The organism is Neisseria sp. RH3002v2g (assembly GCF_014596425.2).
Taxonomy (GTDB): domain Bacteria; phylum Pseudomonadota; class Gammaproteobacteria; order Burkholderiales; family Neisseriaceae; genus Neisseria.
This window is the reverse complement of the sequence record NZ_CP110721.1, coordinates 1,439,654-1,670,339: the sequence shown is the minus strand read 5'-3', so window position 1 is coordinate 1,670,339 and position 230,686 is coordinate 1,439,654. Positions and strand designations below refer to the sequence as shown.

The 230,686-nt window shown below is 50.2% G+C and carries 202 protein-coding genes, 6 tRNA genes, 2 pseudogenes and 1 riboswitch; of the genes and pseudogenes, 116 read left to right on the top strand and 94 right to left on the bottom strand.

The window, feature by feature from the left end:
* The first annotated feature begins 81 nt into the window (after nt 1-81).
* Nucleotides 82-2,877, top strand: a complete 2,796-nt coding sequence (polA, locus tag BBP27_RS07875; protein ID WP_188212212.1) for a DNA polymerase I — start codon at nt 82-84, stop codon at nt 2,875-2,877.
* Nucleotides 2,878-2,924: 47 nt separating this feature from the next.
* Here polA and BBP27_RS07870 read toward each other — a convergent pair whose 3' ends face one another.
* The 3 genes from BBP27_RS07870 to BBP27_RS07860 are packed head-to-tail and all read right to left on the bottom strand — an operon-like array spanning nt 2,925 to nt 4,608.
* Nucleotides 2,925-3,518 carry a hypothetical protein gene (locus tag BBP27_RS07870; protein WP_188212211.1) on the bottom strand — a complete coding sequence of 198 codons (594 nt, stop codon included), beginning with the start codon at nt 3,516-3,518 and terminating at the stop codon, nt 2,925-2,927.
* Nucleotides 3,519-3,533: 15 nt separating this feature from the next.
* Nucleotides 3,534-3,854 carry a hypothetical protein gene (locus tag BBP27_RS07865; RefSeq protein WP_265511054.1) on the bottom strand — a complete coding sequence of 107 codons (321 nt, stop codon included), beginning with the start codon at nt 3,852-3,854 and terminating at the stop codon, nt 3,534-3,536.
* Entirely contained in the window at nt 3,847-4,608 is a 762-nt protein-coding gene (locus tag BBP27_RS07860) for a TIGR04255 family protein (RefSeq protein WP_188211812.1), read from the bottom strand. Before BBP27_RS07860 ends, BBP27_RS07865 begins: the two co-directional genes overlap by 8 nt.
* A gap of 378 nt (nt 4,609-4,986) precedes the next feature.
* Here BBP27_RS07860 and BBP27_RS07855 point away from each other — a divergent pair, with 378 nt between their 5' ends.
* Both BBP27_RS07855 and BBP27_RS07850 read left to right on the top strand, forming a co-directional pair.
* Nucleotides 4,987-5,481: a GlcG/HbpS family heme-binding protein gene (locus tag BBP27_RS07855; protein WP_188211811.1), complete on the top strand. Its 495-nt coding sequence runs from the start codon at nt 4,987-4,989 to the stop codon at nt 5,479-5,481.
* 247 nt (nt 5,482-5,728) lie between these two features.
* A complete protein-coding gene (locus BBP27_RS07850; RefSeq protein ID WP_188211810.1) occupies nt 5,729-9,016 on the top strand; it encodes a DUF2339 domain-containing protein in 3,288 nt (1,095 codons plus the stop codon).
* A gap of 86 nt (nt 9,017-9,102) precedes the next feature.
* Here the strand turns inward: BBP27_RS07850 and BBP27_RS07845 are convergent, their stop codons facing one another.
* From BBP27_RS07845 to dndC, 4 genes are read right to left on the bottom strand one after another with little or no spacing between them, the layout of a single operon-like run.
* The gene (locus BBP27_RS07845; RefSeq protein ID WP_070734908.1) at nt 9,103-10,689 is read right to left on the bottom strand and encodes an FtsK/SpoIIIE domain-containing protein; all 1,587 of its coding nucleotides are present in this window, start codon (nt 10,687-10,689) and stop codon (nt 9,103-9,105) included.
* A 15-nt stretch (nt 10,690-10,704) separates the two neighbouring features.
* The gene (gene dndD, locus BBP27_RS07840) at nt 10,705-12,750 is read right to left on the bottom strand and encodes a DNA sulfur modification protein DndD (RefSeq protein WP_049258440.1); all 2,046 of its coding nucleotides are present in this window, start codon (nt 12,748-12,750) and stop codon (nt 10,705-10,707) included.
* A 2-nt stretch (nt 12,751-12,752) separates the two neighbouring features.
* On the bottom strand, nt 12,753-12,971 hold the full coding sequence (locus BBP27_RS07835; protein ID WP_009425188.1) for a DNA modification system-associated small protein: 219 nt from the start codon (nt 12,969-12,971) through the stop codon (nt 12,753-12,755).
* Entirely contained in the window at nt 12,940-14,085 is a 1,146-nt protein-coding gene (gene dndC, locus BBP27_RS07830) for a DNA phosphorothioation system sulfurtransferase DndC (RefSeq protein ID WP_188211809.1), read from the bottom strand. The genes BBP27_RS07835 and dndC overlap by 32 nt, the downstream gene beginning before the upstream one ends.
* Nucleotides 14,086-14,152: 67 nt before the next feature.
* Between dndC and BBP27_RS07825 the strand changes: the two genes are divergently transcribed.
* Both BBP27_RS07825 and BBP27_RS07820 read left to right on the top strand, forming a co-directional pair.
* Nucleotides 14,153-14,404: a helix-turn-helix domain-containing protein gene (locus BBP27_RS07825; RefSeq protein ID WP_004518984.1), complete on the top strand. Its 252-nt coding sequence runs from the start codon at nt 14,153-14,155 to the stop codon at nt 14,402-14,404.
* On the top strand, nt 14,401-14,877 hold the full coding sequence (locus BBP27_RS07820; RefSeq protein ID WP_063068390.1) for a hypothetical protein: 477 nt from the start codon (nt 14,401-14,403) through the stop codon (nt 14,875-14,877). The genes BBP27_RS07825 and BBP27_RS07820 overlap by 4 nt, the downstream gene beginning before the upstream one ends.
* Nucleotides 14,878-15,132: 255 nt before the next feature.
* Here the strand turns inward: BBP27_RS07820 and uvrD are convergent, their stop codons facing one another.
* Both uvrD and gap read right to left on the bottom strand, forming a co-directional pair.
* Nucleotides 15,133-17,340, bottom strand: coding sequence for a DNA helicase II (gene uvrD, locus BBP27_RS07815; RefSeq protein WP_188211808.1), 2,208 nt, complete (start codon nt 17,338-17,340; stop codon nt 15,133-15,135).
* A 100-nt stretch (nt 17,341-17,440) separates the two neighbouring features.
* Nucleotides 17,441-18,469 (bottom strand): type I glyceraldehyde-3-phosphate dehydrogenase, encoded by a 1,029-nt coding sequence (gene gap, locus BBP27_RS07810; protein ID WP_003748138.1) that lies wholly within the window; start codon nt 18,467-18,469, stop codon nt 17,441-17,443.
* Between the two features lie 830 nt (nt 18,470-19,299).
* Here gap and BBP27_RS07805 point away from each other — a divergent pair.
* The 3 genes from BBP27_RS07805 (at nt 19,300) to BBP27_RS07795 (ending at nt 21,715) form a co-directional block, all read left to right on the top strand.
* Nucleotides 19,300-20,781: a sodium-dependent transporter gene (locus BBP27_RS07805; RefSeq protein ID WP_223168960.1), complete on the top strand. Its 1,482-nt coding sequence runs from the start codon at nt 19,300-19,302 to the stop codon at nt 20,779-20,781.
* A complete protein-coding gene (locus BBP27_RS07800; protein ID WP_036472778.1) occupies nt 20,781-20,873 on the top strand; it encodes a methionine/alanine import family NSS transporter small subunit in 93 nt (30 codons plus the stop codon). Before BBP27_RS07805 ends, BBP27_RS07800 begins: the two co-directional genes overlap by 1 nt.
* A 308-nt stretch (nt 20,874-21,181) precedes the next feature.
* Entirely contained in the window at nt 21,182-21,715 is a 534-nt protein-coding gene (locus BBP27_RS07795) for a hypothetical protein (RefSeq protein ID WP_188212116.1), read from the top strand.
* Nucleotides 21,716-21,795: 80 nt separating this feature from the next.
* Here BBP27_RS07795 and BBP27_RS07790 read toward each other — a convergent pair whose 3' ends face one another.
* Complete coding sequence (locus BBP27_RS07790) at nt 21,796-22,491, bottom strand: LrgB family protein (RefSeq protein WP_039861867.1); 696 nt, start codon at nt 22,489-22,491, stop codon at nt 21,796-21,798.
* Nucleotides 22,492-22,506: 15 nt separating this feature from the next.
* The gene (locus tag BBP27_RS07785) at nt 22,507-22,980 is read right to left on the bottom strand and encodes a CidA/LrgA family protein (protein ID WP_188212115.1); all 474 of its coding nucleotides are present in this window, start codon (nt 22,978-22,980) and stop codon (nt 22,507-22,509) included.
* A 14-nt stretch (nt 22,981-22,994) separates the two neighbouring features.
* On the opposite strand from BBP27_RS07785, the gene BBP27_RS07780 reads away from it, so the two are divergent.
* Complete coding sequence (locus BBP27_RS07780) at nt 22,995-23,888, top strand: LysR family transcriptional regulator (protein WP_049322215.1); 894 nt, start codon at nt 22,995-22,997, stop codon at nt 23,886-23,888.
* Nucleotides 23,889-24,132: 244 nt separating this feature from the next.
* The gene (gene mgtE / locus BBP27_RS07775) at nt 24,133-25,605 is read left to right on the top strand and encodes a magnesium transporter (RefSeq protein WP_004518972.1); all 1,473 of its coding nucleotides are present in this window, start codon (nt 24,133-24,135) and stop codon (nt 25,603-25,605) included.
* Between the two features lie 149 nt (nt 25,606-25,754).
* On the opposite strand, the gene BBP27_RS07770 is transcribed toward mgtE, so the two are convergent.
* On the bottom strand, nt 25,755-26,021 hold the full coding sequence (locus BBP27_RS07770) for a SemiSWEET family transporter (protein ID WP_004518970.1): 267 nt from the start codon (nt 26,019-26,021) through the stop codon (nt 25,755-25,757).
* A 218-nt stretch (nt 26,022-26,239) separates the two neighbouring features.
* Here BBP27_RS07770 and BBP27_RS07765 point away from each other — a divergent pair.
* Nucleotides 26,240-26,769 (top strand): annotated as a pseudogene (locus tag BBP27_RS07765) (IS1595 family transposase); the annotation flags it as partial.
* A 20-nt stretch (nt 26,770-26,789) separates the two neighbouring features.
* Here BBP27_RS07765 and BBP27_RS07760 read toward each other — a convergent pair.
* Nucleotides 26,790-27,173, bottom strand: coding sequence for a hypothetical protein (locus tag BBP27_RS07760; protein ID WP_004518967.1), 384 nt, complete (start codon nt 27,171-27,173; stop codon nt 26,790-26,792).
* 207 nt (nt 27,174-27,380) lie between these two features.
* Here BBP27_RS07760 and thiE point away from each other — a divergent pair, with 207 nt between their 5' ends.
* The 4 genes from thiE to BBP27_RS07740 are packed head-to-tail and all read left to right on the top strand — an operon-like array spanning nt 27,381 to nt 29,430.
* Entirely contained in the window at nt 27,381-27,998 is a 618-nt protein-coding gene (gene thiE, locus BBP27_RS07755) for a thiamine phosphate synthase (protein WP_049329750.1), read from the top strand.
* Nucleotides 27,999-28,040: 42 nt separating this feature from the next.
* Nucleotides 28,041-28,235, top strand: coding sequence for a sulfur carrier protein ThiS (gene thiS / locus BBP27_RS07750; RefSeq protein ID WP_188212114.1), 195 nt, complete (start codon nt 28,041-28,043; stop codon nt 28,233-28,235).
* A 58-nt stretch (nt 28,236-28,293) separates the two neighbouring features.
* A complete protein-coding gene (locus BBP27_RS07745) occupies nt 28,294-28,587 on the top strand; it encodes a YciI family protein (RefSeq protein WP_003748157.1) in 294 nt (97 codons plus the stop codon).
* A 54-nt stretch (nt 28,588-28,641) separates the two neighbouring features.
* Nucleotides 28,642-29,430 carry a thiazole synthase gene (locus tag BBP27_RS07740; protein WP_049332237.1) on the top strand — a complete coding sequence of 263 codons (789 nt, stop codon included), beginning with the start codon at nt 28,642-28,644 and terminating at the stop codon, nt 29,428-29,430.
* A 71-nt stretch (nt 29,431-29,501) separates the two neighbouring features.
* Here BBP27_RS07740 and BBP27_RS07735 read toward each other — a convergent pair whose 3' ends face one another.
* The 9 genes from BBP27_RS07735 to BBP27_RS07695 form a co-directional block, all read right to left on the bottom strand.
* A complete protein-coding gene (locus BBP27_RS07735) occupies nt 29,502-30,263 on the bottom strand; it encodes a uracil-DNA glycosylase family protein (RefSeq protein ID WP_188212113.1) in 762 nt (253 codons plus the stop codon).
* Complete coding sequence (rimI, locus tag BBP27_RS07730) at nt 30,257-30,700, bottom strand: ribosomal protein S18-alanine N-acetyltransferase (RefSeq protein WP_188212112.1); 444 nt, start codon at nt 30,698-30,700, stop codon at nt 30,257-30,259. The genes BBP27_RS07735 and rimI overlap by 7 nt, the downstream gene beginning before the upstream one ends.
* Complete coding sequence (gene tsaB / locus BBP27_RS07725; protein ID WP_223168954.1) at nt 30,697-31,371, bottom strand: tRNA (adenosine(37)-N6)-threonylcarbamoyltransferase complex dimerization subunit type 1 TsaB; 675 nt, start codon at nt 31,369-31,371, stop codon at nt 30,697-30,699. The genes rimI and tsaB overlap by 4 nt, the downstream gene beginning before the upstream one ends.
* A 162-nt stretch (nt 31,372-31,533) precedes the next feature.
* Nucleotides 31,534-32,208: a glutathione S-transferase family protein gene (locus BBP27_RS07720; RefSeq protein WP_188212110.1), complete on the bottom strand. Its 675-nt coding sequence runs from the start codon at nt 32,206-32,208 to the stop codon at nt 31,534-31,536.
* Between the two features lie 8 nt (nt 32,209-32,216).
* Nucleotides 32,217-32,612 carry a DarG family dialkylresorcinol biosynthesis protein gene (locus tag BBP27_RS07715; RefSeq protein ID WP_049332227.1) on the bottom strand — a complete coding sequence of 132 codons (396 nt, stop codon included), beginning with the start codon at nt 32,610-32,612 and terminating at the stop codon, nt 32,217-32,219.
* A complete protein-coding gene (locus BBP27_RS07710) occupies nt 32,613-33,779 on the bottom strand; it encodes a beta-ketoacyl-ACP synthase III (protein WP_188212109.1) in 1,167 nt (388 codons plus the stop codon).
* 19 nt (nt 33,780-33,798) lie between these two features.
* Nucleotides 33,799-34,044, bottom strand: a complete 246-nt coding sequence (locus tag BBP27_RS07705; RefSeq protein WP_188212108.1) for a GNAT family N-acetyltransferase — start codon at nt 34,042-34,044, stop codon at nt 33,799-33,801.
* Between the two features lie 34 nt (nt 34,045-34,078).
* Nucleotides 34,079-34,987: a dialkylrecorsinol condensing enzyme gene (locus BBP27_RS07700; RefSeq protein ID WP_188212107.1), complete on the bottom strand. Its 909-nt coding sequence runs from the start codon at nt 34,985-34,987 to the stop codon at nt 34,079-34,081.
* Between the two features lie 308 nt (nt 34,988-35,295).
* Nucleotides 35,296-35,371, bottom strand: a tRNA-Phe gene (locus BBP27_RS07695).
* Between the two features lie 204 nt (nt 35,372-35,575).
* Between BBP27_RS07695 and BBP27_RS07690 the strand changes: the two genes are divergently transcribed.
* Entirely contained in the window at nt 35,576-36,136 is a 561-nt protein-coding gene (locus BBP27_RS07690; RefSeq protein ID WP_188212106.1) for a hypothetical protein, read from the top strand.
* A gap of 47 nt (nt 36,137-36,183) precedes the next feature.
* Here BBP27_RS07690 and coaD read toward each other — a convergent pair whose 3' ends face one another.
* From coaD to BBP27_RS07675, 3 genes are all read right to left on the bottom strand, one after another.
* Nucleotides 36,184-36,696 (bottom strand): pantetheine-phosphate adenylyltransferase, encoded by a 513-nt coding sequence (gene coaD, locus BBP27_RS07685; protein ID WP_188212123.1) that lies wholly within the window; start codon nt 36,694-36,696, stop codon nt 36,184-36,186.
* 105 nt (nt 36,697-36,801) lie between these two features.
* Nucleotides 36,802-37,488: a Bax inhibitor-1 family protein gene (locus tag BBP27_RS07680; RefSeq protein ID WP_188212105.1), complete on the bottom strand. Its 687-nt coding sequence runs from the start codon at nt 37,486-37,488 to the stop codon at nt 36,802-36,804.
* A 162-nt stretch (nt 37,489-37,650) separates the two neighbouring features.
* Nucleotides 37,651-37,926 carry an oxidative damage protection protein gene (locus BBP27_RS07675; RefSeq protein WP_003682648.1) on the bottom strand — a complete coding sequence of 92 codons (276 nt, stop codon included), beginning with the start codon at nt 37,924-37,926 and terminating at the stop codon, nt 37,651-37,653.
* 127 nt (nt 37,927-38,053) lie between these two features.
* Here BBP27_RS07675 and glnE point away from each other — a divergent pair, with 127 nt between their 5' ends.
* Nucleotides 38,054-40,738, top strand: coding sequence for a bifunctional [glutamate--ammonia ligase]-adenylyl-L-tyrosine phosphorylase/[glutamate--ammonia-ligase] adenylyltransferase (glnE, locus tag BBP27_RS07670; protein WP_188212104.1), 2,685 nt, complete (start codon nt 38,054-38,056; stop codon nt 40,736-40,738).
* Between the two features lie 156 nt (nt 40,739-40,894).
* Here the strand turns inward: glnE and BBP27_RS07665 are convergent, their stop codons facing one another.
* Complete coding sequence (locus BBP27_RS07665; protein ID WP_003748187.1) at nt 40,895-41,122, bottom strand: hypothetical protein; 228 nt, start codon at nt 41,120-41,122, stop codon at nt 40,895-40,897.
* Nucleotides 41,123-41,444: 322 nt separating this feature from the next.
* On the opposite strand from BBP27_RS07665, the gene BBP27_RS07660 reads away from it, so the two are divergent.
* The 6 genes from BBP27_RS07660 to BBP27_RS07635 all read left to right on the top strand — a co-directional run bounded on the left by BBP27_RS07660 (nt 41,445) and on the right by BBP27_RS07635 (nt 47,213).
* Complete coding sequence (locus tag BBP27_RS07660; RefSeq protein ID WP_188208830.1) at nt 41,445-42,554, top strand: FAD-dependent oxidoreductase; 1,110 nt, start codon at nt 41,445-41,447, stop codon at nt 42,552-42,554.
* Nucleotides 42,555-42,722: 168 nt separating this feature from the next.
* The gene (gene glyS / locus BBP27_RS07655) at nt 42,723-44,786 is read left to right on the top strand and encodes a glycine--tRNA ligase subunit beta (RefSeq protein ID WP_188208829.1); all 2,064 of its coding nucleotides are present in this window, start codon (nt 42,723-42,725) and stop codon (nt 44,784-44,786) included.
* Between the two features lie 164 nt (nt 44,787-44,950).
* Entirely contained in the window at nt 44,951-46,030 is a 1,080-nt protein-coding gene (gene apbC / locus BBP27_RS07650) for an iron-sulfur cluster carrier protein ApbC (RefSeq protein ID WP_188212103.1), read from the top strand.
* Nucleotides 46,031-46,089: 59 nt separating this feature from the next.
* Nucleotides 46,090-46,165, top strand: a tRNA-Lys gene (locus BBP27_RS07645).
* Between the two features lie 159 nt (nt 46,166-46,324).
* Nucleotides 46,325-46,726, top strand: coding sequence for a hypothetical protein (locus tag BBP27_RS07640; protein WP_188212102.1), 402 nt, complete (start codon nt 46,325-46,327; stop codon nt 46,724-46,726).
* A 31-nt stretch (nt 46,727-46,757) separates the two neighbouring features.
* The gene (locus BBP27_RS07635) at nt 46,758-47,213 is read left to right on the top strand and encodes a DUF6636 domain-containing protein (RefSeq protein ID WP_188212101.1); all 456 of its coding nucleotides are present in this window, start codon (nt 46,758-46,760) and stop codon (nt 47,211-47,213) included.
* 164 nt (nt 47,214-47,377) lie between these two features.
* Here the strand turns inward: BBP27_RS07635 and BBP27_RS07630 are convergent, their stop codons facing one another.
* The 5 genes from BBP27_RS07630 to BBP27_RS07610 all read right to left on the bottom strand — a co-directional run bounded on the left by BBP27_RS07630 (nt 47,378) and on the right by BBP27_RS07610 (nt 52,312).
* Nucleotides 47,378-48,631 (bottom strand): ABC transporter permease, encoded by a 1,254-nt coding sequence (locus tag BBP27_RS07630; protein ID WP_188212100.1) that lies wholly within the window; start codon nt 48,629-48,631, stop codon nt 47,378-47,380.
* On the bottom strand, nt 48,628-49,542 hold the full coding sequence (locus BBP27_RS07625) for an ABC transporter ATP-binding protein (RefSeq protein ID WP_108699862.1): 915 nt from the start codon (nt 49,540-49,542) through the stop codon (nt 48,628-48,630). Before BBP27_RS07625 ends, BBP27_RS07630 begins: the two co-directional genes overlap by 4 nt.
* A 27-nt stretch (nt 49,543-49,569) precedes the next feature.
* Nucleotides 49,570-50,313: an SH3 domain-containing protein gene (locus BBP27_RS07620; RefSeq protein ID WP_188212099.1), complete on the bottom strand. Its 744-nt coding sequence runs from the start codon at nt 50,311-50,313 to the stop codon at nt 49,570-49,572.
* 80 nt (nt 50,314-50,393) lie between these two features.
* The gene (gene darH / locus BBP27_RS07615) at nt 50,394-51,392 is read right to left on the bottom strand and encodes a BtrH-related acyltransferase DarH (protein WP_049348551.1); all 999 of its coding nucleotides are present in this window, start codon (nt 51,390-51,392) and stop codon (nt 50,394-50,396) included.
* A gap of 71 nt (nt 51,393-51,463) precedes the next feature.
* The gene (locus BBP27_RS07610; RefSeq protein WP_188212122.1) at nt 51,464-52,312 is read right to left on the bottom strand and encodes an RnfABCDGE type electron transport complex subunit B; all 849 of its coding nucleotides are present in this window, start codon (nt 52,310-52,312) and stop codon (nt 51,464-51,466) included.
* A gap of 163 nt (nt 52,313-52,475) precedes the next feature.
* On the opposite strand from BBP27_RS07610, the gene BBP27_RS07605 reads away from it, so the two are divergent.
* Nucleotides 52,476-52,943, top strand: a complete 468-nt coding sequence (locus tag BBP27_RS07605) for a YchJ family protein (RefSeq protein WP_188212098.1) — start codon at nt 52,476-52,478, stop codon at nt 52,941-52,943.
* A gap of 264 nt (nt 52,944-53,207) precedes the next feature.
* On the opposite strand, the gene BBP27_RS07600 is transcribed toward BBP27_RS07605, so the two are convergent.
* Nucleotides 53,208-53,996 carry an inositol monophosphatase family protein gene (locus BBP27_RS07600; protein WP_003748211.1) on the bottom strand — a complete coding sequence of 263 codons (789 nt, stop codon included), beginning with the start codon at nt 53,994-53,996 and terminating at the stop codon, nt 53,208-53,210.
* A 166-nt stretch (nt 53,997-54,162) separates the two neighbouring features.
* Here BBP27_RS07600 and BBP27_RS07595 point away from each other — a divergent pair, with 166 nt between their 5' ends.
* From BBP27_RS07595 to BBP27_RS07580, 4 genes are all read left to right on the top strand, one after another.
* Nucleotides 54,163-54,888 (top strand): 16S rRNA (uracil(1498)-N(3))-methyltransferase, encoded by a 726-nt coding sequence (locus BBP27_RS07595; protein WP_188212097.1) that lies wholly within the window; start codon nt 54,163-54,165, stop codon nt 54,886-54,888.
* Nucleotides 54,889-54,971: 83 nt separating this feature from the next.
* Nucleotides 54,972-55,262, top strand: a complete 291-nt coding sequence (locus tag BBP27_RS07590) for a phosphopantetheine-binding protein (protein WP_188212096.1) — start codon at nt 54,972-54,974, stop codon at nt 55,260-55,262.
* Nucleotides 55,259-56,317, top strand: a complete 1,059-nt coding sequence (locus BBP27_RS07585) for a beta-ketoacyl synthase N-terminal-like domain-containing protein (RefSeq protein ID WP_188212121.1) — start codon at nt 55,259-55,261, stop codon at nt 56,315-56,317. The genes BBP27_RS07590 and BBP27_RS07585 overlap by 4 nt, the downstream gene beginning before the upstream one ends.
* The gene (locus tag BBP27_RS07580; protein WP_188212095.1) at nt 56,299-56,988 is read left to right on the top strand and encodes a hypothetical protein; all 690 of its coding nucleotides are present in this window, start codon (nt 56,299-56,301) and stop codon (nt 56,986-56,988) included. Before BBP27_RS07585 ends, BBP27_RS07580 begins: the two co-directional genes overlap by 19 nt.
* A 213-nt stretch (nt 56,989-57,201) precedes the next feature.
* Here BBP27_RS07580 and BBP27_RS07575 read toward each other — a convergent pair whose 3' ends face one another.
* The 4 genes from BBP27_RS07575 to cyaY all read right to left on the bottom strand — a co-directional run bounded on the left by BBP27_RS07575 (nt 57,202) and on the right by cyaY (nt 60,984).
* Entirely contained in the window at nt 57,202-58,209 is a 1,008-nt protein-coding gene (locus BBP27_RS07575) for an IS5 family transposase (RefSeq protein ID WP_188212094.1), read from the bottom strand.
* Nucleotides 58,210-58,317: 108 nt separating this feature from the next.
* Entirely contained in the window at nt 58,318-59,913 is a 1,596-nt protein-coding gene (locus tag BBP27_RS07570; RefSeq protein ID WP_188212093.1) for a hypothetical protein, read from the bottom strand.
* Between the two features lie 186 nt (nt 59,914-60,099).
* Nucleotides 60,100-60,606 carry an S-ribosylhomocysteine lyase gene (luxS, locus tag BBP27_RS07565; RefSeq protein ID WP_188212092.1) on the bottom strand — a complete coding sequence of 169 codons (507 nt, stop codon included), beginning with the start codon at nt 60,604-60,606 and terminating at the stop codon, nt 60,100-60,102.
* 54 nt (nt 60,607-60,660) lie between these two features.
* The gene (cyaY, locus tag BBP27_RS07560; protein ID WP_188212091.1) at nt 60,661-60,984 is read right to left on the bottom strand and encodes an iron donor protein CyaY; all 324 of its coding nucleotides are present in this window, start codon (nt 60,982-60,984) and stop codon (nt 60,661-60,663) included.
* A 71-nt stretch (nt 60,985-61,055) separates the two neighbouring features.
* Between cyaY and lptM the strand changes: the two genes are divergently transcribed.
* Entirely contained in the window at nt 61,056-61,226 is a 171-nt protein-coding gene (gene lptM / locus BBP27_RS07555) for an LPS translocon maturation chaperone LptM (RefSeq protein ID WP_036493473.1), read from the top strand.
* Between the two features lie 17 nt (nt 61,227-61,243).
* Complete coding sequence (gene lysA, locus BBP27_RS07550; RefSeq protein ID WP_188212090.1) at nt 61,244-62,464, top strand: diaminopimelate decarboxylase; 1,221 nt, start codon at nt 61,244-61,246, stop codon at nt 62,462-62,464.
* A 102-nt stretch (nt 62,465-62,566) separates the two neighbouring features.
* Here lysA and BBP27_RS07545 read toward each other — a convergent pair whose 3' ends face one another.
* Together BBP27_RS07545 and BBP27_RS07540 are read right to left on the bottom strand one after the other, a co-directional pair.
* Nucleotides 62,567-62,794: a SlyX family protein gene (locus BBP27_RS07545; protein WP_049348560.1), complete on the bottom strand. Its 228-nt coding sequence runs from the start codon at nt 62,792-62,794 to the stop codon at nt 62,567-62,569.
* 1 nt (nt 62,795) lies between these two features.
* Entirely contained in the window at nt 62,796-64,169 is a 1,374-nt protein-coding gene (locus BBP27_RS07540; RefSeq protein WP_036493460.1) for a Na+/H+ antiporter family protein, read from the bottom strand.
* 363 nt (nt 64,170-64,532) lie between these two features.
* Between BBP27_RS07540 and BBP27_RS07535 the strand changes: the two genes are divergently transcribed.
* From BBP27_RS07535 to BBP27_RS07525, 3 genes are all read left to right on the top strand, one after another.
* On the top strand, nt 64,533-65,852 hold the full coding sequence (locus BBP27_RS07535) for an MFS transporter (RefSeq protein ID WP_188212089.1): 1,320 nt from the start codon (nt 64,533-64,535) through the stop codon (nt 65,850-65,852).
* 317 nt (nt 65,853-66,169) lie between these two features.
* The gene (gene adhE / locus BBP27_RS07530; protein WP_188212088.1) at nt 66,170-68,785 is read left to right on the top strand and encodes a bifunctional acetaldehyde-CoA/alcohol dehydrogenase; all 2,616 of its coding nucleotides are present in this window, start codon (nt 66,170-66,172) and stop codon (nt 68,783-68,785) included.
* Nucleotides 68,786-69,317: 532 nt separating this feature from the next.
* On the top strand, nt 69,318-70,400 hold the full coding sequence (locus tag BBP27_RS07525; protein WP_223168953.1) for a ferredoxin reductase family protein: 1,083 nt from the start codon (nt 69,318-69,320) through the stop codon (nt 70,398-70,400).
* Between the two features lie 483 nt (nt 70,401-70,883).
* Here the strand turns inward: BBP27_RS07525 and leuS are convergent, their stop codons facing one another.
* Entirely contained in the window at nt 70,884-73,514 is a 2,631-nt protein-coding gene (gene leuS / locus BBP27_RS07520) for a leucine--tRNA ligase (protein WP_188212087.1), read from the bottom strand.
* 210 nt (nt 73,515-73,724) lie between these two features.
* Here leuS and dnaJ point away from each other — a divergent pair, with 210 nt between their 5' ends.
* The 3 genes from dnaJ (at nt 73,725) to BBP27_RS07505 (ending at nt 76,413) form a co-directional block, all read left to right on the top strand.
* On the top strand, nt 73,725-74,876 hold the full coding sequence (gene dnaJ / locus BBP27_RS07515; protein ID WP_049322586.1) for a molecular chaperone DnaJ: 1,152 nt from the start codon (nt 73,725-73,727) through the stop codon (nt 74,874-74,876).
* A 297-nt stretch (nt 74,877-75,173) separates the two neighbouring features.
* Entirely contained in the window at nt 75,174-75,752 is a 579-nt protein-coding gene (locus BBP27_RS07510; RefSeq protein WP_188212086.1) for a TMEM165/GDT1 family protein, read from the top strand.
* Nucleotide 75,753: 1 nt separating this feature from the next.
* A complete protein-coding gene (locus tag BBP27_RS07505) occupies nt 75,754-76,413 on the top strand; it encodes a TIGR01621 family pseudouridine synthase (protein WP_188212085.1) in 660 nt (219 codons plus the stop codon).
* Between the two features lie 63 nt (nt 76,414-76,476).
* Here the strand turns inward: BBP27_RS07505 and BBP27_RS07500 are convergent, their stop codons facing one another.
* Complete coding sequence (locus BBP27_RS07500) at nt 76,477-77,403, bottom strand: LysR family transcriptional regulator (protein WP_003748251.1); 927 nt, start codon at nt 77,401-77,403, stop codon at nt 76,477-76,479.
* A 175-nt stretch (nt 77,404-77,578) separates the two neighbouring features.
* Here BBP27_RS07500 and BBP27_RS07495 point away from each other — a divergent pair, with 175 nt between their 5' ends.
* The 6 genes from BBP27_RS07495 (at nt 77,579) to BBP27_RS07470 (ending at nt 82,610) form a co-directional block, all read left to right on the top strand.
* Complete coding sequence (locus BBP27_RS07495) at nt 77,579-78,328, top strand: Nif3-like dinuclear metal center hexameric protein (RefSeq protein WP_188212084.1); 750 nt, start codon at nt 77,579-77,581, stop codon at nt 78,326-78,328.
* A gap of 122 nt (nt 78,329-78,450) precedes the next feature.
* Nucleotides 78,451-79,032 carry a ubiquinol-cytochrome c reductase iron-sulfur subunit gene (gene petA, locus BBP27_RS07490; protein WP_003685865.1) on the top strand — a complete coding sequence of 194 codons (582 nt, stop codon included), beginning with the start codon at nt 78,451-78,453 and terminating at the stop codon, nt 79,030-79,032.
* 18 nt (nt 79,033-79,050) lie between these two features.
* On the top strand, nt 79,051-80,574 hold the full coding sequence (locus BBP27_RS07485; protein ID WP_502887191.1) for a cytochrome b: 1,524 nt from the start codon (nt 79,051-79,053) through the stop codon (nt 80,572-80,574).
* A 14-nt stretch (nt 80,575-80,588) separates the two neighbouring features.
* Nucleotides 80,589-81,374, top strand: coding sequence for a cytochrome c1 (locus BBP27_RS07480; RefSeq protein ID WP_188212083.1), 786 nt, complete (start codon nt 80,589-80,591; stop codon nt 81,372-81,374).
* Nucleotides 81,375-81,588: 214 nt separating this feature from the next.
* Entirely contained in the window at nt 81,589-82,194 is a 606-nt protein-coding gene (locus BBP27_RS07475) for a glutathione S-transferase N-terminal domain-containing protein (protein ID WP_039861850.1), read from the top strand.
* Between the two features lie 11 nt (nt 82,195-82,205).
* Nucleotides 82,206-82,610 (top strand): ClpXP protease specificity-enhancing factor, encoded by a 405-nt coding sequence (locus BBP27_RS07470; protein WP_188212082.1) that lies wholly within the window; start codon nt 82,206-82,208, stop codon nt 82,608-82,610.
* Nucleotides 82,611-82,782: 172 nt separating this feature from the next.
* Here the strand turns inward: BBP27_RS07470 and BBP27_RS07465 are convergent.
* From BBP27_RS07465 to BBP27_RS07455, 3 genes are all read right to left on the bottom strand, one after another.
* Nucleotides 82,783-82,858: transfer RNA gene (locus BBP27_RS07465), tRNA-Ala, on the bottom strand.
* 6 nt (nt 82,859-82,864) lie between these two features.
* A tRNA-Met gene (locus BBP27_RS07460) sits at nt 82,865-82,941 on the bottom strand.
* A gap of 106 nt (nt 82,942-83,047) precedes the next feature.
* Complete coding sequence (locus BBP27_RS07455) at nt 83,048-84,199, bottom strand: class I SAM-dependent methyltransferase (RefSeq protein ID WP_188212081.1); 1,152 nt, start codon at nt 84,197-84,199, stop codon at nt 83,048-83,050.
* 401 nt (nt 84,200-84,600) lie between these two features.
* On the opposite strand from BBP27_RS07455, the gene mraZ reads away from it, so the two are divergent.
* The 25 genes from mraZ (at nt 84,601) to ftsZ (ending at nt 109,371) form a co-directional block, all read left to right on the top strand.
* The gene (mraZ, locus tag BBP27_RS07450) at nt 84,601-85,056 is read left to right on the top strand and encodes a division/cell wall cluster transcriptional repressor MraZ (protein ID WP_003748265.1); all 456 of its coding nucleotides are present in this window, start codon (nt 84,601-84,603) and stop codon (nt 85,054-85,056) included.
* Entirely contained in the window at nt 85,053-86,015 is a 963-nt protein-coding gene (gene rsmH / locus BBP27_RS07445; protein ID WP_188212080.1) for a 16S rRNA (cytosine(1402)-N(4))-methyltransferase RsmH, read from the top strand. The genes mraZ and rsmH overlap by 4 nt, the downstream gene beginning before the upstream one ends.
* Nucleotides 86,016-86,076: 61 nt before the next feature.
* A complete protein-coding gene (gene ftsL / locus BBP27_RS07440) occupies nt 86,077-86,340 on the top strand; it encodes a cell division protein FtsL (RefSeq protein WP_003681879.1) in 264 nt (87 codons plus the stop codon).
* 74 nt (nt 86,341-86,414) lie between these two features.
* Complete coding sequence (gene penA, locus BBP27_RS07435) at nt 86,415-88,163, top strand: peptidoglycan D,D-transpeptidase PBP2 (protein ID WP_049322578.1); 1,749 nt, start codon at nt 86,415-86,417, stop codon at nt 88,161-88,163.
* A gap of 26 nt (nt 88,164-88,189) precedes the next feature.
* Nucleotides 88,190-89,668: a UDP-N-acetylmuramoyl-L-alanyl-D-glutamate--2,6-diaminopimelate ligase gene (locus tag BBP27_RS07430; RefSeq protein ID WP_188212079.1), complete on the top strand. Its 1,479-nt coding sequence runs from the start codon at nt 88,190-88,192 to the stop codon at nt 89,666-89,668.
* A 180-nt stretch (nt 89,669-89,848) separates the two neighbouring features.
* Nucleotides 89,849-90,370 (top strand): M23 family metallopeptidase, encoded by a 522-nt coding sequence (locus tag BBP27_RS07425; protein WP_188212120.1) that lies wholly within the window; start codon nt 89,849-89,851, stop codon nt 90,368-90,370.
* 24 nt (nt 90,371-90,394) lie between these two features.
* Entirely contained in the window at nt 90,395-91,249 is an 855-nt protein-coding gene (locus BBP27_RS07420; protein WP_188212078.1) for a peptidase, read from the top strand.
* Nucleotides 91,249-91,779 carry a hypothetical protein gene (locus tag BBP27_RS07415; RefSeq protein WP_188212077.1) on the top strand — a complete coding sequence of 177 codons (531 nt, stop codon included), beginning with the start codon at nt 91,249-91,251 and terminating at the stop codon, nt 91,777-91,779. Before BBP27_RS07420 ends, BBP27_RS07415 begins: the two co-directional genes overlap by 1 nt.
* On the top strand, nt 91,776-93,143 hold the full coding sequence (locus BBP27_RS07410) for a UDP-N-acetylmuramoyl-tripeptide--D-alanyl-D-alanine ligase (protein ID WP_188212076.1): 1,368 nt from the start codon (nt 91,776-91,778) through the stop codon (nt 93,141-93,143). Before BBP27_RS07415 ends, BBP27_RS07410 begins: the two co-directional genes overlap by 4 nt.
* Nucleotides 93,144-93,145: 2 nt before the next feature.
* Nucleotides 93,146-93,577 carry a hypothetical protein gene (locus BBP27_RS07405; RefSeq protein WP_188212075.1) on the top strand — a complete coding sequence of 144 codons (432 nt, stop codon included), beginning with the start codon at nt 93,146-93,148 and terminating at the stop codon, nt 93,575-93,577.
* Between the two features lie 16 nt (nt 93,578-93,593).
* Nucleotides 93,594-93,743, top strand: coding sequence for a hypothetical protein (locus BBP27_RS07400; protein WP_003748282.1), 150 nt, complete (start codon nt 93,594-93,596; stop codon nt 93,741-93,743).
* Between the two features lie 101 nt (nt 93,744-93,844).
* Nucleotides 93,845-94,927: a phospho-N-acetylmuramoyl-pentapeptide-transferase gene (mraY, locus tag BBP27_RS07395; protein ID WP_003685861.1), complete on the top strand. Its 1,083-nt coding sequence runs from the start codon at nt 93,845-93,847 to the stop codon at nt 94,925-94,927.
* A 115-nt stretch (nt 94,928-95,042) separates the two neighbouring features.
* Nucleotides 95,043-95,531: a group II truncated hemoglobin gene (locus tag BBP27_RS07390; protein WP_128580139.1), complete on the top strand. Its 489-nt coding sequence runs from the start codon at nt 95,043-95,045 to the stop codon at nt 95,529-95,531.
* Between the two features lie 67 nt (nt 95,532-95,598).
* A complete protein-coding gene (locus BBP27_RS07385; RefSeq protein ID WP_128580138.1) occupies nt 95,599-96,402 on the top strand; it encodes an SEL1-like repeat protein in 804 nt (267 codons plus the stop codon).
* Between the two features lie 83 nt (nt 96,403-96,485).
* The gene (locus tag BBP27_RS07380; RefSeq protein WP_265511050.1) at nt 96,486-97,628 is read left to right on the top strand and encodes an SEL1-like repeat protein; all 1,143 of its coding nucleotides are present in this window, start codon (nt 96,486-96,488) and stop codon (nt 97,626-97,628) included.
* 65 nt (nt 97,629-97,693) lie between these two features.
* A complete protein-coding gene (locus tag BBP27_RS07375; RefSeq protein WP_188212074.1) occupies nt 97,694-98,725 on the top strand; it encodes an SEL1-like repeat protein in 1,032 nt (343 codons plus the stop codon).
* Between the two features lie 43 nt (nt 98,726-98,768).
* Entirely contained in the window at nt 98,769-100,106 is a 1,338-nt protein-coding gene (gene murD / locus BBP27_RS07370) for a UDP-N-acetylmuramoyl-L-alanine--D-glutamate ligase (RefSeq protein WP_188212073.1), read from the top strand.
* Nucleotides 100,107-100,119: 13 nt separating this feature from the next.
* Nucleotides 100,120-100,680, top strand: a complete 561-nt coding sequence (locus BBP27_RS07365) for a L,D-transpeptidase family protein (protein ID WP_188212072.1) — start codon at nt 100,120-100,122, stop codon at nt 100,678-100,680.
* A 289-nt stretch (nt 100,681-100,969) separates the two neighbouring features.
* Nucleotides 100,970-102,232: an FtsW/RodA/SpoVE family cell cycle protein gene (locus BBP27_RS07360; RefSeq protein WP_036493408.1), complete on the top strand. Its 1,263-nt coding sequence runs from the start codon at nt 100,970-100,972 to the stop codon at nt 102,230-102,232.
* 4 nt (nt 102,233-102,236) lie between these two features.
* Nucleotides 102,237-103,304, top strand: coding sequence for an undecaprenyldiphospho-muramoylpentapeptide beta-N-acetylglucosaminyltransferase (murG, locus tag BBP27_RS07355; RefSeq protein WP_188212071.1), 1,068 nt, complete (start codon nt 102,237-102,239; stop codon nt 103,302-103,304).
* A 165-nt stretch (nt 103,305-103,469) separates the two neighbouring features.
* Nucleotides 103,470-104,879: a UDP-N-acetylmuramate--L-alanine ligase gene (murC, locus tag BBP27_RS07350; RefSeq protein ID WP_188212070.1), complete on the top strand. Its 1,410-nt coding sequence runs from the start codon at nt 103,470-103,472 to the stop codon at nt 104,877-104,879.
* A gap of 88 nt (nt 104,880-104,967) precedes the next feature.
* The gene (locus BBP27_RS07345; protein WP_003748301.1) at nt 104,968-105,882 is read left to right on the top strand and encodes a D-alanine--D-alanine ligase; all 915 of its coding nucleotides are present in this window, start codon (nt 104,968-104,970) and stop codon (nt 105,880-105,882) included.
* Nucleotides 105,872-106,591 carry a cell division protein FtsQ/DivIB gene (locus BBP27_RS07340; RefSeq protein WP_188212069.1) on the top strand — a complete coding sequence of 240 codons (720 nt, stop codon included), beginning with the start codon at nt 105,872-105,874 and terminating at the stop codon, nt 106,589-106,591. The genes BBP27_RS07345 and BBP27_RS07340 overlap by 11 nt, the downstream gene beginning before the upstream one ends.
* A 74-nt stretch (nt 106,592-106,665) precedes the next feature.
* A complete protein-coding gene (ftsA, locus tag BBP27_RS07335) occupies nt 106,666-107,919 on the top strand; it encodes a cell division protein FtsA (protein WP_003682483.1) in 1,254 nt (417 codons plus the stop codon).
* Between the two features lie 252 nt (nt 107,920-108,171).
* On the top strand, nt 108,172-109,371 hold the full coding sequence (gene ftsZ, locus BBP27_RS07330) for a cell division protein FtsZ (RefSeq protein WP_003748303.1): 1,200 nt from the start codon (nt 108,172-108,174) through the stop codon (nt 109,369-109,371).
* Nucleotides 109,372-109,492: 121 nt separating this feature from the next.
* Here the strand turns inward: ftsZ and ispH are convergent, their stop codons facing one another.
* The 19 genes and pseudogenes from ispH to carA all read right to left on the bottom strand — a co-directional run bounded on the left by ispH (nt 109,493) and on the right by carA (nt 132,982).
* Nucleotides 109,493-110,461 (bottom strand): 4-hydroxy-3-methylbut-2-enyl diphosphate reductase, encoded by a 969-nt coding sequence (gene ispH, locus BBP27_RS07325; RefSeq protein WP_049331909.1) that lies wholly within the window; start codon nt 110,459-110,461, stop codon nt 109,493-109,495.
* A 13-nt stretch (nt 110,462-110,474) separates the two neighbouring features.
* On the bottom strand, nt 110,475-110,981 hold the full coding sequence (lspA, locus tag BBP27_RS07320) for a signal peptidase II (RefSeq protein ID WP_188212068.1): 507 nt from the start codon (nt 110,979-110,981) through the stop codon (nt 110,475-110,477).
* Nucleotides 110,982-111,129: 148 nt separating this feature from the next.
* Nucleotides 111,130-112,029, bottom strand: a complete 900-nt coding sequence (gene glyQ / locus BBP27_RS07315; protein WP_003685919.1) for a glycine--tRNA ligase subunit alpha — start codon at nt 112,027-112,029, stop codon at nt 111,130-111,132.
* An 83-nt stretch (nt 112,030-112,112) separates the two neighbouring features.
* Nucleotides 112,113-112,295, bottom strand: a complete 183-nt coding sequence (yacG, locus tag BBP27_RS07310) for a DNA gyrase inhibitor YacG (protein ID WP_003682475.1) — start codon at nt 112,293-112,295, stop codon at nt 112,113-112,115.
* Nucleotides 112,292-112,912, bottom strand: a complete 621-nt coding sequence (gene coaE / locus BBP27_RS07305; protein ID WP_188212067.1) for a dephospho-CoA kinase — start codon at nt 112,910-112,912, stop codon at nt 112,292-112,294. Before coaE ends, yacG begins: the two co-directional genes overlap by 4 nt.
* Nucleotides 112,912-113,799 (bottom strand): prepilin peptidase, encoded by an 888-nt coding sequence (locus BBP27_RS07300; protein WP_223168952.1) that lies wholly within the window; start codon nt 113,797-113,799, stop codon nt 112,912-112,914. Before BBP27_RS07300 ends, coaE begins: the two co-directional genes overlap by 1 nt.
* A 1-nt stretch (nt 113,800) precedes the next feature.
* Nucleotides 113,801-115,042 (bottom strand): type II secretion system F family protein, encoded by a 1,242-nt coding sequence (locus tag BBP27_RS07295; RefSeq protein WP_070615539.1) that lies wholly within the window; start codon nt 115,040-115,042, stop codon nt 113,801-113,803.
* Between the two features lie 79 nt (nt 115,043-115,121).
* Nucleotides 115,122-116,801: a type IV-A pilus assembly ATPase PilB gene (gene pilB, locus BBP27_RS07290; RefSeq protein WP_188212066.1), complete on the bottom strand. Its 1,680-nt coding sequence runs from the start codon at nt 116,799-116,801 to the stop codon at nt 115,122-115,124.
* Nucleotides 116,802-117,194: 393 nt separating this feature from the next.
* Nucleotides 117,195-118,256 (bottom strand): DNA polymerase beta superfamily protein, encoded by a 1,062-nt coding sequence (locus BBP27_RS07285; RefSeq protein ID WP_188212065.1) that lies wholly within the window; start codon nt 118,254-118,256, stop codon nt 117,195-117,197.
* 14 nt (nt 118,257-118,270) lie between these two features.
* Nucleotides 118,271-119,029: a nucleotidyltransferase domain-containing protein gene (locus BBP27_RS07280; RefSeq protein WP_188212064.1), complete on the bottom strand. Its 759-nt coding sequence runs from the start codon at nt 119,027-119,029 to the stop codon at nt 118,271-118,273.
* Nucleotides 119,030-119,081: 52 nt separating this feature from the next.
* Complete coding sequence (locus tag BBP27_RS07275; protein ID WP_188212063.1) at nt 119,082-122,180, bottom strand: type I restriction endonuclease subunit R; 3,099 nt, start codon at nt 122,178-122,180, stop codon at nt 119,082-119,084.
* Complete coding sequence (locus BBP27_RS07270) at nt 122,177-123,316, bottom strand: AAA family ATPase (protein WP_188212062.1); 1,140 nt, start codon at nt 123,314-123,316, stop codon at nt 122,177-122,179. Before BBP27_RS07270 ends, BBP27_RS07275 begins: the two co-directional genes overlap by 4 nt.
* Before the next feature lie 42 nt (nt 123,317-123,358).
* Nucleotides 123,359-124,639 carry a restriction endonuclease subunit S gene (locus BBP27_RS07265; RefSeq protein ID WP_188212061.1) on the bottom strand — a complete coding sequence of 427 codons (1,281 nt, stop codon included), beginning with the start codon at nt 124,637-124,639 and terminating at the stop codon, nt 123,359-123,361.
* Nucleotides 124,640-124,786: 147 nt separating this feature from the next.
* Nucleotides 124,787-125,161 (bottom strand): annotated as a pseudogene (locus BBP27_RS07260) (BRO family protein); the annotation flags it as partial.
* 114 nt (nt 125,162-125,275) lie between these two features.
* Entirely contained in the window at nt 125,276-126,817 is a 1,542-nt protein-coding gene (locus BBP27_RS07255; protein ID WP_188212060.1) for a type I restriction-modification system subunit M, read from the bottom strand.
* 199 nt (nt 126,818-127,016) lie between these two features.
* A complete protein-coding gene (gene carB / locus BBP27_RS07250; RefSeq protein WP_188212059.1) occupies nt 127,017-130,232 on the bottom strand; it encodes a carbamoyl-phosphate synthase large subunit in 3,216 nt (1,071 codons plus the stop codon).
* A 38-nt stretch (nt 130,233-130,270) separates the two neighbouring features.
* A complete protein-coding gene (locus BBP27_RS07245; protein WP_188212058.1) occupies nt 130,271-131,263 on the bottom strand; it encodes a PDDEXK family nuclease in 993 nt (330 codons plus the stop codon).
* A 232-nt stretch (nt 131,264-131,495) separates the two neighbouring features.
* The gene (locus tag BBP27_RS07240; RefSeq protein ID WP_049331825.1) at nt 131,496-131,753 is read right to left on the bottom strand and encodes a SemiSWEET family transporter; all 258 of its coding nucleotides are present in this window, start codon (nt 131,751-131,753) and stop codon (nt 131,496-131,498) included.
* 98 nt (nt 131,754-131,851) lie between these two features.
* A complete protein-coding gene (gene carA, locus BBP27_RS07235) occupies nt 131,852-132,982 on the bottom strand; it encodes a glutamine-hydrolyzing carbamoyl-phosphate synthase small subunit (RefSeq protein ID WP_188212057.1) in 1,131 nt (376 codons plus the stop codon).
* A gap of 500 nt (nt 132,983-133,482) precedes the next feature.
* On the opposite strand from carA, the gene pilC reads away from it, so the two are divergent.
* The gene (gene pilC, locus BBP27_RS07230) at nt 133,483-136,845 is read left to right on the top strand and encodes a PilC family type IV pilus tip adhesin (protein ID WP_223168951.1); all 3,363 of its coding nucleotides are present in this window, start codon (nt 133,483-133,485) and stop codon (nt 136,843-136,845) included.
* A 271-nt stretch (nt 136,846-137,116) separates the two neighbouring features.
* Here pilC and BBP27_RS07225 read toward each other — a convergent pair whose 3' ends face one another.
* The 3 genes from BBP27_RS07225 to tal form a co-directional block, all read right to left on the bottom strand.
* The gene (locus tag BBP27_RS07225; RefSeq protein ID WP_003748328.1) at nt 137,117-137,851 is read right to left on the bottom strand and encodes a LytR/AlgR family response regulator transcription factor; all 735 of its coding nucleotides are present in this window, start codon (nt 137,849-137,851) and stop codon (nt 137,117-137,119) included.
* Between the two features lie 239 nt (nt 137,852-138,090).
* Nucleotides 138,091-138,978, bottom strand: a complete 888-nt coding sequence (gene gluQRS, locus BBP27_RS07220) for a tRNA glutamyl-Q(34) synthetase GluQRS (protein WP_188212055.1) — start codon at nt 138,976-138,978, stop codon at nt 138,091-138,093.
* Between the two features lie 154 nt (nt 138,979-139,132).
* Nucleotides 139,133-140,188, bottom strand: a complete 1,056-nt coding sequence (gene tal, locus BBP27_RS07215) for a transaldolase (protein ID WP_188212054.1) — start codon at nt 140,186-140,188, stop codon at nt 139,133-139,135.
* A gap of 134 nt (nt 140,189-140,322) precedes the next feature.
* Here tal and BBP27_RS07210 point away from each other — a divergent pair, with 134 nt between their 5' ends.
* From BBP27_RS07210 to hpf, 8 genes are all read left to right on the top strand, one after another.
* Nucleotides 140,323-141,297 (top strand): KpsF/GutQ family sugar-phosphate isomerase, encoded by a 975-nt coding sequence (locus BBP27_RS07210; RefSeq protein WP_188212053.1) that lies wholly within the window; start codon nt 140,323-140,325, stop codon nt 141,295-141,297.
* A gap of 66 nt (nt 141,298-141,363) precedes the next feature.
* Nucleotides 141,364-141,900: a KdsC family phosphatase gene (locus tag BBP27_RS07205; protein WP_188212052.1), complete on the top strand. Its 537-nt coding sequence runs from the start codon at nt 141,364-141,366 to the stop codon at nt 141,898-141,900.
* A complete protein-coding gene (gene lptC, locus BBP27_RS07200) occupies nt 141,897-142,478 on the top strand; it encodes an LPS export ABC transporter periplasmic protein LptC (RefSeq protein WP_188212051.1) in 582 nt (193 codons plus the stop codon). Before BBP27_RS07205 ends, lptC begins: the two co-directional genes overlap by 4 nt.
* Complete coding sequence (gene lptA / locus BBP27_RS07195; protein WP_049328829.1) at nt 142,459-142,989, top strand: lipopolysaccharide transport periplasmic protein LptA; 531 nt, start codon at nt 142,459-142,461, stop codon at nt 142,987-142,989. Before lptC ends, lptA begins: the two co-directional genes overlap by 20 nt.
* 70 nt (nt 142,990-143,059) lie before the next feature.
* Entirely contained in the window at nt 143,060-143,794 is a 735-nt protein-coding gene (gene lptB, locus BBP27_RS07190; RefSeq protein ID WP_003679854.1) for an LPS export ABC transporter ATP-binding protein, read from the top strand.
* A gap of 30 nt (nt 143,795-143,824) precedes the next feature.
* Nucleotides 143,825-144,481, top strand: coding sequence for an energy transducer TonB (locus BBP27_RS07185; protein WP_188212050.1), 657 nt, complete (start codon nt 143,825-143,827; stop codon nt 144,479-144,481).
* Nucleotides 144,482-144,617: 136 nt separating this feature from the next.
* Nucleotides 144,618-145,973, top strand: a complete 1,356-nt coding sequence (gene rpoN, locus BBP27_RS07180; RefSeq protein WP_188212049.1) for an RNA polymerase factor sigma-54 — start codon at nt 144,618-144,620, stop codon at nt 145,971-145,973.
* Nucleotides 145,974-146,022: 49 nt separating this feature from the next.
* Complete coding sequence (gene hpf, locus BBP27_RS07175) at nt 146,023-146,337, top strand: ribosome hibernation-promoting factor, HPF/YfiA family (protein ID WP_070608498.1); 315 nt, start codon at nt 146,023-146,025, stop codon at nt 146,335-146,337.
* Nucleotides 146,338-146,397: 60 nt separating this feature from the next.
* Here the strand turns inward: hpf and BBP27_RS07170 are convergent, their stop codons facing one another.
* Both BBP27_RS07170 and pgi read right to left on the bottom strand, forming a co-directional pair.
* Nucleotides 146,398-147,687, bottom strand: a complete 1,290-nt coding sequence (locus BBP27_RS07170; RefSeq protein ID WP_223168950.1) for an AmpG family muropeptide MFS transporter — start codon at nt 147,685-147,687, stop codon at nt 146,398-146,400.
* A gap of 205 nt (nt 147,688-147,892) precedes the next feature.
* Entirely contained in the window at nt 147,893-149,533 is a 1,641-nt protein-coding gene (gene pgi / locus BBP27_RS07165; protein WP_070459478.1) for a glucose-6-phosphate isomerase, read from the bottom strand.
* A 257-nt stretch (nt 149,534-149,790) separates the two neighbouring features.
* Between pgi and BBP27_RS07160 the strand changes: the two genes are divergently transcribed.
* The 7 genes from BBP27_RS07160 to BBP27_RS07130 all read left to right on the top strand — a co-directional run bounded on the left by BBP27_RS07160 (nt 149,791) and on the right by BBP27_RS07130 (nt 159,725).
* The gene (locus BBP27_RS07160) at nt 149,791-150,834 is read left to right on the top strand and encodes a LacI family DNA-binding transcriptional regulator (protein ID WP_070459476.1); all 1,044 of its coding nucleotides are present in this window, start codon (nt 149,791-149,793) and stop codon (nt 150,832-150,834) included.
* A gap of 194 nt (nt 150,835-151,028) precedes the next feature.
* Nucleotides 151,029-152,351: an MFS transporter gene (locus BBP27_RS07155; protein WP_049348776.1), complete on the top strand. Its 1,323-nt coding sequence runs from the start codon at nt 151,029-151,031 to the stop codon at nt 152,349-152,351.
* 208 nt (nt 152,352-152,559) lie between these two features.
* Nucleotides 152,560-154,863 (top strand): DNA topoisomerase IV subunit A, encoded by a 2,304-nt coding sequence (gene parC, locus BBP27_RS07150; RefSeq protein WP_188212048.1) that lies wholly within the window; start codon nt 152,560-152,562, stop codon nt 154,861-154,863.
* A 70-nt stretch (nt 154,864-154,933) separates the two neighbouring features.
* The gene (locus BBP27_RS07145; protein ID WP_036493354.1) at nt 154,934-156,520 is read left to right on the top strand and encodes a two-component system sensor histidine kinase NtrB; all 1,587 of its coding nucleotides are present in this window, start codon (nt 154,934-154,936) and stop codon (nt 156,518-156,520) included.
* Nucleotides 156,513-158,138 (top strand): sigma-54-dependent transcriptional regulator, encoded by a 1,626-nt coding sequence (locus tag BBP27_RS07140; RefSeq protein WP_188212047.1) that lies wholly within the window; start codon nt 156,513-156,515, stop codon nt 158,136-158,138. The genes BBP27_RS07145 and BBP27_RS07140 overlap by 8 nt, the downstream gene beginning before the upstream one ends.
* A gap of 48 nt (nt 158,139-158,186) precedes the next feature.
* Nucleotides 158,187-158,939 (top strand): class I SAM-dependent methyltransferase, encoded by a 753-nt coding sequence (locus BBP27_RS07135; protein WP_188212046.1) that lies wholly within the window; start codon nt 158,187-158,189, stop codon nt 158,937-158,939.
* 102 nt (nt 158,940-159,041) lie between these two features.
* On the top strand, nt 159,042-159,725 hold the full coding sequence (locus BBP27_RS07130; RefSeq protein ID WP_036493345.1) for a 2,3-diphosphoglycerate-dependent phosphoglycerate mutase: 684 nt from the start codon (nt 159,042-159,044) through the stop codon (nt 159,723-159,725).
* A gap of 135 nt (nt 159,726-159,860) precedes the next feature.
* Here BBP27_RS07130 and BBP27_RS07125 read toward each other — a convergent pair whose 3' ends face one another.
* Nucleotides 159,861-160,652, bottom strand: coding sequence for a DsbC family protein (locus BBP27_RS07125; protein WP_003748365.1), 792 nt, complete (start codon nt 160,650-160,652; stop codon nt 159,861-159,863).
* A gap of 135 nt (nt 160,653-160,787) precedes the next feature.
* Here BBP27_RS07125 and BBP27_RS07120 point away from each other — a divergent pair, with 135 nt between their 5' ends.
* Nucleotides 160,788-162,977 carry a primosomal protein N' gene (locus tag BBP27_RS07120; protein ID WP_188212045.1) on the top strand — a complete coding sequence of 730 codons (2,190 nt, stop codon included), beginning with the start codon at nt 160,788-160,790 and terminating at the stop codon, nt 162,975-162,977.
* An 80-nt stretch (nt 162,978-163,057) separates the two neighbouring features.
* Here the strand turns inward: BBP27_RS07120 and BBP27_RS07115 are convergent, their stop codons facing one another.
* The 3 genes from BBP27_RS07115 to BBP27_RS07105 form a co-directional block, all read right to left on the bottom strand.
* The gene (locus BBP27_RS07115; RefSeq protein ID WP_070823750.1) at nt 163,058-163,732 is read right to left on the bottom strand and encodes a hypothetical protein; all 675 of its coding nucleotides are present in this window, start codon (nt 163,730-163,732) and stop codon (nt 163,058-163,060) included.
* A gap of 337 nt (nt 163,733-164,069) precedes the next feature.
* Nucleotides 164,070-164,408, bottom strand: a complete 339-nt coding sequence (erpA, locus tag BBP27_RS07110; RefSeq protein WP_003680162.1) for an iron-sulfur cluster insertion protein ErpA — start codon at nt 164,406-164,408, stop codon at nt 164,070-164,072.
* A gap of 131 nt (nt 164,409-164,539) precedes the next feature.
* On the bottom strand, nt 164,540-165,226 hold the full coding sequence (locus BBP27_RS07105) for a S24 family peptidase (protein WP_003680158.1): 687 nt from the start codon (nt 165,224-165,226) through the stop codon (nt 164,540-164,542).
* A 261-nt stretch (nt 165,227-165,487) separates the two neighbouring features.
* On the opposite strand from BBP27_RS07105, the gene BBP27_RS07100 reads away from it, so the two are divergent.
* Nucleotides 165,488-165,763: a hypothetical protein gene (locus BBP27_RS07100; RefSeq protein WP_003748371.1), complete on the top strand. Its 276-nt coding sequence runs from the start codon at nt 165,488-165,490 to the stop codon at nt 165,761-165,763.
* 76 nt (nt 165,764-165,839) lie between these two features.
* On the opposite strand, the gene argC is transcribed toward BBP27_RS07100, so the two are convergent.
* The 4 genes from argC to BBP27_RS07080 all read right to left on the bottom strand — a co-directional run bounded on the left by argC (nt 165,840) and on the right by BBP27_RS07080 (nt 173,932).
* Entirely contained in the window at nt 165,840-166,886 is a 1,047-nt protein-coding gene (argC, locus tag BBP27_RS07095) for an N-acetyl-gamma-glutamyl-phosphate reductase (RefSeq protein WP_188212044.1), read from the bottom strand.
* A gap of 371 nt (nt 166,887-167,257) precedes the next feature.
* Nucleotides 167,258-168,961: an ABC transporter ATP-binding protein/permease gene (locus BBP27_RS07090; RefSeq protein ID WP_188212043.1), complete on the bottom strand. Its 1,704-nt coding sequence runs from the start codon at nt 168,959-168,961 to the stop codon at nt 167,258-167,260.
* Nucleotides 168,962-169,090: 129 nt separating this feature from the next.
* Nucleotides 169,091-171,298 (bottom strand): TonB-dependent siderophore receptor, encoded by a 2,208-nt coding sequence (locus BBP27_RS07085; protein WP_188212042.1) that lies wholly within the window; start codon nt 171,296-171,298, stop codon nt 169,091-169,093.
* A gap of 429 nt (nt 171,299-171,727) precedes the next feature.
* Entirely contained in the window at nt 171,728-173,932 is a 2,205-nt protein-coding gene (locus tag BBP27_RS07080; RefSeq protein ID WP_188212041.1) for a TonB-dependent siderophore receptor, read from the bottom strand.
* Nucleotides 173,933-174,237: 305 nt separating this feature from the next.
* Between BBP27_RS07080 and serB the strand changes: the two genes are divergently transcribed.
* Nucleotides 174,238-175,068 (top strand): phosphoserine phosphatase SerB, encoded by an 831-nt coding sequence (gene serB / locus BBP27_RS07075; protein WP_188212040.1) that lies wholly within the window; start codon nt 174,238-174,240, stop codon nt 175,066-175,068.
* Between the two features lie 71 nt (nt 175,069-175,139).
* Here the strand turns inward: serB and lpxH are convergent, their stop codons facing one another.
* The 6 genes from lpxH to rpsT form a co-directional block, all read right to left on the bottom strand.
* Entirely contained in the window at nt 175,140-175,850 is a 711-nt protein-coding gene (gene lpxH / locus BBP27_RS07070) for a UDP-2,3-diacylglucosamine diphosphatase (protein ID WP_502887256.1), read from the bottom strand.
* A gap of 153 nt (nt 175,851-176,003) precedes the next feature.
* A complete protein-coding gene (locus tag BBP27_RS07065) occupies nt 176,004-177,389 on the bottom strand; it encodes a PIG-L deacetylase family protein (RefSeq protein WP_188212038.1) in 1,386 nt (461 codons plus the stop codon).
* Between the two features lie 239 nt (nt 177,390-177,628).
* The gene (gene aspS / locus BBP27_RS07060; protein ID WP_188212037.1) at nt 177,629-179,437 is read right to left on the bottom strand and encodes an aspartate--tRNA ligase; all 1,809 of its coding nucleotides are present in this window, start codon (nt 179,435-179,437) and stop codon (nt 177,629-177,631) included.
* A 64-nt stretch (nt 179,438-179,501) separates the two neighbouring features.
* Entirely contained in the window at nt 179,502-180,203 is a 702-nt protein-coding gene (locus BBP27_RS07055) for a DUF502 domain-containing protein (RefSeq protein ID WP_070625058.1), read from the bottom strand.
* A 152-nt stretch (nt 180,204-180,355) separates the two neighbouring features.
* Nucleotides 180,356-181,495, bottom strand: a complete 1,140-nt coding sequence (locus BBP27_RS07050) for a phospholipase A (RefSeq protein WP_188212036.1) — start codon at nt 181,493-181,495, stop codon at nt 180,356-180,358.
* A gap of 169 nt (nt 181,496-181,664) precedes the next feature.
* Nucleotides 181,665-181,928 (bottom strand): 30S ribosomal protein S20, encoded by a 264-nt coding sequence (rpsT, locus tag BBP27_RS07045; RefSeq protein ID WP_002212556.1) that lies wholly within the window; start codon nt 181,926-181,928, stop codon nt 181,665-181,667.
* Between the two features lie 308 nt (nt 181,929-182,236).
* Here rpsT and BBP27_RS07040 point away from each other — a divergent pair, with 308 nt between their 5' ends.
* Nucleotides 182,237-183,379 carry an extracellular solute-binding protein gene (locus BBP27_RS07040; RefSeq protein WP_036492029.1) on the top strand — a complete coding sequence of 381 codons (1,143 nt, stop codon included), beginning with the start codon at nt 182,237-182,239 and terminating at the stop codon, nt 183,377-183,379.
* A 75-nt stretch (nt 183,380-183,454) separates the two neighbouring features.
* Here the strand turns inward: BBP27_RS07040 and BBP27_RS07035 are convergent, their stop codons facing one another.
* Complete coding sequence (locus tag BBP27_RS07035; RefSeq protein WP_003680126.1) at nt 183,455-183,886, bottom strand: EamA family transporter; 432 nt, start codon at nt 183,884-183,886, stop codon at nt 183,455-183,457.
* Between the two features lie 176 nt (nt 183,887-184,062).
* Between BBP27_RS07035 and BBP27_RS07030 the strand changes: the two genes are divergently transcribed.
* On the top strand, nt 184,063-185,739 hold the full coding sequence (locus BBP27_RS07030; RefSeq protein ID WP_036492026.1) for a formate--tetrahydrofolate ligase: 1,677 nt from the start codon (nt 184,063-184,065) through the stop codon (nt 185,737-185,739).
* 65 nt (nt 185,740-185,804) lie between these two features.
* On the opposite strand, the gene BBP27_RS07025 is transcribed toward BBP27_RS07030, so the two are convergent.
* Both BBP27_RS07025 and fba read right to left on the bottom strand, forming a co-directional pair.
* Complete coding sequence (locus BBP27_RS07025; RefSeq protein WP_188212035.1) at nt 185,805-186,734, bottom strand: glycosyltransferase family 2 protein; 930 nt, start codon at nt 186,732-186,734, stop codon at nt 185,805-185,807.
* A 128-nt stretch (nt 186,735-186,862) separates the two neighbouring features.
* On the bottom strand, nt 186,863-187,927 hold the full coding sequence (gene fba / locus BBP27_RS07020; RefSeq protein WP_107768747.1) for a class II fructose-bisphosphate aldolase: 1,065 nt from the start codon (nt 187,925-187,927) through the stop codon (nt 186,863-186,865).
* Nucleotides 187,928-188,077: 150 nt separating this feature from the next.
* On the opposite strand from fba, the gene BBP27_RS07015 reads away from it, so the two are divergent.
* From BBP27_RS07015 to BBP27_RS06980, 8 genes are all read left to right on the top strand, one after another.
* On the top strand, nt 188,078-188,506 hold the full coding sequence (locus BBP27_RS07015) for an acyl-CoA thioesterase (RefSeq protein ID WP_188212034.1): 429 nt from the start codon (nt 188,078-188,080) through the stop codon (nt 188,504-188,506).
* A 1-nt stretch (nt 188,507) separates the two neighbouring features.
* Nucleotides 188,508-189,404, top strand: a complete 897-nt coding sequence (locus BBP27_RS07010) for a tyrosine recombinase XerC (protein ID WP_188212033.1) — start codon at nt 188,508-188,510, stop codon at nt 189,402-189,404.
* Between the two features lie 349 nt (nt 189,405-189,753).
* Nucleotides 189,754-190,677 (top strand): energy transducer TonB, encoded by a 924-nt coding sequence (locus BBP27_RS07005; RefSeq protein WP_188212032.1) that lies wholly within the window; start codon nt 189,754-189,756, stop codon nt 190,675-190,677.
* A gap of 102 nt (nt 190,678-190,779) precedes the next feature.
* Nucleotides 190,780-191,439 (top strand): MotA/TolQ/ExbB proton channel family protein, encoded by a 660-nt coding sequence (locus tag BBP27_RS07000; protein ID WP_036492013.1) that lies wholly within the window; start codon nt 190,780-190,782, stop codon nt 191,437-191,439.
* Between the two features lie 3 nt (nt 191,440-191,442).
* Nucleotides 191,443-191,880 (top strand): ExbD/TolR family protein, encoded by a 438-nt coding sequence (locus BBP27_RS06995; protein WP_036492000.1) that lies wholly within the window; start codon nt 191,443-191,445, stop codon nt 191,878-191,880.
* Nucleotides 191,881-192,012: 132 nt separating this feature from the next.
* Nucleotides 192,013-193,674 (top strand): electron transfer flavoprotein-ubiquinone oxidoreductase, encoded by a 1,662-nt coding sequence (locus BBP27_RS06990; RefSeq protein ID WP_188212031.1) that lies wholly within the window; start codon nt 192,013-192,015, stop codon nt 193,672-193,674.
* 83 nt (nt 193,675-193,757) lie between these two features.
* Nucleotides 193,758-194,609, top strand: a complete 852-nt coding sequence (folP, locus tag BBP27_RS06985; protein WP_188212030.1) for a dihydropteroate synthase — start codon at nt 193,758-193,760, stop codon at nt 194,607-194,609.
* Between the two features lie 93 nt (nt 194,610-194,702).
* Nucleotides 194,703-194,778, top strand: a tRNA-Ile gene (locus tag BBP27_RS06980).
* Nucleotides 194,779-195,377: 599 nt separating this feature from the next.
* On the opposite strand, the gene BBP27_RS06975 is transcribed toward BBP27_RS06980, so the two are convergent.
* On the bottom strand, nt 195,378-195,836 hold the full coding sequence (locus BBP27_RS06975; RefSeq protein ID WP_004518811.1) for an RrF2 family transcriptional regulator: 459 nt from the start codon (nt 195,834-195,836) through the stop codon (nt 195,378-195,380).
* A 146-nt stretch (nt 195,837-195,982) separates the two neighbouring features.
* On the opposite strand from BBP27_RS06975, the gene BBP27_RS06970 reads away from it, so the two are divergent.
* Both BBP27_RS06970 and BBP27_RS06965 read left to right on the top strand, forming a co-directional pair.
* Nucleotides 195,983-196,363: a hemerythrin domain-containing protein gene (locus tag BBP27_RS06970; protein WP_188211771.1), complete on the top strand. Its 381-nt coding sequence runs from the start codon at nt 195,983-195,985 to the stop codon at nt 196,361-196,363.
* Between the two features lie 86 nt (nt 196,364-196,449).
* A complete protein-coding gene (locus BBP27_RS06965; RefSeq protein WP_188211772.1) occupies nt 196,450-197,607 on the top strand; it encodes an NnrS family protein in 1,158 nt (385 codons plus the stop codon).
* A gap of 102 nt (nt 197,608-197,709) precedes the next feature.
* On the opposite strand, the gene BBP27_RS06960 is transcribed toward BBP27_RS06965, so the two are convergent.
* From BBP27_RS06960 to ispB, 3 genes are all read right to left on the bottom strand, one after another.
* Nucleotides 197,710-197,784, bottom strand: a tRNA-Arg gene (locus tag BBP27_RS06960).
* Between the two features lie 18 nt (nt 197,785-197,802).
* Complete coding sequence (locus BBP27_RS06955; protein WP_049337019.1) at nt 197,803-198,249, bottom strand: DUF441 domain-containing protein; 447 nt, start codon at nt 198,247-198,249, stop codon at nt 197,803-197,805.
* A 4-nt stretch (nt 198,250-198,253) separates the two neighbouring features.
* Nucleotides 198,254-199,228 (bottom strand): octaprenyl diphosphate synthase, encoded by a 975-nt coding sequence (ispB, locus tag BBP27_RS06950; RefSeq protein WP_003748423.1) that lies wholly within the window; start codon nt 199,226-199,228, stop codon nt 198,254-198,256.
* A 263-nt stretch (nt 199,229-199,491) separates the two neighbouring features.
* On the opposite strand from ispB, the gene rplU reads away from it, so the two are divergent.
* From rplU to ubiM, 3 genes are all read left to right on the top strand, one after another.
* Entirely contained in the window at nt 199,492-199,800 is a 309-nt protein-coding gene (rplU, locus tag BBP27_RS06945; protein ID WP_002216394.1) for a 50S ribosomal protein L21, read from the top strand.
* Between the two features lie 27 nt (nt 199,801-199,827).
* Nucleotides 199,828-200,100 carry a 50S ribosomal protein L27 gene (gene rpmA, locus BBP27_RS06940; RefSeq protein WP_002212328.1) on the top strand — a complete coding sequence of 91 codons (273 nt, stop codon included), beginning with the start codon at nt 199,828-199,830 and terminating at the stop codon, nt 200,098-200,100.
* 274 nt (nt 200,101-200,374) lie between these two features.
* Complete coding sequence (gene ubiM / locus BBP27_RS06935) at nt 200,375-201,559, top strand: 5-demethoxyubiquinol-8 5-hydroxylase UbiM (protein ID WP_003680095.1); 1,185 nt, start codon at nt 200,375-200,377, stop codon at nt 201,557-201,559.
* Between the two features lie 67 nt (nt 201,560-201,626).
* Here the strand turns inward: ubiM and BBP27_RS06930 are convergent, their stop codons facing one another.
* Nucleotides 201,627-202,304, bottom strand: coding sequence for a 7-cyano-7-deazaguanine/7-aminomethyl-7-deazaguanine transporter (locus BBP27_RS06930; RefSeq protein WP_070629620.1), 678 nt, complete (start codon nt 202,302-202,304; stop codon nt 201,627-201,629).
* 100 nt (nt 202,305-202,404) lie between these two features.
* Nucleotides 202,405-202,878: a preQ(1) synthase gene (gene queF / locus BBP27_RS06925; RefSeq protein WP_188211773.1), complete on the bottom strand. Its 474-nt coding sequence runs from the start codon at nt 202,876-202,878 to the stop codon at nt 202,405-202,407.
* 3 nt (nt 202,879-202,881) lie between these two features.
* Nucleotides 202,882-202,926: riboswitch (PreQ1 riboswitch) on the bottom strand.
* 147 nt (nt 202,927-203,073) lie between these two features.
* Here queF and rfaQ point away from each other — a divergent pair.
* Nucleotides 203,074-204,156: a putative lipopolysaccharide heptosyltransferase III gene (gene rfaQ, locus BBP27_RS06920; RefSeq protein ID WP_188211774.1), complete on the top strand. Its 1,083-nt coding sequence runs from the start codon at nt 203,074-203,076 to the stop codon at nt 204,154-204,156.
* 6 nt (nt 204,157-204,162) lie between these two features.
* On the opposite strand, the gene BBP27_RS06915 is transcribed toward rfaQ, so the two are convergent.
* Nucleotides 204,163-205,143 (bottom strand): hypothetical protein, encoded by a 981-nt coding sequence (locus BBP27_RS06915; RefSeq protein WP_188211783.1) that lies wholly within the window; start codon nt 205,141-205,143, stop codon nt 204,163-204,165.
* A gap of 362 nt (nt 205,144-205,505) precedes the next feature.
* On the opposite strand from BBP27_RS06915, the gene BBP27_RS06910 reads away from it, so the two are divergent.
* Both BBP27_RS06910 and pncB read left to right on the top strand, forming a co-directional pair.
* Nucleotides 205,506-206,801, top strand: coding sequence for a M23 family metallopeptidase (locus BBP27_RS06910; protein ID WP_003748435.1), 1,296 nt, complete (start codon nt 205,506-205,508; stop codon nt 206,799-206,801).
* Nucleotides 206,802-206,893: 92 nt separating this feature from the next.
* Complete coding sequence (pncB, locus tag BBP27_RS06905; protein ID WP_188211775.1) at nt 206,894-208,114, top strand: nicotinate phosphoribosyltransferase; 1,221 nt, start codon at nt 206,894-206,896, stop codon at nt 208,112-208,114.
* A gap of 39 nt (nt 208,115-208,153) precedes the next feature.
* Here the strand turns inward: pncB and mtgA are convergent, their stop codons facing one another.
* Both mtgA and aroE read right to left on the bottom strand, forming a co-directional pair.
* Entirely contained in the window at nt 208,154-208,855 is a 702-nt protein-coding gene (gene mtgA / locus BBP27_RS06900) for a monofunctional biosynthetic peptidoglycan transglycosylase (RefSeq protein ID WP_003748438.1), read from the bottom strand.
* Nucleotides 208,856-208,857: 2 nt separating this feature from the next.
* Complete coding sequence (gene aroE, locus BBP27_RS06895; protein ID WP_188211776.1) at nt 208,858-209,667, bottom strand: shikimate dehydrogenase; 810 nt, start codon at nt 209,665-209,667, stop codon at nt 208,858-208,860.
* 198 nt (nt 209,668-209,865) lie between these two features.
* Between aroE and glnA the strand changes: the two genes are divergently transcribed.
* The 11 genes from glnA (at nt 209,866) to BBP27_RS06840 (ending at nt 228,434) form a co-directional block, all read left to right on the top strand.
* Nucleotides 209,866-211,284: a type I glutamate--ammonia ligase gene (gene glnA / locus BBP27_RS06890; protein WP_003748442.1), complete on the top strand. Its 1,419-nt coding sequence runs from the start codon at nt 209,866-209,868 to the stop codon at nt 211,282-211,284.
* 385 nt (nt 211,285-211,669) lie between these two features.
* Complete coding sequence (locus BBP27_RS06885) at nt 211,670-212,320, top strand: site-2 protease family protein (RefSeq protein ID WP_188211777.1); 651 nt, start codon at nt 211,670-211,672, stop codon at nt 212,318-212,320.
* Between the two features lie 130 nt (nt 212,321-212,450).
* Nucleotides 212,451-213,455 carry a tRNA dihydrouridine synthase DusB gene (gene dusB, locus BBP27_RS06880; protein WP_188211778.1) on the top strand — a complete coding sequence of 335 codons (1,005 nt, stop codon included), beginning with the start codon at nt 212,451-212,453 and terminating at the stop codon, nt 213,453-213,455.
* 70 nt (nt 213,456-213,525) lie between these two features.
* Complete coding sequence (locus BBP27_RS06875; protein ID WP_003684241.1) at nt 213,526-213,765, top strand: Fis family transcriptional regulator; 240 nt, start codon at nt 213,526-213,528, stop codon at nt 213,763-213,765.
* A gap of 43 nt (nt 213,766-213,808) precedes the next feature.
* Nucleotides 213,809-214,543, top strand: coding sequence for a glutamine amidotransferase-related protein (locus BBP27_RS06870; RefSeq protein ID WP_188211779.1), 735 nt, complete (start codon nt 213,809-213,811; stop codon nt 214,541-214,543).
* 76 nt (nt 214,544-214,619) lie between these two features.
* The gene (locus BBP27_RS06865) at nt 214,620-215,495 is read left to right on the top strand and encodes a DMT family transporter (RefSeq protein ID WP_188211780.1); all 876 of its coding nucleotides are present in this window, start codon (nt 214,620-214,622) and stop codon (nt 215,493-215,495) included.
* Nucleotides 215,496-215,558: 63 nt separating this feature from the next.
* On the top strand, nt 215,559-216,377 hold the full coding sequence (locus BBP27_RS06860) for a hypothetical protein (protein ID WP_188211781.1): 819 nt from the start codon (nt 215,559-215,561) through the stop codon (nt 216,375-216,377).
* Nucleotides 216,378-216,485: 108 nt separating this feature from the next.
* Complete coding sequence (locus tag BBP27_RS06855; protein WP_188211784.1) at nt 216,486-217,655, top strand: chloride channel protein; 1,170 nt, start codon at nt 216,486-216,488, stop codon at nt 217,653-217,655.
* 162 nt (nt 217,656-217,817) lie between these two features.
* Nucleotides 217,818-219,398, top strand: a complete 1,581-nt coding sequence (gene purH / locus BBP27_RS06850) for a bifunctional phosphoribosylaminoimidazolecarboxamide formyltransferase/IMP cyclohydrolase (protein WP_188211782.1) — start codon at nt 217,818-217,820, stop codon at nt 219,396-219,398.
* A gap of 200 nt (nt 219,399-219,598) precedes the next feature.
* Nucleotides 219,599-219,727, top strand: a complete 129-nt coding sequence (locus BBP27_RS06845) for a hypothetical protein (RefSeq protein WP_256388401.1) — start codon at nt 219,599-219,601, stop codon at nt 219,725-219,727.
* A gap of 766 nt (nt 219,728-220,493) precedes the next feature.
* Nucleotides 220,494-228,434, top strand: coding sequence for a collagen-flanked surface repeat-containing protein (locus BBP27_RS06840; RefSeq protein ID WP_283255488.1), 7,941 nt, complete (start codon nt 220,494-220,496; stop codon nt 228,432-228,434).
* Between the two features lie 237 nt (nt 228,435-228,671).
* On the opposite strand, the gene dusA is transcribed toward BBP27_RS06840, so the two are convergent.
* Nucleotides 228,672-229,676, bottom strand: coding sequence for a tRNA dihydrouridine(20/20a) synthase DusA (dusA, locus tag BBP27_RS06830; RefSeq protein ID WP_188211770.1), 1,005 nt, complete (start codon nt 229,674-229,676; stop codon nt 228,672-228,674).
* 216 nt (nt 229,677-229,892) lie between these two features.
* Between dusA and BBP27_RS06825 the strand changes: the two genes are divergently transcribed.
* On the top strand, nt 229,893-230,513 hold the full coding sequence (locus BBP27_RS06825; protein WP_036491940.1) for an L-threonylcarbamoyladenylate synthase: 621 nt from the start codon (nt 229,893-229,895) through the stop codon (nt 230,511-230,513).
* Nucleotides 230,514-230,686: the final 173 nt, after the last annotated feature.

The window sequence follows — 230,686 nt, the reverse complement described above, 5'->3', positions numbered from 1 at the left end:
TCTGAAACTTGATTTTCGGTTTTCAGACGGCCTTTTCCTTTATAATCCGTACATTATTTTCATACACACAGCAGGTTCTCCATGTCCAACAAACCCACTCTCCTTCTCGTTGACGGCTCTTCTTATCTTTACCGCGCTTATCATGCCATGGGGCAGAATTTGTCTGCGCCCGACGGTGCGCCGACTGGGGCGATGTATGGCGTGTTGAACATGCTGCGCCGCCTGCGTGCGGATTATGTGCATGACTATTGCGCAGTGGTGTTTGACGCGAAGGGTAAGAATTTCCGCCACGAGATGTTTCCCGACTATAAGGCGACGCGCCCGCCGATGCCGGACGATTTGCGCCCGCAGGCGGAAGCTTTGCCGGATTTGGTGCGGCTGATGGGCTGGCCGGTGCTGGTGATTCCGCAAGTGGAAGCGGACGACGTTATCGGCACGTTGGCGGCGATGGCTGGCGAAGCAGGGTGGAACGTGGTGGTGTCCACCGGCGATAAGGACATGGCTCAGTTGGTGAACGAGCGCGTGACGCTGGTGAACACGATGAGCGGAGAAACGCTGGACATTGAAGGCGTGAAGGAGAAATTCGGCGTGCGCCCCGACCAAATCCGCGATTATCTCGCGCTGATGGGCGACAAGGTGGACAATGTGCCGGGCGTGGAGAAGTGCGGCCCGAAAACGGCAGTGAAGTGGCTGGAAGCCTACGGCTCGCTGGCCGGTGTGATGGAACACGCTGGCGAAGTCAAAGGCAAAGTGGGCGAAAACCTGCAAGCCGCTTTGGAACAACTGCCGCTGTCGTATGATTTAGTGACGATTAAAACCGATGTGGACTTGCACACCGAGCTTTCAGACGGCCTCGAAAGCCTGCGCCGCACTACGCCTAAATGGGCGCAGCTGGTTGTCGATTTCAAACGCTGGGGCTTCCGCACTTGGCTGAAAGAGGCGGAAAGCCGTATGCACGAAGCGCAAAACACAGATTTGTTCGGCAGCGAGCATATCGGCGAACAAGCTGCATTGGCGATGGAAACACAGCCTGAAAAACAACCCGAACTTGCTCCAGCCCCCGAAAAACTGGATTATCAAGCCGTTACCACCAAAGCGCAGTTTGCCGCTTTGTTGGACAAACTGGCGCAGGCGGATAAAATCGGCATCGATACGGAAACCACTTCCCTAGACGCGATGAACGCCGCGCTGGTCGGTATCAGCATCGCGTTCCAAGCAGGCGAAGCGGTTTACATCCCCGTAGGACACAGCCTGACCGCCGCGCCCGAACAGCTTGATTTGCAAGACGTATTAGGCCGTCTGAAACCGTATTTGGAAAACCCCGCCCTGAAAAAAATCGGGCAAAACCTCAAATACGACCAACACGTTTTCGCCAACTATGACATCGCCCTGAACGGCATTGCCGGTGATTCCATGCTCGCTTCCTACATCATCGAGAGCCATCTCGGACACGGCTTGGACGAGTTGTCTGAACGCTGGCTCGGCTTGGAAACCATTACCTACGAATCGTTGTGTGGCAAAGGCGCAAAGCAAATCAGTTTTGCTGACGTTGCCATCGGACAGGCAACCGAGTACGCCGCCCAAGACGCCGATTTCGCCCTGCGCCTCGAAGCGCATCTGCGCGCGCAAATGGATGCCAAACAGCTTGAAATGTATGAAAAAATGGAGCTGCCCGTCGCGCAGGTATTGTTTGAAATGGAACGCAACGGCGTACAAATCGACCGCGCCGAACTCGCCCGCCAAAGCGCAGAACTCGGCGCCGAGCTGATGAAGCTCGAACAAGAAGCCTACGCCGCCGCAGGCCAGCCGTTTAACCTCAACTCTCCCAAACAGCTGCAAGAAATCCTGTTCGATAAAATGGGCATCCCCACCAAAGGCCTGAAAAAAACCGCCAAAGGCGGCATTTCCACCAACGAAGCCGTGCTCGAACAGCTCGCGCCCGACTACCCCCTGCCCAAAATCATCCTGCAAAACCGCAGCCTGGCGAAACTCAAATCCACCTACACCGACAAACTGCCCGAAATGATTTCCCCCAAAGACGGCCGCGTGCATACCACCTACGCCCAAGCCGTCGCCATTACCGGCCGCCTCGCCAGCAACAACCCCAACCTGCAAAACATCCCCATCCGCACCGCCGAAGGCCGCCGCGTGCGCCGCGCCTTTACCGCACCGCAAGGCAGCGTCATCGTTTCCGCCGACTATTCCCAAATCGAGCTGCGCATCATGGCGCACCTCTCCGGCGACAAAACCCTCATCGCCGCGTTCCAAAACGGCGAAGACGTACACCGCCGCACCGCCGCCGAAGTGTTCGGCATCGCCCCCGAAAACGTCTCGTCCGAACAACGCCGCTACGCCAAAACCATCAACTTCGGCCTGATTTACGGCATGGGCCAATACGGCCTCGCCAAATCATTGGGCATCGACAACATCTCTGCCAAAAACTTTATCGACCGCTACTTCGCCCGCTACCCCGGCGTCGCCGAATACATGCAGCGCACCAAAGAACAAGCCGCCGCCCAAGGCTTCGTCGAAACCCTGTTCGGCCGCCGCCTCTACCTGCCCGACATCCGCAACAAAAACGCCAACGCCCGCGCCGGAGCCGAACGCGCCGCCATCAACGCCCCCATGCAGGGCACCGCGTCCGACCTCATCAAACGCGCCATGATAGACGTATCCCGCTGGTTGGATTTAGACGGCCTGAAAACCAAATTGATTATGCAAGTGCATGACGAATTGGTGTTGGAAGTACCCGAAGCCGAACTGGATTTAGTGAAAGAAAAATTGCCGCAGATTATGGCGAAAGTGGACGAAGGGATGTTGAACGTGCCGCTGGTGGCAGAAGTGGGCGTGGGTATGAATTGGGAAGAGGCGCATTAAAAACAAGCCAGATTAAAATCTGGCTTGTTTTTATATAGATATTTACTTTAATTGTCTCTTTGTAAGTTTTCATGAAACCTACAAAAATGTATAGAAAGTTTAAATAAAAATAAATAAAAGCCAATTTGGCTAAGTGTGAATACTTTTTTTCGACTAGTTTCTTCTTGGAAATATCTGACTGGTAAAGAATGAAGGTTATCTAAAAGGATTATTGATTCTTCTAAATCTCCGGATGCAGGAAGATAAAATAAAGAAGTTACCTCTTGTTTTTTTATGGATTGAAATTTTGATCGAATTCTTTCCTCAGAAATTCCGCTTTCTTTAAGTTTATCCTCATATGAATTAAGAGAAATTATTGGAGCAAATACTATGCTTGTAGGAATATCCCGAGGATTTTCAATGCTGATGTCGCAACTATTGCTAAGAACCATTCCTTTTATTGATTTCTTCTTCATTGATTGAATATTTACGACATCAAATCCTTTCCAACCATCTCCCTGTAATACTGTTTCAAATTCAAAATGCTGATTTGTGAAATAATTTATTTTCTCAGGGAAATCTTTTAAAGCTAAAGCAAGTCCTTCTTTTTTTTCTTCTGTTAAATAATATGGAAGGTATTCTGGAATTTCTTCTAGTTTCATAATTTTATCGGTATGTTATGTTTGGTATAAATCCCATAAATTATTTATCAAGACATTTTGAAAATCTTCTTCCAAGTCTTCTTGCTGAGAGGATAATTGAGCGATAAAATTTGTGAGGACAGTTTCAAATTGTAACTCTTTTTGTTGCGTTAAAGGAAATGTATTCGTTTGATAGTATGGCGCAGTTTTTGATATTGCATTCGCACGATAAGGAACAGCTCGTAACTCACTATCCTTTTTTTGAGGAATAGTATTATAAGGGATAGATGCAATAACTCCGATTGTAACTAGCGTACTAACTGTTTTTTGTATTTGACTTACATTATAGTTATTCATAATGAGGTTCCAAATGTTGAAGAATTTCTGAATGTAAACAATCAAAAAAAGTTTCTTTACTTACATCGTGAAGTTTATCTAATTGATCACTTAATGTTTTTTTAATTTCTCCCAATTGAGTTTGATCATCCGGAAACTGTTTAATAGTGTCTATATCTATAACTAGCCCTTCTTTTTCATTTCCGTTAATATCAAGAGCACGAACATTAGAAATAATCTGGATTATATTAATGAAATCATCTTTATTAAGGTCTAATCTAATTTGGAAAGACTCGTTTTTTAAGAGATTACTACCAATACGTAAATCCAAATTAACAAGCTTAGTCTTAGGTAAGATGTGTTCATTTGATATAAGATTGGCATATTTAAGAGAATATCTTGAAATTGAGTTAGCTAACTCGCTCAATTCTAAGATTTCTATAGCTGTAATTATTTTTTCTTTAAACTCTGCCCAGCCCTTATAAGGTAGATTACAGGCCACAGCTAAACTCTTATCCCCAATTAAAAATATATAATCTTTCAGACGTGCGCGAACTAATGGTAAATATTCCATACTTGGATCATTATTTCTTACAAATTCAGGTATTTCAAATTGAGGTAAACGCTCTAAATACTTTTCCTCATCAGAAAATTTTGTATAAAAAATACCAGGTAATATGTTTGATGCCGGTAGTCTTGAGTCAAAACGACATTCAAAAATTACATCAATAATTGGATCCTTACCTAGTTTTTTAGGTAATTTAGTTGTTGTCATAATTAGTTACTCTTAATTTAAATAAGTATTTAAATTTTTTAGTATTTATTAGTAAGGGTGAAATTGTTATTTTTGTGAGGATAAGCTTAAGAACAACAAGAGTTGTTTAAGTTAGTAAGCTCAGGTAGTGGTTTGCAAGTGATAGCCATACATAGCTTATATACTTTGAGTATGCACGTGTTGATCGTTTATGTCAAATCACGGGGGGCCCTTGATACATATGGCTCCATCTAAATAAACATCGCGAAAATTGAGGACAACGAGCAGTGTTCTAAAAACCTATTACATAGGTTTTTAGACGACCTTTATTCTTCCCGCTGACAGGCATACAATCAAAAGTGTAGTACCTTTCATGGATTCAATACAAGGAGACCAGTTATGCGCGGCATAAAATCAGTTACATTTTTGTGTACTTTGGCATTGGGTGCGCCAGCGTTTTCGGCGGGTTTGACCAAAACACTGTCGGGCGATTTGACGACGGCTCAGGCGCAGGCGGTGGTGCAGGCTTCGATGAAAAAGGCGCGTGAAATCAAGGTGCCGATGAATATCGCGGTCATGGATGCGGGCGGTAATTTGAAGGCGTTTACGCGTATGGACGACGCGTTTATCGGCAGCATCGATATTGCGCAGAAAAAGGCGAAAACGGCACGCTATTTCAATATGTCCACCCGCGATTTGGGCAAGGCTTCGCAGCCGGGCGGCGAGCTTTACGGTATTGAGGTGACCAACGACGGTTTGGTGATTTTTCCCGGCGGTGTGCTGTTGGTGGATAAAAACGGTGTTATCGTCGGCAGTGTCGGTGTGAGCGGCGGCTCGGTCGATGAAGACGAAAGCGTCGCGAAAGCAGGTGCGGCAGTATTGTCGGGAAGTTAAGCCGTAGTTTGAAACAAGACCCAATGCGTTTCTTTTCATGATTTGCGTTGGGTTGTTGAAATAGGTAGAGGCCGTCTGAAAATGTGGGTTTAACCCCACACTATTTTCAGACGGCCTTTTTCTATTCTGATTCCCTATATTCTATTTGCCGTATGCTTCTGTTCTCGGCCTTTTGTCTCTTTTTTTCATGAATAATGTTGCCGGTGTTACAATCGGCATATTCTTATTGTTATCAAACAGGTGTTTCATGCAGTTTTTCGGCCTGCTTATTCCTATTATGATCGGCTATTTTCTTGATGAGATGGCCACGGGCGTTATTATTGGGTCGTTGTTTTGGCTGGTTGCTTGGTCAATCGCCAAACAACGCCAAGAAGAGCGTTTGGCTGAATCTGCTACGGCAGGCGACAGGATGCAGAAGCTGGAGCAGGAAGTCGAGCTGCTGAAACGGCGTTTGTCGGTGTTAGAGCATGAGGCTGTTCGTGATGAGGCGAAGGTAGGGCAGGGGCTTGAGGCTCGGGCTGTTGCTGATGTTCAGACGGCCTCCGAGCCACTTCAGGTTCGGGTTGAGCCTGAGGCGGAAGCTGCGCCTGTTAAGCAGAAAATTGAGGAAGCGTTTGCCCCTTCTTTTTCTATACCTATTAATTCTGTTTCTGCTAAGGCTGCTGCTTCGTCTGAGCCTGTTGTGGAAGAAGTTGTCGAGGCGGTTGTTCCGGTTGTTGCTGAACAAGCAGGGCTGCCTAAGGAAGAGGTTGTTGTTGCTTCGATGCCGTCTGAAAGTGAAGAAGCGCCATCGCGTCAATTCGTTATCCATAAAGCTCAGTCGGAAGGCGGAGAGTACAAGTTTTCCGACAATCCGATTGTTGCTTGGTTCTTGCGCGGTAATCCGCTTTTGAAAACCGGTATTGTGGTGCTGTTCCTCGGTTTGGCGTTTTTGCTGCGCTATGCCTCCGAGCGGGTTCATGTGCCGGTGGAACTGCGTTATCTGACTGTGGCAGGCGCGGGTTTGGCGGCGGTGGTCGGCGGCTGGAAGCTGCAAAGCCGTAAGCGTGAATATGGCTTGGTGTTGCAGGGTTTCGGCGTGGCGGTGATGTATTTGACGGCGTTGGCGGCGTTAAAACTGCATCCGCTGCTGCCTGTGTCGGTCGTGTTCGGGCTGATGGTGGCGATGGTCGTGCTGATGGCGTGGCTGGCGGTAAGGCAGAATGCGCAGATTATGGCGCAGGTTGCTTTAATCGGCGGTATGGCCGCGCCTTTGCTGACTTCAGACGGCAGCGGCAATTATTTGGTGCTGTTTTCTTATCTTGCCCTGCTCAACGGCGGTGTGGCCGCGATTGCTTGGTTTAAGGCATGGCGTCCGCTGAACCTGACGGGTTTTGTCGCTACTTTTGCCATTGCCGCGCTGTGGGGCATGCGAAGTTATACGCCGCAACATTTCGCCACTACCGAGCCTTTCCTGATTTACCACTGGCTGCTTTATACCTTTATCGCGTATCTGTTCGCACGCCGTAAGCTGACGGAAAATAGCGAAGACGGCGTTACGCCGATTGCCGACAATGCGACTTTGGAAGAAATCGGCAAGAGTATTTATACACACGGCCTGCGCGTGCATGTCCTCGACCATACTTTATTGTTTGGCACGATGGCGGCGGCGTTCGGTCTGCAATACCGCATGGTGGAGCATTGGCCGTCTGCGGATGCGCTTTCCGCATTGGGTTTTGCCGCTGTTTACGGACTGGCCGCGCTGCTGCTGAAACGTCAGCAGGGGCTGTATATTTTGCGTCAGGCGTTTTTTGCGTTGGCAGTGTTGTTCCTCACGATTGCCGTTCCGCTTTATTTTGAACCGAGCAATACGGTTATCTTGTGGAGTGCCGAATCCGCACTGGTTTATTTCTTCGGTTTACGCCAACAGCGTCCGCATATCCGTTTGGGTGCGCTGATGGTTTATCTCTTGGCGGCACTGATTCAGCTGGGCAATTATCAGAACTTCGGCACGGATACCGTTCTGGAAGGGCAGTGGTTTACGACGGTTGTGGTGTTGCTTGGCGGAGCGGCGATTTATTTATTGTGGAATTTCTTGCGTCGCGAAGGTTCGGCGCAATGGGAAAAATCCGTTCAGACGGCCGTGTTGTCTGCCGCCTTGCTGTACATCTCTATTTTGCCTTTGCTTTTCTTGGCCGAACAAGGCAGCATTGTCGCTCTTTCCGCTTTGGCGGCGGCGTGGGCATTCTGCCGACGCAAACACGAGCCGAATGTGTTCATCACATTTGCCTTGGGCAATGTATTGTTCGCCCTGTTGCTGCAAGCCGGCATCATTTATGAATCCCAAGGCTTCCTGAGCCATCTGTACCTTATTGCCGCTACTCCTTTGCTGTTTGCGGCTGCCTACGCGCTGCAATATCCGCGCGTGCCGGTTGCAAGTGAAAAGCCGGAAGGAAACGAGGTTTACTTTGCGCAGGTTTCAGGCTGGATCATCCTGCTTACTGCATTGGCGACAGGCAGCTACGCCCTCTATATGCAATGGACAGGCGAGGAAACCCTGTTTATCGAGTTGTGGCTGTGGCCGATATTTGCCGGCCTGCTGCTGTTTGCCAAACGTTTGAACTGGGAAGAGCTTCTGCAGGCAAACTTGGCATTCCTGCCCGTGTTTGCCCTGCATTTCGTCTTCTACCATACCGAACACGCATGGACAGCTGCTGCAGCCTTGCCGCTTGCCGCCGCTACCGTGTTGAACTTCATCATTCTGAACAACTATCCGCGCCATGATCTGATTTGGCTGCACAAACTCAATATCACGATACTCGGCGTGCTTTGGACGCTTTGGACCGCGCTGTATATCGGCGGCCTTCTCTCCGGCGTTTGGACTCAGCTCTCATGGCTGGTTGTGCCTTTGGCAATGTGGATTGTTTTCCATACTCAGCGCCAACGTGAATTTTTCAGACGGCATCAAACCATTTATCAGCATTTCGCCTTGCCGTTGTGCGCCCTTGCTGCCGCTTGTTGGATGCTGTGGACCAACTTCTCCACGCCGTTCCAACCTTCGCCGTTGCCGTATATTCCCGTGCTTAACCCATTGGAACTCGCCTGCGCCGGTATGCTTTGGTTTGCCCTGAAATCCCTGCCCGACGCCTTGCCGCCCGACCTTCGCCGTACCACGGCAACCACAGTCGCCGCCTTGGCATTTATGCTGATCAGCGCAGGCGTGATGCGCGTATGGCATTTCTACGACGGCATCACTTGGCGTCTCGACATCATGCTCCAATCCTTCGGCCTGCAAGCCAGCCTCTCTGTCGTTTGGGCAGTAACCGCCATCATCTTGATGGTACTCGGCAACCGCCGTAAACAGCGTTCCTACTGGATGACAGGCGCGACGCTGATGGGCATCGTGGTCGTCAAACTCTTCCTGATCGAGCTTTCCAACAGCGGCGGTATCGAGCGCATTGCCTCCTTCATCATCGTCGGCCTGCTGCTGCTTCTGGTCGGCTGGTTTGCCCCCGTTCCGCCCAAAGCAGAGAATGATGGCGAACCTAAAGCCTAATCACTAATCCCCAAAGGAAAAGGCCGTCTGAAACCCCATTTAAGTTTCAGACGGCCTGAGACCTTTGCAAAGGATGGTTGAACAAATTATACATTATACCCGTGCAGAAAACGTGCTGCTTCATTGTTCCATTTGACCAAATGATCGCCTTTGGCCGTCAGGTTTTCAGCACCGCGCTCGCCCAAGATAATCTCGGAAGACTGGCGTTTGCCTGTTTTCAACGCAATTTTGGTCGGCAGGTTGTCACGTAGGCGGCCGCTGAGTGTTTTCGCATCGGGGCGTTGCGTTGCCAATAACAGATACATTCCTGCGGAGCGCGCTTTTTGTGCCAGCCGTACCAAATGCCCTTCTGCGTCACTGCTGACATCGATAAGGTCGGCCAGTTCGTCAATCACGATAACAACATATTTTGGACGGGCGTGCTGTGGGACTTCTGCAATATCCTTTGCAGCGTATTCGTCCATCAGGCGGTATCGTTTATCCATCTCGTCAGCAAAAGACGACAATATTTCAGCAGCTTCTTCCGCATCGCTGACTATGCGCCCCTGCCATAAATTCGGACGGTCTTTGAAGGCGGCGAAATCCGCAGAAACTTTGCAATAACACACGACGATTTCCGTTTCATTCTGAGGAGCGAGTTCGAACAGGGAAGCCAGCATTGAGCGCACCAGTACCGATTTCCCAGCCCCCGTTTCCCCGCCTACCATCACATGCGGCGCGGTGGCAAAATCTTGAAACACGGGTTCGCCGCGTTCGTCTAAACCGATACACACTGGCAATCTGAATTGCTGTGCCGATGCGCGGTATTGCTGTAAGGCCGTCTGAAACTCACTTTGCCCGTATTGCCGCCAAGTGTCTTGCGGGCGCAGGATATTGATGTGCCATGTATTGGCTTCGCCGCGTATGCGTCCGCAGCGCATTTCGTCATCGCCGATGCCTAATTCGGAGCAAATCTGGCTGTGGTATTTTTCCAAATCCACATAGCAGTCGAACTGTACGCGCAAGCAGTCGTAGCGCACGCCGACGTATTCTAGTTGTATCGTGCCGCCCTTGCCGACTGTTTTGTCCAGTGCGGTTTTAAGTTTGATGCGGGCTGCATCGAGTGTTCCGACATTTTCTGCGGGAAATTCGCTTGAACTAGAAATCTCTCCTGCATGTTGCCGTCCGCTACTGTTTTTAACAGCCAATTCAGCCAATTCGTTCAAAAAGGCCTGCCGTTGTGCCAAATCGTCATCGGGTTTGAATTGTCTGCAACGTTCCCAAAACGCATGCAAACCAAGCGCGCCGGTATGCCACAGGTCGGCAATTAGTTTGTACAAATCATCTTTTCCCGCCGGTTTCCCTTGCCTGATGTGGAACAGGGTTTCGCTCAACAGGGCAAGCCAAAGCCGCGAATGGTCTTGAAAGCAGGTTTGGAAAGAAGGGATGTCGATGCCTTTGGTATCGGGGGCGGCAGTCAAATTTTCCGGCTGGCGAGCCCAGCCTTTGGCAAAGCAATAGCCGATACAGAGTACCGCCCACTCGTAGTTGTTGTCCAGATGCGGCAACGCACCTGCGTGGGTGAGTTTTTCGCGTATGGCTTTGGCTTCGCTGCTGGAAATAATGTGTTTGTCGCTAATCAGGGTATGGAAATAGTCGGAATCCCACTGGCGGTTGTCTGGCAGCAGATACATGTATTGTTCCTTTAATTATTCGAAATAAACATCGGCAGTTACACGTGAACATGCGCCCGCGCTGTCCAGTGATTCGGCTTCCACCAGATAGGTGCGGCCGATATGCGGGTCGAGACGGCGGTACACTTCGGGGGTGATTTCGGTGTCCTGCGACAACAAAATCACCTGCTGTTCCAGCCCACTCCAATGCTTGAACAAACCTTCTCGGTGGCCCTCATCCAAACGTGCCAAAGGGGTATCGATGACAAAGGGGGCAGGATAGTGGGTAACTTCCGCCAATGCCGACACCAGCGACATAATCAGAATTTGCATTTGTCCGGCCGACAAATCGACCTGCGCTTCCCTGCCGTCACGGCCGTAAAGCCCCATCCTTCCGTCGGCTTCGATGCTGATTTTGTGGATGCGGTCATCGTGTGCAATGGTGCGGTTGATGCGGGTGGCGGTTTCACCGATTTCACCCGCCTTTTGCCGCATTAGAGCATCGGTCAATGCGGCAATAACTTTTTCTACCTGTCCCGCACGGCGCGACTTCACCATCAGCGGGTTGCTGTCGCTGATTTTGTCTTGCAGTTTGCTGACTTCATCCTTTTTGCGCCGGCATTCTTTTTCTTTTTCCAACACGTTGCTTTTCAGGCTGCCCGAACGTTCTTTCAGTATATCGGCCTGCTTGTTCGCCTGTTTGAGCTGTTCCACCAGTTCGTCTTTGTTGCTGCCTTTGAGCAGCTCCAATTCTTCCAAGACTTGTTTTTGTTCGCTCCGCCGCTGTTCGATATCGGCCAGCAGGCTGCCTATCCTTCCTTGTGGCATACCCTGTATGCGGCTGATTTCGTTTTGGATTTCAGCATGGGCGTTTTTCGAGAGATAGTTGTGCTCGATAGTTTCGGCGCAATTTTCAGGCAACGGGTAAAATAATTCGTTCCAGCATTCGGCTACAGCTTCCTTCATCAGCGGGTCTTCCAAAATGGCGCAAGCCGAACGCCCCAATACTTCTTTGACTTTGCCGCTGCCGACAAACGCGCTCCAAAAATCGTTTACCCGTCCCGCAATCTGCTCCCTGCCGGCTTCATGGTGCAGGCGGTTGGCTTCTCGTTCGAGTTTGATTTTTAGCGCGTTCAGGCCGTCTGAAGGCAGGAAGGCCAGCGGCATGGCTTTAACCGCCGCCTTGACCTTCGCATTGAAATCGTCCATTTCCTTCTCCAGCCGTTCCCGCTGCATCAGCAAATCCTGCGAAGTGCGGATGTCGCTGCCGCCGCCGATCTGCTGTTGCAGCCTGCTTCTTTCCGCATCCCAATGCGCCCATTCCTGTTGTACTTTTTCCCATTCTTCACGGAATACATCATATTGCACTTGGGCAGAAGTCAATGCGCTTTCGGCTTTGTCCAAATCTTCCTGCATCTTTTTGCCCGCGTTCTCGGAAATGCAGCGTTTGCGGTAATCGCCAAGGCTGTCTGCAAGCCGCGTCAGCAGGGTTACGCCCAACAGGCCTTTCAGGGCGGTATTGAGCCACATACCCGTGCCGCTGCGTTCTGCAGCCTGCACGATTTTTTCGCCGTCGAAAAAGAAAAACGGCGCATAATCGAACGGCAGGGCGTAAGTGTTGAGATATTTGTCCAATTCGGCTAAATCGACAGGCAGGTAGCGGTCGTCAACCAGCACGTCTGCCCGCGTTTCGGTGCTTTCGCGTTCAAATTGCCTTTTCTCATTGAAATGCCATTTCCGGCGGATTTTCAGGCCGCAAATCTTACCTTGCCGCCGTTGGCGGATTTCAATTTCCAGCTCGATGCGGTATCGGCCGTATTGCGGCGCTGCTTTGTGATGCAGGGCAGCCTGCAGGAAATTCGGGTAATTGACATCTTTGCTGTTCAAGCCGGCCCGCTGCAAATGGCTGACCGCATCCGCGTCATACAGGCACAGGTAAACCGCTTCCAACAAAGTGGTTTTGCCGTGCCCGTTCATCGCGCCGATTAAAACAATGTTCTGCCCGTTTTTCGGTTCGGGAAAGGAGAAGGCCGCTTCTTGGTAGGATTTGAAATTAAGCAGCCTGATTGAATGTATCCACATATTCAGCCCCAATATTTCCTGTTTTCAAAAACTTCATCGAATACTTCGGTCATGCCGCGTTTGCGGATCCGTTCCTGTTGCTCGCGCTCCCATGCCGCCAAATCGGCCAGCGCATCGGGCGATACACCATGTTCGGCAGCGATTTTCTCCATCAGGTTTCTGGCATTTTCATCACTCCACAGCAGCAAATCAGCCACCTGTTCCCGTGTTTCCGTCTTCATTTTTATTCCTTGAGTAAGTGTTAATCAGATCTTCCGTCCAAATTCGCTTGATTAGGTCGATTTCGTCCTGCGAAATCAGTTCTTCGCCGAAAGCAGCCTGCACTTTTAGCAGCTTCGCCAGCATTTCCTGCCGCGCCGCGATGGTGAACGGGCCGGGGATGTGTTTGCCGCCTTTGAACGTGAGTTTTCCGTTGCGCCGTTCGGCCTGGCGGTATTCGGGTTTGTTGCGGATGTCCACCAGCCAGTCGCGGTATTCGATTAACGGTGTGAATTCGGTTTTCCCCGCGTCCACAAAGCCCTGCAGGCTTCTGTCCTTATTGACCACCGTGCACGTCCAGCAGCCGAAGCGGCTGGAATTGGTGCCGCAACCGGGGGCTTCTTCCTGCGACAGCACAATCGGACATTCGCCGCCGGCGGCTTCGCGGTAGAGCTTGATTAAATCGCTGTGTGCGCCTCCCCAGGGCGGGTCGTTGGCAGCAAGGAATTCCCACACGTCGTCGGTACTCAAATCGACAATCGGTCGGTACACCAACGCGTTTTTCAAATCACTGTGCGGGGTCAGATTGCTGTTTTCCAAGTTTTGGTGGCTTTCGATACTTGCTTTGCGGGTGGCAGATTCGTCTTTGCGCACGCCCAGTACGATGATGGCTTTGCCGTTTTCGTTTACTTTTTGCAGGATGTAGCCGCTAGTAGGCTGGATTTTCAGGCGGTCGGTGCACCAGCGCATTGAGCGGTTGGGCGTGGGGTAGCCTTTGCCGATGAGTAGCGTCCAAAAGGTGTCCTGCAATTTCGGCACGGTGATTTCGCCGCTGACGGGCAGCCTGAAAATTTCAGCGGCACGCAGAATTTCTGCCAAAGATTGGCGCATGTGTTTCACTACCAGCGGGCTTTCCACCAGCGTGTCGTTGGAAATGAAGAACACCTGCCGCGTCCGCAGCATCGGCGGCAGCGAAAGCAGCATGTCAAACACCAAATGGGCGACAAGGGTGCTGTCCTTGCCGCCTGAAAAGGTAACAATCCAAGGGTAGTTCTGTGTTTCGCTCAAATATTCTTCAGTGATGTTTTGGCGTATAGCGTCGAACGGGTTGGCAGGGTGTATGGGTATTACGGTCATTTTTATACATATTTCTTATTTGCACCTAAAACAGGTGCATGCGTGATTGTACCTAAAATCGGAGCGCATGAGAAATATTCGTTTGTCGGTACACTCTGCCGAACACACCTATTTGCGACAACTCCTTATCCGCAGAAGATTGGATTTGGGGTTGTCGCAGCGTGCATTGGCGGAACGGATGAATGTGGTGCATTCGTTCGTAGGAAAAGTGGAAACAGGTGACAGGCGGCTGGATATCTTTGAGTTTATTGATTATTGCCGCGCATTGAATTGGCAACCGGAGGAGGTATTGCAAAGTTTGCAGAAGGAAGCGGTATGAAAGATTTGGCAGCATTATTAAAATATGCGGAACAATTCCGCAGCCTGCATACAAGTTTTACACAAGCAAACAACCGTGCCCCGCATAAATTCATCCTTCTATACAGTTTATGCCTGCTGTATGAATCAGGCAGCCTGCACACAGAAAAAATTGATTTTTCGGATACGCTTTTGGAAGAATGGCAGGCAATATTCAGACAGCAATGGCAGCGGTGGGTGGCAAACGCATACCACCAAGAAAATTTCGGCATGCCGCTCTACCACATGAGGACCGAGCCGTTTTGGTATTTTTGTGTCAAACCTGGTATGGAAGATGCATTCGAACAAAAAAACCGCATGAAGGCTTTATCCAGCCTGCGTCAAACTGTTTCGGGCGTAGAAATCGATGCACTACTCGCACGGCTGCTTCGGCAGGCCGAAACGCGGGTGGTGCTGCAGGATGTGCTGTTGGCACAATTGTTTGAAATCTTATGAGCAGGGAAACGAGTGAAATTTAAAGTGCAGGCTGCTTTTTCATCGCCCCAAAAGCAGCAGCCGTAGGTCGGATTCTCGAATCCGACATTTTCCAACAGCGTTTTTTTCGGAAACGATAGACGCGTCAATGTTTTTGTTGGATACGAGTATCCAACCTACATTTCTACTTCTGGATTCCCGCCTGCGAGGGAATGACGGCGGAGGTTTCGGCAAAATTGCTCCTCCCGTTTTCAGACGGCCTCTGCCATCTCCCTTCTACATCTCTTCCAATTTCGCAAACTTGGTGTCCAGCTCTTTTACGCCTTGTTTGCCGAAGTTGATGGTCAGTCGGGCGGATTCGCCTTTGTCCACGGCATCGATGATGACGCCGGTGCCGAATTTGGCGTGGCGGATGTTTTGTCCGATGCGGAAGCCTGCGTAGGTTTGCGGCTGTTTGTAGTCGTCGATGATTTTGTCTTTGGGCGCGGCGGTTTGGCGCGGGCTGCCGTAGCTGTCGAAGGCGGGTTTTTTGACGGACAGGTAGTGCAATACTTCGGGTGGGATTTCTTCGACGAAGCGGGAGACGATGCCGAATTGGGTTTGTCCGTGCAGCATGCGTTGCTGTGCCATGGTGATGTAGAGGCGTTTGCGGGCGCGGGTGATGGCGACGTACATGAGGCGGCGTTCTTCTTCGAGGCCGCCGCGTTCGGCAAGGCTCATTTCGCTGGGGAAGCGGCCTTCTTCCATGCCGGTGAGGAAGACGGCGTTAAATTCCAAGCCTTTGGAGGCGTGGACGGTCATGAGTTGGACGGCTTTTTCGCCTGCGCCTGCTTGGTTTTCGCCGGATTCGAGGGCGGCGTTGCTGAGGAAGGCGAGGATGGGGAAGGCGGGGTCGTCTGAAATGTTTTCAGGCAGGGTTTCAAAGTTGCTGTCTTCGGGTTTGAACTCGATGGCGGCGTTGACGAGTTCGTCGAGGTTGTCGAGGCGGTCTTGGTTGTCGCCTTTTTGGATGCGGTAGTGTTCGGTCAGGCCGCTGTCTTTGAGGATGCCGACGATGATTTCAGGCAGGGGCATTTGTCCGACTTGGTTGCGCAGGGCTTCAATCAGGCGGACGAAGGCGGCAATTTTGGCGGCTTTCGCGCCGGCATTGCAGGCTGCCTGCCAGAGGGTGATGCCTTGTTCGTTTGAGGCCGTCTGAAGGTTTTCAATGGTGCGTGCGCCGATGCCGCGCGGTGGGAAGTTGATGACGCGCAAGAGGGCGTTGTCATCGTCGGGATTGACGGCGAGGCGCAGGTAGGCGAGGGCGTGTTTGATTTCTTGGCGTTCGTAAAAGCGCAGGCCGCCGTAGATTTTGTAGGGAATGCCGCTGCGGAACAGGCTTTGTTCGATAACGCGCGATTGGGCGTTGCTGCGGTAGAGGACGGCGATTTCGTCCAAATCCCAGCCTTCGCGTTCGAGGGCTTTGGTTTCGTCCACGATGAATTGGGCTTCTTCGAGGTCGGTAAAGGCGGAGTAGTAGCGGATTTTGTCGCCTGCTTCGGCATCGGTGCGCAGGTTTTTGCCGAGGCGTTCGTCGTTGTTTTCGATGACAGCGTTGGCGGCGGCGAGGATGTTGCCGACGGAGCGGTAGTTTTGTTCGAGTTTGACGGGCGCGTCGATGTGGAACTCTTCCATCAGCGCGGTCATGTTGCCGACGTTTGCGCCGCGGAATCGGTAAATGCTTTGGTCGTCGTCGCCGACGGCGAAAACGGCGGCGTTGTTGCCGGCAATCAGTTTCAGCCAGGCGTATTGCAGCTTGTTGGTGTCTTGGAACTCGTCGACCAGAATATGGTTGAAGCGGTTTTGATAGTGTTGGCGTAGGATTTCGTTGTTTTGCAGCATTTCGTAGCTGCGGAGCATGAGTTCGGCAAAATCGACCACGCCTTCGCGTTGGCAGATTTTGTCGTATTCGGCGTAGCACTCAATCATGCGGCGTGTGTGCGGATCGGGCGCGCTCAACACGGAAGCGCGCAAACCGGATTCTTTTTGCGCGTTGATAAAGCCTTGCAATGAACGCGGTGCGATGATTTCTTCGGCGATGTTGAGGCTTTTGAGCAGGCGTTTGATCAGGGAAAGCTGGTCGCCGCTGTCGAGGATTTGGAAGGAAGAGGGCAGCCCGGCATCGCGGTGGTGCAGCCGTAGAAAGCGGTGGCAGAGACCGTGGAACGTACCGAGCCACATGGCGCGGACGTTGACGGGAATCATTGCGCCGAGTCGGGTTTGCATCTCTTTGGCGGCTTTGTTGGTAAACGTTACCGCCATAATGCTGTGTACGCTGGCTTGCCCGCTTTGCAAAAGCCATGCGATGCGCGTGGTCAGCACGCGCGTTTTGCCGCTGCCCGCGCCCGCCAAAACGAGGGCGGATTGCGGCGGCCAGGTTACGGCGGAGAGTTGTTCGGGGTTTAAGCCTTGCAGGAGGTTGGGGGCGGATTCGTTGGGAAACATGAAGAGGCCGTCTGAAAATAAATGGGAATGCGATATTTTAAAGGAAATACAAAAGGCCGTCTGAAAAGATATTTCAGACGGCCTTTGCGTTGGAAGCCGATTAGAACGGACGTACTTCCAAACCGAACATACGGCGCGCGGTGTTCAGCATTTGGCAGCTGAAGCCCCACTCGTTGTCGTACCATGCGAACACTTTAACCATTTTGCCTTCGGTTACTTTGGTCAGCGTAGAGTCGAATGTGCTGGCTTGGGTGGTGTGGTTGAAGTCCATGGAAACCAGCGGCAGGGTGTTGTAACCCAAAACGCCTTTCAGACGGCCTTCTTCGGAAGCGGCTTTCATCAGCGCGTTGATTTCTTCGACAGAAGTCTCACGGCTTGCTTGGAAGCTCAAGTCAACCAGGGAAACGTTGACGGTCGGTACGCGGATGGCGAGGCCGTCGAGTTTGCCTTTCAGGGCAGGCAATACCAAGCCGACGGCTTTTGCTGCGCCGGTTTTGGTCGGAATCATGTTTTCCACGCCGCTACGCGCACGGCGCAGGTCTTTGTGGCGTACGTCGGTGACGGTTTGGTCGTTGGTCAGCGCGTGGATGGTAGTCATCACGCCGTTTACGATGCCGATGTTTTCGTTCAACACTTTGGCTACGGGTGCCAGGCAGTTGGTGGTACAAGACGCGTTGGAGATAACGGTCATGTCGCCGGTAATCACGTCGTCGTTTACGCCGTAAACGATGGTTGCGTCAACGTCATCGCCGCCGGGAGCGGAAATCAGCACTTTTTTCGCGCCACTTTCCAAGTGGATTTTGGCTTTCTCTTTGCTGGTGAACGCGCCGGTACATTCCATTACCAGGTCAACGCCCAATTCGCCCCATGGCAATTCGGCAGGATTGCGGGTGGAGAAGTAAGGGATTTTTTTACCGTTGATGATGAGGTGTTTTTCATCATGGGAAACATCGGCGTCAAAGCGGCCGTGAACAGTGTCAAATTTGGTCAGGTGGGCGTTGGTCTCGATGCTGCCGCTGGCGTTGATGGCAACGATGTCGAGTTGGTCTTGCAGTTTGTAGTCGAAAATAGCGCGCACTACTTGGCGGCCGATGCGGCCGTAACCGTTGATGGCAACTTTGATACCCATGGCTTTTCCTCTTCTTTTGGGTTTGGGTTATGGATTGAATGGCGGCAATTATAGCAAAAATGTAGTGTTGTGTAATTAATGTTTTATTGAAATTTTTTGATTCGATTATTTTTGATTGTAGATGATTAGAGTAGAAATACGGGTTTTAAATTAATTTTATTTTGGATTTTTTGTTATTTTATTTTTTATTCATTTTATTTTTGATATTTTATGCTTATTTTAAATAATGGTGATGAAGGGCGCAGAAAAAGGCGGATTGTTTTTGTTTATATTAAACAGAATTTGAGAACGGTTTCTTGATTACAACATGCAACAGTGAAATTTTCAGACGGCCCGGATGGGACGGAGGGGAAACAGGCCGTCTGAAACATTTTGATGACGGGGGATTTGAATGCGTTGGGTTGCCGCTTTTCCTTACGGGATAAGGGAAAGGCGGTTTGCGGCGAGGGCGGTTGTCAGTGGGAAGGGGAGGAAAAAGCGGGGCTTGGGTGTTGCGTTTGGCTTGTATATAAAGAAGTGTATGAAGATTTTAGTCGTAGTGCATGAAGATTTTCCTTGCGATTTTAATGCAATACTGACTTGCCAACAGTGTTAAATTTTTTTACGATAAGGTCAGATTATGTTTGCATGGCCATAAGCGGTGCATTCTTTAAATACCGGATATTATCCTTGTCCGAATATCTATTTTAACCGGCCGCTTTGTCCGGCCTGATTTCTAAATATATACGCGCAAGGCCGGGAGGCCTTGACGACACTCGATTTTTAAGAGGTTCATTGTGTCAAATTCTCAATCCAGCGAACGCGCGACGTTTAGCAGTCGCCGTGCCTTTATGTTTGCCGCCATCGGCTCGGCCGTGGGCTTAGGCAACATTTGGCGTTTCCCTTACATCGCCTTCGACAACGGCGGCGGTGCTTTCGTCCTCCCTTATTTGGTTGCGCTGTTGACGGCGGGTATTCCGCTGTTGCTGCTCGACTATGCCATCGGCCACCGTTACCGCGGTTCGCCTCCTTTGGCCTTCCGCCGCCTCGGCCGTTGGTTTGAGCCGGTGGGTTGGTGGAACTTCCTGACCAACGTCATCATCTGTATCTACTACGCCGTGATTGTCGGTTGGGCGGCAAGCTATGCCTATTATTCGTTTACTTCGGCATGGGGTGCGGATCCGCAGGCATTCTTCTTCAAAGACTTCCTGCAAATGGCCGATGCCAAAGACTTGGGCTTGGACTTTGTCGGCAAAGTGGCCGGTCCGCTGATTGCCGTGTGGGTGTTTACGCTGGCAATTATGGCTTTGGGCGTGCAAAAAGGCGTAGCCGGTGCATCCACATTCTTCATGCCTTTGTTGGTGGTGATGTTTGTCATCATGGTGGGCATCGCCCTGACCCTGCCGGGTGCGGCAAAAGGTTTGGACGCTTTGTTTACGCCTGACTGGAGCCGTTTGGCGGATCCGAAAGTCTGGGTAGCCGCATATGGCCAGATCTTCTTCTCGCTCTCCATCTGCTTCGGCATCATGATTACTTATTCTTCTTACCTGAAGAAAAAAACAGACTTGGGCGGCACAGGCTTGGTTGTCGGCTTTGCCAACAGCAGCTTTGAGTTGCTTGCCGGTATCGGCGTATTTGCCGCATTGGGCTTCATGGCTCAAGCCGCAGGCAAAGAAGTCAGCGAAGTGGCATCCAGCGGTATTGGTTTGGCGTTTATCGCATTCCCGACCATCATCAACCAAGCCCCTATGGGCGCGTTGATCGGCGTGTTGTTCTTCGGCTCGCTGGTGTTTGCGGGTGTCACTTCCATGATTTCCATCGTTGAAGTGATTGTGGCCGCGATTCAAGACAAAATGAACATCGGCCGTGTCAGCGCAACGATGATTGCAGGCGTTCCTATGGCGATTATTTCCACCTTGCTGTTCGGTACGACCACCGGCCTGCCTGTGTTGGACGTATTGGACAAATTCATCAATACTTACGGCATTGTGGCTGCCGGTTTTGTTTACGTTTTGGCGATTGTTTTGTTGCGCAAGCTGCCCGAACTGCGCAATCACTTGAACGCGCTGTCTTCCATCCGTGTCGGCAAAGTGTGGACCGCCAGCGTGGTGGTTACCGTTGCTATGCTCGGCTATATGCTTTATCAGGATACTGCCGGCCTCTTAAAAGAGAATTACAGCGGCTATCCTGACAGCTTCCTCAATATCTTCGGTTGGGGTATGGTGGGCGCCATCCTCGTATTGTCGGTCTTGCTGTCGTTCTTGCCGTGGAAACACGGTCAGGGCTTCAACGTCAAAGACGAACATGAACACGAACGTGAAGGAGACGAATAATGAGTACTTCAGCCATTATTATGATGCTTGTCGCACTGATTGTCATTTGGGGCGGATTCATCGTCTCCGTCCTGCGCCTGCCTAAAGAATAAGGCTTGAGCAAATGAAAAGGCCGTCTGAAACTTAAATTTCAGACGGCCTTTTTGCGACATGACGGGGAAAGTGGGAAAGAAGGATTCCCCTGGTTGGCGGGGTAGTCTGGAAATTTGATTATGTATTATTGATTATGATGTGTAAATTTTATCTATTTGTTTTTAAAAGATTTTAGTCCGATTGTCGTTTTAATGAACCGTTGTTCCCTTTGGCCCCTGCCTGCTGTTTTCTTTGTTTTAGAATAAAGGCTCTCATCGACTTGATGGGGCATTGGGTACAGCAACTGTTTATTTTTAAGGAGAGTTCCGTGGCTAAAGTATATCAACCAGGTACAGAAATTGATTCTAAAGATTTTGTTTTCGGTCTCGATCCGCGCGAGTGGAATGGCTTTTTTTCAAAAGGCATAGGGTCGGATAATGGCCATAATGAGCATGTCTTCCGTCTTGACCCGCGCGAGTGGAACGGCTTTTTTTCAAAAGGAGTAGAGTCCGATCATGGTCATAATGAGCATGTTTTCCATCTTGATCCGCGTGAATGGAACGGCTTCTTTTCAAAAGGAATAGAGTCTGATAATGGCCATGACGATAATGGGCGTATCATCCGCCTTGATCCGCGTGAGTGGGAAGGTTTCGAGCCTGCGCAGCCGGCCGCGAAGCCGATATTGGAATCCAAAGCTTTCGATGGCGATGAACTTTTGAGCCGTGCGTTTGGTGAGGCTGATCCTCTTGATTCTTCTGCCGGTCTTTCCTCAGACAATGCGACCTATTCAAGCAATGGTACAGGTTCATCTGCGTTGGATACCATTCATGATTTAGCAGAGGCTTCTATTTTCAAACTGTAATCGTTCCATAATATAAAAGGCCGTCTGAAACCGATATGTGTTTCAGACGGCCTTTTTGTGTATGGTCATCAGGACGGGGCCTAACTCATCATCCAGATTACCAAATGCACCATGGTCGGGCCAAACAATACCATAAACAGTCCGGCCAAAATCATGGTCAGGCTGGCCATCACGCCTTCGGTTTCGTGACGTTGTCCGGCGCGCGATGTACCGAAGCCGTGGGCGGCATTGCCGAATGCCACGCCGTTGGCGGTACGGAAACGGATGCGGGTAAAGGCCAAAAACAGGTCGCCGAATATCATGCCGACAAAGCCGGTGATGATGGTGAACAGGGAAACGAGCGAGGCGGAGCCGTGGATTTCGCTGGCGAGGACGACGGCAAACGGCGTGGAGATGGAACGCGCCATCAGGCTGTTGGTCACTTCGTTGTTGAAATGGAACATATGGCTCATGAGGAATGCGCTGACTACGCCGACAAACATGCCCACCATAATGGCGATGGAGAGGATGGGCAGTTGGCGGCGGATGACTTCGCGGTTTTCATAAATGGGGACGGCAAAGGCAACGGTAACCGGAGTGAGCAGGAAGACGATGCCTTGGGTATATTTGTGGTAGGTGTCGTAATTGACGCCGAATGCCAGCAGCAGAAGGATGGTGCTGACGGAGACGGTAACAACGGGGGAGAAAATCATTAAGGGTTTTTTGCGGTGGATTTTTTTGGCAACGACATAGGCAAAGCAAGTCCAGATGAAGCAGGCGAGGGCGGTGTAGTCCATTTTTATTCTCTATTTTTAGGAGTGGAGTTTTTTGTAGAGGCGGCGTTTCCAGCGGTAGCAGAAATCGAGGGTCAGGGCGGTGCTGATCATCACGAGCGCGGTGCCGACGGCGATGGTCAAAATCAGCTGCCAGCCTTCGGACATCAGCAGGTCTTGATATTGCAAGACGGAAACCATGATGGGGATGAAGAAAAAGACGAGTTCGCCCAATGCCCATTTTGCGCCGCGGTCAACCATGCCCGGGCGGATGATGCCGAGCCCCAAAAGGGCGAGCATGAGGAACAAGCCCAATACGCCTGAAGAAATAGGCAGATGCGTGAAGCGGACGATAAGGTCGGAAACGCTCCATACTGCGCCGATGATGGTAAGCTGCAAGGCCGTCTGAAAAAATCTGGTGAGGGAATCCATGATATGGGTGTGTGTTGAATGAAAGGCTTGATTATAGAAACCTGGTTTCTGCATAATATGAATTATTAAACGAATAATCATGCCTTAGAGGAATAATGGACTTCAAAAGCCTGTATTGTTTTACCGAACTCATCCGCCTGCAAAGTTTTTCGGCCACGGCTTCCGCGTTGAATTTGACGCAGCCGACGGTCAGCAAAATCATTCAGGCTTTGGAAGAAGAATTGGGCGTGCCGCTTTTGTGCAAAGAAAACGGACGCAAAAAGCGGCAGGTGCAGCCGACCGCAATCGGCGAAGAAGTCTATCGCCACGCGTTAAACCTTCTACACGAACGCGATTTGCTGCTGGCCCGCATTGATGATTACCGCCATGTCAAAAGCGGGACGCTGCGTTTGGGCTTGGCATTGTTTGGCAGCGATTTGCTCAGTCATGCGCTGTTTGATTTCCACCAAAAATGGCCGGACATCGAATTGTCGTTTTTGGAACAAGGCTCGCTCGCCATCGAGCAATCCTTGCGCAACAACGAACTCGATGCCGGGCAGCTGCTCGCGCCGGTTCACGAAGACTTCGACAGCATCACGTTGTGCGACTATCCGCTGGTGGTCTTGATGCCGAAAAATCGGGCGAGACACGATGCGCTGACGCTCAAAAGCCTGCAACACGAGCCCTTCATCCTGTTCGGCGCCGGCTTTTCCCTCAACGAAACCATTCAGACGGCCTGCCGCAATCAAGGTTTTACGCCTAATGTTGTCTGCCGTACCGGACAATGGAATTTGGTTGCCGACATGGTGGCGCACAATATGGGCATTGCCCTGCTGCCCGAATACTATGCCCGAAAAATCAATCCCGATGTCTTTGCCGCCATTCCTTTGGTCGAACCCGAAATCCGCTGGCAGCTCACCATGGCATGGAAAAAACACCAACGCCCGACACCGGCCTTAAGGGCTTGGTTGGACGTGGTCAGGGAAGCGTTCGGCAGGCGAAACAAATAAAATCAAATCATCAGGCCGTCTGAAAAAAAGGGTGTTGCTATCACCCGGTTTCAGACGGCCTTTCCCGTTAAAAATGGTAAAACGGCCTAAAAAAGAGTAGAATATACACCGTTTACAACTCTGCGCCTCTCAGCAGGCTCGAATTATGGACCTTCCCAGTTCGCCTTTGAACTTCCCATCAGACACACAACAACCATAATCATCCCGCCGAAATGCTTCCCCGCGTCCGGCGGGCGGAGCATTTATGAGCATCGAACAAACCCCTCCGAATCTCGACCATACCCCCGACAATGAAGCGGTGGAAGACCGCATTTCTGACGATCGCATCTCTGACGATATCGACCGCATCCACGCCTTATGCGAAATCCTCGAGCCGTCCTTCGAACAAATCGAAGCAGGCGTGCCGATTGAAGACGAAAGCCTGCGCGATAAGTTCACCGAGCTGACCGTCCTCTTGGCCGAGCTGCACCCCGCCGACGTGGCCGCCGTCTTGGAATCCCTGCCGCCGCGCGAGCGTAACATCGTCTGGCTTTTGGTCGCCCCGGAAGATGACGGCGAAGTGTTGCTGGAAGTATCCGACGCCGTACGCGAAACGCTGATCGAGTCCATGGACAAAGACGAGCTGTTGGCCGCCGTCGATGATTTGGACGCAGACGAATTGGCAGAGCTGGCAGACGACCTGCCGCACCAAGTGGTGTACGAAGCGCTGCAAACGCGTGATGAAGAAGAACGCGAGCAGGTCAAAGCGGCGATGTCTTACGAAGACAACCAAGTCGGCGCGATTATGGACTTTGAATTGGTCAGCATCCGAGCCGATGTGGCGTGTGAGGTCGTATTGCGCTACTTGCGCCGTTTCGACAGCCTGCCCGACCATACCGACAAAATTTTCGTGGTCGATGAAAACGACGTGTTGCAAGGCGTTCTGCCCATCCGCAAACTCTTGGTCGCCGACCCCGAAGACATGGTGGCGGACGTGATGGCCACCGATGTCGTGCGCTTCCGTCCCGAAGACGACGTGGAAGAAGCGGCGCAGGCGTTTGAACGTTATGACTTGGTCACCGCGCCGGTTGTCGATGAAAACAAAAAGCTGATCGGCAGGATCACCATTGACGAAATGGTGGACGTGATCCGTGAAGAATCCGAAGCCGACATGTTTAACATGGCCGGTTTACAAGAAGAAGAGGACTTGTTCGCCCCAATTTGGGACTCGGTGAAAAACCGCTGGATGTGGCTCGCCATCAACCTGTGTACCGCCTTTATCGCCAGCCGCGTAATTGGCGCATTTGAAGGCAGTATCGAGAAAATCGTCGCACTGGCCGCGCTGATGCCCATCGTCGCCGGCATCGGCGGCAACTCCGGCAACCAAACCATCACCATGATCGTCCGCGCCATGGCAATGGGACAAATGACCAGCACGCAGGCAGGCCGCCTGCTGAAAAAAGAAGTCGGCGTCGCCCTCGTCAACGGCATTATTTGGGGCACCGTGATGGGCGTGATTTCATGGCTGCTCTACGGCAACATCGGCATCGGTCTGGTCATGGTGGCCGCGATGACCTTGAACCTTTTGCTGGCTGCGACCGTCGGCGTCCTCATTCCCGTTATGATGGACAAAGCCGGGCGCGACCCGGCATTGGGTAGCTCAGTGCTGATTACCGCAGTTACCGACTCCGGCGGCTTCCTGATTTTCTTGGGATTAGCAACCATGTTCCTGTTGTAATAGGAAAAAAAAGACGTGTTCGATACGTCCTTTTCAAACCGTTTAAAAGGCCGTCTGAAATTTCAATTTTCAGACGGCCTTTGCTGTTTTTTAAAGCTTTACATCATGAGGGCGTTTAGTTTTGGGGCTGACGTAGATTAGCCCCTTGTTTAAAGCGAAGTCAGAAAAGTCAGAAATCCCAATATCACGCCGACTGCGTTGGGTATAATCAGAATCCAGTCTTTCCGGGGTTCTTTGCTCCAACCGTACAAAACCCAAATCAGACAGGATACTGCTGCAAACAGGGGTTGCCACGGCTGCGCCTTTGCCCCTTGCATATTGGCGATAATTTGGGGGATATAGGCGACAAATACGAAAATACCTATTGCCGCTCCTATGCTGCCGACAACGGTATTGAATTTTGCTTTGCTTATCATGCTGGTAAGTCTCCTTTTAATATGAAAATCGAGGCGGTAGATAATATGGGCAGGCTGACTCAGCCGAGGGAACAGCCGCAGCCGCAATGATGTTCGTGGCCTTGGCCATGTTCGTCCGAATCTTCGGCAAGCAGGGCTTCGTAGTCGCCGCTTTCAATCAGGCTGACCAGTTCTGCCGGACTTTCCGCGCCTTCTACCTAGTCGCAGGATAAATAACTCTATTCTACCGCAAAATATGTATGTCATCATCCATCATTTGGCCTTGGCTGCCGATGAGGTTTTCGAGGGCTCTGTCGAGCTGGACGAAAGCTATTTCGGCGGACAGCGTAAAGGCAGACGTGGTCGAGGTGCGGCAGGAAAAGTGGTTGTCTTCGGCATTCTGAAACGCAACGGACGGGTCTATACCGTTGTGGTGGATAATGCCAAGTCTGAAACGTTATTCCCTGTCATCAAAAAGAAAATCATGCCGGACAGCATTGTTTACACGGATAGCCTGAGCAGCTATGATAAGTTGGACGTGAGCGGTTTTATCCATTACCGCATCAACCATTCCAAGGAATTTGTCGACCGTCAGAACCACATTAACGGCATTGAGAATTTTTGGAATCAGGCAAAACGTTTCTTGCGAAAATACAACGGAATCGATCGCAAATCTTTCCCGCTGTTCTTGAAAGAATGCGAATTTCGATTTAACTTCGGCACACCGTCTCAACAGCTTAAAATCCTGCGAGATTGGTGTGGAATTTAGGGCTAATCTACGTCAGCCCCTTAGTTTTTGATGACGTTTACGGCGTAATGGGCAGTAGTGTTACGGCGGGCTTGGGCGCGCATCATATAGACCTGCACTTTATATTTGCCCGATTGGGTAGCGATACCGTCAAATTTATCGCCTTGTGCCGAACCGTTAAATACGGCTTCATCGTCTTTGGGTGCCCATACGTTGAAATAGGCGTTAGGGCTGCCGGTTTTACTGATGCGCAGGCGGTCGCCCTTGCGTACGGAGAACAAATGCTCGGCGGTTTGATAGCCGGTGATTTTGCCGGAAAAACGCTGCTTGGTTTGTTTGTGTGCCGAAGCTGGTTTTGAAGCTTCCGCTTTAGGCGTGGCGGCATTTGAATAAGTGGTAAACAGTAAGGGAAGGGCGGCTAACAAGAGAAATTTTTTTCATGGGTTGGGTCTCCGAATGTGGGGCGCCAATATGGCACTCATTTTGATAACCCATCAGTATGTTCATATTTTTATAAAGCCAAAGCCGAATAGGGCAATATTCATTTTTTCAATCAGGCCGTCTGAAAACAAATATTATTCAGACGGCCTTTTCTGATAATATAACAACGAATTATTCCTTTCGGAGCCGTTATGACCTTCCCGCCACTCAAATCTCCCCTGAAATTTTACGCCGTTGTTCCCACTGCTGACTGGGTCGAGCGCATGGTCAAAGCAGGTGCCGACACGGTGCAACTGCGCTGTAAAATCCTGCATGGCGACGAGTTGAAACGCGAAATCGAACGTTGCGTCGTAGCCTGTCAAAACAGTGCAACCCAGCTTTTCATCAACGACCACTGGCGCGAAGCGATTGCCGCAGGTGCATACGGCGTGCATCTCGGGCAGGAAGACATGGACACTGCCGACCTAGCCGCGATTGAAGCTGCCGGTTTGCGCTTGGGCTTGAGTACGCACTCTGTTGCCGAACTCGATCGCGCCTTGTCCGTACAACCTAGCTACGTCGCCAGCGGTGCGATTTTCCCGACCACGACCAAGCAAATGCCGACCGCCCCGCAAGGTTTGGACAAACTGCGCGAATACGTCAGACAGGCACGCGGCACGCCCGTCGTCGCCATCGGCGGCATCGATTTGAACAACGCCGAAGATGTGCTTGCCACCGGCGTTTCCTCACTTGCCGTCGTCCGCGCCGTGACCGAAGCGGAAAATCCCGAAGCGGTGGTTAAAGCGTTTCAGGCTTTGTGGGATGAATAAGGCCGTCTGAAAATAAGAAGTCTGACAAGAGGAGCAAACATCATGAAGATTATATTGAACAATGAAACCATCACATTAAACGGCACAACCGTTGCCGACCTTATCGCCCAAACCTCGCCGCAGAAACCGTTTGCCGTTGCCGTCAATACCCAGTTTGTCGCCAAAGGCGCGTATGCGGAAACGCTGTTGAACGAAAACGACAAAGTGGACATTGTGCGCCCGGTAGTCGGCGGATAAGCGGTTTTACTGCGCGTATATCTGCGCTATTGGTTTAATGCTGAGAAAAGGAAAAGAAATGTTTATCGTATCGTTGGAATATATTAAAGACTTGGCTGCGGTTGAAACCTACCTGGCCGAGCATATCGCGTATCTTGAACGGTATTATCAAGCAGGTATATTTGTTATGTCTGGCCGCAAACAGCCGCGGACAGGCGGCGTTATCCTGATGAAAGCATCAGGCAGGGAACAGGTGGAAAAGTTAATTGCAGAAGACCCGTTTCACCGAGAAGGCGTAGCGAAATACACGATTACCGAGTTTATTCCGACTAAGGTCGCCGAAGGACTTGAAAACTATTTGGAAACTATCTAAACCGATTTTTCAGAAGGCTATTGCCCCAAAAATAATATTACAAAGGAATTCATCATGTTTACCCTATACGGAGAAACTTTCCCTTCACGGCTGCTGCTCGGTACGGCTGCTTATCCGACGCCGGAAATCCTCAAGCAGTCTGTCCAAATCGCGCAACCAGCGATGATTACCGTTTCATTGCGCCGTGCCGGTAGCGGCGGCGAAGCGCACGGGCAGGGTTTTTGGTCGTTGTTGGAAGAAATGGGTGTGCCTGTGTTGCCCAATACCGCAGGCTGTCAAAGTGTGCAGGAAGCCGTGACCACTGCGCAAATGGCACGCGAAGTGTTTGATACCGATTGGATTAAGCTCGAACTTATCGGCGATGATGACACGTTGCAGCCCGATGTGTTCCAACTCGTCGAAGCGGCGGAAATTCTGATTAAAGACGGTTTCAAAGTGCTGCCTTATTGCACTGAAGACCTGATTGCCTGCCGCCGCCTGCTCGACGCGGGTTGTCAGGCGTTGATGCCGTGGGCGGCGCCGATTGGTACGGGTTTGGGCGCGGTTCATGCTTATGCGCTGAAAGTCCTGCGCGAACGCCTGCCCGACACGCCGTTGATTATTGATGCCGGTTTGGGTTTGCCTTCACAGGCGGCGCAAGTGATGGAATGGGGTTTTGACGGTGTGTTGTTGAATACCGCCGTTTCCCGCAGCGGCGATCCGGTCAATATGGCACGCGCTTTTGCGCTTGCGGTCGAGTCGGGCCGTCTGGCATATGAGGCGGAACCTGTGGAAGCGCGTGAGAAAGCGCGCGCCAGTACGCCGACGGTGGGTCAGCCTTTCTGGCATTCGGCGGAATATTGAAAAACATTAGGGCGTGTCGAACACGCCCTTTTTTATTGGTGGAAAACCTGATTTCAGGTTGAACAGAATGTTCAGACGGCCTTGGCCAAAAGTTGTTTCAATGGCTTTAAGATTTGCCATGCTTGCGCTTTAAGTTGCGGCTGCATCAGCAGGCGGGCGGGGTGGGGAATGACGAAATGCGGCCGCTCTGCGCACAATTCGTTCATCAGTCCGATCATGTCGGGGCTGTCGAAGATTTTGCCGAGAAACAAGACTGCGCGTGCTTGCGAAGCGGTCAGCTCGTTTTGCATTTCGGCAAGCTCGGAGCGGATGTGTTCGGCATCGGGGAGGGCGGTGAACACGGGCGCGGTTTTGACCCATGCGGTTTTGTGCGCCTGCTCAGGCTTGAGGCCGATGGCGGCGAGGATGTTGTCGAGAAGCGTGCCGACGTCGCCGCTAAAGAGCGTGCCATGCAGGCTGTCTTCGGTGGACGGACAAATGCTGACCACCATGATTTCAGACGGCCTGATGGTTACGTCAAGATGGGGCAGATTGTCTGAATGCGCGGCTTTTTCTGTTTTTGCCGCTGTTTCGGCCATGGCTTTGGGTGCCGCTTCGGGAACGCGGACAGCCGGTTTGGCCGTTTGCGCAGTGGCAATGGCGGCGGTGCGTGCCTGATGGGCACTTGCGGATAAAGTGCGCACGGCTTGCGCGGTATCGGTGGCAATGGTTTTGGGGCGGACGGGCGCGGCTGTGGCTTGAGGCGCGGCATGGATGATTTTAGCGTTTCGGTTCAGCCACATCGGGCCCAAGCCCAAGGCTTCGTGCAGGTGCAGGTAGCGACTGCTTAACATGATTTCTCCATCAACACGGCATCTTCGCTGCCACCGTCGGGCAGGGCGTAGTAGTTTTTGCGGCGGCCGCAGGTTTGGAAGCCGTGTTTGCGGTAGAGCTGTTGCGCGGTTTCATTGTTTGCACGGACTTCGAGCAGCAATCGGGTTGCGCCTTGCTGTTGAACTGTGTTTTGCCAGTGTTGCAGCAGGGCGGACGCAATGCCTTGGCGGCGGTATTCGGGCGCGACGGCAATCAGGTGCAACTCGGATTCGTCAAACACGGTTTGCCACACGATAAAGCCGGTAATTTGGTGGTCGGTCTGGCTGAGCCAAACGCTGTTGGGATGGTGTTGAACCGTCGATTCAAACTGCTGCGCCGTCCACGACGAAGGATTGCCTTGTGCGTCGATGGCAGCAAGGGTGGGGCAGTCGGCAAGTACGGCTGGGCGCAGGTTCACGGTTTGGCCTTTTGTTGGGCTTGCTCTTGCGCGGTCAGGGCAATTTTGTTGCGGACGTAGAGCAGCTCGGCGTGTGCCGCATCGGTGGCAACATAGCGGCCGCTGCGGGCAAGTTTAAGATAGTCGGCAGCGGTCGGCATATCGGCTTGACCGTCAAAAGGCGGTTTGTCGGCGAGGGCAAAGGCATTGCCGATGCCGCCGCTAGGCGTTTTGCCTTCGGGCGCGGTAATAGAGGCGGCTTTGCCAACCGTGTAATCGCTCAAGCGGACGTGGTTTTGCGTATCAAACCATGCGTAGAACACTTCGCCCATACGCGCATCGGTGGCCGCCAGTACGCAGCTTGATGGCGGCAGCAGCGAAGCGGCGGCATCGAGGCAGGGAATGCCGATCATGGGCGTGTCAAACGGCGTGGCCAAACCTTGTGCAACCGCCGCGCCGATACGCAGGCCGGTAAATGCGCCGGGGCCTTGTGCATAAACGATGCAGCCCAAATCGGCGGCAGTGATGCCCGCTTCTTTAAAGAGGCGTTCGATTTGCGGCAGGATTTGTTCGGATTGCTTAGTGCCGACGTTTTCATGAAACAGGCGGATTTCGCCTTGATGTTCCAATGCGATGGACAAAAAGGATGTGCTGGTGTCGATGGCAAGAGTCGGGCGGTTGTTGGTTGGCATGGTGTATTTTTTTAGAAGGATATGGGTTGCCATTATAGTGGAACGGCGAGGGGGAACAAAGCACTCGGGCGGCGCTTGGGTAAAAACGCCGTTTATCGCAAAGCTATTCGATAAGTGAACCAAGGTTTCAGGCCGTCTGAAAACGTTTCAGACGGCCTTGTTTTATTTGTCGAGTTTCAATAAAGGCGAACCTGCTTTTTCAACGGCGCGGCGGTAGGCTTCATGCGCTTCGATGCGCTGCAAATAGGCGCGGATATTGGGGTAATCGGCAAAATCGAAGCGGTCGGCCGCGGCTTGCAGCGGATAGCTCATCATGATGTCGGCACCGCTGAGGCTGTTGCCGACCAACCATTCGCGGTTTTCCAACTCGCTGTTGATGTGGGCAAGATGCAGCGCGGCTTGCGGATGGATAAAGCTGTTTTTGACGCTGCCGCTGATTTTGCGGGCAATCGGTTTGACGAAAAACGGCATGGGCGCGCTTTCAATCCGGCGGAACACCAGCCCGAGCAGCAATAACGGCATCAGCGAACCTTCGGCATAATGCAGCCAGCGTTGATATTGCCAGTATTCGCGGCTGTCGCGTTCGGGCATCAGACGGCCGTTGCCGTAGGTTTGAATCAGATAGTCGGTAATCGCGCCGCTTTCCGCCAAGATAAAGCCGTCATCATCCAATAAAGGCGATTTGCCCAAGGGATGGATGGCTTTGAGTTCGTCAGGGGCGAGTAAAGTGTCGGGATGACGGCGGTAGGTTTGCAGGCGGTAGGGCGTACCGAGGATTTCAAGCAGCCAAACAATGCGCAGGGCACGGGATTGGTCGAGCGAATGCAGGGTAATCATGAGGGGCTTTAAATATCGGTTTGTTTGAGGCCGTCTATGCTGATTTGGCAGGCATCGGCGTATTTTTGCAGGGTTTTGGCCGGTAGTTTGGCGAACACTTCAGGACGGAAATGCCGGCGCAGCTGCCATTTCCATACGCCTGCCGCCATGGCCAAGCCGGTTTCATCATAACGGCAGCGAAACATATGGTAGTACAGCGGCGAATATTCGCCTTTTTCGACGGCTTCGCGCGCGGCCTGCGTTTGGGCATCGAGTTCGCATACCGCCATTTCGGTGGCGTAGGCTTCGTCCTGCCAACCGTTGCTGGTGGCCGCTTCGTAGTGGCCGTCGCGGGTGCCGTAGATGACTTTGCGGTGGCCGTGGTAGCTGGCGCTGTTGTCTTGAGGGATGTCGTCAATTTTCATTCAGACGGCCTTTACTGCTTCCAAAAGCATGAAACATGTTGAAAAACGGCCGCTTTCCGGAACGTAACACAGGATTTTTTGGCCGTGTTCGATGGGGAAAGTGCGCATAAATTCTTCAAGGATGATGTAAATCGAGGCCGAACCCGTGTTGCCTTTGCTGTGCAGATTGGTAAACCATTTTTCCTGCGGAATGTCGAAGCCGATGTTTTTCAGGCCGTCTGAAAGGCGGTCGCGGAAAAAGCCGGAAGAGTAGTGGGGCAGGAACCAATCGATTTCTTCGGCACGGATGCCGTGTTTGGCGACGATTTGGGAGAGGGGTTTTTCCACCGTATAGCGGACGATGTTTTCGTTCAACAGTTTGACGTCCTGCTTGACCGCCATCAGGCTGTGGCGGCGGCCGTAATCGGCATCGGCGTGTTTCCAGCCTTCAAATACGCCGTCGCGGAATTCTGCACCGGCATACATGCAGGGCGGCATTTCGTTGGCGTAGGAAAGCAGGTCTATCCAATGGATTTTCAGGCTGAGGCAGTCTGAATTGGGGCGGTCGGACAGATACACCGCGCCTGCGCCGTCAGACAGCATCCAGCGCAAAAAGTCTTTTTCAAACCCGATTTCGGGGGACGCGTTTTCCAGTTTTTTATGGTCGGTTTCATTTTGAAACACTTCGCCGCGCATGACCGCCGAGGCGTTTTCGGAAGCAACGGAAACCGCATGTGCGTGTTCGCCGGTGCGCACAGCGTTGTAAGCGTGTTTCATCGCCGCCATACCTGCCGCGCATACGCCTGCCATGCTGAACACTTCGCAAGGCGGCATATCCAGCAAACCATGCACCATCACACCGTGTCCGGGCATGGTTTGGTCAGGGTAGGAAGTGGCGCAGGCCAGACTGCCGATGGCTTCTGCAGGAACGCCTTGGGCAAACAGGCCGTTGACCGCTTCGGCGGCCAATTCGGCATTGGTGTGCGTCGTGCGGCGGCTTTCGGGATCGATGGCGTAATGGCGTGACAAAATGCCGTTGGAACGCAAGATCATACGGCGCACGCGTGACGGCACATCGCCTGCCATGCCGAGGACGGCTTCCATTTCGTCATTGCCGACGGGAGCATTGGGCAAGAAGGCAGAAACGCGGTTGAGATAAACGTCTTTGAGTGTGTTATTCGATGTCATGATGTGTTTGTCAAAATAATCAACCGATAAACCGCGCCGCGTAGTCGCAGCTTGCAGTTAACGGGATGTTGTGTGTTTCGGCATATTCCATCAGCGCGCTCACCAGCAGTTTGGCAATGCCGCGATGACGGAAGTTGGGCGAGACCACGGTATGGTTTACGTCCCAGCCGCCGTTATGTTCGGTATAGCTGATATAGCCTGCTTCCAAACCGTCAATGTCGATTTGAAAGCGACGGCGTTCGGGGTAGTGGATAACTTTGGGCATGATGGATTCCTAGTTTGAGGCCGTCTGAAATGGATTATCTGCCTGACGGTTGTTCATAATAGTCCGCCAGCTTTTTCAGACGGCCTTTGAGCAGCGGATGCAGCAGTTTTTTCAAAATTACACTGATGGGTAAAACCACCAAAATCATCGCCAATAAAAAGACGATGTAGAAGCACAGCAGCGCACGGCGCAAAAGCGGAGAAATACGGCCTGCCGCCATCAAAAGCTTGCCCCAGACGAAGAAGCTGCGGCCGGCGGTACGTTCGCTGAAAATCAGTTTTTCATTAACTGTCACTGCGCCCATGTTTTGAAACAGGGTTTCGTCCAAAGGCTGTTGGTTTAACAGTGCATTGCGTAATTTCGTACCAAACCGCGCCGCATCCGCCAATTCTTCTTCAGCAATGCCGGCAGAGGGCAGGGAGCGGAAATAGCGCTTGTCGCCGGTCAGCATCCATGCGGGCGTGGTAATGAAACTTGCCGCGCTGTTGCAGTCATCGATTTTTACGATGTTGCCGATGAGTTTGGCGCCGTTTTGTTTCAGCAAAGATTTCATTTTTTCCTGCGCGCCCAGCCACATATTGCGACAGCCGATAAGCGTGATGACCGGTTTGCCGTCCAGCAGCCGGCGCGTTTCTTCGCGTTGCAAAAAGGCGGTAATTGGTTGCGAAGGAGAGAGGAACCAAACGGTGTAGGCAATGACCACTACATCGTAATCTTCGGATGGGATTTGCGGCGGCAGAATCGGGGCGGGTTTTAAATGGACGGTTTCAGGAAAGGTATCGAAAAAACGCCAAAACGGCCACGGAAACGGAAACGCCTGCTTCGGTACGATATTGACGCAATCGACCTGTATGCCGGCTGTTTGCAACGGCGCGGCAAAATTTCGCGCCAGGCTCGAGAGCTGCCCCGTTTGCGAGTAATGCACAATCAGCACTTTTTTCATTATCTTCCCTGCAATGAGTAAGTTATGGTTGGTTTGGACAGTATTATATAGTAAACCAACCTGCCTTGAACTTTATTCATATTCAGTATGTTCGCGAAGGTTTCAGCCGATTTGGATGGAAGCGCCGTATTCTGTCGGAATGGGGCGGTAAAGCGGATTTTTATGCCATGCCAACATGAACAACGGCCGTCTGAAATTTTTCAGACGGCCTTGTGTGGAAATCGGGACGCATGGTCTGGAGCAGGATTTGCGCTAAGTATGGCGTGCAAATCGTATAGATAAAAAAATAACCGCTTCAATGCGGTTGGTGGTGGCCAGAGGCGGAATCGAACCGCCGACACACGGATTTTCAATCCGTTGCTCTACCAACTGAGCTATCTGGCCTTCGCGTGTTTCGTTGCGAGATGTGAATTAAACCAAATTTCGTTGCCTTGTGCAAGCGTTTGCAGGCTTTATTTTTGAGGCGGCAAATTAAGATTTTGTTTTGTATTGAATTATTTTTCGTTTTAATTGGCGGTTTTTAGGTTTGCCGGTTTGATTTTCAGACGGCCTAAGATACAATCGGCTTTTTTGCTTTGGATTTATGCCATGCTGTATGTGTTTGTTCGTGATATGTGGGATGTTTTGCGTTTGCGCTATCGTTCGCCGGAGACGTATTTGTATTCGCCTTTGGTGATGGCGGCGGTGTTGCTGCTGTTGGGTGTGGTAAACGCGGCCAGCATGTCGCCTTTGTTTGGCAGTGGCGCGGCGGCGGTGTGCCTGTCGGTGATTTTGGTGATTGTGAAATGGTTGGTGTTGAGCCGCTCGATGCGCAAGGTGCTGCATTATTATGGTGCGCCCCGGCTGCCTTTGTGGGGCTTTATTTTGGTGTCTGAGGCGTTGCTGCTGCCGCTGTTGCTGGTGATGTATGTGCCGGCGTTGGCTGCGTTTGCGCTGTTGTGGCAGGCTTGGGTTTTTGTGGTGCAGGTGCGCGGTTTGATGTGGATGGGGAATGCGACGGTAGGCCGTGTTTTAGTGGGTTATGTGTTGTATGGTATCGGCATGTTGTGCGTGGGTACGGTGATTTTGATGTTGTTTATTAACGCCGGTTGGTTGGATATGGAAACGTTAAAACAAAACCTGCAGGCGGTGATGTCTGCCCGTCAATAATCAATGAAAATGGAAAGGCCGTCTGAAATGTTCGGACGGCCTTTGTTTTATGTGTTTGTTTCGTGGTCTTGGAGGATTTTTTGATAGACAGGGTCGGGGAGGTAGCGGCCTATCATGTCGCGCCAGCCTTGGGGGCCGACCAGGCCTTTGACCATGGTGGAGGACACTTCGGCTATTTCGCGCGGCGGCATCAGGAAAACGGTGGAGATTTCGGGGGCGATGTCGCTGTTGATGTAGCGCATCGAGCGTTCGTATTCGTAGTCGGCGGCGGAACGGATGCCGCGGACGATGAAATTGGCCTTGGCCTCGCGGGCGTAATCGACCAAAAAGCGGTTTTCAAACACGCTGATGCGGACGTTGTGGAAGGAGTGGGTAATGGCATCGAGCATGGCGCGGCGTTCTTCTATGCTGTAGGTACTGCGCTTTTCGGGATTGGTGCCGATGGCGACGATGAGTTCGTCAAAGAGGGATTGGGCTTCCTGTATCATCCACAGGTGGCCGAGGGTGGGTGGGTCGAAGCTGCCTGCGTACACGGCACGGCGCGGAGTGGTCGTGGTCATTTTGGGTTGGGAATGGGGTTTGTGTGCGTTCAGGATAGGGGAGTTTGCCGGTGATGTCAAAAATCAAAAAGGCCGTCTGAATTTCAGACGGCCTTTGCGGCTTGATCAGTCGTCACCGCTGAGAGAGATGAGGATTCTCAAGAGGCTGCTGAAAATATTGTAGATGGAGATGAAGATGGTCAGCGCTGCGCTGATGTGGCTGTCTTCGCCGCCGTCGATGACGGTACGCACCTGCCACATAATCATCAGGGAACTGAAGACAACGAAGCCGGCCGCGATAGTCAGGCTCAGGGCAGGGATGTTGAGGAAGATGTTGGCCACAACGGCAATCATGAGCACGATGGCGCCGGCACCGAGGAAGCTGCCGAGTTTGTTCATGTTCATTGTGGTGCGGCGTGCCATGGCGGACATGGTGAAGAATACGCCGGCGGTCATGGCGGCGGCCGTACCGACGATTTGTGCGCCGTTATTAATAGACAGGGTGTATTGCAACATAGGGCTGATGGCAAGGCCCATGCCGAAAGTGAAGATCATCAACAGGGCTACGCCGACGTTGCTGTAACGGTTTTTTTCGATCAGGAAGGTCATGCCGTAGAAGAAGCCGAAGAAGGCGGCCAGGGCAACATAGTATGAACCGAACATGGCGAAAATGTTAAAGCCTGTTTTGGCGGAAAAGAACGCGCCGGCAATGGCAGGAATGAAAGACAGGCCGAGCAGGCGGTAGGTTTTTTGCAGGACGGTATTTTTGGCAACCGAGCCTTGCGAGGTATAGTCGTAAACGTCGTTTTGCATGGCGTTTGCTCCAGTGTGGATTGAAATGAATGAAATTTGGATTTTAACAGAAAATCATGGGTTTGTATGATTTATCTGTTCTATTTGTCTAATATGCGGGGTAATCGGGAATTTTAAAGGCCGTCTGAAAATCGGGTTTCAGACGGCCTCGGCGTTTAATGTTTATTTAGGCTCTTGCGGAACGTAGCCTTGTACGGCATCTGCGCCGTCGCCGAAGAAGTATTGTTCCATCTGCTGGGCGAGGTATTCGCGCGCACGTGGATCGGCAAGGCTTAAGCGGTTTTCGTTGATGAGCATGGTTTGGTGGCGGGTCCATGCCATCCATGCTTCTTGGGAAACGTTTTCGAAGATGCGTTTGCCCAGCTCGTTGGGCAGCGGCGGAAATTTCATGCCTTCGGCTTCTTTGCCGAGTTTGACGCAGTGAACCATACGGGTCATGGCGGTTTCCTTATGATGGGTTGCAAAGTTGGTATTTTAGCCGATTGCACGGATAGGGGAAAGCGTGGGTTTCAGACGGCCTGAAACCTTGCTATGATGGTCTTTTCTGTTTATTCAGGCAAAGATTATGAACCGCCTCGACACCGCCCGCCGTTATTCCCTTTTTCTCGCCCGTAATCTTGATTCAGGCAAACTCAAGCCCGAAATCTTCCTGCCCATGCTGGACAAGGTGTTGACCGAAGCGGATTTCCAAGCCTTTGCCGATTGGGACAAAATTCGCGCGGAAGAAAACGAGGAAGAATTGGCGCGGCAGTTTCGCGAGTTGCGCCGTTATGTGGTGTCGCAGATTATCGTGCGCGATATCAACCGCATCAGCGATTTGAACGAAGTAACCCGCACGATTACGCTGTTTGCCGATTTTGCCGTCAATACCGCGTTGGACTTTTCCTACGCCTATTATCAGGATATGTACGGTACGCCGATCGGGCGTTATACCAAATCGCCGCAGCATTTGAGCGTGGTAGCGATGGGCAAGGCGGGAGGCTATGAGTTGAACGTGTCTTCCGACATCGATTTGATTTTCGTCTATCCCGAATCGGGCGACACCGACGGCAGGCGCGAACGGGGCAATCAGGAATTTTTCACCAAAGTCGGGCAGAAACTGATTGCATTGTTGAACGACATTACCGCCGACGGGCAGGTGTTCCGCGTCGATATGCGGCTGCGGCCGGACGGCGATTCGGGCGCGTTGGTATTGAGTGAAACCGCGCTGGAGCAATATCTGATTACGCAGGGGCGCGAATGGGAACGCTACGCGTGGTGCAAAGGCCGCGTGGTTACGCCGTATCCGAACGACATCAAATCGCTGGTGCGCCCTTTCGTGTTCCGCAAATATCTGGATTACAGCGCGTATGAAGCGATGCGCAACCTGCACCGCCAAATCCGCAGCGAAGTCAGCAAAAAAAGCATGGCGGACAACATCAAACTCGGCGCAGGCGGCATCCGCGAAGTCGAATTTATCGCCCAGATTTTCCAGATGATACGCGGCGGGCAAATGCGCGCGCTGCAACTGAAAGGCACGCAGGAAACGCTGAAGAAACTTGCCGAACTGGGCATCATGCCGTCTGAAAACGTCGAAACCCTGCTGGCTGCCTACCGATTCCTGCGCGACGTCGAACACCGCCTGCAATACTGGGACGACCAACAAACCCAAACCCTGCCCACCTCGCCTGAACAGCAACAACTGCTCGCCGAAAGCATGGGTTTCGACAGCTACGCCGCCTTTTCAGACGGCCTCAACATTCATCGGAACAAAGTCAATCAGTTGTTCAACGAAATCTTGAGCGAACCCGAAGAACAAACGCAAAGCAACAGCGAATGGCAGTGGGCATGGCAGGAAAAACCCGACGAAGAAGAGCGGCTAGGCCGTCTGAAAGAACACGGGTTTGATGCCGAAACTGTCGCCGCAAGGCTCGACCAAATCCGGCACGGCCATAAATACCGCCATCTCTCCGCACACGCCCAGCCGCGTTTTGACGCCATCGTGCCGCTGTTCGTACAGGCGGCGGCAGAGCAACCCAACCCGACCGATACGCTGATGCGGCTGTTTGACTTCCTCGAAAACATCAGCCGCCGTTCCGCCTATCTCGCCTTCCTCAACGAACATCCGCAAACCCTGGCGCATCTGGCACAAATCATGAGCCAAAGCTCATGGGTGGCGGCGTATCTGAGCAAATATCCGATTCTGCTGGACGAACTCATTAGCGCGCAGCTTTTGGATACCGCGTTCGACTGGCAAGCCCTCGCTGCCGCCCTTTCAGACGACCTCAAAGCCTGCGGCGGCGACACCGAAGCGCAAATGGACACCCTGCGCCGCTTCCAACACGCCCAAGTCTTCCGCCTCGCCGTCCAAGACCTCGCCGGACTGTGGACGGTAGAATCCCTTTCCGACCAACTCTCCGCCCTCGCTGACACCATCCTCGCCACCGCCATGTCGTGCGCGTGGGCGGATATGCCCAAAAAACACCGCGACACGCCGCAATTTGCCATCATCGGCTACGGCAAACTGGGCGGTAAAGAGCTCAGCTATTCCTCCGACCTCGACCTCGTCTACCTCTACGACGATCCCCATCCCGACGCAGGCGACGTGTACAGTCGCCTTGCCCGCCGCCTGACCAACTGGCTTTCCGCCGCCACCGGCGCAGGCAGCCTCTACGAAACCGACCTGCGCCTGCGCCCCAACGGCGACGCCGGCTTCCTCGCCCACAGCATCGCCGCCTTCGAAAAATACCAGCGCGAAAACGCCTGGACGTGGGAACACCAGTCCCTCACCCGCGCCCGTTTTATTTGCGGCACACCCGAAATTCAGACGGCCTTCGACCGCATCCGCACCGAAATGCTGACCGCCGAACGCGACCCAACCGTTTTAGCAAGCGAAATCATCGAAATGCGTGAAAAAATGTTCCCCACCCATCCGCCGGTTGACAGCAATGTCAAATACGCGCGCGGCGGCGTGGTCGACGTCGAATTTATCGTCCAATATCTGATACTTGCCCATGCCCGCCAATATCCGCAACTCCTCGACAACTACGGTAACATTGCTCTCTTGAACATCGCCGCCGACTGCGGCCTCATCGACAAAACCCTCGCCGAACAAAGCCGCACCGCCTACCGCTTCTACCGCCAGCAGCAACACAACACCAAACTGCGCGATGCCAAAAAAAACGAAGTAACGGACGAATTGCTGACCCACTACGGCAATGTGCGAAAACTGTGGCAGGAAGTATTCGGGGCAGAAGTGAAGTTCGGATAAGCAGGCGGACGTATTCAGCGTCAAAGCCTGCACGGCAACACAATTTACCGCCACAGCAAACGCGCTTTAAAAGGCATATTTTCGGATATAAAAGTACTGTTTTGCAAAGATATAAAAAAGGCCGTCTGAAACTTTTCAGACGGCCTTTTATGGTATTTATTCTTCTTCCTCTTCCGGTTCTGCTTCTGCCTCTGCAGGTTTTTCAAGGAAATTGCCTGCCAACCACAGTAAAGCGCCGCCGCCTGTAATGCCTGCTTTAATCCACATGGCGGTATCTTCGCCCCATTCGTAAATCCAGGCCAAGACTTTGGGGACGGCGTTCATATAATTCAAACCGAATGCCAATACGCCGAGGATAAATAAAGTACTGCCCAAGCTTTTCATTTTTATTCCTTATAAAATCAAATATATGCATCAAAACAATTTAATAAATGCAGTGATGCCGAGTGAATGAATGTGTCAAGAAATGCCATTATATTCGGTTTTATGTAAAGAAGATATTTTTATCAAAGCTGATTGGCAGCCTGAGGCGATGGGGAACTGCTTGCAGAGGGAGGGATTCCGTCTGTTTGTTTATAAGTTATCGGCTTGGCCTGGGCAGTCATGATATGCAAAAACTGTTCTCATTTTGTGTCGATATTGTGATAAAGCAAAACAAGTTCTAAAATGTGCAGTTCATTTTCATATTAAAAACAAGGAGAAACTAATGTCTAAGATTGCTGTACTCGGCGGCGGCCTTTCCGGTCGCCTTATTGCGTTCCAATTGGCGGAGCAGGGCGTGGCAGTAGAGTTGTTTGAGAAAGGCGAACGTAACGGCGCACAAGCCGCAGCCTATGTTGCCGCCGCCATGCTGGCGCCTTCTTCTGAGGCGGTGGAGGCAACGCCTGAAGTCATCCGTTTAGGCCGGCAGAGTTTCGCGCTGTGGCGCGGTATTTTAGGCCGTCTGAACACGCCGGTGATGATGCAGGAAAAAGGCAGCCTGATTGTTTGGCATACGCAGGACAAGCCGCTTTCTGCCGAGTTTGCCCGTCATTTGAAGCGCGGCGGCGTGCCGGAACACGAAACCATACGTTGGAACGCGGACGAAATCGCGGCCAACGAGCCGCAACTGGCAGGACGGTTTTCAGACGGCCTGTATCTGCCGGCGGAAGGACAGTTGGACGGACGGCAGGTATTGAATGCGCTGGCCGATGCTTTGGCGTCGATGAATGTGCCTTGCCATTGGTCGTGCGAACGCGAAGTCGAAGATTTGGCGGCGCAATACGATTGGGTCATCGACTGCCGCGGTTATGGTGCAAAAGCAGCGTGGAACAGGCCGTCTGAAAGCCAATTGCGCGGCATACGCGGTGAAGTGGCGCGCGTTTACGCACCCGAAGTCGAGCTGTCCCGCCCAGTGCGCCTGCTGCATCCGCGCTATCCTTTGTATATCGCGCCGAAGGAAAACCATATTTTTGTGATTGGTGCGACCCAAATCGAAAGCGAAAGCCAAGCTCCGGCCAGCGTGCGTTCCGGCTTGGAACTTTTGTCTGCGCTGTACGCCGTGCATCCGGCATTTGGCGAGGCAAACCTTTTGGAACTGGCCACCGGCCTGCGTCCGACGTTAAACCACCACAATCCTGAAATCCGCTTCAACTGCGAACGCCGCCTGATTGAAGTCAACGGCCTGTTCCGCCACGGCTTTATGATTTCTCCGGCCGTGACCGGCGCGGCCGTGCGTTTGGCCGGCGCGCTGTTTGCCGGAAGCGACATTCCCGAAAGCGACATTCCCGAAAGCGACGAAACCAGCGGTTTGCCGTATATCCGCGCTGCGAATTGAAGCCTTTGCGGACGAAGTTGCTTGAAAATCGGGCAAATTGTTTGTGAAAGACAGCCACAGGCCGTCTGAAAATGATAAAATCGCCGTCAATTCAATCAACCTTGCGTCTGAAAACCGCATGATGCCGTTTTCAGACGCCAAACCAATTTCCTATTTAACGATAAGCACATGACAACCCAAACCCTCTTAATCGAACTTCTCACTGAAGAACTCCCGCCAAAGGCCCTCAATAATTTGGGCAACCATTTTGCCGCTTCCGTTGCCGAAGGCTTGGAAAAAGCGCAACTAATTGACGGCACAGCCGAATACACTGCCTACGCTTCTCCGCGCCGTTTGGCCGTCCAAGTCAAAAACGTGAAGGCCGTACAAGCCGACCAAAAAATCGTGAAAAAAGGCCCGGCCGTGGCCAATGCCATGAAAGACGGTGCGCCGACCAAGGCTTTGGAAGGTTTTGCGCGCGGTGCGGGTGCGAAAATCGAAGACTTGACCATCATCAACGACGGCAAGCAAGACGTGTACGCCTACGAATACGTCCAAACCGGCAAACCGCTGGGCGAACTTTTGGAAGACATCATCAATGCCGCAGTGAAAAAACTGCCGATTCCTAAAGTCATGCGTTGGGGCAGCAGCACATTCACCTTCGTGCGTCCTGTACACAGCCTGATCGTGCTGCACGGCGGCGACATCGTCAACGTCAGCGTTTTGGGTCTGCAAAGCGGCAACAAAACATTGGGTCACCGCTTCCTCTCCAACGGCGAAATCGCCATCGAAAATGCCGACAGCTACGCCGCACAAATGCGCGAGCAAGGCAAAGTAGAAGCATCGTTTGCCGAACGCAAAGCCGCCATTCAGGCGGCCTTGAACGAACAGGCAGGCCGTCTGAATGCGACCGTTGCCGCCGATGAAGCATTGTTGGACGAAGTGACCGCATTGGTCGAATGGCCTGTGGTATTGGAAGCCGGTTTTGAAGAACACTTCCTCGCCGTACCGCAAGAATGCTTGATTCTGACCATGCAGCAAAACCAAAAATACTTCCCGCTGCTCGACCAAAACGGCAAGCTGATGAACCGCTTCCTGCTGGTGTCCAACCTGCAAACCGAAGATCCGTCACACATCATCCAAGGCAACGAACGCGTTTTGCGCGCGCGCCTGTCTGATGCCGAGTTCTTCTACAAACAAGACCAAAAAGCGACTTTGGAAAGCCGCCTGCCGAAATTGTCCAGCGTGGTTTACCACAACAAAATCGGTTCTCAGGCCGAACGCATCGAGCGTCTGCAAAGCATTGCCGCCCACATTGCCAAAGCATTGGGTGCGGATGCCGCCGCAGCCGAGCGCGCCGCACGTTTGGCCAAAGCCGACTTGGTGACCGAAATGGTCGGCGAGTTCCCTGAATTGCAAGGCACCATGGGCAAATACTATGCCCGCTTGGATGGCGAAACAGAAGAAATCGCCGAAGCCATCGAGCAGCACTACCAACCGCGTTTTGCCGGCGACAACCTGCCAGAGGGCAAAGTGGCAACTGCCGTTGCTTTGGCCGACAAACTGGAAACCTTGGTCGGCATTTGGGGCATCGGTCTGATTCCGACCGGCGACAAAGACCCATACGCCCTGCGCCGCTCCGCCTTGGGTATTTTGCGTATGCTGATGCAGTACGGTTTGGACGTAAACGAACTGATTCAGACGGCCTTCAACAGCTTCCCTCAAGGTTTGCTCAACGAGAAAACGCCGTCTGAAACCGCCGACTTCATGCAGGCGCGTTTGGCTGTGTTGCTGCAAAACGATTATCCGCAAGACATCGTTGCCGCAGTATTGGCGAAACAGCCGCGCCGTCTGGACGACGTAGTGGCCAAACTGCAGGCCGTTGCCGCGTTCAAACAGCTGCCCGAAGCCGCCGCATTGGCCGCAGCCAACAAACGCGTGCAAAACCTGCTGAAAAAAGCCGATGCCGAGTTGGGCGCGGTTAACGAAAGCCTGTTGCAACAAGACGAAGAAAAAGCCCTGTACGCCGCCGCACAAGGTTTGCAGCCGAAAATCTCTGCCGCCGTTGCCGAAGGCAATTTCCAAACTGCTTTGTCCGAGCTGGCTTCCGTCAAGCCGCAAGTCGACGCATTCTTCGACGGCGTGATGGTAATGGCCGAAGATGCCGCCGTGAAGCAAAACCGTTTGAACCTGCTGAATCGCTTGGCAGAACAAATGAACGCAGTTGCCGACATTGCGCTCTTGAGCGAATAAGGCCGCGTTTCAGTTGACCCTTTTTTCAGGCTGCCCGATGATTCAGGCAGCCTGAAGTTTTTCGGGCGTATCCCTTGCATGGCGTTCAAGGGTATAATTCAGCAGATTTGTCAGGCAGGCAAATCGCGCACATCAAACAATTTCCCACATTCAAGAGGCAGATTATGAATATTCCAGCCATCCGAACCGCACTCGATGCCGTGTTGATTCCCACCACAATACGCACTTTGGGCAGCGAAAAAGCCGTTTCGCTTCTGGAAGAGCATTCAGACGGCCTGCATATCGGCCTGAAATTCGCGTTCCCAGTTGCCCATATTGCCGCAGACATTGCCAACGCCGTTCAAGAAGCCGTCATTTTGCATACCGGCGATACCCACATTCACTTGAGTATCGATACCGAAATCGGTACGCATAAAGTTCAACCCGGCGTAGCAACCATCAAAGGCGTGAAAAATATCATCGCCGTTGCATCGGGCAAAGGCGGCGTCGGCAAATCAACGACCACAGCCAACCTTGCCACCGCAATGGCCAGAATGGGCGCGCGCGTCGGCGTACTCGATGCCGACCTGTACGGCCCAAGCCAGCCCACCATGCTCGGCGTACAAGACCGCAAACCCGACCAACAAAACAAAAAACTCATTCCCGTTGAAGCCGAAAGCGGCATTCAAGTGATGTCCATCGGTTTCCTGGTCGATACCGACCAAGCCGTCGTTTGGCGCGGCCCGATGGTCAGCCAAGCCTTGCAACAGCTTATGTTCCAAAGCGAGTGGGACAATGTCGATTATCTCTTCATCGACCTGCCGCCCGGTACCGGCGATATCCAATTGACCCTGTCGCAAAAAATCCCCGTGACCGGCTCCGTTGTCGTCACCACGCCACAAGACATCGCCCTGATTGATGCACGCAAAGCCGTGGATATGTTCAACAAAGTCAATATCCCGATTTTGGGCGTTTTAGAAAACATGTCTGTCCATATTTGCACCAACTGCGGCCATGCCGAAGCAATCTTCGGCGCAGAAGGCGGCAAAAACTTGGCAGAGCGTTTGAATGTACCGTTGCTCGGCCAACTTCCATTGAGCCTGCCTGTACGCGAAGCCATGGACAGCGGCACATCTTCAGCCTTGTTTGAAAACAACCAAACCATCGCCGATATCTACACCGAAGCCGCCTTCCAAATTGCACTGGCCATTGCCGATAAAGGCAAAGACTTCAGCAGCCGCTTCCCGAAAATCGTTGTCGAATAAAAAAGTTTAAAAAAGGTGTTGACAGCTGTGCGCCCCATCTCTATAATGCACAGCTTATCGGGTCGTTAGCTCAGTCGGTAGAGCAGCGGACTTTTAATCCGTTGGTCGAGCGTTCGAATCGCTCACGACCCACCAAATATAAAAAACCTGCTTTGAAAAAAGCAGGTTTTTTTACGTTTGGATTTTAGTATTTTGCAAAGGTTTTAGATATATAATATGAATGACCACATCTTAACTTGTTAAATATAATATTGCTAACATGACTATCTATAAATTTAAGGAGTATTTAAGGAAATGAAAAAAGTATTATTTTTCTCTACGATTCTCATGGGTATGACCTTTTGTTATGCCCAAGGAAATGTTACCCATAATAAAGATGTTTGCCCTAAAAGTATGTTAGAAAATATTGAAGAGGTCGACTACGATTGCTTAGATATTTTAGATATGCGTTTGGAAAAAGAAATTGATGAAGAATACAAACTACTATACCAACGGGTAAAGAACGAAGATATAGCTTTACACGCTTTGCCAGCTTCTTATTTTACTAAGATACATAAAACTTGGGAGGAGTATAAAGATCAACTTTGCTCTGACCCGACAAATGACACAGACCTGAAATCCGCGGCCGATTGGTATATTCTTAAATGTAGAATTGAACAATCACAAGCGCATTTGAAAGCATTGAAACGTTTTTAATTTCTTTTATTCACTATATAGAAATCTTTATATGAAAAAATTATTTATTTTGGCATCGCTCACTTTATCTGTTACAGCTTATGCAACATCTCCTACAGAAGGAACTGAAAATGAGATAAATAGCGGGCTATATAACATCGATTTTCGCGCAGGAAACGGTAAGATTTATTGTGGCGGTGATGTGAAAGTATCTGATTTGGCTCAGGGTGTATCATGTCTGACTGAAATTAAAGGCAAACCTGTTTTACCGCGTCCCAACGATTGCGAACTTGAATGGGGTGGAACATTCTTCTTAGGTAAAACTGGTAAAGCAGATATGGTTTGCCATAGTGATTTTCCTTTTAATCCTAAAGCCCGTATCTTGAAAAATGGAGAAACAGTTAAAGGCAATGGCTGGCAATGTACGGCATCTGCTTCTGAAGTGACTTGCTCTAATCAAGATAAACATGGGTTTAAGATTAGCCAAAAAATGCAGAAGTTGTTTTAATACATATAGTGACTGTATTTTTACCCTATGGAGTTAAAATACAGTCACTATTGGTTTTCTTGTTATCGAGACAAGTTGAAACTGTTATAGCTTTAATAAAAAGGCTGTCTGAAATTTAAACATAATTTCAGACAGCCTTGCTTTTATGGTTTTGACAAGGTTTTTTAAAACCTAACCTGCGTCTGCAACTGCCTACGATAAACCAATACGGCAGCAGTCAGCGTGGCAAAAGAGAACGCTGAAAGTAGAAGCAGATAACGGCTGATCCCGTCCAAGCCGCTGCGGTTGAGCAGCAGTTCCTGAAAAGCCTTTAAGCCCCATGCCATCGGGGAAATCCAAGTGAGTTGCTGCATGGTTTCGGGCATGACGTGTGCAGGCACCATAATGCCGCCGATTGCCGCCATCAGGATGATGCCGCCGCCGCCGAGGACGACGGCGTGTTCGGTGGATTTGGCGCAGACGCTGATTAGCAGCGCATAGCCGAGTGCGGCAGCGCTGACGGTGGCGGACAGCAGCGCGTAGGGAACAAGGCTGCCGTTGAGTATGAGGGCGGGTACGCCGATTTCGGGCAGCAGGTAGCGGCCGAGCAGCAGCATTCCGACAAATTGAAGCTGGTTAATCAGGAAATAGGGGACAAGTTTCGCAGCAATCAGGCCAGACGCGGAGGCGCGGGCGAGACGCAGGCGGGTGATGGTGTTGGTTTGGCGTTCCAGCGCCATGACGTTCGACAGCGGTATCATGATGAAAAACATACCGAAAATCAGCCATGCGGGAACGCTGTGCTGTACGGCGTTGGGTTTTTCCACCGTGCCGCTGCCTGCGCTCAGATAGTGTTCTTCCAGCATTTTTTTATCTAAAAAGCTGCGCACGGCGGCGAATTGTTCGTCGTTTTTTTCATCGACTTTTTTCTGGATGTCTTTGCGGATGGAACGGGGCAATTTTTTATTGTCGATTTTGATGCCGTCGTTGTTGTCGAAATAAGCGTCCAGCCGCGTTTGGGTGTAGTGCTGCTGCAAAACGCCTTTGACCGCTGCCAGCCATGAAGGCTCGGTATCCGGCGGTACATAGATTTGCAAGGCTTTGTTGTCGGTGATTTTGTCGGAAACGGGGTTCGGGTTGTGCAGTACTAGTTGGAAACGCTTGTCGTGCAGGCCGTTTTGCGCGTCGGTCAGTTTTTCAGACGGCATCAGTGTGACATGAATCTGCTCTTTTTCCAGTGCGGCGGCCAGTGCGGTATTGACGTTGTCGTCTGCTGCGCCGACCAGCGCGATACGGCTGTCGGTATGCGGATCTTGGTCGCGGCTCAGCGCCAACGACATAATCAGCATGAAGGCGATGGGCATCACAAACAACACGGCCAAACCGTGCAGGTCGCGGCAGAGCAGTTTGAGTTCTTTGAGGAGGGAAGAGATCGTCATTGTGGATTTTGCTTATCTGTTGCTGGCTCGTCTTTGCGCAGGAAATCAAGGTAAAACGTTTCCAGCGAACCGTGTCCCTGCTGGAAGTAGCGGATTTGCGCGCCGCTTTGTTGCAGGGCGGCGTAAACGGCGGCGGCATCGTGCGCCGTTTCCATCATACCGCGGCTGTCTACTTGCTTTGCACCCAAAGCGGCCAGTGTTTGAGGTGGCAGCGGCGGTTCGACGGTAAAGCGCACGACACCGGTTTGCGTACTTAAAAGCTCGTCCAAACCGCCGTGGTACACCAGTTTACCGTGTTGCAGCAGCGCAATTTTGCCGCAAAGCTGCTCGATTTCCGACAGATAGTGCGAGGTGTAAACCACCGTTACTCCCTGCCGCGTCAAATCCGCCACGCTGTCGAGGATAAAGCGGCGCGACTGCGGGTCGATGCCGACCGTGATTTCGTCAAGAAACACCAATTGCGGCGTGTTAATCAGGCCGATGGCAAAATTCAGACGACGTTTAAGCCCGCCCGAAAGATGCTTTGCCGCCTTGTTTTTGTGGGTGGTCAGGTCGGTCTGTTCCAACAGCGCATTCAGACGGCCTTTGTCGCGCACTTTGTAAAGCGAGGCGAAAAACAGCAGGTTGTCCCACACCGAAAGCTGCGGATAAAACGCGAAATCCTGCGGCACCAAACCGATTTTCTGCCGCTCGCTGCGGCTCAACAGGCGCAACGGCTTGCCGTCAAACAAAATTTCGCCCTGCCGTACTTCCTGCAAGCCGGCCAAAAGCGACATCAGCGTCGTTTTCCCCGCACCGTTGTGGCCGAGCAGCCCCAAACATTCGCCGTCGGCAATGTCGAACGACACATTATCCAGCGCAGCGGTTTCGGCTTTGGGATAACGGTGGGAGAGGGATTGGATTTGAATCATGGTTTCAGACGGCCTTTCGAGCGATATTTAAATCACAGCACCCCATAAATAACGGCGCTGGAATTTGCCGTCCTTAAATATAAAGCAGACGCCGAAAGGATCGCCGTCCGAACCTTGTCTGCCGAACAGGTAAAGCGTCTTATCATTGCCGCGGTAATAAGCTTCCCAGCCTTGATATACATTGCTGCCGCGTGCAGTAGCAGCAAAATCAGGCGAGAACAGTCCTTGCAGTTCGGCAGCGGGAACTGCTTGACCGTTTAGCGTGATGCGTTCAAGCGCGAACACGCTTTTGGAAATCATAGAGTCCATGCCATAGAACGGCTTGCCTTGATAGAGACGCACGGTGTATTTGTCTTTGCTGATACCTGAGAAATCACTGCGTTTTGGGTGAATACGGCGGGCTACGATGTGTACCTTTTGACCGTTGCCGGACAAAGTCAGCGTATCGTCATGACCGGATTGTTCGCGCAGGCGGACGAAGTTTTTGTCGGAGGCGGGAAATATCAGACGGCTGTAATGGATAAAGCCGAAATCATCGGCGTTTGCCTGTTGTAGCTGAACAAAACAGAAGTCCGATCTGCTTTCACTGAGTTCTTCTATACATTCCAACGGTGTGCCGTTGGGGATTTTTGCCAAAACTTTGGCATTCAAATCGGGTCTTTTGCGCAAGTTGGTGTGTCCGTCGGCATCATGCACCAAGGCAAAGCCATCCAGCGGCGCGGCATGGGTTAAGGCGGAACACAAGAATAAGACAGTAGCTAGGTAACGCATTTTTAATTTCTTTTAGTTTTCAGACGGCCTGAATGTCAAAATAATTCACGGTAGAGTAATCGGGATCGAATAAATCCTGATTATTTCAATAATCCTCGCCACAACGCTTCTTCATCATCCGCAATTTTGCGCAGAAATTCGGCGATGTTGCGGCAGCCGTTTTCGGACGGTTTTTTGCATTGCTTCACGCACATGGCTGCGAATTGGCGCCATTGGTCGCCGATGGCGGTCATTTGTTCCGAGGCCGTCTGAAACGCAGGTTCGTTGCAGATATGGGCGGCTTGTTCGAGGAAGTAGGCGTAGATATAGCGGAAACCTGCGCCGCCGGTACCGATTTCTTCCTGCATCCGCACCAAATGGCCGAGAAACAGTTTTTGGTATTTGTCGTTTTGTTTGGCAGGCAGGGACTCGATTTTTTTGGCCAGCGTGCGGATGCCTTTGACGCCGATGAAAAAGACCGGCGCGAGCATATGTTTGGCGTTTTTGCGTATGGCTTTGCGGATAATGGCGGGCAAGTCTGCCATGATTTGTTCAGACGGCCTGTTGTCTTCCAAGGTGTACATCATGCCTTTTGCCGCCAATACGCCTTTGGCGAAGCGCGCCCGCTGCAAATCTTCGGCGGCGCAGCGTTGTACGGTTTCAAATACGGGGTCGCTGATGAGGTAGTCGTTGCCGTCTTTGCCGTACACCAAAAGATTGTGTGCGTTGAAATGGAAGCGCATTTGCGGCGGGAAGTAGGGCAGCCAGAAGACGGAGGTTTGCAAACCCGCCAGTTTGCCTGAAGACAGCGCGGCATCCAATGCGGCTTGCCCGCTTTGTGCGTCGGAAAATTTGCGGACGGATAATTTCAGCCCCAATGCTTTGCAGGTGTTTTTGATGATGCTGCGCGGCGCGGTACGGTAGGAAACCAGCGGCATGCCGTTTAATTTGATCAGCGGCATCCAGACAAACGTCAGCGCGTGGGCAATGCCGAAAATCATGGCTTCGTCTAAATTGTGGCCATGGTATTTGAGCAGGGTGGACATCACACCGCTTTCGCAATGGGCGGTATGCTGGTGTGGAAATTCTTGTGTGGTCATAAAGTTATTGGTTTTCGTGCAATGTTTTCAGACGGCCTGAAGCGGTCGGAATGGGTTTGTTGTTTTGGAAATCAGCGCGCTTCTTTGGCCGCTTCCTGCTCGGCTTTGTGGCGGCGCAGAAATTCGATGGCGGCGGCTTTTTCGGCTTCGTTGCCGTATTTAGCATCACGTTGGGCGCGGCGCAGTTCGGCGCGTTCTTTGGCTTCTTCGATTTGGCGCGCTTTGAAGTCTTCGCGGTTGTCGGAGGAGACGAGTTTGTCCTGCTGCGATTGCGCTTTGGCCATGGCTTTGGCAATCAAATCCATGGGGTTGAATGCGGCGCTTGGTGCGGCTGTTTGGGTTTGTGCCTGTGCGGCCTGTTTGGCTTTGACGGCGGCTTCGCGTTGCGCCAGCAGGGCTTTGCGTTCGGCATCGTCGCGCTGTTTGCGCGCGGTATGGCGTTCAAAACGGCTTTGCGCGTGTTCGGCGGCGGCAAAGCGCGGTTCGGTAGAGGTGCTGAAACGGCGTGCGGACGGCAGGAAGGGCTGCGATACGGGAACCATGTCGATGCAGTCGACGGGGCAGGGGGTAACGCACAAGCCGCAGCCGGTGCATTCGTCACTGATGACGGTGTGCATCAGTTTGGACGCGCCCATAATGGCATCGACAGGACAGGCGCGGATGCAGGCGGTACAGCCGATGCAGGCGGATTCGTCAATCAGGGCCACGGCTTTGATTTGTGTTTTTGCCGGCGCGAGGTAGGGCTTGCCCAACAGGTCGGCCAGGTCTTTCATGACGGTTTCCCCACCCGGCGCGCACAGGTTTACCGGCGCTTCCCCTGTAGACAGGGCGCGCGCATAGGGTAAGCAGCCTTCATAGCCGCACTCACGGCATTGGGTTTGCGGCAACAGGCGGCTGATGCTTTGGATGGGAATGGTCATCATGGATAGTCAAAATCGAAAAGGCGCATTATATCAGATTGTTGCGTTTATTTTGGCGAAACTCTCTACGCTTATTTTAGTGAAATTTACCACGCTCGTTTTCAGACGGCCTGAGTCGGGTTTGCGTTATAATTTTGAAATAGATTTATTTGGGTAATTAGGAATGACGGCTACACTTTGCCCTTGTCAGTCGGGGCGCGGTTATGCGGAATGTTGCGCACCGTTTCATGCGCGTGAGGCGGTGGCCTTGACGGCGGAAGAGTTGATGCGCTCGCGTTACAGTGCGTATGTTTTGCAGGAAATCGACTATATCGTGGACACGACCGTCCCTGCGCAGCAGAATTTGTTGGACAAGCAGGATTTGGCGGCATGGAGTCAGCAGACGCAGTGGTTGGGATTGAAGGTTATCCGTCATGTACCGTTTGGTAAGCTGCATGCTTTGGTCGAGTTTGAGGCGTATTTTGAAGAGAACAGGCAAACCGAGTGCCATCATGAGTTGTCGGCGTTCGTGAAAATAGACGGACGTTGGTATTTTATTGATCCGACCGTTGCTTTGCCGACGATGAAACAGCCTTGTTTGTGCGGTTCGGGCAAAAAGTTTAAGGCGTGTTGCGGACAGTTTTTCAAATAGTCATGTAAACAGGCCGTCTGAACATTCAGACGGCCTGAGCTGTTTTTGCAGATAAAAAAAACCATTCATACTAAGGGAGAAGTATGAATGGCCAATACATTGCGGGAAAACGTCTTACTTGCTGCACCGCCCAAAAGGGATGAAAGAGCGGTGTTGTGTCAGCAATTGGTATTCTACCGTTTTTAGTATTAAATGCTGTTAAGAAGTGAAATTATTTCAATAAATTGCAAGATAATCGTGATATTTTGAAGATAAACGGTATTTTCACTGATTTTCGCGAATCCATTTCACCCATTGTTTGAACAGCTCGGGTTGCAAAGCGGCAATGACGGAACGCTTGAAAACGTGCTCGCCGCTCCAAAAATCGTCGCCTTCCAAAGTGGTCAGGCAGCCGCCGGCTTCTTCAAAAATCAATGCGCCGGCAGCGTAGTCCCACAGTTTTTGTCCGCCGTGGATGTAAATATCGTAGCGGCCGCTGGCAAGATAGCACCAGTCGAGCGTGCTGCTGCCCATGCTGCGTATCGTGCCGAATGGGGCGAGGGTGTTCATGCGGCTGGCGAGTTTGCCCGAGCGCAGGTATTTGATTTCCACGCCGGCAATGGATTCGCTGAGTTTTTTTTCTACCGAACGCAGCGGCAGCGGCGTACCGTTGAGAAATGCGCCTTTGCCGTGTTCGGCATAGAAACATTCGCCGCTGACCGGATTGTAAATCACACCCAGCTCGGTGCGCCCGTTTTTAACCAGTGCGACGGATACGGCAAAATGCGGCAAACCGTTGACGAAGTTATTTGTGCCGTCGATGGGGTCGACAATCCACAGGCCGTCTGAATGTTCGTTCCACAAACGGGTTTGCTCCTGAACGCTCATCTCTTCGCCCAACATCGGACAATCTTCCAATAAGGGCAGGGCGGCGGCAAAAGCGGTTTGTGCGGCCAAATCTGCTTCACTCAAAACCGAACCGTCTTCCTTGCGTCGTGACGGCGTGTTCAGAAAACGCGGCATGACTTCGGTTTGGGCGATGTGGCGGACGACTTTCTGTAAACGGTATAGCACGGCATATCCTTGTTTTTTGCAGTTTTGCGCGACAGTGGATTAAAATTCGGGAAGTTTTCAAATTATAGTGGATGAAATCGAAAGCAGGCAGGAGCATGTTGCCGCGTTTCTACTTCATTCATGAAATTTTAAATTTAAATTATATACATGAATAAAGCAGGAAACCATGCCCCGATTTTATGTTGATTTTGCCTTAAGCCCCGACAGCGTGGTCGAATTGCCCGATAATGTGGTGCGCCATCTGAATGTATTGCGCGTGAAAAATACGGAAGAAATCGTGTTGTTCAACGGCGATGGCAAGGCATATCCGGCTTTGCCCGAAGTTTTGGAAAAACGCCGCGCCAGCGTGCGGATTTTGCGTGAAGAGGCAACGGACAACGAGTCGCCACTGAACATTACTTTGGTGCAGGCGGTATCCGCCGCCGAGCGCATGGATTTCACTTTGCAAAAAAGCGTGGAATTGGGCGTGGCGGAAATTCGCCCGGTCATCAGCGAACGCTGTGTCGTGCGCTTAAGCGGCGAGCGCGCTGAAAAGCGGGTGGCGCGTTGGCAGGAAATCGTTGTTTCGGCGTGTGAACAAAGCGGCCGCAATATTGTGCCGAAGGTTTTGCCGCTGACGACTTATGCACAGGCATTGCAGCAGTTGCCGCAGGAAACGGCCAAACTGTTAATGAGCTTGAACCGCGCTCAAAAACTGAGCGATGTTCGGCCGCAATCCGGCAAAGTCGTGTTTATGGTCGGCCCGGAAGGCGGCTGGACAGAGAAGGAAGAGCAACAGGCGTTTGATGCCGGTTTTCAATCCGTTACGCTCGGCAAACGGGTGTTGCGTACCGAAACCGCCTCACTTGCGGCCATCGCCGCCATGCAGACGCTTTGGGGCGATTTTGCATAAAGTTCGGGCCGTCTGAAAACGAGCGTAGCGAGTTTCGCTAAAACAAGTTGTTGCTTCATGATATAAAAATGGGAGTTTAAAAAATGTCTTACACCTTTACGCTGGCCGAGCACGAGCTGGAAGCGGAATTGAAAAAGTTAATTATACAAGAGGCCGATAAGGCCGACGATGTGGATATGGATGATTTCACCGACGATGCGCTTTTGTTTGGCGATGACAGTCCGGTCGGTTTGGATTCGCTTGATGCGCTGCAAATCAGCGTCGCCTTGCAACAGTATTTTCAAGTGCGCCTGCAGGGCGACCGTATGGTGCGCAAACATATGATGTGCGTACGCGATTTGGCGGTGTTTATCCGCGCGGAGCATGGCGCGTGAGTTGGGTTTGCGGTACGGAGGCCACGTCTGCCTTGAATCCGCAAACGGATTTCAGACGGCCTGATGCGGTGTCTTATACGTTTTTAAACCAGCCGCAGCAGGCTGCTTATTTCCGTGCATTCGCCGGCAACCACTTGGGGCGGAAGAAACTTGCGGATATTGCTGAACAACATTTGCGCCGAGCCGCCGAACATGCAGGCTGGCCGTCTGAAAGTTGGCATGAAGCGCCGGTGTTTATCGGTTCCAGTTCCTATTCCATCTCCGAATATGAAAATGACTATCTTGCGGGCAATGGGGCGGCAGAAGAACACAGTCTGCTTTATCTTGCCGAAGATTTGCGCCGTCGCAGCGGCAATCGGCAGATTTTCAGTTTCGCTACTGCCTGCACTTCATCCGCCCATGCGCTGATTCAGGCGGATAACTGTTTGCGCGGCGGGGTGGGGCGTGCCTTTGTGCTTGGTATTGAAAACCTAAACCGGCTGACTTTGCTGCATTTTCACAGCTTGGGTTTGTTGGCCGAGCAGTATCAGCCTTTTGGCGGAAACGGTTTGATTTTAGGCGAAGGTGTTGCCGCACTTGCCTTGTCTTCCGTCGCGCCCGAATCTTCTTCAGGCCGTCTGAAACTTATCGGACACGCAGCCAATACAGGCAATGACCTGATTCAAAGCGATGGCCAAGCGCAGGAGCAGGTGATGCGCCGTGCTTTGGATGTTGCAGGCATTGTTCCTGAAAATATTGCAGCCGTTAAAACACACGGCATCGGCACGGCTGACAGCGATGCCGCCGAATTGGCCGCACTGGAAAATATATTCGGTACGCTGCCGCCTCTGATGGCGTTCAAGCCGCAAATCGGACACACGCTTGGTGCCACGGCAGCCCTTGAAACAGCCCTGCTTTTATCCGCTTTAAAACAAGGCAAAAGCAGCGATTATCAGGGGCGGGAAATTTGTTTTTCCGAGTGCGCGGCTTCACAAAAAGGCGGCTTTTTCTGTTTGGCCAATCAGTTTGGTTTTGGCGGCAGCAACACATCTTTGGTATGGCAATGGCAACTGTAAATCCTAATATCCGCATTACCGCCGCCGTGCGTTTTGATACGGACGCCGACACCGGCGGCAAAATCCTCAAACAAACGTTAAAGCAGCAAAGCGATATAGACACCCGCCGCCTCAGCCGCTTGAGTTTGATTGCCGCGCTTGGCGCAGGGCAACTGAAGGAACAAAGCGAAATCCGTTCTGATTGCGCTGTTTTTCTCGGTACGCCGTTTTCTTCGCCATCCGTGTTTGAAAAAATGGCGGATAATGTATTGAACCATCACGCTGCGATGCCGTTTGACTTCATTGCCAATCTGCACAATTCCCCCGTTTTTCATGCTGCGCAAGCGTTAGGCACGCATGGTGCAACTTTGGTCGTTGCTGCCGACAATAATATGGATACTTGCTTTCATCCATTGTTGCTGGCGATGCAGTCTTTGCAAAATGGCGGTCAAGCTGCGGTTGGCTGGGCATATGAACATCAAGCAGCCTATACCGATACCCATGAAGGCAGCGTCTGGATTTTGCTTGAAACCGGTACAGAGCAGGGTGTTCCCGTTGCGTTGAATGATGAAGTGATACAGACTGATAGGTCGTCTGAAAAGCCGCAATATTATTGGCAAGATATCGCCGACTGGATAGAAAAAGTGATGGCGTGCGAGGGTAGGGATGTGAAGAAATGTACTTTGGCGTGATCGGCAAATGATTTTAGCGAAAGTATTTGTCTGTTGAATAAAAAAGTTTACGTCATTAAAAAGGCCGAGACCTTTGCAAAATTCCTTTTCCCCCAACAGCCGAAATACCAACATAGGTTTTCGGCTGTTTTTGTTTCAAATATCCACTGATTCTACCCAAATCCCCCCTTAATCCTCCCCGGACACCCGATAATCAGACATCCAGGCCACCTTTTAGGCAGCAACAGGCGCACTTAGCCTGTTGGCCGCTTTCAACAGGTTCAAACACATCGCCTTCAGATGGCTTTGCGCACTCACTTTAATCAGCCCGAAATAGGCTGCCTGGGCATAGTGGAATTTACGGTGCAGCGTCCCGAAGCTTTGTTTGACCACATAACGGGTCTTCGACAAATATCGGTTGCGTTTGGTTTGTGCTTCCGTCAGCGGACGGTTGCGGTGGGCTTTGCGCATAATGCCGTCCAGCAACTGATGTTCTTTCAGGTGTTGCCGGTTTTCCGCACTGTCATAGCCTTTATCGGCATAGACGGTCGTATCTTCGGCAATGCCTTCCAGCAAAGGCGACAGGTGGTTGCACTCATGGGTATTGGCGGGGGTGATGTGCAGTTTCTCGATATAGCCTTCCTCATCGGTACGGGTATGTTGTTTGTAGCCGAGTTTGTAGAGGCCGTTTTTCTTTATCCAACGGGCATCGCTGTCTTTACTCGGTGTGGTTTGGCCGCTGACTTGTCCTTCCTCGTCAACTTCTATGGCCTGGCGCTGTTTGCTGCCGGCGGTCTGAATAATGGTGGCATCAACGACAGCAGCGGATGCTTTTTCTACTTTTAGGCCTTTTTCGGTCAATTGTCGGTTAATCAGCTCCAGCAGTTCGGACAGGGTGTTGTCTTGCGCCAGCCAGTTGCGGTAGCGGCATAAGGTGCTGTAATCGGGGATGCTCAGTTCGTCAAAATGGCAAAACAGGTTGAAATCGATGCGGGTGATAAGGCTGTGTTCGAGTTCGGGATCGGAGAGACTGTGCCATTGGCCAAGCAGGACGGCTTTGAACATGGACAACAGGGGATAGGTTGGACGGCCGCGGTGGTCTCTAAGGTAACGGGTTCTTTGACGATTTAGGTATTGTTCGATCGGTTGCCAATTAATCACCTGATCCAACTTCAATAGTGGGAAGCGGTCGATGTGTTTGGCAATCATGGCTTGTGCGGTTTGCTGGAAGAAGGTACTCATGAAAAATCCCCTAAATGTCTTGGTGGGAATTTAGGGGATTTTGGGGAATTTTGCAAAGGTCTCAGGCCGTCTGAAAAACTTTCAGACGGCCTTTTTCATCACAATCAATCAACGGGACATCTCGCCTTGAATCGCACGGATATTCGCTTTACGGGCATTGATGGTACGGGTCAGCTGTTGGATTTTAATTTGGTCGCCTTTTTGTTTGGCCGCATTCAGCTGGGTTTGAAGGCGGGTAATAGCGGCCTGTTCGTTGCGTACTTCGGTCTGCAATATTTGTTTGCGGGTTTCCTTAGGACTTGGCTTAGGTGCCGGCGTAACCACAGGGGCAGTGCGGATCACAGGGGCTTTGTATTTGCTGTATGAAGAAGCGCGTGATTTGCCCGGACGGTTGCGCAAGATAATATTCAGACGCGGATTGGCGGCTTCGGCTGTGTTGGTTACGCTGGTAATCGGTACGTTCGGCAGAATTTTAATATCGCTGTCGTTATTTCCTTTATCCAGCAAAATGTCGGCTGCCGGTTTGTATGCTTTAGGGAAAGGTGTAGGGGCTGTGGTTTTACCATGCTCTGCCGGGGTAGCGGTTGCCGGTGTGCTTGGTTCGGATGAAGCTGTGGTAATTGGTTTGGCAGCTTGTTCTTCAGATGAATGAACAACGTCAGTCTTGTCGGCTTTGCTGCGGCTGAACTTGGCTTTGCGTCGAGAAGATGTTTTGGCGTAAGTTTTGCCTTTGCGCTTAGTCTCAGCTTTGGTTGGTGTTTTATCGAGCGCTTCATCTTGAGTTGTTACCGCATGGCTATTTTGGCTAGCTGAAATTTGCGGCTGAACAGTAGGATTTTGAACAATCTCTTGTGGGATTTGAATTGCAGGTACGATAGGTTGATCAACTGTTGTTTCATTAAGAATGGCGAGGCCGTCTGAAACAGTTTTTTCGGTAGAAGCAGTAGGTTGGGCAGGGGCGACAGGAGTTGTATTGCGGACAGTAGTGTCGGCAACATAGTCTTCGGCTTTTATTGTGGGCGGCGCTTCCAGAGTAGGCGTATTGTTGGGAACGATTACGCCGTCTGCAATGGCTTTGTCGGTTGCAACGGTAGGTTGGGTTTGCGCAGCGAGCATTGGAGGAACAATAGTGCTGTCCGCTTGAACGGCAGTCGTCTGCGTTTGTACGACAGGCACTGTATTGTGAACTATAGTATCGACAACATTATTTTCGGGTTTTGTAGAGGCTGGTGTTTCCAAAGCAGGCGTATTATTGGAAACCATTACGCTGTCTGCAGAGGGTTTGTTTGTTGGTACAGTTTGTCGGATTTGTGCCATCGGAATGGAAATAGGTGCAGGGATACCGTTTTCATTTCGAACAGCTATAACAGGGGTTTGTACGGCAGGTGTTGCACGGGGGATATTGATGTAGTCAGCGGCGGTGGCTTTGAATTCCGTTGTCTGTACTGTTTTTAAAACCGGCGTGTCGCTTGGAATTGTAACGGTTTTACCGCTTGCTGTTTCAGATTCGATGAATACGTTTGGTTCTGCAGCAACGCTGCTTTCCACGGTGTTGTTTGTGTCAACTGCGCGGCAAGTATTGTTGAGTTGGTGTGATGCGTAAACGGTGATGCCTTCAATATTGCAGACATACTCGGCAGCGTTGGCGGCGGCAGGGAAGGTCAGGCTGAGGGCAATAGCGGTTTTGCAGAAAAACGGTTTCATAAAGGCAATAGAATCAGGTTGTTTGTTTAAAGTGTAATTATACTATGTACATTGTCAGCAACCGCCAACTTATTTTTAGGCGGTGTAAAACTGCGGCTGAAAGGTTGAAAATCGAAATAAAAGGTCTTAGGCCGTCTGAAATTTTCTTTCTCTAAAGTTTCAGACGGCCTTTGTTGTCATCGCGTATTAAGCGTTCAACAGGCTTTCGTCCAATGTCAACTCTTCGTTTTTATTGACGGCTACTTTGCGTGCCAAAACGTTTTGGGCGATTTTGTGCGCTTCGGCAAGCGAATGCATCAAGTAGGTACCGCATTGGTATTCGTTCAACTCGGGGATTTTGCTTTGGTCTTGAACGGTCAAAACATCCTGCATTGAAGCGAGCCATGCGTCGGCTACTTTTTGCTCGTCGGGCGTGCCGATGAGGCTCATGTAGAAACCGGTGCGGCAGCCCATCGGGGAAATGTCGATGATTTCGACGCCGTTGCCGTTTAAGTGGTCGCGCATAAAGCCGGCGAACAAATGCTCCAGCGTGTGAATGCCTTTTTCGGGCAGGATTTCTTTGTTGGGAATGCAAAAACGCAGGTCAAATACGGTAATGGTGTCGCCTTTGGGCGTGGTCATGGTTTTGGCCACGCGTACGGCAGGGGCGTGCATACGGGTGTGGTCGACTTTGAAACTGTCTAGTAGGGGCATTTGGGTATCCTTTGAGGTAAATAGACTTTTAGCGGGTCGGATTTAAAGATTCAATCACAATTCGGCAATATTGACTGCTTCGCCCGAAGCCGCACTCAGTGCTTTGTTCAAAACATCGTAGAAATCCCGTCCGTCGCGTGTTGCCAGCCATTTGCCGTTTTGCTCGGCGAAATGGTAGCCGCCACTTTTGGCGGCAATCCACAATTCTTGGTTGGGCGTGTGGCGGTTGACGATGATTTGCGTGCCGTCCTCGGCTTCGATGGTCAGCACGTTTCCGGCAAACTGGCAGTCGAAATCCCAGCCGTTTTCATCGATTTGGTCTTCAATGTGTTCAAACAATTCTTCGCTCAGGCGGATGAATTCGCTTTCGGTCATCATGGCTTTTTGTGTGGTTTTTGTTTAAGATACCGAATCTTGCCACATTCGTAATGATGAAGAAAGTTTTACTGATGAAATACGGCGTATTTTTTGCAGCGGTAACGGCTCTGCTGCTCTCTGCCTGCGGCTACAAAGGCGACCTCTACCTGCCCAAAGAAGGCGACAAGGCGCGCTTCGGCGTGATTCAGACTGGCTTGAAATTCGATACGGCCAAAGAGCCGACCACTCAAACCAACGATTAAAAAAAGACTTCACAAACATGACCTTATCCTGCGAACAAATCCCTTATTCCCACCTTGCCGAGGAATTCGGCACGCCGCTTTATGTGTACAGCAAATCTGCGCTGACCGAGGCGTTTGAAAACTACCAAACCGCGTTTGCTGCTTTGAACCCGCTTGTCTGCTACGCGGTCAAAGCCAATGGCAACCTGAGCATCATCAAACACTTTGCTTCTTTGGGGAGTGGTTTTGACATTGTGTCCGGCGGCGAGTTAGCGCGTGTTTTGGCGGCCGGCGGCGATGCGGCGAAAACGATTTTTTCCGGTGTGGGCAAGAATGAGGCAGAAATTGAATTTGCGCTGAATGCAGGCGTGAAATGCTTCAATATGGAAAGCATTCCCGAAATCGACCGCATTCAGAAAGTTGCCGCGCGTTTGGGTAAAGTCGCTCCGGTTTCCCTGCGCGTCAATCCTGATGTCGATGCCAAAACCCACCCTTATATCTCCACCGGTTTGAAAGCCAACAAATTCGGTATTGCCTATGCCGATGCGCTTGAGGCCTATCGTCATGCTTCCCGACAAAGCCATTTGAAAATCGTCGGTATCGACTGCCACATCGGCTCGCAACTGACCGACCTCAGCCCGCTCATCGAAGCCTGCGAACGTATCTTGGCCTTGGTCGACCAACTGGCAGATGAAGGCATTGTGTTGGAACACTTGGACTTGGGCGGCGGTGTCGGCATTGTTTACCAAGACGAAAATGTGCCTGATTTGGGTGCGTATGCCAAAGAAGTTCAAAAACTGATCGGTACACGCCGTCTGAAACTGGTCCTCGAGCCAGGCCGTAGTTTGGTCGGCAATGCCGGTGCGTTGTTGACGCGCGTCGAGTTCGTCAAACATGGCGAAGAGAAAAACTTTGTGATGGTCGATGCGGCGATGAACGATTTGATGCGTCCGGCACTTTATGACGCCTATCATCACATTGAAGCGGTCGAAACCAAAGACATTGAGCTTCTGACGGCCAATATCGTCGGCCCGATTTGCGAAACCGGCGACTTCCTCGGCAAAGACCGCACCATCGCCTGCGAAGAAGGGGATTTACTGCTTATCCGCAGCGCCGGTGCGTATGGTTCAAGCATGGCGAGCAACTACAACACGCGCAACCGTGCGGCGGAAGTATTGGTTGACGGCAGCGGATACAAACTTATCCGCCAACGTGAAACCGTCGAGCAGCAAATGGCCAACGAATTGGCTTGTTTGTAAGGTTGGATCGTTTAAAAGGCCGTCTGAAAGCTTGATTGACTTTCAGACGGCCTTTGTTATGAAAGAAAAAGGCATGTATCCAACACGCCCTTTTTTAGGTTATCAATAATGCGGCGGAATCTCGTCGCGCAGGCTGTACGGTTCGCGTTCGCCGTTTGCACCTTTGTCCTGCATCCGTTGATACAGCAGCCGCAACTGGCCTTGCTGTAAATCCAAAGCCTGCTGCATCTTGGCGATGGTGTCGTTCAGGCTGCCGATTAAGTCTTCTTGCAAGGCCGTCTGAATTTCCAGCTCCGTGATGCGGTGTTCCAATTCCTGAATATCGCTCATATTACAGCACCATCGCGGCAATCCAGCCGGCAACCATCAGCGGGATATTGTAGTGGATAAAGGTCGGGATAACCGAATCGCGGATGTGGTCGTGCTGACCGTCGGCGTTCAAACCCATGGTCGGGCCGAGCGTTGAGTCGGAAGCAGGGGAGCCGGCATCGCCCAGCGCGCCTGCCGTGCCGACGATGGCCACGGTAGCCATTGGGGAGAAACCCAAGCTGATGCACAAAGGCACATAAATCGCGGTAATAATCGGCAAGGTGGAGAAAGACGAGCCGATGCCCATGGTTACCAGCAGGCCGACAAACAGCATGGTAAAGGCGGCCATGCCTTTATTGCTTCCGAACAAAGCCATGCTGCGTTCGACCAAAGGCTGGATGTCGCCGGTCGCGTTCATAACGGCGGCGAAACCTTGTGCCGCAATCATAATAAAGCCGACCATCGCCATCATTTTGATGCCTTCGCCGAACACATCGCTGGCGGCGGAGCGGTTCATCACGCCCAGCATCATAAACACGGCAAAGCCCAACATCGCGCCCAATACCAACGAGTTTTCATATAAAAGCTGAATGGCAAAACACACGGCAATCGCTACGGCCGCTACCAAGCTGCGATAGGTTGACGGCTCTTGCTGCTGCACCGCTTCACGATTGTCTTCCGTATCGGCGGCGTTGTTTTGATAAATGCGCGGCTTGCGGTAGTGCAAAAAGGCCAGCAGCAAGCCGGACACCATGCCCAAAGCCGGAATCGCCATTGCATGCATCACATTGATGCCGCCGGTGTCCATGCCTGCCGAGCGGATATTGCCCAACATGATGTCGTTCAAGAAGATGGCGCCGAAACCGTAAGGCAGGAACATATAAGTCGTTACCAAGCCAAACGTAATCACGCAGGCCACCAAGCGGCGGTCGAGCTTCAAGCGGTTGAACACCAACAGCAGCGGCGGAATAATCATCGGGATAAACGCAATATGAATCGGCACAACGTTTTGGCTCATCACGCCCATGCACAAAATAATCGCCAGCAACATCCATTTGACCGCGCCTTCACCTTTCGCATTGCCTTCGCCGCCGTTGAGCTTGCGGATAATCACGCCGGCGAGCTGTTGTGGCAGGCCGGAATGCGTGATGGCCATGGCAAACGCGCCGAGCATGGCATAAGACAGCGCGATTTGCGCCCCGCCTTTCAGGCCTTCGTTAAAAACAGGAATAATCCCTTGCTGCACCACATCGCCGGCCGCGTTGGTTACATTCTCCAAAGGCATACCGGCCACCAAGCCGCCGACAAACGCGCCGACAGCCAAGCTGAGCACCACATGCACGCGCGATAAAGACAGCGCCAGCATGATGATGACTGCAATTACAACCGCATTCATATCGTTCTCCGTTGTTCAGACGGCCCGTTATGTAAAAACAGGCAATCGTCTGTTTACATATTACAAATAAACATCATAACCCAAGCAGGAAGCCTTTGCAAAAAACGGCAGGCCGTCTGAAAACCAAATAATCGGCTTTCAGACGGCCTGAAGTGATTTCTTGTTTCATGTCTCAATATGGTATGCGGTTTATCGCCGAGATGAATATATTCAAAAATAGCCAAAAAACGAGAGCTTCCTATTCTTTGCATAGGGTACCAATGTTAAAATCGACACAATGTCTCGGTTTCAGGCTTGTTACTGAAATTAAAGCATTTATTGATAAAACCCAATTCAATCATACACAAACAAAGGAAAGAAGTGATGGATATTCTGACGCGGCTGCACAATCTGCCGCCCTCCCGCTTTCATTACAAACTTCTGGTTTTGGTCGGCATCGGCTGGCTGTTTGATGCCATGGATACAGGCTTGGTGTCGTTTGTATTGCCGGCTTTGGGCAAAGATTGGGCGTTGGCTCCGGCGCAGTTGGGTTGGATTGTCAGCATTGCCTTTGTCGGCATGGCTTTGGGCGCGGTATTCAGCGGCTGGCTGGCGGACAGGTTCGGACGGAAAACCGTTTTTGCCGGCACGATGGTGGTGTACAGCATTGCCACAGGTTTGTGCGCGCTCGCGCCTGATTTGACGGTTTTGCTGGTGTGCCGCTTTTTTGTCGGCGTCGGCTTGGGCGGCCAACTGCCCGTCGCCGTGTCGCTGGTCAGCGAATATGCGCCGCCGAAAGTACGCGGCCGTTTTATTGTGTTGCTGGAAAGCTTTTGGGGCTTAGGCTGGCTCTCGGCCGCGCTGGTGTCTTATTTCTTTATTCCGCAGACCGGCTGGCACAGCGCGTTTTTATTCGGCGCCTTGCCCCTGTTTTATGTGCCGTTGGTGTTGAAGTTTGTTCCCGAATCCGTACCTTACCTGCTTTCCCGCGGCAAAACCAACGAAGCGCACCGTTTGGTATCCGCGCTGGAAATACAATCGGGCATAACGCCGCCGACAGAAGCCGTTGCCGCCCCGGTCGCCCCGCGCGAACGCATCCGCTTCTTCCAACTTTGGCAACATCCGTTTGCACGGCGCACGCTGATGCTGTGGCTGGTTTGGTTCGGCATCGTGTTTTCGTATTACGGCATTTTCACTTGGTTGCCCAAACTGCTGGTCGAGCAGGGCAATACCGTGGTCAAAACCTTTGAATATGTGCTGGTGATGATTGTTGCGCAACTGCCTGGCTATATTGCCGCCGCGGCTTTGGTGGAAAGAATCGGCCGCAAAGCAACGCTGGCAGGCTTCCTGGCCGCTTGCGCCGCGTGCGCATGGTTTTTCGGGCAAAGCACCACTGCGGCCGAAGTCATGGTTTGGGGCAGCCTGATGTCCTTCTTCAACTTGGGCGCATGGGGCGTTTTGTACACCTACACCCCCGAACTCTACCCCTTGCGCTTCCGTGCCTTCGCATCCGGCTGGGCAGGTGCCATCGGCCGCGTTGGCGGCATACTCGCGCCCATGGTAGTGGCGGCGATGGTGGGCAACAGCGGCGGCTTCGGCAATATCTTTATGATGTTTGCGCTGGTTATGCTGCTGATTGTGGCGGTAATCTTGGTATTGGGTGAAGAAACCAAAGGCCGTACGCTGGAAGACATCAGCCAATAAAAGGCAAGGCAAAAAAAGGCCGTCTGAAAAATATTTTCAGACGGCCTTTTTCATTTACGATTGTAATTTTAATACATCAATTTTCTGTTTTTATCTTAATTACCGAGGAAAGCGACGAAGAATAACCGTTTTTGTTTTCGTGTGGATAAAAATATTATACTTCAAAGAATTAAAATGAATAAACGATAAAATGGCCGTCTGAAAAGTTCAATCATGGTTTGTGATGTAGGTCAAAGCAAAATGTAACTAAATTACCTATAGTTATCGTAGTGAAAATTTATTGATCTTATTGCCACCTTTTATTAAGGAGATACACCATGAACGCATCAGCCGACAACGTCGTCAGCCCAGCCGTAGTCGAGGTAAACAGCCTGGTTGACAAGGGTTTACGGGCATTGGACGAGTTTCTTAAGCTCGATCAGGAGCAGATTGACTTTATTGTTGCCAAAGCCTCTATTGCCGCGCTGGACAAACATGGTGTACTCGCCATGCACGCGGTCGAAGAAACGGGACGCGGCGTGTTTGAGGATAAGGCGACGAAAAACCTGTTTGCCTGCGAAAACGTCGTGCGCCGCCTGCGCGATTTGAAAACTGTGGGCGTCATCAGCGAAAACGATGTAACCGGTATTACGGAAATTGCCGATCCGGTCGGCGTGGTTTGCGGTATTGTGCCGACGACCAATCCGACTTCCACCACCATTTTTAAATCCCTGATTGCGCTGAAAACCCGCAATCCGATTATTTTCTCGTTCCACCCGTCCGCCCAGCAGTGTTCCGCCCATGCAGCGCGTATTGTACGCGATGCGGCGATTGCGGCTGGTGCGCCGGAAAACTGCATCCAGTGGATTGAAAAGCCGTCTATGGAAGGCACTTCCGCGCTGATGAAGCATCCGGGCGTGGCAACGATTTTGGCGACCGGCGGCAATGCGATGGTGGAAGCCGCGTATTCTTGTGGCAAACCTGCGCTCGGCGTCGGGGCGGGCAACGTACCTGCTTATGTTGAAAAAACGGCGGACATCAAACAGGTGGCGCACGATATTGTGATGTCGAAATCTTTCGACAACGGCATGGTGTGCGCCAGCGAGCAGGCGGTAATTGCCGATAAAGAGATTTACAAAGAGTTGGCCGAAGAATTCAAATCCTACGGCGTGTACTTTGCCAACAAAAAAGAAAAAGCCATGCTCGAAGAGTTTATCTTCGGCGTAACGGCGAATTGCGCCAGCTGCGGCGGCGCGAAACTCAATTCTGCCGTCGTGGGCAAACCGGCGGCATGGATTGCCGAACAGGCCGGGTTTAAAGTACCTGAAAAAACCAACATCATCATCGCCGAATGCCGCGAAGTCGGCCCCAACGAGCCGCTGACCCGCGAAAAACTTTCGCCTGTTTTGGCCATGATTAAGGCGGATTCGACCGAACAAGGTTTGAAGTTCGCCGAACAAATGGTTGCCTTTGACGGCTTGGGACACTCTGCCGCCATCCATACCGCCGATGAAGAATTGGTCAAAACGTTCGGCTCCCGCGTCAAAGCGCTGCGCGTGATTTGGAATTCGCCTTCCACCTTCGGCGGCATCGGCGACGTGTACAACGCCTTCCTGCCTTCTCTGACCCTCGGTTGCGGCTCTTACGGTAAAAACGCCGTCGGCGGCAACGTCAGCGCAGTCAATCTGTTAAACATCAAAAAAGTAGGCCGTCGGAGAAACAACATGCAATGGTTCAAAGTGCCCGCCAAAATCTATTTTGAACGCGATTCCATCCAATATCTGCAAGACATGAAAGACTGCGAAAAAGTCATGATTGTGACCGACCGTTCGATGGTTGATCTGGGCTTTGTCGATAAAATCACCTACCAGCTCCACCAACGCAAAAACAAAGTGACCATCCAGCTGTTTACCGATGTCGAAGCCGATCCGAGCGTCCAAACTGTCTATAAAGGCACGGATTTGATGCGCAGCTTCCAGCCCGACACCATCATCGCTCTGGGCGGCGGCTCGCCGATGGACGCGGCCAAAGCCATGTGGCTCTTCTACGAGCAGCCGCAAGTCGATTTTGAAGACTTGGTGCAAAAATTCATGGACATCCGCAAACGCGCATTCCGTTTCCCTGAATTGGGCCGCAAAGCCAAATTTATCGGCATTCCTACCACGTCGGGTACAGGCTCCGAAGTCACGCCGTTTACCGTCATCAGCGACGGAGACAAAAAATATCCGATTGCCGACTACTCACTGACACCGACCATTTCGATTGTCGATCCTGCGTTTACCATGACCGTACCGGCAGGCGTAACCGCCGATACCGGTTTGGACGTACTGACCCACGCCGTAGAAGCATACGTTTCCGTACTGGCGAACGACTTTACAGACGGCCTCGCTCTGCAAGCCATTAAGCTCGTGTTCCAATACCTCGAACGCTCCTACAAACATGGTGCGGCCGATCCTGAAGCGCGCGAGCATATGCATAATGCCTCTACCATCGCAGGCATGGCGTTTGCCAATGCGTTCTTGGGTATCAACCACTCGATGGCACACAAAATTGGCGGTAAATATCATGTTCCGCACGGCCGCGCCAACGCCATCCTGCTGCCGCACGTCATCCGCTACAACGGCACGCGTCCGCAGAAAACCGCCACTTGGCCGAAGTACAACTACTACAAAGCCGACCTGAAATATCAGGAAATCGCCCGTACCTTAGGCCTGCCATGCAGCACACCGGCAGAAGGCGTAGAATCCTTCGCCCGCGCCTGCCACGAACTGGCGGTCAACGTCGGCATCAAAATGTCGTTTAAAGAGCAGGGCATCGATGAGAAAACCTTCCTCGATGGCAGAAAAGAGCTGGCCATGATGTCTTTTGAAGACCAATGCACCCCGGCCAACCCACGCCTCGCGATGGTGGCCGATATGGAAGAAATCCTGACCAAAGCCTACTACGGCGAATAAAATAGGGTAGTTAAAAAGGCCGTCTGAAACCTGAATATAGGGTTTCAGACGGCCTGAGACCTTTGCAAAATTCCCCAAAATCCCCTAAATTTCCACCAAGACATTTAGGGGATTTCTCATGAGTACTTTCTTCCAGTAAACTGCCCAAGCCATGATTGCCAAACACATCGACCGCTTCCCACTGTTGAAGGTTTCCCTCATGCCAAAATGGATACATTATTGGCAGAAAAAGGCTTGTTTGATCCCCAAGAATTTAAGTTAAGTGTGATGGCAGCATTTGGCTATCGCAAGTAAGAGCCTCACCCAAAAACGCGAAGTGGTGGAATTTATTAAATAATGTTCCACTTTAAACTATCAACGACAAGAAAGGCTGAGCATACCAACATTGGCGTTTTAAGCCCTAACAATGAATACAGGAAGCACTTTATCGATAATTTTGGCCTAATTTTGGCCTAATTTTTCCAAGATATACTTAGTCCTGTTAAAACAAGCACCAACTGTTTTATATTTTAATTTCACAAAGAACACTACCATGAAAAATATTAAATTTACCTTATTTGCCTTTTTAGTCGGCATATCCGCTTTATGGCTGTTTGCCACGCCATTTCCAGACAAGTGGGGCGTATTTCCCGTACGTAACCTATTATTACAGTTCACCGGCAGCATCAGCATACTGGCCATGAGTGCTTGTATGATTCTTGCAGTACGTCCCAAAATGTTGGAAGGACTATTTGGCGGATTGGATAAAATGTACCGCCTGCATAAATGGTTGGGCATCATTGCCCTTTCAGGCAGTATCCTGCATTGGATCAGTAAGCAATTCCCCAAATGGCTGGTAAAGCTCGGTCTGTTTGACGGCAAAAAGCCACCGCGCCCACCGATGCAGGAAGTCTTGACTTTAAAAGATTGGTTAGTTACCCAGCGCCATTTTGCTGAAGAAGTGGGTGAGATTGCTTTTTACGTTGCAGTCGTCTTATTGGTTATCGCACTGATCAAACTTATTCCCTACCGTTGGTTTGCCAAACTTCACATCTTAATTGTCCCTGTCTATATTGCACTCGTATGGCACACCATCGTATTGGCAAACTTTGCTTACTGGGCTCAGCCACTTGGCTGGTTGCTGGCTACCGCCCTATTCTTCGGTAGTATTTGTTCCCTCCTCGCCCTCTTTAAACGCATTGGTAAACCGCAAACCGCAACAGTAACTGCCATGAACCAAAACGGCTCCCTGCTTTCACTTACCCTGAATGCGCCAAAATGGCAGGGACACCAAGCCGGTCAATTCCTCTTTTTACGTGCACATGGAGAAAGCCACCCATTTACCATCGCTTCAAACTGGAATCCTGAAAATCAACAAATCAATCTTATCATCAAAGACTTGGGCGACTACACCCATCGTCTGTCTCAACGTTTGAACATCGGTGATACCGTTAAAATTGATGGTGCATATGGCCGCTTCAATTTTTCAGATAAAAATGAACAAATTTGGGTGAGTAACGGTATTGGTTTTACGCCTTTCCTTGCAAGGCTCAAAGAATTAGCCAAACAACCATCCAATCAACAAATTGACTGGTTCCATGCCGATAGAAATTTATCTGCAGAAATAATCAACTAATGGAAAGATTTGGCTCAACAAGCGAATGTTACATTCCACTATATTCCTTCTGAAACCCAAAGATTATCAGCTGATCATATTGTACAAAGCGTTCAGAATAGTGAAACCCGCAGTCTATGGCTTTGTGGTAGTCGTAGCTTTACAAACAGTATTGCAGGAAAACTTAAGACACGCTCATTGCATCAAGAGCTGTTTGAATTCCGCTAAATGAACCTGATGAGACCTTTGTTTGGATTTAGGCTGTCGTGGGAAGGGCTTTTTTGCAAAGGTCTCAGCCTTTCTTTATTCGTCTAAACCTTAGTTTTTATCAAAGCTAAGGTCTTCATTTGAATACGATGGTTCAAAAAATATCTTCATAACTTTAATTTAATGGTAAACCTTACAATTCAAGGAAATAACGGTTTTAAAAATAAAAGGCCGTCTGAAAACCTGTTTCCAAGTTTCAGACGGCCTTTATCCGTATGGCTAAACCTTAAAAGCGGTTTAGACGACGATATTCACCAAGCGTCCGGGTACGACGATGATTTTCTTCGCAGGCTTGCCTTCCATGAATTTCACTGCGCCTTCGTTGGCAAGGGCGGCGGCTTCGAGGTCGGCTTTGGATGCGTCGGCGGCAACGGTGATTTTGCCGCGCAGTTTGCCGTTGACTTGAACCATCACTTCGATTTCGGATTTGACCAAGGCTGCTTCATCGACTGTCGGCCAGCCTGCTTCCCACAGTTTTGCGCCGTTCAATTCGCTCCACAGGGTTTCGCAGATGTGCGGCACAATCGGCCACAGTAGGCGTACGGCGGCTTCCAATACTTCTTGGGCGACGGCGCGGCCTTGTTCGCTGCCGGTGTCGGTTTTGTCGTATTGGTTGAGCAGTTCCATCACGGCGGCGATGGCGGTGTTGAACTGCTGGCGGCGGCCGTAGTCGTCGCTGACTTTGGCGATGGTGGAATGCAGTTTGTGGCGCAGGTCTTTGAGTTCTTTAGACAAACCGTCTTGGCTGCCTGCAAACGCTTTGACTGCTTCGCCTTGCTTCAAGTATTCGTAAACGGTGCGCCACAGACGACGCAGGAAGCGGTGTGCGCCTTCGACGCCGCTGTCGCTCCATTCGAGGGACTGTTCGGGCGGTGCGGCAAACATCATGAACAAGCGGGCGGTGTCCGCGCCGTAGGCATTAATCAGCTCTTGCGGATCGACGCCGTTGTTTTTGGACTTGGACATTTTTTCCGTACCGCTGATGACGACAGGCAGGCCGTCTGCTTTCAGAACGGCGGAAACAGGGCGGCCTTTGTCGTCAAAGGTTAGCTCGACATCGGCAGGGTTGATCCAGTCTTTGCCGCCTTTGTCGTTTTCGCGGTAGTAGGTTTCGCAGACGACCATGCCTTGAGTGAGCAGGCGTTCAAACGGTTCGTCAACATTGACCAAACCTTCGTCGCGCATCAGTTTGGTGAAGAAACGCGCGTACAGGAGGTGCAAAATCGCGTGTTCGATACCGCCGATGTATTGGTCGACCGACCCCCAGTATTTCGCGGCTTCAGCCGATACCATGCCTTCTGCGTACTTGGGCGACATGTAGCGGAAGAAATACCAGCTCGATTCCATGAAGGTGTCCATGGTGTCGGTTTCGCGTTTTGCCGCGCCGCCGCAGCATGGGCAGGTGGTTTCGTAAAACTCGGGCATTTTTGCCAAAGGCGAACCCATGCCGTCGGGTACGACGTTTTCGGGCAAAACGACGGGCAGTTGGTCGGCAGGGACGGGTACGTCGCCGCATTTTTCGCAATGGACGATGGGAATCGGGCAGCCCCAGTAGCGTTGGCGCGAAATGCCCCAGTCGCGCAGGCGGTATTGGGTTTTCGGTTCGCCAGCGTCTTGGCTTTGCAGCTTGGCGGCGATGGCGTCGAAGGCCGTCTGAAAATTCATGCCGTCCAAGTCGCCGCTGTTGACCAATACGCCGTTTTCTTTGTCGCCGTACCATTCTTGCCATTGGTTTGCGTCGAATGTGTTGTCGCCGACGGCAATAACTTGTTTTTTCGGCAGATTGTATTTGGTGGCGAACTCGAAATCGCGTTCGTCGTGTGCCGGAACCGCCATCACTGCGCCGTCGCCGTAGCCCCATAATACATAGTTGGCAATCCACACTTCCAGCTTGTCGCCGTTGAGCGGGTTGACGACGTAGCGGCCGGTCGGCACGCCTTTTTTCTCCATCGTCGCCATATCGGCCTCGGCAACCGAACCGGCTTTGCATTCGGCGATAAATGCCTGCAATTCGGGTTTGTCGGCGGCTGAGGCGGTTGCCAGCGGATGCTCGGCGGCAACGGCAACATAAGTCGCGCCCATCAGCGTGTCGGGACGGGTGGTATAAACTTGCAGGAATTTCGCGTAATCGCCTTCCAAGCCTTGTTTGCTGTCGTCTGAAACAGCGAAGCGCACGGTCATACCGCGTGATTTGCCGATCCAGTTGCGCTGCATGGTTTTGACTTGTTCCGGCCAGTGTTCCAGTTTGTCCAAATCGTTGAGCAGCTCTTCGGCGTAATCCGTGATTTTGAAGTAATACATCGGGATTTCGCGTTTTTCGATCAACGCGCCCGAACGCCAGCCGCGCCCGTCGATGACTTGCTCGTTAGCAAGGACGGTTTGGTCGACCGGGTCCCAGTTTACCGTGCCGTTTTTGCGATAGACGATGCCTTTTTCAAACAGTTTGGTAAACAGCCATTGTTCCCAGCGGTAGTATTCGGGTTTGCAGGTGGCGACTTCGCGTTCCCAGTCAATCGCAAAACCCAGGCTTTTGAGCTGGGTTTTCATGTATTCGATGTTGTCGTAGGTCCAAGCGGCGGGGGCGACGTTGTTTTTCATCGCCGCGTTTTCCGCCGGCATGCCGAATGCGTCCCAACCCATAGGCTGCATGACGTTGAAGCCGTTTAAGCGTTTGAAGCGGCTCAATACGTCGCCGATGGTGTAGTTGCGCACATGCCCCATGTGCAGCTTGCCGCTGGGGTAAGGGAACATGGAGAGGCAGTAGTATTTGGGTTTGGAAGCGTCTTCGGAGACGTTGAAAATACGCTCGTCGTCCCATTTTTTCTGCGCCGCAGGCTCGATGGCGGCGGGTTGGTAATGTTCTTGCATGGTCATTCTGTTTTTCGCTTGAAAACGTTGGAAAAAATAAAGATGGGATTATAGCAGGTTGTCGGGCTTGTCGGTTTGACAAAGGCCGTCTGAATGTTTGGATGTCGGAAAAGCACAATTTCAGACGGCCTTGAAAATACTGACTTGAGTTTTTGATACTCGCCCACATATCCCACCCAGTTTGAATTCATTCTTAACACTATCAAAATTATGAGCAATAAAGATTTTTACGAAACACTTGGTGTTGCCCGCAGCGCTAGCGACGATGAAATCAAAAAAGCCTACCGCAAGCTGGCAATGAAATACCATCCCGACCGCAACCCTGACAACAAAGAAGCGGAAGAAAAATTTAAAGAAGTCCAAAAAGCTTACGATACCTTGTCAGACAAGGAAAAACGCGCCATGTACGACCAATACGGCCATGCCGCGTTTGAGCAGGGCATGGGTGGCGGCGCGGGCGGATTCGGCGGTTTTGGCGGGTTCGGCGGCGCGCAAGGCTTCGATTTTTCCGATATTTTCAGCCAAATGTTCGGCGGCGGTGCCGGCGGCCGCCAGCCGGATTACAGCGGCGCGGACTTGCAGGTCGGTATAGAGATTTCTCTTGAAGAAGCCGCCAAAGGCGTGAAAAAACGCATCAATATTCCGACTTACGAAGAATGTGATGTCTGCCACGGCTCAGGTGCCAAACCGGGCACATCCGCATCGACTTGTTCGACCTGTCACGGCTCAGGTACGGTACACGTCCGCCAAGCCATTTTCCAAATGCAGCAGACTTGTCCGACTTGTCACGGTACAGGCAAAGAAATCAAAGATCCTTGCGTTAAATGCCGTGGCGAAGGCCGCACCAAAACCAGTAAAACAGTTGAAGTCAACATTCCGGCAGGCATCGACGACGGTCAACGCATCCGCTTGAGCGGCGAGGGCGAGCCGGGTCAACACGGTGCGCCGGCAGGCGATTTGTACGTCAATGTCCGCGTGAGACAGCACAAAATCTTCGAGCGCAACGGCTTGGACCTGCATTGCGAACTGCCGATCAGCTTTGCCATTGCCGCATTGGGCGGCGAAGTCGAAGTGCCGACTTTGGACGGTAAAGTCAAACTGCACATCCCGAAAGAAACGCAAACCGGCCGCCGTATGCGCGTGAAAGGCAAAGGCATTAAGTCTCTGCGCTCCAGCTCGACCGGCGATTTGTACTGCCACATTTTGGTTGAAACACCGGTTAACCTGACCGACCGTCAGAAAGAGTTGCTGGAAGAATTTGAAAAAATCTCCTCCGGCCTCAATCTCAGCCAAACCCCGCGCAAAAAATCGTTTTGGGAAAAAGTAGGCGAAAAAGTAGGCGATTTGTTCTCCGATAATTAATCGTTGTGAAAAAGGCCGTCTGAAACCTGATTGAATGAGGTTTCAGACGGCCTTTTGTTTTTCTTTTTGTTGCTTCAGGCTATGGTTTGCCTTACAATGCGCGCTTCACTCTTACGGGAGTAGCCATTCGGCGCAATGCCGAAACCGTTGTCAACATAATCGGCTTGTGCGGCCGTGGCAGCGGTATCTTCTCTGCTTTATCGGAAGACAGGCAAGACGTAAGCGTTGTCCATACCCTTGCGGGCGGTATGCACAGCGCTTTTTGTTTGCCCGCTTTTCGGTTGAGTATCTTAAATCATGGAAGCTTTTTTCTCCTCGACGCTGGGCGTTGCCATTGCCGAAATCGGCGATAAGACGCAATTGCTCGCGCTCTTTTTGGCAGCACGTTTTGCCCACAAAAACGCGATTGTTGCCGGTATCTTTATTGCAACCCTGTTGAACCATCTTGTTTCAGCCGCACTCGGGGTCTGGCTGGTATCCGCTATTTCGCCCGAAGTCATGAAATGGGTGGTCGGCGGCAGTTTTATTGCGGTTGGATTGTGGCTGCTGTTGCCGGACAAAGACGAAGATCCTGACGGCAAGTGGCTGAAATACGGCGCATTTACGGCGACGGTCGTCCTGTTTTTCTTGGCTGAAATCGGCGATAAAACGCAGATTGCAACAGTTCTTTTGGCAGCAAAATACCAATCTATCCTGCTGGTCGTGTTCGGCAGTATTGCCGGTTTGATGATTGCTTCTGTGCCTGCCGTGTATTTGGGCGAAATGCTGATGCGCAAGATTCCGGCCAAAGCAGTGCGCATTGTTGCGTGTATCTTGTTCTGCCTGCTGGGTATTTTGACCCTGCTTGGCGACGGTATTGTGTTGAAGGCCGTCTGAAATGTGGGACATTGTTTTTGAACACGAAGACTTTGTGGTCATCAATAAGCCTTGCGGCGTATCGGTGCACAGCGAATCGGAAGGGGATGTTTGCCTGACCGCTTCGCTGGCGCAGCAACTCGGCGTTGAACGCGTGTGGTTGGTTCACCGTTTGGACAAGGCCACCAGCGGCCTGTTGCTGTTTGCGCTCAACCGCGATAGCGCGGCCGCTTTGTCGGCGCAGTTTGTCGAGAAAACCATGCGTAAAACTTATTTGGCACTCGGTACGCACAAGCCGGCGAAAAAGCAGGGCTGGGTGAAAGGCGGTATGGCGCGTTCACGGCGTGGTACATGGAAGCTGACGCGTGATGAGGATAATTTTGCCGTTACCCGTTTCAGCAGCCAAAGCCTGCAGCCCGGTTTGCGCCTGTTTGTGTTGCAACCGTTTACCGGTAAAACCCATCAGCTGCGCGTGGCCATGAAAAGCATAGGCAGTCCGATTTTGGGCGATACGCTGTATGGCGGCGATGAGGCGGGACATCTGTTTCTGCACGCTTGGCGTTTGGTTTTCGACTATCGCGGCGAGCATTTCGATATTCGGGTTGCGCCTGATAAAACATGGCCGTCTGAAATCGATTTGTCGGCGTGTTTGGATTCGGATGAATCCGAAGAGAAGAAGTGAGATTTTTTATATATTGAAAAAGCCGTCTGAAATTGTTCAGACGGCCTTTTGATTGTTTCAAGTTTACATTTCCAATTCGCTCAAACCCGGTAAGTCGGCAAAACAGCGGTCGTGCGTAATTTGGCAGAAGTTGTCCAGATAGCCTTTGTTGGCGTCTTCCGTACGAATGGCGGCATAAAGTTTGCTTTGCAGGCCGTCTGAAGTGATTTTGCGGTGGACGACGTAGCCTTTTTCCAGATACGGCATAACCGTCCAATAGGGCAGGGCGGCGATGCCGCGTTTGCTGGCAACCAGTTGAATAATGGCGATGGTCAACTCGCTGTGGCGGCGCGGCGGATTAATGCCTTTGGGCAACAGCACTTTTTTGGGCAAATCCAGCATTTCGTCGGGGACGGGATAAGTAATCAGGGTTTCGTCGATAAAATCTTCCGCTTCCCAAACGTCTTTGTCGGCAAGCGGGTGGTCTTCTGCGCAGATACCGACCATTTCATAGGCAAACAGAGGGCGGTAGCTGATGCCGTTGAGCGGCTCGGCTTCGGAAACGATGGCAAGATCGGCGCGGTGTTGCAGCAGCAGCCCGACCGGATCGGCTTGGAAACCGGAAACGATGTCCAATTCAACTTGCGGCCATAAGGGGCGGAACTCACCCATGGCAGGCATCAGCCAGTCGAAGCAGGTGTGGCATTCGACAGCAAGCCTGAGTTCGCCCGCTTCGCCTTCGATAATCCTCACTAGATCGCGCTCGGCAGCGGCAACCTGCGGCAACAGTTCGCGCGCCAGTTGCAATAGGCGCATACCGGCCGGAGTGAAGCGCAAAGGTGTGGATTTACGTTCAAACAACGGCGTTTCGTAATAATTTTCCAAGGCGCGGATTTGGTGCGACAGGGCGGATTGGGTCAGGAAAACCCGTTTGGCGGCAAGGGAAACGCTGCCGGTTTCTTCTAAAGCCAGCAAGGTTTTGAGATGACGCAATTCGATAATAGAGTCCATGTGTTTTCAGACGGCCTGTGGGTAAGGTGGTGTATATTAAAATAATTCATGATGATGTGCAAATGATTAATGTTGGGAATGATTGCTGAAATCGGAATGTAAGAATTTGAGGCATAAACAGATTTTGCGGTTAGAATGCGAAGCTGTTTTTGAAGATAGATATAAGGAGCGGAATATGGCTTTACGCCGCGAAATTCTGGCTTGGTGTGATGAGACTTTGCAGATCGGGCTGTTTAAGGACTATGCGCCCAATGGTTTGCAGGTCGAAGGCAAAGAAGAAATTGCCAAAATCGCCACTTCGGTTACCGCCAGCAAAGCTGCAATTGATTTTGCCGTAGAGCAGGGGGCGGATCTGCTTTTGGTTCACCACGGCATGTTTTGGAAAAGCGAGCCTGTCACGATTACCGGTTGGAAAAAAGCACGCATTGAAACCTTGCTGCAACACCAAATCAATATGGCGGGCTACCACCTGCCGCTGGACGCGCACCCGCAATTAGGCAATAACGCACAGTTGGCCGAGAAACTCGATTGGGTGCTCGAAAAACAATTCGGCGAGCAAAACCTGTTGAATACAGGCCGTCTGAAAACCACGCAAACGCTGGCGCAGTTGTCTGAACGCATTGAGGCGGTATTCGGCCGCAAGCCGACCGTTATCGGCGATCTTGAACGCGAAATCAAACGCATTGCCTGGTGTAGCGGCGGTGCGCAGGGATTTTTTCAGACGGCCGTAGACGAAGGTGTCGATGCGTATCTGACCGGTGAAATTTCCGAAGCGCAATATCATCTTGCCAACGAAACGGGTGTGGCATTTATCAGTGCCGGCCATCATGCGACAGAACGTTACGGCGTCCGCGCCTTAGGCGATGCCGTGGCAGAAAAATTCGGTATCGAAGTGGTTCACTTTGATGAAAACAATCCTGCTTGAGTATTGAGCAATATCATAAAACTTTACCTTATTTTAAATAATGCTTTGAGTATTACAACAAACTAGGTAGAATTACGCTGTTTAATGGCTCGGTATTCCCAAAATTTTAGGACGACTGAATAATGGATAATCAAGAAATCAACAACGGTCGCCGCCGTTTTCTGACACTGGCTACTTGCGGTGCAGGCGGTGTGGCGGCTCTAGGCGTAGCTACGCCTTTCGTGGCCAGCTTCTTCCCATCGGAGAAAGCTAAGGCTGCCGGTGCTGCTGTCGAAGTAGATGTCAGCAAAATCGAAGCAGGTCAAATGCTGACTGCCGAATGGCAGGGTAAACCGATTTGGCTGGTCAACCGCACAGATCAACAGCTCAAAGACTTGAAAAGTTTGGATGGTGCAGTTACAGACCCTAATTCCGAAGTGGATCAGCAACCGGAATACGCTAAAAACGAGCACCGTTCGATCAAGCCGAACCTCCTCGTCGCTATCGGTATCTGTACCCACCTGGGTTGCTCTCCGACTTACCGTCCCGACATTGCTCCCGCCGACTTGGGTGCAGACTGGAAAGGCGGTTTCTTCTGCCCTTGCCACGGTTCGAAATTCGACATTGCAGGCCGAGTATACAAAGGTGTTCCTGCACCGACCAACTTGGTTGTACCGCCTTACAAATATCTGAGCGATACGACTGTTTTGGTGGGCGAAGACTAAAAATAAGGAACGATAATTATGGCAAACCAAACCAATAGCAAAGCAAAAGCATTGTTAGGCTGGATGGACGCTCGCTTCCCTCTGTCTAAAATGTGGAATGAGCATTTGGCTCAATACTATGCGCCGAAGAACTTCAACTTCTGGTATTACTTCGGCTCTTTGGCCCTGCTTGTCCTTGTAATTCAAATCGTCAGCGGTATTTTCCTGACCATGAACTACAAACCGGACGGCAACCTTAACGCCTACCATCTACCTGCTGCCTTTACTGCAGTAGAGTACATCATGCGCGACGTGTCCGGCGGCTGGATCATCCGCTACATGCACTCCACTGGCGCATCTTTCTTCTTCATCGTCGTTTATCTGCACATGTTCCGTGGTCTGATTTACGGATCGTACAAAAAACCTCGTGAATTGGTGTGGATTTTCGGTTCCTTGATTTTCTTGGCATTGATGGCAGAAGCCTTTATGGGTTACCTGTTGCCTTGGGGTCAAATGTCCTTCTGGGGTGCGCAGGTAATTATTAACCTGTTCTCCGCCATCCCTGTTATCGGTCCTGATTTGTCCACTTGGATCCGCGGTGACTTCAACGTTTCCGACGTTACTTTGAACCGCTTCTTCGCCCTGCACGTTATCGCAGTACCTCTGGTATTGCTCGGCTTGGTCGTGGCTCACATCATCGCTCTGCACGAAGTGGGTTCTAACAACCCTGATGGCGTTGAAATCAAGAAAAACAAAGACGAAAACGGTATTCCACGCGATGGTATCCCATTCCATCCTTACTACACCGTTAAAGACATCTTGGGCGTCGTTGTATTCCTTATTGTCTTCTGTTCTGTGTTGTTCTTTGCACCTGAAGGCGGTGGCTACTTCTTGGAAGCGCCAAACTTCGATGCAGCAAATGCACTGAAAACACCTCCGCACATTGCGCCGGTATGGTACTTCACTCCGTTCTACGCAATTCTGCGTGCGATTCCTTCGATGGCAGGTACTCAGGTATGGGGTGTAATCGGCATGGGTGCAGCAGTTGTGTTGATTGCCTTGTTGCCTTGGCTGGATAAGTCACCTGTAAAATCTGTTCGTTACCGCAACAACTCTTTCAAAGTAATGTTGGCGTTGTTTGTTGTATCTTTTATCGGCTTGGGAATTTTGGGTGCATTGGTAGCAGATGATACTCGTACAGCTTTTGCTCGTGCATTCAGTGCATTCTATTTCTTGTTCTTCATCGGTATGCCTTTGCATACAAACCCTAAATGGTTGGCTGAAAAAGCTGGAGGTATTAAATATTTAATCAGTCTGTTTGTTTATGTAGCTTTAATTATTTATAACCTGTATTTAGTTGCAGTCTTGCCAAATTACATCGTTAAGGCGTTCGTTCTGGCTTACACTGTTTTCTTTGCAGCTATTCCATTCCTGAATGCGTTTAATATCGAAAAAGATACGCCTGAACGCGTAACCATGAGCACTACTAAACAAAAAATTATGTTCTTTGTTTACATTGGTATTACCGTTGTCGGTGCTTACCTGTTTGCAACCAATATCTGATGAGGGCAGCGAAAATGAAACAAACTCTGAAAAACTGGTTTGCTGCCTTATTGCTGGCAGTGCCTATGAGTGCAGCCGTCGCCAGCGGCGGCGGACACTACGAAAAAGTCGATATCGACCTGCGTGATCAAGTCAGCCTGCAGCACGGTGCGCAAATCTTTACAAACTACTGTTTGTCTTGCCACTCTGCAAGCGGTATGCGCTTCAACCGTCTGAAAGACATCGGTTTGACTGAAGATGAAATCAAGAAAAACCTGATGTTCACAACAGACAACGTTGGTGATGTCATGGTAGCGGCAATGGATCCGAAAGATGCCTCCAAATGGTTGGGTGCGCCTCCGCCGGATTTGACCCTGATTGCCCGTTCTAAAGGTGCAGACTACCTGTACGCTTATATGCGCGGCTTCTATAAAGACCCAACTCGTCCGACCGGTTGGAACAATACTGTTTTGGCTGGTGCAAGTATGCCTCACCCACTGTGGGAGCAACAAGGGGTTCAAGCCGTTGAGTTGGATGCTAAAGGTCAGCCCGTTATGATTAAAGACGAGCATGGCAACCTGACTCCTAAGCTGTATTGGGAATCTACCGGTCTGTACAGCCGTCGCCTGCCTAACGGTAAAGTGATCCAAAAAGAGTACGATACTTATGTACGCGATTTGGTGAACTACTTGGTGTACATGGGTGAGCCTGCTCAGTTGCAACGCCACCGTATCGGCTACATGGTTCTAGCATTCCTGTTTGCGGTAATGCTGCCATTGGCTTACTTCCTGAAAAAAGAATTCTGGAAAGACGTTCACTAATTCTTTTGAATCAAAAAGGCAAACCTGTTTCAGGTTTGCCTTTTTTGTTTGTGAAATCAGTTTATGCGGAAATAATGTAAATTTTAAAATTACTTAATATAAACAATGTGATATGTGAAATTTCTGGATTAAGTGTTTGAAATTATGTATAATTCTGTCTGAATTTTTATAAGGCTTAAGGCCGTCTGAAAAGATTTATCAGGAGTAAAAGATTATGATGACATTGTATTCAGGTATTACTTGTCCATTCAGCCAACGTTGCCGTTTTGTGCTGTACGAAAAAGGCATGGATTTTGAAATCAAAGATGTGGACGTGTTCAATAAACCTGAAGACTTGGCTTTGATGAATCCGTATAACCAAGTACCGGTCTTGGTTGAGCGTGATTTGATTTTGCACGAATCAAACATCATCAACGAATACATTGATGAGCGTTTCCCTCATCCTCAGTTGATGCCGGGTGATCCTGTTATGCGCGGTCGCGGCCGTTTGGTGCTGTACCGCATGGAAAAAGAATTGTTCAGCTTGGTGCAAGTGTTGGAAAACCCTGAATCTACCAATAAAGAACAAGCTAAAGCGCGTGAAGCCATTGGCAATGGTTTGACACTGTTGGCACCGTCTTTTACTAAAAACAAATACATCTTGGGCGATGACTTCTCCATGATTGATGTTGCCTTATCTCCACTGTTGTGGCGTTTGGACTATTACGACATCAAACTGGGTAAATCTGCTGCGCCTTTGCTGAAGTACGCCGAGCGTATTTTCCAACGCGAAGCCTTTATTGAAGCATTGACGCCGGCTGAAAAAGCCATGCGTCGTTAAGGGATGGATCTATGGCAACTTCAACCAAACCGTATTTGTTGCGTGCTTTGTATGAATGGTGTTTGGACAATAACCAAACACCGCATATCGTAGCTTGGGTAAATGAGCATACCCGTGTGCCGATGCAGTATGTACGCGATAATGAAATTGTTTTAAATATTGGTCCTACCGCCAGCCATAACTTGAATATCGACAACGAATGGGTCAATTTCTCTGCACGCTTTTCCGGCGTAGCGCACGAGATTTGGATTCCGGTCGGTCATATTGTCAGTATATTTGGCCGCGAAAGTGGAGAGGGTATGGGTTTTGAGGTAGAACCATATCAGCCTGCTTCTGCCGAGGTTGCGGTAGCTGAAGATAAAAAAGCTAAATCTGCGGAAGAAAAATCGAAAAAAGTATTGAAGCTTGTGAAGTAATTAAAAGATAAAAGGCCGTCTGAAATGTTTCAGACGGCCTTTATTGATTAGGTATTGTATTGATTAGGTATTGTATTGATTGGGTATTGAAGTGGCAAAATTAATGAGCAATCAGTTATTAATCAAGCTAAACAAAAAAGCTCTTGCATTTAACAAGAGCTTTTTTGTTTAGTGGTGGAGGTAAGCGGGATCGAACCGCTGACCTCTTGCATGCCATGCAAGCGCTCTACCAACTGAGCTATACCCCCGAAATTTGGTGGCGAATCAGGGACTCGAACCCCGGACACAAGGATTATGATTCCTCTGCTCTAACCGACTGAGCTAATTCGCCGTTTCGTGAAGTCGCTATTATAGTTTTTTTTGAATATTTGGCAAGCGCTAATTTTGGTTTTTTTTATTTCTTATTGTTTTTAAAAAATAAAAAGTAGGTTGTCAGGCTATAGCTTATGGCAAATATCGCCGTGGCTAAAGCCTGTCCAATCGATATCGATGTCTTTGCCAAAAGCGATCACTTTAAAAAGTTCGCCCATTTCGTGCTGATGTATTAGTTTTTGTACTGCGGCGGCGGCTTGGATATATTCAACCGAATCCGGGCTGCCGATTTGTGTCAGCAGATCAGTGATGCCGAGATTGAGCAGGAAATAAGATTGGGGCAGGTAGCCGATTAAGTCTAAACCTGATTCCGTGCCGGCACGTGCAATATCAGTGAAATTGACGTGTGCAGTCAAATCGGTCAGGCCGATATTGAAAAACGGATCATGGATGGTGTGGTGGCGATAGTGGCCGATAAATGTGCCTTCCTTGCGTTGCGGATGGTAATACTGAGCGGCATCGAAGCCGTAATCAATAAATATCATGCCGCCGCGCTGCAATTTGGCGGACAGGGTTTGGATAAAGGCATATTGTGCCGGATGCAGCTCGCTTGTGTATGAGGGAAGGGGAGGGAAGTACAAGGCAGCTGTTTGCGTAAGTTCGGCTTGGGTCAAGGGTCTTATGGCTTCGATTAACTCGTCATTCTTTAGGCTGACGCCGATTTGTTGAAACCCGTCATCTTGATAAATCAAGCGTTCAACCGGCATGGCATCCAATACTTCGTTGCCGATGATGATGCCGTCAAAGTGTTCAGGCAATGTGGTGAGGTGGATGGCTTTAGCGGCTATTTCAGGGGAGGTATGTTCAAGAATATATTGACGTTGTCTCTCTGCAAGCTCTGCCGATAGCTCGATAATATAGTAATGATTCAGGCCGTCTGAAAGGTTTTGCAAGAGTGTAGCAGCGAGATGACCTGTACCTGCACCAAATTCATAGATATTGCCTGCTGTTTGCGGCAGTAATTCGTCAAGTTGTTTGGCAAGGGTTTGTCCGAATAAGGGAGAAAGGGTAGGGGCAGTAATGAAGTCGCCGTCCGTACCGATTTTATGGCTGCCTCCGCTGTAATAGCCGTATTGAGGTGTGTAAAGGGCAAGCTCCATAAAACGGGAGAAGGGTATCCAGTTTTGATGTTGTTCAATTTCATTTTTTATGAGCTTGGTCAGATGTGCTGAAGAAGCTTGTGCATCAGGGGAAGGAAGGGGGAGTTGAGGCTTCATGACTGTTAGATAATGTAAAAAATTTGAATTTGTTTGTATATTATAGCCCCTTATGAGAGGGGTGGTAATAGGGTATAAAAATACTATATGTAGTATGTTAAAAACAAAAATGATACTATATATAGTGTTTTATGCTATATGAAACTACTTGTATATCAATTTGTCATGCTTTTTTATATATATAACCTATTGAATTTAAAGTGTTTAGTGTTTTATTTCAGATAAGAAACGGATTTGACCTGATTGCCAAAATTTCTTATAGTGTCGGTTAGTGGGGCATAGTGGGTGAAAGTGGTTACTTTTTCCTAAAAAGTGTTCCGTGGAAGTGAAAACGAAAGATTTTAGGAAGGTGGGATTTTTAATCCCACTCTGTTTTATTTTAATCGAATTTGGGGTGTGATGTGTTTGGCGGTGCTCATGAATTGAGTATGGACAGTAAAGGGCGGTTGGCGATTCCTGCCAAATTCCGCGATATTTTGCTGCGCCGTTATACGCCTGCGATTGTGGTCACACTGGATTCCCGAAAAAAATTATTGATGTACCCCGAGCCCGTTTGGGAAGAAAAAGCCGAGCAGATTTTGAAGTTGAAAGTGGCTGGCAATGAATCTTTACAACGGTATCAGAATTTACTGCTGCATAATGCGGAGATTTTGGAGTGGGATAGCGCCGGACGAGTTTTGATTCCGGCCAATCTGCGCAAACGCGTGGATTTTGAAAAAGAAGTTACTTTGGTTGGCCGTGCAAACCGTATGGAGTTGTGGGGCCGCGAACATTGGGAAGAGGAAATGAATCAGGCTTTGGATATCGATCCTGATGAATTGGCTTTCCAATTGAGTCAAACGGATTTGCAATTGTGAGTAAAGTTGAAAATTATCAGCATGTTACTGTCTTGTTGCATGAGGCGGTGGATGCGTTGGCAATCCGTGAAGACGGGATTTATGTGGACGGCACGTTCGGTAGGGGAGGGCATTCCCGGCTGATTTTGTCGCGTTTGGGTGAGCAGGGGCGTTTGGTTGTTTTTGACAAAGACCCCGAGGCGATTGCGGTAGCTAATGAATTGGCAGAGCAAGATAGGCGCGTCAGTGTCGTACACAATGGTTTTGAAACATTTCAGACGGCCTTGGATGAATTGGGTATCGATAAGATTGACGGTGCGCTTTTTGATTTGGGGATTTCGTCGCCGCAAATTGACGATGGCAGCCGCGGATTCAGTTTCCGCTTTGATGCACCGTTGGATATGCGGATGGATCCGACTCGCGGGATGTCTGCGGCAGAATGGATTGCAACCGCATCCGAACAGGATTTACACGAGGTAATTAAGAATTATGGTGAAGAGCGGTTTAGTCGCCAGATTGCGCGCGCCATTGTTGCGCAACGCGAGGAGAGTCCCATCGATACAACCCGCAAGCTGGCGCAGCTTGTGGCGCAAAACGTCCGTACTCGTGAGCGCGGACAAGACCCTGCAACGCGCACCTTCCAAGCAGTTCGCATCTTTATTAACCGCGAGCTCGAAGAGGTAGAGGCAGTTTTGCCGCAAGTTGCAGGCCGTCTGAAAGAGGGTGGGCGCTTGGCTGTCATTGCGTTCCATTCGCTGGAAGACAGAATTGTGAAGCAGTTTATTAAAAAATATTCGCAACATGCGCCATTGCCCCGTTGGGCAGTGGTTAAGGAAGCGGATTTGCCTCAGCCGCCTTTGAAGGCTGTGGGCAAAGCAATCAAACCGGGTTCGGCAGAGACTGAAGCCAATCCGCGTGCGCGCAGTGCAGTTTTGCGTGTGGCGGAGCGAAGCAGCGGCGAATTTTCGGTTGTTGACTAGGGAAGCGTTTCGGCATTGTCGCAAGGGATGTTTCTATTGACAGGCCGTCTGAAAGTTTGAAATGGGTAAGTTGAATATTTTATTACTGGTTTTGGTGACGGTTTCAGCCTTTGCCGTAGTGTTTAAGCAAAACCAGTCGCGCTTGCACTTTATCGAGTTGGATAAGGCGCAAAAGCGGGAAATTCAGTTGGAACAGGATTACGCGCGCTTGAAGCTGGAGCAGGCAAGATTGGCCAACCACAAACTGATTAAAGTGGCGGCCGAAAAGCAACATCTGCTTCCGCCGGGTGCGCATAATACGGCTATGCTGGAACGCAAAAAATAAGAATATCGCCTTGTTTTCAAGGTGTTTACGGGAATTAATAGCTCACTGAGCAGCTAAGTCATGAGAAGTCCAACATGTTAATTAAGAACGAATATAAACCTCAAATGCTGTCTGGAACCACAAAAACAAAAAAACCGCTGACAAGTAACGGACGTATCGGTTTGGTGCTGGGTGCTGTTGCGCTGGCATTTACCGGTCTGTTGGTGCGCGGGGTTTATCTGCAAACCAGTCAGCATGAGTTTTTGAAAAATCAGGGTGACCAACGTTTTGTGCGCACGCTTCCGCTGCCTGCATCACGCGGTATGATTACCGACCGCAATGGTGCTACATTGGCTTTGAGCGCACCTACCGAATCATTGTATGCCATGCCTTCCGGTATGGAGGAAATGCCGACTGACGAGCAGTTGGAGAAACTGTCTGCCATTGCCGATGTGCCTGTTGAAGTGTTAAAAAATAAATTGTCTAAAAAAGACAAAGGCTTTATCTATCTGAAGCGTCAACTCAGCTACGAAAAAGCGGAAGAAATCAAAGCATTGGGCATTAAAGGCATCGCCTTCCAAAAAGAATTGAAACGCCATTACCCGATGGGCAATCTGTTTGCGCACGTTATCGGTTTTACCAATATCGACGGCAAAGGTCAGGAAGGCTTGGAGCTTTCCCGTGAAGACAGCCTGCGCGGTGAAGATGGTGCGAAAGTCGTATTGCGCGACAACAAAGGCAATATCGTAGACAGCCTCGACTCTCCACGCAACAGCGTGCCTAAAAACGGCCAAGATATGATTTTGTCTTTGGATCAGCGCATTCAGACGCTGGCTTATGAGGAGTTGAACAAAGCTGTGGCTTATCACAAGGCCAAAGCGGGTACGGTTGTGGTATTGGATGCGCAAACCGGCGAAATTTTGGCTTTGGTCAACAGCCCGGCTTACGATCCGAATCAGCCCGGCCAAGCCAATAGCGAACAGCGCCGCAACCGCGCCGTAACCGACATGATCGAACCCGGTTCTGCCATGAAGCCGTTTACCATTGCCAAAGCGCTGGATTCCGGCAAAGTGGATACGACCGATACATTCAATACCCTGCCTTACAAAATCGGTCCGGCCACCGTACAAGACACCCACGTTTATCCTACTTTGGATGTACGCGGCATCATGCAAAAATCTTCCAACGTCGGCACCAGTAAGCTTTCTGCCATGTTTACGCCTAAAGAAATGTACGATTTCTATCATGATTTGGGTGTGGGCGTGCGTATGCATTCAGGCTTCCCGGGTGAGACTGCAGGTTTGTTGAGAAGCTGGCGCAGATGGCAAAAAATCGAACAGGCAACCATGTCTTTCGGTTATGGCCTGCAATTGAGCCTGTTGCAATTGGCGCGTGCCTATACTGTCTTGACCCATGACGGCGAATTGTTGCCGGTCAGCTTTGAAAAACAAGCAGTTGCCCCTAAAGGCAAACGCGTCATCAAAGCCTCTACCGCAAAAAAAGTGCGCGAGTTGATGGTTTCCGTTACTGAAGCCGGCGGTACCGGTACTGCAGGTGCGGTGGATGGTTTCGATGTAGGTGCGAAAACCGGTACGGCGCGTAAACTGGTCAATGGCCGCTATGTGGACAACAAACACGTCGGTACGTTCATCGGTTTTGCTCCGGCTAAAAATCCACGCGTGATTGTGGCCGTTACCATCGACGAACCGACTGCCAACGGCTATTACGGCGGCGTGGTTGCCGGTCCCGTATTCAAAGAAGTCATGAGCGGAAGCTTGAACATCTTGGGCGTTTCCCCAACCAAGCCTTTAAGTAATGCCGCTACCGTCAAAGTACCGTCATAATCCAAACAATCAAAGAGATATTGTTTATGTTCAGCAAGTTAACCCCCTTGGCTGAAACCAACTTTCCGCCTCTGCTGTGTGAAAACACAGCAGGGCGTTTGTTGCATTCAGACAGCCGACAAATTAAGCAGGGTGACATTTTCGTTGCCTGTCAGGGCGAATATACAGACGGCCGCAGCTATATTCCTGCCGCCATTGCCAACGGAGCAACCTTTGTTTTTTGGGATGATGACGGCAAATTTGCGTGGAATCCCGAATGGAAAGTCCCCAATCAAGGCATCAAAGATTTGAAACACCGTGCCGGCATGTTGGCAGCACAAGTTTACGGCAACGTTTCAGACGGCCTTAAAGTTTGGGGCGTAACCGGTACCAACGGTAAAACCTCCATCACACAATGGCTGGCGCAAGCTGCCGATCTGTTGGGTGAAAAAACCACCATTATCGGCACGGTCGGCAACGGCTTTTGGGGCGCATTGGAAGAAACCACGCACACCACCCCCGCCCCTGTCGATGTCCAAACCCTGCTCTACCGCTTCCGTCAACAAGGCGCAACAGCCGCCGCGATGGAAGTCTCCAGCCACGGCCTTGACCAATCGCGTGTCAACGGCGTGCCATTCCGCAGTGCAATCTTCACCAACCTCACCCGCGACCACCTCGATTACCACGGCACGATGGAGGCCTACGGCGCCATCAAGTCGCGTCTGTTTTACTGGCATGGCCTGCAACACGCCATCATCAATATCGATGACGAATACGGTGCGGAACTCGCAGGCCGTCTGAAAAAAGACTGTCCCGATTTAGCCGTTTACGGCTATGGTTTCAGCGAACACGCCGATATCCGCATTACCGATTTCACCGCTTCTTCAGACGGCATGGAAGCCGTATTCCAAACCCCATGGGGCGAAGGAAAATGCCGCACCCGCCTGCTCGGACGGTTCAACGCGCAAAACCTCGCCGCCTGCATCGCCTTGCTTTGCGCCAACGGTTATCCTCTTGATAACGTTTTGGAAGTATTGGCAAAAATCCGTCCTGCTTCAGGCCGCATGGACTGCATCATGAACAGCGGCAAGCCCCTGGTCGTCGTCGATTACGCCCATACACCTGACGCATTGGAAAAAGCACTCTCTACCTTGCAGGAAATCAAACCGCAGGGTGCGGCTTTGTGGTGCGTATTCGGTTGTGGCGGCAACCGAGACCGTGGCAAACGCCCATTGATGGGCGCAGCAGCCGTGCAGGGCGCAGATAAAGTTGTCGTAACCAGCGACAACCCACGCTTGGAAAATCCGCAAGACATCATCAACGATATTTTGCCTGCCGTCCCTAATCCTGAACGCGTCGAAGTTGATCGTGCCGTTGCCATCCGTTATGCGGTTGAGCAGGCTGCCGCGAACGACATCATTCTGATTGCCGGTAAAGGGCATGAAAACTATCAGGATGTACAAGGCGTGAAGCACCATTTTTCCGATTTTGAAATCGCAGAAAAAGCATTGGCAGAGCGCAGATAGACCATATCGCAAATGTTCAGACGGCCCGAAACCTTAAGGCCGTCTGAAAAAGATTTAAACCTATACAATAAAAGCAATACGACACACGCATTACGGCACGTCAGCTATTAAACCCATCACAGTTGTTTGTTCCAGAAGACTTTTTAACAAGGCCGTCTGAACAACAAGGAGACCGATTTGATGCTGAAAATGCCGACAAAAACCTTATTAATCAGTACAGCCGTAGTTTTATTCGCTGGCTGTGCCACCAAACAACTTCCGCGTCCTACTGCCGAAATCGAGCAGTTGAGGGCGCAACAGCCTCCGGCCGAGCAAAGCCTGCCGAATCCCGTTAAAGGCAAGCGTTTTGACGACACTTGGGGCGCGGCGCGCAGTCAGGGGCGCAGGCATGAAGGTGTGGATATTTTTGCCAAGAAAAACACGCCGATACGCAGTACCACGCCCGGCATCGTGACCAAAATCGGGCGCAACCGATTGGGTGGTAAAGTTATCGGTATTCAAGGGCCGGGTGCGTGGCATTACTATGCCCACCTGAATAAATTTGCCCGTATCCGCCTGTATGAGCGAGTAAAAGAAGGGCAGGTCATCGGCTATGTCGGTAAAACCGGCAACGCTAGGACTACACCGGCCCACCTGCATTACGGCGTGTATCTGCCAAACGGCGCGGTGAATCCGTATCCGCTGATTAATCAGAGCAGATAGGCCGTCTGAACAAGATTTGAGAGTATGAACGCAAAGAAATTGGTTAAGGCAACGAATATCCTCGGTATGGTGGCAGTCGTGCTGCTGGTGTACTGGGTATTTGTTCTGATTTTATCCAATGTTTTCGGGCTTAAGGTATTCCGCGAATACATTACGGAAATTTTCCTGATGAGTATTTTGGGGATTTTTGCCGTGATGGCGGGTGCTTTGATATTGAACATCATGCTGAATCTGACCCGTATCGCCGAGCGAGGACAAGAGGAAGAAAGCAAAGGCGGCCGGAAAACCTTATATTTGTTGTTGGCCGTATTTCCTGTTTTGGCAGCTTTGCTATTCGGAGGAAATTATCTGACTGTTCAGAAAAAACGTCAGATTTTGACTCAATCGCTAGAGCGCATCGTCAAGGATAATCCATCTCAAATCAACGCGTTGGCAGATTATCGTTTTGATTTTGCGTATATCAAAAAAGCAGCGTTAATCCTTGAGCTGATGTCGAAGGAAGATTCTGCCTTTAAAGCGGCTACGGTGATTGTGCCGGATACAATAGGTAATAAACAGGTTTATTTGGCTTTCTCAGCTGATTCCCAGTTAAGTGGGATTGATGAGCAGGCACCTGATACTCAGGGAGTAGGTGATGATAATGGTTTTGTCGTTACTCGGAATGGCAATAAAGAAACAATCAGCAAAACGCAATATCTTTATGCGCCAAATCTGAGTGAGCGTGAATACTTGCAAAGAATATTTGCCGGACAAACAAATGAAATACGTTATGAGGCAAAAGACGGCAATTACAGCCTTTGCCACCCCTACCGCCAAAACGGTAAAACCATTGTATTGTGTTTTTCCGATTACCAGCAGTACGGGAAAATCGGCAGTTGATGAAAGAAATTTATAAAATGAAAAGTTGGTTTTCCAATACATTTCCTGAATATAAAAAATTGCCCAAAAGCGGCAAATTTATGGCATGGCTGACTTTTGTGCAGGGCGTGGTTTGGTTGATTCTGGCATCAATTCAGAGTGTGCAGGGACTGATTAACAACATGGCATGGGCTGTGTTGTTTGGCGTTTTAGTTTTCGCTCTAGGTGTATTGGCGCTGTCTGCAGCATGGAATGCGTTTAAATTCCGTGAAGTAGGTTTTAAAAGAATGATATATGTGTACACGCCATGCTTATTGCAGATTGCTTTTGCAAGCGATGTATTTTCTTTTACATATTATATAGAAAGTGTACTGCAATTATCATTTAGCCTTATAGTACATAAACTTACTGTCGGTATAAATTTTGCCGCTATTCTTTTTATTGTGCTGGCAGGACGCAATTATCGTCATTTAAAAATGGTTTCCCAAAATACGGATAAAAATGTGGAACCGTTAGAACAAGTAGAACAAGGACAAGAAACACAATCATGAAACCACTAGACCTTAATTTTATTTGTCAGACCCTCAACCTTCCGATGCCGTCTGAAAATCAACCCGTTTCACGTATTGTTACCGATAGCCGCGATATTCAGGACGGCGACGTATTTTTCGCGCTTACCGGCGAACGCTTTGACGCGCATGACTTTGTTGAAGATGTGTTGGCAGCTGGGGCAACGGCGGTTGTGGTTTCGCGCGAAGATTGCGCGGCTTTGAAAGGCGCGTTGAAGGTTGACGATACGCTTGCGGCTTTGCAAAAACTGGCGAAGGCGTGGCGTGAAAATGTGAATCCGTTTGTCTTTGGTATTACCGGCTCTTCCGGCAAAACGACGGTTAAAGAGATGTTGGCTGGCGTATTGCGTCATCGATTCGGTGATGAAGCTGTGTTGGCGACTGCCGGTAATTTCAACAATCATATCGGACTGCCGCTGACTTTGTTGAAACTGAACGAAAAACACCGCTATGCCGTCATTGAAATGGGTATGAACCATTTTGGCGAATTGTCTTTGTTGACCCGAATCGCCGGTCCGAATGTTGCTCTGGTCAATAACGCCTTGCGCGCGCATGTCGGCTGCGGTTTCGATGGTGTCGGCGATATTGCCAAAGCCAAAAGTGAAATCTACGAAGGTTTGCTTTCAGACGGCATTGCGCTGATTCCGTGCGAAGATGCCAATATCGCTACATTTGAAGCGGCTACTGCGCAATTGAACACTCAGACTTTCGGCGTTGTCAGTGGCGATGTCCATGCAGAAAATATTGAGTTGAAACCGTTGTCCTGCGAATTTGATTTGGTGCGTGGTAATGAACGTGTTGCCGTGGTATTGCCAGTTCCCGGCCGTCACAATGTGCATAATGCCGTAGCAGCGGCGGCTCTGGCTTTGGCGGCAGGTTTGAGCCTTGCCGAAGTTTCAGACGGCCTGAAAAATTTCAGTAATATCAAAGGCCGTCTGAATATCAAGCAAGGCATTAAAGGCGCGACTTTGATTGACGATACTTATAATGCCAACCCCGACAGCATGAAAGCCGCCATTGATGTGCTCGCCGCTATGCCTGCGCCGCGTATTTTTGTGATGGGCGACATGGGCGAATTGGGTGAGGATGAAGCCGCTGCCATGCACGCCGAAGTTGGCGCGTATGCACGGGATAAAGGCATTGAGGCCGCGTATTTTGTCGGCGACAACAGCGTTGAAGCAGCGGAAACGTTTGGCGCGGAAGGTTTGTGGTTTGCTGACAAAGATCCGCTGATTCAAGTGATGAGCCACGACTTTCCTGAACACGCTACTGTATTGGTCAAAGGCTCGCGCTTTATGAAGATGGAAGAAGTGGTCGAGGCACTGACGGATAAAGAGGTTGTCTGAAAATGGAACAGAAAAGGAAACGGCCTATACTGTTGCAGGTTATCGTTGGGATGATGGTAGTGGCAGCAGTTTTATGGCCGGTTGTAGTGTGGCAGTACATCAAAGATGTAGGGTTTGAGGCAATAAGCGAAGCATACGAAAGTACAAGTGGACGTTGGGGGTGGTTTGAATTTTGGTTAGGAAATTTTCATTTGCTTGTGCAAGTGATATTGATGCTGGTTAGTGCTGTTGGGCTATGGAGAGGTAAGGATTGGGCGCGTAGATTGTGGCTGTATGGCTGTATACTGTATATCGTCTACAATATGGTCGGTTATTTGGTTTCCCCTAGGAATGGGTTTCCATTGTTGGATGTCATTATTCGTGTTGTAATTTGTTACAGCTTGTTTTGTTTACATCCCAAAGATTATTTTCAGACTCAAGAAAATAAAACTTAAGAAGGCCGTCAGAAATATGAAAAAGATTTTACTATTGGCTGGATTGCTGATTGCAGCATTTTATGCCGGAATGAAAGTACAGGCATTTATCTATGAAGATACCTGTTTGGACTTAGGAGGCGGAAAGAATCCTGGAAACTATCCGATTTGCGTGGTAGAGAAATAATCTTACTCAATAAGGCCGTCTGAAATTTCAGACGGCATACCGATTGATTTTTAATTGGGCAATAAGCCCGCTGTAACAACAAAAACAAAAAAGGAAGCCCCATGTTTTTATGGCTCGCACATTTCAGTAACTGGTTAACCGGTCTGAATATTTTTCAATACACCACATTTCGTGCCGTGATGGCTGCGCTGACTGCGCTGGTATTTTCATTATTGTTGGGTCCATGGACCATCCGCAAACTGACTGCGCTTAAAGTAGGCCAAGCCGTCCGTACCGACGGCCCTCAAACCCACCTGATCAAAAACGGTACGCCAACTATGGGCGGCTCGCTGATTTTGACCGCCATTACCGTGTCCACAATCTTGTGGGGCAACTGGGCAAATCCTTATATCTGGATTCTCTTAGGCGTCTTGCTTGCTACCGGCGCACTCGGTTTTTATGACGACTGGCGCAAAGTGGTTTATAAAGACCCTAACGGCGTGTCTGCCAAATTTAAAATGGTGTGGCAGTCCAGCGTTGCCATTATTGCCGGTTTGGCATTGTTCTACCTTGCTACAAATTCCGCCAACAATATCCTGATTGTTCCCTTCTTCAAACAAGTTGCCTTGCCGCTTGGCGTAGTCGGTTTCTTGGTATTGTCTTACCTGACCATCGTCGGCACATCCAATGCCGTTAACCTGACCGATGGTTTGGATGGCTTGGCCGCATTCCCCGTTGTACTTGTCGCAGCCGGTCTTGCCATCTTTGCTTATGCCAGCGGACACTCCCAATTTGCACAATACCTGCAACTGCCTTACGTTGCCGGCGCAAACGAAGTGGTGATTTTCTGTACCGCCATGTGTGGCGCGTGTCTCGGATTTTTGTGGTTCAACGCTTATCCGGCACAAGTCTTTATGGGCGATGTCGGCGCGCTCGCGCTTGGCGCGGCGCTCGGTACCGTTGCCGTCATCATCCGCCAAGAATTTGTCCTCGTCATCATGGGCGGCCTGTTTGTTGTTGAAGCCATTTCCGTTATGTTGCAAGTCGGTTGGTACAAACGAACCAAAAAACGCATCTTCCTGATGGCGCCGATTCATCATCATTACGAACAAAAAGGCTGGAAAGAAACCCAAGTTGTTGTTCGTTTCTGGATTATCACCATCGTCTTGGTGCTGATTGGTTTGAGTACCCTCAAAATCCGCTAAATCTCCAAAGGCCGTCTGAAACTTTCAGACGGCCATTATGTAAGGTAAGCATGCTTGCCTGAATCCTACATCTCAAAATAAATCCCGTAATAATCCACACAGAAAGTCCCCAAACATGTACCAATCTTTTGGCGGCGCAATCGGCATCCGCACCCTGACCGACCGTTTCTACGATTTGATGGAACTCGAGCCGAAATACCAAACCTTGCGCCAAATGCACGGCGAAGACATGACCCTGATACGCGAAAAACTCTACGAATTTTTTAGCGGCTGGCTCGGCGGCTCGCAACTTTTTGTCGAAAAATACGGCCATCCCCAACTGCGTGCCCGCCATATGCCTTTTGCCGTCAACGTACAAGTCCGCAACGAATGGATCGCCTGTTTTGCCCAAGCCATGAGCGAACTGGACATCGACAAAGTACTTGCCGAACCGGTGTTAATCCAAGTTTTTGCGATGGCAGATTGGTGTCGTAATCAAAACGAAGACGGTGTCGAACCGCCAATGCCGCCGATGGCGGTTGATCCATGGGTACGCGCACCGGAATTGCAGCAGATTTTGAGTAGCTACGGTGTGAATAGCTTTTTTAAGGAATTCACTAGTTAAGGCCGTCTGAAACTTCTTGGATAAAACAGGAACAATAATTTAAAAGTAAAAAGTAATAGGTTTTAAAATGAATAAGTGCTTTAAAATAATAATGTTGGGCATGATTGCCTTGAGTTTCAGCCAACTAGTGTGGGCGGATAATGTTCCTAATTTTCAGGAAACCTTACGGGCGGCAGAACAAGGAGTTGTTGCCGCCCAATACAATCTTGGTCAGATGTATCGTAACGGACAAGGTGTCCGTAAAGATTATGCTGAAGCGGTTAAATGGTATCGCAAGGCAGCAGAACAGAAGCATGGCGCTGCACAACACAATTTGGGCGGAATGTATGCCTATGGACTGGGTGTCCGTCAAGACTATGTTGAGGCTGTAAAATGGTATCGCAAAGCAGCAGAACAGGGTTATGTAGAAGCCCAAAACAATTTGGGTGTGAAGTATAAGGAAGGACAAGGAGTCCGCCAAAACTATGCAGAAGCAGTCAAATGGTTTCGTAAGGCGGCAGAACAGGGAAATGCTTCATCACAAAACAATTTAGGTTCGATGTATGAAAAAGGACAAGGTGTTCGGGAAGACCATGTTGAAGCGGTCAAATGGTTTCGTAAGGCGGCGGAACAGGGGGGTGCCGAAGCTCAAAATAATTTAGGTACGAAGTATGCTAATGGGCAAGGTGTTCACCAAGATTATGCACAGGCATTTAAATGGTATCGCAAAGCGGCAGCTCAGGGAAATATCATTGCACAATACAATTTAGGTGTAATGTATCTAAAAGGGCAAGGTGTACGTCAAAGTAAAATAGTTGCTAAAGAATGGTTTAAGAAGGCTTGTGCTAATGGAGACAAGCAAAGTTGTGATGTTTATCGCCAATTAGATTAGACAGGGTATTGAATTTTGCTAAGGGCCGTCTGAAAAAACTAGGATAAAACAGAAATAATAATTTGAATGTAATGGATTTTAGAATGAAGGTTTCGATGAAAAAAATAATAATGGGCGTGATGGCTTGCTTTGGGTTAGGGCAGGCAGCTTTAGCTGAAAGTATTCCGGATTTTAAGAATATGCTGAGAGCTGCGGAGCAAGGAGACCCAGAAGCTCAATTAAGTATTGGAGCAATGTATGCCAATGGACAGGGTATTAATCAAGACAACAGACTGGCAGTGCAGTGGTTTCATAAGGCAGCAGAGCAAGAGAATGCTCAAGCTCAATTTAACTTGGGTGTAATGTATCAGCTAGGGCAAGGTGTTGGTCAAGATTACGTACGGGCGGCGGAATGGTATCGTAAGGCTGCCGCACAGGGTGATACTGGAGCCCAAAATAATTTGGGCATGCTGTATCAAAATGGACAAGGTGTTAATCAAGACTATGCTCAAGCTGCAAAATGGTTTCATAGGGCTGCGGATCAGGAAAATACAGATGCTCAGTTAAATTTGGGTATGCTGTATGCTAATGGGCAAGGTGTTAGCAAAGACTATGAGCAGGCGTTGAAATGGTTTCGTAGAGCGGCTGATCATGGAGATGCCATAGGTCAGTATAATTTAGGTGTGGCATATGCTAACGGGGAAGGAGTACATCAGGATCATATACAGGCTATAGGATGGTATCGTAAAGCTGCGGAACAAGGGAATGTAGATGCACAATATAATTTAGGTGGTATGTACGCTAGCGGAAAAGGTGTAAGACAAGATTATGTGCAGGCGATTGAGTGGTACAGAAAGGCAGCAGAGCAAGGTGATATGGTTGCGCAATTAAATGTGGGTGTAATGTATGCTAATGGCCAAGGAGTTGAGCAAGACTACGTACAAGCTGTGAAGTGGTATCGCAAGGCGGCAGAACAAGGAAATGCCAAAGCTCAATTTAATTTGGGTGTAGTGTATGCCACTGGGCAAGGAGACCGTCAAGACTACGTACAAGCAGCACAGTGGTACCATAAGGCAGCAGAACAAGGCTTAGCTGATGCTCAATATAATTTGGGCGAGATGTATTATTACGGACGAGGCATTCGTCAAAATCATACTCTTGCCAAGGAGTGGTTTGGTAAGGCATGTCAGAATGGATTGCAACAAGGCTGCGAGGCGTATCGTCACTTGGATGGTGCAGAATTTTGAATCAAAGGCCGTCTGAAAAACTAGGATAAAACAGAAATAATAATTTGAATGTAATGGATTTTAAAATGAATAAATTATTAAAAAAAATAATGAGAATCCTATTATCTTTGTGCTTAGTGCAGGAGGTTTGTGCGGATAATGTGCCGGATTTTCAGGAAACGCTTCAAGCTGCAAAACAAGGGTATGCTAAAGCCCAATTTAATTTGGGTCTGATGTATGACAGTGGGCGAGGAGTCCGTCAAGACTATACAAAGGCGGTGCAGTGGTATCGCAAGGCGGCAGAACAAGGGGATGCAAAAGCCCAATATAATTTGGGTGTGAGGTACGACAATGGGCTAGGAGTTCGTCAGGACTATACACAGGCAGTACAGTGGTATCGCAAGGCGGCAGAACAAGGGCATGCAAAAGCCCAATATAATTTGGGTGTGAGGTACTACAATGGGCAAGGAGTTCGTCAGGACTATACACAGGCAGTGCAGTGGTATCGCAAGGCGGCAGAACAAGGATTGGCCGATGCTCAATATAATTTGGGTGTGGCGTATGTAAAAGGTAAAGGAGTTCGTCAAGATGATACACAGGCGGTGCAATGGTATCGCAAGGCGGCAGAACAAGGGGATGCAGAAGCCCAATATAATTTGGGTGTAATGTATGCCAACGGACAGGGAGTCCGTCAGGACTATACACAGGCAGTGCAGTGGTATCGCAAGGCGGCAGAACAAGGATTGGCCGATGCTCAATATAATTTGGGTGTGGCGTATGAAAAAGGTAAAGGAGTCCGTCAGGACTATACACAAGCAGTGCAGTGGTATCGCAAGGCGGCAGAGCAAGGGTATGCCGATGCCCAATCTAATTTGGGTGTGATGTATAAGGAAGGACAAGGAGCCCGTCAAGACTATGCACAGGCAGTGCAGTGGTATCGCAAGGCAGCAGAACAAGGGCTTGCAGAAGCCCAATATAATTTGGGTGTGATGTATGCCAAAGGAGAAGGTGTTCGTCAGAACTATAAGATCGCCAAAGGGTGGTTTGGTAAGGCTTGTGATAATGGATTGCAACGAGGTTGCGATGCTTACCGAGAATTGAATCGGGCAGGATATTGAATTTTTCTAAAGGCCGTCTGAAAAAACTTAGGACAAAACCAAAATGACTTTTCAAAATAAAAAAATCCTCGTCGCCGGACTAGGCGGCACGGGTATTTCCATGATTGCCTACCTGCGCAAAAACGGCGCGGAGGTTGCCGCTTATGATGCGGAGCTGAAAGCTGAGCGTGTGTCGCAAATCGGTAAGATGTTTGACGGGCTGGTGTTTTACACGGGCCGTCTGAAAGATGCGCTGGAAAATGGTTTCGATATTTTGGCGCTCAGCCCCGGCATCAGCGAGCGGCAGCCGGATATCGAGGTGTTCAAGCAAAACGGTGGACGTGTGTTGGGCGACATCGAATTGCTGGCGGATGTTGTGAACCGCCGCGGCGACAAGGTGATTGCGATTACCGGCAGCAACGGCAAAACCACGGTAACGAGCCTCGTGGGCTATCTCTGCATCAAGTGCGGGCTGGATACCGTTATCGCGGGCAATATCGGTACGCCTGTTTTGGAGGCGGAATTGCAGCGTGAAGGCAAGAAAGCGGACGTGTGGGTGTTGGAGCTTTCCAGCTTCCAACTGGAAAACACTGAAAGCCTGCGCCCGACTGCGGCGACGGTGCTGAACATTTCCGAAGACCATCTCGACCGCTACGACGACCTGCTCGACTATGCGCATACCAAGGACAAGATTTTCCGTGGCGATGGCGTGCAGGTTTTAAATTCAGACGACGTGTTCTGCCGCGCCATGAAACGGGCAGGACGCGAGGTGAAATGGTTTTCGTTGGAACACGAAGCCGATTTTTGGTTGGAACGCGAGACAGGCTGCCTGAAACAAGGCGATGAAGATTTGATTGCCACGCAAGACATCCCGCTACAAGGTTTGCACAACGCCGCCAACGTTATGGCTGCCGTCGCTTTGTGCGAGGCCATCGGTTTGCCGCGCGAAGCATTGCTCGAACACGTCAAAACCTTCCAAGGCCTGCCGCACCGCGTGGAAAAAATCGGCGAGAAAAACGGCGTGGTATTCATCGACGATAGCAAAGGCACAAACGTCGGCGCAACTGCAGCCGCGATTGCTGGTTTGCAAAATCCGCTCTTCGTAATTTTGGGCGGCATGGGCAAAGGGCAGGACTTCACGCCATTGCGCGACGCGCTTGTCGGCAAGGCAAAAAGCGTGTTCCTGATCGGTGTCGATGCGCCGCAAATCCGCCGCGATTTGGACGGCTGCGGTCTGAATATGACCGACTGCGCCACTTTGGAAGAAGCGGTTCAGACGGCATACGCCCAAGCTGAAGCGGGCGATATCGTGTTGCTCAGCCCGGCTTGTGCGAGCTTCGATATGTTCAAAGGCTATGCGCACCGTTCGGAAGTGTTTATCGAGGCGTTCAAAGCTTTGTAAGGCCGTCTGAAAGATGAAAGTGGGTTTGAAGATCGGCTTGGCGGCAGTCGTGCTTTCGGCTGTCGCCGCTTTGGTGTTTTGGTTTGCCGCGCCGATTCGTTCCACGACAACCGTTGCCACGCCAAGCGAAGCGCCGTTGCCTGAAGATGCGGTTATCGACAGGTTGGTCGTGCATAAAAGCAAGCGCACCATGTCGGCGTACTCGCAAGGCAAGTTGCTGAAAACCTATCCCATTTCGTTGGGCAAGCAACCGGTCGGGCATAAACAGTTTGAAGGCGACGGCAAAACGCCCGAAGGGAAATACCGCATCAATGAGCGTAATCCCAACAGCGGCTACCATAAAAACCTCGGTATTTCCTACCCCAACGAAGCCGACAAAGCCTACGCTGCGGCACAAGGCAAAAGCCCGGGCGGGCTGATTAAAATCCACGGCATGAAAAACGGCTGGGGTTTTATCGGCAAAAAACACCTGCAAAAAGACTGGACCGACGGCTGTATCGCGGTAACGGACGAAGAAGTCGATGAACTCTACCGTAGCGTAAAGCACAATGCGGAAATTGAAATTCTGCCGTAGGTTTTATGTCTGTTGAAGTGATGGGGCAGATTGGAACGGGTAGTCGATTGCTTGTCAGGCCGTCTGAAAACTCGGCAGGGGAGGGGATTTGATGCCGGGGTTTCATCTCAGACAAACCGCTCGTCATCCCTCAAGATAGGTCAACACGTTTTCTCTTTTCTAACCGTAGATTCTGAATTGTTGGTTTGGAAATAAACCTTTAAAATAACGTTAATTCATTTTTTCAGACGGCCTCTTGCCCATTAGCAGGCCGTCTGAATATTTTATTCAAGCCGTTACGGATGTTTTCATGATTAGTCTTTCCAAAATGCTTGACCGGCCGATTGCGCGCGATGGTCGGAAGTTTGATGTTTCTCTCTTGTGGATGGTCGTTTTGATGACGACCTTCAGCTTGGTAATGATTTATTCAGCCTCTATTGCATATGCGGCATCGGATGGGGGCAGCCAGTTTTCTTTTGTGTCCAAACAGGCAATGTTTATCCTGTTTACGGTGGCCATGTGCTTGCCGCTTTTCCTGCTGAAAATGAGCTTTTGGCGGCGGATTATTCCGTTTTATTTTGTCATTTCCGGTTTGCTGTTGTTGCTGGTTTTGTTTGTCGGCCGTGAGATTAACGGCGCGACGCGCTGGATTCATATCGGACCGCTCAACTTGCAGCCAACCGAGTTTTTCAAATTGGCAACGGTTTTGTATTTGTCCAGCCTGTTTACGCGCCGTGAAGAAATGTTGCGCGATTTGGATTCTTTGGGTTGGTCGTCTTTGTTTACCGGTATTGGCGATTTGGTGTGCAGCCCTTTTAAAAGTGAAGCTTGGGTAAGGGTAAAGGAACGCTTCCGTAAGTTTAAAACCCTGATTTTGCCGATTATGTCGGTGGCGGTCGGTTTGGTTTTGATTATGGGCCAGCCGGATTTCGGCTCATTTGTCGTGATTGTCGTGATTACCATGGGTATGCTGTTTTTGGCAGGCTTTCCGTGGAAGTATTTTGCCGTATTGGTGGCGACCGTTGTGAGCGGAATGGGTTTGCTGATTTTAGCCGCGCCTTACCGCATGGCGCGTGTGGCGGCGTTTTTGGACCCATGGAGCGATCCTTTGGGCAAAGGCTATCAGCTGACGCATTCTTTAATGGCGATTGCGCGCGGTGGCTGGTTTGGCGAGGGTTTGGGCGCAAGTTTAGAAAAACGTTTCTATCTGCCGGAAGCGCACACGGACTTTATTTTTGCCGTCATCGGTGAAGAATTCGGCTTTTTAGGGATGCTGGTTTTGGTGTTCTGCTACGGCTGGCTGGTGTGGCGCGCGTTTTCCATCGGCAAACAGGCGCGTGATTCGGGCTTGATGTTCAGCGCGTACATTGCCAACGGCATCGGCATTTGGATTGGTATTCAAAGTTTCTTCAATATCGGTGTAAACATCGGTATCCTGCCCACTAAAGGCCTGACTTTGCCGTTTATGTCTTACGGCGGTTCGGCTGTCTTTATCATGCTGGTGTGCGTTACTTTGTTATTGCGCATTGATTATGAAAACCGCCAAAAAATGCGCGGTTATTCGGTGGAGTAAAACCATGAGCGGTAAAACTTTTATGCTGATGGCCGGCGGTACGGGCGGTCATATTTTCCCTGCATTGGCGGTTGCCGAGTCGCTGCAAAAGCGCGGCCATCATGTGATTTGGCTGGGCAGTAAAGATTCGATGGAAGAGCGCATCGTGCCGCAATACGGCATACGCTTGGAAACGCTGGCGATTAAAGGCATCCGCGGCAACGGCATCAAGCGTAAGCTGATGTTGCCGTTTACGCTGTACAAAACCGTCCGCGAGGCGCAGCAGATTATTAAGAAACACCGTGTCGAGTGCGTTATCGGTTTTGGCGGTTTCGTGACTTTCCCCGGCGGCGTGGCGGCAAAAATTTCCGGGGTGCCGATTGTGATTCACGAGCAAAACGCCGTAGCCGGTTTGTCCAACCGCCAACTGTCGCGTTGGGCAAAACGTGTTCTGTATGCTTTCCCCAAAGCCTTTCAACATGAAGGCGGATTGGTGGGTAACCCTGTCCGTGCCGATATTGCGGCATTGCCTGTTCCTGAAGAACGCTTTAAAAACCGTCAAGGCCGTCTGAAAGTTTTGGTGGTCGGCGGCAGTTTGGGTGCGGATGTGTTGAATAAAACCGTCCCGCAAGCTTTGGCATTATTGCCTGAAGCGGCCCGTCCGCAAATGTATCATCAGTCCGGACGCAATAAATTGGGCAACCTGCAGGCGGATTACGATGCGTTGGGCGTGCAAGCCGAGTGCGTTGAATTTATTACCGATATGGTGTTTGCCTACCGTGATGCCGATTTGGTAATTTGCCGTGCCGGCGCGCTGACGATTGCCGAGCTGACGGCTGCCGGTTTGGGTGCATTGCTGGTGCCGTATCCGTACGCAGTGGACGACCATCAAACAGCCAATGCGCGTTTTATGGTGCAGGCCGAAGCCGGTTTGCTGCTGCCGCAAACTCAACTGACGGCAGAAAAACTGGCCGAAATCCTCGGCGGCTTGAATCGTGAAAAATGCCTGAAATGGGCGAAAAATGCCCGTACCTTGGCGTTGCCGCACAGTGCGGACGATGTGGCGGAAATTGCCATATCCTGTACCGAATAAGCAGGCAGACTTTGTTCAAGGCCGTCTGAAAAGTTGATTAACGGCATTTCAGACGGCCTTTATTGCTTTTGTTAAAATTCCTTTACAATAAAAGCATAGCGCAGAAGCGGATAGCCCTTTAAAATAACGCCTTTACGCACTAAAAACCAACCGGAACGCAACATTATGATGAAAAATCGAGTGACCAACATCCATTTTGTCGGAATCGGCGGCGTCGGCATGAGCGGTATTGCCGAAGTTTTACACAATTTGGGCTTTAAAGTTTCCGGTTCGGATCAGGCGCGTAATGCCGTTACCGAGCATTTGAGCGCTCTCGGCATCCAAGTTTATCCCGGTCATACTGCCGAACACGTCAATGGCGCCGACGTGGTTGTTACCTCTACCGCCGTCAAAAAAGACAATCCCGAAGTCGTCGCTGCGTTGGAACAGCAAATCCCTGTCATTCCGCGCGCGCTGATGTTGGCAGAGTTGATGCGCTTCCGCGATGGTATCGCCATTGCCGGTACGCACGGTAAAACCACAACCACCAGCCTGACTGCTTCTATTCTCGGCGCGGCAGGACTCGACCCGACTTTCGTTATCGGCGGCAAACTCAACGCCGCTGGTACCAACGCCCGTTTGGGTAAAGGCGAATACATTGTTGCCGAAGCCGATGAATCCGATGCTTCTTTTCTGTATCTGACGCCGATTATGTCCGTCGTGACCAATATCGATGAAGACCACATGGACACTTACGGACACAGCGTTGAGAAACTGCATCAGGCGTTTGTCGACTTCATCCACCGTATGCCGTTCTACGGCAAAGCCTTTTTGTGTATCGACAGTGAACACGTCCGCGCGATTTTGCCGAAAATCAGCAAACCTTACGCCACTTACGGCTTGGACGATACTGCCGATATCTACGCGACCGATATCGAAAACGTCGGCGCGCAAATGAAATTTACCGTTCATGTTCAAATGAAAGAACATGAGCAAGAGCCATTTGAAGTTGTTTTGAATATGCCCGGCCGACACAACGTCCTCAATGCGTTGGCGGCTATCGGCGTTGCGCTGGAAGTTGGTGCATCGGTTGAAGCCATTCAAAAAGGCTTGCTCGGCTTTGAAGGTGTCGGCCGTCGTTTCCAAAAATATGGCGACATCAAATTGCCAAACGGCGGAACCGCGCTGCTGGTGGACGATTATGGCCACCATCCCGTCGAAATGGCGGCAACTCTGGCCGCCGCACGCGGCGCATACCCTGAAAAACGCTTGGTCTTGGCTTTCCAACCACACCGCTATACCCGCACGCGCGATTTGTTTGAAGACTTTACCAAAGTCCTCAATACCGTTGATGCGCTGGTGTTGACCGAAGTTTATGCCGCAGGCGAAGAGCCGATTGCCGCAGCCGATTCCCGCGCCTTGGCGCGCGCCATCCGCGTATTGGGCAAACTTGAGCCGATTTACTGCGAAAACGTTGCCGATCTGCCGCAAATGCTGCTGAATGTTTTGCAAGACGGCGATGTTGTTCTGAATATGGGTGCCGGTAGCATCAACCGCGTTCCGTCTGCATTGGTGGAATTGTCGAAACAATCATAATAAACAGGCATATTTGCCTTTGAGGACACATAGGTCGTCTGAACAATATTTCAGACGGCCTGTATCAGTATTTAAGAAAGTAGAAATTATGCAGAATTTTGGCAAAGTGGCCGTGTTGATGGGCGGCTTCTCCAGCGAGCGCGAAGTTTCTCTGGACAGCGGCGCCGCTATTTTGGCTGCCTTGAAAAGCAAAGGCGTGGATGCCCATGCGTTTGACCCCAAAGAAACCCCGTTGTCTGAATTGAAAACCCAAGGTTTTCAGACGGCCTTCAATATTTTGCACGGCACTTTCGGCGAAGATGGCGCGATTCAGGGCGCGTTGGAACTGATGGGTATTCCTTATACCGGCAGCGGTGTGGCCGCTTCCGCGCTGGGTATGGACAAATACCGCTGCAAACTGATTTGGCAGGCTGTGGGCTTGCCTGTTCCTGAGTTTGCCGTATTGCATGACGACAGCGACTTTGATGCTGTTGAAGAAAAATTGGGCCTGCCGATGTTTGTGAAACCCGCCGCGGAAGGCAGCAGCGTCGGTGTGGTAAAAGTTAAAGAAAAAGGCCGTCTGAAAAGCGTTTACGAAGAATTGAAACATTTGCAGGGCGAAATTATTGCCGAGCGCTTCATCGGCGGCGGCGAATATTCTTGTCCGGTATTGAACGGTAAAGGCCTGCCGAGCATTCATATTATTCCGGCTACCGAGTTTTACGACTACGAAGCCAAATACAACCGCGACGATACGGTTTATCAATGCCCGTCGGAAGATTTGAGCGAGGCGGAGGAAAACCTGATGCGCGAACTGGCCGTGCGTGGCGCTCAGGCGATTGGTGCGGACGGCTGTTCGCGCGTGGACTTCCTGAAAGATACGGACGGTAAGCTGTATCTTTTGGAAATCAACACCTTGCCCGGTATGACCAGCCATAGTTTGGTGCCAAAATCTGCAGCCCATACCGGCGTAGATTTTGCTGATTTATGTATTGAGATTTTGAAGACCGCTCATGTGGGATGATGCAGGCGCACTGGGTCGGCTGACCCGCCGGCTATTGTTGTTGATGGCCTTTCTGCTGATAGGTTCGGGCATAGCTTGGCTTTACAATTCCAAATATTTCCCTGTGAAACAGATTGCCATTCAGGGCAAGCTGAAATATGCTTCCGGCAAAGAATTGCAAACTGTTGCAAGAGAGCATATCAGGGGTAATATGTTCCGCGCCGATATTGATGCGGCGCAGGCCGCTTTTCAGGAGTTGCCTTGGATTGACTCGGCAATGGTGCGCCGCCGTTTTCCGGAAACCGTGGAAATTATCCTGACCGAGCGCGTGCCGGTTGCACACTGGCGCGCTGGCGGCTTGGTGGACAGTAAGGGCAATGTGTTTGCCGCAAGCCTGAAACAGGACCTGCCTATATTTGAAGGGCAGCAGGGGACAGGCAAAGACATGGTCAAACATTATGCGGACTTTTCCGGTATTTTGAGTCCGTTGAAACTGACCATCAAAGAATTGATCTACACGCCGCGATCGGCATGGTTGCTTGTATTGAACAACGGCATTACCGTGCGCTTGGGGCGTGAAAACGAAATCAAACGTTTGCAGCAGTTTGCCCAGATTTGGCCGTCGCTGCTGCGTAAAAAACAAAGTCGTATCGAGTATGTCGATATGCGTTATAAGGATGGTTTTTCAGTCCGTTACAGGCCGTCTGAAAACCCTTCCGACAGTAAATAGCCGATTAGACGTGAAGCAATCTTGTTTCAAAAATAATCAAACCGTCAGTCAGACAACATAGCGAACGAGCAATTATGGAACAACAACAAAATAAATATATCAGTGCCTTAGACATTGGTACGTCCAAGGTCATCGCCTTAATCGGCGAGATTCGGGAAGATAATGAAATCCACATTGTCGGCTTGGGCCAAAGCCCTTCACGCGGCCTGCGTGCAGGTATGGTGACCAATATCGACGCTACCGCTCAAGCCATTCGTCAGGCGGTAGAAGATGCCGAATTGATGGCAGATACCAAAATTTCCCACGTCGTCACCGGTATTGCCGGTAACCATATCCGCAGCCTGAATTCACAAGGCGTGGTCAAAATTAAAGATGGCGAAGTATCGCAAGCCGACATCGATCGTGCCATCGAAACAGCCAAAGCCATCAATATTCCGCCTGATCACAATATCTTGCATACCGTGGTTCAAGAGTACATCATCGACAACCAACCCGGTGTGAAAGAGCCTATCGGCATGAGCGGCGTGCGTTTGGATACCCGCGTGCACATCATTACCGGTGCGAACACTGCTTTGCAAAATATCCAAAAATGTATCCAACGCTGCGGCCTGCAAATGGATCAAATCATGCTTCAGCCTTTGGCGAGCGGTCACGCCGTTTTGACTGAAGACGAAAAAGATTTGGGCGTGTGCGTCATCGATATCGGCGGCGGTACGACCGACATCGCGGTTTATACCAATGGCGCCATCCGCCATACTGCGGTTATTCCCGTTGCCGGCGATTTGATTACCAAAGACTTGGCACAAGCCCTGCGTACGCCGCACAGTGCCGCCGAGTACATCAAAATCCATTACGGCGCCGCCATTCCGACTATGGACGGCTTGGATGAAATGATTGAAGTTCCTAGCGTTGGCGACCGTCAATCACGTCAAATTTCACGCCGCGTATTGGCTGAAATCATCGGTCCGCGCGTAGAAGAGATTTTGGAATTGACGCTGAACGAATTGCGCCGTTCCGGCTTCCCTGAAGAAGTGCTGACTTCCGGTATCGTTTTGACCGGCGGTGCCTCTATGTTGACCGGTATTGTTGAGTTGGCGGAAGAAGTCTTTAATTTGCCGGCCCGTATCGGTGTTCCACAAGAAATGGGCGGCGTATCCGAGCGTATCCGCAATCCACGCTATTCAACAGCAATTGGCCTACTTCAGACGGCCTATGCTGCCGAAGAGGGTGAGCAAACCAGCCGAACCGGTGCGATTGCCCTGAATGATTCAGGCAAAAAAATGGGTCTGTGGGAAAAAATCCAAAGATTCTTCAGAGACAATTTCTGATAAAAGTTTTCAGGGCAGACGGTGTAGCAACCGTTTGTCCTGAATATTTAAGTGGAATTAAACGGTTTTAAATAATTGCTAAGTGGATAATTTAAAACTTGTATATTTTCTGTTAAAAAATGTAGTAAAAATATAACGCCGACAGCCGAATGGTAAGAAGATTTTTGCCAGTATCTGGATACTTCTTATATAATACGGATAATAAGTTATTTTTGAACCGTCCTTATAAAGCGGGGCGCGGAGGATTATTGAATGGAATTTGTTTACGACGTAGCAGAATCAGCAACAAGCCCTGCTGTTATTAAAGTTATCGGTTTGGGTGGCGGCGGCTGTAATGCCATCAACAACATGGTTGCCAACACTATTCATGGTGTTGAGTTCATCAGTGCCAATACCGATGCGCAATCATTGGCTAAAAACAATGCGGCCAAACGCATTCAATTGGGCACAAACCTGACTCGCGGTTTGGGCGCTGGTGCAAATCCTGAAATCGGCCGTGCTGCAGCCCAAGAAGATCGCGAAGCCATCGAAGATGCCATCCGCGGTGCAAATATGCTGTTCATCACTACCGGTATGGGTGGCGGTACGGGTACCGGTTCTGCTCCTGTTGTGGCTGAAATCGCTAAAGAAATGGGTATTCTGACCGTTGCGGTTGTAACCCGTCCGTTTGCTTACGAAGGCAAACGCGTACACATCGCTCAAGCAGGTTTGGATCAGCTCAAAGAGCGCGTTGACTCCCTGATTATTATCCCGAACGACAAATTGATGACTGCCTTGGGCGAAGACGTGACCATGCGTGAAGCTTTCCGTGCGGCCGACAATGTATTGCGTGACGCGGTTGCCGGTATTTCCGAAGTGGTGACTTGCCCGAGCGACATGATCAACTTGGACTTCGCCGACGTGAAAACCGTGATGAGCAATCGCGGCATCGCCATGATGGGTTCAGGTTTCGCGCAAGGTATTGACCGTGCCCGTTTGGCTACCGATCAAGCCATCTCCAGCCCGCTCTTGGATAATGTTACTTTGGATGGCGCACGCGGTGTATTGGTAAACATTACCACTGCTCCTGGCTGCCTGAAAATGTCTGAGTTCAACGAGATTATGCGCATCGTCAACCAAAATGCACACCCTGAAGTGGAATGCAAATTTGGTGCTGCCGAAGATGAGAGCATGAGCGAAGACGCTATCCGTATTACCATTATTGCTACCGGCTTGAAAGAAAACGGTACTGACAACCAACTGCGTGCTGCTGCCCGTACCCAACAATTGGTACGCGGTGCGGAAGAAGCGCCTCAAGCTCAAAGCCAAAGCAGCGCTGAAAGCTTGGTTCGTACCAACCGCAATATCCGTTCTATGAATCTGACTGCGGCTGATTTCAGCAACCAGTCTGTACTGGATGACTTTGAAATTCCGGCAATCTTGCGCCGTCAGCAACACACTCCTGAGAAATAATCAGGATAAGGTATGAAAAGACCTGCCTTTAAGGCAGGTCTTTTTTATTGGCAAAATAAACTCAAGGCCGTCTGAAAATTTTCAGACGGCCTTGAGTTTTCAAATAAAGCAAATAACAAACCTACCCTTTATTGAGAATTTGCTTGTTTTCTCCCTCGCGGCGCAATTCTTTAGGCAAGACAAATACAATGCTTTCTTCTGCGCCTTCTCCTTCACGTATGGTCTCATGTCCCCAGTCTTGAATGGTTTGTAAGACTTCTCGAACCAAGACTTCAGGCGCAGATGCGCCAGCAGTTACACCAACCTTGGTTTTGTTTTCAAACCATTCTTTTTTCAGATAGGAAGCATTATCGACCATATAGGCATCAACTCCGCGCAATGCGGCTACTTCACGCAAGCGGTTGCTGTTGGAAGAATTGGGCGAGCCGACAACAATCACAAGATCGCATTCTTCCGCCAATTCTTTAACGGCAGTTTGGCGGTTGGTTGTGGCATAGCAGATGTCTTCTTTGTGCGGATTGCGGATATTGGGGAAGCGTTGATTCAAAGCTGCAATGATGTCTTTGGTTTCGTCCACCGATAAAGTGGTTTGGCTGACGTAGGCCAGCTTGTCAGGATTTTTGACGTTCAGCCCGGCCACATCTTCCACTGTCTCGACCAAAAACATTTTACCCGGAGGCAATTGTCCCATCGTGCCTTCTACTTCGACGTGGCCTTTGTGGCCGATCATGATGATTTCGTAATCTTGGGCATCGAGGCGGGCTACTTCTTTGTGGACTTTGGTTACCAAAGGGCAGGTGGCATCAAAAACTCGGAAACCGCGTTGTGCTGCTTCTTCCTGTACGGCTTTGGATACGCCGTGAGCCGAGTAAATCAGCGTGGCCCCCTTGGGTACATCCGCCAAATCATCGACAAATACGGCACCTTTTGCCCGCAGATTGTCCACGACGAATTTGTTGTGAACGACCTCATGGCGGACGTAAATAGGCGCGCCGAATTCTTCGAGTGCACGTTCAACAATGCTGATGGCGCGGTCAACGCCGGCACAAAAGCCACGGGGATTGGCAAGGATAATGGTTTTTTGAGTCATGTGTGTTCCGTTTTCAGACGGCCTTTGTGTCGTTTGAAGATGTTTTTTTGTGCAGCAAACCATCTAATACCAAGCAAACCGCGCCAACGCAGATAAAGCTGTCGGCAATGTTAAATGCTGGATAGAACCAGTTTTGCCAATAGAAAAGCAGAAAATCGACAACGTGGCCGTGAATCAGACGGTCAACCACATTGCCAATTGCGCCGCCGATAATCATGGCTGCCCCCAGTTTGCCCCAGCGTCCAAACTCATCGCGCCAGATGGCACGGGCCAAATACAGGCTGATTACGACGGCCAGACCTAAAAAGAAGAATTTTTGCCAGCCGCCTTGGTCGGCCAAAAAGCTGAATGCCGCGCCTGGATTATAGGCAAGCGTCAGGTCAAAAAAGCCTGGAATGATATTGAGGCGTTCGCCTTCGGTAAAGTGTTTCAAGATTTCCCATTTGCTCAGTTGGTCAAGAATGATGGCAACGAGGGAAAGTAAGAAAAAGGGTGTTTTTGCAGAAGAGGATGAACTCATGTTTTCAGACGGTTTATGTAATAAAGGGCTTATTTTACCTGAAAGCAGGCAGGAAGTGTTTGCGATGGCAACGACGTTAAGGCCGTCTGAAAATAGAAACGCCGCCACTTGAATGTATCAAAGGGCGGCGTGGTAAGCATGTGCGGGCTTATTGGTTTTTAAGCAATGGGAAGCCCAGTTTCTCGCGGCTTTCAACGAATTTTTGTGCAACGATACGGCTCAGTGCACGAATGCGGCCGATGTAGGTTGCGCGTTCGGTAACGGAAATGGCGCCGCGTGCATCCAAGAGGTTGAACGTGTGGCCGGCTTTGAGTACAAGCTCGTAAGCAGGCAGGGCAAGACTGGTGTCTTCAACTGCAAGCAGGCGTTTGGCTTGTTCTTCGTAGTCGTTGAATTGGCGCAAGAGCCAATCGGCATCGCTGTATTCGAAGTTGTAGGTAGATTGTTCAACTTCGTTTTGATGATAAACGTCGCCGTAAGTGACGATGTTGCCATCAAGGGTTTTTGCCCAAACGAGGTCGTACACATTTTCCACGCCTTGCAGATACATGGCGAGACGCTCGATGCCGTAGGTGATTTCGCCAAGTACAGGGGAGCAGTCGATACCGCCGACTTGTTGGAAGTAGGTGAATTGGGTTACTTCCATGCCGTTGAGCCAAACTTCCCAACCCAAACCCCAAGCGCCGAGAGTAGGGTTTTCCCAGTCGTCTTCGACAAAGCGGATGTCGTGTACTTTAGGGTCGATACCCAATTCGCGCAGGGAATCGAGATATAGGTCTTGAATATTGGCGGGAGCTGGTTTGAGCGCAACTTGGAATTGATAGTAGTGTTGCAGGCGGTTGGGGTTGTCGCCATAGCGGCCGTCTTTGGGGCGGCGGCTGGGTTGAACGTAAGCGGCAAACCAAGGCTCCGGGCCTAATGCACGCAGGCAGGTGGCTGGATGGGAAGTCCCGGCACCGACTTCCATATCGAAAGGTTGGATAACGGTGCAGCCTTTGTCTGCCCAGTAGTTTTGTAATTTGAAAATAATTTGTTGGAAGGTGAGCATGGTGGATGGAATAGATTGGAATATAAAGAGGGTATTTTACTGTTTTGAGCCTGTTTTGGATAGGCTGAAGGAAGCGGCGTAGGTTATTTGCCGTCCAATAGGTCTGAAAAAGGGTCGTCTTCTGAAGAAACGGTGTATTTTTCTTGAGCCCATTCGCCTAAATCAATGAGTTTACACCGTTTGCTGCAGAAAGGGCGGTAGGGGCTGTCGGTATTCCAAACGACTTCTTTGTGGCAGGTCGGACATTTTACAACAGGAGCGGTCATGCAGTTTCTTTCAGTGATTGTGCAATGGATTGATAGTATTGATGCAGGCGGAAAACCTTGATTTTTGCTTCTTCCAAGCTATGAGTATTGTCCAATACGTCGTCGGCATGAAGCAGTCTGTCAGATCGGGAAGCTTGGGTAGCCATGATTTGGCGCGTCTGCTCTTCTGAAAAACCATTGCGTTGGTGTACGCGTTCGATTTGGACGGACTCTGGAACATCTACAACTAAAATGCGGTCAGTCTCCGCTTTAAATGCCGGATTCTCAATTAAAAGCGGTACATCGACAATGCCGTAGGCAGAGGAAGCAAGTTTTTGTTTCTGCTGTTGGATTTTGTTTAAGATTAATGGCAGAAGCAGGTTTTCCAGTTGTTTTTTGGATTGAGGCCGTCTGAAAACCTCTTCCCGTAAAGCCGTACGATTCAGACGGCCTTTGCTGTCAAAAACCTCATCGCCGAAAAGCTGGCGGATGGCTGGAAGCGCTTCACCGTTTTCAGCGGTCAGTGAGCGGCTGATGGCATCGGCATCGATAATGGGTACGCCAAGTTCGGCAAACATTTGGGCGATAGATGATTTGCCGCTGCCGATACCGCCGGTCAAGCCTATCCATAATGTCATTATCGGAATCCTGATTGTATGAGCCACCATTGTACCAGTTGGGTAATAGGTGCATTGGCAACCAAAATAATCCATCCTGCTACAGCGAGGCTGGGACCAAAAGCAAAATATTGACCTTTACCGACACGGGCGATGAGCGCGCCCACCAGCCCGACTAAGGCAGCCATGAAGATCAGAACAGGCAATATCCCTACGCCCAGCCATGCGCCGAGTGCGGCCAAAAGTTTGAAATCGCCATTGCCCATGCCGATTTTACCGGTCAGAAGTTTATAGACAGCGCATAAAGTATAAAGGCTCATATAGCCTGCGATTGCACCCCAAACGGCTGAATGCAGGGGTACGAATGTATCGTTCAGATTAAACAGCAGGCCGATCCAAATTAGGGGCTGAGTCAGGCTGTCGGGCAAATATTGCGTATCAGCATCGATAAAGGTCAGCGCAATCAATATGGCAGTCAGAATGAATCCGCCAATAGTCGCCCATGACCAGCCGTATTGCCACGCGACAATACCGAATAAGACACCTGTCAGCAGCTCAATCAACGGATAGCGTATGCTGATATGAGTTTTGCAGGCGTGGCATTTCCCGCCCAGTAAAACATAGCTGAGGATGGGTATATTTTGCCAAATTCTGATCGGACTTTTGCATTTTGGGCAGCGTGAATCCGGTTTACGCAGATTAAATGGCTGTTTTTCTTCGTCTGCCAATTCGATGCCCAAATGCTCTTTAGAAAATTGTGTCCATTCGCGTTCCATCATTATCGGCGTGCGATAAATGACAACGTTTAGAAAACTGCCAATCAGTAATCCCAAAATAACGGCTAAAGGAATCGCGAATGGTGCAAGAACGGAGAGGGCGTCGATGGCAGAGTAAATACTATCAAGCATATCAACCTACGACATTACCCAAGTTAAACAGCGGCAGATACATGGCAATCAGCAAAATACCGATGAGCGAACCCAATACCACCATGATGATAGGTTCCATCAAGGCAGACAATCGGGAGACGGAGTTATCTACTTCATCTTCGTAGAATTCGGCTGCTTTGTTCAGCATATCATCCAAAGAGCCTGACTCTTCGCCGATGGCCGCCATTTGAATCACCATGTTGGGGAACATATCAGTACTTTGCATACTGGATGTCAGCGACAGACCTTGGGTTACCTTGGCGCGGATGTCTTGAGTGGCTTCTTCATAGAGAATATTGCCGGATGCGCCTGCAACTGAATCTAATACTTCCACCAAAGGAACGCCGGCCGCGAAGAGGGTAGAAGTCGTACGCGCCCAACGGGCAATGGTCGCTTTACGGACGATGGTACCGAAGATAGGCAACCTCAAAATCAAAGCATCGATTCGCTTTTGGAAGGTGGGCGATTTCTCATGGAGTTTGTACAGGCCGAAGGCGGAAGCAATCAAAAGGATGATCATAATCCAGCCGTAATCGACGAATAAATCAGACAAGTTCATGACGAGTTGGGTAAGGTCTGGCAGCTCTGCACCCATATTGGCATAAACTTCTTTAAAGGCAGGCAGTACAAACATCATCATGATGAAGATAAGCGCGATGGCCACCACGATAATGGCAATCGGGTAGGTCAGCGCGGTTTTAACCTTTTTCTTAATGGCTTGGGTTTTTTCTTTATAAACAGCCAGTTTGTCCAATAAGCTTTCCAGTACGCCGCCGGATTCGCCTGCGCTGACCAGGTTGCAATAGAAACGGTCGAAATATTTTGGATATTTGGAGAACGATTTGCCCAATGCACTACCTTGTTCGACATCGGAGCGAACCTGCATCAGCATTTCGGTCATGCTCGGATTGGAGTGGCCGCGCGCAACGATTTCAAAAGCCTGCATCAGCGGCAAGCCTGCCTTCATCATTGTTGCCAGTTGGCGCGTAAACACTGTGATGTCTTCTTGGGTAATACGGCGTTTGCGTGCGGTTTTGACTTTGCTGATGCGCAAAGGACGAATGCCTCTGCGCTGGAGTTTTTTGCGCGCCTCTTCTTCATCTTTGGCAACTACTTCGCCGCGGACAAGACGTTCGGTCTCGATGTTTTTTCCTTCAAATGTAAAACGCTTACCTTTGCTTCTTGAACCGAACAGACTTCTTTTTTGCTCTGCTTGAGCCATGAGTTATCCCTTGTTAGTAAGAAATAAAGCGGACTGTTTCCCCGTGACGCTTTATTGTAATTTTCGAAAATATGGCAGTTTAGTCATTGGTATGAGCAGTTACTTCTTCCAACGAAGTCAGGCCTTGCATGACTTTCATGAGGCCGGCGCGACGCAGGTCTACCATGCCTTCCTGATAGGCCATGTTCATGATATCAACTTCTGTACCGTTGTTCATAATGACTTTTTGCATTTCATCGCTGACCGGCATGACTTCATAAATACCGACGCGGCCTTTAAAGCCTTTGCCACGGCAGCTGTCGCAACCAACCGGGCGGTAGAGTTTCCAATCTTGAGCCAAGTCCGCATCGGTAAAGCCGGCTTTTTTCAATGCCGGAACCGGCGGGCGCTCCACTTCGCGTTTGCAGTTTGGACACAGTCTGCGCAACAGCCTTTGCGCCATAATCAGGCTGACCGAGCTGGCGATGTTGAAAGGCGCGACACCCATGTTCAAAAGGCGGGACAGCGTGGCCGGTGCATTATTGGTATGCAGGGTAGAGAAAACCATGTGGCCTGTTTGGGCGGCTTTAATGGCGATGTCGGCGGTTTCCAAGTCGCGGATCTCACCGACCATAATAATATCAGGATCTTGACGCAAGAAGGATCGGAGTGCGGTGGCAAACGTCAGGCCTTGTTTTTCATTGACGTTGACTTGGTTGACGCCCGGCAGGTTAATCTCGGCCGGATCCTCTGCTGTTGAAATGTTGACATCTTCCGTGTTCAAAATACTTAGGCAGGTATAGAGCGAAACGGTTTTACCCGAGCCTGTCGGGCCGGTAACCAACACCATGCCGTAAGGGCGGTTGATGGCCTCAAGCAGCATTTCTTTTTGGAAAGGCTCTAAACCGAGCTGGTCGATATTGAGCGATGTACCATCGGAATTTAGGATACGCATCACCACTTTTTCGCCAAACAGCGTCGGCAAAGTGCTGACACGGAAGTCAATAGGACGGCCGTGTTTGTGGAAGGCAATTTGAATTCTGCCGTCTTGCGGAATACGTTTTTCAGAAATATCCAAACGCGCCATCACTTTGATGCGCGATGCCAACTGGCCGCGCACGGCGACAGGCGGCTGTACGACTTCACGCAACTGTCCGTCCACGCGGAAACGGACGCGCGCCATTTGCTCGTAGAATTCAAAGTGGATGTCCGATGCGCCTGCGTTTAGGGCGTCGGATAAGGTTTTGTGGATGAAGCGGGGGATAGGGCCGTCTTCAGCCTCTTCATTATCGATATAAAGCGACTGAGATTGCTGCGTTGCTTCATGTTCTTCGTTGATTTCTTTCAGAATGGTGGTCGAACGCTGACCCAACCATTCCAGCAAGGAGCTGAGTTGGTCATCGGGAACTACCACCAAATCAACGCTTAAACCTGAAGAAAAAGCGATTTTTTGGAAGTTTTGGATTTGAGTCGGATCGGATACGGCGAAATAAACCTTGCGTCCGCGTTTGAAAATCGGAACGCAACGGTTTTGCACCATTTGCTCTTCCGTCAGAATGTCGCCGACTACATTATTGCGCGGATAGTAGTGCAAATCCAAAAGGGGATAGCTGAATACGCGCGCAACCAATTCGCCCAAGGCTTTAGGGGTGATGATGCCGTCTGAAAACAAGTCGGGCAGGATTTCTTTGCCCGATTGTAAAAGGCTGTTGTAATGTTCCGCTTGTTGATTTGAGATGGTTTGGCTTTGAACCAAAACACGCAATAATCCGACACTCATTTATATTTTCCGTTTCTTGTGCAGTTTTCCCTTTAATTTAGAGGAAAGCCGTATTATTTTATCATTATTATGATTAAAGCATATGGTTAATTATGCAAATCTGCTTAAGTTGCAAAGACATGCTTCTGCTTTAATTGTATTTTTATTTCAGACGGCCATTATAAAGCAAGGAGAATAGGCGTTAAACTTAATATTTTGGGATGATGATGAAAAAACAACAATTTTGTCATATGAATCCAATCAATAACGAAATTATATTTCATGTTGCTATCCCTTGTTAGAAGACGGCAGAAAAGGTTGTTTTGATGGATAGACGGTTGGAATTTGAAATATGAAAAGGCCGTCTGAAAAGAGGAAACACATAATTTCAGACGGCCTCTGTTTTTGATTTTCTTATCCGTAAATCTTGGTTCGGATTTCAATAAGGGCATTGATTGCCAAACTGCTATTTACAGTTTCCGGTAGATCGGACTGGGCGAACAAATTTTCCACTTCGTTAATCAATGTTTCTGCACGCGCCAACAGTTCATTGTAAGGAAAAGAACCGCGCTTGATGGCCAGCAATTCGTCACGATTGGGACGGCGTGGACGGATTTCGCCATGAAGGGCAATATCGCGCGCAGTTTCAAGCAGGCGGAAGGTGTGCATCATATTTTTTGCATCGTAACCTTGACCGTGTGCCTGCGTGCCTTGATAGCGTGTTTCGTTGCGTTCTGCCAGCCATTGTTGATAAGAGGAATATTCGCGGCAGTAGCTGCTGTATCCGTCTTGGTTGAAGGATAGATGGGCAAGCGGTGTTTCTCCTTCTGGAATGGGGCTGAGTGAAAGTGTTGTGGCTTCAGGTTTGGGTGCAATACCGTGGTAGCCAAGCGTGCCGTCGGCATCGTAAAACAGCGCATAAAGTTCTCGGGCGTGGGCTATTTTGATTAAGCCTACACGCCTTTGCTCCATTCCGCGTTGTGTAAGCCAGTACTGCAACGGTACGGTTTGCCTGCCTTCTATGATGTAGCAGAAATCAAGGATGCTTTTCTTTTCAGACGGCATCGGATTGCTGATTTTTTTATTCAATCCCCGTGCTTTTTTGATTTGTCTGTAGGCATAGCCTGCAAAACTTTGCTGACAGGTTTTGGAGATAAACCATTCGGTTTTGAATGCATCCATCAATGGCGAACGGTATCGCACACAGTCGGAAGGGGAGACCAGCAGCTCTAGTGTGTTCGGATTGCTTTGCAGCAGCAATTCGATAAACCGTCCCAGTTCGTAATACACAATATCGTTGGTTTCATTGCTGATTTGTGGGATGTATTCCATGCCGTAAAACATGGATTTGGGCAGGTAAAACACGCCTTTGATGTCGGTATCGGACTCAGGCGTTGCCAAACCGTAGGCGCGGCTGCCGGACACGGCTTCAAGCAGAATCAGATTTTGCGTGTGCAAGTCTTCGGGGGTCAGCATATTCAGACGGCCTTTTACGGATAAATGGTTGCCAAGGTGGAGCGGAACAATTCGTTCAAAGGTCCGCTATCGGCAGGTTCGGCAGTAGGGGCAGACAAGGCAGAAACTTCGTTATATAGATCAATAGTCAGCTTTTGCAGCTCTGGCGATAATGTGTGCAGATAACTTTCGTCCTGTCCTGCTTTTAATGCAACCAGATCAGTAATTTGGGTAGCACAATCTGTCTGCCACTCATTCATCAACTCAACCAAAGTCATTGGCGGAATACCGCCTTGTTTCACTGCCCAGCGTGCCGCCAATAAAGGGCGTAAGACGTAAAACCATTTCTTCAATTTAATCGGCTGCGCCAAATCCATGGCTTTCAAAGTATTGCCGGCGATACCGCGATAATGGTGCAACAACGCGGCGGCTTGGACGTATTGGGGCACAAGTTCGTTCAGACGGCCTATGAATGCCTTATCTTGTGTATAAACAATCGGCGAACGCAACCATTCCAGCAATACGGCATTGCTTTTTCTCAACAGGCGCAAAGCCTTGCGGATATCCCAGCCACCTACGTCAAACCATTGGTTTTCAATAAATTCAAACGTATCTTTTGCTTCATCAATTTGCAGATAATGTTCTTGCGGACGGATATAAATGGCACGAACATCATAATCGCTGTCGGGTGAAGCAAAGCCCCATGCGCGGCTTCCACTCTCCGCCGCCAACAGAAAATGCAGTGGTTCTGCAAGTGAAATTTGAGTCAGTTTTTCTTGAATGGTTTGTTTCATGATGTTTCCTGAAAAAAAGCCGTCTGAAAACCTAAAGTTTCCAGACGACATTTTAAATATTTTTCCCTACGCCTTTAAATTTCTCTACAAACACAGAAATTTTTTGGAAGACACTTTGTTTCTTCGTTAAATACTGTGGGTTGAGCGGGCTCATTTTCGGCAGGGCTTCGGTTAGTTCCGTTCCATTTTCACTGGCATAGCCGCGTTTGAGTGAGCTGGTTAAATAGCGTTTGGCGGCAGTTTCGTTCAGGCCTTCGGCGGCAATCAACTCTGCTGCTTCGCTCTTCATCACTTCTTGCGCGTATGCGTAAAAGGTTTCCAGTATGGTGGGAACGTCGGGCACTTTGTCCAAATCCGTATCATTGATAAAATCTACAATCAGGCTCTCCTTGGCACGGTGGTCGATACTGGCGCGGATGATGCGGCGGATTTCTTCCACCAGCTCCGCTTTGCCTTTGATTTTTTTGTGATGCTCGAAAACCAGTTGCAAGATGTAATCTAGATTGATTTCCTGCGATTTGAGCAAATCTACCTCAAAAACCACATCGTCCCAGTCGATTTTTGATTGCTCTTTCTGTTCGCCTGCTTTTTGGCGGCGCAGCCAGTCACGGATGTCGTTGTAGACAGAGCGGTAATCCTGCACTGCCCTTTCAGACGGCATCGGCACTTGCCGCATTTCCTGCACGTCTTCATCGCTCAGGTAGTATTTTTCCTGAAACGCCTTCATAGCATCTTCGTCCGCCGCATCCACATTCTGCAACTCGCGCAATGCGGCAAATTCATCGTAGTTCTGCAATACGTTTTCCGCCCGCAGGTATTCGCCGAAGAGTTTTACGAAGGCTTTTTTGTCTTTTTCCTTTTCGATTCTATCGGGATCGGGGAAGTTTTCGCGCAATTCTTTTGCCACATCCAAATAGCCGCGCCGCGCTTCGCCGGTCTGGCTGTCGGTATAGCCGTTCATGTATTCTTCGTAGCTTTTTTCCAGCACCACATTTTTGGTGTTTTTGTCGCCAAACAGGGTAATCGCATCAATGGTTGCCTGCTCCAAATTGCGGAAGCAGACAATGTTGCCGAAGGTTTTGGTGGCATCATAAATGCGGTTGGTGCGAGAAAACGCCTGCATCAGGCCGTGATAGCGCAGGTTTTTATCGACAAACAGCGTGTTCAGCGTCGGCGCATCAAAACCCGTCAAAAACATGCCGACCACAATCAGCAAGTCCACTTCCTGATTTTTCACCCGTTTTGCCAAATCGCGGTAGTAGTTCTGAAAGGCTTTGCTGTCCGTGCCGAAATTGGTTTTAAAACAGGCGTTGTAATCGTTGATGGCAGCCTGCAAAAATTCTTTCGCACTGCTGTCCATCGCTTCCGGTTCAAAGGTCTCGTCAACAATTTCACCGACGGCGTTTTGCTCTTCGTTGGCCGCAAAGGAAAAAATGGTGGCCACTTTCAGCGGGTTCAGGCTGCCTGCCTGTTGTGTTTTGAACGCTTCGTAATAGCACTTCGCCGCATCTACGCTGCTGACGGCAAACATGGCGTTAAAGCCTTTGCCGCCTGCGTTCAGCCGGTGCGTTTTCTGCCTGAACTGGTTCAGGATATATTGCGTGATTTCGCGGATGCGTTCGGGGTGCAGCAGGGCTTGGCGGTTTTCGGCGGCACTCAGTTTCTTCTCGTCCTGTTCCGCTTCCACGGCTTTGAACTGCGGGCGCACATCGTTGTAATCCACTTTGAATTTCAATACTTTTTCATCGCGGATGGCATCGGTAATCACATAAGAATGCAGCTCCCGCCCGAACACGCCCGCCGTGGTTTCTGCGCCCAAAGCGTTTTCAGGAAAAATCGGCGTACCGGTAAAGCCGAACTGGCAGAATTTTTTAAATTTCTTTTTCAGGTTTTTTTGTGCTTCGCCGAATTGCGAGCGGTGGCATTCATCGAAAATAAATACAACCTGCTGGTGATAAACCGGCAGATTATCTTCACTCTTCATCAGATTGTTCAGTTTTTGGATGGTGGTAACGATGATTTTGTTGTCGTCTTTTTCCAAATTGCGTTTTAAGCCCGCCGTGCTTTCCGAACCGTTCACGCTGTCGGGTGAAAAACGTTGGTATTCCTTCATCGTTTGATAGTCCAAATCCTTCCTGTCTACAACGAAGAAAACCTTGTCGATAAACTTCGATTCCGTCGCCAGACGCGCCGCCTTAAAGCTGGTCAGCGTTTTGCCGCTGCCCGTGGTGTGCCAGACATAGCCGCCGCTTTCCGGTTTGCTCCAATTCTTCGCCTGCGCAGAGCTGTTGATTTTCCACAAAATGCGTTCGGCGGCGGCAATCTGATACGGCCGCATAATCAGCAGCGTATCATTCGCATCAAACACGCTGTAATGCAGCAAAACGCTCAGCAATACGCTTTTCTGCAGGAACGTGGCGGTAAAGTCTTTCAAATCTTTAATCGGATAATTGTCCGACCGCGCCCAATTCATCGTGAAATCAAAGCTGTTTTTGTCGCGCTTAGTGGTGTTGGCGAAATAGCGCGTGTCCGTGCCGTTGGAAATCACGAAAATTTGCAGGAATTTGAACAGCGAATTTTCGCTGTTGAAGCTCTCTTTGCTGTAACGGTGCACCTGATTGAATGCTTCCCGCACCGCCACGCCGCGCTTTTTCAATTCAATCTGCACCAGCGGTAGGCCGTTTACCAACACGGTAACGTCATAGCGGTTTGCATGCGTGCCCGTCTGCTCAAACTGGTTGATAACCTGCACATGGTTGCGGGCAAGGGTTTTCTTGTCCAGCAGATAAATATTTTTCAGACGGCCGTCATCGAAAGCGAAATCGTAAATATGGTCATCGTGGATTTTGCGGGTTTTGTCGGTAATGTTTTCAGACGGCCTGTCCAGATATTCCGTTAAAAAACGCGCCCATTCGTCGTCTGAAAACGCCACATCGTTCAGCCGCTGCAACTGGGCGCGCAGGTTTTCCAACAGCCTGCTTTGGCTGTTCAAGTCCTTGCGGTATTCGTAACCCTGATTCTGCAAATCGGCGATTAATTCCGCTTCCAACTGGTTTTCCGATTGGTAGCTGCCCGACTGTTCGATTTTTTCATATTGGTCAAGCACGATGAAATTCGGCGTTTCGGCGATGGGTTTGGTTTCGAGGCTCATGGATTATCTCTTTGTTCATTACTTTGAAAAAAATTATAGTTATCCAGCAAGTGTTTCAGAAGTAATTTGATAGTTTCTTGTTCTTGCCGTGTTGGTTCAATAAATTCCTCATTTGATAATGTAGAATGACTTGTGAAGTTAATAATACGTTGAAAATAGTTTTGTCTACCATCTTCAGGCAGAAGATTAGACCATTCTTCATAACCTAAAAAATTAGCTGTTTTCTCATACAGGTTTCTTAGTAAAATAAAATGAAATCTCTCTACTTGTTGATTTTGTATAGCTTTTTCAATAACTCCTTTTAAGTGAAGGTGATATGAAAAACTTTTATTGGAATCCCCACGTTTTTCAAGAATATCAAAACTACCATCTTCATTTTTTAACAAAAGATAACTTCCATTTTTATTTTTCAACTTTAGTTCATTGTATAGAACGTTGTAAAATAAAACATTATGTGTGGTAATAATAAACTTTAACTTTGATTCGCTACTTTTTATCAAATCAGCCAAATCAACCGCTTGCTGAATCAGATGATTTTCATCCAAAGAGCTGACAGGGTCATCAATAAAAATATATTCCAAATCGTCAAACTGATCTGTGGAACGTCCTTCTTCGCTATCTTCTGGAATATTCAATTCAGCGATGACTTGTCTGATTAATACATAGAAAATGCTCCAAATAAAATTACTTTCTTCACCTTTGGAAATTTTGATATTTTCAATCTGCTCATCATTACCACGAGCAAAATAAAATGCAATTTCTGAAAAATCATCATTAAAATCAGGAGTCAACTTATCATCTGTATAATATTGAAAGTTTTTAATAACAGCTCCATCCAGTCCATTATCCCTAAGCAACCAGTCGGTAAAACTATTCTTTTGAATTTTTAATCTTGGAGCTTCGTTCGCTAACAAATCATTGTCCCAAAAGAATAAATCTTCAGTAAATGCATTATAGTAGAGAAATTTTCTCCTTGTTGGCTCTCCGTCTGCCTCCTCTGAACTGGTTGGAGCAATTAAATTCTTAAACTCTCCGGATAAGCGCGTTTTCCCTGTTCCGTTAAAGGCGTAGATAAGCTGAACTTTTTTATTGCTTTCTTTTAATTGTTCAGCAATCTCAGTTAAACTTTTTCCCATTATATTTCCTTATTAATATCTTCAGACGACATAATCCCAATTTCAGGCTGCCTTAGGGAAGGCAAGCAGTTGTTCGCGGTAATATTCGTATTGTTTGCGGCGCAGGGCGATTTCGTGTGGCAGGCCTTCGCTGATGGAGTGGGTCAGGGTGTCGAATTTGTCGAGGATGGCGACGATTTTTTCCTGTTCGGGGAGTGAGGGGAATGGAAAACGCATATTACTAAAAGTAGCAAGATTAATATTTTCTTGTGCACTACCCATCCCTTTTTCTTGTAACTTCATTTTCAATGAAGATAACAAATATTCAACATAATCAGATGTTGTTTCTTTAGGATTTGCAACAAAGCCAATCACGCTATCAGGAAAACATGCATCAAAACCAAGAACGGCAGTCTCTGCAATATTTGCAGCGATAGTTATGCAAAGCGTTCCCTTTTTCCAAAGCTTGCTTTGCTTTAAACCAAAATCATTATATGTCTGAGTATACGATTCAATAATATGACCTGCATTTTTTATGTCCCCTGTTTGAATAAATGGAATACTCCCTCCATATAGTCGAACATCATTTCTAGGTCTGTGTTTAGATTTCCCCCGCCCAAAATCTAATGCCACCTCCCCCAACGTCTTCCAAACCACATCTTTCAGACGTCCTTTATAGTTATCAGCTATCCCCCCCCCGATTCGATTGTTAAAATCTAAAAGGAAGTCGCGGTAATACTGGTATTGGCGTTTGCGCAGGGCTAATTCTGCTTCTAGCGTAGCTTCTAGCGTAGCTTCTAGCTCGGTGAATTTGTCAAGTATTTTTACAATTTTTTGTTGGATTTCTAGGGGTGGGATGGGAATTTTGATTTTTGCTATTTCAGTAACTTTTAATGAAGGATACGACTTATCTGGAATCAGTTCATTAACGTCAAATTGCGATAAGAAATAAAATAAATATTTTGCTAAAACAATTTTCTCATTTCTATAAATTGTTGCTAAGTGTGATGAAACATAACTATCTATAGTAAGCATCACGCGATGATTTAATAAGGTTGAAGCTCCACTTTTTGGTAATAAGATAGTTTCTTTTTTAAAAAGTCTTAATCCTTTTATTCCTATATCGTTTAACTTATCTTGTATCTGATAAAAATTGATAGAGTGATGAACCCTTCCAACATCAGATGTCCTACAAAATGGGTAAATACCATTTTCAAAAAAGGCACTATTTTGTGGTGCCGAATTGCCAGCAGACACTTCGGCTATCTCCCCCAACGGCTTCCACTCCACTGGTGCCGTCTGAATCATCTCAATCAATTTTTTCGCTTTGCTTTGTATATCCATGGTTGTTTTCCGTTTCCTTCTCGCTGCGGCGGGATGTGGGGCGGTTGTGTCCGTCGTAGGGTGGCTTCAGCTCACCGCTCCGCCTACCGTTGTTTTGCCGTTGTTTTGGTGGGCTGAAGCCCCCTTTCAAGCTGCTTTTTCCGGTAGTCTGAATGCGGCTTCGTCTTGCAGTTCTTGGCGGCGGGTTTGCACGGCAAAGTAGGTTTGCCCTGCAGCAATGACGTTTTTGGACGAATCGCCGTTTTGCACAATCAGGTAGCAGGCATAGCGGGAAGGGCGGTAATCCGGCACTTCGCGCTGCCTGCCTTTTCCAAGGGCTATCATTTTGTTGGTTTCAACAAAATGATGATTTTTGTCATTTCCTGATGTTTCGCAAACGGTTATGGCTTTGTCAATGGCCCGTTGGAAATTGCACCATTCGGAATATTCCAATATTTGCTGCAAGGTGCGCGCCGACCAATATTCATTGCCTGTTTCGTCGATGTGTTTGGTGTTTTCAAAAGCGTTGTTTTCTGTTGTCATGTATTTTCCCTGAAAATTTCTTGATTTGAACTTGTAAGGATTGCTTACAGGTTGCTACCCGTATTTTCAGACGGCCTCTTCCCGTTCAGTTGTTGCAAAATATGCAACAACTGCCTAGGCTTCAATCTCTGCAATTACTTCGTCAATTTCGCGCCGCAGCCGTTCGATTTTGGCGACGGTTTCGCTGATTTCGGCGTTGAGTTTTTTGATGTCGATGACCTCGCGGCTGTCTTCGGGTTCAACATAGTGGCTGACAGCGAGGTCGTAGTGTTTGTTTTTGACGGTTTGCTGGGCAGCGTTTTGGGCGATATGCGGCACATCGGCTTTGTCGGCGAAGAGTTTGACGATTTCGGCAATGTGTTCTTCGGTTAAGACGTTGTTGTTGGTTTCTTTTTTAAAGAAGCTGCTTGCATCGATAAATTGGATGTCGGTATTGTCTTTATGTTTGGACAAAACCAAGATATTGACGGCGATGCCGGTGCCGTAAAAGAGATTGGGCGCAAGGGCAATCACGGTTTCCACGTAGTTGCCCTCCACCAGATATTGGCGGATTTTCTGCTCTGCGCCGCCGCGATAGAAAATGCCGGGGAATGAGACAATGGCGGCGCGGCCTCTGCTAGAAAGGTAGTTCAGCGCGTGAAGGATGAAGGCAAAATCGGCTTTGGATTTCGGGGCGAGTACGCCTGCGGGGGCAAAGCGGTCGTCGTTGATTAAGGTGGGGTCGTCGCTGCCTATCCAGTTGATGGAATAAGGCGGATTGGAGACGATGGCATCAAAGGGTTTGCTGTCTTTGAGCTTGGGGTTAGTCAGCGTGTCGCCCAATTCGATGTGGAATTGGTTGTAATTGACGTTGTGCAGGAACATGTTCATGCGGGCGAGGTTGTAGGTGGTGTGGTTGATTTCCTGCCCGAAGAAGCCTTCTTCAATAATGTGTTCGTCAAACTGTTTTTTCGCCTGCAAGAGCAGGCTGCCCGAGCCGCAAGCGGGGTCGTAAATTTTGTTGACTTTCTCCTGCCCGTGCACCGCCAGCCGCGCAATCAGTTTGGAGACGCTTTGCGGGGTGAAAAATTCGCCGCCGGATTTGCCTGCGTTGGCAGCGTAGTTGGAAATCAGGTATTCGTAGGCATCGCCAAAAAGGTCGATGTGGTGGTCTTCAAAACTGCCGAAATCGAGTTCCGCCACGCCTTTGAGGACGGCGGCAAGGCGTTTGTTCTTGTCGGCAACGGTGCTGCCGAGCCGGCTGCTGGTGGTGTCGAAGTCGTCAAACAGGCCTTTGATGGCTTGTTCGGACGGATAGCCGGAGGCGGAGCTTTCAATCGCGGTAAAGATTTCTTTCAGCTTAGTGTTGAGCTCTTCGTTTTGATGGGCTTTGGCGGCAATATTGCAAAAAAGCTGGCTGGGGTAGATGAAATAGCCTTTGACTTTGACGGCATCGTCTTTGATTTCGGGCGTGATGATGCTGTCGGACATAGCGGCATAATCAATACTGCTGTCGCCTGCCTGCATATAGTCGGTGAAGTTTTCGCTGATAAATCGGTAGAAAAGCGTACCAAGAACGTATTGTTTAAAGTCCCAGCCATCCACCGCGCCGCGTACTTCATCGGCGATTTTCCAAATTTGGCGGTGGAGTTGGGCGCGTTGTTGTGTGGCGGACATTAGACGTTTCCTTATTGTTGTGAAAGGATAAGTTTGGCCGTCTGAAAAGTTGGAAACCAGCCTTTCAGACGGCCTCATATGTAATAAATATATGGGTAACTATCAAGATGAATTTCAGTAATCATGGATTCAGTCATAAATCCAATCTGTGGATCTGAATTGCATCTTTTGGGCTGAATTAAAACAGTCCAAATTTCCCTTACTTCATTGCTTTTAATCGGCCATGCAATTCCTGTACGCTGTACACACCCAAGTGTTCGCGGCTTTTTGCGCCTTCGCTCATGGCTTCGCCGCCGGCGATGGTGGTGTATTGCGGTACGCGTTGGGTGAGGGAGGTGCGGCGGATGCTGTGGCTGTCGGTCACAGATTGTACTGTGCTGCCGACGGTGTTGACCACTAGGGCGATTTCGCCGTTTTTAATGGCGTCCACGATGTGTGGGCGGCCTTCCTGCACTTTATTGACCGCTTGCACGATGATGCCGTGTTCTTTCAAGTATTCGGCGGTACCGCGTGTGGCGCAGACACCGTAGCCGAGTGCTTGGAAGTTTTGTGCGGTTTTGACGATGAGCGGTTTGTCTTCGTCGCGTACGGCAAGGAAGATTTTGCCGGTTGTGCTCAAGCGTTCGCCTGCGCCGAGTTGGGCTTTGAAGTAGGCTTCGCCGAAGCTTGCGCCTACGCCCATGACTTCGCCGGTAGAGCGCATTTCTGGGCCGAGAATGGTGTCCACACCCGGGAATTTGATGAACGGGAACACGGCTTCTTTAACGGCGTAGAAGTCCGGGATGACTTCTTTTTCTACGCCTTGCTCTTTCAGCGAGATGCCTGCCATTACGCGTGCGCCGACTTTGGCGAGCGGTACGCCGGTGGCTTTGGATACGAACGGTACGGTACGGCTGGCGCGTGGGTTCACTTCCAGTACGAAGACCACGCCGTCTTGTACGGCAAACTGTACGTTCATCAAGCCGACCACGCCCAGTGCGTATGCCATGGCTTTGGTTTGGCGGCGGATTTCGTCTTGAATCTCTTCGCTCAAAGAGTATGGGGGCAATGAACAGCCGGAGTCGCCGGAGTGGATACCTGCTTGTTCGACGTGCTGCATGATGCCGCCGATCACGACGTCTTGGCCGTCTGAAACGCAGTCTACGTCCACTTCGATGGCGTTGTTCAAGAAGAAGTCAAGCAATACGGGGCTGTCTTCGGAAACTTGTACGGCTTCGCGCATGTATTTTTGCAACTCTTCGGCAGAGTGAACAATCTGCATGGCTCGGCCACCGAGTACGTAAGAAGGACGGACAACCAACGGATAACCGATTTCTTCGGCTTTAACGAGGGCTTCTTCTTCGTTGTGGGCGATGCGGTTAGGCGGTTGACGTAGGCCTAAGTCGTTCAACACTTTTTGGAAGCGTTCGCGGTCTTCGGCGGCGTCGATGCTGTCGGCGGATGTACCAATGATGTTTACGCCGTTTTCAACCAATGCGTTGGCGAGTTTGAGCGGGGTTTGGCCGCCGTAATGCACTATCACACCCCATGGGTTTTCGGTGCGGACGATTTCCAATACGTCTTCCAAGGTCAGCGGCTCGAAGTACAGACGGTCGCTGGTGTCGAAGTCGGTGGATACGGTTTCGGGGTTGCAGTTGACCATGATGGTTTCAAAACCGGATTCGCGCAGGGCGAGTGCGGCATGAACGCAGCAGTAGTCAAATTCGATACCTTGGCCGATACGGTTCGGGCCGCCGCCGAGAATCATCACTTTTTTACGGTCGGAAGGACGGGATTCGCATTCTTCTTCGTAAGTGGAGTAGAGGTAGGCGGTTTCGGTGGCGAACTCGGCGGCACAGGTGTCGACGCGTTTGTAAACCGGATGCAGGTTCAGCGCGTAGCGGTGTTCGCGGACTTCTTTTTCGCTTACGTTCAACAATTGTGCCAAACGTTTGTCAGAGAAGCCTTTGCGTTTCAGACGGCGCAAAGCGGCATAATCCAAGTCTTGCAACTGGCCGTCTGAAACCGATTTTTCTTCTTTTACCAAGTCTTCGATTTGCGCCAAGAACCAAGGGTCGATGGCGCAGATTTCGTGGATTTCTTCCAGCGTGAAGCCCGCGCGGAACGCATCGGCTACAAACAGCATGCGCTCAGGGCCGGGGTTGGCCAGTTCGCGGCGGATTTCCGCTTTGTCTTCGCTGCGAGGGTTGAAACCGCACAAGCCGGTTTCCAAACCGCGCAAGGCTTTTTGGAAGCTTTCCTGAATGGTACGCCCCATCGCCATCACTTCGCCCACCGATTTCATCTGCGTGGTCAGGCGGTCGTCTGCGGCGGGGAATTTTTCAAACGCGAAACGCGGGATTTTGGTCACGACATAGTCGATGGAAGGTTCGAACGACGCGGGCGTGCGGCCGCCGGTAATGTCATTGCGCAACTCGTCCAGCGTAAAGCCGACAGCCAGTTTGGCCGCTACTTTGGCAATTGGGAAGCCGGTTGCTTTAGATGCCAACGCGGAAGAACGGCTCACGCGCGGGTTCATCTCAATCACAATCATCTCGCCGTTTTCAGGGTTCACCGCAAACTGAACGTTTGAGCCGCCGGTATCCACGCCGATTTCGCGCAACACTGCCAATGAAGCATTACGCATGATTTGGTATTCTTTGTCCGTCAGCGTTTGAGCCGGCGCAACCGTAATCGAGTCGCCCGTATGCACACCCATCGGGTCGAAGTTTTCAATCGAGCAAATAATGATGCAGTTGTCGTTTTTATCGCGTACAACTTCCATCTCATACTCTTTCCAGCCGAGAACGGATTGCTCAATCAGCAATTCATGCGTAGGCGATGCATCAAAACCGCGTTCGCAAATCGCTAAAAACTCGTCTTTATTGTAGGCAATGCCGCCGCCCGAACCGCCCATGGTGAAAGACGGACGAATCAGCGTCGGGAAGCCAACCTGTTCTTGCGCTGCCAAAGCCTCGTTCATGGTGTGGCAGACAAAAGATTTCGGGCAAGACAAACCGATTTTTTCCATCGCTTCTTTAAAGCGGCCGCGGTCTTCTGCCTTGTCAATTGCGTCTTCGGTCGCACCGATCAGCTCGACATTGTATTTCGCCAGCACACCGTTGCGCGCCAAATCAAGCGCACAGTTCAGCGCGGTCTGACCGCCCATGGTAGGCAGAATCGCATCGGGCCGCTCCTTGGCGATAATCTTCTCCACCGTCTGCCACATAATAGGCTCGATGTAGGTAACATCAGCCATTTCAGGGTCGGTCATGATCGTGGCGGGGTTGGAATTCACCAGAATGACTTTATAGCCTTCTTCACGCAAGGCTTTGCAGGCCTGTGCGCCCGAATAGTCAAATTCGCAGGCCTGACCGATAACGATAGGGCCGGCGCCGATGATAAGGATGGATTTTAGGTCGGTACGTTTGGGCATTTTACTTTCTCACACGATATTCAGGTTTTTAAATTTCATTATTGAGCAACTATTTCATAACCAAGAGTTTGCTTAACATGGTCAATAAACTTTTCAATACTATCTTTTCTCCATTGTGAACAAACTGCTATTTGCTCACCATTTTTTAATTGGATGATTTCTTTATCCTTAATATAAAATCTACCTTCTTTTTGATAATCCTTAAGCTCACCAAATATATTTAATACACCATTTGAGCCTTGTAATTTTTTAGGGAAAATTTGACTCAATTTGGCAAAGTCGGCTTCTGGGTTGTCTTTGCAATATTTTCTAACAACTTCCAAAACCAAACGGCCTTTTGTTAGGTCAGATTTGTCGTTAAATGTGTATTTTGTATAATCTCTGCTGTTAATTTCACGTTTTATTTCTTGGTCTGAATTTTTCTTTTCTTTGATTTTTAGCTGGTATTCTTCGGTCTCTTTGACGGGAATAATAGTATCTACATCCCAAATCAGATCGTTGTTTATTTCATACTGAGTAATCTTGATACATTTGATATCTAAGCCCTGCTCATTTAACCATAATACAGAATTGGTTAATTCTCTAGAGAAATCTTGATTAACCAGAATAATTCTAATGTTATCAAAATCTAATTTGTCGATTTCTTGGTCTAAGAAATCGGTAAAATCTTCCTGGGCATTTCCATGTGCGTAATCTTGGTAATGCCTTATAACATCTTGGATACTGAATAGCCTAATCATTGAGGCATAGCGGATGGCTTGTAAGTCCATGTGAAAACCATCGTCATTCCGCTTTAGTTCTATTACAACCAGTTTCCCAGATTTATCCAGTGCTAATAAATCTAACCTTTTTTTAGAATCTTCACATGGAGACAGTTCTTCGCTGATAATAAGTAAATCTTCGCCTAAAATTTTAGGATTGGATTTAATAATATTCTGTACATCCCGCTCTTTTGTGTGATTGTCTTTGAATGCTGTTAAATTCGGTACAGTAGCAGTTTGATCAATTTTATTAATTTGGAAGATGCTCATATCGCTATTTTCGTTTCCCTATTTTTATGACTTCTATAACAGTAGATGCCTTTTATTTTTCGATTGTTACTTTCTTGGCTTGTTTTAGGCGTATGGCCAAGCATTGCTCTATTATCAGTATTGAAGTATTTATTTTTCAAATATTTGGTTTCAAAGGCCGTCTGAAAATATTGTTGAGCATTTCATATCGAAGCAGGTTAGGCATAAATACCCAACCATACTCTTATTGGCATTAAAAACTAGTGACAAATGTAATCAAGCCCAAAATGATGCCCGGGGCGTTTGCCAGCATAACGGGATAGTCGCGTTTTTCTTTTAAAAAGCCGTAGGCAACCCATAATGTGCAGTTGATGGCGGCGACGAGGGGTTGCAGCGGCGAGCCGGGGTTGCCTGCCAGGTTGTTTTGGATTTGCGGGATATAGGAAACGTACATGCCGACGGCGGTCAGGGTGGCGACTACGGAGAGGATGCGCATTTGTTTTTCAGTCATGGGAGTTTCCTTTCTGACTTGAGTTACAGGGTTTTGAACTGCTTGATTTTCAGACGGCCTGTTGTTGAGTTGAGTGTGGCCGTCTGAAAAAATCAGCTTTATTGCTTCGCCGCTTTCATATTGTCAATGAATTTGTCAAACAGATAGCCGACATCCTGCGGACCGGGGCTGGCTTCGGGGTGGCCTTGGAAGCAGAATACAGGTTTGTCGGTCAGTTCGATGCCTTGCAAAGTGTTGTCGAACAAGGATTTGTGGGTAATGCGTGCATTGGCGGGCAGGGTGTCGGCATCGACGGCGAAGCCGTGGTTTTGGCTGGTGATGACGACTTTGCCGCTGTCCAAGTCTTGTACCGGATGGTTGGCGCCATGATGGCTGAAGCGCATTTTCAGGGTTTTTGCGCCGATGGCGAGGCTGATCAGCTGGTGTCCCAAGCAAATGCCGAAAATCGGTTTGCCGCTTTCCATTAATTTTTGTACGGCTTTGATGGCGTAGTCGCAAGGCTCGGGATCGCCGGGGCCGTTGGACAGGAAGACGCCGTCGGGGTTGAGTGCCAACACTTCTTCCGCGCTGGTTTGGGCGGGAACGACGGTCAGGCGGCAGCCGCGAGAGGCGAGCATGCGCAGGATGTTGGTTTTCACGCCGAAATCGTAGGCGACGACGTGGTAAGGCTGTTCGGCAGGGGTAACGAAACCTTTACCCAATTCCCATTCGCCTTCGGTCCATTCGTAAGTTTCTGTGCAGGAAACTTCTTTTGCCAAGTCTTTGCCGACCATGCTGCCGAATGCGGCAATCAGTTCTTGTGCTTTTTCAACGGTGGCATCTGCACCGGTCAAGATTGCACCGCCTTGCGAGCCTTTTTCACGCAACAGGGTGGTCAGGCGGCGGGTGTCGATGTCGGCGATGGCGACGGTTTTGTTGCGTACCAAATAGTCATGCAGGCTTTCGGAGGCGCGGAAGTTGCTGTGCAAGAGCGGCAGGTCGCGGATAATCAAGCCTGCGGCATAAACGCTGCGGCTTTCTTCGTCTTCGGCGTTGGTGCCGGTATTGCCGATGTGGGGGTAGGTGAGGGTAACGATTTGTTTGCAGTAGGAAGGGTCGGTCAGGATTTCTTGATAGCCGGTCATGGAAGTGTTGAACACGACTTCGCCGGAAGTCGAACCTTCGTAACCGATTGATGTGCCGTGAAATACGCTGCCGTCAGCGAGAACGAGAAGAGCCGGAGTGGTCATGATGGAATCCTGTTTGCCTGATGATGGTCGGTTCGAAAAAAAATGGGTCGGGCCGTCTGAAAAATAAAATTGTTTACAAAAAAGACAGCCTTCGGAAATCTCGGCTAAAAAAAAACACGCTCCGCAGCTTTGATTTTGCTGTGTAACGTGCTTTTTCAGACATAGCGGTCTATGCCGTAGAAGCAGTGTATTTTAAGTCAAAATGATAGGAATTTCAAGCATAGAGCAAGGAGTCGATAATTTAAAAACGTTTTACATTTACGGGACAATCCCTTGCTTTTGGAATGCCTGATGAGTAAGGTTGAACTAAATATCCAGTCTGGCCGTCTGAAAACTGATCAGGCAGATTGTTTCATTTTTGTTGTGTTTGAAATGCAGGCGTAGGGAAATTCAGCTGAATCAAACATGGAACAGGCTGTTTATGCTAAAATCGTAGCCTTATAAAAAATAAAAACAATGTCATTTTTAGCTGAGATTATCCGATGAAAAAAGAACACATTATGCAAAACGCTCCATCAGGCCGCCATCGCCTCATTCATGCAAGCGTCGCTTCCGCTTTAGCGCTTATCAGCTTTTCCGTTCAGGCAAATACGCAGCAATTTGCCAAAATTCCGTTTTACCTGCAAAACGAAACCGCCGTCAACGGCCAACCCAAAGTCAAACACAATATTATGTTTTTGATTGATGACTCGGGCAGTATGCAATGGAATGTGCAAGGTAAGGAAACATCTGTATGGGCTGATAAAAGAATAACGATTACTAAGGAGGCTCTAAAGTCAGTATTGCAGGAGTATGGCAAAAAACAACAATTCCAGTGGGGTTTGCAAACCCTGCATAATAATGGTGGTACTGATATTCCAGATAAGGAGGGCTTTACCGATGATTGGCAGGACGTTCAAAAGAGGGTAGATGGTATCGACCCTGGTCATGCTACGCCAATCACGCGCCGTTATTATGAAGTAGTCAAAAACGTTGTGATGCCCAAAATCAAATACCGTTGTCAGAAGTCTTATGTGATTGTGATGTCGGACGGTGATGCCAATATGAGTTGTAGCAATCAGAGTTATGGTGAGGATCCTCGCTTATCTCGCAATACTAACTTCAACTATGATAGGGATGATTACTATTCAAACTATTACCGCAATATTGAACGTAGTGCGGGTACGTCTGCATACCAATATTTCGGTCCGTCTGAGGCAAAAGCTTATGAGAATAATCATAAGCAGGGCGAAAAATTTGGCCATTTTGATTTGCCGATTTATGATCCGACCCAAGAGATTCCGGAAGCGGAAAAAAAATTCCAATGTCAAAATACAAGGTATAGAAAAGATGCATCTGGCAATTGGGTTTTTTTGCCTAATTATAAGAATGGTAAACGTGAAGTTGAAGGTATTGGCGAAATCATTGTTCCTTATTGGGATAGAAACTATAAGGATGAAAAACGCGGTATGCGATTCTTTAGTCAAACTTTGGCAGAAAAAGACATCAAAACAGAAAAAGATGGCAAAGATGCTGCAGATAAGAGCTGGGATGGTGATCCAAGCGATCCCAAAGGCGTAGATTACAGCAAGCAATTGGTACAGACTTTTACTGTGGGCTTTGGTGAAGGAATCTCTGAAGTTGGGCGAGAGTATCTGAAAAAGGGTGCAAGCCGTCCAGACTGGTATTTTAATGCTGCGAAAAAAGAAGATTTGCTTGAAGCCTTTAAAACCATCGTCGATAATATTGAAAATGACAGCAAAATAACAAAATTTGAAGGGACATCTTCAACTGCGCCTGCAACGACCAGTACAGGTATTCCCAATATGGCGGCAACGGTTCATTTGAATACCGGCTCTTGGAGCAGTCAATTGCGGTTTTATAAATTGAACCGTGATGGCACGCCTATCAATACGACAGAGTTTGACCAGCCATCATTTAATAACCGCCTCACTTTGGTTAATGACGGCAGCAAGACCTATTTCATCGATAGAGTTGCAGATAATGAGGCTTCAAACGCCGATTTTGGCATTTCAGACGGCAGTGCGAAAGATAAGTTGGAATGGAAAAATGCATTGCTGAAATGGACTGGCCGAGCAGAGAGTGATGAAGACATTAAAGCAAATGCAGGAGCAAAAGGTTATAGCCAGTCTTATCGTGTCCGTCCGACTGACCCTAATGATCCAAATAAAGATGAACGTAATTTGGGCGATATTTTAGACGGTTCGGTTGCGGCTATTGGGGATAAGAATAAAGATAAAGGCAGTCAAGAGTTTTTGGTCGCCGCTGCCAATGACGGCATGGTACATATTTTTCGTAATGATACGTCTGACAATCCTTATGACTTGAAACTCAGCTATATTCCGGCAGGCATGGAGCGTGAGGACGATCAAGGTCAAGCAACAACTTTGGGCAAGGTTCTGAAGGATGTCGCTCGCGATGGTTACGGCTCCAGCACGCCGCATCGCTATATGGTCAATGGTGGTTTTGTTCTCCGCCAAACACCTGATAAACAAACCTTTATGTTTGGTGCAATGGGTCAGGGTGGACGCGGTGCATATGCGTTGAATATTGGTGCGGTAGCTGACAGCGATCGTAGTAGTTGGAATAAGACTGTGCCTTTGTTTGAAACAGAAAAAGGCTCTGGCAATAAGCTGGGCTATACCATTGGTTCGACACAAATCGGCCGTGTTTCCATTAAACGTAATGCTACCCCGGTTAATCTGGAATCTGATGTGCGTTATGCAGGCTTCTTGGCCAGCGGCTATCGTACTGAAGATTTGAACAGTGCCGATAATGAAACAGCTTTATATGTCTATGATATGACGGGTAAAGAAGCTGGTAAGCAAGATACCGGTAAAAATGTTTCTAGTGCCGGTAAGCTCTTGGCTAAAATTCCTGCGCCGAATGGCAAAGGCGGCCTCTCTACCCCTACTTTGGTAGATACCGATTTTGACGGCATTGTCGATATTGCCTATGCCGGCGACCGTTACGGCAATATGTTCCGCTTTGACTTGAGTGGCGAAACGCCTTCCAAATGGTCTGCACAGATGATCTTCCAAGGTTCGGGTAATCAACCGATTACGTCTGCGCCTGCGGTATCGCGTCGCAGCAAAGATAAGTATGTTGTTATTTTTGGTACAGGTAGCGAGATTTACCATAGCGAGCTGGATGTAGCGACACAGAACAATGCGGTTTACGGCATCTATGACGATACTTCCAAAGAAGCTGTCTTGGCTAAAAGCGATGAGCTGACCGGTCAAACTGTCCAAGCGGACGGCGAATATATTTCTGTTACCAACAATAAGGTCAGCGAAGATCAAAAAGGTTGGAAGCTGGCGTTGGGTTCGGGTGAGCGGGTAACTGTCAAACCGACGATGATTTTGCGTACGGCAGTGGTAACTATTCGCAAATACAAGCAGGAAGTCATACATACAAATTCTTCCAGTGCCGATGTTTGTTTGCCGGACAGTACGTCCACACAAACGACTGCAAAAACGATTATTCTGGGCGTCAATGCCGAAAACGGCGGCCGTTTGGGTTTGCGTGATGCGCGTATTTCCGATAAAAACCGCCAATTCATCAGACGTGAAAACAACGGTCAAGTTTATTACGCCAGCGGTATGGTGTTTGACGGCGTGGTCAACTTTACTTATCTGAACGGCTCTAAGGCCGATGATTCTCCGGTAACCGCTGATGGCGATAGCGGCGGCACGGGTACGGATAAAGAGTTGAACGCTACGCCGAGTGTGCCAAACAATAAATGTTTTGCAACCCAAGCCGAGCGCAGTCTGTTGACCAACTCTGATAAGATGCACAGTCTGAAAGTAGAAGGCCGGAAATGCGGACTTAAACGCATCAGCTGGCGTGAATTGTTCTTTTAATCGGTAAGGCTTGAGTATCGAGGCCGTCTGCATTGTTCAGACGGCCTTTTCTGTTGAGTGATAATAATTGAGGGATGTTGGATTAAAAAAATAGAAAACCTTGTTTGTGGGTAAAACGGTTTGATTAAATTAAAAGCCTGGATAAGTCCAAACGGTAGGTTTTAGTCATTTCTTTTTTCTGCTTTCTGTTATTGAAATGAGAAGTTAAAAGGCCGTCTGAAAAGATATTTTCAGACGGCCCTTGATTTAAAAAGAGCGAGTCAAAGAACATTTAGATGCTGTTTTTAATGATTTTCCGCAGGGTGGACAGTTGTCGGCGGCTCACGGGCAGCGGGGTCGGAATATCGAGAATTTTTGCGCCCCATGTGGATGCGTATTCGTCGTTTTCGTCGTCGTCCAGTCGAATCAGGCTGTCGAGGGTGTGGCGGAAGACGAGGGCGTTGCGGTGGATGCGGATGACTTTGTCGCCCAGCAATTCTTCCCAGTAAACCAATGTTTTCGGTAATTCGTAGCTTTGGCCGTCGCCGGTAAACAGATAGACGGTTTTGTGTTCCGCCATCAGGTAACGCGCCTGCTGCCAGGGGATTTCAACCATGCGCTCGCGGTTGTACACTTTGAAATGGGTGAAACTGTCTGCTTTTTCGCGGTTTTTCTCGATGATGCGGTCAAGCGCGGTTTGCAGGCGGGTCATTTTGATCGGTTTGAGCAGATAGTCTGCGGCAGCCAGCTCGAACGCGCGCAGGGCGTGTTCTTCGTAGGCTGTGGTGAAGACAATCTCCGGCTGGCGTTTGGCGGTACGCTTGATGCGTTCGACAAACTCGAGACCGTCGATTTCCGGCATGCCGATGTCGGCAAAGACGATGTCGACTTCGTGGACGCTCAGCCACTCCAATGCTGGCATGGCATGGTGAAAGACGTTGAGCAGTACGACATTGCATTCTTCCAATAATACACGCAAGCGTTCTGCTGCTAATACTTCGTCTTCTACAATAATGGCACTTGGCATAGCGGTATTTCTTTTTGTTGTATCGTGGGAGATCTGCCGCGCTTTGTCATCCTCAATAACGCGCCAGCCGTATGTTGTTGCAATCTTGAAATTATCACTTCGCAACAATTTTAGGAAATTTTTAAAATATACATGATTTTTCGCTTCTTGGGCGTGATTTGGAATGAATCTGAAGATTACTTACATAATTTTATGAAATATTGTAATACCTAGAGTAATTTTGTTGTAATCGTGCTAATTCATTTCGTGATAATGGAAGATTTTGGGATTTTGTCCATTTGCCAGTGCGCCACCGCCCAATCGAGTAATTCTTGCGGCCGGTTTACGGCGGGTGCATCGGGTAGGTTGAGGTAGGTTAGGACTTGGCGGAGAAGCTGTTCTTTTTGATTCAAATCCAAAGCCGGGGCAAGGGTTTGTTTCGACCATTTTTGCCCTTGGTTGTTGGTTAACAGGGGAAGGTGGGCGTAGGCCGGTGTGGGAACGCCGAGGCATTGTTGCAGATAGATTTGGCGCGGCGTGGAAACGAGCAAGTCCTGACCGCGGACAATATGGGTTATTCCTTGATCGGCATCGTCGGCAACCACGGCAAGCTGATATGCCCAATAGCCGTCTGCACGAAGCAGGACGAAATCGCCGATGTCGTGCGCCAGATTTTGTGCGTAATGTCCGACAATGCCGTCTGAAAAACCGATCACGCGATTGGGCACTTGAATGCGCCATGCTGGCGTTTTGTTTTGCGTATGGGGTCTTTGCTGAGGAACGCGGCAACGGCCGTTGTACACAAATCCGTCTGCACCCTGAGTTGCCGCTACCTGCCAGTCTTTGCGGCTGCAGTAGCAGGGATACACCAGCCCGGCTGTTTTGAGGCGGTCGAGTGTGTCTTGATACAGGTCGTAACGGCGGCTTTGATAGGCGACTTCGCCGTCCCACTCAAAACCGAAAGCCTCAAGCGTGCGCAAAATGTCGGCAGCGGCACCGGGCATTTCGCGCGGGGGGTCAAGGTCTTCAATGCGGACCAGCCATTTGCCCTGATGGGCGCGCACGTCGGCATAGGAGGCAACGGCGGTCAGCAGGGAGCCGATATGAAGCAGGCCGGTAGGGCTGGGGGCGAAACGTCCTATATACATGGCAGGGTGTTTGTGTAGGGCAGGGGCAGTATGCCTGCACGGTATTCAAATCGTGATAGAAAAGGGCGTGCCGTACACGCCCGAATTTGGGTTTCAGACGGCCTGAGACTTTTCAAAATGATTTAAGTTTCAATCGGCCGTCTGTTTAATCTGCTTAAGCCAAGGGAGCCAGCAGTTTGGCGAAAGCGTCTTCAAATTGTTTCAAACCGTCTTCCTGCAAACGCGTTGCCAAAGTTTCGACATCAATGCCGAGTTTGGCGGTTTCGGCAAGCTGCGCTTGGGCTTCGTCCACACCTTCGGTCAACGTGGCTTTGGCGGTGCCGTGGTCGATAAAGGCTTTGAGTGTCGCATCGGGAACGGTGTTGACGGTATGGGCGCCAATCAGGCTGTCAACGTACAACGTGTCAGGATAGGCAGGGTTTTTCACGCCGGTAGATGCCCACAAAAGTTGTACGCGGTTGGCACCTTTTTCGGCAAGTGCGGCAAATTCGCTGCTGCCGAAGTATTGCGCCCAATCTTGATAGGCGGCTTTGGCCAGCGCGATGGCGACTTTGCCTTTGAGGTGGTCGGGCAGGGTGGCGTCCAATGCGGCATCGACACGGGAAATAAAGAAGCTGGCGACAACGTGGATATGGGAAACGTCGTGTCCCGCTTCCAAACGTTTGGCAATGCCGCGCGCGTAGGCCGCATAGGCTTTGAGGGTTTGGGCGCGGGAGAAGAGCAGGGTCAGGTTGACGCTGATGCCGTCTGAAACGAGGGTTTCGAGTGCTTCGATGCCTTCGTCGGTTGCCGGTACTTTAATCATGGTATTTTTACGGCCGATGGCGGCGTGCAGGCGGCGCGCTTCTTCAACCGTGCCTTGCGCGTCTTTGGATAATTCGGGCGAAACTTCGAGGCTGACAAAGCCGGTTTTGCCGCCGGTGGATTCATGTTCGGCAAGGCATACGTCGCAAGCGGCTTGTACATCGGCAACCGCCATGGTTTCGTAGCGTTGTTTCGGGGTCAGGTCTTGCTGTTTGAGCGCGGCTACTTCGTCGGCGTACAGGGCATCGCCTGCAAAGGCTTTTTGGAAAATGGCAGGATTGGAAGTTACGCCGCACACGCCCTGTTTCAGCATTTCGGCCAATTCGCCGCTTTGTACCAGCGAACGGGAGAGGTTGTCCAACCAGATTTGTTGTCCTAATGCTTTAACGTCCGATAAAATAGTCATCTCTGATTCCTTTTACATAATAGGTTTGTTTGTGAAGTGGCGGTAATGCTACGCCGATTCGATGAATTTGAACAGTTTACAGCCGATTAATTTGGGCAAAACAAACCTAAATTCAAGCATGAAAGGCGGCTTTGATGGCGGAAAACACACTTTATCTCGACTGGGCGCGCGATGTATTGGATACGGAAGCCGAAGGTTTGCGTGAAATTGCGGCGGCTTTGAACCATGATTTTGTCCGTGCGGCGGAAGCGTTGTTGCACTGCAAGGGCAGGGTTGTCATTACCGGTATGGGCAAGTCCGGACACATCGGCCGCAAAATGGCGGCAACCATGGCTTCCACCGGTACGCCTGCGTTTTTCGTTCATCCAGCCGAAGCGGCGCACGGCGATTTGGGCATGATTGTGGACCACGATGTCGTGATTGCCATTTCCAATTCCGGAGAAAGCGATGAAATTGCGGCGATTATTCCGGCGTTGAAACGCAAAAACATCACGCTTATTTGTATCACTGCCCATCCGGCTTCCACCATGGCGCGTCATGCCGATATCCATATTACCGCGGCGGTTTCCAAAGAAGCCTGCCCGCTCGGTCTTGCGCCGACTTCCAGCACGACCGCCGTGATGGCCTTGGGCGATGCGCTGGCGGTGGTATTGCTGCGCGCACGCGCGTTCACGCCCGATGATTTTGCTTTAAGCCATCCGGCCGGCAGCTTGGGCAAACGCCTGCTGCTGCGCGTGGCGGATATTATGCACAAAGACGAAGCCCTGCCTGCCGTTTTGTTGGGCACGCCGTTGAAAGAGGCCATTGTCCGCATGAGTGAAAAAGGCTTAGGCATGTTGGCGGTAACCGATGCCGAAGGCCGTCTGAAAGGTGTATTTACTGATGGCGACTTGCGCCGTCTGTTTCAAGAACGCGACAGCTTTGCCGGTTTGAAAGTGGACGACATCATGCACGCTTCGCCGAAAACCATCTCCGCCGACCGCCTTGCCACCGAAGCTTTGAAAGCCATGCAGAGCGGCCATGTGAACGGTTTGTTGGTAGTCGAAGAAAACGGCATGCTGATTGGCGCGCTGAATATGCACGATTTATTGATGGCACGAATTGTCTGAATCGACGGTAAAAACGTTTTCAGACGGCCTTATGCTAGAATAGGCCGTCTGAAATAAGGAAACCTTATGCAAAACCTCTCTTCCGACCTGCAACAACGCGCTTTGGGTATCAAACTGCTGATACTGGATGTGGACGGCGTTTTGACCGACGGCCGCATTTTTATCCGTGACAACGGCGAAGAAATTAAATCGTTCCACACTTTGGACGGACACGGTTTGAAAATGCTTCAGGTCAGCGGCGTGCAAACGGCGATTATTACCGGCCGCGATGCGCCTTCCGTCGGTATCCGCGTGAAGCAGCTCGGTATCAACTATTACTTCAAAGGCATTCACGACAAACGTGCCGCCTACGCCCAATTACGCGAACAGGCCGGTGTGGAGGAGCATGAGTGCGCCTTTGTCGGCGACGATGTTGTCGATTTGCCCGTGATGGTGCGTTGCGGATTGGCGGTTGCCGTCCCCGAAGCGCATTGGTTTACTTTGCAATACGCCCATTATGTAACCCGACGTTCCGGCGGCGCAGGCGCGGTGCGTGAAGTGTGCGATTTGATTATGCAGGCGCAAGGTACGCTTGAACCTGCTTTGAAAGAGTATGTACGATGAAAATCAGATGGCGTTACGGAATCGCCTTTCCGCTGGTGTTGGCCGTTTCACTCGGCGCACTGGCGGCGTGGCTCGGCCGCATCAGCGAAGTGCAGGTCGAAGAAGTCGTCCTCAATCCGAATGAGCCGCAATATTCGATGAAAGGCATCAACGGCAAACGTTTTGACCAAGAAGGCCGTCTGAAAGAAAACCTGAGCGCGGCCGATGCCGTTCAATATCCCAATAGCGCGGACGTGCATTTGGACAAACCGCATCTTTCGTTTTACCGCGACGGCAGCCTGTTGTACGAAGTCGGCAGCGACAAGGCCGTGTACAATATCCAAAACAAAAAAGTCGTTTTCGAACAGAATGTTGTCTTAAACAAAGCGGCAGATACCAAGCGTTTGGCCGGCATCGTCAAAACTGAACGTTTGAATGTCGATACCGAAGCACAATACGCCCATACCGACAGCCCGGTTACTTTCCAATACGGACAGTCCGGCGGTCAGGCAAACGGCATGACTTATGATCACAAAACCGGTTTGCTGAATTTCCCTTCCAAAGTGAAAGCCACAATTTATGATACAAAAAATTTGTAAAACCTTAGCCCTTGTTGCCGTTTTTGCTGCCAGCCCGGCCTTTGCCTTGCAAAGCGACAGCAAGCAGCCGATTCAAATCGAAGCCGACCAAGGCTCGCTTGACCAAAACAACCAAAGCACCACCTTTTCCGGCAACGTCATCATCAAACAAGGCACGCTCAATATCCGTGCCGGCAGCGTAACCGTTTCACGCAACGACAAAAGCGAGCAGTTGATGAAAGCTACCGGCTCGCCCGTCAAATTCAGCCAAGAGTTGGACGGTGGCAAAGGCGTGGTCAACGGCCAAGCCAATACTGTAACGTATTCTTCCGCAGCCAGTCTGGTTACCCTGACCGGTAATGCCAAAGTACAGCGTGGCGGCGATGTGGCCGAAGGTGCGGTCATCACTTACAACACCAAAACCGAGGTTTACACCATCAACGGCAGTGCCAAATCCGGTGTGAAATCCGCCGCCAAATCCGGCCGCGTCAGCGTTGTCATCCAGCCGTCCAGTACGCAGAAAAACAAATAAGAAAACACACAAAAAGGCCGTCTGAAAAAGGTTCAGACGGCCTGAGGTCAATATCGAAAGTCAACAGAATATGAGCGCAAACAACAGCCGTCTTGTGGTTCAAAACCTGCAAAAAAGTTTCAAAAAACGCCAAGTCGTCAAAAGCTTTTCCCTTGAAATCGAAAGCGGCGAAGTCATCGGCCTGCTCGGCCCCAACGGCGCGGGTAAGACCACCAGCTTTTACATGATAGTCGGCCTGATTGCCGCCGATGCAGGCAGCGTGATGCTGGACGGCCAAGAGTTGCGCCACCTGCCCATTCACGAACGCGCCCGCCTCGGCGTCGGCTATCTGCCGCAGGAAGCCTCGATTTTCCGCAAAATGACCGTGGAACAAAATATCCGCGCCATTTTGGAAATCAGCATGAAGGACAAAAGCCGCATCGATGCCGAACTTGAAAAACTGTTGGCCGATTTGAATATCGAACGCCTGCGCAACAACCCTGCGCCGTCCTTGTCCGGCGGCGAACGCCGCCGTGTCGAAATCGCACGCGTGCTGGCCATGCAGCCGCGTTTCATTTTGTTGGACGAACCTTTTGCAGGCGTTGACCCGATTGCCGTCATCGATATTCAGAAAATTATCGAGTTCCTCAAATCACGCGGTATCGGCGTATTGATTACCGACCACAACGTGCGCGAAACCCTCAGTATCTGCGACCGTGCCTATATCATCAGCGACGGTACGGTATTGGCTTCAGGCAAGCCGGATGATTTGGTCAACAATGAACAAGTCCGTTCGGTTTACTTGGGTGAAAATTTCAAATATTGAGTTTAGGCCGTCTGAAAAGGTGTATCTGTGTTGAAACGAATTTTTTTGTCTTCCTTTGCCGTTTTGGCAGCTACTGCTGTGCATGCCATGCCCGAACAGTCATGGCAGGATATGGGTGTGCGCCAAGGCGTGATAGATAAAAATGGCAAGCCGATAACCGGTATCGTAACGGCGACAGCTATCGTGGATAAAGAAGGTAAGCTGGGAAAAAGCCTCCATTGGGAAGTGGATGCGCTGGAATTGTTGAAACTTGCTCAAGAAGTAGGTTTGCCAAAACAAGTCGAGCCTTATAAAGAGTGTACTTATAATCAGAAAACCCAACAAACGGATTGTAAGACACTGGAAAGCCTTAAAAAATTCAGATTCTTTTATACTGTGCCAAATGGATTCAAAGAAGAGATAAAGACGAAACCTGTCCAAGTTGCTCCCCCACCTTATCCACAGCTTTCTACAGAGAATGGCGAGGAAGGGACTGTGGTATTAAATGTCTTTATCAATATAGATGGCAAAGCATTTGTATGGATACAAAAGAGTAGTGGATACTCGCGTTTAGATGCGGCAGGACGAAAAGCAGTTTTGAAGACAAAATTTCAACCCGCTACCTATCGCGGGAAGCCTGTTGCCATGGTTTTTGTTCTGCCTATTACGTTTGCTTTACCGTTAGAAACCATCTCTACTGTTGAATAATTCATTTATCGGTTGATAAAAGAATAATATATTGAAATAATCATCCAATATATAAACAATATATTTGATACTTTCAGACGGCCCGTCAGATACAGGCCGTCTGAAATCCATAAAGCACATTCTACTATCAAACATTATGTCTTCACTCGTCCTTAAACTCAAACAGACCCAGCAGCTCAACCAGCGGCTGCAGCAGTCTCTGCGCATCTTGCAGATGTCGGGTCTTGAGCTTGAGCGCGAAGTGGAAGACTGGTTGTCAGACAATCCTCTGCTTGAACGTCCGGAAAGCGATGAGTTTGCCGACAGCGGGCTCAACCGTGCCGTCACCATGCCGCGTGCCGGTCAGCAGTTGGGCGGCGACGATGCCGAAGATATTTGGAGCAACATCGCCGAAGAAGAGGATTTCAAACACTATCTGCATGCCCAAGTGTGCGAGCATCCGCTCTCGCAAGTGGAGGCAGCCTATGTTCATGTCTTGATTGATTTTTTGGACGAACAAGGCTACCTCACCGACAGCCTTGAAGAAATCATCGACCACACGCCGTTGGAATGGATGCTGGACGAAGAAGCCCTGCAAAATGCGCTGGACGTATTGCAAACCTTTGACCCGCCCGGCGTGGCGGCGGCCGATTTGACCGAGTCTCTCATGCTGCAGCTGATGCGTTTGCCGGCTTCTCCGGCCAGACAAATGGCCGCGCATTTGGTGCAAAGTTCGCTTCAAGATTTGGGCAAAAACCGTAAACAAAACGTTCTGCGTTTCCGCAAACTTTATCCCCAGGCCGACAGTGAAACCATAGAAGCCGCACTCGATATGATTGCCGGGTTGAATCCTTATCCGGCTTACGGCTTCGCTTCTGCCACCCCTACGCCTTATATTCAGCCTGACGTTTGGGTGAGAGAGGGCAAGGACGGCTGGGAAGTCATCAGCAACGAAGCGGCCTGGCCGAAGCTGCAGCTCAATCAGGAATATTGCGACCTGATGAAATCGGCGGAAGAGGGCGCGCCGGAGTGGAAGGAAAAAATCAGCGAAGCCAAACAGCGCATTGATTCTTTGGAACTGCGCAAAAGTACAGTCCTCCGCCTTGCCGAGTATATTGTCAAAAATCAGGAAGATTTTTTCATCTTCGGCGAAATCGGCCTGTCGCCCATGCTGATGAAAGATGCCGCCGCCGAATTGGGTTTGGCGGAAAGCACCATTTCGCGCGCCGCCAACCAGAAATATTTGTCTTGCCCGCGCGGCCTGTTTGCGTTACGCTATTTCTTCACACAGGCAGTCAATGCCGACGATGAGGGCGAAGGGTTCAGCCAAGGCGCAATCAAAGCTGTCTTGAGCCAGCTGATTGAAAGCGAAGACAGCAGCAAACCTTATTCGGACGAGGCCCTCGTCAAATTATTAAAACAACGCGGCATTGAAATCGCCAGACGTACAGTGGCTAAATATAGAGAATCATTAGACATCCCACCGGCACACAAACGAAAATTTACCGAGTAGATATATTCCGATCCGTTTTGACGGACTAACCAACCGAAGGAGCTGTATCATGAATCTGAAAATCACCGGTCTGAATTTTGATGTTACCGAAGCCATCAAAAACTACGTTTCCGACAAGTTGGCACGAATCAGCCGCCACGCCGACAACATCATTTCCGTGACCATCACGCTCTCGGTGGAAAAAGTCAGCCAAAAAGCCGAAGCCGATGTGCATTTGGCAGGCAAAGATTTGCACGTTGAAGCGATTGAACAGGATATGTACGCTGCGATTGATGTTTTGATGGACAAACTCGACCGCGCTGTTTTGAAACATAAAGAAAAAAGAGGCGATGTCCGCAGCACTGTCAAACCTGAAGCAGAATAAAATGTTTGTATGATAAAGGCCGTCTGAACATTCAGACGGCCTTTTGTTTGTTAAGGAGATTTAGCCTTGCAAACGGGTATTCGCTTTGTCGCCGTTCCATGGTGCCACTTTAAACAGCAGCAACATGCCGGGTATGCCCAGGGCAAAACACAGCCAGTAGAAATTGAAGTAACCCATCGCTTCAATCAGATAGCCTGCCGAAGCATTGATAAATGTACGGGGAACGGCTGACAGGCTGGTAAAGAGGGCCAATTGTGTGGCCGTGAAAGCAGGATTGGTTTCACGGGCCATATAGGCGACAAATGCCGCCGTACCCAAGCCTACGCCTGCCGCTTCCGCACCAATCACGGCGGCAAGCATCATTTGTTCCGTCAGGGTAATGGTTTCAAATTTACCGAAACCCGCCAGCCAGGCAAAGCCTAGAATAGTAACCCATTGCGCCACGCCGAAAACCCACAAAGCCCTGTTGATACCGAGTTTCAACATCCAAATGCCACCGGCGATACCGGCAATGACGGCAGGCCATAAACCGGCATTTTTGGCAATCAGGCCGATGTCGGTTTTGCTGAAGCCCATGTCCAGATAAAACGGCGTTGCCAGGGAAGTCGCCATACTGTCGCCCAGTTTGTAGAGGAAGATAAACAGCAATACCAATATGGCTTGTTTGATGCCTTTGCGGGAGAAGAACTCACTGAAAGGGTCGGAAACCGTTTGGGCAAAGGTGCGGGGAACAGTTGGCGGAATATCGGGTTCTTTGGCTAAGAACAAAGTCATCAGCAGGCCGGGCAGCATAAATAGTGCAGTAATGATGAATACGTTGTGCCAAGGCATCAAGTCGGCCAAAATCAAGCTGAGCGAGCCGGGTACCAAAGCGGCGATACGGTAGGCGTTGACGTGGATAGAGTTGCCTAAGCCTAATTCTTCATCTGACAAAATTTCGCGGCGAAATGCATCCAATACAATGTCTTGGCTGGCAGAAAAAAAGGCGACCACCAACGATAAGCCCATAATTACATATAAATGCTGAGCAGGATTTAGGAAGGCGTAAATGAGCAAGGTCAGCAGCAAACCAATTTGCGTAACCAGCATCCAACCGCGCCGCCGTCCTAAAAAAGGTAATCTGACCAAATCAATGACGGGCGACCAAATAAATTTCCAAGTGAAAGGCAGCCCGATAAGTGCCATCAGGCCGATGGTTTTCAAATCGACGTGTTCGCTGCGCAACCATGCCGGAATCAGGTTGATCAGAAAATAAAGCGGCAGCCCCGAAGTGAAGCCTGTAAAGATACAAATCAGCATACTGCGCGAGAAAATCTTGCGCCAAGTGCCGGATTGGGGTGCGGTTGTCATAGTGAAATCAATAAAAAAGAAAAGGGATATTGTAGCAAAGATGGGGGAGATGGCGAATGAACTTCTGTTATCTTTATCGAATAATGAGAGGCCGTCTGAAACTTTAGCAAATTAAGTTTCAGACGGCCTTTTGTTGGAACAAGCCAATCAGGTTTTGAAATGTCCGTAAGACAGGCAGAGTGTTTGTCTTACGGATATTTTATTTTCAGACGGCCTTCGATGCTGCGTTGCAGTTGCGGTAGAAGGCAATCAGACCGTTGGTAGAGCTGTCGTGTGCCGGCGTACCGCGTTCGAGTTCGGGTTCGATGGTTTTGGCCAGTTCTTTACCGTATTCCACGCCCCATTGGTCGAAGGGGTTGATACGCCAAATTACGCCTTGAACGAAGGTGCGGTGTTCGTAAGCCGCCATCAGCATGCCGAGGTTGAAAGGTGTCAGGCTGTCGATGAGCAGGCTGTTGCTCGGGCGGTTGCCGGGAAACTCTTTCTGCGGCGCAAGTCGGTCGCGTTCGTCTTGGGGTAGGGCGGCCAATTCGATTTGCACTTCGTCTAGGGTTTTGCCTTTCATCAGCGCTTCGGCTTGGGCGAAGGCATTGGCAACGGTAAAGCGGTGTTGGCGGTGGTTGCCGTAGATTGTGGTCATGGGGACGATGAAATCGACGGGAATCAGACGCGTGCCTTGGTGCAGAAGCTGGAAGTAGGCGTGTTGGCAGTTGACGCCTTCGTCGCCGAAGACAATGCCGCCGGTGGTGCAGGAAACGGGTTGGCCGTCTGAAGTACGCTGTTTGCCGAGGCTTTCCATATCGAGCTGGTTGAGCCACGGGGTGAAGAGGCGCATGTTGTGGCTGTATGGGACAACGGTTTGGCCGTCTGAATGTTGGAAGTTGTTGTACCAAACGTTGATGAGCGCCATCAGGACGGGAATGTTGCGGCGGAACGGGGTCTCGAAGAAATGGGTGTCCATCGCGTGTGCGCCGGCCAGCATTTTGCGGAACGCTTTTTCGCCGACGGCAACCATCAGCGGCAGGCCGATGGGCGACCAGACGGAATAGCGGCCGCCGACCCAGTCGGACATGGCGAAGACTTTGTCGGGGGAGATACCGAAGTTTTGGGCTGCGGCCACATCGGCGGAAATGGCGCAGAAGTGTCGGTAGATGCCGGAATCGGGCAAACCTGCATCGCGGTACCAAGTACGCGCGGCGTAGGCATTGAGCAGGGTCTCTGGTGTGCGGAACGATTTGCTGGCAATGCTGAATACGGTGGTCTCGGGGTTGAGGCCGAGAAGGGTTTGGGTCAAGTCGGCATCATCGGAGTTGCTGACAAAGTGGACGCGGATGTTTTGCCAATAAGGCTGCAGCGCCTGTGTGGCCATGCGCGGGCCTAAATCGGAGCCGCCGATGCCGATGTGAACCAAGTCGGTAATGGGTTTGCCGGTAATGCCTGCGTGGGTGCCGTCTAGGAGTTGGCGTGCGAATTCGAGGGTACGGTTGAGTTCGTGATGAACTTTGGACACGATGTTTTCGCCGTCGACGTAAATGGGTTGGGCATTGGCCGGCAGGCGCAGGGCGGTGTGGAGGACGGCGCGGTGTTCGCTGGTGTTGATTTTTTCGCCGTTGAGCATGGCCTGCATATATTGTGGCAAATCGGCTGCTTCGGCCAGTCGGCACAATAAATCAAGGGTATTTTCATCCAGACGGTTTTTGCTGTAATCAAATAACAAACCGTGCAGAATTTCGTGCATATTGTTGAAACGTTCGGCATCTGCAGCGAAACGTTCGCGCAGGGTAACGTGTTGCGTATCGGCATGATGGGCTTCCAAGGCCTGCCATGCGTCTGAGTATGCGGTCATCTCGTTTCCTTAGTATGTAACGGTAAAATAAGCAGGATAGATAGGTATTTCCTGCTTTTTTGTAGTGGCTTGTAGTTTAACAAATTTGAACAGGTTTTGGGAGGTGGCGGGGGTGGTTTTATTTAAGAAATGTATGCAAAATGAAAAAGAAATGATTGATTATCATCAAGTTTCTGTAAAAAAAGGGGTATGACACCGATGTCTGCTGTGTTATCCTATGTAACATTATTGAAATCCTGTCGGGGCGAGTTCGTAAGATGGCTACAATTTATGATGTCGCTGCTTATGCCGGAGTGTCTCCCAAGACGGTCAGCCGGGTGATTAACGGCGATGCGCCGGTCAGCGATAAAACCCGTTCCAAAGTAGAAACAGCGATTGCCGCTTTGGGCTATATCCCGTCTTCTGCGGCGCGGATTATGCGGTCCCACCGTTCCGGCTTGGTCGGCCTGATTACCGGCGCCATTTCGCGGACGGGCGAGAATACGGGCGGACACGGCATTCCAGATATGTTCTTGATTAAGGGCATTCAGCAGCGGATTCGCGCACAAGGCAAGATTTTGATGATTGCCGACATCGACAACAAGCCGAGTCAGCCCGGTCAGATGGAGCCGCTGATCCGTACCTTTATGGAACACCGTGCCGAGGGGATTTTATATGTCGCCGGTTTCCATCAGGAAGTATTGTTGCCGGAAGTGCCCAACCGCTGCCCGATGGTGTTGGTCAACTGCTTTGATTTGGCAGGTACGCCGTCGGTTTTGCCGGACGACGAAGCAGGGCAGTATGGCTTGGTGCGCCGGATTATCCAAAGCGGACACAAACGGATTGCTTATGTGACTTTGCAGCCGGGTGTAGAAGCAACGAGATTGAGATTGGCCGGATACCGCCGGGCTTTGGCGGATGCGGATATTGTCTTCGATCCTGATTTGGTGCAAACTGGTTATCCTGACTTCAGCAATGACAGCGGGTCTTTGATTTCGGCTATTTTGAAGCTGCTGTCTTTGCCGCTTCCGCCGACGGTAATTTGCTGCGGCAACGATGAAATGGCAGTGCGCGTGTACGGGATTTTGAGGACGCGCTGCGTGCGGGTTCCCGAGCAAGTCTCCGTTGCCGGCTACGATAACCACAGCGCGATTGCGGAAACGCTGTTTCCGCCGTTGACCAGCACCGAGCTGCCTTATCTGCGCATGGGCGAAATGGCGGCGGATTTGCTGTTCCAATACATCGAACATCCGGCCGGTACGGCTCAGCCCGTCAAGGTCGTTGGGGAAACCATCTGGCGTCAGTCTGTAATGAATAAATAGTTTCAGACGGCCTAAAAATAAGCTTCAAACAACACAAACACACATCAAAACAAGATTATATAAACGGTCAAAATAAAGGCCGTCTGAAAACAGGGTTGCCTCATTAAAAAGGCGGCCCAATACAATAAGAGCGTCATACCGCTGAAATTGGAGTTTGTTGTTTCCATAGTTTATTATCCAGGAGTAGCCTTCCTATGAAAATCTCCCCACAAGTGGCGATGACACTTCGCCAGATTATGCTGATGAACTTCGGTTTCTTCGGCATTCAATACAGCTTCGGGTTGCAGCAGACTGCGATTAACCCGATTTTCAGCTTCCTTCATGCCGACCCGAGCCAATTGCCGATTCTGAATATGGCAGGCCCGATTACCGGTTTGCTGGTGCAGCCGATGATTGGTGCGATGAGTGACCGCACTTGGGTGCCGGGATTGGGCCGCCGCCGTCCGTATTTCTTGATCGGCGCCATCGGTTGCAGCCTCTGCCTCTTTATTTATCCGCACGTTACCGCCTTGTGGGTGGCCGTATTGCTGCTGTGGCTCTTGGACATTAGCAACAACACGGCAATGGAACCTTTCCGTGCCTTTATTGCCGATACCGTTCCTGAACACCAGCAATCCACCGGTTTCTTGATGCAGTCCGTGTTTACCGGTTTGGGTATTACCCTGGCCAACGTTTCCCTCTATATCTTCCAACAAATTGGCTGGTTGCAACAAACTTCCGAAGCGGGCATTCCGTATTGGGTATTCGGTTCGTTTTATATTGGTGCGGTCTGCTCCATCGGTTCGGTTTTGGTTACCGTTTTATCAACGGCCGAACGCGAGCCCAGCCCTGAGGAAATGGCGGCCATTAAAGCCCAGCCGAGCGGTCCGGCCCATGCTGTTAAAGATATTGTCGTTGCCGTGCGCGAAATGCCGACAGCCTTGTGGCAACTGGCTTTGGTGTATCTCTTCCAATGGTACGCGCTCTTCATCTACTGGCAATATATTTCCCACAGTATCGTCCAATCCGTTTGGGACTCGACCGTTGAGAATACCGAAGCGTATAGCCAAGCGGTTGCGTGGACCGGCCTGGTAAACGGTTTCTACAACGTGGTAACCTTTATCTCCGCCTTCGGCCTGATGTGGATGGCGCGCAAATACGCCGCCAAATATGTTCACGCCTTTGCCGTAACCCTTGCCGCGCTGGCCTTGCTCACCATTCCGCACATCGGCAACAAATACCTGATGTTTGCGCCGATGATTGGTTTTGGTGTCGGTTGGGCAAGTATGATGGGCGTGCCGTTTATGATTGTGGTCGGCTCTATCCCTAAAGAACGTTACGGCGTGTACATGGGTATTGTGAACATGATGATTGTGATTCCAATGCTGATTGAAACTGTATCTTTCGGCTGGGTGTACAGAACTTTCTTGGGTTCAAACCCTGCCAACGCGATGACTTTTGCCGGTGTTTCCCTGGCTATCGCCGCTGCGTTGACCTTAACCATTAAAACTGCGGCCAAACCGGCTACTGCAGAATAACGAAGTTTTGATTTAAAACCAAAATGAAAAGGCCGTCTGAAACATGAAAGGGTTTCAGACGGCCTTTTTGGTCGAAACAAATCATATTTGCCGACTTGATTCGGTAAGCCTTATTGACGCCGAGCTACCGTTCATCACTCAAATTGGCTATGACTGCCGATTTTGCTTTACAATATCCTTCTTTAATTAATTTCGTTTTACCATCCTGATGACAGAACACATTTCCGCTCCCAGTCCATCCCCCGTCGGCGAAGACTACCTGCTGTTAGGTCAATACGCCGAACGCGCCTATCTCGAATACGCCATGAGCGTGGTCAAAGGCCGCGCGCTGCCTGAAGTTTCAGACGGCCAAAAGCCCGTACAACGGCGTATTTTGTTTGCCATGCGCGATATGGGTTTGATGGCGGGCGCGAAGCCGGTGAAGTCGGCGCGCGTGGTCGGCGAGATTTTGGGTAAATACCATCCGCACGGCGACAGTTCCGCCTATGAGGCGATGGTGCGGATGGCGCAGGATTTTACCTTGCGCTATCCCTTAATCGACGGCATCGGCAACTTCGGTTCGCGCGACGGCGACGGGGCGGCGGCGATGCGTTATACCGAAGCGCGGCTGACGCCGATTGCGGAATTGCTGTTATCCGAAATCAATCAGGGGACGGTGGATTTCGTGCCGAACTACGACGGCGCGTTTGACGAACCGTTGCACCTGCCCGCCCGCCTGCCCATGGTGTTGCTCAACGGCGCGTCTGGTATCGCGGTGGGCATGGCGACCGAAATTCCGTCGCACAATTTGAACGAAGTCACGCAGGCGGCGATTGCGCTCTTGAAAAAACCGACGCTGGAAACCGCCGACCTGATGCAATATATTCCCGCGCCCGATTTTGCCGGAGGCGGTCAAATCATCACGCCGGCGGACGAATTGCGCCGGATTTACGAAACCGGCAAAGGCAGCGTGCGCGTGCGTGCGCGTTACGAAATCGAGAAACTGGCGCGCGGGCAATGGCGCGTCATCGTAACCGAGCTGCCGCCGAACGCCAATTCTGCCAAAATCCTTGCCGAAATCGAAGAACAAACCAACCCGAAACCGAAAGCGGGTAAAAAGCAGCTCAACCAAGACCAGCTCAACACCAAAAAGCTGATGTTGGATTTAATCGACCGCGTGCGCGACGAGTCCGATGGCGAACATCCCGTGCGCTTGGTGTTCGAACCAAAATCCAGCCGCATCGATACGGATACCTTCATCAATACGCTGATGGCGCAAACTTCGCTGGAAGGCAATGTGTCCATGAACTTGGTGATGATGGGGCTGGACAACCGACCCGCGCAGAAAAACCTGAAAACGATTTTGCAGGAATGGCTGGATTTCCGCGTCGTAACCGTAACACGCCGTCTGAAATTCCGTTTGAACCAAGTGGAAAAACGGTTGCACATCCTCGAAGGCCGTCTGAAAGTCTTTCTGCACATCGACGAAGTAATTAAAGTTATCCGCGAATCAGACGACCCGAAAGCCGATTTGATGGCGGCGTTCGGGCTGACCGAAATCCAAGCCGAAGACATTTTGGAAATCCGCCTGCGCCAGTTGGCGCGTTTGGAAGGTTTCAAACTCGAAAAAGAATTGAACGAATTGCGCGAAGAACAAGGTCGTCTGAATATCCTTTTGGGCGACGAAAACGAAAAACGCAAGCTGATTATCAAAGAGATGCAGGCGGACATGAAGCAGTTCGGCGACGCGCGCCGCACGCTGGTGGAAGAAGCCGGACGCGCCGTGCTGACGCAAACCACCGCCGACGAACCCATCACGCTGATTCTGTCGGAAAAAGGCTGGATACGCAGCCGTGCCGGACATAATCTCGATTTGAGCCAAACCGCGTTCAAAGAAGGCGACCGCCTCAAACAAACCCTTGAAGGCCGCACCGTCTTACCCGTTGTTATCCTCGATTCATTGGGCAGAACCTACACGCTCGATGCCGCCGAAATTCCAGGCGGACGCGGCGACGGCGTGCCGGTTTCATCCTTAATCGAGTTGCAAAACGGCGCGAAACCCGTCGCCATGCTCACCGGCCAGCCCGAACAGCACTACCTGCTCTCAGGCAGCGGCGGCTACGGCTTTATTACCAAGTTGGCCGATATGGTCGGACGCGTGAAAGCAGGCAAAGTAGTGATGACCGTGGACAGCAGTGAAACCGTCCTGCCTCCGGTTGCCGTCTATGCTTCTTCGCTCATCAATCCCGACTGCAAAATCGTACTGGCCAGCAGCGACCACCGTCTCTTGGCGTTTTCCATCGGCGAACTCAAAGTCATGCCCAAAGGGCGCGGTTTGCAGTTGATGTCGCTGACCGACGGCGCATTTTTGGAACACGTTATGGTAACGACCTCTCCTGAGTTTACCGTTGTATCGGTCGGCCGGCGCGGCGCCGAGCATCAGGAAAAACTGCGGATTGCTGATATTGACGGCAAGCGCGGTAAAAAAGGCAAAGTATTGGAAATATCAGGCCGTCTGAAAAGTTTGTCTTAAGGCAAAAACCAATATATTCAAATAAATTAAATTTACTACGACATTGCATGAAAATAAAAAAGGTTCACTTATGAACAGAGCCAATCTTCAAGAGCTGGGTAATCTGAGGGAGCGGATTCCCGGCGTCATCAACATCGCCCGAATAGCCATCGTCTTGCCGCTTTTGGTTTTGCACGCTTTCGGCAGCTATACGGGCGGCAATTTGATTGGCGTTTCGTTGCCGGCGGTTGAGTTTTATATCTGGATAACGCTGTATTTCTTCCTGATTATGCTCTCCGTACTCCGCCCGGGCTGGCAGTGGCAATCCTTGGATTTGCCCAACGCCAGCGCCGTGGTCGACATCACCATGATCATGGTTTTAGTGTATATCTCCGGCGGTACGGCTTCCGGTTTCGGGATTTTGGTTTTGCCGTTTGTCGCTACGTCGTGTCTGCTCAGTTATGGCCATTACCCCATGCTGTACGCAGGCTATACGGCAATGCTGTTTATTTTGAACCTGTTTTTAGACGGCAGTATGCGTTTCGATTCGTTTAATTGGGACGCAAAATCAGTGGCGAATTCTTTAATGCTGATCGGCGCCAGCTATCTGGTGGCGATGCTGACCTCGTTTGCCGCCCGTTATCTCGAACAGGCCACAGAGTCCGCCAGCCGCCATCAATTGGCCTACCGCCGTATCAGCGGCTTGAACCATTTGGTTTTGAACCGAGTACAGGAAGCGGTGGTGGTGATTGATGCGACCCAGCGCGTGTGGCTGTTTAACAAACAGGCAAAAATCTATTTTCCCAGCCTGATTATCGATCAGCAGGAAATCGTGTTTGGCGAACTGGTGGCCCGCTGGCAGCGCCAACCCGACAAACCTTTTGAAACCGATATCCATATTTTCCAACACGCCATGCACGTTCGAGCCGTACCGCTGATTCAGGAGCAAACCGAGCTGCTGATGCTGTACGTCCGTTCATTGCGTGAAGTGGCTGCGGAAGCCATGTCCACCAAGCTGACTTCGCTCGGACAGTTGACTGCCAACCTTGCCCACGAAATCCGCAACCCGATGTCCGCCATCCGCCATGCCAGCGATTTGTTGCAGGAAGGCGACGAGGCAGATCCGCTCAAGGCCAAGCTCTACAACATCATCGACAGCAATATCCAACGCATCGACAAGATGTTGGAAGACGTATCCCTGATTAACAAACGCGACAACATCAGCCGCCAGCCGATTAATCTGATGAAATTCTGGTTGGAGTTCAAGCAGGAATTTACCTTGAACAATCCCGATGCCATCGGCTGTCTGCGCATGAATATGGACGGCAACAACCTGACCGTATTGGTCGACCCCATGCACTTGCAGCAAGTGATGTGGAACTTGTGCAACAATGCTTGGCGACACAGTCGTCAGGACGAAAATGCCATTACCGTCCTTATCCGTCCAAGCGGCAGGATGCATATTTCCATCGTCGTGGCGGACAACGGCAAAGGCGTGCCGCCGGATGTACGAAACCATCTGTTCGAGCCGTTTTACACCACCGAAAAACAAGGTACCGGCTTGGGGCTTTACGTCGCACGCGAGTTGGCACACGCCAATATGGGACAGCTGCATTATCACCCTGAAATGAACGGGTTTGAATTGATTTTACCGAAGGAGCAAGCGCAGGATGAATAAATTGCAAGAGCCGGTTTTGGTTGTCGATGACGAGGCAGACATCCGCGATCTGATGGAAATGACCCTGATGAAAATGGGTCTGCGCGTCGATACGGCGGCTGGTGTTGAAGAAGCCAAAGACAAGCTGGACAACAACGATTATTCGCTGGTGTTGACCGATATGCGTATGCCCGACGGCTCCGGCCTCGAGGTGGTCCAATACATTGACGAGTTGATGCTCGACACGCCCGTTGCCGTGATTACGGCTTTCGGCAATGCCGACCAAGCCGTTGAAGCCTTGAAAGCAGGGGCGTTTGACTATCTGCAAAAACCGATTACGCTGTCGCAACTGCGTTCATTGGTGAAATCGGCCGTATCGGTTTCAGACAATACCAATGAACCCACGCCGTCTGAAAAAGTCAAATCTCAGCCTGCGCCTGTTTCTGCCGCCCTGTATAAACCCGAACCCCAGCCGGTCAAGCCTGTTGTTACGCCTCCTAAGAGCGTGCAGAGCGAATTTAACCGGCCTTTGACCGTTCCGGAAGGGCTCAATTCCTTAAAAGAGCGGTTTTCAACCGGCAACATCAATCCTGCTTTGCAAGAAGAGCCTATCCTGAAAGGCGACGACGATATGCCGCGCCTGTTGGGTACTTCGCCGCAAATGGTCGAAGTACGCCACCTGATTCGCAGATTGGCCCGCAGCCTTGTTCCCGTTTATATTTCCGGCGAATCCGGTACCGGTAAAGAGCAGGCGGCACGCACGATTCACGAGCTGTCCGACCGCGCCGACAAACCGTTTATTGCCGTCAACTGCGGCGCGATTCCTGAAAACCTGATGGAAAGCGAATTTTTCGGCTACAAAAAAGGCAGCTTTACCGGCGCGGATCAAGACCGTCTCGGCTTTTTCCAACACGCCGACGGCGGCACATTGTTCCTCGACGAAGTTGCTGATTTACCGCTTGCTATGCAGGTCAAACTCCTGCGCGCCATCCAAGAAAAAGCCGTGCGCCGTATCGGCGATGCGCGGGAAACCTTTGTGGACGTACGCATTATTTGTGCAACCCATAAAAACCTCGAAGTCTTGGTTGAAAGCGGCGCATTCCGCCAGGACTTGTATTACCGCCTCAACGTTGTCTCCCTGCACATGCCGCCTTTACGCGAAATGCGCGAAGACTTGGGCGCGCTGATTCTGTATTTGCTGTACAAACACCGCCACGGCAATCAAACCTACAAACTCAGCCCCAAAGCCCAAGAAGCCCTGCTGCATTACAGCTACCCCGGCAACTTCCGCGAGCTGGAGAATATCCTCGAACGCGCCGTTGCACTGACGGTCGGCCAAGTGATACAAGTGGACGACTTGCAGATTCAAAACGCCCCGCAGGCCAAGGCCGATCGCAGCAGCCTCTCCTTTGACGATATTGCCGAACCTGACGCGCGCGAAACCACGCTCAATCACAGCCCCATTCCGCCGTTTGATCCGCGCACCATGCAGATACAGGATTACCTCGACCAAGTGGAACGCAGCATCATCGAGCAGGCCTTGCAGCAAACCCGTTACAACCGTACCCAAGCCGCCAAACTTTTGGGCATCAGCTTCCGCTCCATGCGCTACCGCATGGAACGCTTGGACATCAATTAAAACGTTCAGACGGCCCAAGTTTTCAAGGCCGTCTGAAACATAAGCCTTATGTACAAGATTTATTTTGACGAAACCGCATCTGCCGAACTTCGCAGCCTTGCCGCGCCTTTTGGGTTGACCGTTATCGACAGGCAGCCTGAAGCAGGCAGTTTCCTTATTGCTGACGAAAGCGGTATCAGTTTGTGCCGCGCCGGTGAAAAAGGCCGTGTCCGCGTTGATTTTGATGGCGGTGCCGCCCATTATCGGCGCACAAAAGGCGGCGGCGAGCTGATTGCCAAAGCCGTCAACCACACTGCACAACCGACTGTCTGGGACGCTACCGGCGGACTGGGGCGCGACAGCTTCGTGCTTGCCTCGTTGGGTTTGAATGTACACACTTTTGAACAAAATCCTGCGGTTGCCTGTCTACTTTCAGACGGCCTCAATAGGGCGGGGCAAAGTGAAGAAACGCGGGAGATTACCCGGCGAATTACTTTGCACTTTGGCAATGCCGTTGATTTGATGAAGGAATTATCTGCGCAAAACGGCAGGCCCGATGTGGTGTACCTCGACCCGATGTACCCGGAACGCCGCAAAACCGCCGCCGTGAAAAAAGAAATGGCCTATTTCCACGACTTGGTCGGCGCGGCACAAGACGAAGCTGAGTTATTGGATACTGCATTGAATACCGCCAAAAAACGCATTGTCGTCAAACGCCCGCGCTTGGGAGAGTTTCTCGACGGGCGCAAACCTGCTTATCAATACACAGGCAAAAGCACGCGTTTTGACGTTTACCTTCCGACAAGGCCGTCTGAAGACTAGAAGCAAACTTGCAACATATCAAAAGAAGCCGCCGACGTTATCAGCGCGGCGGCAAAGTGTGCTATAAATACCTTTTCCCAAACTTCATTGGAGCAAACTATCATGGAATTAGTATTCATCCGTCACGGACAAAGCGAATGGAACGCGAAAAACCTTTTCACCGGCTGGCGCGACGTCAAGCTGAGCGAACAAGGTTTGGCAGAAGCCGCCGCAGCAGGTAAAAAGCTGAAAGAAAAAGGCTATGAATTCGACATCGCCTTTACTTCCGTTCTGACCCGCGCCATCAAAACCTGTAACATCGTTTTGGAAGAATCCGACCAACTGTTTGTTCCACAAATCAAATCATGGCGTTTGAACGAGCGCCACTACGGCCAGCTGCAAGGCTTGGATAAAAAACAAACCGCAGAAAAATACGGCGACGAGCAAGTCCACATTTGGCGCCGCAGCTACGACACCCTGCCTCCGCTGCTTGATCCTAAAGACCCGCATTCCGCCCACAACGACCGCCGCTATGCCAACCTGCCTAGCGATGTTATTCCCGATGGCGAAAACCTCAAAGTTACCCTCGAGCGCGTCCTGCCTTTCTGGGAAGACCAAATCGCTCCGGCCATCCTGAGCGGCAAACGTGTTTTGGTTGCGGCACACGGCAACTCCCTGCGCGCGTTGGCCAAACACATCGAAGGCATTTCCGACGAAGACATCATGGGCTTGGAAATCCCGACCGGCCAGCCGCTGGTGTACAAATTGGACGAAAACCTGAAAGTGGTTGAGAAATTCTACCTGTAAGGTAAAGGGAAAAAGGACGTGGCGAACACGTCCTTTTTTGTATTTGTCTGTTTGAGGCCGTCTGAAAGCAATTGATGGCAGGGCGAAATGAAAAAAGGACGCGTAAAGCGTCCTTGATGGAGATTAAACCCTGTATTACTGGTTTTTCTCGATGACTTCTTTGAGGTGGGGCATAGGGCTGTAACCGCTTTGGCTGCGGCCGTTAGGGAAGACCAGGGTCGGCGTGCCGTTGAAGCCGAATTGTTCGCCCAATGAAGTGGTTTCCGCAACAGGGTTTTCGCAGTTTGCTTTGCCGCTTGGGAGTTTGCCTTTGCGCATCCAGTCGGTCCATGCCTGGGTCGGATTAGGTTGGCACCACAACAGCTCGGCTTTGCGCGCAGCATCAGGGTGCAGGCTCGGAATCGGCATCATGAAGGTATAAATCGTGATGTCGGTCATTTTTTCAAATTCATGCTCCAAGCGTTTGCAGAACGGGCAGTCCGGATCGGAGAAAACGGCGACTTTCAGTTTGCCGTTGCCGCGCACTTCTTTGATGGCTTTGTCCAAAGGCAGGGAAGCGAAGTCGATTTTGTTCAAATCGGCGGCGCGTTCTTCAGTCAGGCTTTGGCGCGTGTTGACGTTGATGAGGTCGCCGACGAGCATATAGTCGCCTTTGGCATCGGTATAGATGATTTGTTTGCCGCTGACGACAACTTCGTAAATGCCTTTAATCGGTGTTTCACTGACGCTCAAAACTTTCAAATCTTGGGCGGCATAGACTTTTTCCAGACGCGCTTTCAAAGAAGCGGCAACGGATTTGTCGGCAGGCGCTTCCGCTTTGGCAGCCGGCGCAGGCGCGGCGTTGGCGTTGGATACGGCAGGTTGACCGCATGCCAACAAAGGAAGGACGGCAAACGGTGTTAAGATTTTGATTAACTTGGTTTTCATGCGAGAGACTTGCGTGTGTTAAAAGTAAGGCATTGTATCAAACCTCTGTCATGTCTGCATTGTGCTCAGGCTCAAATTATCGTCTGAAAATAGCTTTCGGCTGTTAAAATACGAAAAAATGATTTGATTGTTTGTATGATTTACCACCGCATCGCTGTGAACGTGCCGCTTTCAGACGGCCTTTTGACTTATTCCCATTCCGAGCCGCTTCCTCCGGGAACGCGGGTGCTCGTGCCTTTCCGCAATAAAACCGTTGTCGGGATTGTGTGGGAAACGGATATTGCGCCCGATATGGATACGGCGCGGATTTTGAGCGTTCAGACGGCCTTTGTGGAAGAAAAGCCGTTGCCTCAAAGCTGGCGTGATTTGTTGGCGTTTACGTCGCGTTATTACCACTATCCGACGGGGCAGGCTGTATTTGCTGCATTGCCGCAGGGTTTGAAGGAAACGCGCGCGGTGGAAATGCCGCAGCCGCCGTTGTTTTATGCTTTGAACGAAGTGGGCAGGGTGCAAACGCCGCCGCCGGCTCGGTTCAACAAAAAAGTGGCTTTGTGGGACGCGCTGCTGTCGGGCGGAATGACGATGGCGGCGTTGAAGCAGGTGAACGCGCAGGCGGCGAAATTAATTGAAGATTGGGCGGAACAGGGCTGGATTGAAACGACGGAAGCGGCAAAGTCTATATTGAGGCCGTACCACGGGCAGGCTTCGCACTCTAAATTTGTGTTGAATGCCGACCAACAGAAGGCTTCCGATGAAATTCAGACGGCCTTTGGCAAATTTCAGCCGTTTCTGCTGTACGGTATTACCGGCAGCGGCAAGACCGAGGTGTATTTCGATGCGATGGCGAAAGTGTTGGCGCAGGGGCGGCAGGTGTTGTTTCTGTTGCCTGAAATCAACCTCACGCCGCAGCTTTTGAAGCGGGTGGAAAACCGTTTTGCCGATGTGCCGACCGCCGTGTTGCACAGCCAGATGGCGGCAGGCAGGCGCACGCAGGATTATCTGCGCGCCATGTTGGGGCAGGCGAAGCTGGTCATCGGTACGCGGCTGGCGGTGTTCACGCCGATGGATGATGTCGGGCTGATTGTGGTCGATGAGGAACACGACGGCTCGTTCAAACAAGACAACGAATTGCGCTACCACGCCCGCGATTTGGCGGTGTGGCGGGCGAAGCAGAGCGGCTGCCCCGTCGTGTTGGGCAGCGCCACGCCCAGCTTGGAGAGCTGGCACAAAGCGCAAAGCGGCGCGTACCGCCTGCTGCAACTGACCGAACGCGCCCATACCGCCGCGCAACTGCCGCAAGTGGAAATACTTAATGTAGGCCGTCTGAAACTCGACAACGGCTTCTCGCCGCAAGCCTTGCAGCTTTTGAAACAGAATTTTGAAGCGGGCGGCATGTCGCTGGTGTACCTCAACCGGCGCGGCTTCGCACCCGCGCTGTTTTGCGGCGACTGCGGCCATACCTTCGGCTGCCCGAACTGCTCCGCCAAAATGGTGCTGCACCAACGCGCCCGCCAACTGCGCTGCCACCACTGCGACCACCGCGAACCCATCCCGTTCAAATGCCCCGACTGCGGCAACCAAGACCTGACCGCTGTCGGTCACGGCACGCAGCGCGTCGAAGAAACCCTGCGCGCCTTCCTGCCCAAGGCCGCCGTCGTCCGCGTCGACAGGGACAGCACGGCGCACAAAAACGACTGGGCGGATTTGTACCGCCGCATCGCCGACAACGAAATCGACATTCTGGTCGGTACGCAGATGCTCGCCAAAGGCCATGATTTCGCGCGGCTCAACCTCGTTATCGTGTTGAATGCTGACGGCAGTCTGTACAGCGCGGACTTTCGCGCGCCGGAAAGGCTGTTCGCCGAGCTGATGCAAGTGTCCGGCAGGGCGGGGCGCGCCGACAAACCCGGCAAGGTGTTGATACAGACCCAACTGCCCGAACATCCCGTTTTCGCCGCCGTCAAAGCGCAGGACTACGCCGTGTTTGCCGAAAACGAATTGAATGAGCGGCAAATGTTTGCCATGCCGCCCCTCGGTTTTCAGACGGCCATCCGCGCCGACGCGCCGCGCGTTGCCGATGCGATGGAATTTCTCAACGCCGCCAAAGAAACCCTCGCCCCGCTTTTACCCGAAAGCGTCTCCCAGTTCGGCGCCGCCCCCATGCTGATGGTGCGCCTTGCCGAACGCGAACGTGCGCAAATTTTCCTCGAATCGACATCCCGACAAGATTTGCACCGCGCCGTGAGTTTGTGGGTGCAGGTGTTGCAGCAAAACCGCGACGGCAAAATCCGATGGTCGGTGGATGTGGATGTGCAAGAGGCTTGATTGGAATAATGCAATCAATATAAATATAAAAGGCCGTCTGAAAATCTGTTTTTCAGACGGCCTTAAGTTTTGAAATCAGTTTAGAAGAATTTTGCAGCGATATAGCCGAGAGCAAGCAGGCTCAAAACGGCGAATACGATGGCCATTGTAAGCAGAAACTGTGTTTTCTTCCTCGCTGCAAGTGCTGCCAGCTCAGGATTTTGACCTAACTCTTCGCGTAGTTGGGATTCTAATTCGGCGCGGATTTTTTTGCGCAGTTTTTTCTCTTCCTGCTCGCGTTCATATTTGAGCTTGTGGGCAATTTCGGTTTGTTTTTTATGCTCGAAAGAGATTTTTTCCTGCCATTCAATGCGCTTGCGCTGAATGGCCAGCTCATTTTTTTCTGTCAAATCAAAGTGGCAGGTCTTACATTCCTGTGCATCGAGTTCGTCAATAATCGTCATGCAGACGGGGCATTGGATAGGGTCGGGGATATTGACTGCCGATACGGGTTCTTCTTCGAGCGCCTCTAATTCCATGGCCTGACGGACAATGACGTCCAAACCCAAATAGCTGAAGTAATGCTGCGCATTTTCGCGCTCGTCTTGCGTGCATTTTTCGGCCACAATGGCTTGCGGACGTTCTGCCAAGGCTTGAATCAGGCTCTCGGCTTCGTTTTCGGGCAGGTTGTCATACAGGCAGGCATGGATGCGCTCCTTATCCGTGTTCGGCGGATAAGAAACATATACGTCGAAAAATTTTTCTTGTTTGCTCATTGATATCCCATGAATATTTCGACTGCGTCAACCAAATGGGTTGGGCCTGAGGTTTTGTTATTGTGTTTGAGCTATTTTGGCTTGCGATGCAGGCAAAAACAGAGGCCGCAGTCTGAGGCAGACCGAATAGGGGGTGCCTTCGTGTCGTTAATCGGCTGGACAATGATTTTTTATTTATATGGCAATATGCATGTCCAATGTTATGTCTATTGTAGAGTAAATATTCACGCCCGATATTATTATTATAAGATAAATCCAATATTGTTTAAAATAAATTCACACAAAAGGCCGTCTGAAGATACAGACGGCCTGTGTTTTTCATGAAGAAACGGATTGTTTATACGGAGAAGGACGAGCCGCAACCGCAAGTCGTTTCGGCATTCGGATTGCGGATGACGAATTGAGAACCTTGCAGGCTTTCGGTGTAGTCGATTTCCGCACCAACCAGATATTGGTAGCTCATCGGGTCAACCAAGAACGTCAGGCCGTTTTTTTGGATTTCGAAATCGTCGTCGTTTTTGATTTCGTCAAAGGTAAAACCGTATTGGAAGCCGGAACAGCCGCCGCCGTTGACGAATACGCGCAATTTCAGGTCGGGATTGTTCTCTTCGGCAATCAGGTCGGCAACTTTGGTGCAGCAGCTGTCAGTAAAGATAATAGGGCTTTCGTCTGACATGATGTGATTCCTTTTATATGAATATTTTTACTATTGTCGCGCAAACCGTTGGCCAAAGCAAGTTTGTGCAGACAGGTCTGCCAGCTTACATGGAGGGTATGGCAGAAATTTCAAGCACCAGTATGTCAGATTTAGATGCTTCTGCCAAACCATTCGACTCGGCCGATGATGGCAACGTCGTCGGTCGGGTTTTTCAAGTCGATTTCAAAAGTAGGGTAGGCTTCGTTGGCGGAAATGACGTTGACGATGCCGCCGGGTATCAGTTGCAGGCGTTTGACCAGAAGGTTTTCGTTGAGGCGCAAAACATAGAGGCCGTCGCGCGGCGTGGTTTGGCCGTGGTTGATGAGGATGGTGTCGCCATCATTCAGCACGCCTTCCATCGAGTCGCCTTTGACTGAGATAACGGAAAGGTTTTTGATGTCGCGCGTTACATAATTTTCTATCCAATAGCGTCGGAACGCCATGGCGAACATGGGCTGTTCGTCGCCGACGAGCTGGCCGTGTCCGGCCGCTGCTTGGATGTCATAACGCGGTACGAAGACAAATTCGTCTATATCGACAGGGTTGCCCAGTGTGTCGGTGGCCGTGGCTTTTGGGGCTTCGGAATCGGGGAAGGGGGAACCTTCGCCGGTCAACAGCCAGTCTATGCTGCAGCCTTTAAGTTGTTTGATTTTTTTTAGCGTTTCTGATTTCGGCAGGCCGCCTTCGTTCCAGATACGGCTGAATCCGGCGATGGTCATATCGATGTCGGCGGCGATTTTGGCTTGGCGGGCTTCATCTTTCCATAAGAAAGCCAGGCGGTCTTTAAAGGTATCCATGTTTATGCCTTTATGGAGGTATGTTTTTTATATGGTTTGGACGATTTGAGTGTATTTTACCTTAGTTTTTATAAAATTGTAAGAAAAAAATTACTTAATCTAAGAAAAAGTATTGCATATTTTATTTTTTCTTAGTATTATTCGTTTTGTCTTAGATAAATCGATATTTCTAATTTTCTATTCGATTTTTCTTAGTTTAGTTTTATTTGGTTTAGTTTTTCTGACTTAAACCTGCTATATGATTATGATGAGAGGTGTGAAATGACTCGTTCGCGTAAAAATATTTTTTGGGTACTGCTGGCGTTGGTGCTGGGTTTTTTTGCCCTGCCTTTCGGGTCTTCGGAAGCGCATGAAGCGGACGGTAATTTGACGGCTTCGGAATGCGAACGCTTGGGCAGTTTGAGTCTGGATCAGATGGACGGCAGGCTGCTTGCCTTCGCCAAAGAATGCGATATGGTGGAGGCTACCCACGATTGGGAGCAACAGTACGGTAACTTGAATGAAGAAGAAATGCTTGCCGGCGTGGTGTATGAGTGATGTTTGCGTATGAATTAATGAAGGCCGTCTGAAAACCATTGTTTCAGACGGCCTTGTGTTTTTAATAAGGATGACGTTAAGGCATCAACGGCGCATTGGTCAGGCCGGTGGTTTCGGGCAGGCCGAACATGATGTTCATATTCTGCACGGCTTGACCGGCTGCGCCTTTAACCAAGTTGTCGATGACGGAAAGCACAATCCACACATTGTCTTGATCAGGCGCTTTTTGAACGCTGATACGGCAAAGGTTGGCGCCGCGCACGCTGCGGGTTTCGGGTGTCGAACCTGAAGGCAGGATATCGACAAAAGGGCTGCCGCGGTAGTATTCGCGCAGCAAGGCTTCAGGATTGGTATGTTCTTGCAGGTGCAGATACAGGGTGGCGTGCATACCGCGTATCATCGGAACAAGGTGTGGCACGAAAATCAGGCCGTCTGAAACCTGGTCTTGCAGTCCGGACAGGGTTTGTCGGATTTCAGGCAGATGACGGTGGCCACCGACGCCGTAGGCTTTGAAGTTGTCGCCTGCTTCGCACAATAGGGCGTGAGTACTGGCTTTGCGGCCTGCACCGGAAACACCTGATTTACAGTCGGCAATCAGCGGCGCGTTGGCTTTCAGACGGCCAGCCTGAAGCAGCGGCAATAAGGGCAGGGAAACGCAGGTGGGGTAGCAGCCCGGATTGGCCACCAGCATGGCTTTGGCGATGTCGTCTTTGTGAAGTTCGCACAAACCGTACACTGCTTGGGAAACGAGTTGCGGCGCGGCATGGGTCATTTTGTACCATTGTTCCCATGTGGGGATGTCGCGGATGCGGAAGTCGGCAGACAGGTCAATCACGCGTACGCCTTTTTCGACAAGGGCCGGTGCTTCTTTCATGGCCACGCCGTTGGGTGTGGCGAAGAATACGAGGTCGCAGCGGTCAAGCCCGGCCTCTTCGGGCGTTTGGAATGCAAGGTTGTAAATGCCGCGCAGGCTGGGGAAGTAGTCCGCTACTTCAATACCGGCTTCGCTTCGGCTGGTAACGGCGGTGACTTCTGCGTTGGGGTGGCTGCTGAGCAGGCGCAACAATTCAACGCCTGTGTATCCGGTTGCACCGACAATACCGATTTTAATTTTTGTGGTCATGGTGTGGCTCCTTTGTAGGGATGACGATGCGTTTGATTATATAGTAATTGATTGCCGTCGGTCAGAGGTGCTTGTGCCAAGCTTTGCAAGGGACGGTTAAACAGGCCGTCTGAAATATGGAATGAATAATATTCGAGAGCGGGTTTCAGACGGCCTGGGCGTTTGGAAAACGCAGTTTGCGGTTTGATTTGTGGTGGGTGTTTCGTCTTTATCCTATCCGTACGAACACAAAATAAAAATGTAAAAAAATGCCCCCGGGTTGGAGGACCGGAGGCAAGTATCCAAGGAGTAGCTCTCATCAATAAGAACTAGTTACTTAGTACTATATCCCTTGTTAGGATGGAAAGCAAGCGTTTTGCACATTTTAACGTTTAAATAATTTTTTCATTCAAATTCAGCGAACTATCAAACAGGGTTTGAATCTTGGGTTGGTGGCTGATGCCGATGACCAAAGTGTCGGACAAATGTTGTTTGAGGGTCTGCATCAACATCAGGGCGGATTCGTCATCAAGCTGGTTGGTGGCTTCGTCGAGGAACAGGATTTGCGGTTTGTGCAGCAGTGCGCGTGCGAGGCTGAGGCGTTGCTGTTCGCCGCCGGAGAGGATGCCGTGCCATTCGTATGGGGTATCCAAATCGTTGATCAACGTGTGCAGCCTACCCGTGGGGCTGTTTAGGCCGACTTGTTCCAAAACGGTTTGAATCAAATGGTCGTCTTGGCAGGCTGAGTAAGGGTAGCTGACGGTTTGGCGCAGGGTATCGGTAGGCAGGTAAGGGCGTTGCGGGAAAAACAGGCGGCTGCCTTCGAGTGAAAAACTGCCTTGATAATACGGCCATAAACCGGCCAGCACGCGCAACAGCGTGGATTTGCCGATGCCGCTTTTGCCTTCGAGCAATAGCCATTCTGGGGCATGGGCTTCAAGGTTGATGCCGGAGAGCAGGGGAGTGCCGGTTTGGGTGTGGACGGTAAGGTTGTGCAGGACTGCCTTGCCGCGATGTTGCGGCAAATCTGCTTGGTGTGGCTGAAGGACGGGGCTTTTTTGTTCTGCTTGTTCTAAGGCCGTCTGAAAACCGGAAAGCCGCTCGATGACTGCCGCCCATTCAATCAGGCGACGGTAGGAGTCGGTAAACCAGCCGAAGCTGTCTTGGACGCGGGCAAACGATGTGCGCGTCTGCATCATGTCGCCGAAGGTCATGGTTTTGGCGAGGTACATGGGCAGGGTGGCGAGGATGGGGATGAAGATACTGATGCGGACATAGGTTGCCCAGAAGGTTTCTTGGCGGAATTCGCAGTTGGTCAGTCGCCGCCAGTTGTCGCGGATGCGGAGGTAACGTTGTTTCAGACGGCCTGTTTCCGCTTCGCCGCCGTTGTAGAAGGCGATTTGTTCGGCATGGTCGCGCACGCGCAGGAGGGCGGCGCGGTAGTCGGCTTCACGGTGCTGGCGGTCGATATTGAGGTTTTTCAGTTTGCGGCCGACAAGGTGGGCGATGACAGTGCTGAAGATGGAATAAATCAGGGCAACCCAGACGAGGTAGCCGTGTATGGTGATGCTGTATCCGCCGATGTTGAAGGTCTGCACGCCGGAGAGCGTCCACAGTACGGCGACGAACGCGCTGAATTTGGCAACGTTGTTGATGAAGGAGCGAAAGAGGCTGATGCTTTTGTCGGCGAGGAGGTAGATGTCTTCGGCGATACGCTGGTCGGGGTTGTCCGGTTCGCCTGTCAGGCGCAGGCGGTAGTGTTTGTGGCCTTCGAGCCAGTTTGTTTGGAATTGCTCGGTCAGGTGGGTGCGCCAGCGGAAGATGAGGCGTTTTTGCAACCAGTCGCCGCAAACGATGCAGCCGATGATCATCGCCATGTAGCCGAGGTATTCGACGATGAGCGCGGGCATGGACGCGCCGTCAAATGCGGCCAGCGCGTCGTAGAAACGTTTGTCCCACGCGGCGATCCAAACGCTGATGGTGATGGAGCAAAGGGTGAAGCCGATGAGGACGGCGAGCATCAGCCATTGGAGGCGGCCGTGCGCCCCCGACCAGAAAGGACGGGCGAGGTAAAAGAATTTTTTGAGTGTTTTCATAATGCTTGCGAATGCGTGCGAATGGCCGTCTGAAAGTGAAATTGTACTTTCAGACGGCCTTTTTATCAGCAATAGTTGGTTTATGCTTTTAAAAAATGAGCGGTCAACCCGTGCTTGCTATGCTGCTATTTACATCTTCCACTTCAGGCTGAACACGGCGTTGCGCGGTTCGCCGTAGAAGTTGTCGCTGTTGGCAGCTCGGTTGTATTGGTTTTCGTAGTAGCGTTTGTCGGTCAGGTTGTTGACCGCCAGCCCCAGTTGCAGGTTTTTGCTCGGGCGGTATTGGACGTTGGTATTCCAAATGGTGTAGCCACCTTGCTTGATGGAGCCGTAGGAATTGGCGGTTTTGCTGCTGCTCTTCAAGCCAAGACCGACTGTCCATTTGCCGTTATCTACCGGCAGGACATAGCTGGTGTAGAGGCGGAACATATGCTTCGGCGTATGGCTGCTGAAGTTGTAGCCTTTTAGGCGCGATTCAACATTGTTACCGACGCTGTTGCGGTTGGTGCTGCGGTTGAAGGTGTAGCCTGCGTAAACTTGCCAACGGTCGGTCAGACTGCCGGAGATTTCGGCGTCCAAGCCGCGGCTGCTTTGATTGAGCGGTTCCCAATAGGGATGTGGTTTGGCATTGACGCGTTGGTTGTTGTTGTCTTTGTCGGTGCGGTAGAGGGCGACGGAAGTATTCAGACGGCCTTCGTTCCATTCGCCTTTCCAGCCGATTTCGTAGTTGCGACCCATAATCGGCGGCAGCAGGTTGTCGTTGTAGTCGCGGTTCATCGTTTGTTTGAAGATGGACGTATAGGCGGCGTAAATACTTTGTTTGGGCGTGATGTCGTAAGTGATGCCGGCATAAGGAACGAAGCGGTTGCGTTTGAGCGAGTCTGATGAACCTGCTGCCCCGTCTTTGAGGTCGCGATCCCAATAGTAGTCGCGTTTCCAGCTGGTATAGCGTCCGCCTGCGATGATGTGCAGTTTGTCGGTGGGATTGATGCGCGCGCCCAAACCGAAGGCATGGGTAGTATAACGGCCGTCGCCGCCACGGGCTTTGGCTGTGGCAGAATCCCAATCGGGTTTGGCTTTTTCGCTGCCGTTGAAGGCATCTGCGTCATAGGTGCTGCTGTCGTTGAGCCAGCGGTTGCTTGAGTTCACGTTCTCTTTGGAGTAGCTGTGCATGAAGAAGAGGTCGTGATTTTGGCCGAAAGCGAAGATGCGGCCGGTCAGGTTGTTTTGGAAAGTGAACTGGCGGTTGCCTGCATCGTAACGGTCGAAGCTGTATGTGCTTCCCAGGCCGTCTGTACCGATGCCGTTACCCGTGCCACCCAGCGTGTAATATTCTTTTGAACTGGTGTTCTTGCGCCAGTCCAGTTTGCTGCTCAGTTTCCAGTTGTCGTTGAAATAATGTTCAAACTCGGCAAAAAGATTGTATTTTTTCAGGCGGGCTTCGTTCCAATCCGCACCCAAATAGCGGCTGCGTTTCCACTCTTTGCCGTCTGCACGCATCGGCAGGCCGTCCGGATCGGGCGTTTCGGTTTGGTTGAGGTAGCTTGCGCCCCAAGTAAGTTTGCTGTTGTCGCCGATGTCTTTGTCCATCACGCCATACAGAAGGACGTCGCGGCCGCCGGATTGGTCTTTGAAGGTTTTGTTGCTGCCTACCGAGCCGACAAAGCGTCCGCGCAGGCCGTGTTCTTGGCTTAAGGTACCGGATGCATCAAAGACGCTGTTTACTTTGCCCCATGAGTTTGCCATCAAATCGGCGGAAAGTTGGCGTTTTGCAGTCGGTTTTTTACGGACGGCGTTTACCGTGCCGCCGGGTTCATTGTTTGCCTGTGTCAAACCTGCCGCACCGCGCACCACTTCAATGTGGTCGTACATTGCCATGTCGGTTGCACTGGTCGGGTCGCCGGCCGGGCCGCCCAAGCCGAATCCACCGGGAGAGCCGAGTTGTGTGGCAATGCCGTCCTCTTCAAACTGTTCGATAAAATAGCCGCGCGACATGAAATGCGTACGTCCGCCGCTTTTGAAAACATTGATGCCCGTAGCGTTTTGCAATGCACCTTCTAAGTCGGTGATGCCTTGGTCTTCAATTTGTTTTTTGGTAATGACGCTGACGGATTGGGGAATTTCCCGAGGAGAGAGCACTAATCCTGTAGTCGAACGCATCGCGGATACGGTGTAGCTGTTTTGACTTTCAGTGCGCAGGCTTTTGTTTTTGCCGACAACGGTAACTTGTTCCACTTCAGCCTGCCGTACCTCTTCGGCAGCTTGTGCGGCTTGGGGCAATGCGGCAAGGCAGAGGGCAAGTGTGCTCAGTTTGAATAGTTTCTCAGAATGGTGCATTGGGAGGGGTCCTTGATAAAGAAAGGTCTGTTTGTTTTTAAATATTGGCGGCAATATCCGTTTAAATTGAGCCGTCGTTTTTTATAAGCCGTTTTATTTTAAAAATAAATATAAGTCCCCGAATCATTTTATTTGATTCAATTTCGATATTGCCAAACCATCGGATCAAAAAAAGGTTGCCGCCGGAAAGAGAGCCGTTGGCAACGAATGGAGGTGGTAATGCAATGAAAGCTAGATACAAAGGGTAGTATCAAACTAGCCACAAATAACTATATCGAAACGGTGAAAAAAATCAACAGGAATTTTTTTCGGTTGAGAAAATTTTTTAGACTGTTTGCTTTATATCAAGATTTAAAAAAAGGTTTGATTGGAAAAGGCCGTCTGAAAACGGAAAGAATCGGTTTCAGACGGCCTTTTAATCAAGCGGGGTTAGAACTTGTAATCGACTTTGAACATGACGTTGCGCGGTTGGCCGTAAATATTGTTAATGCCCATTGTGCGAATACGGTGGTTTTCATAGTAGCGGTGGTTGCCCAAATTGCTGCCGATCAAACTGAGGTTGAGATTTTTGGTCGGTGTGTAATGAACATCGGCATTCCAAAGCAGGTAGCCGCCTTGGCCTACATCCCACAAACTGTTGGTTTTGCTTTGCACAGTCATGCCGCCGCCGATGGTCCATTTGCGGTCGGCAAAGGGGAGGCGGTAGCTGGTGTACAGGCGGAACATATGTTTGGGCGTATGTTTGCTGAAGTTTGTGCCGATGGGGTAACGCGCCCCTTCGCTTTCTTTATATTTGCTCATATTGAAAGCGTAGTTTGCCGATATTTTCCAATCTTCGGTGAGCTCGCCGGAGAGTTCGGCTTCAAAACCGCGGCTTTGAACTTTGCCGATGGCCTGATATGCCCATTCGCCTATAGCGTTGCGTTTATCTAAATCATACGGACGGTTTTTTTGAATGATTTGGTAGAGGGCAAACGAGCTGTTGAGTCTGCCGTTGCCAAACCAGTCGGATTTGAAGCCGATTTCGGTATTGGTACCGGTAATCGGGTTCAGGAGGTTGTTGCCCATATCGCGGTTGGTCTGCGGTTTTTTGATTTGGGTATAGTTGGCATAGATGCTGTGGTTTTTATCGACATCGAATGTAATGCCCAAGTAAGGGACAAGGCTGGATTTTCGGTATTCGGACAGTTTGCCTGTTTTGCGGTTGTCGAAGTCGTATGCCCAGTGTGTGTAACGCAATGCGCCCAAAATGTGGAGTTTGTGCCAAGGGGTAAAGAGAACGCCTGTCGATACGGCATGGTTGGTGATGGTGCGTTCGGTATCGGTATAGTTGGCGTTGCCGCTTGTCCAATCGGTGCGCGCCACGCTCTTCCAGTCGTAATCGAAAATATTGTATTCGTTAGAGGTACGGGCTTTCCATAGATTGTAGGAGCTGTTGTTTTCCCGTGAATAAGTGTAGTTGGCAAATGCCTGCTGTTCGTTGCCTAAGGCTTGGAATTTGCCGGATACGCCGGTTTGGAAGGCAAATTGTTTGCCGGTGTTGTCGTATTTTTGGATGTTGTCGGTTGCACCGGTAAAGATGCCGTTCTGTCCGATGCCGGCGAACCTGCCGCCTGTATTGGCTGCGGTGGCGAAGTTTTGGGCGGATGAAGAACGGTTGTAGTTGAGCTTGCTGCTCCATTTCCAATTGTCGTTGATTTGGTGGTCGAATTCGGCAAAGACATTGCGTTTGTACAAGCGGATTTGATTCCATTCCGCGCCCAGATAGGTATCTCTCGGAAGGTTAAGGTCAAAGCCGTTGCCCATCGGTACGCCGTAGAAATCGGGTGTTTCTTCGGTGCGTTGGTACAGGCCTCCAAGTGTGGCTTTGCTGTCCTCGCCGATATCGGCCTCTAAAATCCCGTACAGCATTTGGCCTTTGGTTGGGTTTTTGTCTTGGAAAGTTTTATTGCGTGTCAGGCTGGAAACCAAACGGCCGCGGACGCTGTGACTGCTGTTTAAACTGCCCGATACGTCGCCGATCAGGCCTGCTGCGCCGAAACGGTCGGCCATAAAACTTAAGGTTGCCTGCGTATTGGCGGTCGGACGTTTGCGTACGGCATTGATTGTGCCGCCGGGTTCGCTGTTGGATTGGGTCAGGCCTGTCGGTCCGCGGACAACTTCGATATGGTCGTAGATGGCCAGATTGCTCATGCTTTGAGGGTCGTTGTACGGGTTGCCGGACGAACCTGCCACGGTAGTGGATAAGCCGTCTTCTTCAATTTGATCGATGTAAAAGCCGCGCGACTGATAACGCCAACGGCCGGAATCGGGAATTACGTTGATGCCGGTTGTGGTTTTTAAGGCTTGTTCCATATTGGTCATGCCTTGGTTATCCAGCTGCGTTTTGGTAATCACGTTTACCGACTGCGGCGTTTCTTTCGGAGACAAGGCAAGGCCGGTGGTGGTGCGCATGGCTGAAGTTGTGTAGGAGTCGCGGTTTTCGGTGCGGGTGGAACGGTTTTTGCCGGTTACGTTGACGGTTTGCAGCTCGGCAGTTTGTTCGAGCTTGGGTGTTGCAGTGTTTTCTGCTAAGGCTGCATAAGGCAGGGTGGCGATAATGAGTGCTAATGTTTTAAGGGTTGGGGCGTTCATGAACGTCTTTCTATAATTAAAATAATAATAATTATATTTTACGATAATTTTGTTGTTTTGTAATTTAAGAACAATATTTTGAGGGTTTTTAGCGAATTTATGTTGTTTTTATGGTTTTTGAAGGTTTTTTTGAAATTAAACTAGCTAAGGGAATCAAGCGACAGGCCGTCTGAAAATTTTCGGGGTGGTTCGGCTATAATGCTGTTTTGGTTTTTTAAGGCCTTCGCAAAAATACGGTTTCGGGGTTTTAGGCTGAATGTGTACCCGATATGTTTGCAAAGGTTTTGGGGTATGAGGAGAAAGAGATGAAGAAAGTTTTGGTGTTGCAACATGGGGATTTGGGCGCGTGCGACTGGTCGGCGTTTGGCGGTTTGGTGTCTGCGCCATCAGGGAAGTCGGTGTTGCGTGTGTCGGTTTCGGATGATTTTGAACTGACGGACGGGATGCGTGCGGCGTTGATTGCGCAGCAGATAGATGGCGCGGTGTTGCCGGATGTGGCTTTTGCTGATTTGGGACTGATTGTCAGCGATATGGATTCGACGCTGATTACGATTGAGTGTGTGGATGAGATTGCGGCCGGTGTCGGGCTGAAGGATGAGGTGGCCAAGATTACGGAGCAGTCAATGCGCGGCGAGTTGGACTTTGAGCAGTCTTTGCGTAAGCGTGTGGCTTTGCTGGCCGGTTTGGACGAGTGCGTGTTGGAAGAGGTGTACGAGAATGTGTTGCAGCTGTCGCCGGGCGCGGAATTTTTGTTGGAAGCGTGTAAACGGAATGATGTGAAGTTTATGCTGGTGTCGGGCGGATTTACGTTTTTTACGGAACGCCTGCAACGGCGTTTGGGCTTGGATTTCCATTTTGCGAATGTGTTGGAAGTGGAAAACGGCAAGCTGACAGGCCGTCTGAAAGGGCGGATTATCGATGCGCAGGCTAAGGCGGATTTGTTGCGCGAATACCGTGAGCTTCTGGGTTTGGCTCCGTGGCAGGTGGTAGCGATGGGCGATGGTGCGAACGATATTCCGATGATACGGGAGGCGGGATTCGGCATTGCTTATCGGGCGAAACCGAAAACTGAAGCGAATGCGGATGCGTGTGTGCGCTTTGGTGGTTTGGAGCGGATACGCGGTTGGTTTGTGTAAACGGTTTGAGGATGTTTGTCAGTCAGGCCGTCTGAATAATCGGGAAACCGGTTTTCAGACGGCCTGATGTTTTATAAGGCGATAAAACGGTAGCCTTCGGCATCGACTTCGAGAATGGAGGCATAATTGTCGCGCCAGTCGCCGAGTACGATGCGGGTGTAATCGGCGTTGAGGTGGATATTTTCGCGGTGGGTATGGCCGTGAATGAGTAGGGGCGTGTGGAAGCGTTGGATGGTTTCGTGGGTAAAGGTTGGATTGACGTCCATGATGTCGGCGGTTTTGTACTGTTTGTCCTGTTTGCTTTGCTTGCGGATTTTGGCGGCAATGTTCAGCCGGAGTGTGAGCGGCAAAAGCAGGAACAGGCGTTGCAGCCATTTTTGATGGACGGTACGGCGGAATTTTTGATAAGAATGATCGTCGGTGCAGAGGGTGTCGCCGTGACAGAGTAGGGTGGGTGTGCCGAATAGGTCGATCACGGCGTACTCGGGCAGTAAGGTTATGCCGGTATCGCGGGCGAAGGTTTTACCGATGAGGAAGTCGCGGTTGCCATGGATAAAATAGCAGGCGATGCCGCGCTCAGTCATGCTGCGGATGGTTTGTTTGATGGTTTGAACCAAAGAGCTGTTTTCGTCATCGCCGATCCAAAAATCGAAAAGGTCGCCGAGGATGTACACGGCTTGGGCGTGAACGGCTTTTTCTTGGATAAATTTCTGGAAGAGTGCGGTCAGCTGAGGATGGGATTCGCTCAGGTGTAAATCGGCGATGAAGTAAATCGGCATGATGATGTGGGGCGTATGGGAAGGGTTTTATTATAACTTGGGTTGTCGCGTTTGGATTTGGGCTTGGTGTTTTTCGTTTGTAATGCGGTGATTTTGTTGTTTTGATTTGGTGTGATAAAGGCCGTCTGAAACATCTTTTCAGACGGCCTTTATGGTTTATTGGGCTTTGCCCTGATAGGTGATTTTTTTCAGTGTCTCTTCTTGGTACAGGTCGGTAACGGGGACGCTATAGAAGAATTCGTTGCTGCGGACAAAGCGGTTGACCAAGTCTTTGTCGAGATGGAGAACGTGGTGCCGCAGTTTGTTTAAGCCTTTGAATATCATGGTGCTCCAACGCATATAGCCGTCTGAATTAGGACGGATGTCGTTCATGGCGTCAAGGGCGAGGAGTTTGCGGTTTTGCTCCTCTTTGTCCAAAGGATGGGAATAGATGCTTTGGAAGTAAAACGGCTGTTCGGCAAGCGGCGGCAGGCTGAGGGAAGAACCTACTTTGCCGATAGGGAAGTCGTCGCTCAGATAATGTATGGTGTGCAAAAACAGGTTGCCGCGGCGGTAATCGATTTTGCGCAGGGCTTCGATGGCGGCCAGCGTTGTGTGTTGGTGGTCGGGATGCGTGTCAATATTGGGGGAAGGCGACACGATAATATCCGGCTGGAATGTTTCTATCAGATAGCCGAGATTGTCCACCAAGCTGTTCCAGGTTGAGCCGGGTTTGAGTTGTTGCGCCAATGGGGAGGTGTTGGCATGGCGGAAAATATCGACGTCGGTCGTATCGATTTTGGTCGATTTAATCTCTTTTTCCGGATTTTGGCGCATGGCGGTCAATGTGCTGTCGAAGTAGCCCAGTTGCAGGATGTTTTCAGACGGCACGCCGGCCAAAAGGGGGACGGTCAGGCTGTTCCAAACGCGCATCCGGCCTTTTTGCAGATATTGGGCCTGAGTGTCGCAGTCGCATTGGCCGTAAAGGTTGCCATAGTGGAAACTGCCGCCTTCGCTGGCGGTTAAAGTGCAGATCATTGAATTGGCGGCGTGTTTTTCGTACAAACTGTATGCGCTGAGTTCGGCATCGTCGGCATGGGGCGCGAGGACAAGGATTTTTTTGCCGTCGAGGTTTTCACGCGGATAAACGGAAAGTTCGATTTCTTGATCGGCCAAAGTCAGGTATCTACCTTCCAAACGGACGGTTTTGTCGCTGTCGGAGAAGGTGTCGCTCAGATTGATATAGCGCACGCCTTTTGCGCCGTATTCGAAATATTGCTTCCATTTGCCTTTGGATGAAATGGTTTCGACAAAAGGCAAGAACAATAGTCCCATCCAGTTGGACTTGATACGGATTTTGGCAATGACGGTATCCCGTCCGCTGACGGTGGCGGGCAGGGTCAGTCTGCCGCCTTTGAGGGTTGCATGCGCGGTAGAGGGGAGGGAGGGATAGTTATAGTCTTGGTGTGTATTATAGGCAAACTGTTTTTTATGAATAATTGAAGTAATAATAAACAACAAAATAAAAAAAGTCAGTATCAGCCCCATCAGTATCAGAAACATTGTTGGGTTCCTTTATTGTTGTAACAGTCATGATAGTGCTTGTGGAGCTTATTTGTTTGTTTTTCTTACAAACGGTTGTTTTTTATACTCTAACGTCATTAAAGTGAACGTTTAAAATAAAACAGTTTATAAGTTGATTATATATAAACGACTAGGATACAGAAAGGCCGTCTGAAAAATTTGAAAGAAATTTCAAATTTTTCAGACGGCCTTGATATTTTAAAGGTTAAGCCGATAAATTATGCTTCTTTTGTTTCAACTGCTTTCTGACGCAGACGCAGGCTCAACTCGCGCAGCTGTTTGTCGTCCACTACATTGGGTGCATTGGTCAGCAGACATTGGGCGCGTTGTGTTTTCGGGAAGGCAATCACGTCGCGGATGGACTCGGCACCGGTCATCAGGGTAACCAGACGATCGAGGCCGAATGCAAGGCCGCCGTGAGGAGGCGCACCGAATTTCAAGTTATCCAAGAGGAAGCTGAATTTCTCTTGTTGCTCTTCAGGGCTGATTTTCAGCGCGGCAAACACTTTCTCTTGTACGTCTGCACGGTGGATACGGATAGAGCCGCCGCCGATTTCCCAGCCGTTCAATACCATGTCGTAGGCACGGGCCAGGCAGTTTGCCGGGGCGGAAACCATCAGGTCTTCATGACCTTCTTTAGGCGCGGTAAACGGATGGTGTACGGCAACGTAGCGGTCGGCTTCTTCGTCGTATTCGAACATTGGGAAATCGACAACCCACAAAGGTTTCCATTCGTCTACGAAGTAGCCGTTGTCTTTGCCGTGTTCCAAGCCGACTTTGATACGCAGCGCGCCGATGGCTTCGTTCACGACTTTGGCTTTGTCTGCGCCGAAGAAGATAATATCGCCGTTTTGCGCGCCGGTACGCGCAATGATTTCTTTCAGGGCGTTTTCAGACAGGAATTTCACGATTGGAGATTGCAGGCCGCTGTCTTCGCCGTTGGAGAGGTTGCTCACATCGTTTACTTTGATGTATGCCAGACCTTTCGCGCCGTAGATGCCGACAAATTTGGTGTATTCGTCGATTTCTTTGCGGCTGAATTTCGCACCGTTCGGCACGCGCAGTGCAACCACGCGACCGCCTTTCATGTCGGCTGCGCCACGGAAGACTTTGAATTCCTCCGTTTTCATCAGGTCGGTCAATTCGGTAAATTTCAAGTTGATGCGCATATCCGGTTTGTCAGAGCCGTAGTAGAACATGGCTTCAGAGTAAGGCATGCGTGGGAAGTCGCCCAAATCTACGTTTAAAGCATCTTTGAAGACTTGTTTGGCCATGCCTTCAGTGATGTCCATGATTTCATCCTCGTTCAGGAACGAGGTTTCCAAGTCGATTTGAGTGAATTCAGGTTGACGGTCGGCACGCAAGTCTTCGTCACGGAAACATTTGGTAATTTGATAGTAACGGTCGAAACCGGCAACCATCAGCAATTGTTTGAACAATTGTGGAGATTGCGGCAGAGCGAAGAATTCTCCCGGATGAACGCGGCTTGGTACGAGGTAGTCGCGCGCGCCTTCCGGAGTGGAGCGGGTCAGCATCGGTGTTTCAATGTCGATGAAGCCTTGTGCGTCCAAGTAGCGGCGAACGCCCATAGCGACTTGGTAACGCAGGCGCAGGTTGCGTTGCATGGTAGGACGGCGTAAGTCGATAACGCGGTTGGTCAGACGCACGTTTTCGCTGATGTTTTCGTCGTCGATTTGGAACGGAGGCGTAGCGGCGGCGTTCAAGACTTCGATTTCTTTGGCAAGGATTTCGATTTTGCCGGAAATCATTTTGTCGTTGGTCGTACCTTCTGGACGGTTGCGTACGCGGCCGGTAATGCTCAAAACGTATTCGTTGCGGGAAGAGTCGGCAGCGGCAAATGCTTCCGGAGTGTCAGGGTCAATCACGACTTGAACGATGCCTTCGCGGTCGCGCAGGTCGATAAAAATCACACCGCCGTGGTCGCGTCGGCGGTGTACCCAGCCTTTGACGGTAACGGTTTGGTCTAAGTATTGCTCGCTGATAAGGCCGCAATAGTTGGTACGCATAAAATCACCTTTTTATATTGTTCAATTTGAAAAGAAGGAAAGGCCGTCTGAAAAAAAGAAGACCTTAATTGTTGTGTTCGGTATCACCGTCTTTAGACGGTTTTTGGGCAGGTAGGGCTTTAACCGGCAAGTCGTCCGGCATGACCATGCCCAGTGAAATCACATATTTCAATGCCTGATCCACGCTCATGTCCAGCTCGCGCACGTCGCTTTTTTTCACCATGATGTAATAGCCGCCGGTCGGGTTGGGCGTGGTTGGGACGTAAACGGAAATATAGTCGTCATCTTGCGGCAGGCTGCCTTTGAGTTTGGCGGGGATATGGCCGGAAACAAAGGCTATCGTCCAAATGCCCGGTTGCGGAAAGGGAACCAGTACGGGGGTTTTGAACGAGCGGCTGCTGTCGGAGAGCAGGGATTCGGAAACTTTTTTAACGCTGGAGTAGATGGATTTGACGACGGGAATGCGTCCTAAAAGGCTGTCCCATGCGCCGAGAATCCGTCTGCCCAATACGTTGGCGGCAAATACGCCGGTAACGAACAAGACGACGGTGGCGGCGACGATGCCCAAACCGGGAATGTTGAACCCCCAGAAATGCTGGGGCTGCCAGCTTTCCGGTAATAGGTTGATCAGTCTGTCGGCGGCGGAGATGATGTAGCTCATCGCCCAGATGGTTACGGCAATCGGCAACCAAACCAGCACGCCTGTAATCAGGTATTTCTTTAAAGCCTTGGCGATTTTTCCGCTTTCGGCTGCGGCTTCTGTCATCTTTGTTTCATTCCGGCAAGTTTTGCCCAAACTTTGCATTATACGCGTTTGGACGCTAGGAAACGAGTATTTTAAACGAATGGCTTGTTTTGTCTTATTGTTTCAGACGGCCGCCTTGGTTGCAAAGGCCGTCTGAAACAATATGGGGTCATTTAGATGCCGTCCCAGTCGTTGAACATCAGGCCGAAGCCGATGCCGTTTTGTTTGTGGTTGTAGTCAATCAGGCTTTCGCCGTAGCCATGGAAGCCTCGGACAACGCCTTTGAGTTTGCCTTTGATGGGGAAAGTATAGGCCGCTTCAACGGCGCCGCGTCCGCTTTTTGGATTGTAACGCAGGACGGAATAAACATTTTGTTTGTCATTGAGGCGGTATTGGACTTTCAAGTCGCCGTAACCCATGTATTTGTTGATGTCCGGATTGTCATCGTCCTCTCCTTTTTGGTCGAAGGCGCGCATCCAAACTCTAGGGATGACGGTCAGCTTGCCCCATTCCATGCCGGCCATGGCGTAAACCCGGTTCCATGAGCGTGATTCGGGGCGGCTTTGACCGTTGGACTGGTGAACAAAACCTGCGCCGACCATGCGCAGTTTGCCGCCGAAAGGCAGGTCTGCTTTAACGGGTTGCGTAATGAAAATTTCAGGCTCGTAGTCGGTATTGCGGAACGGAGCGGATTTGCGGCCTTGGTTGAAGATTTGCCAGTCGGATTTTTGGGTGTAGCCAAACCATACGTCGGCACGGGTTTTGAATAAATCTTCGGCAATCTTGCTTTTGAAGGAAACCTGCATTTTGGTTTCGAGGCGTTTTTGCTCGCTGAATTTTTCCTGCGTGGTTACGCCGCGGCTGGGGGATTCTGGGTAGTAGTTGGGGCTGCTGTTGTACCAAACGGGCATGAGGTACATAGGGTTGTGCTCGCGTACGCTCAATAGGCCGCGCGTGTCGTTTTTATCCAAATCGTACATCAGGCTTAGAGGCGTGTAGCTGTCGGCAGTTTCGCTTAATACGTCGTCTGAAATATTCGGGTGGGTAGGATTGTCGAATACAATGGCCGCTTCTTTTTTCTCAATGCTCTTGCGCACGCTTTTTTCGAGGTCGACCGGTGTTTTGGCGGTTTCAGTTTGCGCTTGCGGCAGTGGGGATTGAGGGGGGAGTTGCGCCGAGTAGATGTTGTCGTAACACGCCAAACGGGTGGCGTTGTCTTGAATGGTGGTGCAGTGTAGGGCGGTATTGGCGGCGGCCAGCGGGGCGGCGGCAATGAATCCGATACTTAGGGAATGTTTCAACATCTTGTTCATGAGAGTTTCCGTTGTTTTTCAGACGGCCTGATGAGGGGGTAAATAGGTTTATTTAGTCGGTTTGGGTTGTGAATACGGCAATGCCCCTGAAAGGCAGGACCTCAGGGGCATCGTATCAGCTCGATTCATCCTGTTTTGATTGTCAGGATTTCCGGCATCTGCGTCAGTATTAAGCCAAAGCTTTTACTTTTGCAGACAGACGGCTTTTGTGACGGGCTGCTTTGTTTTTGTGGAATACGCCTTTGTCAGCGATACGGTCGATGACTTTAACGGATTCTTGGTAAACTGCTTGAGCAGCAGCTTTGTCGCCGGCTTCAACTGCTTTCAACACTTTTTTCACAGCGGTACGGAATGCAGTACGCAGGCTGGCGTTGTGGGCGCGTTGTTTAACCGACTGGCGGGCACGTTTGCGGGCTTGTGCGCTGTTTGCCATATTGAATATCTCCTGAAAAATAAATTCTGTAAACGCGCAATTTTAAAGACAGATTTCCTTGTATGCAAGCTTTTTCTCTATAAACGCGCGCAAATCAGCCGTATTTTGCCCAAAAACGACAGCCGGTGCAACGCTTTTGGTAAAAAGATGGTGTTGCGGTGCCTTATTTCAATAAAAATCAGATGGATATTGCTTTGCGTTTGCTTACGTTTCCATTACAATAGCCTAACTCTGCGCCGGGGTGTTTATGGGGTGCAGGGTTTCTTATTTATTGACATTAACCACTCTTTCATCAGGAATCTGCCCGTATGAAAAAATCTGTATTAGCCGTATTGGCCGCATTGTCTTTGGCCGCGTGCGGCGGTGGCGAGAAAAAAGCCGAGCAACCTCAAGCAGGCAGCGCGCCTGCTGCCAATGCCGAAGCAGCCGCCACCGATACTTTGAATATCTACAACTGGTCAAACTACGTTGACGAAAGTACAGTCGAAGACTTCAAAAAAGCCAACAATTTGAAGCTGACTTACGATTTGTATGAAAACAACGAAACGCTGGAAGCTAAAATGCTGACCGGTAAATCCGGCTATGACTTGGTTGTGCCCGGTATTGCCTTCCTGCCGCGCCAAATTGAGGCAGGTGCATACCAAAAAATCAATAAGGATTTGATTCCGAACTACAAAAACATCGATCCTGAATTGCTGAAGATGTTGGAAACCGCCGACCCGGGCAATCAATACGCCGTCCCATACTTCTCAGGTGTGAATACGATTGCGATTACGGCGAAGGGCAAGGAGCTTTTGGGCGGAAAATTGCCTGAAAACGGCTGGGATTTGCTGTTCAAACCTGAATACACCAACAAGCTGAAATCTTGCGGCATTGCTTTGTGGGATACCCCGAGTGAAATGTTCCCAATCTTGTTGAACTACTTGGGTAAAGATCCTAAAGGCTCGAATCCTGAAGATTTGAAAGCGGCGGCGGAAGTGTTGAAGTCTATCCGTCCTGATGTAAAACGTTTCAGCCCTTCCATCATTGACGAACTGGCGCGCGGCGATATCTGCTTGGCGGCAGGTAACGGCGGCGACTTGAACTTGGCCAAAGCGCGTTCCGAAGAAGTGAAAAACAATGTCGGCATCGAAGTGTTGACGCCGAAAGGCATGGGCTTCTGGATTGAATCTTGGCTGATTCCGGCCGATGCGAAAAATATCGCCAATGCCCACAAATACATCAACTACACGCTTGATCCCGAAGTGGCTGCAAAAAACGGTATCGCCGTAACCTTCGCACCGGCCAGCAAACCTGCACGCGAAAAAATGCCTGCCGAGCTGGTGAATACACGTTCTATTTTCCCGAACGAACAAGACATGAAAGACGGTTTCGTCATGCCTCAAATGAGCGCGGATGCAAAAAAATTGTCTGTCAATTTGTGGCAAAAAATCAAAGTCGGTTCAAATTAATTGTGAGCTGATTATTTGAAGCAAAGCAAAGGCCGTCTGAAATTTTTCAGACGGCCTTTTTTGATGTCCCAATCTTTATCGTTTCAAAGCCAAAGTCAATACGCCTGCGGTTACCAAGCCTAAGCCTATCCACTCCTGAGTGCTTGGGCGTTCGTCTAAGAAAACGACGGCCATCAGGGCAACCAAGACCAGGCTGAATTTATCGACGGGCGCGACTTGTGAGGCGTTGCCCAATTGCAGGGCTTTGAAGTAGGCGAGCCAGGATGCGCCGGTAGCGAGGCCGGATAGGATGAGGAATGTCCAGTTGCGGCCAGTAAAGCCGTTTACGCCCTGCCATTTGCCGGTGTAGGTTAAAAACAATACCAAAGCGGCGAGGATGACCAAGGTGCGGATAAAGGTGGCAAAATCGGAATCTATCCCTTGTAAACCCATTTTGGCGAAGATGGCGGTCAATGAGGCGAAGCCTGCCGATGCCAATGCCCAAAACAGCCATGCGTTGCTGCTCATGTTTTTTCCTTTTGTTTTGAATTGTTGACAATATGAATCCGCTTGTTGATGAAATATCGAAATTTTCACTGCGGTTTATTCTTGGAAAACGTTATAATAGAACGAATATTCTTTTTCTTCCAGCCGTCTCTTGAGATTGTTTCAGACGGCCTTCCCTCACTCAATAAAGGAAAATCATGAGCTTCAAAACCGATGCTGAAATTGCCCAGTCTTCCACCATGCGCCCGATTGGTGAAATTGCCGCCAAGCTGGGTTTGAACGTTGACAACATCGAGCCCTATGGCCATTACAAAGCCAAAATCAATCCTGCCGAGGCATTCAAGTTGCCGCAAAAACAAGGCCGTCTGATTTTGGTTACCGCCATTAATCCGACTCCTGCGGGTGAGGGTAAAACTACTGTAACCATCGGTTTGGCGGACGCATTGCGTCATATCGGCAAAGATTCTGTTATCGCACTGCGCGAGCCTTCTTTAGGACCTGTGTTCGGCGTTAAAGGCGGCGCGGCGGGCGGCGGCTATGCCCAAGTTTTGCCGATGGAAGACATCAACCTGCACTTTACCGGCGACTTTCACGCCATCGGCGCGGCGAATAACTTGCTCGCCGCTATGCTCGACAACCATATCTATCAAGGCAATGAGTTGAACATCGATCCGAAACGCGTGCTGTGGCGTCGCGTGGTCGATATGAACGACCGTCAGTTGCGCAACATCATCGACGGCATGGGCAAACCTGTTGACGGCGTGATGCGTCCTGACGGTTTCGACATTACCGTTGCGTCCGAAGTGATGGCGGTATTCTGTCTTGCTAAAGACATCAGCGATTTGAAAGAGCGTTTGGGCAACATCCTTGTCGCCTATGCCAAAGACGGCAGCCCCGTTTACGCCAAAGATTTGAAAGCGAATGGCGCGATGGCGGCATTGCTCAAAGATGCGATTAAGCCTAACTTGGTACAAACCATCGAAGGTACGCCGGCCTTTGTACACGGCGGCCCGTTTGCCAACATCGCCCACGGCTGCAACTCCGTTACCGCCACCCGACTGGCGAAACACCTTGCCGATTACGCCGTAACCGAAGCAGGCTTCGGCGCGGATTTGGGTGCGGAAAAATTCTGCGACATCAAATGCCGTCTGGCGGATTTGAAACCTGATGCGGCTGTTGTCGTGGCCACCGTTCGCGCGTTGAAATACAACGGCGGCGTAGAACGTGCCAACCTCGGCGAAGAAAACCTCGACGCTTTGGCAAAAGGTCTGCCTAATCTCTTGAAACACATTTCCAACCTGAAAAACGTATTCGGCCTGCCTGTGGTGGTTGCCATCAACCGCTTCGTGTCCGACTCCGATGCCGAGTTGGCCATGATTGAAAAAGCCTGCGCGGAACACGGCGTCGAAGTTTCCCTGACCGAAGTATGGGGTAAAGGCGGCGCGGGCGGCGCGGATTTGGCGCACAAAGTCGTCAACGCCATCGAAAATCAACCGAATAACTTCGGCTTCGCCTATGATGTCGAATTGAGCATCAAAGACAAAATCCGTGCGATTGCCCAAAAAGTGTACGGCGCGGAAGATGTTGATTTCAGCGCGGAAGCGTCTGCCGAAATCGCTTCACTGGAAAAACTGGGCTTGGACAAAATGCCGATCTGCATGGCGAAAACCCAATATTCTTTGAGCGACAACGCCAAATTGTTGGGTTGCCCCGAAGGCTTCCGCATCACTGTGCGCGGTATTACTGTTTCCGCCGGCGCTGGCTTTATCGTTGCGTTGTGCGGCAATATGATGAAAATGCCGGGTCTGCCGAAAGTTCCGGCTGCTGAGAAAATCGATGTGGACGCAGACGGCGTGATTCACGGCTTGTTCTGATTTGGATTGATCTTGAAATAGACAAAGGCCGTCTGAAACTTGGGTTTCAGACGGCCTTTTATGATTTAAGTGAATTTTAACTGACTTTTTAAGAAATTGAAGAACTTGTCTATCATGTCGAACATGGTATTGCGGTCTTCGCCAAACAATGAAATGCTACGGTCTTTGCTGATTCTGTCATAGGCGGCAAAAATGGTTTTCAGCTCTTCAGTGGTCAAGCGCAGTTGCTTTTCGTACAAGATGCGGCTTAAGAGCGTTACTTCCGTCGCGTTCAAATCAGGGAAGAGATGACTGATCCACAACTCCATGGTGTATTGGACGGATCTGTTGATTTTGTCTCTTTTTTTGCTTTCTTGAGTTTGGTGTATCCTGTAAAACAACAAAGGTTCGGGTAGGTTGGCAAAGGTTTTGCCATGTAGGGCGCATTGTACCCACATATGGAAATCGGGCGCGGTTTCCGTTGCGGTGTAGTTTATTCCGAGGTTTTTAATGCTGTCGTGCCGCCACATGGTGGTGGGGTTGAACATATTTTGAGCGGCCCTGGAGAAAAAGGCTTTAATGTCTTTGTCGAGCAGGGGCAGATCGCTTAAAACGGGTTTTCTTCCGGTTTGGTCGTCGAAAAAGATGGTGGCTTGGCTGCCGACAATATCGATTTCGGGATGGTTGTCTAAAAACTGAATTTGTTTTTCAAAACGATCCAAGGTGCAGATATCGTCCGCGTCCATCCGCGCCACGTATTCAACCTCTACATCTTTGAGCATATCCATGGCAAATTGGCAGACAAACGGCTCGCCCCTGTTTTCCGGGAGGTGGAAAACCTGCAAACGTGGATCTCTGGCTGCGTAAGCCTCGAGGATTTCGCCGGTTTTGTCTTTTGAGGCATCGTTGACGGCGATGACGAAAAAGTCGCGGAATGTTTGATTCAATACCGAATCCAAGCATTCGGGCAAATAAGCTTCGGCACAATAGGCCGGCAAAATAACGGCGAGTTTCATGTTTGCTTTCGATGTGTTTTGATGGGTAGTCGGCGGGGGGATTTTACTATAAGTTTCCAAAAGCCAAGGCCGTCTGAAACCTTATTGCCAAGTTTTCAGACGGCCTTAGTATCAATCCGATCTACGGATTATTTAACGATTTGGTTCAATTCGCCTTTGGCGTATTTGGTTGCCATTTTTTCCAAAGAAATCGGTTTGATTTTGTCGGCTTGGCCTTCGCAACCGAATGCGAGGTAGCGGTCAAGACAGATTTGTTTCATGGCTTCGACGGTTTTGCTCAAGTATTTGCGCGGGTCGAATTCGGACGGGTTTTCTGCCATGAAGCGGCGGATGGCGCCGGTAGAGGCAAGGCGCAAGTCGGTATCGATGTTGACTTTGCGGACACCGTGTTTGATGCCTTCGACGATTTCTTCAACCGGTACGCCGTAGGTTTCACCGATTTTGCCGCCGTATTCGTTGATGACTTTCAGCCATTCTTGCGGAACGGAGCTGGAGCCGTGCATCACGATGTGGGTGTTCGGCAGAGCTTGGTGGATTTCTTTGATGCGGTCGATACGCAATACGTCGCCTGTGGGCGGACGGGTGAATTTGTATGCGCCGTGGCTGGTGCCGACGGCAATAGCCAATGCGTCCACGCCGGTATCTTTAACGAAACGTACGGCATCTTCAACGCTGGTCAGCATTTGGTCGTGGGAAAGTTTGCCCACTGCGCCTACGCCGTCTTCTTCGCCGGCTTCGCCGGTTTCGAGGTTGCCCAATACGCCGATTTCGCCTTCAACGGACACGCCGCAAGCGTGGGAGAAGTTAACCACGGTACGGGTGGCGTTGACGTTGTATTCGTAGGTGGACGGAGTTTTGCCGTCTTCGAGCAGCGAGCCGTCCATCATCACGGAGGAGAAGCCCAGTTGGATGGAGCGTTGGCACACATCGGGCGATGCGCCGTGGTCTTGGTGCATCACGACAGGGATGTGTGGGAATTCTTCGACTGCGGCCAAAATCAGATGGCGCAGGAATGGGGCACCTGCGTATTTGCGTGCGCCTGCGGATGCTTGAACGATAACGGGGGCGTTGACTTGGTCGGCCGCCTCCATAATGGCGCGCATTTGTTCGAGGTTGTTAACGTTGAATGCGGGCAGACCGTAGCTGTTTTCGGCGGCATGGTCCAACAGTTGGCGCATGGATACGAGTGCCATGAGAAGCTCCTGAAGTAGTGAAGGGTAAATTTATCCGATAAATTATAATGTTTTTTGCCATGAAAAACTACAAGCCGCTACATTGTTTTTATATATTAACGAACGGGGTCTCGGTTTATAATGGCAGAGTATTGAAAACGGGTGTGCAAAATGGATAGGATTTCGGTGGCCGAGTGTGATAAGCCTTTGTTTCAGACGGCCTTGACGGTGCAGGTGGGCGATGTGAACTATGGCGGCCATTTGGCGAACGATGCAGTGTTGCGTTTGTGCCATGAAGTGCGGATGCGTTGGCTGGCGACGCTGGGTTGGAGTGAAATGGATGCCGGCGGGGCAGGCCTGATTATGGCGGATGCGGCGGTACAGTATTTGGCGCAAGGTCATCATGGCGATGAGCTGTCGGTGGAGATGGGTGCGGCCGGCGTGGCCGGTGTGGGTTTTTCTTTACTGTACCGTATCCGCAGGATTTCAGACGGCCTTGTGCTGGCGAAAGTGCAGACAGGCATGGTGTGTTTCGACTATGGCAAACAACGCGTCTGCCGTCTGCCTTCGGCCTTGAAAGCAGCATTGGAGGCCGTCTGAAATGGCGGAATCAAATCATTTTGCGCTTCATCTTGAGCGCTATCTGAAAACCTTGTCGCAACAAGGCAAGTCGCAGCATACTGTTTCCGCTTATCGGCGCGATTTGAGTGAATTGATGCGCTTGTTGCCCGATAATCTGAAAAACGGCCTGCCGACGCGCCGTGATTTTGTGGCGGCATTGAAAAAGCTGTCGCAAAAGGGTTTAAGCGAAAGCAGCTTGGCGCGGAAATTGTCGGCGTGGCGGCAGTATTGCAGTTGGCTGGTGCAGATAGAAGTCATGGAAAGCGACCCGACGTTTAATATGAAAGCGCCGCGCCTGCCCGAACGACTGCCCAAAGCGTTGCCGCAGGAACCTTTAAACCATATCCTTGATCAAGCGCCGGTTGATGACGAGTTGGATGTACGCGATAAGGCCATGTTTGAATTGATGTATGGCAGCGGTTTGCGTCTGAGTGAGATACAAGGGTTGAATCTGAACAGTATCGTCTTGGACGAAGGTTGGGTCAGCGTGAATGGTAAAGGCGGCAAGCAGCGGCAAGTGCCTTTGGTGGGCAAAAGCATTGCGGCATTGCGCGATTATTTGGCGGTGCGTATTGCCAAAGAGGGCGAGCAGGCCTTGTTCACCAATAAAAACGGCGGCAGGCTGGGGCAGCGTCAAATCCAAAAACGCCTGCAGGCGTGGGCGGTGCGCGTGGGCAGTGCCAGCCATATCTCGCCGCACATGATGCGCCACAGTTACGCCACCCATCTTTTGCAGGCATCGGGCGATATCCGTGCTGTGCAGGAATTGTTAGGACACAGCAATCTTTCCGCTACGCAAGTTTATACCAAGCTGGACTTTGACCATTTGGCGCGCGTTTATGATGAGGCGCACCCAAGGGCGAAACGGAAAAAATAATTTTGTTTGAATCAGGCCGTCTGAAGAGCGTTTTCAGACGGCCAGATGTTTTATGAATAAAAAATACAGATGATTTGAAACCATTTGAATTTTTATTGGTCTGATGAAGTTTCGATATTGGCTTAATGTGCGGATAGCATAAACGCCGGAAGAATAGGCTGTTTTACCTTGCCGCTTATCTTTTAAAACGACCTTTTGTTTGATAATATTAGTAATGAGAGCTAATATCATATTATGATATGCGACCTTTAAAAAGCAGGTCTATAAACTTTTTATATAAGCATTAATGCTTATTTTGACTGTAAAACGACTTGCAAACGGGAATTGTTGCTATTAACATAACGGAATTATGGATAAAAAACGAATTTTAACTCCAGCCGTCGTGACTTCCGTTGCGTTGATCCACGTCGGCTTGGTTGCACTTTTATGGCACGCGCACAAACCGCCTCCTGTCGAAATGGCGAATATTGAATTTGTCGATTTGGGCGATTTCGGCGGAGGCGATGGCAGCCCTGAGGGCGAAGGCGCGCCTGCTGCACCGGAGCCTACCCCCGAACAGCCGAAACCTAAACCCAAACCTAAGCCTGTCGAGCCGCCCAAGCCTGTTATCAAACCTGTGGTAACGAAAAAAGAAAAAGCGGATATCGTACAGCAAAAGGAAAAACCGAAACCTATCGAGAAACCTAAGCCCGAGCCTAAGCCGGAACCCAAACCTGAGCCGAAGCCCGAGCCAAAACCTGAACCGAAACCAGAGCCGAAGGCAGAGCCTAAACCGTCTCCCAAAGCATCTGAATACTCAGGCAACAAAACCGGGCCGAATACTGCTGAAAACGGTAAAGGCAGCGGCGAAGGCAAAGCCTTGAACGGAGAAGGTAAAGGTAACGGCGGCGGTACGAAAGGTACTGGCAGCGGACGCGGCGAAGGCAGCGACTCCGGCAGCGGCGGTGCAAAAGGCGAACATGGCTCCGGCACCGGCGGTAGCGGAGGTGGCAGCGGTACAGGTGCCGGCAGCAGTAAAGGCAATCCTGCAAAAGGAACCTGCCATATTCCAAGACCCCCATATCCGACAATGTCAACTGAAAATGGCGAAGAAGGCTTGGTCGTGCTGAAAGTCTTGGTTGGTCCGGGTGGTAAAGTGGATTCAATTAGTGTCAATAAATCAAGTGGTTTTAACCGTCTGGATAATGCGGCGCGTAAAGCCGTTAAGGATGGCAGTTGCCATGCAAGTGTTTGGACTGAATTTAAAGTACCTGTCAAATTCACGCTCGAATAAGCATCCAGGCATAAGCTGATGGATTAGAAAATATATGCTATTGGGAAATGGTTTTAAATGACCCGATAGAAATTTTAATTTTATTTTTAACTTGGAAAAATTATGGATTTAAGTTTAGTTTTCAAATCAGGTGATGTGGTACTGATTGGTGTATTTGTCCTGATGTTGTTGATGAGCGTGGTAACATGGAGCGTTATCGTGATCCGTTGCATCAAATACTGCAAAGCGAAAAAAGGCAATGCACAGGTAAAAGAGCTGATGTTGAATGCGTTTACGCTGGCCGATGCCGTACAGAAAGCCAAAGCGGTAGAAGCACCGATGAGCCGCGTTGCCGATGAATCTCTGCGCGCATACCAAAACTACCGTCAAACAACGAGCAAATCGCTGATTGACGAATTGCCTTTGAACGAATACTTGGTTGTTCATATCCGCAACAGCATGTCCCAAACCATGCGTCAGTTCGACTACGGCATGACTGCTTTGGCCTCCATCGGCGCAACCGCTCCGTTTATCGGCCTGCTGGGTACTGTTTGGGGTATTTATCATGCCCTGATCGGCATCAGCGAAAGCGGTCAAATGAGCATTGCCGCGGTGGCCGGTCCGATTGGCGAAGCTTTGGTATCGACTGCTGTCGGCCTGTTTGTAGCGATTCCAGCTGTATTGGCGTACAACTTCCTCAATCGCGGTACAAAAACTATCGCGCAAGATATGGACGCATTTGCACATGACCTGCATGTCCGCCTGCTGAACCAAAAGGATTAAACCATGGCTTTCGGATCAATGAATTCCGGCGATGATGCGCCGATGTCGGATATCAACGTTACGCCTTTGGTGGACGTGATGCTGGTGTTGCTGATTGTATTTATGATTACCATGCCGGTGCTGACCCACTCGATTCCTTTGGAGTTGCCGACTGCTTCGGAAAAAGCGGCGAAAGAGGATAAGCAGCAGCCTAAAGATCCTTTGCGTTTGAGCATTGATGCCAGTGGTGCTTATGTCGTTGGCGGAGATTCGGATAACAAAGTGGATTTGGCAACGGTAACTGCCAAGCTGAAAGAAGCCAAAGCGAAAAACGAAGATGTGATTGTGGCGATTGCGGCGGATAAAGCGGTTGAATACGATTATGTCAACCAAGCTTTGCAAGCGGCGCGCGAAGCCGGTATCAGCAAAATCGGTTTTGTAACGGAAACCAAAGCGCAGTAATCTTTTGAATACAGTCAAGGCCGTCTGAAATTTGAGTAAAGTTTCAGACGGCCTTTTGTTGTATTTGGTAACTATATGTCCAGGCTGTATAATTAGCGGATTAAATTGAATAATGACAATACAGGAACCACTATGACAGAAACCATCGAACGCGACAGTATGCAATACGATGTCGTGATTGTCGGCGCAGGCCCGTCGGGTTTGTCTGCCGCCATCAAACTCAAGCAGCTTGCCGAAAAGAATGGACGCGAAATCAGCGTTTGCGTGGTGGAGAAGGGTTCGGAGGCCGGTGCGCACTCGCTTGCAGGCGCCATCATCGATCCGATTTCTTTGAATGAGCTGATTCCTGATTGGAAAGAAAAAGGCGCGCCGCTGACGCGTACAGTGACGAAGGACAGGGTTTTGTTCCTGACCGAGAAAAAAGCCTTCAACCTGCCGGTTACCCCGAATTTCGACAACCATGCGAACTATATTGCCAGCTTGGGCGAAGTTGTCCGCTGGTTGGCGGAGCAGGCGGAAAGTTTAGGCGTGGAAATCTATCCGGGCTTTGCCGCCGCCGAAGTGCTGTATCACGAAGACGGTTCGGTCAAAGGCATTGCGACCGGCAATATGGGCGTGGGCAAAGACGGCGAACCGACCGATTCATTCCAGCCCGGCATGGAGCTTTGGGCGCAGCAAACCATATTTGCCGAAGGCTGTCGCGGTTCGCTTTCCAAGCAAATCATCGAGCGTTTCCAACTCGACCAAAACAGCGAGCCGCAAACTTACGGCTTGGGCATTAAAGAAATTTGGGAAGTGCCGTCTGAAAAACATCAGCCCGGTTTGGTCATGCACAGCGCAGGCTGGCCGCTAGACAGCAAAACCTACGGCGGCGCGTTTATTTACCATTTCGACGACAACAAAGTCGCTGTCGGCTTTGTGGTCGGTTTGGACTATCAAAACCCTTATCTGTCGCCGTTTGAAGAGTTTCAACGGTTCAAAACCCATCCCAAAATCCGCAAAACCTTTGAAGGCGGCCGCCGTATCGCGTATGGTGCGCGAACACTGATTGAAGGCGGTTTGCAAAGCCTGCCGAAACTCTCGTTCAGAGGCGGCGTTTTAATCGGCGATGCCGCAGGTTTCCTGAATATGCCGCGCATCAAAGGCATCCATACGGCCATGAAATCCGCCATGCTCGCCGCAGAAGCTGTGTTCCCTTTGTTGGAAAACCTCGAAGAAGTGGAAAGTTTCGACAGCGGCAAAGAGGCGGCTGATTATCAGCAACGTTTTGAACAAAGCTGGCTATATCAAGAGCTTTACGCTGCGCGCAATGTCCGTCCGTCATTTAAATGGGGTGTTTACCTCGGCTCAATCTATACCGGCATCGACCAAATGATTTTCAGAGGCAAAGCCCCGTGGACTTTGAAACATCACGGCAAAGACAACGAGCAGCTCAAAAAAGCCGCCGAATGCAAGCCGATTGATTATCCGAAGCCCGACGGCGTTTTGACCTTCGACCGCTTGAGCAGTGTGTTCCTTGCCAACCTTGCGCACGAAGAAAACCAGCCCGACCATTTGGTGCTGAAAAATCCGCAGGTCATGATAGACGTAAACTACAAAGAATACGCCTCGCCCGAAACCCGCTATTGTCCGGCCGGCGTATATGAAATCGTCGAAGAAAACGGCAGTCCGCGCCTGCAAATCAACGCCGCCAACTGCGTGCACTGCAAAACGTGCGACATCAAAGACCCGACGCAAAACATCACTTGGATTTGCCCCGAAGGCGCAAGCGGGCCGAATTACGGCGGAATGTAATTGACTGTTTGAAGTCAAAATCTAAAGGCCGTCTGAAAAATTTCAGACGGCCTCTATCCTATTATTTCATCAATGGACGCATTATGAACACACGCATTTGGCAGGCAGGACGATTTGAAATCGCCTTGGACAAACCGAAAATCATGGGCATCGTCAATCTGACCCCCGATTCATTTTCCGATGGCGGCACCTATTCGCAAAATGTCTCAATAGCATTGGCACATGCCGAGCAGCTGCTGAAAGACGGCGCGGATATTCTCGATATCGGCGGCGAATCTACCCGCCCGGGTTCGGATGATGTTTCTCTCGAAGAAGAATGGGCCAGAGTGCAGCCGGTTTTGGCGGAAGTGGCCAAGTGGAATGTTCCCGTCAGCTTGGACACGCGCCGTACGGCGATTATGGAAAAAGCCTTGGCGCAAGGCGGCGTCGATATTATCAACGATGTTGCCGCATTGAGTGATGAAGGCGCAGTCGCCTTGCTGGCGCAACAGCCGAAGACAGGCGTGTGTCTCATGCACATGCAGGGTTTGCCCAAAACCATGCAGCTTAATCCGCAATATCAAGATGTCGTCGAAGAAGTCGCGCGTTATTTAAAAGCACGCGCGGCAGAATGCGTTCAAGCAGGCATTGCCCCCGAACGCATCACGCTAGACCCCGGCTTCGGTTTCGGCAAAAACCTGCAACACAACATTACCCTGATACAACATTTGCCTGAGTTGATGGACGCAACCGGATTCCCACTCCTGATCGGCATATCGCGCAAACGTATGATTGGCGAGCTGACAGGCGAACAAGATGCCGCCAAACGCGTACACGGCAGCGTGGCAGCCGCTTTGGCAACAGTCGCCCGAGGCGCGCAAATCATCCGTGTTCACGATGTCAAAGCAACATCGGACGCTTTGAAAGTTTGGGAAGCATTGGGCATATCGGCATAATGCCCGAATAGAAAACCGACAGGCCGTCTGAAACATTTGCCCGGCATCTTGAACAAGCAACAAGTTATGCTATAATCCGCTTCTACTCTTGACGGGTCTGTAGCTCAGGGGTTAGAGCAGGGGACTCATAATCCCTTGGTCGTGGGTTCGAAACCCACCGGACCCACCAAATATTAAAAATGCCTGAGGCTTTTGGCTTCGGGCATTTTTGTATTCATTGGTTTGCGAAAGATTGGAATATAATGTCGATAATAGCAATTCGGTTATGTCGTCTAATATGTTTTTTAGGAAAAATTCTTTTTAAAAAAGAAGGAGTAGTTTGGTGGAGTTATTGCCTTATTTTCTGTTTTTTTAGTATTTGTGTATTTTATTGTAATTATAATTAATCTAGTAATGCTATATAAAATATCAAAATTAGAAGGGATGAATGCGGGTTTTTTTGAATATCTGTTTATTGCTAGAAGAATGCAATTTAATTTTTTCAAGGTGCTGTTTGGAATGCAAAAAATCTCCAATAAATTTTATTTGAAAGTATTAAGAATAAATTTTATGGTTGCTATGATTATTCTTATTTTGGGTTTTTCTATTGTCTTATATTCGACATATTTAGTATAAAAATTAACCTATCAAATGAAAGTCAGCTATTTAAGCTGTAGAGTGTTTTATAAAAAAAATGCCGTCTGAAAATCTTCATTTCAGACGGCATTTTTTATTATTTAAGTAATACCATTTCAGTATGGCTGGATTGTTTTCAGACGGCCTGAAGATTTAGTCGGCCGTTCCGCGTATTTCGTTAATCGGGATGCGCGGTGTATAAAGTATGTCGTAAGTCGGTTTGTCCAGCAGATCTTGCAGTGAGTATTGATCTAAATGATTAAAGAAGGCTTTGATGGCGCCGGTGATGATGCCGGTCAGTCGGCAGGAAGGGGTGATGAGGCATTCGTTGTTGTCGCCCATGCATTCGACGACCTGCATCGGCTCAAGATGGCGTACCACTGCACCAATATTGATGTTTTCAGGATTGTCTGCCAAGCGCAAACCGCCGCCTTTGCCGCGTACGCTGACCAGAAAACCGCCTTTGACTAATGAGGTAACCACTTTCATCAAATGGCTTTTGGAAATATTGTAAGTCTCGGCAATGGTGCCGATATTGACGAGGGTGTCGTCATTGATGGCGGTATAAACCAATACGCGCAATCCGTAATCGGTATGTTGGGTCAGATACATGGCTGGCTCTTTAGATATTTTTATTATATGTCAAAAGCGTAGTGCTTGGTAAGGGGCTGTTTGACTTTATGTGGGATTGGGTTTCATAATATCCGAAACATTTGAATTAATCCAGTTTGACAAACTGTTACCATTATAACGAACTTATGAAGCCCTTGAAACGCCATCCTGCCTTAATAGAACTTTCCCGCGAACATCATGGCTCGCTGTCGTTGTGCGTCCGTCTCCTGCGTACGCCCGATCAAAGCCATCAGGCGGAGCTGGATCCTCATTTTATTGAGCTTGAGCCACATTTTTTGGAAGAGGAAACCATGTTTGCGCCGTATTGGGATAAAATTGACCCTGCGTTGCGGCAGCGTTTTGAAGGCGATCATGCCAAATTGCGTGCGATGATGGTGCATCCTGAATATATGAATGAATCATGGAATAAGGAGTTTGCTGTTACTTTGCGCGATCATGCGCGCTTTGAGGAGCGCGAGCTTTTCCCTGCGATTGAACCTTTTTTGCCTTTGCCTGAAAATGTGTAACAGGGAAAGGAGTCGATGGCCGTCTGAAAAGTTTCAGACGGCCTCTGTTGCTGTTTTATGATGATATAAAAATTGAAGGAACCACCATGACCGATTTGTTCAAACACCCGGTTTGGGCAATGGCCTTCCGCCCGTTTTATTCGTTGGCGGCTTTGTATGGCGCATTGTCTATACTGCTTTGGGGCTTCGGCTTTCAGGGTACGCCTGAGTTGCCGGGTTTTTATTGGCATGCCCATGAAATGATTTGGGGCTATGCCGGATTGGTTGTCATTGCATTTTTATTGACGGCCGTGGCGACTTGGACAGGCCAGCCGCCGACACGCGGTAAGGCGTTGGCCGGTTTGACCGCATTTTGGCTGTTGGCCCGCATTTGTATGTTTATCCCCGGTTGGGGGGTAACGGCAAGCGGCATATTCGGTACGATCTTTTTCTGGTATGGCGCGGTATGCATGGCTTTGCCGGTAATTCGTTCTCAAAACAAGCGTAACTATGTTGCCGTGTTCGCTATTTTTGTTTTGGGCGGCACCCATTTCGCCTTCCATCTAAAAGTGCAGCCGTTTGATGCCATTGCGCTAATGACCGGTTTGCAATCCGGTTTGATTATGGTGGCCGGATTTATCGGTTTGATCGGTATGCGGATTATCTCGTTCTTTACGTCCAAACGCCTGAACGTGCCGCAAATCCCCAGCCCTCAATGGGTAGCGCACGCTTCACTTTGGCTGCCTATGCTGACCGCCATGCTGATGGCGCATAACATTTTACCGGGACTGGCCGCGTTGTTTGCTCTGGCTGCCGGTGTGATTTTTACCGTGCAGGTGTACCGCTGGTGGTATAAAGCCGTGCTGAAAGAGCCTATGCTTTGGATTTTGTTTGCAGGCTATCTGTTTACAGGTTTGGGCTTGATTGCTGTCGGCATTTCTTATTGGGTTCCAAGTTTCCTGAATTTGGGCGTGCACCTTATCGGCGTTGGCGGTATCGGCGTGCTGACTTTGGGTATGATGGCGCGAACTGCGCTTGGCCATACCGGCAACTCTATTTATCCGCCGCCTAAAGTAGTTCCTGTCGCCTTTTGGCTGATGATTGTCGCAACGGTTATCCGTGTTTTGGCTACCTTTGTGAGCGGTACGGCATATACGCACAGTATCCGCTGCTCCGCCGCTTTGTTTGCTGCTTCTTTGCTGTTGTACGCATGGAAATATATTCCTTGGCTGATCCGTCCGCGTTCGGATGGTCGTCCGGGTTAACGGTTTGGCAAAATGAAAAGGCCGTCTGAAAAGTTTCAGACGGCCTTTATTTATTGATAACAAAAAAGCCTTTCAAAGTATGAAAGGCTTTTATTGAAACTGTGGCCTCGCCAACAGGAATCGAACCTGTATTTTACGCTTAGGAGGCATACGTTCTATCCGTTGAACTATGGCGAGGCGGTAAAGGAGGGGATTTTAAACCTTTCCGGCAAAAAAAGACAATAAGCCAGCGGCAATCAAAGGGCCGACCGGAATGCCGCCGACAAAGGCAACGCCGATGACCGTGCCGATTAATAATCCGGTTACCAAAACAGGCTGTTTGCTCATCAATGGAACGCCGCGTCCGGCAAGCCAGGCAACCAAAATGCCGATAAGGACGGCGGCAATCATTTTAAAATTGATAAACTCGGAAACCGGCGGAATCTGGATTTTACCGGAAACCAGCGGGCTCAATACGCCGATGGTCAGCAGGATGATGCCCAGATGCAAACCGTGTTTTTCCACCAAGGGAAGATATTGCGACAAGGCCGTCTGCTGCATGAGCAGCAATACCGCCGCCGAAATCGTAATCGAGTTGTTGTTGCTGACGACGCCCAAAAAAATCAGCGTAACCAGAAACAAAGGGACAAAGCTGAAATTCATCGGATTAAGATACTCGGGCCAAAGATTCTTTTGCCAGTTGGATCATGGCTTCTTTGACTTCGCTGTCAGGCAATACGTCCAATGAAGCGATGGCTTTGTCGACAGCTTTTTTCGCTTCGGAAATCGAATATGGCAAAGCATCGGAGTTGACGACATAGTCGTGGATTTTTTCAAAATAGCTGCGGTCGGCATTTTCCAAAGCATGGCGCACATCGTTGGCGGCCTGCTCGGAGCCGTTTCGCATCAGGTAAATCAATGGCAGGGTGGGTTTGCCTTCGGCCAGATCGTCGCCAACGTTTTTGCCGATTTCTTCGGTTTCGCCTGAGTAGTCCAAAACATCGTCAATGATTTGGAAAGCCGTACCGACGTACATGCCGTAGTCTTTCAAGGCTTGCTCGTGTTCGGGGGAAGCCTTGCCCAAAATTGCGCCGACTTGCGCGGCCGCTTCAAACAATTTTGCTGTTTTGTATTGGATAACTTGGACGTATTGCTCTTCGGTAATATCCGTATTGCCGATGTTCATCAGCTGCATGACTTCGCCTTCGGCGATGATGTTGGTCGCATCGGCCATCACTTCCAAGATACGCATGCTGCCTGAACCAACCATCAGTTGGAACGCGCGTGTATAGAGGAAGTCGCCGACTAAAACGGCTGCCGCGTTGCCGAAAAGGTTGTTTGCGGTTTTACGGCCGCGGCGCAATTCGCTTTCGTCAACGACATCGTCGTGCAGGAGGGTGGAGGTGTGGATGAATTCCACCATCGCCGCCAGCGAATACAGCTTTTCATCGTCATGCCCAACTGCTTTGCCTGCCAAAATGGTAATAATCGGACGCAGTCGCTTACCGCCCGCGCTGATGATGTATGTGCCGATTTGCGAAATTAGCGCGACATCGGATTGAACAGCTTGGTTGATGACCGCGTTCACTTTGGCAAGGTCATCGGGCAGGTGGCGTTGGAAGTAAGGCAGGTTTTCGAGCATAAAACATTCTCTGTTGATAAAACGGAGCGGAGGCTCCAATGAATCTGTTTAAACCCGTACATTCGGTCGGGGTAGTGATGTTGCATAAAGATATCAGCAATCCAGCGCGTGATTATATCAGTTAAAAAGCATGCAACATATCTTTCAGACGGCCTTTTCAGTTGTAAATAAAATAAATTTTGACAAAACAGGCAAATAGAAATAGAATAGCTCGTTTCGCACATGGTGTGCGGAATGTTAACCTAATTCTCATGGAGTTGAGTATGTACGCGGTCGTAAAAACCGGCGGTAAACAATACAAAGTTTCCGTTGGCGAAAAATTGAAAGTAGAACAGATACCAGCCGAACTCGACAGCCAAATCGAACTGACTGAAGTTTTGATGATTGCTGACGGCGAATCTGTAAAAGTAGGCGCACCTTTTATCGAAGGCGCAAAAGTAACAGCTAAAGTCGTTGCTCATGGTCGTGGCGAGAAAGTACGCATTTTCAAAATGCGTCGTCGCAAACACTACCAAAAACGCCAAGGCCATCGCCAAAATTTCACCCAAATCGAAATCGTGGCAATCGCCTAATTTCAAGTAAGTTCAGGAGTATTACAAATGGCAAGTAAAAAAGCAGGCGGTAGCACCCGCAACGGTCGCGATTCAGAAGCCAAACGCTTGGGCGTTAAAGCCTACGGCAACGAGCTGATTCCGGCAGGCTCCATCATCGTTCGTCAACGCGGTACTAAATTCCACGCAGGTGACAACGTAGGCATGGGCAAAGACCACACTTTGTTTGCTAAAGTCGACGGTTACGTTGAATTCAAAACCAAAGGCGCGCTGAACCGTAAAACCGTCAGCATCCGTCCTTACACCGGTTCTGAAGAATAATCGTTTTACGATTGAAAGCCGCATTCCCTTTTCGGAATGCGGTTTTTGTTTATCTGAATGTTTGTCCGTTTGATAAAATCCGTATGTCGTGAAGCTTGATTTATATTAAGGCCAAAGTAAAAACGCGCTTACAATTGATAACATTTGTTTTATTCTATCAATGCTTTCTATATAATCTATCAAATGCCTTTGATTTACCCTCATGTAGCTAAACACAGTAAACTTAAGGCCGTCTGAAAAAATCCGTATCAGTTGAATACAAGGAATTCCTCCCATGAGCTTACACAGTGATATTCTCGTCGTCGGCGCAGGCCCTGCCGGATTAAGTTTTGCCGCAGAGTTGGCCGGAAGCGGGTTGAACATAACCCTGATTGAAAGAAGTCCTTTAGAAGTGTTGCAAAATCCGCCGTATGACGGCCGTGAAATCGCACTGACGCACTTGTCGCGCGAAATCATGCAGCGATTGGGTATGTGGGATTTGATTCCAAAAGACGAAATTTATCCTTTGCGCGATGCCAAAGTGTTGAACGGTCATTCCGATTACCAGCTCCACTTCCCGCAACCGACTCAGGCGCGCGGCGAGCCTGCGGACTGCTTGGGCTATTTGATTTCCAATCACAATATCCGCAAAGCCGCTTATGAAGTCGTGTCCAAATTGGACAACGTGAAAATCCTGACCGGCACCAATGTTAAAGAAGTCAAAACTTCTGACGATGAGGCGCAAGTTATTTTGGAAAGCGGCGAAGTATTGACCGGCCGTCTGTTGTTGGCCGCCGATAGCCGCTTCTCACAAACGCGCCGTCAATTGGGCATTTCTTCCGATATGCACGATTACAGCCGCACCATGTTCGTGTGCCGCATGAAGCATACTCTGTCCAACCTGCATACCGCATATGAATGCTTCCACTACGGCCGTACCATTGCGTTGCTGCCTTTGGAAGAGCATTTGACCAATACGGTGATTACGGTGGACAGCGATAAAGCCGAGACGATTAAAAACATGTCGCCGGAAGAATTGGCAGCCAGCGTGAAAGAGCAACTCAAAGGCCGTTTGGGCGATATGGAATTGGTCAGCACCATTCACAATTATCCTTTGGTCGGCATGATTGCCCAACGTTTCTACGGCAAACGCAGCGCGTTGATCGGCGATGCCGCGGTTGGTATGCATCCGGTTACTGCGCACGGTTTCAACTTGGGTCTGGCAAGTGCCGATCTTTTGGCTAAATTGGTTCTCGAAGCCGAGCAACGCGGTCAGGATATTGGTGCGAAGAGCCTGCTGGAAAAATACAGCACCAAGCATATGCTCCACGCCCATCCGATTTACCACGGCACCAATATGCTGCTGAAACTCTTTACCAATGAAACTGCTCCGGCGAAACTGCTGCGCGGTTTGGTATTGCGTGCAAGCAATAACTTCCCTCCGCTGAAAAAACTGATTACCAAACAATTGACCGGTTAATTGTTTAAAACATAAAAGGCCGTCTGAACGATTGAAGTTTCAGACGGCCTTGTTTTTTATCTATTGCTTATTCGGCTAAAACCGATTCGGGCATTTCTTGACGGACGTTTAAGGAAGTCAGTTTTTTGGTCAAGATGCTCAATACGATGCCGTAGGCAGGCAGGAAGAAGAGGGTGCAGATGGCAAGTTTGAACAGATAATCGACAAATGCAATGCCCTGCCAATTTGCCGCCATAAATTCATCGTTGCTCGCGTAAAAGGCAACGGCAAAAAACACCAGCGTGTCCAAAGCGTTGCCGACGACGGTGGAAGCAGTAGGGGCTACCCACCATGATTTCAGACGGCGTAATCTGTTGAACACGAAAATATCGAGGATTTGCCCAAGCGCATAGGCGGAAAAGCTGGCCAATGCGATGCGGCCGACAAAGGTGTTAAAGTCGGCCAAAGATGCCCAGCCTGTCCAGTTGCCGTCATGAAAGAGGACGGAGAAGACGTAAGAGAGCAGCAGGGCGGGGAACATCACCCAAAAAATAATCCGTCTCGCCAACGGCGCGCCGAAAATGCGCACGGTCAGGTCGGTAGCGAGGAAGATAAAGGGGAAGGAAAATGCGCCCCAGGTGGTAAAAATACCGAAAATCTGAAAGGGGAACTGCACCAGATAGTTGCTGGCGGCAATAATAAAAATATGGAAAAGCACCAGCCAGAAGAGCGCTTTCTTCTGCTGTGCGGCGGTAAATTCGTACATGGAAATCTTTCGGAAGTTTTTCAGACGGCATGAAGCCTTGCGAGACTGTGCAATAAATAAAGTCTTGCAATGAAAAAGGTGTTAGGCCGTCTGAATAGGATTATTGTGCATCGTGTTCGAACAGGCGTTTGCGTGCCAAGGCTTCAAACTCTGTACCTGCTTTGCCGTAGTTGGCAAACGGATGAATGGCGATGCCGCCGCGCGGTGTGAATTCGCCGAATACTTCGATGTATTTCGGATCCATCAGGGCGATGAGGTCTTTCATGATGATGTTGACGCAGTCTTCATGGAAGTCGCCGTGGTTGCGGAAGCTGAAGAGATAGAGTTTCAGTGATTTGCTTTCCACCATTTTGATATGGGGGATGTAGCGGATGTAGATGGTGGCAAAGTCGGGCTGGCCGGTCATCGGGCAGAGGCTGGTGAACTCGGGGCAGACGAATTTGACGAAATAGTCGTTGTTGGGGTGTTTGTTGTCGAACGCTTCTAAAATTTCAGGCGCGTATTCGCTCGGGTATTGGGTTTTCTGGTTGCCCAAAAGGGAGATGCCTTGCAGCTCTTCGTTGTTGCGGGACATGAGGTTTCCTTAGTTTTTTAATGTGGGAGGTTTTCGAACCACGGGGTGCGGATTGTAATATAAATTGCATGGCTTGTGCGGATTTTATAGCGATGAATCAGCAGGATAGCTTTCAGACGGCCTGTTTTGTATTTTATGAAACCTGTTTTCCGCTTTACAATAGCAGCCAATCAACAGGCCGTCTGAAAGTTTCGTATGTCTTTATCCCAACCCAAACGCATCCTGATCATCAAATTGCGCCATCATGGCGATGTGCTTTTGAGCACGCCGGTGGTCGATGCGCTGAAAACCCGTTTCCCCGATTGCGAAATCGATATGCTGGTGTATGCCGGTACGGGGCAGCTGATTGCCGATAATCCGCAGATTGCGCAGATTTTTACCATTGATCGAAATTGGAAGAAGCTGGGTGTATTCAAGCAGTTGGCGTGTGAGAAAAACCTTTTTGCAAAGCTGAAGGCGCGCGATTACGACTGGGCTTTCAACCTGTCCGACCAATGGCGCGCGGCGGTAATCGCCAAACTGTGCGCCCGTTGCAGCGTGGGTTTGGACTGCATCAAGCGCGACGGTTTTTGGTGGCGTTTCTGTCATGATTTTATCAACCATGAGCTGGATCCCAGCCATCATATCGTTGAAAACCAATTGAATATCCTCGCGCCGCTTATCCAGCCGGAAGACGTGGCCGATGCGAAGGTGCGCCTTTGGGTGGCACAAGATGCAAGGGAAAGCATGCGGCAGAAATTGCGTGAGCAGGGTTGGAGCGGCGAAGATTATGTATTGATGCACCCGGGTGCGCGTTGGCATTTCAAATGTTGGGAAGACGGAAAAAACGCCGCCATCGTACAGCTTCTGCTCAACAGCGGGCAGAATGTCGTATTGACCGCTTCCCCCGACAATGTCGAGCAATACATGCTTCAGGAAATTATAGGCCGTCTGAATATTCCGGAAGGCGGAAAAGTTTGGGTGTTGTCCGGATGCTTGAGCCTGCGTGAATTGGCGGCGGCCATTGAGGGCGCCAAACTGTTTATCGGTGTCGATTCCGCACCGATGCACATCGCCGCTGCTTTGGATAAACCGCAAATCGCTTTGTTTGGCGCGTCATGGGTGGACAAATGGCGTCCGTATTCCGAGCAGGCCGAAGTTATTTATGCCGGTGATTATGCCGAGTTGCCCAACCCCGACAGCATCGATACCAACGATCCGACCCGTTTGTTGAAAGCGATTCCGTTGCAGGATGTGTGGGATAGAATTTCTGCCAAATTGGAGGCGTTGGAGGCTTAAAACCGCTTACCATGATCCGTTAAACATTTTAGCTTTGCGCCAAAATGCCCATTTGGAACGGCGGCCGATTTCCAGCGTGCCGCCGTTTTCGCCGTCTGTGGCAATGCACACTGCTTTCAGACGGCCTGAATCAAGAGCGTCCCATAAAGGCACAAACCAACGGGTTTCCCAGCTTTCCAAAATATCTTTGTATGCCCAAACATCGCCTGTCTGTAAGGTGGAAACCAAGTCGTCCAAAAAGATAAGGCCGTCTGAAACCGTGTTGCCTGTTTCTTGAACCATCTCAAACCAAGCCTTCAAATCATACGGCGCATCGAGTTTGGGCGTATCCGAAAAACGCGCCCATGCGCTGTCTGAGGCGATAATATCCGCAGACTGTGTACCGTTCGCATCGTTCCACAGCCACAAACCGTTGATTTCCGGCAATCCTTGTTGTTCACGCGCTTGGTTAATCGGATGCGTGTGGAGAAACATTTGGATTTCCGTCTGCATGGCCAACCAAGATACCGCATCTTGGCCATGTGCCTGACCGTCCATTTCCGGCTGCCCGCACACATCCAAAACACATTCCGCGCCCCAATCTTCTATTGTCGGCATACTGAGCAGCCACATGCTTTCGCAAAGCGGCTCGAATTGCCAATCTTTATCTTGATAAAACGCCGACAAATCCGCACATAATCGTTGTGCCTCCTCTTTTTGGATGCCGATAAACTCACCGCTGATAATGTTGACATGGTGCATGCCCATCTGTTGCCAAACCGGAGAGGCAAAAGCGGCCGCGCGTTTTTGGCTTGTGTGGCGTAAACGTTGCACTTGGGTAATGAGGCTGCCGCCCCACAAATGGCGTCCGTAAAATTCAGACGGCCTGAGTGTTTCTTTGCGTAATGTGCCATAACGCAAAAGACGGTTAAAAGCAGGTAAGGCAAGCTCAGGGACGGATTCGTCGGCAAAGCGGTTGAGCGAGGGGAGGGCGAGGGTCAGCTTCATAAGCGCAAATAGATAGAAAACCGTTATTTTACGCGACAAATGATGCGTTTCGGAACCTTGCCCTCACGTACTCAAAAAGAGCCGTTCAGACGGCCGGTTTGGAAAAAATGGGCTGCCATGCTAAAATGAGTGGCGTAAATTTCAGAAAAACAGGGTGTAAATCAACACAATAGCCCTGATAATAACGTCAATCTCAAACACGACCTCATTCATTCCGAATGAAAACCTGATTTTCAGATCGGAAAAAAGACTCAAAGTCCTTTATCCCCAAAACTGTTTAAACCAGCAGGCGGTCGCGGCAGGCCGGATGTGCCGGCATTCTGCAAACTTTAAAAAACAGACCGCCCCATTAAGGATAACGCGTGATTAAAAACAAATATTCCACTCGATTCAAAGCAACCCTCTTAGCGTTTCTGCTGCCGGCTTCAGGCATCATGACCGCATACGCCATTACCGACCCTCAACCCGCACAAACTGATTTCAAAGTCGAGCGTATTTCCGAAGAGTTGCCTGCCGTTTATGTGGAAACCAATACCTATCAATCCAGCTATTGGGCGCAAGAAGCCGTCCAAGCCGGCGACTCTTTGGCAGACGTTTTGACGCGCATGGGTGTCAACCAAGAAGACATCAAGCAAATCATGGCGAAAAACAATGCCAACCTCGACATGAAAAACCTGCGGACCAACCAATCCGTCAACATCCGCATCGATTCTTCAGGCCAAGTGACCGACGTTCAATTCTTTACCGATGAAGAATTGGAACGCAATTTGGTGGCTTTGGAAAAAGTTAAGGGCAAATGGCGCATCTCCAATGCCGAAATCGACATGAAAACCATGCCGACCCTGCGCTCCGTGCAAATCCGCACTTCCGCCATCGGCGATATGCTCCGTGCCGAAATCCCTTCCGAAGTGTATATCCAGCTCAAAGAAATCTTTGCCGACTCGTTCAATATGAGCGATTTGAAAGAAGGCGATACCGTACGCCTTTTGTACAACAGCATGTATTTCCGCGGCCAACAAATGGCCGTCGGCGATATTTTGGCGGCTGAAGTGGTTAAAGACGGCAAAACTTACCAAGCCTATTATTACAGCCAAGGCAAAGGCGACGAAGAAAGCGGCAGCTACTACGACCAAAACGGTAAGTCCCTGCAACAAAAAGAAGGCTTTAATACCGAGCCTGTTGCATACACGCGCATTTCTTCCCCGTTCGGCTACCGTGTCCATCCGGTTTTGCACACTGTCCGTATGCACACCGGTATCGACTATGCCGCGCCGACCGGTACGCCGATTAAGGCCGCCGCCGACGGCGAGGTGATTTTCAAAGGTTGGAAAGGCGGCTACGGCAATACAGTGATGATTCGCCATGCCAACGGTGTGGAAACCCTGTACGGCCACATGAGTGCGTTCAGCCCTGCCGACGGCAGAGTCCGCGCCGGCGAAGTGATTGGTTTTGTGGGTACAACCGGCCGTTCTACCGGTCCGCACCTGCACTACGAAGCACGCGTCAACGGCCAGCCGGTCAACCCGACTACCGTCGCACTGCCGACGCCGAAGCTGACCCCGACCAATATGGCCGCGTTCCGCAAACAGCAAAAAGATGCCAGCACGATGTTGTCTACCATCCGCTCTTTGCCGGTTTCCGTAGCGCAGCTGGATTAATAAGATAAAGGCCGTCTGAATAAGGTTTCTTTCAGACGGCCTTTTCCATTAAAATCGATACCTCAACGCCCACGTTTACTCAGAGAAAGCTTATGTCTGTTCATCAGCCCATTATCCAATCCCTGCTTGATACCGACCTGTACAAATTCACCATGCTGCAAGTCGTGTTGCATCAATTCCCGCAAACCCACAGCCTCTACGAATTCCGCTGCCGCAACAAAGAGATGGTGTATCCGCTGGCCGATATTCAAGAAGAATTGGAACGCGAACTCGACGCCCTGTGCCAGCTGCGCTTTACGCATGACGAACTCGACTACCTGCGCAGCCTGCGTTTTATCAAAAGCGATTTTGTCGATTATCTCGAGCTTTTCCAACTCCAACGCCGCTTTGTCAAAGTCAGTCCCGACGATCAAGGCCGTCTGAACATCCGCATCGAAGGTCCGATGATACAGGCGATGTTCTTCGAGATTTTCATTCTTGCCATCGTCAACGAACTCTATTTCCGCCGCTTGGAAACGTCAGCCGTCATTGAAGAAGGCGAGCGCCGTCTGCAGGCCAAAGCGCAACAGCTGAAAGAAATTGCGGCTACACAAAATCCGAATGATCCGCCATTCCTGATTTCCGATTTCGGCACGCGCCGCCGCTACACCCTCGCATGGCAGGAACACGTTATCCGCACCTTGCTGGAAGCCGCTCCCGACATCGTGCGCGGTACCAGCAATGTTTATCTGGCCAAAAAACTCGGCATCACACCCATCGGCACCATGGCGCACGAGTTCCTCCAAGCCTTCCAAGCCTTGGACGTCCGTTTGCGCAATTTCCAAAAAGCCGCGCTGGAAAGCTGGGTACATGAATACCGCGGCGACCTCGGCATCGCCCTGACCGACGTGGTCGGCATGGATGCCTTCTTGCGCGATTTCGACCTTTACTTCGCCAAACTCTTCGACGGCCTGCGCCACGACAGCGGCGATCCTTATGTTTGGGGCGACAAAGCCTACGAACATTACAAAAAACTCAAAATCGACAGCCGCACCAAAATGCTGACCTTTTCAGACGGCCTCGATATTGAACGTTCATGGGCATTGCACCAATACTTCAAAGACCGTTTCAAAACCAGTTTCGGTATCGGTACCAACCTGACCAACGATTTGGGACACACGCCTTTGAACATTGTCTTAAAGCTCGTCGAGTGCAACGGCCAATCCGTTGCCAAACTCTCCGACTCCCCGGGCAAAACCATGACCACCAACAACACCTTCCTCGCTTATCTGCGCCAAGTGTTTGACGTACCGGAGCCGGAAGAGAAAGCCTAAAAACAAAGGCCGTCTGAAATGTTCAGACGGCCTTTTGAATTAATCCATATCGCTTTCGGGCAATTCTGCCGAACCCATGCGGCGCAGGATAATATTGGTTTTGTTGTGCATCCGTTTGCTCTTGGGGTGGTCTGCGTAAAACAGCGGAGCCGGAACGCGCGCCGTGAGTTTGGCGGCTTGTTGGCGGGTGAGGGCGGAGGCAGGTTTCTTGTAGAAATACTGGGACGCCGCTTCCGCGCCGAATACGCCGTAGTGCCATTCGATTGAGTTCAGATACAGCTCAAAAATGCGGTCTTTGTCGGTAACGGCTTCCATCATCGCCGTAATCGCCGCTTCTTCGCCTTTGCGGATGTAGCTGCGGCTTTCGTTGAGAAACAGGTTTTTCGCCAGCTGCTGGCTGATGGTAGAACCGCCGGCTTTGACTTCGCCGCTTTGCTTATTGCGTTTCATGGCGTATTTGATGCCGTTCCAGTCAAAGCCGCTGTGTTCGGCAAAATTGGCGTCTTCGGAAGCAATCAGGGCTTTTTTGAGATTGACGGAAATTTGGTCGTACGGCACCCAGCGGTAGTCCAGCTCGACATCGCGCCCTTCGCTTGCAAACTGGCTCATGCGCATGGACATGAAGGCGGTTTTGCTGGGCGCGACGGCGCGGTAGGTAATGATGTTGCCGTACACATAAGCGTTGAAGAAAATGAAGATGCCGATGGGCAGGGCAATCAGCCATTTGATGATGCGGAACATGGTTACAGGGCTTTCATGTATTCGATAACAGGGCGGATATCGGGCGTAAATCCGCGCCAAATATGGTAAGAGGCGGCAGCCTGACCGACCAGCATGCCCAGGCCGTCTGAAACTTCGGCCGCACCGTTACTTTGGGCAAAGTTCAAAAACGCCTGCGCCGCGTCGCCGTAAACCATATCATAGGCAAGGCGGCAGTCGCGGAAAATTTCAGGATTGACGGCAGGAAGCTGACCGCTCAAGCCGCCGGACGTGCCGTTGATGATGATATCGAAACCGCCGTTCAACTCCGCCATCGGGACGGCTTCAATGCCGAAAAGCCGCGCCAATTCCTCGGCTTTTGCGTGGGTACGGTTGGCAATGACGATACGGGCAGGGCGGTGTTCTTTCAAAACAGGAATCACGCCGCGCACCGCGCCGCCCGCGCCCAAAAGCAAAATAGTTTTGCCTTCGATGGCAATGTTTTTGACCTGCGTGATGTCGTTGGCCAAACCGATACCGTCGGTGTTGTCGCCGCGTATTCTGCCGTCTTCCAACCACACCAGCGTATTGACCGCACCGGCAGCCAAAGCGCGGTCGGAATGTTCGTCCGCCAGCGCAAAAGCTTCCTGCTTGAACGGGACGGTTACATTCGCACCTTGCCCGCCCTCGGCGTGAAACGCCGCAACAGCCTCGGCAAAACCGCCGATTTCGGCACAGATGCGCTCATATTCGATGGCCGCGCCTTCCTGCAGCGCAAACTGCTGATGGATTTGCGGCGATTTACTGTGTGCAACGGGATTGCCGAAAACGGCGTAACGCGGGGTATTGTTCATAAAACAGGTTCTGCGGAAACAAAAGAAAAGAGTGCTTATTATAGCGGTCTTTATGTTAAGAAAGCGTAATGTAAAATTGTTGACAATCAAACAGTCTGAAACTATATTTCAGTGCGTAAAAACGGGCGCCCTGATGTATTTCAGACGGCCTTACCGTGATAGAATAACAAATTATACCCAATCCCTCAGGAGCTGAAGATGTCCATCAAAGACGCTGTAAAACTGATTGAAGAAAGCGAAGCCCGCTTCGTAGATTTGCGCTTTACCGATACCAAAGGCAAGCAGCACCACTTTACCGTGCCTGCCCGCATCGTCCTCGACGATCCCGAAGAATGGTTTGAAAACGGTCAGGCGTTTGACGGTTCGTCCATCGGCGGCTGGAAAGGCATTCAGGCTTCCGATATGCAGTTGCGTCCCGATGCATCTACAGCCTTCGTCGATCCTTTCTACGACGATACCACCGTTGTCTTTACCTGCGACGTCATCGATCCTGCCGACGGTCAAGGCTACGACCGCGACCCGCGCTCCATCGCACGCCGCGCCGAAGCTTACTTGAAATCTTCCGGTATCGGCGACACCGCCTACTTCGGCCCTGAGCCTGAATTCTTCGTTTTTGACGGCGTAGAATTTGAAACCGACATGCACAAAACCCGTTACGAAATCACTTCCGAAAGCGGCGCATGGTCAAGCGGCCTGCATTTGGACGGTCAAAACACCGGCCACCGCCCGGCTGTCAAAGGCGGCTACGCCCCCGTCGCACCGATTGATTGCGGCCAAGACCTGCGTTCTGCCATGGTGAACATTTTGGAAGAACTCGGCATCGAAGTCGAAGTGCACCACAGTGAAGTCGGTACCGGCAGCCAAATGGAAATCGGCACGCGTTTTGCCACTCTGGTTAAACGTGCCGACCAAACCCAAGACATGAAATACGTCATCCAAAATGTTGCTCACAACTTCGGCAAAACCGCCACTTTCATGCCCAAACCCATCATGGGCGACAACGGCAGCGGCATGCACGTCCATCAATCCATTTGGAAAGACGGTCAAAACCTGTTCGCAGGCGACGGCTACGCCGGCTTGAGCGATACCGCTCTCTACTACATCGGCGGCATCATCAAACACGCCAAAGCCCTGAACGCGATTACCAATCCGTCCACCAACTCCTACAAACGCCTCGTGCCGCATTTTGAAGCGCCGACCAAGCTGGCATATTCCGCCAAAAACCGTTCCGCTTCCATCCGCATTCCGTCCGTAAACAGCAGCAAGGCACGCCGCATTGAAGCGCGCTTCCCCGACCCGACCGCCAACCCATACTTGGCATTTGCCGCTTTGTTAATGGCCGGTTTGGATGGTATTCAAAACAAAATCCATCCGGGCGACCCTGCCGATAAAAACCTGTACGACCTGCCTCCGGAAGAAGATGCATTGGTGCCAACCGTTTGCGCCTCTTTGGAAGAAGCACTGGCCGCCCTCAAAGCCGACCACGAATTCCTCCTGCGCGGTGGCGTGTTCAGCAAAGACTGGATCGACAGCTACATCGCCTTTAAAGAGGAAGATGTCCGCCGTATCCGCATGGCGCCGCACCCGCTGGAATTTGAAATGTATTACAGCCTGTAAAACAGCTGAAACATTTTAAATTAGGAAATCAAAGGCCGTCTGAAACTGGATTTGAAGTTTCAGACGGCCTTTAGGCTTAAAATAGATAGGGCGATCGAATTGGGTATGATAGCGAGAAGCAATGAATCATGCCGTTGGAAAGCCTTTATGGAATCGGTTCTACGTGTTAAATTTCAGCATGACAGGCCTTTTATTAAAGATATTCGCCATTACTTTGTAGTAATCAGTCTTCAAGCTGAATCCGCAAGGTAAAGGCATTACTTGGCGAGAGCTGAAAGAGTCTTTCGGTTCGGACAAAAAACAGGAAGATTAAAGCCTCAGGCCGTCTGAAAGGGTATTTAAGGATATTTTTTGTTTTCAGACGGCGTGTTTGATAAGGAAAAACATGTTTGCAAATTTTGATTTAGGCGTATTTCTGCTGGCAGTATTGCCCGTGTTGTTGGCCATTACCGTGCGCGAAGTGGCACGCGGTTATACGGCGCGTTATTGGGGCGACCATACCGGCGAGCAGCTTGGACGTTTGACGCTCAATCCGCTGCCGCACATCGACCCTGTCGGTACGATTGTCGTGCCGCTGGTGTGTCTGATGATAGGCAGTTTTCTGTTTGGTTGGGCGCGTCCCATGCCCATCGATTCGCGCAATTTCCGCGATCCGCGCCGCGCGTGGCGTTGGGTGTCGATTTCAGGCCCGATTGCCAATTTGATTTTGGCGTTCTTTTGGGGTTTTGTCGTCGTACTTGCCGCGTATGTGCCTGAGTCTTATCAAGCACCGTTGGTACAGATGGCCGGTTACGGCGTGATGGTGAACTCGATTTGGGTCGCATTCAGCCTGATTCCGATTTTGCCTTGGGACGGCGGTATTTTTATCGATACCTTCCTTAATGCCAAGCAGTCCATGCAGTTCCGTAAAATCGAGCCCTACGGCACATGGATTATCCTGATCCTGTTGTTTACAGGCCTGCTGGCCAAACTGATTTGGCCGATTATCGACATGATTCAGACCGCAGTGCAGATGGTTGTCATGTTGTTTATTTAAATGTTTTGGCTGAAAAGGCCGTCTGAAACCCAGTTTCAGACGGCCTTTTCATTGTGCAACATGTAAATACGATTGGAAAAGTTGCTTAAAAATTGTACAATTTCAGCCCCTTCAATTCGGCGCACACATCATGCACATCGGCGGCTATTTCATTGACAACCCCATCGCACTTGCCCCCATGGCAGGGATTACGGACAAACCGTTCCGCCGGATTTGCCGCGAGTTTGGCGCAGGGTGGGCAGTGTGCGAAATGCTGACCAGCGACCCGACGCTTAGAAATACCAAAAAGACCCTGCGCCGCAGCGATTTTGAAGGCGAGGGCGGAGTGGTGGCCGTCCAGATTGCCGGCAGCGATCCGCAGCAGATGGCGGAAGCCGCGCGGTATAACGTCGGCTTAGGTGCGCAGGTTATCGACATCAACATGGGTTGCCCGGCCAAAAAAGTCTGCAATGTGCAGGCAGGCAGTGCATTGATGCAAAACGAGCCGTTGGTTGCCGAAATCTTGGCAGCCGTTGTCAACGCGGTGGACGTACCCGTTACCCTCAAAACCCGTTTGGGCTGGCACGACGAACATCAAAACTTGCCGACTATCGCCAAAATTGCCGAAGAATCAGGCATCGCAGCCCTTGCCATCCACGGCCGCACCCGTACGCAGATGTACAAAGGCGAAGCGCGTTACGAATTGATTGCCGAAACCAAAGGCCGTCTGAACATCCCCGTTTGGGTCAACGGCGACATCACTTCGCCGCAAAAAGCCGCCGCCGTCCTCAAACAAACTGCCGCCGATGGCATCATGATAGGGCGCGGCGCACAAGGCAGGCCGTGGCTCTTCCGTGATTTAAAACATTATGCCGAACACGGTGTTTTGCCGCCGGCCTTGAGCTTGGCAGAATGCAACGCCACCATTTTGAACCACATCCGCGCCATGCACGCGTTTTATGGCGAAGCCGCCGGCGTGCGCATCGCCCGCAAACACATAGGCTGGTACATCGACGAAATGCCCGATGGCGAGCAGACACGCCGGGACATCAACCGCTTGGACAGCGCCGCGGCACAATACGATACCCTTGCCGCCTATCTTGAGACGCTTTCAGAGAAAACCGACCGCTGGGTATGCCACTATCGGGAAGGCTAAAGGGTTTCAGACGGCCTCATCATTTAAAAATAAATCCATTTAAAAACAAATCTAAAGAAAGACAATCACGATGAATCAAACGACGACTGACATTGCGCAATGTATTGAACAAAACTTACGACAATATTTCAAAGACTTAGATGGTACGGAACCTTGCGGCGTGTATGATATGGTGTTGCATCAAGTGGAAAAGCCGATGCTTGCCTGCGTAATGGAGCAATGTGGCGGCAACCAGTCTAAAGCGGCGGTCATTTTGGGTTTGAACCGCAATACCCTGCGTAAAAAGTTACAACAGCACGGTATGCTGTAATGCGGCAGGGCAACCCGTCCTGACGGTCGAAGGAGAAATAACAATGCAAAATCCGAATAAATTAAATATCCATTTCATCCTGCACGAGGCATTTGAAGTGCCGGGCGCATATTTGAAATGGGCGCAATGGCGCGGGCACAACATCAGTGCGACCAAAGTGTACGAAAGGGAAGCCCTGCCTGACAATGTGGACGATATAGATTTTTTGATTGTGATGGGCGGGCCGCAATCGCCTGATGAAGACAGGCAGGCATTCCCGTATTACGACCCCCAATCCGAGCTGCGCCTGATGCGTCAGGCGATGGCGGCGGATAAATATATTGTCGGCGTGTGTTTGGGTGCGCAGCTTTTATCCGTTGCCTACGGCGCGCGCCACACGCGCAGCCCTGAGCGTGAAATCGGTATTTATCCGATTGAGCTGACGGCGGAAGGTCTGGCGGATGCCCATGTTTCCCTGTTGGGCAAAACCCTGAATACCGGCCATTGGCACGGTGATATGCCCGGTTTGACGGATGAATCGGTTGTGTTGGCAACCAGCAAAGGCTGTCCGCGCCAGATTATCCGTTTTGCGCCCAAACATTATGCCTTCCAGGCTCATTTGGAGTTTGACCGTGAAGCCGTCGGGCTGCTGATTGCGGCGGACGGACGCGAAAATGTGGCCGAACAAAGCCAAGCCCAAACTTATGTCCAGCATCCGGATAAAATCGAAGCGGCGGATTTCAGTGAAATGAATGCCAAACTCTTCGACTTTTTGGATTCGCTGACGCAGACAAAATAAAAAAGGCCAACCCTCCAGGCCGTCTGAATAATAAATATAGAGAAGAAACGATTAACCCTTTTTAAAAGGTCGGACCATGTTCTATCAAATACTTGCCCTGCTGATTTGGGGCAGCTCTTTTATCGCTGCCAAGTATTCTTACGAAATGATCGACCCGGCGCTGATGGTCGAGGCGCGTTTGTTGATTGCCGCGTTGATGGTGTTGCCGTCATGCCGACGTTATTTGGGCAGGATTCCGCGGAGCGAGTGGAAGCCCTTGTTGTGGATTTCCTTTGTCAATTACGTTGTTGTTTTGATGCTCCAGTTTATCGGTTTGAAATACACATCTGCCGCCAGCGCGATTACCATGGTCGGACTGGAGCCTTTGCTGGTGGTCTTTGTCGGTCATTTCTTCTTCAACGACAAAGCCAAACTGTACCACTGGATTTGCTGCGCGGCGGCGTTTGCCGGCGTGGGCATGATGGTAATGGGCGGTGCGGAAGAGGGCGGTACGATTGACTGGTTCGGCTGTCTGCTGATTTTGCTTGCGGGATTGGGTTTCGCCGGCGTGATACGCCCGAGCCAAAAAATGATTGCCCGTATCGGTGCGCCCGCATTTACCGCGGCTTCCATGGCGGCGGCGGCGCTGTTGTGCCTGCCGTTTTCGCTGGTGTTGGCAGACAGCTATCAAATCAATTGGTCGTGGGGCGGCACGTTGTCGGTGTTGTATATGGGGATTGGCTGCAGCTGGCTGGCCTATCTTTTGTGGAACAAAGGCATGAACAAAGTCCCTGCCAACGTCTCCGGCCTGCTGATTTCGCTCGAGCCCGTCATCGGCGTTATCATGGCGGTGTTGATTTTGGGCGAACATTTAAGCAGCATGGCCGCGCTGGGCATTACCGTCGTCATTTCGTCCACTTTTGTCACCGGTGTGTTGGCGCGTATCGGCAGCAAACACAAAAAGGCCGTCTGAAAACAGTTTCAGACGGCCTGAAATAGCCGTACTTTTTCAATAAAACATTTTGGGAAAATTTCTATGAAACGCATCATCCCCCTGCTTTTGCTTGCCTGCCCCGTTTTGGCGTCGGCTGCACCCGATAACGACAAAGCTGCCGCACAGGCCGTCATTGCCAAGTATTACAACCGACCGCTTGCCGCGCACAAATGCCAGCTCGCCAAGCCGCCGAAAGACAGTGAGACAGTATCTGACAATATTATGTATTGCATGAAACCCGTTGCCGACCATACCGTAACGCGCAATGGCAAAGCTGCGCGCTATGTGTTGTACACAGGTTTTGCCTACGATATGGAACAAAAAGTTAAACAGGACGCCCATGCTTCTTCGGGTTTAGCGGAATTGTTTGTTTTGGAGAAAGCAGACGGCAAGTGGGCAATCAAACAGCACGGAAGCGATGAAATTGGCGCATGGGGGGATGTGCCGGAGAATAAGGATTGGCGGTTTGTCCAGATGGGTGAGCAAAACTGGGGCTACACTGTCGAATCAGGTTATACAGGTCAGGGTGAAACGACAACCGGAGAAAATTTCCTGTTTACCGATAATAGCAACCGTGTCCGTAAAAGCTTAATTATCAACGGTAACGATAACGGCGCATATTTTGGCGATTGCGATGAATTGAAAGGGCGTGAAAAACGAGACTGCAAAGACAGATATACCAGCCTGGAAGCCAAAATTGCTTTTGACAAAAGCCGTCCTGCCGTATCCGGCGTGTGGGCGTTGACTGCAAAACTCAGCGGCGTATCAGGAAAGAAAAATTATAAAAATCAGAAATATATTTTCCCTTATAACGGCAAAACCCACGTTGCCCCCAAAAATTATCCCTTGGGCGGACAATAGTTTCCCTGAAAAACGCTTTGATCAAACCATTCATACCTCAAGTCAAATCCCGTGAAAGACACTTATAAACTCTGGGCCGCCCTCATCATTACCGGCATCATCGGCGGCATGGTCGGCATTGTATTAACCGAAATCATGCATACGATTCAACATCTTGCCTATGGTTACGGTTCAGACGGCCTATACGTTTCATTCCGAGAGGGCGTAGCGCAGGCAAGTCCTGCGCGGCGTGTCGTGGTCGTGACCTGTTGCGGCGTGGTGGTCGGCTTGGGGTGGTGGTTGCTCAAACGCTACGGCAGGCCGCAACCGGGTATCAAAGCCGTGGTTAAAAATCCGCTTGCCGGTTTTCCGTTTTTGGAAACCGTCAGCCATGCCCTGTTGCAAATCATCACCGTCGGGCTTGGCTCGCCGCTCGGCCGCGAAGTTGCGCCGCGCGAAATGACCGCCGCTTTCGCCTCGGTCGGTGTCAACCGTTTCGGATTGAGCGAAGACGACGCAAGGCTGGTCATTGCTTGCGCCTCGGGTGCAGGTTTGGCGGCCGTGTATAACGTGCCGCTTGCCTCCACACTTTTCATCCTCGAAGCCATGCTGGGCGTATGGACGCAGCAAGCCGTCACCGCCGCATTGCTGACTTCCGTCATCGCCACTGCCGTCGCACGCATCGGCTTGGGCGACGTGCAGCAATATCATCCGACCAACCTTTCCATCAATACCTCATTACTTTGGTTTTCCGCCATCATCGGCCCGATATTGGGCGCAACCGCCGTCTTTTTCCAGCGCACCGCCCAAAAGTTCCCCTTCATCAAGCGCGACAACATCAAAATCATTCCCTTGGCCGTCTGCATGTTTGCACTCATCGGCGTGATTGCCGTTTGGTTTCCCGAAATTTTGGGCAATGGCAAAGCAGGCAACCAACTGACCTTTGGCGGCATGACCGACTGGCAACACAGCCTTGAGCTGACCGCCATCAAATGGCTGGTCGTCTTGATGGCGCTGGCGGCAGGTGCATACGGCGGCCTGATTACCCCGTCCATGATGCTCGGCAGTACCATCGCCTTTGCCGCCGCAGCCGCGTGGAATACTTTCTTTCCTGCCATGTCGTCCGAAAGTGCGGCCGTTGTCGGCGCTGCCGTTTTCCTCGGCGTTTCCCTCAAAATGCCCCTGACGGCCATCGTCTTTATTTTAGAACTCACCTACGCCCCCGTTGCCTTACTCATGCCCTTATGCGCAGGCATGGCAGGCGCAGTATGCGTAGCGAAGAAAATGGGATTTAAATAGTCAAAAACATCAGGCCGTCTGAAACCGAGTTTCAGACGGCCTTTTACAATAAAATTGTCAACAATATCTATAAAAACCTACTGCCAAAAAGACGAAAATAGCGGATAATACCGCCCTGAAAATTCATCCCATATCGATTAAACCTTCAACAAAGGAAATCCCATGCCTTCCATCAAACGCGCCCTGATCAGCCTGTCCGACAAGACAGGCGCAGTCGAATTTGCCCAAACCCTGACCAAGCTCGGTGTAGAAATCCTTTCTACCGGTGGTACAGCAAAGCTCTTGGCTGATGCAGGCGTTCCCGTTATCGAAGTTGCCGACTATACCGGTTTTCCCGAAATGCTCGACGGCCGCGTGAAAACCCTGCATCCGAAAATCCACGGCGGCATCCTCGGCCGTCGCGATTTGGACGAACACGTCGCTAAGATGGAAGAACACGGCATCGGCAATATCGATTTAGTGTGCGTCAATCTTTATCCCTTCGCCGCTACCATCGCCAAACCAAACTGCACACTGGAAGATGCGATTGAAAACATCGACATCGGCGGCCCGACCATGGTGCGCTCTGCCGCGAAAAACTGGAAACACGTCGCCATCGTTACCGACACCGCCGATTTCCCGGCCATCGCAGCCGAACTCGAAGCCAACAACGGCGCATTGAGTGACAAAACCCGTTTCAACCTTTCACGCAAAGCATTCAGCCATACCGCCCAATACGACGGCATGATTTCCAACTACCTGACCTCGCTTTCAGACGACGTCTTGAGCGGTCAGCCTCAAATCGGCGAATTCCCAAGCCAGTTCAACCAAAGCTGGATTAAAGTGCAAGACATGCGCTACGGCGAAAATCCGCACCAACGCGCCGCGTTCTACCGCGATATTTACCCTGCCGCAGGCAGCCTTTCCGCCTACAAACAGCTCCAAGGCAAAGAATTGTCGTACAACAACATCGCCGATGCCGATGCCGCTTGGGAAGCAGTCAAATCCTTCGACGCGCCCGCCTGCGTGATCGTGAAACACGCTAACCCGTGCGGCGTTGCCGTTGCAGCCGATACATTGACCGCCTACAAACTCGCCTACGCTACCGACACCACCAGCGCATTCGGCGGCATCATCGCCTTCAACCGCGAAGTGGACGGCGCAACCGTCAAACAGATTACCGACAATCAGTTTATGGAAGTCCTCATGGCGCCGAAGTTCACCGCCGAAGCCCTCGAAATCGCCGCCGCCAAGAAAAACGTGCGCGTATTGGAAGTGCCGCTTGAGGCAGGCGCGAACCGCTTTGAACTCAAACGCGTCGGCGGCGGATTATTGGTACAAACCCCCGACATCCACCGCCTCAACCGCGCCGATTTAAAAGTCGTCTCCAAACGCCAACCGACCGAGCAAGAATGGAACGACCTGATGTTTGTCTGGAACGTCGCAAAATACGTCAAATCCAACGCCATCGTTTTCGGCAAAGGCGGTCAAACCTACGGCATCGGCGCAGGCCAAATGAGCCGCGTGGACAGCACCCGCATCGCCGCCCGCAAAGCGCAAGATGCCAATCTCGACCTCAACGGCGCATGTGCCGCTTCCGATGCCTTCTTCCCATTCCGCGACGGCGTAGACGTCATCGCCGAGCAGGGCATTAAAGCCATCATCCATCCCGCAGGCTCCATGCGCGACCAAGAAGTCTTTGACGCAGCGGACGAACACGGCATCGCCATGGTCGTAACAGGCATCCGCCATTTCCGCCACTAATAAGCTAATATAAAATAAAGGCCGTCTGAAAACAAAGTTTCAATATCATGAAACCCGTTTTCAGACGGCCTTCTTTAATCATCAAACAATTTAGCGGCCTAACTGCAAATCAGGATAAAGCAACCAAGCCCCAGCCAGCCCGATTCATGCAGCAACACAACGCCACACAAGTCTAAAACCAACCCACTCAGAGAAAAAACATGAAACACATCCTCCTCATTCTCACCCTCGCCACACTCACCGCCTGCGCCTCCAGCCATACCGGCGGTTACGGCTATGCCGGCAACAACGGCGCTTCCGCAGGTGTAACCCAAACGTTCCGTTGGTAAGGCCGTCTGAAAAAACAACACAGTTTTCTACAATAGAAAACAAATAAATCCCAAACGTAAAGGCAAGTTTTACACTTGCCTGTTTAACGCTGTCCATCGGCTCAATAGTGCATAAATTCGTATCATTTGTTCACTATTTATATGTTAGGAAACGTCAAAGGCCGTCTGAAACAGGCGATACAAACCCGTTACACGTTTCAAACCGATCTTCAATACAAATTTCATTAATTCTCTAAATAAAAGCCCGCGTTTAAATCTATCACTAAAGAAACTATTCAAATCATATATTATTTAGTAATCATTATTGTTTGAGAATAAAAAAGTAAAATCAAATAGCTAGAAAAGCCGTTTAAAAAAAGCAACAAGTAAATTTAACGGGCATGACCGTTGAGGCCGAAAAAGTAACACTTTATCGGAAGAGTTGATTTACGAAACCAAACGCATATAAAATTTGGATAAGGATTCCGAATGCATTGATAGAAGCTGACAAAAAGTGACTTGTTAAGAAACAAGCTGACAAAAAACGGCACATCGTTTCCCAAACTTCACAAGCTTCCCAAAATGTATCAGCATAAAATCCCATAAAACAGGCTTTTAGCTGTTATTCGGCCGAGTGGAGACTTTTGGCACGGGAATTGCATACAGGAGATTACGGCATGAAACCGCATAAAGGGGAGACTCTGAAATGCGGCAAATGTGTGGACAGGCGGTTTACAGCCGAGCAACACGTCCCAAAAGAAATCAAACCCCTTACAGGAAAATCGATATGAATAAAGTCTTTAAAGTTATTTGGAACCACGCGACCCAGACATGGACCGCGGTTTCCGAAATCAGCCATGCGCACGGCAAAAAATCCGCTTCTGACAAGCGTAAAGCCGTAGCTGCTGCGGTGGTTGCTGCAGGTGCTTTGATGGCATCTAGCGGAGTAGAGGCCGCTGTAAGATTGGGAGGTAGTGCAGTAGACATTACTCCTGATGGTACTTACAACGGTTCTAACAGAAACGTTGGTGTCAACTCTGTTGTAGTGGGTTATCAAAATACTGCCAGCAGTCAAGATGGCACTATCGCTTACGGTGCGAACAATACTGCGACTGCAAACGCAGCATTGGCAGTAGGTAATAACAATATCGCAACCGGCGGTGCATCGACTGCAATGGGTGTAAGCTCTGTTGCAAGTGGTGAAGCTTCTGTTGCAATCGGTAATGTAGCCCAAGCAACTCAAATTCGTGCGACTGCAGTAGGTAACCGTGCAACTGCTACTCAAGACTCCGCAAGTGCATTCGGTAACCGTGCAAATGCTGGTGCACAATTTGCAACAGCTATTGGTGATAACTCCAATGCAAATGCTGCTGCAGTTGCTGTAGGTACGCATGCAAACGCTGAAAAACAAGATTCTATCGCTATTGGTAACAACGCTCATGGTGCTTGGACCAATGCTATTGCTGTCGGTAAAGATACTGTGGCAAGCCAAGACCACGCGATTGCAGCAGGTACTAGCGCAAATGCGTCAGGTATTCAAGCTGTCGGCGTTGGTTCATATACAAAAGCAGAAGGTAATCTGACAGTTGCAGTTGGTCCATATGCGCAAGCCAATAAAGAAGCTGCAATTGCTGTAGGTTCTAACGCTACTGCTGCTCAGTCTAACTCTATTGCTGTGGGTCAAACTGCCACTGCGTCTAACAATAACTCCATTGCTGTCGGTACTAAATCAGTTTCTAGAGGTGATAACGCAATTGGTGTCGGTGCTTATGCTGAATCAACTGCTCACCGTGCTACCGCTATCGGCGTGTTGTCTCAAGCTAATGGCACAGGCTCATTTGCTGGTGGTGCATCTGCTCAAGCAACAGGTGAAAATTCTGTAGCTATTGGCGGTGCGATGGATGGTAATTTCGGTAATAAAGCAGGTTCTGCTGCTAAAGCAATCGGTAACAACTCTATCGCTTTGGGTACTCAATCTAAAGCTGCTGGCAATAACTCTATCGCTCAAGGTAACGGTGCAACTGCTAAGCAAGCTGCTGACGTTGCCGTAGGTCATTCTGCTACAGCTGACGGTACTTCTACTGGCGCTGATGGCGACGGCGTAGTAAATAATGCCGGTTCGGCAATGGCAATCGGTACAGAAGCTCAAGCAACCGGTATCGTAGCAACAGCCATCGGTGAGCGCTCTAAAGCTCTGGCAAACGGCGCGGTAGCATTGGGTGGCGACGCTCAAGCCAAACAAGGTTCTGACGTAGCAATCGGTCGTGGTTCCGTAGCTGACGGTACTTCTGCTGCAGCATTCGGTCCTGCTGCTACAGCAACTGGTAAATACTCAGTAGCTTTGGGCGTACAAAGTAACGCTGCTTCTAAACAAGCAATTGCATTGGGCCGTGGTGCTCAAGCTAATGGCGGTGAATATGCAACTGCTCTGGGTAACGGTGCTCAAGCAACAGCTAAAAACACTCTGGCTTTGGGTACTGAAGCTAAATCTACTATCGAAAACAGCGTAGCTCTGGGTAACGGTTCTACAACCAGCAACTTCGTACCTACTAACACTGCTACTGTTGGCAGCTACACTTACAGCGGCTTCGCAGGTGCAACCAGCGGTTTGGGCAATGGCGCAGTATTGTCTGTAGGTTCTGCAGGTAAAGAACGTCAAATTCAAAACGTTGCCGCAGGCCGTATCTCTGCAACTTCTACCGATGCAATCAACGGCTCTCAATTGTACGCTGTTGCAAATCGCATCGAAAACCTGAATCCATTTGTATTCTCAGGCCACAATGGTAGCGGTAGCTCACCTGCTGAAGGTACTTACAAATACGATCCTAAATCAAATGCCAATAACACCCTGAAACTGATCGCCGGTAACGGTTTGACAATGACCTCAAACGGCACTAACGAATACACCCTGAGCGTAATCGGTGGTGGTTCTACTGGTGCTTCCGGCGCGACTGGTCCTAAAGGCGATACTGGTGCAACTGGTGCTAAAGGCGATACCGGTGCAACTGGTGCTAAAGGCGATACCGGTGCAACTGGTGCTAAAGGCGATACCGGTGCAACTGGTGCTAAAGGCGATACCGGTGCAACTGGTGCTAAAGGCGATACCGGTGCAACTGGTGCTAAAGGCGATACTGGTGCAACTGGTGCTAAAGGCGATACCGGTGCAACTGGTGCTAAAGGCGATACCGGTGCAACTGGTGCTAAAGGTGATACCGGCGCAACTGGTGCTAAAGGCGATACCGGTGCAACTGGTGCTAAAGGTGATACCGGTGCTACTGGTGCTAAAGGTGATACCGGTGCAACTGGTGCTAAAGGCGATACCGGCGCAACTGGTGCTAAAGGCGATACCGGTGCAACTGGTGCTAAAGGTGATACCGGTGCTACTGGTGCAGATGGTAAGAATGCTGAAGCCGACGTTAAAGACAACGGCAACGGTACTCACACTGTAACCATCAAAGACGGTAACGGTAATACCACTACTACCATCATTAAAGACGGTGCAACTGGTGCTAAAGGTGATACCGGTGCAACTGGTGCTAAAGGTGATACCGGTGCAACTGGTGCTAAAGGTGATACCGGTGCAACTGGTGCTAAAGGCGATACTGGCGCAACTGGTGCTAAAGGCGATACCGGCGCAACTGGTGCTAAAGGCGATACCGGTGCAACTGGTGCTAAAGGTGATACCGGTGCTACTGGTGCTAAAGGTGATACCGGTGCTACTGGTGCAGATGGTAAGAATGCTGAAGCCGACGTTAAAGACAACGGCAACGGTACTCACACTGTAACCATCAAAGACGGTAACGGTAATACCACTACTACCATCATTAAAGACGGTGCAACTGGTGCTAAAGGTGATACCGGTGCAACTGGTGCTAAAGGTGATACCGGTGCAACTGGTGCTAAAGGTGATACCGGTGCAACTGGTGCTAAAGGCGATACTGGCGCAACTGGTGCTAAAGGCGATACCGGTGCAACTGGTGCTAAAGGTGATACCGGTGCAACTGGTGCTAAAGGCGATACTGGTGCAACTGGTGCTAAAGGTGATACCGGTGCTACTGGTGCAACTGGTGCTAAAGGTGATACCGGTGCTACTGGTGCTAAAGGCGATACCGGCGAAAAAGGTGAAGACGGCACCAGCATCACAGGTGAAGTTGTAGATAATGGTGATGGTACCCATACAATCACTATTACTGATTTGGGTACCGGTTCAGTCACTACTACCATCGTTAAAGACGGTAAAAACGGTAAAGACGGTGCTACTGGTGCAACTGGTGCTAAAGGCGATACCGGTGCTACTGGTGCAGATGGTAAGAATGCTGAAGCCGACGTTAAAGACAACGGCAACGGTACTCACACTGTAACCATCAAAGACGGTAACGGTAATACCACTACTACCATCATTAAAGACGGTGCAACTGGTGCTAAAGGCGATACCGGTGCAACTGGTGCTACTGGTGCAGATGGTAAGAATGCTGAAGCCGACGTTAAAGACAACGGCAACGGTACTCACACTGTAACCATCAAAGACGGTAACGGTAATACCACTACTACCATCATTAAAGACGGTGCAACTGGTGCTAAAGGCGATACTGGTGCAACTGGTGCTAAAGGTGATACCGGTGCTACTGGTGCAACTGGTGCTAAAGGTGATACCGGTGCTACTGGTGCTAAAGGCGATACCGGCGAAAAAGGTGAAGACGGCACCAGCATCACAGGTGAAGTTGTAGATAATGGTGATGGTACCCATACAATCACTATTACTGATTTGGGTACCGGTTCAGTCACTACTACCATCGTTAAAGACGGTAAAAACGGTAAAGACGGTGCTACTGGTGCAACTGGTGCTAAAGGCGATACCGGTGCTACTGGTGCAGATGGTAAGAATGCTGAAGCCGACGTTAAAGACAACGGCAACGGTACTCACACTGTAACCATCAAAGACGGTAACGGTAATACCACTACTACCATCATTAAAGACGGTGCAACTGGTGCTAAAGGCGATACCGGTGCAACTGGTGCTACTGGTGCAGATGGTAAGAATGCTGAAGCCGACGTTAAAGACAACGGCAACGGTACTCACACTGTAACCATCAAAGACGGTAACGGTAATACCACTACTACCATCATTAAAGACGGTGCAACTGGTGCTAAAGGCGATACTGGTGCAACTGGTGCTAAAGGTGATACCGGTGCTACTGGTGCAACTGGTGCTAAAGGTGATACCGGTGCTACTGGTGCTAAAGGCGATACCGGCGAAAAAGGTGAAGACGGCACCAGCATCACAGGTGAAGTTGTAGATAATGGTGATGGTACCCATACAATCACTATTACTGATTTGGGTACCGGTTCAGTCACTACTACCATCGTTAAAGACGGTAAAAACGGTAAAGACGGTGCTACTGGTGCAACTGGTGCTAAAGGCGATACCGGTGCTACTGGTGCAGATGGTAAGAATGCTGAAGCCGACGTTAAAGACAACGGCAACGGTACTCACACTGTAACCATCAAAGACGGTAACGGTAATACCACTACTACCATCATTAAAGACGGTGCAACTGGTGCTAAAGGCGATACCGGTGCAACTGGTGCTAAAGGTGATACCGGTGCTACCGGTGCAACTGGTGCAGATGGTAAGAATGCTGAAGCCGATGTTAAAGACAACGGCAACGGTACTCACACTGTAACCATCAAAGACGGTAACGGTAATACCACTACTACCATCATTAAAGACGGTGCAACTGGTGCTAAAGGTGATACCGGTGCAACTGGTGCTACCGGTGCAACTGGTGCAGATGGTAAGAATGCTGAAGCCGACGTTAAAGACAACGGCGACGGTACTCACACTGTAACCATCAAAGACGGTAACGGTAATACCACTACTACCATCATTAAAGACGGTAAGAACGCTGAAGCCGATGTTAAAGATAACGGCGACGGTACTCACACTGTAACCATCAAAGACGGTAACGGTAATACCACTACTACCATCATTAAAGACGGTAAGAACGCTGAAGCCGATGTTAAAGATAACGGCGACGGTACTCACACTGTAACCATCAAAGACGGTAACGGTAACACTACTACTACTATCGTTAAAGATGGTGCAACTGGTGCTAAAGGCGATACTGGCGCAACTGGTGCTAAAGGTGATACCGGTGCAACTGGTGCAGATGGTAAGAACGCTGAAGCCGACGTTAAAGACAACGGCAACGGTACTCACACTGTAACCATCAAAGACGGTAACGGTAATACCACTACTACTATCGTTAAAGACGGTGCAACTGGTGCCAAAGGTGATACTGGTGCTACCGGTGCAACTGGTGCAGATGGTAAGAATGCTGAAGCCGACGTTAAAGACAACGGCGACGGTACTCACACTGTAACCATCAAAGACGGTAACGGTAATACCACTACTACTATCGTTAAAGACGGTAAGAACGCTGAAGCCGATGTTAAAGACAACGGTGACGGTACTCACACTGTAACCATCAAAGACGGTAACGGTAATACCACTACTACCATCGTTAAAGACGGTGCAACTGGTGCCAAAGGTGATACTGGTGCTACCGGTGCAACTGGTGCAGACGGTAAGAATGCTGAAGCCGACGTTAAAGACAACGGCAACGGTACTCACACTGTAACCATCAAAGACGGTAACGGTAACACTACTACTACTATCGTTAAAGACGGTGCAACTGGTGCTACCGGTGCAACTGGTGCAGATGGTAAGAATGCTGAAGCCGACGTTAAAGACAACGGCAACGGTACTCACACTGTAACCATCAAAGACGGTAACGGTAATACCACTACTACCATCGTTAAAGACGGTGCAACTGGTGCCAAAGGTGAAGCCGGTAATACTGGTGCAACTGGTGCCGATGGTAAGAATGCCAAAGCTGATGTTAAAGACAATGGCGACGGTACTCATACAGTGACCATCGTTGACGGTGATGGTAAAACTACTACCACTATCGTTAAAGACGGTAAGAACGCTGAAGCCGAAGTTAAAGACAACGGCGACGGTACTCACACTGTAACCATCAAAGACGGTAACGGTAACACCACTACTACCATCGTTAAAGACGGTGCAACTGGTGCCAAAGGTGACACTGGTGCCGACGGTAAGAACGCTGAAGCCGACGTTAAAGACAACGGTGACGGTACTCACACTGTAACCATCAAAGACGGTAACGGTAACACCACTACTACCATCGTTAAAGACGGTGCAACTGGTGCCAAAGGTGAAGCCGGTAATACTGGTGCAACTGGTGCCGATGGTAAGAATGCCAAAGCTGATGTTAAAGACAATGGCGACGGTACTCATACAGTGACCATCGTTGACGGTGATGGTAAAACTACTACCACTATCGTTAAAGACGGTAAGAACGCTGAAGCCGAAGTTAAAGACAACGGCGACGGTACTCATACTGTAACCATCAAAGACGGTAACGGTAACACTACTACTACTGTTGTTAAAGACGGTGCAACTGGTGCCAAAGGTGACACTGGTGCCGACGGTAAGAACGCTGAAGCCGACGTTAAAGACAACGGTGACGGTACTCACACTGTAACCATCAAAGACGGTAACGGTAACACCACTACTACCATCGTTAAAGACGGTGCAACTGGTGCCGACGGTAAGAACGCTGAAGCCGAAGTTAAAGACAACGGCGACGGTACTCATACTGTAACCATCAAAGACGGTAACGGTAACACCACTACTACCATCGTTAAAGACGGTGCAACTGGTGCCAAAGGTGATACCGGCGCAACTGGCGCAACTGGTGCCGACGGTAAGAACGCCGAAGCTGATGTTAAAGACAACGGCGACGGTACTCACACTGTAACCATCAAAGATGGTAACGGTAACACTACTACTACTGTTGTTAAAGACGGTGCTAAAGGTGATACTGGTGCAACTGGTGCTAAAGGTGATACCGGTGAAAACGGTAAGTCTGCAGAAGGTAAAGTTGAGCGTGATGAAGCTAAAGGTACTTCTACCATCACTATCAACAACTTCGATAAAGACGGTAAAGTCATCTCTACTACTACTGCAACCGTGAAAGATGGTAAAGACGGTAAAGATGGTAAAGATGCTGATGGCACCTTCGGTCTGGTTGACGAGACTGGTACTACTGACGGCTCTATCTCCAAAAAACTGAATAACACTATTCAGATTAAAGGTGATGCGGGTACTAAAGTTCAAGTATTCGACAAAGCAACCGGTAAGACTTCAGAGAAAGAAGTTCAAAACATCTTCGTTAAGAAAGACGGCGATGCGCTGAAAGTCAGCTTGAACCCTGATCTGACCGTTAACAGTGTTACTACTAACGAACTGAAAGCAGGTCCTGTAACCATTAACCAAGGTGGTATCGATGCCGGCAACACTACTATTAAAAATGTTGCTCCAGGTAAGAACGGTACCGATGCGGTTAACGTTGACCAGCTGAACCAAAAATTCGGCGATGTGAACAGCAATGTGAACAAGGTTGACAACAACGCCCGCGCAGGTGTGGCTCAAGCCTTGGCTACTGCCGGTCTGCCACAAGCTTACTTGCCAGGTAAGAGCATGTTGGCTATCGGTGGCGGTCACTACCGCGGTGAAACCGGTTACGCTGTCGGCTTCTCTAGCATCTCCGATGGTGGTAACTGGATCATCAAAGGTACTGCTTCCGGCAACTCACGTGGTCACTTCGGTGCTACCGCAGCAGTTGGTTACCAATGGTAATCTGACTTTCAGACGGCCTGAAAAGGCCGTCTGAAAAGACGAAGCAAAGTAAATGCGGCCTATTTAGGCCGCATTTTTTTATGCTTGGATTATGTTTTGAATTTATTTGATGAATTAATCAGGACAGTAGCCAAAGATAAATGAATATATCTTTAGTAGTCTGTTGTAATTCAAAAGGCCGTCTGAAACATCATTGGATGCTTCAGACGGCCTTTCTTTTATTCGCACTATATGCCATTAATCCCAAATATTTGCGCGTTCGACTTCTTTCCATGCGTCTAGAATCAGGCTGCCGTCGTTGTCTTTCAGCAAAGTAGCATCTGAGAGCATACGGCGCCAAGTGCGGGCATTTTTTAGGCCGTGCATTAAGCCTAATGCGTGGCGGACGATGTGGCGCAGGATGGTGCCGCGTCCTGAAGCGATTTGTTCGCGACTGTATGCGTATAGCCAAGCCGCTAAATCTGCGTATTGGATTGGTGCGTGTGCGTCGTTGTAAAACAGTGCATCCCAATCGCGCATCAGCATTGGATTGTGATAAGCCTCGCGCCCGATCATGACGCCATCGACAAATTTTAAGTGTTCGGCGATTTCTTCGTTGGTGGTAATACCGCCGTTAATTAAAATTTCTGAGTCTGGAAATTCTTGTTTCAAACGGTACACGTATTCATATTTGAGTGGCGGGACTTCGCGGTTTTCTTTCGGGGATAAACCGTCCAACCAGGCATTACGCGCATGGACGATAAATGTGCGGCAGGCTGTTTTTTCGCGAAGTGTTCCCACAAAATCTGCTACGACTTGATATTCTGTTTGTCTGTCTACACCGATGCGGTGTTTGACCGTCACCGGAATTTCAACTGCATCCTGCATCGCATTCAAACAATCTGCCACCAAATCTACATCATTCATCAGGCAGGCGCCGAAAGCGCCTTTTTGAACGCGTGGGCTGGGGCAGCCGCAATTTAGGTTGACTTCATTATAGCCATACGCCTCAGCTGCTTTAGCGGCGATTGCCAAGTCATGCGGATCTGAACCGCCAAGCTGTAAAGCTACCGGTTGCTCGCCTTCGTTGAAACTCAAAAAGCGGTCTTTATCTCCATAAACTACCGCGCCTGAATTGACCATTTCGCTATAAAGCCAAGCATTGCGTGTAATTTGTCGCGCCATAAAGCGATAGTGTCTGTCTGTCCAATCGAGCATGGGTGCAACAGACAAGCGGCGGGAAGGTAGGGAAGAAGCAGGCATTGAGATGACTTTCAAACAAAATAACGCATTATATAGTGTATTAAATTGACTTTCGATATCGGCCGGTAAATCAAAATAATATATAGGGTATCACTGGATTTAGCCGTGTTGTAGCTGAGGCTAAATCCATTCATGGTGGTGGAAATCCAATATTCAGACGGCCAAATAAGTTTTAAAATGTCAAACAACAAACCATTAGAATGATAAGGAAAAAACATGGCACAATTTTTCGCCATCCATCCCGATAATCCCCAAGACCGCCTCATCAAACAAGCCGCCGACATTGTCCGCAGTGGCGGCGTTATCGTTTACCCTACGGACTCCTGCTACGCGCTGGGTTGCAAACTCGGCGACAAGAACGCGATGGAGCGCATTCTTGCGATTCGTAAAATCGATCAAAAACACCATCTGACCCTGATGTGTGCCGATTTGAGCGAATTGGGTACTTACGCCAAAGTAGATAATGCCCAATTCCGCCAGCTCAAAGCAGCTACGCCCGGCAGCTACACCTTTATCCTGCAGGCAACCAAAGAAGTCCCCAATCGCACGCTTCACCCCAAGCGCAAAACCATCGGCCTGCGTGTTCCCGACAACGCCACTGCCTTGGCACTTTTGCAAGAATTGGGTGAACCTATTTTAAGTTGCACCCTTATGCTGCCTGAAGACGAAGAGCCGTTGACCGATCCATACGAAATTCGAGACCGTCTTGAGCATGCTGTCGATTTGGTTATTGATGGCGGCTGGTGCGGTACTGAGCCGACAACGGTTATTGATATGACCGATGGTACCGAGCTGATTCGTCAAGGCAAGGGCGATATTGCCGTATTTGGTTTATAACATTCTCTGCGTTTACATCGGCTAGGGATGTGCCTATTCCTGCTATTATCGATCACAAGCCATATTGCTCAGTTATCGTCAGCTTATACAATCAGAACATCTTTAAATTAAGCAATTGTTCAAAATCATTTCATCAAAGGCCGTCTGAAATATTTCAGACGGCCTTTCCCATT

Excerpts from the sequence above, each read along its gene's own strand:
- polA (WP_188212212.1), top strand. The coding sequence starts at position 82 with ATGTCCAACAAACCCACTCTCCTTCTCGTTGACGGCTCTTCTTATCTT.
- BBP27_RS07870 (WP_188212211.1), bottom strand. The coding sequence starts at position 3,518 with ATGAAACTAGAAGAAATTCCAGAATACCTTCCATATTATTTAACAGAA.
- BBP27_RS07865 (WP_265511054.1), bottom strand. The coding sequence starts at position 3,854 with ATGAATAACTATAATGTAAGTCAAATACAAAAAACAGTTAGTACGCTA.
- BBP27_RS07860 (WP_188211812.1), bottom strand. The coding sequence starts at position 4,608 with ATGACAACAACTAAATTACCTAAAAAACTAGGTAAGGATCCAATTATT.
- BBP27_RS07855 (WP_188211811.1), top strand. The coding sequence starts at position 4,987 with ATGCGCGGCATAAAATCAGTTACATTTTTGTGTACTTTGGCATTGGGT.
- BBP27_RS07850 (WP_188211810.1), top strand. The coding sequence starts at position 5,729 with ATGCAGTTTTTCGGCCTGCTTATTCCTATTATGATCGGCTATTTTCTT.
- BBP27_RS07845 (WP_070734908.1), bottom strand. The coding sequence starts at position 10,689 with ATGTATCTGCTGCCAGACAACCGCCAGTGGGATTCCGACTATTTCCAT.
- dndD (WP_049258440.1), bottom strand. The coding sequence starts at position 12,750 with ATGTGGATACATTCAATCAGGCTGCTTAATTTCAAATCCTACCAAGAA.
- BBP27_RS07835 (WP_009425188.1), bottom strand. The coding sequence starts at position 12,971 with ATGAAGACGGAAACACGGGAACAGGTGGCTGATTTGCTGCTGTGGAGT.
- dndC (WP_188211809.1), bottom strand. The coding sequence starts at position 14,085 with ATGACCGTAATACCCATACACCCTGCCAACCCGTTCGACGCTATACGC.
- BBP27_RS07825 (WP_004518984.1), top strand. The coding sequence starts at position 14,153 with ATGAGAAATATTCGTTTGTCGGTACACTCTGCCGAACACACCTATTTG.
- BBP27_RS07820 (WP_063068390.1), top strand. The coding sequence starts at position 14,401 with ATGAAAGATTTGGCAGCATTATTAAAATATGCGGAACAATTCCGCAGC.
- uvrD (WP_188211808.1), bottom strand. The coding sequence starts at position 17,340 with ATGTTTCCCAACGAATCCGCCCCCAACCTCCTGCAAGGCTTAAACCCC.
- gap (WP_003748138.1), bottom strand. The coding sequence starts at position 18,469 with ATGGGTATCAAAGTTGCCATCAACGGTTACGGCCGCATCGGCCGCCAA.
- BBP27_RS07805 (WP_223168960.1), top strand. The coding sequence starts at position 19,300 with ATGTTTGCCGCCATCGGCTCGGCCGTGGGCTTAGGCAACATTTGGCGT.
- BBP27_RS07800 (WP_036472778.1), top strand. The coding sequence starts at position 20,781 with ATGAGTACTTCAGCCATTATTATGATGCTTGTCGCACTGATTGTCATT.
- BBP27_RS07790 (WP_039861867.1), bottom strand. The coding sequence starts at position 22,491 with ATGGACTACACCGCCCTCGCCTGCTTCATCTGGACTTGCTTTGCCTAT.
- BBP27_RS07785 (WP_188212115.1), bottom strand. The coding sequence starts at position 22,980 with ATGATTATTCGTTTAATAATTCATATTATGCAGAAACCAGGTTTCTAT.
- BBP27_RS07780 (WP_049322215.1), top strand. The coding sequence starts at position 22,995 with ATGGACTTCAAAAGCCTGTATTGTTTTACCGAACTCATCCGCCTGCAA.
- mgtE (WP_004518972.1), top strand. The coding sequence starts at position 24,133 with ATGAGCATCGAACAAACCCCTCCGAATCTCGACCATACCCCCGACAAT.
- BBP27_RS07770 (WP_004518970.1), bottom strand. The coding sequence starts at position 26,021 with ATGATAAGCAAAGCAAAATTCAATACCGTTGTCGGCAGCATAGGAGCG.
- thiE (WP_049329750.1), top strand. The coding sequence starts at position 27,381 with ATGACCTTCCCGCCACTCAAATCTCCCCTGAAATTTTACGCCGTTGTT.
- thiS (WP_188212114.1), top strand. The coding sequence starts at position 28,041 with ATGAAGATTATATTGAACAATGAAACCATCACATTAAACGGCACAACC.
- BBP27_RS07745 (WP_003748157.1), top strand. The coding sequence starts at position 28,294 with ATGTTTATCGTATCGTTGGAATATATTAAAGACTTGGCTGCGGTTGAA.
- BBP27_RS07740 (WP_049332237.1), top strand. The coding sequence starts at position 28,642 with ATGTTTACCCTATACGGAGAAACTTTCCCTTCACGGCTGCTGCTCGGT.
- BBP27_RS07735 (WP_188212113.1), bottom strand. The coding sequence starts at position 30,263 with ATGTTAAGCAGTCGCTACCTGCACCTGCACGAAGCCTTGGGCTTGGGC.
- tsaB (WP_223168954.1), bottom strand. The coding sequence starts at position 31,371 with ATGCCAACCAACAACCGCCCGACTCTTGCCATCGACACCAGCACATCC.
- BBP27_RS07720 (WP_188212110.1), bottom strand. The coding sequence starts at position 32,208 with ATGATTACCCTGCATTCGCTCGACCAATCCCGTGCCCTGCGCATTGTT.
- BBP27_RS07715 (WP_049332227.1), bottom strand. The coding sequence starts at position 32,612 with ATGAAAATTGACGACATCCCTCAAGACAACAGCGCCAGCTACCACGGC.
- BBP27_RS07710 (WP_188212109.1), bottom strand. The coding sequence starts at position 33,779 with ATGACATCGAATAACACACTCAAAGACGTTTATCTCAACCGCGTTTCT.
- BBP27_RS07705 (WP_188212108.1), bottom strand. The coding sequence starts at position 34,044 with ATGCCCAAAGTTATCCACTACCCCGAACGCCGTCGCTTTCAAATCGAC.
- BBP27_RS07700 (WP_188212107.1), bottom strand. The coding sequence starts at position 34,987 with ATGAAAAAAGTGCTGATTGTGCATTACTCGCAAACGGGGCAGCTCTCG.
- BBP27_RS07690 (WP_188212106.1), top strand. The coding sequence starts at position 35,576 with ATGCTGTATGTGTTTGTTCGTGATATGTGGGATGTTTTGCGTTTGCGC.
- coaD (WP_188212123.1), bottom strand. The coding sequence starts at position 36,696 with ATGACCACGACCACTCCGCGCCGTGCCGTGTACGCAGGCAGCTTCGAC.
- BBP27_RS07680 (WP_188212105.1), bottom strand. The coding sequence starts at position 37,488 with ATGCAAAACGACGTTTACGACTATACCTCGCAAGGCTCGGTTGCCAAA.
- BBP27_RS07675 (WP_003682648.1), bottom strand. The coding sequence starts at position 37,926 with ATGACCCGTATGGTTCACTGCGTCAAACTCGGCAAAGAAGCCGAAGGC.
- glnE (WP_188212104.1), top strand. The coding sequence starts at position 38,054 with ATGAACCGCCTCGACACCGCCCGCCGTTATTCCCTTTTTCTCGCCCGT.
- BBP27_RS07665 (WP_003748187.1), bottom strand. The coding sequence starts at position 41,122 with ATGAAAAGCTTGGGCAGTACTTTATTTATCCTCGGCGTATTGGCATTC.
- BBP27_RS07660 (WP_188208830.1), top strand. The coding sequence starts at position 41,445 with ATGTCTAAGATTGCTGTACTCGGCGGCGGCCTTTCCGGTCGCCTTATT.
- glyS (WP_188208829.1), top strand. The coding sequence starts at position 42,723 with ATGACAACCCAAACCCTCTTAATCGAACTTCTCACTGAAGAACTCCCG.
- apbC (WP_188212103.1), top strand. The coding sequence starts at position 44,951 with ATGAATATTCCAGCCATCCGAACCGCACTCGATGCCGTGTTGATTCCC.
- BBP27_RS07640 (WP_188212102.1), top strand. The coding sequence starts at position 46,325 with ATGAAAAAAGTATTATTTTTCTCTACGATTCTCATGGGTATGACCTTT.
- BBP27_RS07635 (WP_188212101.1), top strand. The coding sequence starts at position 46,758 with ATGAAAAAATTATTTATTTTGGCATCGCTCACTTTATCTGTTACAGCT.
- BBP27_RS07630 (WP_188212100.1), bottom strand. The coding sequence starts at position 48,631 with ATGACGATCTCTTCCCTCCTCAAAGAACTCAAACTGCTCTGCCGCGAC.
- BBP27_RS07625 (WP_108699862.1), bottom strand. The coding sequence starts at position 49,542 with ATGATTCAAATCCAATCCCTCTCCCACCGTTATCCCAAAGCCGAAACC.
- BBP27_RS07620 (WP_188212099.1), bottom strand. The coding sequence starts at position 50,313 with ATGCGTTACCTAGCTACTGTCTTATTCTTGTGTTCCGCCTTAACCCAT.
- darH (WP_049348551.1), bottom strand. The coding sequence starts at position 51,392 with ATGACCACACAAGAATTTCCACACCAGCATACCGCCCATTGCGAAAGC.
- BBP27_RS07610 (WP_188212122.1), bottom strand. The coding sequence starts at position 52,312 with ATGACCATTCCCATCCAAAGCATCAGCCGCCTGTTGCCGCAAACCCAA.
- BBP27_RS07605 (WP_188212098.1), top strand. The coding sequence starts at position 52,476 with ATGACGGCTACACTTTGCCCTTGTCAGTCGGGGCGCGGTTATGCGGAA.
- BBP27_RS07595 (WP_188212097.1), top strand. The coding sequence starts at position 54,163 with ATGCCCCGATTTTATGTTGATTTTGCCTTAAGCCCCGACAGCGTGGTC.
- BBP27_RS07590 (WP_188212096.1), top strand. The coding sequence starts at position 54,972 with ATGTCTTACACCTTTACGCTGGCCGAGCACGAGCTGGAAGCGGAATTG.
- BBP27_RS07580 (WP_188212095.1), top strand. The coding sequence starts at position 56,299 with ATGGCAATGGCAACTGTAAATCCTAATATCCGCATTACCGCCGCCGTG.
- BBP27_RS07575 (WP_188212094.1), bottom strand. The coding sequence starts at position 58,209 with ATGAGTACCTTCTTCCAGCAAACCGCACAAGCCATGATTGCCAAACAC.
- BBP27_RS07570 (WP_188212093.1), bottom strand. The coding sequence starts at position 59,913 with ATGAAACCGTTTTTCTGCAAAACCGCTATTGCCCTCAGCCTGACCTTC.
- luxS (WP_188212092.1), bottom strand. The coding sequence starts at position 60,606 with ATGCCCCTACTAGACAGTTTCAAAGTCGACCACACCCGTATGCACGCC.
- cyaY (WP_188212091.1), bottom strand. The coding sequence starts at position 60,984 with ATGATGACCGAAAGCGAATTCATCCGCCTGAGCGAAGAATTGTTTGAA.
- lptM (WP_036493473.1), top strand. The coding sequence starts at position 61,056 with ATGAAATACGGCGTATTTTTTGCAGCGGTAACGGCTCTGCTGCTCTCT.
- lysA (WP_188212090.1), top strand. The coding sequence starts at position 61,244 with ATGACCTTATCCTGCGAACAAATCCCTTATTCCCACCTTGCCGAGGAA.
- BBP27_RS07545 (WP_049348560.1), bottom strand. The coding sequence starts at position 62,794 with ATGAGCGATATTCAGGAATTGGAACACCGCATCACGGAGCTGGAAATT.
- BBP27_RS07540 (WP_036493460.1), bottom strand. The coding sequence starts at position 64,169 with ATGAATGCGGTTGTAATTGCAGTCATCATCATGCTGGCGCTGTCTTTA.
- BBP27_RS07535 (WP_188212089.1), top strand. The coding sequence starts at position 64,533 with ATGGATATTCTGACGCGGCTGCACAATCTGCCGCCCTCCCGCTTTCAT.
- adhE (WP_188212088.1), top strand. The coding sequence starts at position 66,170 with ATGAACGCATCAGCCGACAACGTCGTCAGCCCAGCCGTAGTCGAGGTA.
- BBP27_RS07525 (WP_223168953.1), top strand. The coding sequence starts at position 69,318 with ATGAAAAATATTAAATTTACCTTATTTGCCTTTTTAGTCGGCATATCC.
- leuS (WP_188212087.1), bottom strand. The coding sequence starts at position 73,514 with ATGCAAGAACATTACCAACCCGCCGCCATCGAGCCTGCGGCGCAGAAA.
- dnaJ (WP_049322586.1), top strand. The coding sequence starts at position 73,725 with ATGAGCAATAAAGATTTTTACGAAACACTTGGTGTTGCCCGCAGCGCT.
- BBP27_RS07510 (WP_188212086.1), top strand. The coding sequence starts at position 75,174 with ATGGAAGCTTTTTTCTCCTCGACGCTGGGCGTTGCCATTGCCGAAATC.
- BBP27_RS07505 (WP_188212085.1), top strand. The coding sequence starts at position 75,754 with ATGTGGGACATTGTTTTTGAACACGAAGACTTTGTGGTCATCAATAAG.
- BBP27_RS07500 (WP_003748251.1), bottom strand. The coding sequence starts at position 77,403 with ATGGACTCTATTATCGAATTGCGTCATCTCAAAACCTTGCTGGCTTTA.
- BBP27_RS07495 (WP_188212084.1), top strand. The coding sequence starts at position 77,579 with ATGGCTTTACGCCGCGAAATTCTGGCTTGGTGTGATGAGACTTTGCAG.
- petA (WP_003685865.1), top strand. The coding sequence starts at position 78,451 with ATGGATAATCAAGAAATCAACAACGGTCGCCGCCGTTTTCTGACACTG.
- BBP27_RS07485 (WP_502887191.1), top strand. The coding sequence starts at position 79,051 with ATGGCAAACCAAACCAATAGCAAAGCAAAAGCATTGTTAGGCTGGATG.
- BBP27_RS07480 (WP_188212083.1), top strand. The coding sequence starts at position 80,589 with ATGAAACAAACTCTGAAAAACTGGTTTGCTGCCTTATTGCTGGCAGTG.
- BBP27_RS07475 (WP_039861850.1), top strand. The coding sequence starts at position 81,589 with ATGATGACATTGTATTCAGGTATTACTTGTCCATTCAGCCAACGTTGC.
- BBP27_RS07470 (WP_188212082.1), top strand. The coding sequence starts at position 82,206 with ATGGCAACTTCAACCAAACCGTATTTGTTGCGTGCTTTGTATGAATGG.
- BBP27_RS07455 (WP_188212081.1), bottom strand. The coding sequence starts at position 84,199 with ATGAAGCCTCAACTCCCCCTTCCTTCCCCTGATGCACAAGCTTCTTCA.
- ftsL (WP_003681879.1), top strand. The coding sequence starts at position 86,077 with ATGGGTAAGTTGAATATTTTATTACTGGTTTTGGTGACGGTTTCAGCC.
- penA (WP_049322578.1), top strand. The coding sequence starts at position 86,415 with ATGTTAATTAAGAACGAATATAAACCTCAAATGCTGTCTGGAACCACA.
- BBP27_RS07430 (WP_188212079.1), top strand. The coding sequence starts at position 88,190 with ATGTTCAGCAAGTTAACCCCCTTGGCTGAAACCAACTTTCCGCCTCTG.
- BBP27_RS07425 (WP_188212120.1), top strand. The coding sequence starts at position 89,849 with ATGCTGAAAATGCCGACAAAAACCTTATTAATCAGTACAGCCGTAGTT.
- BBP27_RS07420 (WP_188212078.1), top strand. The coding sequence starts at position 90,395 with ATGAACGCAAAGAAATTGGTTAAGGCAACGAATATCCTCGGTATGGTG.
- BBP27_RS07415 (WP_188212077.1), top strand. The coding sequence starts at position 91,249 with ATGAAAGAAATTTATAAAATGAAAAGTTGGTTTTCCAATACATTTCCT.
- BBP27_RS07410 (WP_188212076.1), top strand. The coding sequence starts at position 91,776 with ATGAAACCACTAGACCTTAATTTTATTTGTCAGACCCTCAACCTTCCG.
- BBP27_RS07405 (WP_188212075.1), top strand. The coding sequence starts at position 93,146 with ATGGAACAGAAAAGGAAACGGCCTATACTGTTGCAGGTTATCGTTGGG.
- BBP27_RS07400 (WP_003748282.1), top strand. The coding sequence starts at position 93,594 with ATGAAAAAGATTTTACTATTGGCTGGATTGCTGATTGCAGCATTTTAT.
- mraY (WP_003685861.1), top strand. The coding sequence starts at position 93,845 with ATGTTTTTATGGCTCGCACATTTCAGTAACTGGTTAACCGGTCTGAAT.
- BBP27_RS07390 (WP_128580139.1), top strand. The coding sequence starts at position 95,043 with ATGTACCAATCTTTTGGCGGCGCAATCGGCATCCGCACCCTGACCGAC.
- BBP27_RS07385 (WP_128580138.1), top strand. The coding sequence starts at position 95,599 with ATGAATAAGTGCTTTAAAATAATAATGTTGGGCATGATTGCCTTGAGT.
- BBP27_RS07380 (WP_265511050.1), top strand. The coding sequence starts at position 96,486 with ATGAAGGTTTCGATGAAAAAAATAATAATGGGCGTGATGGCTTGCTTT.
- BBP27_RS07375 (WP_188212074.1), top strand. The coding sequence starts at position 97,694 with ATGAATAAATTATTAAAAAAAATAATGAGAATCCTATTATCTTTGTGC.
- murD (WP_188212073.1), top strand. The coding sequence starts at position 98,769 with ATGACTTTTCAAAATAAAAAAATCCTCGTCGCCGGACTAGGCGGCACG.
- BBP27_RS07365 (WP_188212072.1), top strand. The coding sequence starts at position 100,120 with ATGAAAGTGGGTTTGAAGATCGGCTTGGCGGCAGTCGTGCTTTCGGCT.
- BBP27_RS07360 (WP_036493408.1), top strand. The coding sequence starts at position 100,970 with ATGATTAGTCTTTCCAAAATGCTTGACCGGCCGATTGCGCGCGATGGT.
- murG (WP_188212071.1), top strand. The coding sequence starts at position 102,237 with ATGAGCGGTAAAACTTTTATGCTGATGGCCGGCGGTACGGGCGGTCAT.
- murC (WP_188212070.1), top strand. The coding sequence starts at position 103,470 with ATGATGAAAAATCGAGTGACCAACATCCATTTTGTCGGAATCGGCGGC.
- BBP27_RS07345 (WP_003748301.1), top strand. The coding sequence starts at position 104,968 with ATGCAGAATTTTGGCAAAGTGGCCGTGTTGATGGGCGGCTTCTCCAGC.
- BBP27_RS07340 (WP_188212069.1), top strand. The coding sequence starts at position 105,872 with ATGTGGGATGATGCAGGCGCACTGGGTCGGCTGACCCGCCGGCTATTG.
- ftsA (WP_003682483.1), top strand. The coding sequence starts at position 106,666 with ATGGAACAACAACAAAATAAATATATCAGTGCCTTAGACATTGGTACG.
- ftsZ (WP_003748303.1), top strand. The coding sequence starts at position 108,172 with ATGGAATTTGTTTACGACGTAGCAGAATCAGCAACAAGCCCTGCTGTT.
- ispH (WP_049331909.1), bottom strand. The coding sequence starts at position 110,461 with ATGACTCAAAAAACCATTATCCTTGCCAATCCCCGTGGCTTTTGTGCC.
- lspA (WP_188212068.1), bottom strand. The coding sequence starts at position 110,981 with ATGAGTTCATCCTCTTCTGCAAAAACACCCTTTTTCTTACTTTCCCTC.
- glyQ (WP_003685919.1), bottom strand. The coding sequence starts at position 112,029 with ATGCTCACCTTCCAACAAATTATTTTCAAATTACAAAACTACTGGGCA.
- yacG (WP_003682475.1), bottom strand. The coding sequence starts at position 112,295 with ATGACCGCTCCTGTTGTAAAATGTCCGACCTGCCACAAAGAAGTCGTT.
- coaE (WP_188212067.1), bottom strand. The coding sequence starts at position 112,912 with ATGACATTATGGATAGGCTTGACCGGCGGTATCGGCAGCGGCAAATCA.
- BBP27_RS07300 (WP_223168952.1), bottom strand. The coding sequence starts at position 113,799 with ATGCTTGATAGTATTTACTCTGCCATCGACGCCCTCTCCGTTCTTGCA.
- BBP27_RS07295 (WP_070615539.1), bottom strand. The coding sequence starts at position 115,042 with ATGGCTCAAGCAGAGCAAAAAAGAAGTCTGTTCGGTTCAAGAAGCAAA.
- pilB (WP_188212066.1), bottom strand. The coding sequence starts at position 116,801 with ATGAGTGTCGGATTATTGCGTGTTTTGGTTCAAAGCCAAACCATCTCA.
- BBP27_RS07285 (WP_188212065.1), bottom strand. The coding sequence starts at position 118,256 with ATGCTGACCCCCGAAGACTTGCACACGCAAAATCTGATTCTGCTTGAA.
- BBP27_RS07280 (WP_188212064.1), bottom strand. The coding sequence starts at position 119,029 with ATGAAACAAACCATTCAAGAAAAACTGACTCAAATTTCACTTGCAGAA.
- BBP27_RS07275 (WP_188212063.1), bottom strand. The coding sequence starts at position 122,180 with ATGAGCCTCGAAACCAAACCCATCGCCGAAACGCCGAATTTCATCGTG.
- BBP27_RS07270 (WP_188212062.1), bottom strand. The coding sequence starts at position 123,316 with ATGGGAAAAAGTTTAACTGAGATTGCTGAACAATTAAAAGAAAGCAAT.
- BBP27_RS07265 (WP_188212061.1), bottom strand. The coding sequence starts at position 124,639 with ATGGATATACAAAGCAAAGCGAAAAAATTGATTGAGATGATTCAGACG.
- BBP27_RS07255 (WP_188212060.1), bottom strand. The coding sequence starts at position 126,817 with ATGTCCGCCACACAACAACGCGCCCAACTCCACCGCCAAATTTGGAAA.
- carB (WP_188212059.1), bottom strand. The coding sequence starts at position 130,232 with ATGCCCAAACGTACCGACCTAAAATCCATCCTTATCATCGGCGCCGGC.
- BBP27_RS07245 (WP_188212058.1), bottom strand. The coding sequence starts at position 131,263 with ATGAGCATCTTCCAAATTAATAAAATTGATCAAACTGCTACTGTACCG.
- BBP27_RS07240 (WP_049331825.1), bottom strand. The coding sequence starts at position 131,753 with ATGACTGAAAAACAAATGCGCATCCTCTCCGTAGTCGCCACCCTGACC.
- carA (WP_188212057.1), bottom strand. The coding sequence starts at position 132,982 with ATGACCACTCCGGCTCTTCTCGTTCTCGCTGACGGCAGCGTATTTCAC.
- pilC (WP_223168951.1), top strand. The coding sequence starts at position 133,483 with ATGCAAAACGCTCCATCAGGCCGCCATCGCCTCATTCATGCAAGCGTC.
- BBP27_RS07225 (WP_003748328.1), bottom strand. The coding sequence starts at position 137,851 with ATGCCAAGTGCCATTATTGTAGAAGACGAAGTATTAGCAGCAGAACGC.
- gluQRS (WP_188212055.1), bottom strand. The coding sequence starts at position 138,978 with ATGTATATAGGACGTTTCGCCCCCAGCCCTACCGGCCTGCTTCATATC.
- tal (WP_188212054.1), bottom strand. The coding sequence starts at position 140,188 with ATGACTATTTTATCGGACGTTAAAGCATTAGGACAACAAATCTGGTTG.
- BBP27_RS07210 (WP_188212053.1), top strand. The coding sequence starts at position 140,323 with ATGGCGGAAAACACACTTTATCTCGACTGGGCGCGCGATGTATTGGAT.
- BBP27_RS07205 (WP_188212052.1), top strand. The coding sequence starts at position 141,364 with ATGCAAAACCTCTCTTCCGACCTGCAACAACGCGCTTTGGGTATCAAA.
- lptC (WP_188212051.1), top strand. The coding sequence starts at position 141,897 with ATGAAAATCAGATGGCGTTACGGAATCGCCTTTCCGCTGGTGTTGGCC.
- lptA (WP_049328829.1), top strand. The coding sequence starts at position 142,459 with ATGATACAAAAAATTTGTAAAACCTTAGCCCTTGTTGCCGTTTTTGCT.
- lptB (WP_003679854.1), top strand. The coding sequence starts at position 143,060 with ATGAGCGCAAACAACAGCCGTCTTGTGGTTCAAAACCTGCAAAAAAGT.
- rpoN (WP_188212049.1), top strand. The coding sequence starts at position 144,618 with ATGTCTTCACTCGTCCTTAAACTCAAACAGACCCAGCAGCTCAACCAG.
- hpf (WP_070608498.1), top strand. The coding sequence starts at position 146,023 with ATGAATCTGAAAATCACCGGTCTGAATTTTGATGTTACCGAAGCCATC.
- BBP27_RS07170 (WP_223168950.1), bottom strand. The coding sequence starts at position 147,687 with ATGACAACCGCACCCCAATCCGGCACTTGGCGCAAGATTTTCTCGCGC.
- pgi (WP_070459478.1), bottom strand. The coding sequence starts at position 149,533 with ATGACCGCATACTCAGACGCATGGCAGGCCTTGGAAGCCCATCATGCC.
- BBP27_RS07160 (WP_070459476.1), top strand. The coding sequence starts at position 149,791 with ATGGCTACAATTTATGATGTCGCTGCTTATGCCGGAGTGTCTCCCAAG.
- BBP27_RS07155 (WP_049348776.1), top strand. The coding sequence starts at position 151,029 with ATGAAAATCTCCCCACAAGTGGCGATGACACTTCGCCAGATTATGCTG.
- parC (WP_188212048.1), top strand. The coding sequence starts at position 152,560 with ATGACAGAACACATTTCCGCTCCCAGTCCATCCCCCGTCGGCGAAGAC.
- BBP27_RS07145 (WP_036493354.1), top strand. The coding sequence starts at position 154,934 with ATGAACAGAGCCAATCTTCAAGAGCTGGGTAATCTGAGGGAGCGGATT.
- BBP27_RS07140 (WP_188212047.1), top strand. The coding sequence starts at position 156,513 with ATGAATAAATTGCAAGAGCCGGTTTTGGTTGTCGATGACGAGGCAGAC.
- BBP27_RS07135 (WP_188212046.1), top strand. The coding sequence starts at position 158,187 with ATGTACAAGATTTATTTTGACGAAACCGCATCTGCCGAACTTCGCAGC.
- BBP27_RS07130 (WP_036493345.1), top strand. The coding sequence starts at position 159,042 with ATGGAATTAGTATTCATCCGTCACGGACAAAGCGAATGGAACGCGAAA.
- BBP27_RS07125 (WP_003748365.1), bottom strand. The coding sequence starts at position 160,652 with ATGAAAACCAAGTTAATCAAAATCTTAACACCGTTTGCCGTCCTTCCT.
- BBP27_RS07120 (WP_188212045.1), top strand. The coding sequence starts at position 160,788 with ATGATTTACCACCGCATCGCTGTGAACGTGCCGCTTTCAGACGGCCTT.
- BBP27_RS07115 (WP_070823750.1), bottom strand. The coding sequence starts at position 163,732 with ATGAGCAAACAAGAAAAATTTTTCGACGTATATGTTTCTTATCCGCCG.
- erpA (WP_003680162.1), bottom strand. The coding sequence starts at position 164,408 with ATGTCAGACGAAAGCCCTATTATCTTTACTGACAGCTGCTGCACCAAA.
- BBP27_RS07105 (WP_003680158.1), bottom strand. The coding sequence starts at position 165,226 with ATGGATACCTTTAAAGACCGCCTGGCTTTCTTATGGAAAGATGAAGCC.
- BBP27_RS07100 (WP_003748371.1), top strand. The coding sequence starts at position 165,488 with ATGACTCGTTCGCGTAAAAATATTTTTTGGGTACTGCTGGCGTTGGTG.
- argC (WP_188212044.1), bottom strand. The coding sequence starts at position 166,886 with ATGACCACAAAAATTAAAATCGGTATTGTCGGTGCAACCGGATACACA.
- BBP27_RS07090 (WP_188212043.1), bottom strand. The coding sequence starts at position 168,961 with ATGAAAACACTCAAAAAATTCTTTTACCTCGCCCGTCCTTTCTGGTCG.
- BBP27_RS07085 (WP_188212042.1), bottom strand. The coding sequence starts at position 171,298 with ATGCACCATTCTGAGAAACTATTCAAACTGAGCACACTTGCCCTCTGC.
- BBP27_RS07080 (WP_188212041.1), bottom strand. The coding sequence starts at position 173,932 with ATGAACGCCCCAACCCTTAAAACATTAGCACTCATTATCGCCACCCTG.
- serB (WP_188212040.1), top strand. The coding sequence starts at position 174,238 with ATGAAGAAAGTTTTGGTGTTGCAACATGGGGATTTGGGCGCGTGCGAC.
- BBP27_RS07065 (WP_188212038.1), bottom strand. The coding sequence starts at position 177,389 with ATGTTTCTGATACTGATGGGGCTGATACTGACTTTTTTTATTTTGTTG.
- aspS (WP_188212037.1), bottom strand. The coding sequence starts at position 179,437 with ATGCGTACCAACTATTGCGGCCTTATCAGCGAGCAATACTTAGACCAA.
- BBP27_RS07055 (WP_070625058.1), bottom strand. The coding sequence starts at position 180,203 with ATGACAGAAGCCGCAGCCGAAAGCGGAAAAATCGCCAAGGCTTTAAAG.
- BBP27_RS07050 (WP_188212036.1), bottom strand. The coding sequence starts at position 181,495 with ATGAACAAGATGTTGAAACATTCCCTAAGTATCGGATTCATTGCCGCC.
- rpsT (WP_002212556.1), bottom strand. The coding sequence starts at position 181,928 with ATGGCAAACAGCGCACAAGCCCGCAAACGTGCCCGCCAGTCGGTTAAA.
- BBP27_RS07040 (WP_036492029.1), top strand. The coding sequence starts at position 182,237 with ATGAAAAAATCTGTATTAGCCGTATTGGCCGCATTGTCTTTGGCCGCG.
- BBP27_RS07035 (WP_003680126.1), bottom strand. The coding sequence starts at position 183,886 with ATGAGCAGCAACGCATGGCTGTTTTGGGCATTGGCATCGGCAGGCTTC.
- BBP27_RS07030 (WP_036492026.1), top strand. The coding sequence starts at position 184,063 with ATGAGCTTCAAAACCGATGCTGAAATTGCCCAGTCTTCCACCATGCGC.
- BBP27_RS07025 (WP_188212035.1), bottom strand. The coding sequence starts at position 186,734 with ATGAAACTCGCCGTTATTTTGCCGGCCTATTGTGCCGAAGCTTATTTG.
- fba (WP_107768747.1), bottom strand. The coding sequence starts at position 187,927 with ATGGCACTCGTATCCATGCGCCAACTGTTGGACCATGCCGCCGAAAAC.
- BBP27_RS07015 (WP_188212034.1), top strand. The coding sequence starts at position 188,078 with ATGGATAGGATTTCGGTGGCCGAGTGTGATAAGCCTTTGTTTCAGACG.
- BBP27_RS07010 (WP_188212033.1), top strand. The coding sequence starts at position 188,508 with ATGGCGGAATCAAATCATTTTGCGCTTCATCTTGAGCGCTATCTGAAA.
- BBP27_RS07005 (WP_188212032.1), top strand. The coding sequence starts at position 189,754 with ATGGATAAAAAACGAATTTTAACTCCAGCCGTCGTGACTTCCGTTGCG.
- BBP27_RS07000 (WP_036492013.1), top strand. The coding sequence starts at position 190,780 with ATGGATTTAAGTTTAGTTTTCAAATCAGGTGATGTGGTACTGATTGGT.
- BBP27_RS06995 (WP_036492000.1), top strand. The coding sequence starts at position 191,443 with ATGGCTTTCGGATCAATGAATTCCGGCGATGATGCGCCGATGTCGGAT.
- BBP27_RS06990 (WP_188212031.1), top strand. The coding sequence starts at position 192,013 with ATGACAGAAACCATCGAACGCGACAGTATGCAATACGATGTCGTGATT.
- folP (WP_188212030.1), top strand. The coding sequence starts at position 193,758 with ATGAACACACGCATTTGGCAGGCAGGACGATTTGAAATCGCCTTGGAC.
- BBP27_RS06975 (WP_004518811.1), bottom strand. The coding sequence starts at position 195,836 with ATGTATCTGACCCAACATACCGATTACGGATTGCGCGTATTGGTTTAT.
- BBP27_RS06970 (WP_188211771.1), top strand. The coding sequence starts at position 195,983 with ATGAAGCCCTTGAAACGCCATCCTGCCTTAATAGAACTTTCCCGCGAA.
- BBP27_RS06965 (WP_188211772.1), top strand. The coding sequence starts at position 196,450 with ATGACCGATTTGTTCAAACACCCGGTTTGGGCAATGGCCTTCCGCCCG.
- BBP27_RS06955 (WP_049337019.1), bottom strand. The coding sequence starts at position 198,249 with ATGAATTTCAGCTTTGTCCCTTTGTTTCTGGTTACGCTGATTTTTTTG.
- ispB (WP_003748423.1), bottom strand. The coding sequence starts at position 199,228 with ATGCTCGAAAACCTGCCTTACTTCCAACGCCACCTGCCCGATGACCTT.
- rplU (WP_002216394.1), top strand. The coding sequence starts at position 199,492 with ATGTACGCGGTCGTAAAAACCGGCGGTAAACAATACAAAGTTTCCGTT.
- rpmA (WP_002212328.1), top strand. The coding sequence starts at position 199,828 with ATGGCAAGTAAAAAAGCAGGCGGTAGCACCCGCAACGGTCGCGATTCA.
- ubiM (WP_003680095.1), top strand. The coding sequence starts at position 200,375 with ATGAGCTTACACAGTGATATTCTCGTCGTCGGCGCAGGCCCTGCCGGA.
- BBP27_RS06930 (WP_070629620.1), bottom strand. The coding sequence starts at position 202,304 with ATGTACGAATTTACCGCCGCACAGCAGAAGAAAGCGCTCTTCTGGCTG.
- queF (WP_188211773.1), bottom strand. The coding sequence starts at position 202,878 with ATGTCCCGCAACAACGAAGAGCTGCAAGGCATCTCCCTTTTGGGCAAC.
- rfaQ (WP_188211774.1), top strand. The coding sequence starts at position 203,074 with ATGTCTTTATCCCAACCCAAACGCATCCTGATCATCAAATTGCGCCAT.
- BBP27_RS06915 (WP_188211783.1), bottom strand. The coding sequence starts at position 205,143 with ATGAAGCTGACCCTCGCCCTCCCCTCGCTCAACCGCTTTGCCGACGAA.
- pncB (WP_188211775.1), top strand. The coding sequence starts at position 206,894 with ATGTCTGTTCATCAGCCCATTATCCAATCCCTGCTTGATACCGACCTG.
- mtgA (WP_003748438.1), bottom strand. The coding sequence starts at position 208,855 with ATGTTCCGCATCATCAAATGGCTGATTGCCCTGCCCATCGGCATCTTC.
- aroE (WP_188211776.1), bottom strand. The coding sequence starts at position 209,667 with ATGAACAATACCCCGCGTTACGCCGTTTTCGGCAATCCCGTTGCACAC.
- glnA (WP_003748442.1), top strand. The coding sequence starts at position 209,866 with ATGTCCATCAAAGACGCTGTAAAACTGATTGAAGAAAGCGAAGCCCGC.
- BBP27_RS06885 (WP_188211777.1), top strand. The coding sequence starts at position 211,670 with ATGTTTGCAAATTTTGATTTAGGCGTATTTCTGCTGGCAGTATTGCCC.
- dusB (WP_188211778.1), top strand. The coding sequence starts at position 212,451 with ATGCACATCGGCGGCTATTTCATTGACAACCCCATCGCACTTGCCCCC.
- BBP27_RS06875 (WP_003684241.1), top strand. The coding sequence starts at position 213,526 with ATGAATCAAACGACGACTGACATTGCGCAATGTATTGAACAAAACTTA.
- BBP27_RS06870 (WP_188211779.1), top strand. The coding sequence starts at position 213,809 with ATGCAAAATCCGAATAAATTAAATATCCATTTCATCCTGCACGAGGCA.
- BBP27_RS06865 (WP_188211780.1), top strand. The coding sequence starts at position 214,620 with ATGTTCTATCAAATACTTGCCCTGCTGATTTGGGGCAGCTCTTTTATC.
- BBP27_RS06860 (WP_188211781.1), top strand. The coding sequence starts at position 215,559 with ATGAAACGCATCATCCCCCTGCTTTTGCTTGCCTGCCCCGTTTTGGCG.
- BBP27_RS06855 (WP_188211784.1), top strand. The coding sequence starts at position 216,486 with ATGGTCGGCATTGTATTAACCGAAATCATGCATACGATTCAACATCTT.
- purH (WP_188211782.1), top strand. The coding sequence starts at position 217,818 with ATGCCTTCCATCAAACGCGCCCTGATCAGCCTGTCCGACAAGACAGGC.
- BBP27_RS06845 (WP_256388401.1), top strand. The coding sequence starts at position 219,599 with ATGAAACACATCCTCCTCATTCTCACCCTCGCCACACTCACCGCCTGC.
- BBP27_RS06840 (WP_283255488.1), top strand. The coding sequence starts at position 220,494 with ATGAATAAAGTCTTTAAAGTTATTTGGAACCACGCGACCCAGACATGG.
- dusA (WP_188211770.1), bottom strand. The coding sequence starts at position 229,676 with ATGCCTGCTTCTTCCCTACCTTCCCGCCGCTTGTCTGTTGCACCCATG.
- BBP27_RS06825 (WP_036491940.1), top strand. The coding sequence starts at position 229,893 with ATGGCACAATTTTTCGCCATCCATCCCGATAATCCCCAAGACCGCCTC.